Origin of the sequence: Myxococcus sp. CA040A (genome assembly GCF_013336725.1) — a bacterium.
GTDB lineage: Bacteria > Myxococcota > Myxococcia > Myxococcales > Myxococcaceae > Myxococcus > Myxococcus llanfairpwllgwyngyllgogerychwyrndrobwllllantysiliogogogochensis.
In genome coordinates this window covers 113,766-344,451 of record NZ_JABUMR010000003.1, presented here as the reverse complement: position 1 = coordinate 344,451, position 230,686 = coordinate 113,766, and the positions used below count along the sequence as shown (strand labels likewise).

Sequence of the window (230,686 nt, the reverse complement as noted above, 5' to 3'; positions counted from 1 at the left end):
CTCAGCGGCGAGTGCAGCACCTGCACCACCGACCGCCACTGCGGCTCGCGCTGCGAAGCGTGCGAGACCGACGCCCCCTTCTGTCTGTCGGACGGCTCGGTCCAGAACAGCACCTGCGTCGGCTGCAGGAGCAATGACGACTGCGGCAGCGGCCAGTGCAACCCCACGACGCGCACCTGTGAGAACGCCGGCGCCTGCGCGGTGACCTGTGACGCGGGCCTCGTCTGCGATGGCGAAGCCTGCGTCCAATGTTTCGCCGACGCGCACTGCCCCTGCGGCGGCACCTGCGACCTCACCAACAACACCTGCTCCTCTTCGTGCGAGGACAGCGGCGACTGCCTCGGCGTCCAGCACTGCTCGGCCAAGACGCAGGAGTGCGAGCGAGGCCGACGCAAGCCCGGCACCGACCCGCAGGGCGGCGCCTTCTGCTGCGGCACCGCCGCCGATGCCACTCCGGCTGGCAGCGCCACCATCCTCGTCCTGCTCGCCGCGGGCCTCCTGCTCCTCCGCTCCCAGCGCCGCGTCCGATGAAACCCTTCCGCCTGCCGCTCCTCCTCCTGGCGCTCGGAGGGGCCACCGTCGCCTCCGCCCAGCCGGACGCCCGCTTCGACGTGCAGCTGTTCCGCCCGTCCGCGGCGCCGCAGGACCTGGTTGTCGTCACCCAGTCCCGTCCGCTGTCACACATGTCCGTGGCCTTCGGGCCGTACTTCAGCTACTCGCTCAACCCCCTCACGCTGGTGCCCGAGGGCGGAGACCTCGAGAAGATCAGCCTGGTGGGCAACCGCCTCCAGCTCGACGTCATGGCCATGGTGGGCCTGTTCGACTGGGGCGAGATTGGCGTGGACCTGCCGCTCATCCTCGCCCAGGGCGGACAGAACCTGGAGGTCATCGGCACCGAGGGAAGCGTGGAGAGCTTCGTGCTCGGTGACTTGCGCCTCTCCGGCAAGGTGGCCATCCCGGGCCTTCGCCGTCCCGCCGAGGGCAAGGGCTGGGGCGCCGCGCTGACGCTCAACGTGTCCTTCCCCACGGGCGCGCAGGACGCGTTCGCCGGTGAGGGCGAGATGACGTGGGCCCCCGGGCTCGTGCTGGACTACCGCTTCGGCAACGGCATCCTGCTCGCGTTCAACGGCGGCTTCTGGAAGCGGCCGGACCGCGTGTTCGACGGTGTGGCGCTGGGTGACATGGCGCCTTTCGGCCTCGGCACCGAGGTGCCCATCCTCCGAGGCAGTGGCATCACCGCGCTCGCCATGGTGAACGGCGCGGTGGGGTTGAAGAAGGCCCCTGGAACGGAGCGGCAGATTCCCGCGGAGCTGCTCGTCGGCCTTCGCTGGTACAGCTCCACGGGCGTGACGTTCACCTTCGGCGGCGGCGCGGGCTGTGGCTGCTCGCTCGCGTCGCCCACGCTGAGCTTCTTCACGTCCATCATCTGGATTCCGGCGAAGACGCGCGAGTGGGAGGCGCTGGAGCGCTTCAAGGAGCCGCCCGAGCCGGCACCGCCGCCTCCTCCGCCGGTGGACCCGGATGGCGACTCGGTGATTGGCGTGGGCGACAAGTGCCCGGATGTGCCCGGCCCCGTGGAGAACGCGGGCTGCCCGGACACGGACCGCGACAGCGACGGCACCGTGGACCGGCTCGACAGGTGCCCGGACCAGCCAGCGGGAAGCCGGGGCCGCGATGGCTGCCCGCTCGCGCGCCGCGACGGGAACAAGATTGTCATCCTGGAGCAGGTGAACTTCGCCACGGACCAGGACGTCATCCTCTCCGAGTCCTTCCCGATTCTGGAGGAGGTCGCCCGGGTGATGAACGAGAACCCGGAGATGGACCGGGTGTTGGTGGAAGGCCACACGGATGCTCGCGCGAGCGATGCGTACAACCTGGACCTGTCGCGTCGGCGTGCGTCCAGCGTGATGCGCTTCCTCATCCAGAGCGGCGTGGCGGCGGAGCGGGTGTGCTCGCAGGGCTTCGGTCGCAGCCGGCCGCTGTCCGACAACGCGACGGAAGAAGGCATGGCGCTCAACCGCCGCGTCGACTTCACCATCCAACCGCCCAGCGATGGCCCGCGTCCGCCCTGCCCCGAGGACCCGTCCGAAAAGAAGGGCAAGCGCCCCCGTACGAAAGCGCCAAGCCCCAAGGCCAGCCCCGCCGCGCCGAAGCCGTAAGCGCGGCGGCGCGGGCTCCGACAGCATCTGCCGCACGCCGCGCCCCTCAGCGAGGCGTCACGAACGACTCGCGCGCACGCGGAAGCCGCCGGCATCCACGGCACAGGCGGTCTCCACCGAAGGGCCCCGCACCACCGTCAGGGAACGACGAACTCCGCGGCGGAGCGGCGGCGACCGGCGACAACGGAGACCACCGCGCGCCCCTGCCCCACCGCCGTCACCCGGCCGTCCTGGGACACCGACACCACGGCTGCGTCCGACGTGAACCACTCCAGCGGCACGCTGTCGAGCACCACGCCGTTGCGATTGAAGGCCCGCGCCAGGAGCAACACCGACTGCCCCGGACGCTGGAACTGATGGTGGGTGAGGTTGAGGCCCAGGCGCGCGAAGTCCGCGGGCACCACCTGGACGGCGATGTGCCGGGCCAGGTGCCCCAGGCTCGCGCTCACCGTGGCCGAGCCGGGCTTCACCGCCACCAACTGTCCCTCCTCCACCCGCGCCACCGACTCGTCCGACGAACGGAACTCCGGCACGGCATCAGGAAGCGATGCGCCCTGCTCATTGCGCGCCACCACGCGCATCTTGATGACGCGGCCCACTTCCATGAAGTCGGCACCCGGCGCGCGCACATCCAACGAGTTCAGGATGATCAGGTCCAACGGCAGGGCCTCACGCACCTTGCCCCCCGTCACGCCGATGACCGTCTTGCCGGACTTGCGCACCGTCACCACGCCGTCCTGCACCAGCGCCACATCCGTCGCGGAGCTGGTCCACCGCAGCTTCGGCTCGGACATGCGCTGACCCTCGGCATCGAGGACCGTGTAGTCCAACTTCACGTTCTGCCCCGGCGTGCGCAGGAACTTCGACTCCAGCGGCTGGAAGGTCAGGGACTCGGGCGACGGCCCACATGCGCCCAAGAGGCCGAGCGCGAGAACAAGCACGGAACGAAATAGGAAACGCGGCGTCTTCACGGCGGCGGAGACAGACAACGAAGCGGGGTGGGAGTAGTGCCCATTTTAACCACGCCCCTCGCCCCACGTGTGAACCGCGAGGCCCTCTTCTCACAGCCTCCGCGCCCGATGCCGTCCGCAAGGCACTCGTCCAGACAGGCGGTATCCACTCGCCCCCTCAGGAGAAGAGGAAGTGGGGGACGTTGAAGTCACTCTCGGTGGAATCGAGGGACGCGACGATGTTGAGCCGCTGCCCGGGCTCCGCGAGGTCGACGACGTAGTCCGCCTTCGTCTTACCCGCCCCCTGGATGACCCGGACGCGGGGTCTGGCCGCCTGCGCCGAATCCGTGGGCACATCCATCACCACGCCCAACTGCCCCCCAGACAGGCGCACCAGCGTCCCCACCGGGTAGAAGCCGGCCACCGCGGTGAACAGGCGGACCACCCTCGCATCGAACCGGGTGCCCGCCCGGTGGGTGATGAGCCGCAGCGCCGTGTCCGGTGCCAGCCCAGGATGAGGCGGCGCCGGAAACGTCAGCAGGTCGAAGGCACAGGGCACCGCGAGCAGCCGCCCCGCCAACCCCACCGGCCGCTGCACCGGTCCACTCCACGCCGGCTGGAGGCAGTCATGCGCGGCCACGACACGCTCCAGTCGACTGGCGTCCAACGGGCGCTGCAACAGCCGGAGCGCCGTCTTCAGCGGGCCCCGCCGCGCCAGCAACTCATGGGAGGCGCGGTCGAACTCCTGCTCCGGCGCGAGCGTGGTGGCCCCCCGCCCCAGGTCATGGAACAGCCCGCTGAGGGCCAGGTCCAACTGCTGCGCGCGCGACAGCCCCATCCGCCGCGCCATCAACAGCGACAGCACCGCCACCGCCGCTCCGTGCTGCCCCCCATCCACGTCTGTCCGGCGAAAGCGCGTGAGGCCCACCAGGAGCGACTCGTGGCCCACGGAGGACTCGGCCAGGCGCAACAGCACGCGGCGGAAGCGCTCGACGCGCACCTGCCCCTGCGAGGTGATGACGTGCTTGAGGAGGACGACGAGCCGCGCGTAGTAGCGGAGCATCACCTCACGCGGGGTCAGCACGTTCGTGGACGACAACACGTCGCGCAGGCGGATGGGCCCCAGCTTCTCCTGGAGGATGGCCTGCGGCTTCTGCGCGCGCCGGTGCTTCTGGAAGGCGACGAAGAAGGCCCGCAGGTGTTCGCGACGCAGGCCCGAGCCGAAGGAGATTTCCTGCACCTGGAGATGCTCCAGGTAGCGCCGCAGCGAGACGGCCGTCTCCAGATGCTCCTCACCCAGCTTCATCCTCGCGCCGTTGAGGAAGGGGATGCCGCCCACGCACTGGAGCTCCACTGACTTCTGTCCCCGCAGCTCCGCGTCCAGCAGCGAACCCAGCTCCTCGAGCGCCTCCTTCACGCCCGCGTTGTCCACGTCATGCAGGGACACCGTGTTCAGACACCGAACGACGACGCCCATGAGCCTCGGGCCCACCTGTGCCGCGTCCTCCCGTGTCGTCGACGTGTCCATGTCTCCGCGTCCCCCGACGTCCGTCCGTCGGCTTCAGCCCACCGGGGCCAGTTGCGCCAGCGCTTCCCGACAGGCCTGTTTCAGATTGCGCGGCGCGAAGAGCTTGTTCGCCACCGCCTCCAACAACGGCCGGGCCCTCGGGTCTCCGAGGATGCCGATGCAGCGCGCGCAGTGGGTCTTCAGCTCGATGTCCTGCGCTCGCTCGAAGGAAGAGCGCAGCGCAGCGCCAGCGATGGGGCCTCCCAGGTCCGCGAGCGCGCGCAGCACCGCCATGCGCTCGCGCAGCTCCATCCGCGCATCGAGCCGGGACACCAACGGCCCCACCGCCGCATCCACGCCGTAGCGCACCAGCAACACGAGCGCCGCGCCACGCACTCCCACCGCGGGGTCCGCCAGGAGCTTCAGGAGCGGCGAGCGCTGGGCCTCCACGTCGCGAGGACTCAGCCGGGACAGCAGCGCCGCGCGCACCTCCGGTCGGGGATGTCCCAGCAGGGCCGCCGTCAACGGCAGCGACTCCGGTCCCGACTCGCGCAGGAACTGCACCCAGTCCAGGTCCGCCTCGCCCAGGGACGAGGCCCGCGCCACCAGGATGTTCAGCGAAATGCCCCGGCGCACGAGCAGCTTCGCCAGGGCCCCACGGGCCTCGGGCGAGGGCAGTTCGAAGAGCAGGTCCGTGGCGCCCTGGAGCGCATCCCGAGGCAGCGCGCTCAACAACTCCAACACGCGCAGCAGCAAGCCCGGCTGGGCGGTGGCCTGGGCCAGCGCGAAGCGCGTCTTCTCCCGGAAGAACAGCCGAGTGACGGCATAGAGGTCCGGCGTGCGCGCGCCCGAGGCCCGGGCATCCCGCGTCATGCCCTGCACCACCTGCGACAGCTCCGCCCAGCGGCCATTCGAGACGAGGCCGGAGAGCAGCTCCTCCATCCACGCCAGGAGCTCCGAGCGCTCCTCCTCGCGACACACCGCGAGCAGGCCCCACACCACCCACAGGCTCCGCTCGTGCACGCCTTCGCCGCCCCGCTCGCGCTCCAGCAGGGCTCGCAGCTCCGCCAGCTCCATGTCGCTCGCGCCCGCGAAGGCCGGCGCTCCAGAGCGCACCAGGTCCTGTGCGCTGACGGGGGCCAGCACTTCCGCCTCCAGTCGCGCCAGCCACTCGTCATGTCCCACGGGCCGACGGCGGCCGGAGCCCGAGGCCTGGCGCCGCGTGAGCTCCGCGAAGAGCTGCTCCTCGCGCTCGGCCAACTGGGCCTCGGCCTGCGCGGACTCGCCCGTCTCCGCCGACGCGGGCACCTCCGCGACGACGAGCTCGATGTCCTCGAAGCCCCGCTCCCAGAACCACGTATAGAAGTCGTACTCCGGAGGCAGCGTGCGCTGTAGCGCGCGGTGCCACATCCCCAGGAAGGCGCTCAGCTCCTCCGAATCCAAACCCGGTTGCAGCAGCACCTCCTGTACACCTTCCAGGAAGAGGGGCCGCGTCACCGAGTCCTTCGCGGACGCCGACTCCACGAGCACCACGTCTCCCAGGAGCAGCGCCGAGGAGCGAACGTGCAGCACCACCGCCTCGCTCGTCACCTCGTGGTAGCGCCGCACCGCTTCGCTCAATCGCTGTTGGACCTCCACCAGCGCGGCATGCCCCTCCGCGTAGAAGCGATAGGCGCCCAGCACCTTGTTCAGCGCGTGGCCCACCTCCGTCGCGGCGTCCCCCGGCGAGAGCGCGGGCAATCCCACGGCGCCTGGGGCTATTGTCTGACCTCTGGAAGCGGGAGTGGGCATGGCTGGCAATTCATTGGAGTCCCTCCACGACACTAAAGCCAGAATCCAAGCACCACCAAATGAAGGTTGTCTTTCAAGAACGAGGCGCGTGGGCGCCCAGCGCCCCCAGGGCCTGGGTTGCCAGGGCTTCTCCCTCGCGCCACCCAGCGAGTCGGGCGCGCTCCCGGGCCCGCTCCAATCGCTCACGCGCCTCGTCTGCCCTGCCCCCCGCACCGAGCAGACGCCCCACGTTGTAGTGGATGCGCGCGGCCTCCTGCGCATCGCCCCCCTGCTCGGCCAGAACGAGCGCTCGCTCCAGTTCGGCGAGCGCCGCCGCGTGCTCACCAGCGAGGACGCGCAGACCCGCGAGGTTCGAGAGGGCGCGTGCCTGGCCCACGACATGGCCCGTGGCGCGAGCCTGCTCGGACGCGTGGGTGAAGCTGGCGCGGGCCTTCTCCGTCTGTTGGAGCCGGAGCTGGAGGCGACCCAGCAGGTTGAGGTGCTCCCAGTAGAAGTCCGACGCACGAGCGGGACGACCGCCCATGCGCTGGAAGGACTGTGTCAGCAAGTCCACAGCTCCAGCGATATCGCCCCGGGCCTCGCGGGCGCGGGCCTGTTCGCCCAGCACCCACGCAAGGACTTCCGGGTCCGATGCGGCGGCGGTGCGAATGCCTAGCAGGCGCGCCTCGGCGGCGGCGACGCGGCCGAGCTTCAGGTCCGCGGAAGCGACACGGCGCACCACCTCCGCGCGAGCCGCGGGCGACTCGGTATCGGGCAGCTTCTCCAGCCAGGGCGCGGCGAGCGGCTCCACGGCCGTGGGGTCCACCTGCGTCAGACAGGTGCACGCTCGCGTCAGCATGCCGAGCTGCCATAGTCGCGCGGCGGGCGTGGCTCCTGGGGCGTCTCCCATCGCGCGGCGGAAGTAGTCGGAGGCCGCGCGCCACTCGCCTCGCGCGGAAAGTCGCTCACCGGCGCGCTCGCAGGCCGCGGCGGCGCCAGGTGCGGCTGCGGCGAGCAGGTGGTCGGCCACGCGAACCTCGCGCGCGGGCTCGGCTGCGAAGGCATCCTGTGCCAGCACTTCCGCCAGCTCCTGATGCGAGCGACGCAGCGCGCTTGCCGGCAACCGCTCCAACAACACCTGACGCGAAAGCTCCTGCATGAAGCGCAGACACCCCGGCCGCTCCGCCACCTCCACGAGCCAGCCATCCGCGACGAGCAGCTCCGCCGCATCCTCGACAGCGTCCTCGGCCGGGAGAGACGCGCGCACCAGCGCCGAAGAGAAGACGGAGCCCTCGACGGCGGCACGCGTGAGGAAGCGCTGGAGCTGCGGCGGCAGCAAGTCCAGACGGGCCCCCAGCGCGAGGCCAAGGCTGTCGGGCAGCGCCGCTTCCCCCAGAGGCGCTGTCGCCTGCCAGGAGCCCCCCAGACGCTGCACGGCGCCACGCTCGACCAGGGCCCGCATCAACTCCAGCGCGAAGGAGGGATTGCCGTGGGCACGCTCGACGACGAGCTTCTCCACCTCCGCGCTCGGAAGCGCCCCAAAGGCCGCGCCCAGCAGGGCCCGCAGCTCCGGCCGGGGCATTCCCTCCAGCACGGAGAGCGGCAGCGGGGCGAGCGCGACGGGCAGCACGTCCGGCACTGTCGTCGCGACCAGACCCACCCGCGAGCCAGGGGTGCTCAGCAGCGACACCAGCAACTCCAGCGAGGCCACGTCCGCGTGGTGCACATCATCCACGAGCAGCAGCACGCCACCGGGACGCGCGGCGCGCAGCAGCGTCTCCGTCACCGTCGCGTCGCCGGCCTGGAGTTGTCCCGACGGCCCGCCATGAGACAACCGCCGCCACAGCGCCGCGACTTCTTGCGAGGAGAGCCCCAGCGCGCCGAGCGGCTGAAGCGGAGCGCCGTCCGGCACCGGGCCCAGCGCGCGCGCCAGTCCCGTGAGCACCGAGCGCATCAAACCCATCGCCCCCGCGCCGCGCAGGTCCTCCGCGCTGGTCCGCACCACGAGCAGTGAGGCCACTTGGGAGGCGCTCTCTGCCACGGCCTCCAGCAGTCGGCTCTTTCCCACGCCCGCGGCGCCCGCGAAGAGCCTGACGCCACCCTGCCCCGCGCGCACCGACTCCACCACGGCCCGCGCCGCGACCAGCGCATCCGCGCGTCCCACGAAGGGCACTCCGCGAACCACGCCGCCCAGCCCCTCCACGCGCCACGCCGCGCCCGACGACACCGCTCGCTCCGCGCCGAAGCGCACTGCTTCCTCCAGCAGCACCTTCGCCGCCGCTCCCGCCAGCACCTCGCCCGGTGACGCGGCCTGAGCCAACGCGGCGGACCGCTCCAGCCCCGCGCCCGTCACCCGCCAGGGCACGCGCCCGCCACCCCCGCTCACCAGGACCGCGTCGAACTCCAGGCCCGCCCTCGACACGGGTGCGGGCGACAGCCCCAGTGTCTCCACCGCGCGCAGCAGCTCCAGCCCACAGCGCACCGCGCGCAGCGGGTCGTCTCGACGCGACACCGGCAGCCCGAAGGCGAGGCTCCAACGAGACTCGGTGAGCTGCACCACTTCGGCTTCGTGTCGCTCGGCGATGGAGGCGACGAGGTCCAGCAGGTGGCCCACCGCCTCCATTCCCTCCTCAGGCCCCAGCGCTCGCCGCAGCGCCTCCGCGCCCTCCACCTCCACCGTGACGATGACGAGCTTGCGCCGGAGCGCGCCCGCCTCTCGCCCCCGCATCCTCACCGTGGCCGCTGGGGAAGCAGCGTCGAGCGCCTGGGCCTGCAGTGTCGCCGTGGTGGCGGCCGGGACGTGCGGCTCCGTCGGGGGAGCCTCCGGGTCGATGAGGTGTCCGGAGGTGACCTCGGACACCTCCGAGGCAGGCGCCATCCCGGAGAGCCCGCTGCGCGTCTGGGGCTCAGAGGCCGGGTTGAGCGCACTGCCGCAGTGAGGACAGAAGCGACTGGTGCCACCGGTGGACTGGCCGCACCGGGGACAGGTCACACTGGAGCCTGTCGCACGCGGCAAGAGGCTGCCCAGGCCCACGGCCGACTCGCGCATCCTCGCGCGGACCACCTCACCCACCAGTCGCTCGGTCGTCGCGGAGACGCCGTCCTCGGGCTTTCGAGGGCTCTCGTCCAGGTACTGCTGGAGCGCGCGTGCGACGTCGGCGCAGCGCTCGAAGCGCTGTTCACGCGGCTTGGCCAGCATGCGCAGGATGATGTTCTCCAGGAGAGGAGAGACACCATCGACGAGCATCGACGGCTTGAGCGCGGGAGTCAGGGCGATGCGCCGCATCGCCTCCGCGGGATTGTCCGTCTCCACCAACGGGCGGTGCGTCACCAACTCCCACAGCACCACGCCCAGCGCGTACTGGTCACTGCGTCCGTCGAGCGGCTGGTTGCGCACCTGCTCGGGTGACATGTACCGCAGCTTGCCCTTGAGGATGCCGGTGCGCGTTCGGGTGGAGCGATTGCTCGCCTTGGCCACGCCGAAGTCCACCACCTTCGTCACGCCATCCAGCCGCACCATGATGTTCTGCGGACTGATGTCGCGGTGGACCAGGTCCAGCGGCACGCCCTGGACGTCCACGGCCTGGTGCGCATGGTCCAATCCGAGCGCGGCATCACGGATGATTTCCGCGCACACCGCGGGGCTCAGCGCGGCACCCGAGCGCGACGCCGCGCGCGCCAGCCGCCCCAGGTTCTCTCCTTCGATGTACTCCATGGCGATGTAGAAGGTGCCCTCCCACTCGCCGACCTCGAACACGGAGACGACGTTGGGATGGTTGAGGCGCCCCGCCACCCGCGCCTCGTCGAGGAACATCTCCAGCGAACCTTCCTGCTCCAGCAAGTCGGGCAACAGGTTCTTGAGGATGACAGCCCGCTCGAAGCCGCTGACGCCCACCTGTCGCGCCAGGAAGATTTCGCCCATGCCTCCCACGGCGAGCCGACTCAGCACCGCATAGCGGCCAAAGACGAGAGGAACCGAGCCGCGGGCGGACATCATCTCCCTCGCACCGTAGTCAGTGGCCCCGGGCTCCCGCCAGTTCCCTACCCGCCCTTGCGGAACATCTGACACAGGGTGTCGTTTACACCCCCGGCGCGAGCCACCTCAGGCGCGGCATGCTGCCCGTGGGACGAGGCCCAGGCGCCAGGGCCAGTGGCTGGACGTAGAGGCCCCGTCGCTCTCGCGTCCACCACGCTCCCGTGCGCCGACGCTCCTCCGCTCCTGTCATCCGGTAGTCATGGAGCACCGCGCGAACCTGCCGGGGCGGCGCGTCCGGGAAGGGATTGCGCTCGAGCAATCCCAGCACCTCGGGAGCGCCTTCCAGTAGTCGAGCCAGGAAGGCGATGAACCAGCTCGGCGGCGAGGAGAGCGCGGCGAACCACATCTGCCAGTCGAGGCGGGGTTGGTGCGGGGCCACCTGCCTCGGCGGCTGGTCGACGTCGCCCACCTTGTAGCGGAAGCGATAGGGCTCCCAGTGCTCGCCGTCGTTGGACCCTTCGACGACGATTTCCGGTCGCTCCACGGTCATCACGCTGAACAGGCCATAGCGATTCACGGAGCGCAGCGGGCGCGCGCAGCCGTGCAGCCACGTCAGGGGACGGAGCACTTGCTCCGGGAGTCGTGCACCTCGCTCGAAGCGCAGGAGGATGTCGGCGGCGCCGAGCAGGAGGAGCGGCGTGAGCAGGACTCCACTCCAGTGCGTCCGCGAGCGCGCCGGAGGTGGGCCCTCGGGAAGGAACGGGAGCATTCGTCGCAGGGCGGCGTCATCGAGCAGCCACACTCCCAACGCCAGGGACTGGAGATTGAAGAAACCGTAGTTGCCCGTGGCGGCGATGGCGGCCTGCAACGCGGAGAAGGCTCCGAAGGCGAGCTGCCTGGGTCGACGGGGTGTGAAGACGAGGAGCGGCACACCGGCTTCGAGCGCGAGCACCATCGCTGTCGAAGCCTTCTGGAATGGCTCGGGCAGGTGGTGTGCGTACCAGCCGCCGCGCGTGGGCAGGGGCGCCGTCTCGTAGTAGTGCCGACAGGCCGTCAGCTCGCGCCACGTCCTGTCCCCCGACTGCCACTTGCTGACACCCGAGCCGAAGTAGAGGCGGAACACGAGCAGTCGGAAGAGGAACACGTCCAATGCACCGGGCGACGCACGGCCCAGACCCGGGCGCAATCCTGGCGGAGCGGTGAGCGCGGAGAGCAGGCCCATCTCCAGCAACAGGACGTCCCACTGGAACGAGAGGAACTCCCGGCCCACCGCCGCATAGGAGAGATACAGGCCCCACAACAGGGCCAGCGCGCTGCGGGGCGCGACGTTGAAGAGGACCGCGAGGGAGAGGAGCTGACCCAGCGTGCAGCCCCGCACCAGCGCCGCGTCGGAAGCGCCGAACCAGAACACCGTGGGCAGTCGTCGCCAGCGCTCGCGCGCGGGCTCGGCCTGTCGCCGTTCTTCGCTGACCAGGGCCTTCACGGGACGGATGCCTCGCGAGCCGAACAAACCCAATACCTGTCCTCGCAAGGACGTGAAGGCGATGAGGAACGTGCCTCCCATCAACCGGAGGAAGAGCCAGCGCACCTGGCGGAGGTCACGCGGTGCCACGGTGCGCCCGAAGAGCCAGCGGTCCACCCGTGATGCCGCGCGGCGATTTCGAGCGATGACGCCGTAAGCGACCTGGGACAGGCCCAGCACCCCGGGCAGCAGCCCCACTCTCGCCATGCCGCGCGTCAGCCAGCGGGGCGACCGGGTAAGCGCGCGGAAGACCGCCTCCGCGCCTTGCGACACGCGGCCCGAAGGCTCCACGAGCTGCGTGGCGCGACGCATGTTCCGTCGCGGAATGCCGAGCAGCAGGAGGAGCCAACTACGGCCTGGGAGGAAACGGACGCGGCCTTCGGTGCGCCATGCCCAGCGCGCCACCCAGCGGCGACAGAAGCCGCAGTCGGCGTCGTAGAGCAGCAGCGGTGGCGGACGCGTGAGCCGCCCCCGGGCGGCGACACGTCCGTGCGTGTGTGAACCCACCATGGCTGAAGCATGGAGTCGGCGGGTGGAGTTGGCCGCCCCTTGGCACGGAGGCGGTGGCCGCTCCGGGGCCGGGGTGCCGAGCGAGCAAGCGCGGCATCTCGTGGGAGGCCCTGGACATCGGAGCGGGGTGCCTAGCTTTCACGGCATGAGCGAGCCGAAGGGGAAGGCAAAGCGACTGGTCGAGGTGGCGCCTGGCATCCACCACTGGACCTTGAATGACAACCGCATCGGCGGCACGCGCAGCGATGCCTACGCGGTGGTGGATGACGATGGGGCGGTCATCCTCATCGACCCGCTGCCCATCGACGAAGCGGTGCTGCGGGGACTGGGTGACATCTCCGCCATCCTGTTGACGGCGGGGAATCACCAGCGTTCGGCGTGGCGCTTCCGCAAGGCGTTCGGCGCTCCGGTGTGGGCTCCGGAGAATGCATACGGGTTGGAGGACAAGCCCGACTTCATCTACGTGGCGGGCGACACGCTTCCGGGGGGACTGCTCCCGTTCCACACGCCCGGTCCCGCGGTGGCCATGTACACGCTGTGGATGCAGAAGCATCCGCGAGGCATCGCCTTCATCTCCGACCTGTTGACCCACGAGGGCAACGGCACGCCGGAGTTCATCCCCAGCGAGTACCAGGACGAGCCCCTTCGCACCCGGCAGAGCGTCCAGCGCATCCTGGACCACCTGGCCGTCATAGACATCGTCTGCTTCGCGCACGGAGAGCCCATCCTTTCGGATGGCGCGAATGCGCTGCGGCGTGCGCTGCAGGAAGACATGGACGCTCCCGCCGCGCCGTCGCCCTAGACATCATCATCCCACTCGAAGAACATGCTGCGCCGAGGGCCGTGCACTTGGCGCAGCCCACGCCCAGGGCGAGCACACCGCCACCGGGCTGAACCCAAGTCTGGAGTTGGGAGATGAAGGGCATCGGCCGCCCCTTTCACGCGACATCTACCTTGACGCTCACCGCAGGCCTCGCATCGGCGCGCCGTCCAGCCCAACAATTCCTGTCGCCGTGAAAAGCAACAGCAACAGAACGCATCTCAGACAGCATCCCATTGAAAGCCGGTCTGCTTTATGGGAGTGACGTCTGGCGCGAGCAGCCTTAGCTCCCGCTCCGACCCTCCTGGAGGTTCCATGCCCCGAAGCTCTCGGCTGTCATTCCTTGCGTTTTTCGCCATGGCGGTATGCCTGTATGCAGGCGAAGGCCTGGCACAAAACGCGCAAGGCGGGATTGTCAACCACGAAGCTTACATCACTGTCCCCAGCGGCACGGTCAACGACTGGGTCTTGCATGTCTCTCCCAACGACATGGGATTCGAGGAGCCCGGCTTCGAATCTGACAATGCCCTTCTCAAGGTGGAGTGCAGCGCCTTTCAGATCAACCAATACACCTGGCGGGTCATAGCTCGGTTCAAGTACCGCGGAGTGAGCACTGGCGATGGCATCTGGCAACCCGGGAAGGCGAACTACATACTCGTCCACAAGTAAAAGCCCCAAACGAAGGACAGGACCGGGGCGCTCGAAGTACAACACCACGGGCTGACATGAGCAGACATTGCCTCTCTCGTGGCAGACATACCTGCGACTGGAGTCCCTCGAATCGCAGGCCGATGTCCGCGGGCGTCAGTCCGTACGTGCATCCATCGGATGCCAGACACATTCGTCGGTCACGAATTAGCCCTCTCGCACCAACACGTGGCCGTCCTGGACTCCCGGCGGGACGAGGTACAGCGCCTCTCCCGCTTCCGCGCGGTCCAGCAGTGCGCTCAGTGCCGGCAGGTCCGTGACGGCGATGCGCCGCGTGGGCTCCAACGACAGTCGACGCTCCATCGCCTCCGCCACGCGCGCGCCGTCGGACACGTCCGTCTCGTACACGAACGTCCGCTCGCCGTACTCGTGTCCTCCGGGAACACGGCCCACCAACCGCAAGGGACCCAGACGCGCGTGGACGCGCACACTCGGATTGTCCCACTGAGCCACGCCACGCAGCCGAGTCGCACGCAGCATGCGCAACGTCAGCGTCTTCACCCAGGCCCCCGCCCCCGTCCCCGGCAGGAAGCTCAACAACGACACGCCGATGAACAGCCCCGGCGTCATCGACGGCGCCGCGTAGTACGCCGCGCCGATGGCCGGCTCCTCATCCGCGAGCCCCAGGTGCGCGCGCAGCTCCGGCTTCAACATCCGCGCGGGACAGCGCAGCAATCCAATCGCTCCCGGCATCAGATACAGATCCGACAACACCCAACGCGGCACCCCAATCCCGCCAAAGGCGAACTGGTTCAACGCCAGATACTGCGTCGCCAGCTCTAGATTGCGCTCAGCGGGCAGATACGTCGCCGGCAACCCCAAGGGGGACAGGTCCATCGACTCCGCGTGTTCACCCGCGCCCAGTGCCATGAGCGACACACCCGGATGCTCGGAGAAGAATGCCTCGGCCTGCCTCGCCAGTGCTTCGGTGTCACGCATCGGCTTCGATGTCCTTCGCCACGGCTGACAGTCTCGCCTCGTCCGGAATCCTCACCGCGCCGTCGTCCACCCACGCCCGCGACACGAGACAACGCGAGGAACCTCCGCCCTTCTCACACAGCTCGCTCATGTCGAGCGACACCACACCCATCCCCAACGCCTCCACCCGCGCCTTCACCGCCTCCGGCACCACGGACGGCGCAAGCAAGTCCCTCCCCACCGGCAACCCATTGGTGGCATAGCGACGAATCTCGTCCTCCGTCACCGTGAGCAACCGCTGCTCACCGAAGCGCTCGCGCAGCAGCGCATACGACTCGGCGGCGATGACGTCCGGACACACCAGCATCCGGTCCACGGCGGGCAACGGCAGCAAGGCCATGTTGCCGTGAAACGCGGGCTCACGAACCCGAACCCGCACCACCTCGCCCGGAATCCAGCGCGACGCGGCCTCCAACCCCTCCAGCGTCGTGCGCCCACCCCAGAACAACAACGTGGCCCCGTCGAAGTGCGCCACGTCGCCATGGGCCTCCCAGATGCCCTCGCCCGGCTCCACCACCTCGAACCCCATGCGCCGCGCCAATGAAGCCCAGTGTTCCTTCTCCGCCTGACGGTGCGCGCTCATCATCCGAGGCAACACGAACCCCGGCGCCGCGCCCTCGCGCGCGACCACCTGGCCGCACTCCGCCGCGTACGGCATGCCCGTCAGCAGCTCCGACGGCGACGACAGCGCCACCACCGTGCCGCCCCGCGCCTCGATGGCCCGCGCCAGCTCCAGCCACTCACGCCGGGCCTTGCGCGCATCCACCTGCCCCGCCTCGCGACTGCGGAAGTTGTTCCGCCCTCGCAACGCCCAGCCTCGCCCCGGGGGCGACATGAGGAAGAGTTCCATGACCCCTCCGCTTCTACCCCTCCCCCACGCATCACCGCCACACCACGTCCCACCATTGAACGCTGGCGCACGCCTCGTCACATTCGCGCTGGCCCTCCGCACGACGCCAGGACAGGCTGCCCCTCACGTGGACGAGACGAGCCTGCCCGAACCCGAAGCCTTGCGGTCCCTCTTGAAGACCGCCCTGGAACTGCCACCGCTCCAGCCGCATGCGGCGCGGTTGGAGCGCCTCGTGGACGACTACGCGCGCGGCGTCGCGAGCAGGGACGCTCCGCTCGCCGTCGCGCTCGTGGGCGCCACTGGCGCGGGAAAGTCCACCCTCCTCAACGCCCTGGCCGGACAACCCCTCTCCCGCGAGGGCGTGGACCGCCCCACCAGCACCGCCGCCACCGTCTTCGCCCCGGAAGGCGCCGCGGCGGACACCCTGGCCCAGACGGGCGCTCGCGTGGCGCGGTACGTGCCCGGCCCCCAGGCCCTCTGGGGCGGACAGGTGTTCATCGACACCCCTGACCTCAACAGCGTGGCCACCACGCATCGCGACGTGGCTCGCGCCGCGCTGGAGCGCGCGGACGTGGCGCTCGTCGTCATGCACCGGGGCAGCGTCGCGGAGGCCACGCAGGTGGAGTTCCTCGCGGAGTTCGCTCGCCGCCGCGCGCTCGTCTTCATCCTCAACTTCGCGGACGAGCTGTCACCCGAGTCTCGCGACACGCTCAAGGCACAGGTGCGCCGCGTCGCCGCCGAGCAGTTCGGCCTTCCCCCTCAAGACGTCCCTGTCTTCGCCATCAGCGCGCTGGCCGCCAAGGAAGGCCGCGACGTGTCCGGCGAGTTCGGCCCGCTGCTCTTCCACCTGCGCGGACTCGCCACCCAGGCCATCGCCGCGCGCGTGCGACGTGGCAACGCGATGGGCGCCTTGGAGGAAGTGTCCACCCGCGTGAAGGCCGCGCTCGACGAGACAGATGCACTGCTCGCTCGGACTCGCGCCGCGCTGGACTCTGGACTGGCTAAAGCCTCCGACGGACTGCGCGAGGACTTCGACGCGCGACTGCGCCTGGCCCACGGACACCTGGCGGCGGAAGTGCGACGACAGGCGGGAGGCCGCTTCTGGGGCCCGGCGGCGTGGGGCCTGCGCCTGTCCCTGTGGGGCGCGAGCGGCCTGGGCGCGGCGGCGCTGGTGAGCCGACGCAGCCTTCCCGCGGGACTCGCGGTGGCGGCGGCCTCCACGGTGGTGGACGCGGTGCGCGGACACACACGCGCGCGGGCCGCGGAAAGCGCGGTGATTGAGCCCTTCGACGACGACTTCGGCGTGGAGTCCGCGGCGCGCACCGCGCTGGCCGAGGCGCGCAGCGTGGCGCGAGCCGGAGGCCTGGAGCCGTCGGTGCTCGGCGTGCCGGATGTGGACGCGATGCTGGAGGAGGTGCGCGCGGCTCGGGCCGCCGCGTGGCGCTACACGGCGACGACGGGCGTGGCGGAAGCGGTGGCGGGCTGGTGGCGCACCGCGCGCTGGCTGGTGCTGCCGCTCATCAACCTGCCGCTGCTCGTGCTGCTGGGACACGTGGGCTACCGCGTGGTGCGTGCCTACGTGGAGGGCCCCCTGTTGCCGCTCGACTACTTCGTCAACGCGGGAGCCCTCTTCGCGCTGCTCGCCGGAGCAGGCGCGATGCTGGCCTCAGCGAGTCTCGCTGGGGCCGCTCGCCGTGCGGGCGCCGGCGGGCGCACGCGCTTCGTCGAGGCCCTGGCCACCCTGGGCGGGCGGCTGGGAGAGGCCGTCGATGATGGCCTTCGCCCCGGGCGGGAGGCCGCGCGGCGCATCCTGGCGCTCCGGTGACATGGACACCACCGGCTGACCCGGCGTGTGCGAGCCCTCCGTCGCGGCCATGAGCGTGTCGCGACCGGACTCTCGGCAGATGGGCGCGGCCACGCGCGTCTCGCGCACCGGGTCTCCATAGCCAGCGATGCGCGCGGGCACGGACGGATTGTTCCAACCCTTGCCCACCTCACGCGCCACCTTGAAGTGCAGGTGCGCGCCACACGCCCAGCCGGTGGAGCCGGAGAAGCCGATGAGCTGCCCCTCCTTCACACTCTCGCCGGGCTTCACCACCACGGCACTGAAGTGCAGGTACTGCGTCTCCAGCCCGTCCCCATGTGAGAGGACGACGTAGTTGGCGTAGGGCGCGAACTTCTCGTCGCACCCGCCCTTCGTGCTGTCGCCGCGAGCCAGCCGCACCACACCTTCACGCGCGGCGACGATGGGCGTGCCTTCCGGCATCCGGAAGTCCCACGCAAACGTGTCGTTGTGTTGGTGACTGCCTGTGTCGTGTCCCTGGCTCACCGTGTGGATGCGCCCACACGCGAACGGAACGCCGACCTCGGGCATGTCGCCCACAGGGGAGGCAATCGAGTTGGTAACCGCTGGCGCCGTGGCCAGGAGGGAGCCGACAAGGAGAGCGGAGGAAAGGTTCATATCGGGCCGGCGGACAACGGAGACAAGTGGCAGGGGTATTTCCTGGACCAATTATCTCGCGCCCGCGCGGCCTATCACCAGGGACCCCATGGCCCGCTCGCTCGTCCGTGGGGCCTGACGCCCTCGACGTCGAGTGACGAGTCCGCCTCCAGCGGGCGGGCACCTGTCTCCTCGCCTGCTCGACGAGGCGCCGCGAAAATGCCCAGGCGAGCCTCGCGCGGACGACGGCGCCCTCGTGTCTCACCTGCGCCACCATGGGTGGCACCGTGGATCACCCTCCCTCACCAGCAGCCGCGACATAGTGACTGGTCACTCATTAACATCGGAGTTATGCTTTCGGCAGATGGCCGTGAAGAGCGCATCCCCTACTGAAGGGCCACCCCGCCCTCCCCGCCGCACGCAGCAGGAGCGCCGCGAGACGACGCGCCGCAAGCTGCTGGACGCCACCATCGACACGTTGGTGGACGCGGGGCACGCGCGCCTGACGACGGTGGAGGTCGCGAAGCGAGCGGGCGTGTCCCAGGGCGCGCTCTTCACGCACTTCGATACGAAGGAGGAGCTGCTCGCCGCGGCGGTGGAGCACCTCTTCCCGCGAATCATCCAGGACTACCTGGCCGGTGTCGGCGCGCGGCCGTCGAGCAAGGACCGCATCGCCTCCGCCGTGGACATGTTGTGGGCCGCGTACCAACGGCCGGAGCTTCAAGCGGCCATCGAGTTGTATGTGGCCGCGCGCACGGACACGGCGCTCCAGGTGGCGCTGGCCGCGGTGGATGGGCCACACCGGGAGAACCTGCACCGGGTGGCGCGCGAGCTGTTCCCCGAGGCGGCGACCGCCTACCCGGAGTTCGACTCCGTGGTGGAGCTGGCGCTGGACGCCGTGCAGGGCGCGGCCGTCGGGGGAAGCGCGCGTCCGGATGACCCGGCCCACCGCCGCATGCTCGATGCCCTCACCCGCTTCATGCGCAGTGCTTTCTCTCCACCTTCGACACGTCGACCGCGCCAACGCCACCGCTCCTGAGCATCACGATGGAGGTGTCCCATGGACGCCGTACACATTCCCGACCTCATCACTCCCGCCATCCCCGTCTTCATCCTGACGGTGGTGGCCGAGGCGCTGTGGGTAAAGAAGCTCCGTGACGAAGGCCGCGAGGTGGCGGGACACACCCTGAAGGACTCGGCCGCCAGCCTCTCCATGGGCCTGGGCAACGTGTTCATCAATGTGGTCTGGAAGGGCATCGCCTTCGCCGGCTACCTGGCGCTCTACAACCTGACGCCGCTGCGCGTGGGCACCGGCATCCTGGCCTGGGTGCTGCTCTTCTTCGCGGAGGACCTCTGCTACTACTGGTTCCATCGCGTCCACCACGAGAGCCGCTTCTTCTGGGCATCGCACGTGGTGCATCACTCCAGTCAGCACTACAACCTGACCACGGCGCTGCGGCAGACGTGGACCAACCCCACGGGCTGGGTGTTCTGGGCGCCGCTGGCGCTGCTCGGCTTCTCCCCGGTGATGATTGTCGTCCAGCAGTCGGTGAGCCTGCTGTACCAGTACTGGATTCACACCGAGGCCATCCACCGGCTGCCGCGTCCGCTGGAGTGGGTGCTCAACACGCCGTCGCACCACCGCGTGCACCACGCGTCCAACCCGCGCTACCTCGACAAGAACTACGCGGGCATCCTCATCATCTGGGACCGGATGTTCGGCACCTTCGAACCCGAGGGTGAGAAGCCCGTCTACGGCCTGACGAAGAACCTGCAGACGTACAACCCGCTGCGCATCGCGTTCCACGAGTTCTTCGCCATCGCCAGGGATGCGATGAAGCCGGGCTCATTGAAGCAGCGACTGAGCTACGTCTTCCGCAATCCCGCGTGGAAGCCGGATGAGCGAAGCGCGCCGCCCGGCAGTCCTCCGGCGACGGAGCCGGTGCGCCCCTCCGCCTGAGGTGAAGCCCCTCCAGGGGTGACCCTGACTCCCTGGGGAGTGGGGGGTGTTGAGCACTGCGCCCTCCCTGGGTGTCGAGTCCTCGCGTCGCGCGCGTGTTCGGCTTCCCTCACGCGAGCGGAGGCGCTAAGCCAGCCGGCACTTTTTTCGCGCGAGCACCCCCAGGAGGAGGACGAGTCATGACCGAGCGTGAGCTGTGGGAGCGGTACCAGCGGTATCTGAGCGTCGTCCCGTCGCTGGGGTTCTCCCTCGACGTCTCGCGCATGGGCTTCGCCGCGGACTTCCTGGAGCGGATGCGTCCGCGCCTGGAGGAAGCGTTCACCCAGATGGAGGCGCTGGAGAAGGGCGCCATCGCGAACCCGGATGAGAACCGCCGCGTGGGCCACTACTGGCTGCGCGCCCCCGAGCTGGCCCCGGAGCCCGCGCTCTCCAAGGACGTCACCGACACGATGGCCGCCGTCCACGCCTTCGCGCGCGACGTGCATGACGGGAAGCTGAAGCCACAGAAGGCGCAGCGCTTCACGCATCTGCTGTTGGTGGGTATCGGCGGCTCGGCGCTCGGGCCGCAGTTGGTGGCGGACGCGCTGACGTCGCGGGACGACAAGCTGCGGGTGTCCTTCTTCGACAACACGGACCCGGATGGGATGGACCGGGTGCTGGGACAGCTCGGCGCCCAGTTGGCCGAGACGCTGACGGTGGTCATCAGCAAGTCCGGCGGCACGAAGGAGACGCGCAACGGCATGCTGGAGGCCGAGCGCGCCTATGTGGAGCAGGGGCTCACCTTCAGCAAGCACGCAGTGGCTGTCACGGGCGCGGGCAGCGAGCTGGACGTGCACGCGAAGAAGCAGGGTTGGCTGCGCACCTTCCCGATGTGGGACTGGGTTGGCGGACGCACGTCGGTGATGTCGGCGGTGGGCCTGCTGCCCGCGCGGCTCCAGGGCCTGGACATCGACACGATGCTGGCGGGCGCCCGGGAGATGGACGTGGCGACGCGGCAGCGTGACGCGGTGAAGAACCCGGCGGCGCTGCTGGCGCTGATGTGGTTCCACGCGGGCGACGGCAAGGGCCTGAAGGACATGGTCATCCTGCCGTACAAGGACCGCCTGCTCCTGATGTCGCGATACCTCCAGCAGCTCGTCATGGAGTCGCTGGGCAAGGAGAAGGACCTGGACGGCAAGGTGGTGAACCAGGGCATCGCCGTCTACGGGAACAAGGGCTCCACGGACCAGCACGCGTATGTGCAGCAGTTGCGCGAGGGTGTGCCGAACTTCTTCGCCACCTTCATCGAGGTGCTGAAGGACCGCGACGGCGAGTCGATGGAAGTGGAGCGCGGCATCACCAGCGGGGACTACCTGCTGGGCTTCATGCTGGGCACGCGCCGCGCGCTGTTCGAGAAGGGCCGCGAGTCCATCACCCTCACGGTTCCGGACGTGAGCGCGCGCACGGTGGGCGCGCTGATTGCCCTCTACGAGCGCGCGGTGGGTCTGTACGCGAGCCTGGTGCACATCAACGCGTACCACCAGCCGGGCGTGGAGGCGGGCAAGAAGGCGGCGACGAGCGTGCTGGAGCTGCAGAAGAAGCTCACGGCGCGCCTGCTGGATGCGCGTGCATCGGCGCGTTCGGCCGAGCAGCTCGCCAACGACATCGGCCAGCCCGACGAGGTGGAGACGGTGTTCAAGGTGCTGGAGCACCTGGCGGCCAACCCGGGGCGCGGCGTGCAGCGCTCGGGTGGCGCGAGCCCCTCCGAGGCTCGCTTCCAGGTGAAGTGAAGCGCACCGCGGCAGCCCGGCGTTCATCCGCGCCGGGCTCTCGCGTGTCGCGTCAGCCCACGCCCCAGAGGCGACGCGCCTCCTCGGCGATGAGGTCCGGGTACTCCTCGGGGAAGAAGAGCTTCGCGCCGGGCACGCGCCGCACACCTCGCGAGGCGCCGAACGTCTGGTCCAGGTAGTCGGCGCTCGACTGTGAGAAGATGGTGTCGCCCGTTCCCCAGAGGATGCGCGTGGGCACGGTGCACTTCTGGAGCGCCGGCCCGATGCCCGCCAGTGCATTAGCCTCCAACCCGAGTGTGTACGCATGCGCCTGCGCCTTGCCGCGTGGCGAACGCACGAGGGGCGCGAAGTAGTACTCGATGGCCTCGTCCGTGGGCTGGGAGGAATTCGAGTAGCACATGCCCCCGAAGCCCTTCTCCGAGCGCGCGAGCGCCTTGTCCGCGAGCCACGGCGCAAGCCACGCATCCACGTACTCGCCCTTGCGTGCCATCTCGATGACGGGCAGCACCGCGGCGGGCGGGCACTCACTCTCCACATCGCAGTTCGTCAGCAGCAGCGTCCGCACGCGCTCCGGATGCCGGGTGACGAGGAGCTGCGCGATGGCGCCTCCACTGTCGTTGGCGATGACGTCGACCGACTTGATGGCGAGCCTGTCGAGCAACTCGACGAGCATGTCCACCTGGGCCTCGGGCACGTAGCTCTGACCCTCCGCGACCTCGGTGTACCCAAGCCCCATGAAATCAGGGGCGACACAGCGCCGGTACGGCGACAGCCGCTCGATGGCGCCGCGCCACTGGAAGCTGTTCAGCGGGAAGCCATGAAGGAACAGCGCGGCCTCACCCGTGCCGCGCTCGACGTAGGCGATTCGCCCGAAGCGACTGTCGAGGTAGCGCCGGGAGGCGTGGTAGGCCGCCGCGTCCAAGGTGCCGCCCTGTTGCGCGGAGGTCCCGCCGGTCGCGCGAGGCATGCAGCCGGAGAGCGTGCTGGCCGCCAGGGCTCCCGTGGTGAAGGCGAGGAACTCCCTGCGACGCAGTCCGTGCGTCACTACGGGGTTGAGGGGCAATGCGAAGTCCTTGGAGCTCATTCCCGAAGTCATTTCCTGAAGGGGTGTGGGGCGCGGCGGGTGTGATGCCGTGCAACGGCGGGACTTGTAACCAGATGACCCCAAGGCCACTTGGTGAAAATTGCGCACGGGACGCACGCGCCCATGCGTCCCGGAAATGGGAACGCTGGGGTTGCCCCTGGACCGCCGGCTGGGACTTTGACCTAGGCTCGCGACATGAGTCGTTCGACGGGACTCCCCACGCCACCCTCTCCCCCACGTCGGGAAGTGGCGCACGCCGGACTAAGTGCCTCGCCCGCCGCCGGTGCTCGCGAGTTCGTCCACCGTGCCAAAGGGCACCTGCGCCTCCTGCTGGGAGAGGACGCTCCAGAGCCGTCCTCGACGGACGCCGCGACAACTCCCCGCGCAACGCACGCGTCCAGGAGTCAGCCCGGCGCTGCAACCAGCGAGGCGACTATCGCGATGCCGCCTGTGTCCCCGCGAGCCCCGCCTTCTCTCGCCGACACACCTCCGCCACCCAATCCGAAACCGCGCGCACACGTGGGCTGCGTTGCAAGTCCTTGTGGAACGTCAGCCACAAGGGCCGCTTCGCCAGGACTCCCGCGCCCACGCGCGTCAACCGAGCGTCCCGCTCGCCCGAGAGACACGGCAGCAGCGCGACGCCCAGCCCCGCCGCCGCGGCCTCGCGCAACACCGCGGTGCTGTTGCTCTGGAGCAATCGCCGCCCTCCCGCCGTCACGCGCTTCAACTCCTCGGACTCCTCTCCAGACGTGAGGGCCATCCGGTAGACGAGCACGGTGTGCTCGCGAAAGTCCCCGGGCCGAGGTGCGCCACGACGGCGCAGGTAGCCGCGCGATGCGTACATGGCGAAGGCAATCTCGCCGACCTTGCGCACCACCAGGGCGTCACCTCGGGGCGGTATCAACCGCAGCGCCAGGTCCGCGTCGCCTCGCTGGAGGTCCACCACGTCAGTGCCCACCACCAGCTCCAGGTTCAGGCCGGGGTGGCGCGCATGAAGCTCGCCCAGGTGCGCGGCGAGCAGGGCCTGGGCCAGGTACTCGGTGGCCGCGAGTCGGACGGTGCCCTCGGCCTTCGCTTCATCGGAGACGGAGTCGTGAAGCAGGCGGAGTGAGTCCTCCATCTCCCGCGCCCGCGCCACCACCGCCTCGGCGTCTTCCGTGAGCCCCAGCGTGCGCGAGCCTCGTAGCACCAGCCTCGTGCCGAGCGCCTTCTCCAGCGCCGCCAGCCGCCGTCCCACCGTGGTGGCGTCCACCCTCAGCTCCCGGGCTGCTCCGGCAAGCGAGCCCTGGCGTGCCACGGAGAGGAGGTAGCGCAGGTCGTCCCATCGCATATCCATGCCTGCAATGGTGCAGCAAAGCCCTGCATTCCCGCAGCACTTCCGGCGCTATCTCGGACCCTGGAAGCGGCGGCTCTCTTGGCGGCCCCGCGCGAACGACAGGAGAACGCGATGTCCATGTCACATGCGACGGCGCTGGAGCAAGACACGGTCCCCTCGGTGCGGAGCATCCCCCAGGAGGACAGACTGACGGCGGTCACCCAGGGCACGAGCCCGGGCGTCCCCTTTCGACTCAAGGCCCAGGACGGCTACCCGCTGGCCGCAACCCTCTTCCCCCACGAAGGCGCGGAGGTCGGCGCGGTGGTGCTGCTGGCCGGGGCCACGGGAGCGCGTCAGCGGTACTACTCGCGCTTCGCGTCCTTCCTCGCGCGCCGGGGCTTTCCCACCGTCACCTTCGACTACCGGGGCATTGGCGGCTCACGCCCAGACACCCTCACGGGCTTCGGCGCGCGCATGGAGGACTGGGGAAGCCAGGACCTCGCGGGCGCCATCGCCGCGATGCGCGAGCGCTTCCCGGGGCGACGCCTGCTGATGGTGGGCCACAGCGTGGGTGGCCAGTTGCTCGGGCTGGCGGAGAACGCTCGCGAGGTGTCCGCGCTGCTGAACGTGGCGACGGGCTCCGGCTACTACAAGCTCTTCCCCCAGCGACTGCGCATGGCGCTCAACTGGCGCGTGCTCACGCCCGTGCTGACGCGGGCCTTCGGCAAGCTGCCGGGCTGGGCGGGGACGGCGGAGGACCTGCCCGCGGGCGTGGCCGCGCAGTGGGCGCGCTGGTGCCTGTCCCCGGACTACCTGCTCAGCGAGGGGGGTGAGGCACGCCGCGAGGCCTTCGCGTCGCTGTACCTGCCGCTGCGGGCCTACAGCTTCTCGGACGACCCCATCGCCTCGAAGGCCTCCGTGGAGCACCTGCTGTCGTTCTACGCGGACGCGCTGGTGGAGCACCGCCGGCTGACCCCGAAGGACGTGGGCCAGGCCATCGGCCACTTCGGCTTCTTCCGGGAGAACTTCCGCGACACCCTGTGGGAAGACGCCGTCGAGTGGCTTGCCATCCAGGCGCTCACCCCGCGCCCCGTCAACCCACGGTAGCCCCCACAACCGGCGCGGGAGCCGCCGTGTGAAACAGGCGTCAGGTGTCGCGCGGACGGCGTTGGCTCCCGGGTGACCTGAAGTAGAACCCGGCTCCATGGAACTGGAGCTCAAAGGCAAGGCGGCCCTCGTCACCGGCAGCAGCCGAGGCATTGGACGGGCCACGGTGGCGGCGCTGGCTCGCGAGGGCGCACGGGTGTGTCTCAGCGCACGGGGCGCGGAGGCACTGGACGCCGCCGCGAAGGAGCTGCGCGCGGCGGGCGCGGACGTCGCCACCGTCGTCGCGGACGTGGCCACCCTGGCGGGCGCCGTGGCGGCGGTGGACGCGGCGGTGCGCGCGTTCGGCACGCTGGACATCCTCGTCAACAACGTGGGCGGCAGCGGCGGCGCGGGCGCCTTCGACTCGGCCACGGCGGAGCAGTGGACCGCCGTGCTCGACCGCAACCTCATGTCCGCCGTGTGGTGCAGCCAGCGCGCCGTGGAGGTCATGCGCGCGAAGGGCGGCGGCACCATCATCCACATCAACTCCATCTACGGCCGCGAGTACGCCACCAGCGCGCCCTACACCACCGCCAAGGCGGGCCTCACCGCGCTCACCAAGGAGATGGCCGTGGACCTCGCGCGCCACCACATCCGCGTCAACGGCGTGGCGCCCGGCTCCATCCTCTTCCCCGGGGGAAGCTGGGACAAACGCCAGAAGGCCGACCCGGAGAAGGTCGCGAAGATGGTGAAGGACGAGCTGCCCTGGGGTCGCTTCGGCTCGCCCGAGGAGGTGGCGGACGTGGTGACCTTCCTCTGCTCGGAGCGCGCTCGCTGGGTGACGGGGGCCACGCTCCCCGTGGACGGCGGACAGGGCCGCGCCTTCTGAACGGGCCCCGGACACGGCGGGCCAGAGCCCTGGATGGCGCCAGCCGGACGCCATGCTATGGAGGGCCCTCCCCTGGGGTATTCCGTGCTGAAGCTTTACAAAAAGGAAGGCGACAGCCTCCGTTTCTGGGAGGTCTGGGTGCATGAGGGCGTGCTCACCACGCACTGGGGCACCGTGGGCGAAGTGGGCGAACAGAAGGACACGCCCCTCCCCCCGGAAGAGGACCCCGACTTCGCCATCGCCGACGCCGCCGGCCCGCTCATCGAGCAGGACTATGACGAGCCCGAGCTCGACGCCATGGCCACGCTCATCGTCCAGTACCCCATCGAGGGCAAGGGCACGGGGCACGACGTGGAGAAGCGCGTCGCCGTCGAGGAGCTCCTCACGGATGCCCTCGGCTGGACGGGCAACGGCGAGGTGGAAGGCGGCGAGCTGCGCGACGGCTTCCTGCGCGTCCACTGCCAGGTGATGCACGCCGACGCGGCGGTCCGCACCGTGCTGCAAGCCCTCGACTCGGAAGACATGGTGGATGACGTCAGCGTGCTCGTGGCCAAAGGCGACGAGGAGCCTCGCGTCATCTGGCCCACCACGCCCTGAGTGCTACCAGCGCGGCGGCGACGCCACCGCCGCGCTCGCATCTTCCAAGGGACGTCACGCCCCCGCGGGATGCACCGCCGGAGCCGCCTCGACTCCGGCGGAGATGCGGTGCCAGAGCTGGTGCGAGGTGAGCAGCAACGCCAGGGTGACGAGGGGCGAGATGGTGTTGCCCAGCGGGTCCCCCATCGCCGTGTGGGACACCGCCGCCGCCACGAAGTCGATGGCGAAGCCCGCATAGGCCCACTCGCGCAACGTGCGAGACCCGGGGGCCCACAGCGCCACCACGCCCAGCAGCTTCGCGATGCCCAGCATGGTCCGGAAGTAGTCCGGGTAGCCCAGGTGCTCGAACGCCGCGACCATGTTCGGCGCAGCGGTCAGATACAGGAAGGCAGAGACCGTGGCCGACAGGGAGACCAGTCCGGTGACAACCCAATACGCGACTTTCAGCTTCATGCTCACGCCTCCAAGGACCGTATGGGCTGACGAGCAGCCCCCCGCGCGAGACGATATGGGTTACAAATCCGCCGTCGCAAGCGGGCCACTCTGACCCGCCCCCTCGCCTTCGACGACCCGTCGGCCATCATTCGCCCGGTCCGGCCTGCGACCCCGGTCCAGTTCGTCCCGGTCCAGCATGCCGTCCTCGTCCCGGTCCACGCCGATGCGCCGCTCGGAGCCCGCGGGCACCACGGTGTACGTCAGCTCCGCGCCGGGCCGCGCACCCGCCAGCAGCAGATACGCCCCCACCTTCTCCGAGGCCCGGTCCGACTGGAACACACCGCCGCCGAGATAGGCGAAGCCGCGCTCCTCTCCATGTCGGCGCCCCTTCACCACCAGCCCCACCTTGCCCTGCTCCGCCAGGGACATGAACTGCAGCACCCGGGCGAACTCGGAGGGCGTGGCCGTCGTCAGGGTCACCTGCTGCCCCACCGCCGCGTGCGAGTCCTTGCTGTCCGGCCCCGGCGGCAGGAACATGTCCGTGGCCGAGCCGCGCGGCAGCTCCGAGCCCGCGAAGGACAGCAGCAGCGCGACGAGGTCCGCCACCTCCTGGTCGCTCTCCGGATTGAAGGTCGGCTCGGTGATGAAGCGCGCCAGCGAGTCCACGCTGCCGTCATGGATGAAGGCGAAGCCGGACAGGCTCTCCTTCTGCGTCAGCTCCATGCCCACCTTCTCGTAGACGTTGCGCAGCTGCGGCACCTTGAGCGTGACGTTGGTGCTGCCATCCGTGGACACGAGCGCGTGGTGCGACTCGCCCATGGCGCCCTTCTGCATGGGCATCCACATGGCGCCGGTCCACTGCATGTCGACGGCGAGGCCCGACGGGAAGGTGTGGCAGGTGTTGCACGCGAAGAGGCCCTGCGCGAGCAGGCGCGGCGGACGGAACAGCGCCATGCCCCGCGTCGCGTCGCCATTGGGCAGCGGCTGACCGGCCGGCGCGAAGCGGCCCGTCGTGTAGTGGCCCGTCAGCGGCAGGTTCCGGGGCAGCGAGTTGTCCAGGTTGCGGAACGGGTTGGGCGGGAAGGTGAGCGTCGCGAGGAACGAGCGCAGCTCCTTCATCTCCCGAGGCGTGAGCTGGGCATCGTCACCCTGGAGGCCCTCGAAGGCGGGGTTGAACTCCTCCAGGCTCGCCCGGTCTCCGCGCCAGTGCAGCGGCTCCTTGCCGATGATGTCCTGGAGCGTCTGCGTCGTCATGGGGCCCTTCATCGGGTGCCACGCCTCGAAGGGCGGCAGCGGCAGGCCCATGCCCAGGTTCTGCCCGGCCAGCGACTTCACCGCGCCCGTCGGGTCTCCCAAGTCCCATCCCAGCCGGTCCATGCGCCCGTCGATGTGGCACGACGCGCAGGACACGTGGCCCAGGCCCGACGTCTTGTGCGTGTCGTACAGGTGCTTGCGGCCCACCTTGAGAGCCTGGGGCGTCGGGTCGAAGAACTCCACCCGTGACAGCTCCTTCAGCCGGTCCGTGCTCAGCACGGAGATGCTCGCGCCGAAGCGGTTGAGCACGTAGAGCTTGTCGCGCGAGTCGTCGAACACGATGCCCGTGGGACCCTCGCCCACCTCCACCTGTCCCAGCCGCGCGCCACCCAGGCCCACGGCCACCACGTTGTTGGAGCCCATGCCCGTCACGAAGGCCCGCGTGCCGCGCGAGTTCCAGGCGATGCCGCGCGGGTCTCCCACCGACAGGTTCCGCACGGACTGGGGCACCGTGGGCGTGGCGTAGTCGAGGTGCGGGTTGAGGTCATGCACCGAGGGCGACGTCGGCCGGCGCGGGTCCACCACCGCCATCAGCACGCGCAGGAAGCGCCCGTTGACGTTCGGCTCGAAGCGCACCTCGTTGCGCGCGTCTGTGCCCACCACCGTGACGGAGCCGGAGGGGTGCACGGCCAGCGCCATGTTCGCGTTCATCAGCCGCGTGGCGTAGCTGACGTCGAGTGACGCCGCGTCGATGATGGCCAGGTCGCGGTCCGGCATGTCCCAGCCCGTGAGGCGACCGGAGGCGGCGGCATTCGCCCCGCTCACCAGGTCCGTCCAGTCCGCGCGGTTGTCGTCCAGCCACTGGCCTCGCGTGTTCTTGCGCACGATGAGGCCCACGGGCGGAGGCGGCGGGTTGGCGGGGTTGAGCGCGGGGAAGAAGGTAGAGCCCGCGTTGGGCGGCGGGTTGATGCCGCCATAGGGCCCGCGCGCGTCGCTCACGGCGTTGGGCGGGTAGGCGTTCGGAATCAGCGAGCCACCGCCGAGGATGGTGCTGCCATTGCCGGACTCGAAGATGGCCGCATAGACGAAGCGGCCGTCGGGGCTCACCGCGAGCGCACGCGGGTCCTCGCCCTTCAGGGTGATGCGCCGGGGCGTCGCGTCCGGACGACGCGGGTCCACCACCAGCACGCGGTTGACCTGGGAGCAGGTGATGAAGGCCCGCTCCGGACGTCCCGCGAAGACGACGTCCGCGGGCTCGTCATCCGTATAGACGGTGGCCGTCACGGTGCCGCGTCGCAGGTCGACGATGCTCACACTGTCGGAGATGTGGTTCACCACCCACGCCTCGGTGTTGCTCCGGGCCCGCACCGACACGGGGTCCAGTCCCACGGGGATGGAGGCCACCAGCTCCAGCCCCCGCCTCGACGTCACATCGAACACCATCAGCCGGTTGTCGGCGGTGTTCACCGCCAGCAGCAAATTGCCATCAGGGGTCAGCTCCAGCGGGTGAACGTGGGGGTCCTCCCAGTTCACGAACGACTCATCGGCGTGAGACATCCCCGGGAGCAGGAGCGCAATGAAGCACAGCAGCAAGACCGCGCGTCGGATGACAGCCATATCGGCGACCTCCACGTCAGGAAGAAGCGGTGCTTCTCACTGTCTTGCATTTATCAACGCGACGGATGCAACTCCTTGCGTGAGAAAAAACGCATTCCTACATCTACCCCTGCGGGGTGCGTCCTCTCGGGAATCAAAGATTCGAGCTGCCTGGAAAACGACTCAGGGCGTCACACACGCCAAGCAAAGGCAGACACACAAATCCCTTTACCCACGCCAAAGCGGACAGAGCCGCGACACCCAAAAATGCGAGTGCCACGCAAGAAACCGCCCCCATGGCGTTACAAGCCCGTGCTCCATTGAGACAGGATTTTTCTGTCTCACGGCGTCGCATCCGGCGGAGTGTCTCCGCCCTGGACACATCAGCCGTGAGTGTCCGTCGTGGCCGAGCCCTCGGGCCTGGGGCGGAACACGCGGAACAGGAGCGCGATGGACGGAATCACCGTGAGCGCTCCCACCCCGAGCGCGATGAGCAGCAGGCGCTGCGTCGCGGGGCTCGCCGCCGCGCCCTGCAGCGTCACGTCCGGCACCACCAGATAGGGATACTGGGACGCCGCCCAGCCCAGGACGATGAGCCCGGCCTGGAACGCCGCCGCCAGCCGCGCCCACTGGAAGCGACGCGTCCACAACAAGGCGAAGGCCGTCACCGCCGCCACCCCCGTCGCCGCATGCAACGCCAGCGCGAAGGGTGAGCGCGACAACCCCTCCCACACCCGGGGCGCGCCCTCGCGCGCGAGCAGCAACACGGCCACCGCCGCGACGAACACGGCCACCCCCGCCCCGAGCGCGCGCTTCCTGAAGTCCTCACGCAGCTCCGCTCCAGACGCCTCGTGGGTGAGGAACACCGCGGCCAGGAAGGCGAAGAGCGCCAGCGCCAGCACCCCCACCGCCCACGCGAAGGGCGACAGCCACGACGCGAAGAAGCCGCTCACCACCACCCTGCCCTCCACGCGGATGGAGCCGCTCACCACCGCGCCCACGCACATGCCCAGCAGCAACGGCGCGACAATGCTCGCCGCGCTGAACACCAGGCCCCACTGCCGCTGCGCGGCGTCACCCCGCATGTCGTACGTGCGGAAGGTGAAGGCCGCGCCCCGGAAGACGATGCCCAGCAGCAGCAACGTCAACGGCACATGCAGCGCCACGCTCAGCGCCGCGAAGGCGCGAGGAAACCCCGCGAACAACAACACCACACCGACAATGAGCCAGATGTGATTCACCTCCCACACCGGTCCCATGGCGTGAGCGATGAGCGCCCGCTGCTCCGCCTTGCGCGGCCCGAAGGACAAGAGGTCCCACACCCCGCCGCCAAAGTCCGCGCCACCAAACAGCGCGTAGAGCACGAACGTCCCCGCCAGCACGAAGCCCAGCACCGCGTCAGTGGACATGGGCCTCGCCTCCCTTCGCGTCAGGACCCTTCGGCTCGCGGTCCGGCAGCGTGTCCGCCACCTGCCGCTTCAACAGCGCCACCACCACCACGCCCAGGAACACGTACACGACGGTGAACGTCCAGAACGGCGCGGCCAGATGCGGCACCGGTGTCACCGCGTCCGCCGTGCGCATGACGCCTCGGACAATCCACGGCTGCCGCCCCCACTCGGTGACGAGCCACCCCGCCTCCAACGCCACCAGCCCGAGCGGCCCCGACACCAGCCACGCCCACATCATCTTCCGACCCGAAGGCCACGCCTTCCTCCGCCACCGATACGCAAGCGTCACCAGCGCCAGCAACGCCATGGCGCTGCCCGTACCCACCATCACCTGGAAGGCGACGTGTACCTTCGCCACCGGCGGCCACGTGTCGCGTGGGAATTCGTTGAGCCCCTTCACCTCCGCGTTGGGATCGCCAAACGCGAGGATGGACAGGCCGTTGGGGATGTCCAACGCATGGGAGACAGTGCCCGTCTCCACGTCGGGCAGCCCGCCCAGGCGCAACGGCGCGCCGCGCTCCGTCTCGAACTGCCCCTCCATCGCCGCGAGCTTCACCGGCTGCGCCTTCGCCACGTGCTTGGCGGACAAGTCGCCCACGACGGGCTGGAGCAGCGCGGTGACACACGCGAGCGGCAGCGCCACCGACAGCGCCTTGCGATGGAAGGCCGAGCCTGGGTGACGCAGGAGCACGAAGGCGTGGATGCCCGCCATCGCGAACGCGCTCGCCTGATAGCAGGAGAGCAGCACGTGCGATGTCTGCGTGAGCCAGCCCGGGCTGAACATCGCCTTCAGCGGTTCGATATCCGTGGGCCCATGCGGCGTGGCCACGAAGCCCGACGGGTCATTCATGAACACGTTGACCAGCGTGACGAAGAACGCGCTGGCCGCGCCGCTCACCGCCACCATGACGCCGGAGAACAGGTGCAGCCCCGGCGACACCCGCTCGCGGCCGTACAGATAGATGCCCAGGAAGATGGCCTCGGTGAAGAACGCCACACCCTCCAGGCTGAAGGGCAACCCAATCACCTCGCCGTACTGGCCCATGAACTCCGGCCACAGCAGGCCCAGCTCGAACGACAACACCGTGCCACTCACCGCGCCCACCGCGAAGAGGATGGCCGTCCCCTTCGCCAGCTTCTGGCTCAGCTTCCGGTAGTCGGAGTCTCCGGTGCGCCGCGCCTTCCAGTCACTCAGCACCATGAGGACTGGCAACGCCACGCCCGCCGCCGCGAACACGATGTGGAACGCGAGCGACAGGCCCATCTGCGCCCGCGCATAGAGCAGGTCCGTCATGAACATCAGAATACGTTATGCACAATTGCTGCGCATTTAGAGATTCTACTCCTCCAGCGAAGCGGGGCTCGGAGCCTGTCGGGCAGGCACGAGCGTCTTCACGGAGTTCTTCGCCACGGCGGTGGCCAGGGTGGTGGCGAAGATGAGGATGAGCTTGCGGCCCAGCTCGGCGCCCACGGGGCGTTGGTCCGCGCTGGAGGCCAGCTGGTCCGGGTGCGCCCACGCACGCTGGAGCGCCTTACGGCGCTTCTTGCGCAGCACTTCCCCCCGGTGGCGGGAGCGGTAGATGGCCAGGCCCACGCCCGCGCCCACCAGCACCATGGCCACGGCGCCCGCGGCCACCAGCGCGCCGGTGTGCTGCTTCACCTGATAGCGGACGTCGAGGGCCCGCCCGCGCCGCCGGTCCAGCTCCTCCAACGTCAGCAGGAGCTCATCCCGGATGCGGTCCGCCGTCTGCTCCACCTGCTCGCGGTCATCCATGCCACGGGTGATGCGGTGGTCGACGTGGCGCTGACGCTCCACCAGCTCGTTGCCCCCTCGGCCGTTGCCATTCATTGCAGCGTCTCCCGCGTGAGCTGGTAGTCGAGCTTCAAGCGCTCCTGGGTGTGGGTCAGCGGCTTCTTGGGCACGCGCTTGCTGCCCAGGAAGAGCATGCCTCCGGCGATGGCGAGCAACACCACGCCCACCAGCAACACGCCCAATGCGGCGCGCAGGGGCAGGGCCAGGCCCAGCGCCACGAAGAGCACGGCCAGGGACGTGAGGGCGAGCACGGCTCCCGCGCCAATGAGGATGCCCGCGGTGCGCGCGGCCTTCAGCTCGTCGCGAAGCTCCTTCTTGGCGTGCAGCACCTCGGCGCGCACCAACAGGCGTGTCTCCGCCAGGGCATGCCGGATGAGCTCCGCCGTGGAGAGCGACTCCAGTTGGCTGCGCTCCAGGCGTTCCGATTCGAGGTCCACGGCTCACGTCTCCCGCGCTCTGAGGAAGGGGACTCCCGGGTGCGCGCCCGTCCGCTCGGCCGGCACCTGGCCCCACTCCTCCGGACAAGGTGGGCAGGGCGGACGAGCGCGCAAAGCCCGCCTGGAAGTACAGGGCCGGCCCGCCTGGTCGCCTGCCTGGAGCGTGTCGAGGGGCTAACGGCGACGCTGGTGGGCCAGGGCCGTGGCCAGCGTCTCGCGGACCTGGTGGGCCCGGAACAGTCGGTCCGCGGTGTCCACCAGGTTGTCCACGTACAGCACCTGCTTGCGCAGCCGCGCGGGGAGCGCGCGCGTGCCCAGGTGCGCGCCCAGCAACGCGCCCGTCAGCGCCGCCGCGACGTCCGCTTCTCCACCGCAGCGCAGCACCAGCGCCACCGCCTCGCGGAAGTCGTGGGGCACCTTCAGCGCGGCGTACAGCGACGTCAGCAGCACGGGCACCACGTGCGAGGGCAGCCCGTCCACGCCCTTCAGCTCGCTGGGAGGCACGCCCACCTTGCGCAGCTGCGTCAACGCGCGCGTGGTGTCCCACGTCAGGAGCCGGGGCAGGTGCCGCACTTCCTCGGCCAGCCCCTTGTCATGCACGGCCGCCGTCAGCGACAGCTGCTCACAGAAGGCCGCGGGCGTCAGCGGCTCCTCCTCCATGCCCAGCGCGGCCGCCTGCGCGAAGGCGGCGGCGGCGGCGGCGCAGACAGGGTCCTTGTGGGTGATGACGGTGAGCACACCCGCGTCGTGCGGCAGCCGCGCGCGCTGACCGCTCTCCAAGAGGCCCACCACCAATGAGCGGCTGAGCACCGACGGGCAACGCGTGCCCAGGGGCGCGCCCGCGCTCATCCACGGCGTGCCGCTGGAGAGCCGCTGGAGCGACTCCGCGAGGCTGCGAGGCGGCTGGAGGATGATGCCCTCCTGCCACAGCCACGCCAGGTGCGCCGCCGCGCTGCGCCCGTCCACGCGGCCCTCGCGGATGACGCTCTCCGCCGCCGCCAGCAGCAGCTGCGTGTCGTCGCTGAACTGGCCCTTGGCGAACTTGCCGCGCGGCCTGGGCGCGAAGTCCTCGGCGAGCCCCGGCAGCCGCGCGAGGCTCGCGGGGGGGATTCCGCGCAGCGGAAAGCCGAGCGCATCCCCAATGGCGAGCCCCACGAACGCCGCATGGAACCTGTCCTGGCGCTCAGAGGGAGTCAGCGGCATGGAGTCGAGGAGATTAACCGAGGCTCAGGGCTGGACGGACAGGGAGAAGCGCGCGAATCGCGTGAAACGCGCACGGCTTCCGGTGAAATGACACGCGTGGGGACTTGACTCGCGAAGGAGGAGGCCACTCGCGTGTTTCACGCGAGCGAATTCCACCCCATACACCAGGACGCCCGCCGTCATCACCGTCCACCCTCCTTGCCTCGTGCCCCCCGCCGTCGCACGCGGGGGTGGGCTGACTACCGCAACCAGCACGCGCGCGGCAAGCCCGAGCACCCGCATGCATTCGCGCACCTGCACACGTGTCCAACTCCGGAAGCTTTCGTGCCGCCACTCACACGGAGCGCATGGCGCACGAGGAACGCGCAGGTGGCAGCATCACGCGGGAGTCGGCACACGCGCCGTCACGCGTCAGGCGTCGTCGCGGCCCAGGTTGACGACGGCCTGCAAGCGCGCCAGCACCGCCTCCGCGCCCTGGTGCAGGTGTGTCCCGTCCCAGAGTGCGGGTGTGGAGTGGCCGCCATGCAGCGTCCAGTCCAGTTCGGCTTCCGCGTACACGAGGTTGCGGAACACGACGCGGTCCTCCAGCGCGTGGTCGACGATGTAACGGCGCGCCGCGGCGGAGGGCTTGTCGGCGATGCGGTGGAACAGCTCGAGCGAGGCAGAGGTCATGGCGCCGTCACGGGGAGGAAGAGGTCGGCCAGGTCCTTGCGGGAGCGGCCGACCAGGTCCGCCAGTGTGTACCGGTCCAGCACCGCGAGGAAGGCCTCCCGCGCCTCCGCCAGCACGCCCTTGAGCCCACAGGCCGGGGCGATGGGGCACGTGTTGGTTTCACGGTTGAAGCACTCCACCAGTTCGAAGTCGGGCTCGGCCGCGCGCAGCACCTTGCCCACGGAGATGTCCTTGGTGGCGCGCGCCAGCGTCACGCCTCCGGAGCGCCCGGCTTTGACCTCCACGAAGCCCTCGCCCGACAGCGTCTGCACCACCCGCACCAGGTGGTGCTTGGAGATGCCATACGCGTCCGCCAGCTCCTGCGTGGACGCGAGCCTTCCGGGGCGGGCGGCGAGGTAGAGCAGGACGCGCAGCGAGTAGTCGGCGTGGAGGGTGAGGTGCACGGTCAGCGGGCTCCGACGGCCTCCACCCTGGGGGCGCTCGGCAGGAAGGCATCCGCGTGGAGGTCCTTCAGCGAGAGCCCCGAGAGGAAGAGCTTCTTGCGCAGGGATAACACCAAATCGGAATCGCCGCAGAGCCACGCCCGGTAGCCCACGGGCTTCGGACACTCCGCGCGGATGAGCACGTCGAGCGCTCCCTCGGCCACGTCCCGGCTTCCTCCCGTCAGCACGCCAGGTCTGTAGTGGAAACCCACGTTGCGCGCGGCCAGCTCGCGCAGTTCGTCCGCGAGGTAGAGCCCCTCGGGCGTGCGCGCGCCGTGGAAGAGCCAGATGGGGCCGGTATGCCCCGCCTCCAGCGCGTCGCGCGCGATGCCGTAGAGGGGCGCCAATCCCGTGCCGGTGCCCGCCAGCAGCAGCGGCTGTTCGGGGCGACCGGGCACGTAGAAACAACTACCCGCTGGCCCCTGCACCGCCATGGCGTCACCGACGCGCGCTTCCCGGACCAGCCAGCCACTCATCGCGCCGCCCGGCACCAGACGCACGTGCAGCTCCAGCAGGCCCTCGCGCGGCAGGCTCGCCAGGGAGTAGCTGCGGGCCAGCCCATCCGCCCGCAGCAGCGACACGTACTGCCCCGCCCGGTAGTCGAAGGACGCGTCCGTAGTGAGGCGCACGCGCAGCACGCTGGGGGACAAGAGGGACATGGACTCGATGCGCGCGGGCACGCGCAGCGCATCCGCGCCCGCCACCTCCAGCTCCGCGCCGGTGACGGGCCGGCAGACACAGGCGAGGAAGTAGCCTTGCGTGCGCAGCGTGTCCTTCAACCCCGCGCGCGCGGCCTCCGGCACGTTACCGGACAGCGCGCGCATGAGGCAGGACTGGCACGCTCCCGCGCGGCACGCGTTCGGCACGGCCACCCCCTGCCGCAGGAGCCCGTCCAGCACGCTCTCCTCGGCCTCCAGCGGATACCACCGTGACTCGTGCTTCACCCTGGCCATGGCGCGCCTTTCGTCCCTTCAGCGATTCAACACGTCCGCGCGAGCGCCCCCGGCGATGGCGAGCACCCGCTCCACCAGCGGCGCAGGAACGTTGAGCTCCTCCAGCGTCGCGCGCAGGTGCTCCACCACCGCGTCGAAGTGCACGTCGTTCAGCCCGCGCTTCACCAGGGGCGCATGGCCGGCGCGCATGTCCTTGCCCGTGTAGTTCGAGGGCCCGCCCGTCACCATCGTCAGGAACGCCTTCTGCTTCGCGGACTGGCGCTCCATGTCCACGTCCTCGAAGAAGTGGCTGATGCGGTCGTCCGACAGCACCTTCCGGTAGAACACGTCCACCGCCGCCGCCATCGCCGGCTCTCCGCCAATCTGCTCGTAAACGCTCTTCTCCTGCGCCGCAGTGCTCATCGCGTCCGCTCCTTCCGCCCCATCCGGGCTTAAAGATGCATTTCAAATGCATCGATTCGGGCGTAAGGTCAACTACAGCAGGACAAGGAGCGCGAATCGCGGGAATCAGTCGGGGCCTCCGGGCCACCGTCGTGCGGTGGTCATGTCTCCGCGCGGAAGTTGCGGCCCATTCCCGCGCCCGTGCCGACGTAGTGGCGGAACACGTAGAGCAGGGGCTGCCAGCGCTCCACGTCGATGTGCTGCGTGCCCGGCACGGTGACGGACTCGTGCGCGTGCACGCGGGTGACGCGCAGCTCGGCGATGACGAAGGAGGGCTCGGGGGCCTCGAGCGTGGGGCTGGAGCGGCGCGCGGACAGCAGCACGGCCTCGAGCTGCAAGGGACACTCGGCGACGCGGGGTGGCGCGACGGTATCGGAGGGCAACGGCGTGAGGCCCGCGCGCTCGAACTTGCGAGGCTCGTGCTGATAGCCCTGCGCGCGCTTCGAGTCCGGAACGGGGAAGCGGCCCGTGGTGGGCGCCAGGCGCTCGACTTGAGGCCACAGGGACGCGGAGGGCAGGTTCACCACGGCCTCGCGCGTGCGCTCCAGGTTCGCCAGGCCCTGGCCCAGCCCGCCCAGTCCAAGCACCAGCCTGTCATCGAGTGCCCACGCGGAGGACAGCGGCGTCAGGTTGGGTGAGCCGTCTTCTTGAAGGGTGCTCAGGAGCGCCACCGGCGTTCCGAAGTAGAGGATGCGGGGCGCAATCACACGATGTCTCGTCGGCTCGGTCATGCCCGCATCCCTAGGGCACGGGTGGCTCGAAACGCTTCGGTGCTTGCCGAGACGTCCGCGTGCCGCCCGGCCACCCACGCAAGCCCCCGCCCGAGATAGTTCGGCGCGCGCCGAAACGTCCTCGTAGGCTTGGCCCTCAAGCTCTCGCCATGCCCCACCCCATCGACCTCGCCCTCACGGCTTCACTCATCGGCGACGCCACGCGCGCGGGCATGCTCTCGCGCCTCCTCGAAGGACCCGCGAGGACCGCGGGCGAGCTCGCACGGGAAGCAGGCATCTCCCCGCAGACGGCGAGCGGACACCTCGCGAAACTCCTGGAGGGAAACCTGGTCCGCGTGGAGGTGCAGGGCCGCCACCGCTACTACCGGCTCGCCAGCGCCGACGTCGCACGCGCCCTCGAAGCGCTCAGCCTGCTCGTCCCCACGCGCGTCGCCACCGTGCGCGTACCAGAGCCGCTGCGCTTCGCGCGCACCTGTTACGACCACCTGGCGGGCACGCTGGGCGTGGCGCTGGCCGAGGGCCTGGAGAAGCGCGGCCTCTTGGAGTCCGGCGAGGACAGCTACGCCCTCACCCCGGAGGGCACACGCTTCGTGGCGAAGTGGGGCGTGGATACACAGACACTGTCACAGGGCCGCCGCGCCTTCGCGCGCCGCTGCCTGGACTGGAGCGAGCGCCGCGCCCACGTGGGTGGGGCGCTGGGCGCCGCGCTGGCGGAGCGCCTGTTCGCGCTGCGCTGGATTGCACGCCGGCCCGAGGGCCGCGGAGTGCGGCTCACCGTCGAGGGCCGGCGGGGCTTCGAGAAGTCGCTGGGGCTGTCCTGGCCGTGAGGCCCGGAGACTGACTCAGGCCCGAGCGTTCGCGGCGCCGATGCGAGCCGCCTCGCGACGCACGGTGGCCTGCTCCAGCTCGTAGCGCGCGTCCTCGGAGGACAGGCCCTTCAGGCGCTCCTGCGCCTCGGACAGGCGCTTGCGCGCGCCCTCCACGTCGATGCCGGACACGTGCTCCGCGGCGTCCGCCAGCACGAGCACCTTGTCGTTGGCCACTTCCACGAAGCCGCCCGCGACGAAGTACGCGTCACGCTTGCCCGCGTCGATGAGCGTCAGCGAGCCCGGCTCCATCAGCGACAGGAAGGGGGTGTGCCCCGGCCGCACGCCAAACAGGCCCTTGCCGCCGGGCACGATGGCCTCGTCGGCCTGCACCGACAGGATGCGCTTCTCGGGGGTGACAATCTCCACAGTCAGCTTGGCCATGAGGCTCCTCGCACTACCCAAATCAGAAATGGAGCTGCTGGGTGCTGCCACCCACCGGCTCGAACTCCACCACCCCGGCGTCCGTCAACCGAGGCCCCTTGCCGGGGATGCCGAGCGTGCCCTCCAGCCACTTCAAGTGGTGGGTCATCTGGCGCACCTCGGTGAGCTGCCGCGCGGGGACCAGGTCCGTCAGCCGCCGCTCCAGGACTCGCTGACCGTCGCGGCCATACTGCCCCGCCACCAGCACGTTCGTGGCCCAGCCCGGAGGTCCCTTGGGCTTCCTCGCCTTGCCCCGCTTCGGCGCCGGCTCCGGCTTCGTCTTCCCCTTCTCCACCAGGGGCCACACCACCCAGACGCGCTCGCCGTCGTTGGAGACGAAGTAGTAGTCGTCCACCGTCCCCAGGCACTGCTCCAGCTGCCAGACGGGTCCGCTCTCCTTCGTCACCTCGAGCCGGCACTTGCCCGGGCCCGCGTCCACCATGCGCACGCTGTACAAGCCGTTGGCGCTCACCCGGGCCCGTCCCTTTCGCTCCTCCGCCAGGGCGGGGAGCGACAGAACACAGAGGAACAGGGCGAGCGCCGCGTGACGCATGGTCACCTCGGAAAGCGGGTTTGAACCGAGTCTACGCCGCCTGCTTGATCGCGTTCTCGACGACTTCGCTGATGGTGCCCGCCATGTAGAAGGCGCCCTCGGGGATTTCGTCGTGCTTGCCCTCGGCGATCTCCTTGAAGCCCTGGATGGTGTCCTGGAGCTTCACGTACCGGCCTTCCTTGCCGGTGAAGACCTGGGCGACGAAGAACGGCTGGGACAGGAACTTCTGAATCTTGCGGGCGCGGGCCACCACCAGCTTGTCGTCCTCGGAGAGCTCGTCCATGCCGAGGATGGCGATGATGTCCTGCAGCTCCTTGTACCGCTGGAGGATGCCCTGGACCTTGCGGGCCACCGCGTAGTGCTCCTGGCCGATGATGCCCGGGTCCAGGATGCGGCTGGTGGAGTCGAGCGGGTCCACGGCGGGGAAGATGGCGAGCTCCGCGATGGAGCGGTTGAGCACCGTCGTCGCGTCCAGGTGGGCGAACGCGGTGGCGGGCGCCGGGTCCGTCAGGTCGTCGGCGGGCACGTAGATGGCCTGCACGGACGTGATGGAGCCCTTGGTGGTGGAGGTGATGCGCTCCTGCAGGCTGCCCATCTCCGTGGCGAGCGTGGGCTGGTAACCCACGGCGCTGGGGATGCGGCCCAGGAGGGCGGACACTTCCGAGCCGGCCTGGGTGAAGCGGAAGATGTTGTCCACGAAGAGGAGCACGTCACGGCCCTCCACGTCGCGGAAGTACTCCGCCATGGTCAGCGCGGAGAGGGCCACGCGGGCGCGGGCACCAGGCGGCTCGTTCATCTGGCCGTACACGAGGACGGCCTGGCTGGCCTCCAGGTTGTCGGTCTTGATGACGCCCGTGTCCTGCATCTCGTGGTACAGGTCGTTGCCCTCGCGGGTGCGCTCGCCCACGCCGGCGAACACGGAGAAGCCGCCGCGCTCGATGGCGACGTTGCGGATGAGCTCCTGCAGGAGCACCGTCTTGCCCACGCCGGCGCCGCCGAACAGGCCAATCTTGCCGCCACGGGTGTAGGGGGCGAGCAGGTCGATGACCTTGATGCCGGTCTCGAACATCTGCACGCGCACGTCCTGCTCCGTGAACGCGGGGGGCGCGCGGTGGATGGGCCAGTACTCCTGCGCCTTCACCGGGCCCATCTCATCCACCGGCTCACCGGTGACGTTCAGGATGCGGCCCAGGGTGGCCTTGCCGACCGGCACCTGGATGGGGGCGCCCGTGTTCCGAACGGGGGTGCCGCGCGAAAGACCCTCGGTGGAGTCCATGGCGATGGTGCGCACCGTGTTCTCGCCCAGGTGCTGCGCCACTTCCAGGGTGAGGTTCTCCTGCTCCGGCCCCAGGTTCGCGTTCGTCACCTTGAGGGCGACGTAGACCTCGGGAAGACCGCCCGGCGGGAACTCGACGTCGACCACGGGGCCGAGAACCTGGATGATTTTGCCTGCCGTAGGAACTTGAGCGCTCATGGGATGTCGTCTGCCTCGTGCGGGGGAGCGGCCGGCGCCGTGCCCGTCATCAAATTTCGGCCCGGATATGAGGGCGGTGCCCCTTTACCGGGGGCCTCCCCCAGAATCAAGCCTCCCGGGGACCTGACCGGTAAGTCCCGCTTAGCGGATCCACGCCCCCGGCGCCAACCCCCCGGCTACTTCCCGTCCACCTGGTAGACGAGCGGCAGGTTGCCCTTCGAGCCGCCGCCCACCACCACCACCTTGGCGTTGGGGCTGGAGGCGAGCTTCTCCGTGGCCTCGATGCCCTTGAAGCGCAGGTACTCCTCGGTGAGGCCCTGGCGGACGATGTCCTGGTACTTGGCGATGCCCTCGGCTTCGATCTGCCGGCGCTCGGCCTCCTGGCGCTCCTTGTCCAGGGTGAAGCGCATCTTCTGGCTGCGCTGCTCCTCGGCGAGCTTGTCCGCGATGGCCTCCCGGATGGCGGCCGGCAGCGTGACGTCCCGGACGAGGATGGCCTCCACGACGACGTGCTTGCCCTGCAGGGCCCGCGTCACCTCGTCCTGGATCTCCTTTTCAATCTGCTCGCGCCTGGTGGAGTAGATCTCCTCCGGCGCGTAGCGGCCGAACACCTTGCGCGCCTCCGAGCGGGCGATGGGGGCGATGAGGATGTCCGCGTAGCGGGGGCCCGTCTGCGTGTGCAGCTCGAAGAGCTTCGCCGGGTCCACCCGGTAGCGCACGCTGGAGTCCACCTTCAGGTCCAGGCCGTTGTTGGACAGCACGCTCAGCTCGTCCTTCATCTCCTGGACGCGCAAATCGTAGGTGATGAGCGACTTGCCCGGCCTGAGCACATGCAGCCCTTCACCATAGGGCTCACGCTGGGTGCCGCTGCCAAACGAGTCGAAGCCGATGCCCCCGTGGCCGCTGGACACCGTCTCGCACGCACACCCACTGATGCACAGCAGTCCCAGCACCACCCACAGTCGCTGCTTCACGCGGCCCTCCTCGCGCGAGCCCTCACGCGCTCGGGGAGACCCTTAAACGCGAAGGGCCCGCACCCAAAAATGGGGCGGGCCCGAGGCTTGCGCGACAGGAGGCGGGAGCTACTTGAGCGCCTCGGCGCCGGAGACGATTTCCATCAGCTCCTTGGTGATGACCGCCTGACGGGTGCGGTTGTAGGTGAGCGTCAGGCTGGAAATCATGTCCGAGGCGTTGGAGGTGGCGTTCTCCATGGCGCTCATGCGGGCGCCGTGCTCGCTGGCCACGCTCTCCAACAGGGCGCGGTAGACCTTGATGTTGACGGCCTGGGGGACCAACCGGTCCAGCACCGCCTGGCGGTCCGGCTCGTACTTGAAGTCCACCATCGCGGTGGCGCCCTCGGAGGGAGGCGCTTCGACGCCGAGCGTCTGCAGCGGCAGCAGCTGGGCGACGACGACCTTCTGGTTAATCGCGCTGATGAACTCGTTGTAGACGATGTGGACCGCGTCCACCTCGCCGTTGAGGAAGCTGGCGACGAGCTCCTCGGCCACTTCCGCGGCGGCGCGGTAGTTCAGCCGCTGGTACAGCCCACCGAAGTCCTTGCGGATGGTCTGGTTGCGGTTGCGGAAGAAGTCGTTGCCCTTGCGGCCCACCGTGGAGACCTGGATGCGCTCCAGCGCGGTGTTCTCGTAGATGAAGCGGTTGGCGCGGCGGGTGATGTTGGAGTTGAAGCCGCCCGCGAGGCCGCGGTCCGACGTCAGCGTCACCAGCTCCACGCGCTTGACCGGGCGGGCCACCAGCAGCGGATGGGTGAGGTTGTCGTCACCGGAGCGCGCCGTCAGGTCCGAGATGATCTGGTCCAGCATCGACGCGTACGGACGGGCGGCGAGGATGGCGTCCTGCGCCTTTCGCAGCTTCGCGGCGGAGACCATCTTCATGGCCTTGGTGATCTGCCGCGTGTTCTTCACCGAGCGGATGCGCTTGCGAATGTCGCGAAGGGACGCCATGGGACGGAGGACTCCTGTGGGACGTTCTGCCCAGGTGCGCCCGGGTGGGAGCAAGGCAGTCTGACGGCGGGGCCCCCTATATAAGCGGGCCGCAAGCCGGTCAACGGCAGTCCTGCCGGGGCTTTCCGGACACGTGGCCCGGGGGCTGCCGGGCGGGCGACCCTGGGGCTGTCGGAGGTGAGCAGACCCCTTACCTTCCAGGGCATGGCCTCAGCCGTCGCCGCCGGTGGACCCCTGCTCATCGTCGAGGACGACGTGGATATCCGCGAGGCGCTCCAGACGTACCTGGAGCTCCAGGGCTACGAGGTCCGCGTCGCGGGCGACGGCCGGGAGGCGCTGGCGCACCTGGGGGCCCTGCCCCCTCCCTCGCTCATCCTGCTGGACATGGGGCTGCCGGTCCTGGACGGCCATCGGGTGCTGACGGCGCGCGGGACGGACCCGGCGCTCGCGCGGGTGCCGGTGGTCATCCTGTCGGCGGAGACGGCGGACATGAGCCCCCGTGACAGGGCGGTGTACGCGGCGAGCCAGGGCGTGGCGGCCTTCCTGCCCAAGCCGGTGGACCCCAAGCGTCTCCTGGAGACGCTGCGGCGGCTGTTGCCAGGGCTGGCCGCCCCCCAGGCGGACGCACCGGTTTGACGCCGGGGGTCCACACGGGGCTTTGCGAGGGCGGTCGGCCGTAACACAATGGCGCCTGGTGCGGTGGTTCCTGGGTCCATGAAGCCAACCCGAGCGAGCGGTATCTGGGCGCGCAGGGCCCTCTTCCTCCTGCTCGCGGGCACGGTGGGCCTGCTCGTCACCTCGTACCTCGTGCGGGTGAGCTACGAGGAGCGCATCGTGTCCCTGGCGCAGGCGCCCACGGCGCAGGTGGCGCTCGTCTTCGGCGCGGGGCTGGCGCCGGGCGCGGTGCCCTCTCCGGTGCTCGCCCAGCGGTTGGACATGGCGATGGCGCTGTGGCGCGAGGGCAAGGTGCGCGCGGTGCTGGTGAGCGGGGACGAGGTGCAGCCCTTCCACCACGAGACGCGGGCCATGCGGCGCTACCTCCTGGAGCGCGGCGTACCGGAGTCCGCGGTGCTGGGCGATGAGGCGGGGCTGTCCACCTATGACAGCTGCCTGCGGGCGCGCGGCGTGTTCGGGGCGAGTCAGGCGTTGCTCGTCACCCAGCGCTTCCATCTGCCTCGGGCGCTGTTCATCGCCAACTCGGTGGGCATCGACGCGTGGGGCGTGGCGGCGGACGAGGGGCGGTCGACACCCTGGCGCTACACCGTGCGCGAGACGCTGTCGCGCGTGCTGGCCCTGGGCATGGTGCTGCTGAAGGTGGAGCCCGTCTACCCGACGGGCCGCGCGGCGTTCCCGAAGGGCGGCTGAGCCGCCGAACCCGGCAGGCGGGCGGGCGGCGCGAATTGCGGCGGCCCGCGTGGGTTCTCATTGTTGAGGTACGGCGGTTAAGCCCACCCCGCTTGAGCGAGGAGACACCATGCGATTCAAGAAGCTCGGTTCGGAGGACGTGGGCGAGTCCACTTCGTTGCGTCACGTGAATCAGGACACCGGCGAGGAGGAGATCAACATCTCCGACCAGGACCTGGCGGCGACTCCCCCGTTGGAGGAGGAGCCGGACTTCCGAGACATCCTGCCGGATCAGATTCACGAGTTCCGCCGGGGTGACGAGGAGGCGGAGGAAGTGGAGCTGACGGCCCAGCCCGAGGAGCGCTTGCGCCCCGCGCGCAGGGACCAGCTCCCGGAGAGCTAGCGCTTCGGCGCCCATCGGTTGGAAGGTCGAGGCCGGACTGAAGAGGTCCGGCCCGCCTGCGCCCCCGGGATTTCGCGCGGACTCACGGCTCGTGCAGAGCGCTTCCGCCCGCGAACTTCTCCTGCCACGTCTGGAAGATGCCCAGAATCTCTCTCAGGTTCGAGGCTCCACCAAACCCCTCGAAGACGTCAGCGCGCACTCGGCAGCGGACCCAATCCTCGTCCGTTCGATCAATCGTCACTTCCTCGAAGGCGACCCCCGACAACTCCGTCTGGATCAGATCGACATGGATTGACCACCCTGGATTGTCGAGGCTCTCAATCCGAACACCGTACTGGTGCTCCCACTCTCCATCGGAGTGATTGGCAAGCCAGGCTTCCAGCGTGCGTAGCGCATCCATCGTCATGTTCTCCTCCCAGGAGTTCGTTTGACGATGAGGAACGGCGAGACCTCGTCAGGCTGACATTGACGGTCTTCTTGCATCGCGCCGCGAGGCGGCCCCTCGTCGAACAAAGGGGCCGCGCATGGACGCGTCGAGGGCCTACTTCCTCGACTTGGCCTTCTTGACGGCGCCCTTCTTGGCTGCCGCCTTCTTCGCTGGAGCTTTCCCCGCGACGACCTTCTTGGCCCCCGCCTTCTTGGTGGCGACTTTCTTCGCGGGGGCCTTCTTCGCGGCTGACTTCACAGGCGCCTTCGTCGCAGCCGACTTCTTCGCGGTGGGCTTCGCAGGAGACTTCTTCGCAGTGCCCTTCTTCGCGGTGCCCTTCTTCGCGGCTGACGTCGCAGGGGCCTTCTTCGCGGTGCCCTTCTTCGCGGCAGGCTTCGCAGGCGCCTTCTTCGCGGAGGGCGTCGCAGCGGCCTTTTTCGCAGCGGCCTTCTTCGCAGCGGGCGTCGCAGCAGCCTTCGTCGCGGAGGGCGTCGCAGCGGCCTTCTTCGCAGCAGCCTTCGTCGCGGAGGGCGTCGAGGCGCCCTTCGTCGCGGCGGCCTTGTTTGCGGTGCTGGGCGCGCCAACCACTGGCGTATCGGCCTTCTTCACGACGGCCTCACGGGGCTTCGACGCCGTATCCACCTTCGCCGCCGGAGCCACAGTCGACTTCTTCTTCGCCGCCGCCTCCGCGAGCAGCGCCGGCACATCGCTCGTCGCGGGTGCCAACGCCAGTGGCGTAGCCACCTTCTTCGCCTTGGCCTTCTTCGCTCTCGGTTCCGCCTGGGGCGCGCTCACCAGCTTCACCTCGGCGGGCGTCACGGCCACCTGGGGCTTCGCCTTCGTCGCGGCGGGCTCGGCGGGAGCCTTCGGTGCCGGTGCCTCGGCCGCCTTCTTCTTGGGCGCCGCCTTCTTCTCGGGGCCCAACTCCTTGCGCAGCGCCTCCTGCATCGTGGGACGCACGAAGAGCTCCACCTGCTTCACCGCCACCTTCGACGGAGCCTTCCTCCCACCGCCGTCCTTCGTGCCAGCCTTTCCGAATCCGGCGGTCTCGGCGCCCTTCCGGCCTCGTGACGCGTCGTCGTCGTACTCGTAGGCCAGCTCGCGCTGAGCGCCCTCGTCCTCCTCTTCGGCCTCGACGAGCACCTCCTGCGTGACGGACTCCTCCTCCGTCTCCTCTTCGTCGTCCACCCCGACGCCAGAGAGCGCGCCCTGGAGCACCGCGTTCAGCGCGCGCGCGAAGGTGCGCTCACCGAAGCTCTCGACCTCCGCAGGAGGCACGAGCACGTCGAGCATCTCCTTCAGCGTGCGGTACAGCCGCATCTCGCGCTTCTCGCCCTCCCAGGTGCCGAAAATCCATTCCTCGTCACCCAGCGCCTGGACCCAACCCGGCAGGGGTCCACCACCATCGCCCTGCTCCACCATGGCCGACTTGCGCGCGGAGAACAGGTGCCGGTGGGCCCCCTTCATTCCAATGCGCCACACACCCGCCGCCGGAAGGCCCTCCAGCTTCAACCGCGTCTTCTCCAACACGCTCGCGGAGCCCTCGGGCCCGTGCAGCGGGAAGAGATTCACGTCCCCGTGAAACTCGCCCCCGTTGAAGGACAGGTACAGGTGGCCGAGGTCCTCGGGGAATGGAACGCCACACTCCGTCTCCGCCCACCGGACCTCATCCGCGGACACACCCGATGACGCTGCCTTCGCCGACTTCCGCAGTGCCTGCAACCACTCGTGCATGACCCCTCCACGACACAACCATTGCCACAACCTTACGGCGGCTGTGCGTCCCGCGCAGTGCGCCTGTTGGGCTTTTGATGGCCCCCCACACGGAATGATCCAGCCCCCGAGGTAGGGCCACCCAAGCCCTCCCCGGGACCTATCACGACAACGCCGGGCCAGGGCTCCATCCATCCCCTTGCTCGGGAGGAGGACCCGCCACCGACCCAGAAGGCCCCGGGCCTCGCGCCCCCTCCGCTCCAGGCCAGACAGGCCTCTTTCCGCTGATCCACGACCGCGCGGAACGGGTTCCCCGGGGACCCGCCACCCGGGCCGAGCCCGGCTTGAAGCCGGCAGAGCGACCCGTTAGGCAAGGGGCATGGCACATCCCGTGAGCTATGAGGGGACGGCGGAGAACTTCGACCAGCTGGTCATGGAGCCGAAGGGCGAGCTGGTGGTGGTGGACTTCTGGGGTGACGGCTGCCCGAACTGCGAAATCTACGCGGCGGCCGAGCCCATGCTCCTCTCGGAGCTGGACGGCGCACCGATGCGCGTCGTGAAAGTGAACGCATACCAGCACGAGACGCTGGCCCACCGCTTCGGCCTCTACGGCATCCCCACGTTCCTGCTGTTCCGCGAGGGGAAGCTCATCGGGAAGATGAGCCAGTACTACGGCAAGGAATACTGGCTCGGCGTCGTCCGCGACCACCTGCCGACGGCGTAGCACTCCAGGACGCCGTGCTCAGCCCACCTGGGTGAGCCGACCGCCCTCCGGCGGACTCGCGGCGGACACCACGGCATCGGCGGCGCGGCGCGTGTTGGCCTCGATGGCGACCTGACACAGCGCCGTCTGCGCCTGGAGCTGGAGGACGAAGGCCCGCGACCTCGCCGAGCGGACCCCCAGCGCCATCCCGATGAAGCCGAGGACCACGGCCCCTATCGGCCCGCTCTTCATCGCCGCGTCGAGCACCGCGCCAGCGACTCCTCCTCCAACAAAACCAGCCAGGCCCCACGCGAAGACCATGCCTCGTGCCTGGTCATAGAGCGCCTGCGCATGGGCGCGAATGATTTCCGGGTCGTATCTGACAGTCATTGCTTCCCCACGGGTCGAGACCTGCGAATGCAAGCCCATGGAAAGCTTCCACAAGACTCCCGGGAGGGACCTACCTCCCCAGGGGTATGGACAGCAGCGCGTCCATCCTTCGGGGCAACGAGGTTGATGTGGAGCAGGGCCGTTACAACCATGGACCTTCGCGGTGGCAGGGCACGAGGGGGACGGACATGGCGAAGCATCGATGGGGGCAAATACTTACGCGTCTGGCTTGCATGACATGGCTATGCGGCGGCGCGCCAGGTTGCGGCACGGACCAGCCCGAGGCACACGAGGACGGCGCATCGTCGGACAGGGTGGGGACTCAAACCGCGAGGCAGGCGCCCATCTTCACGGAAGACCTCTTCTACGACCACTGTCCGAGGGGGACGCAGGCGCAAGGTCCCACCATCCATGTCGCGAAGACCGGCCCACGAGACCCCACGAAGCCTCTGGGGTCCAACGAGAATCCCTACTCCACCATCATGGCTGCGGTGAAGGTCGCCCGGCCGGGAAACGTCATCGTGGTGCGAGCAGGCGACTACAACGAGCAGGTCGCCATCACCGCTCCGAAGGGGGCTCGACCGGGCACCGCCGACGCTCCCATCGTCCTGAGGGGTGAGCAGGCCGCGCGTCCTCGCATCCTGCCAGCGGCCACCAACGTCGGCAGCCTGGTCATGGTGAGCCAGCCGTACTGGATCGTCCAGTTCTTCGAGGTGGACGTCCAAGGCAGACCGTCGTTCGCCACGCTCTTCGAGACCAACACGACCTGCTCCCAACTCCGCGACTCGAAGTTGCACGGAGGCAGGGCCGGCGGCGCCGTCATCGCCAGCTATGCGGAGTTCGTCCTCATCGACAACAACGAAATCTACGACTTCTCCAAGACGAACACGGACTCTCACGGCGTGGCGATCCGAGGCGTGTCCCGCGACATCTTCATCGTGGAGAACGACATCCACGACGTTTCGGGCGACGGGGTGCAGTGCCAACCGAATGGAGGCCGGCCCGCCATCATCCTCGTCGAGAGGAATCGACTGCATGCCACGGGGGAGAACGGCGTCGACGTCAAGGCCTGCGACGACCTCCTGCTTCACAGAAACATCATCTACGACTTCCCGAACATCACCCGCTTCCCCTGGCAGGCGAACACGTCCGCCGCCGAAGGCGTGCTGATTCATGAGGACGCGACGAACATCCAGATTCTGGACAATGAAATCTACCAAGCGGGCCGGGGCATCTCCATTGGCGGGAACAACGTCATCGACCGTCCCACCAACGTGCAAATTGAAAGAAACTACATCCACGACATCTACAACTATGCGTCGCGCACCAATGGACAGGGCATCCGCATCGTGAAGGGTGAAGGGGTACACATCATCAGCAACACCATCGAGCGAACCGCCGACGCCGGGCTCCGGCTCGCAGCGGACGAACCCAACGTCGTGTTTGGCCTCATTGTCTACGACAACGTCCTGCGGGATATGCGGCTGTTCGTGCGCCTGGGGCGGCCGGAGCACCGGCCCGGCATGGGGATGGACCGCAACCGCTATTTGGGCCCCATTGGAGTCTTCACCATCTCGGGTGCCCTGTGGGAGGGGACCCATGCCCAGTGGCTCAGCGCACTGGCCCCCTCCTACCTGGACCAGTTCTCGGTGAGAGTCCTCGTGCCCTCACGGGCAATCACCGAGCCAGTGCTCACGGAAGCCCTCTCCCCGACGTCGACGCCCGCGCCGTAGCGGGTTACCGCATCACACGCGCCCCGCCAGAAGGAGCCACAGGACTTCCGGCGGAGCCGTGCGTTCCCCTTGGGCGCGGCGCGGCATGCGGGAATCCCTATCCATGGCCCCATCATCTTGGACAGACCCCATGCAACTCATTGACTCCGGCAACCATTCGCATGCACAGCATATTGCCTTTGCGGGCATTCCGTGGCTTACTGGCTTTGCGTCTGATGGGCTTCTCTGAACCCAGGCGCCAAAGAAAGCGAAGACAACCATGTTCATGACGGGACTGCGTCGTTGTGCGCTGTTGGCTGGAATCGTTGCATTGACCGCGTGCGGAGGTCCGCTCCCGGAGGAGCAGGCCCCCATCGAGGCCACGCCTGGAGAGGAAATCAGTGAGGAGGCTGTTTCCGAGGGCGGAGAGGTCGATGCCCAGGCCTGCTCGCTGACCGTGGTGGAGGCCTGTTCACCCAATCTGCGGACCTGTGGCATCCGCTGCTGCGATGGAAAACTCATCCAGGCTCCGGACACGGCATGCGGCGCTTGTGAGCCCCTCGCATGGGAAGTCTGCGCCTGGCGCGGCGGCCCGTGGCACATTCGCTGGACGAACTGACGCACTGGCGAATCGCACGAACATCCGTCCATTCGTGCGGCGGACATCACACCGCGAAGTCATTGACGGCGTCAATCAATCGCGTCTTCCCACTCATCGCGCGCCCATCGGCGGGTCGCGAACCGTCTACCCTTACGCTGAGTGGAACGACTCCGACCTGACTGAAATCCATATTGTTTTGAACCCCGGGCGAGAATGCCCCCGCCGCTGCTTTGTCCTGGCGGTGGGGGCCGTCTCTCGCCTGGAGCGTCGCACCCACTTTCCCTATCCTCGGGGCTCATTCAACGAGGAGCACGCTGTTGGCCCGTATCGCATTCGTCGTGGTGGAGCCGTTCGCCGACTGGGAGCCCGCGCTGCTGGCGGCGGGGGCTCGCGAGGACTTCGGTGACAAGGTGTCGTGGTTGTCGCCAGGGGGGCGTCCGGTTTCATCGATTGGCGGAATGACCATCCAGGTCCACGGCGCACTCGAGGACTTCTCTCCCGACCAGGCCGATGCGCTCGTGCTGATTGGGTCCTCGCTCTGGATGACGCCCGAGAGCCCCGACCTCACGCCCGTGCTCCGGCGCGCGGCGGACGCGGGCCTCGTCGTCGCCGGAATCTGCGGTGCGACGCTCGCGCTGGCCCGGGCCGGCCTGCTCGATGACCGCGCGCACACCAGCAACGCCCTCGACTTCATCCAGCAACACGTCCCGACCTACAACGGCGCCGCGCACTATCGACCCGGGCCGCGCGCGGTGCGCGACGGACGCGTCATCACCGCGTCCGGCTCGGCGCCCGCGAGCTTCGCCTTGGAAGTGCTCGGCGCCCTGCATCCCGAAGCCACCAAGCCCCTGGCCGAGTTCCTCACGGAGTTCGGGCGCGAGCACCAGCCCACCTGAGCCTTCGCGCCCCCGGTGCGAACCCAGGGCGCTCCTCGCGTGTGCTTCAATGGCGGGAGCGCCAGTCCTCCCGCCGACTCACGAGGCAAACGATGAACCTCATCGAGCCCGTCATCTTCACCGCTGCGACCCTCTTCGGAGTGGCGGGTGCCGTGTGGGGCATCACCTCGGCCCCCATCTGGGGACTCGAGGGCTTCGTCGGCACCGCCATGCGTGGGCTCGGTGGCTTCGTCGGCGGCTTCATCGGCGGGGGCATCTCGTTCGCCGCGGTGCTCTTCGCCCTGGGCGCCCTGCTCGTCCTCAGGGACAAGGCACGCCAGAAGCGCTCGGGCGGGCCGAACCCGCCTCCCGTTCCCTGAAGTCGGGACATCGGTGTAGACGTCGCCCACGTCGACTCCTGCTTTTCCGGGCAACGCCCGTGCCGACAGGCACCGAGCAGACGAAAGGCCCTTGCGGCCCTTGGCCCTTCATTCCCGGCGACCTACTCTCGGAAGCAGTCCCATGGCTTCCGACCCCTACCGCGTCAATCCGGACGACCCGCGCGCGCCTCCCCAGGAGCTGTGGGAGCAACTGACACCCGAGGAGCGGGCCCAAATCGTCGACAGCCTTCCCTCCGAGTTCCCCGTCTCGCAGACGCACCCTCCCGAGGGGGACCCCCACTACGAGGCCAAGTCGCGAACGAGGGAGGTGCTCGGGAGCTTCTTCTCTCGCATCGGCCGCAAGGTGTACCTGGCTTGCGAGCTGCCCGTGTACTACCCGGGCGAGTCGATGTTCGCCCCGGACGTCATCGCCGTGGTGGACGTCGAGTCCCGTTCCCGCATGCGATGGATGGTGAGCGCGGAGGGAAAGGGCCTGGACCTGGCCCTGGAAGTCATCGTCGCGGGGGAGCGACGCAAGGACCTGGAGCGCAATGTGGAGCGCTTCGCCCGCCTCGGAATCCGCGAGTACTTCGTCTTCGACCGGGGCCGGCTGAGACTCAGTGGATGGAGGCTCGAGGAGGGACGCCGTGCCTACCGCCCCATCCTGCCTCAGCATGGATTCTACCGCTCGGAAGTGCTTGGCCTGGAGCTCCAGGTGGACGACGAGCGCCTTCGCTTCTACGTCGGCGGCGCGGCGCTTCCTGAAGCCCAGGAGATGATTTCCCGCCTTGAGCACATGATGGAGCGCGTCGAGGCAAGCCACACGGACCTGGAGCACCAACTCACCGAGGAGGTGCGCCTGCGCGCGGAGGAAACCCAGCGCCGCGAGGACGCCGAGCGTCGACTGGCAGAGGCCCTCGCCGAGTTGGAGCAACTGCGCGGCAAGCGGGACTGAGCCCCTCGCCTCGGGGTCGGACCCGGCTCCCCCGCCCTGAAACCGCGTAGGGTGCTCCCATGAAGCCCTCCACGAAACGCACCGCCCGACGCCCTCGCGCTCCGGACTTCCAGGCTCCTCCACCGGAGCTGGCGCTGCTGCTCGGCCCGCTCGAGACAGGAGACGAAGCCGCCCGACATCAGGCCGCCATGGTGCTGTTGCAGCGCAAGGACCCCGTCACGGCAAGCCACGTGGCCAGACTCCTGCGCACCGCCGCCGACCCCAAGGCCCGCGAGGTCTGCGCCTGGCTGCTCTGCAGCATCGACAAGGGCTCGCCCCCCGTCATCGAGGCCCTGCTCGAAGCCGCCGAGGACCCCTACGAGCACATGAGCGTCCGCGGTCAGTCCCTCGAGGCCCTCAGGCCATCAACGTCGTCGGGCCTGAACCGGCGCATCTTCCAGACCCTCATCGGACTCCTCGAACACCCCGCCGTCGAGCTGCGCTTCTGGTCCTGCTTCGCCCTCGGCGCCCTCAAGCACCGCCCCGCCATCCCCGCGCTCCGCAAGGTCGCCGAGGAGGACGAGCGGGTGAACCCGGGCTGGTGGTACGTCGCCGAGGAAGCCCTCGACGCCATCGACCACATCGAGTCGAGGGAGTCTCCCGACCGCATCCCCGTCATGCGTCGAGGCAAGCAGGACTGAGTCCCTCGCCTCAGGTCTGATAGCCGCGCGCCTGCAAGCGGAACAGGTGCGCGTAGCGCCCGTCCTTCGCCATCAGCGCGTCATGGCTGCCCAACTCGTCCACGCCGCCGTTGTGCAACACGGCGATCTGGTCCGCCATCCGCACCGTGGAGAAGCGGTGCGAAATCACTATCGCCATCCGGTCCGCCGCCAGCGCCTGGAAGCGCTCGAACAACGCGTGCTCCGCCTCCGCGTCGATGCTCGCCGTGGGCTCATCCAGAATCAGTACCTCCGCGTCGTCCCGCATGAACGCTCGCGCCACCGCCAGCTTCTGCCACTGCCCCGCCGACAGCTCCTGCCCCTTCTCGAACCACCCGCCCAGCATCGTGTCGTACTGGCTCGGCAGCGTCTCAATCACCCCGCTCGCCCCACCCTGCTCCGCCGCCTTCACGATGCGACCCCGGTCCTCCAGCGCCGGCACGTGCCCCAACCCGATGTTCTCCGCCACATTGAACTGGTAGCGCACGAAGTCCTGGAACACCGCCCCGAAGCGGCTGCGCAAATCCCCCACGTCCATGTCCCGGATGTCCACGCCCCCGTAGAGGATGACCCCCTCCGTCGGCTCGTACAGCCGCAACAACAGCTTCAACAACGTGCTCTTCCCCGCCCCGTTCTCCCCCACCAGCGCCAGCTTCTGTCCCGGCCGCAGCGTCAACGACACGTGCCTGAGCGCCCACGCCTCCTTCCCCGGATAGCGGAAGGACACGTCGCGCAACTCGATGTCGTTGGTCGGCCCGCGCGGCGGTGACTTCGCCGGCAACACCCGGGGCGACTCGCTGCCCGTCGGAATCTCCAGGTACGTGAAGAGATTGCTCATGAAGAGCGCGTCCTCGTACATGGAGCCCACGCTCGTCAGGATGCCCTGGAACGCCGCCTGCCCCTGCCGGAACACCCCCAGGTACAACACCATGTCGCCCACGGTGATGGCCCCATCCGCCGCCCGCCCCGCCACGAACAGATAGCAGCCGTAGAAAGCCGCCAGCGACAACACTCCCAAACCCAGACCCCACCCCATCCGCTTGAAGGCCAGCGCGCGGTCCTCCGCGAAGAACTTCCGGAACAGCTCCCGGTAGCGCCCCAACACCAGCTCCCCCAACCCGAAGAGCTTCACCTCCTTCACGTGACTGTCGCGCGTGAGGATCCACTCCAGGTAGTTCAGCTTGCGCCCCTCCGGCGCACGCCACGAGTAGAGCCGGAAGCCCGCCATCGCCAGCCGCGCCTCCGCGATGAACGCCGGAATCGACGCCACCACCAGCACGACGACGCTCCACGGCGACAACGCAATCAACAGCGCCGCGAAGGTGGACAACGTAATCGCGTTGCGGACGATGGAGAACGCCTGCATCACCAGCGACAGCGGACGACTGCTCGCCTCGCGCCGCGCGTTCTGCATCTTGTCGTAGGTGTCCGAGTCCTCGAAGTGCTGAAGCTCCAGCTCCAGCGCCTTCTGCAGAATCCGCTCGTTGAGCAGGTTGCCCAGGTTCGCGCGCAACAGCTCCCGCGTCAGCGTCAGCCCCCGCTCCACCACCGCCGAGCCGAGCATCAGCCCGAACTCCAGCCCCACCAGGCCATAGACGCGCGAGTGCGCCTCCGCCGAGCCCTGCGCGGACGCCACCACCGCGTCCACAATCAGCTTGCCCACCCAGGCGATGCCCGCCGGCAACACCGCCGCCACCAGCGTCAGCGCCCCCAGCAGAACCGCCCCCTGGGGGCTCGCCCGCCAGAAGAGCTGGAACGTGCCGGGGAGCTGCCGGAACAGGCTCCCGGCGCCCTTCAGGCGGTCTTTGAGGGAGGTCTTCGCGGGGGGCGTGGCATCAAGAGGACGAGGAGACACAGGGCGCGTTCATAACGCGCCCGGCGTCCGCGCGCTTGGCCCCTCACGACACCGCACGTCCTTCGTGCCGGGACACCAGCACGTCGCACGAGGACCTCGCCAGCACCCGCTCCGCCAGCGAGACGCCGCCCCCCTCGGCCTGCCCCGAGCCCGCTAGCGCCAGCAGGTCCGTGCCCAACTCCGCCGCGTGCGCCAGGATGCTCTCGCCCGGCTCGCCTCCACGCAGCCGGGCCTCCAATTCGCGCCCCGTCTCCCGGTACGGAGCCAGGAAGCGGGCGAGCGCCACCCTCGCGGCGTCCTCCCGCTCCCGCTGCAACACCAGGAAGCGCTCCGGTGACGCCCCCCGCGCGCGCAGCGCCGCCTCGTCCGCGCGGGTGTCCACCACGTGCAACACCTCCACCAGCGTCAGGGGACACAACCTCAGCGTCAGCTCCAGCGCCCTCCGGGACTCGCGCGAGAAGTCCACCGCGACCAGCGGGCTCGCATACGGCCGCGCCGGATGCGGCAACACCGTCAGCACCGACGTGTCCAGCCGCCGCACCATCCGTCGCACCGTCGAGCGCTCACCCAGCTCCCGTCCCGGCGCCGTCACGTGCGTGCCGCCCAGCACCACCAGCTCCGCGCCCTGCTCGCGCGCCACCGCCACCGCGGCGTCCACCGCGTCTCCCCGGCGCAGCTCCTCGTGCACCGTCACGTCCTGCCGCTGCCTCAACCGCCGCGCCACCGCGCTCACCGCCTTGCGCAGACACCGCTCTCCCGCCACGATTCCCGCGGGCGAGCCCTCCAGCGGAGGCCCCGCGTGCATCACCGTGAAGGTGGCTCCCATGCCCAGCGGAAGCCGCAGCGCCCGGGCCAGCGCCAGCTCGGAGCGCAGCGAGAAGTCCGTCGCCACCACCAGGCGTGTCATGCCCCTCGGGCCCCGGGAGGGCCCGGGTGACAACAATGGAATGTCCAGCCGGGTCAGCTCGTGCTGCCTCATCGCGAGACCCTCCTTTCGTCTGTCCCTACTTCTTTAGTGTCGGCGCCGTGGGGCGGTGACACGCCATCCCATGCACCTGACGCGACCTGGGCGAGCCGTTGCTCGTCGGTCCGCCGCCGTGACGCGGCGATGTCCAAGTCCTCGCTCCGAAGATTCAGGCCCTCGCGCCCAGATGCCACCCGTGCCGCGGGGACGGCGCGTGCCCGAGCAGACGACAGAGCCCCAAGGTCCTCGCGTGCACCGCTCCCCCTGCCGCCTGGATGACGCGCGCTCGCCGCGTGGCCCGGCGCTTCAGTCGGGTGACAGCGACGTCGTCCCGACTCAGACCTGGGTGAGGGTGGAGCACGACACCTCGTCGCGGGAGGCGAGACGTCACGAAGGGAGGCAGGGGCTCAAGCCCCCGCTGCGCGCGGGAAGGAGAAGTGCGTCGCACGGTGGACGGCCTCCCTGAAAAAACTCCAGGCGTCTGGCGTCCGTATCTCACGTGAGTCGTAAGGGACATGCACCCGGGCACGAAGATTGGCCCGCTTGGCACGTCCGAGGAGCGACAGAGCGACTCCTGCGGGCCGCGAGCAGCACGGCCGAGGCTTTGCAGATGGGGTGCTACGGCAGCGCGGTGGGTGGCGGGTCGGACGGGATGCTGAAGAAGGGGGAGGGCCAATGCGCGGGGTCATCACCGGCAGAGAGGTGGTCACCAATCTGGGTCTCATCTACCGAGAGTTCGGCGCGGGCTGTGTGCTGCGCTGCTTGTGGGTGATGCTCAGTGGGAAGACCACGACGTTTCTTGAAGTGGCGTGTCCACCCGCGGCGAAGCGCTAGGGCGGATACAACGGCGACGGGTCACGAGGGCATGCCCCGCGACCCCGCCGTAGCAATCATCGTCTTCGCGGTACCGGACTAGGGCTCATCGCGGCGAGGCTTGTCGTCGTCCACCGCGTCCCGGACCGCACGCTTGGCGTCCTCGACCTTCTCCTTGGCGTGGCCCTTCGCCGTGTCGACCTTGCCCTCGGCCTCCAGCGAGCGGTCGCCCGTCGCGGCGCCCACGGTCTCCTTGATCTTGCCCTTGGCCTTGTCGATCAACTCACCCATGACGCATCTCCTTTGGCTTTGAGCTCCTGAGAGCCGTTGTGGTGAGAGTGTGAACACGCGCCGGGTGGCATGCAGGCGGCGCGACGACGCTCGCCTGCCCTGGGAGCATCAACGGCGGAGGCGCATCGGCCCGCCCGGGAGCCCACTTCGCCCAGCAACGGGAGGCCCGCTCGTTGATGTAGGTGCCGGTGTCAGCCTCCTGCCTCGCACACGCCAGGAGCTCCGCGTGGAGCGGCCCACGCGCCACCCGCGCCTCGGAGCAGGGGGGTGGTAATCCCATAATTTTCCTTGAATTGCCTGACATGCAGACAGACAGGAGGTAGGGTCCCGCGCCGGTGCTGACGACCATGCAGACACGCTGCCTGGTTGGAATCCTTCTCTCAGGCTGAAACGGGACATTGACGCAAGGCGCGCCGGCCCGCACGCTGAGGTCACTGCCACCCCGGAGTCACTGCTTCCCGATGTCTACTCCTCCGCTTCCGACCCCTGGCGCGCTGTTCCGGCGGATGTACCTGCTGCGGTCCCTCATCACGACGGTGGCCTTCTGTCCGGCCCTCTACGTGGACATGCAATTGCTCTCACTGGAAGGGCCGCGCGCGACGCGCATCCTCCTGGGAGTCATCACGCCGCTGGTGTTGGGGTTGTGCGCGGTGGCGCAGCCGGTGCTTGTGATTCCGTGGCTCCTGAAGCGCGCCATGGCCTCGCAGGGGAAGCTGCGCGTGGAGCGGCTGATCCGCATCCCTTCGACGCTGGCGTTCGGCGAGTCGATGGTGTCGTGGTTCATTGGAGGGGTGCTCTTCAACGGCGGCGTGGCGTTGCTGTTGGACAGGCCCATGTCGGTGGTGCCGGTGGGCGTGGCGGTGGCGGTGAGCGCGGGGCTGTTCAGCAGCCCGCTCCTGTACATGCTCTATGAGCAGATGCTGATGCCCACCGTGCTGGAGGCGTACCAGCGCGCGCCGAGTGCCCGGCCCGCGGGCGAGGGCTTCGCGCCGAGGCAGCTGTGGCTGCTTCCGGCCACCGTCGTGTCCGCGCTGCTCGTCACCTGTCTGACGAGCATCGTCACCCTGCACCTGAGGCTGGAGCGGGAGATGGGCGCGCTGGCGGCCGACATCGAGTCACGAGGACAGGCCGCGTCGGCCGACCGCGTGCGCGCCACCGTGGCGCCGCTGCAGCGCGACCTGGTGCTGCCGGTCATCATGTTCGGCGGTTATGCCGCGCTGGGTTCCATCCTCACGGCGGCGTGGGCCGCGCGCAGGCTCGCCAAGGGCTCGCGGGCGGTTGGTGCGTCGCTGGAGGCGTTGGTGGAAGGCCGCGCCGCGCCGCCGCGCTGGGTGTCCACGGACGAGCTGGGTGACCTGGCGGCGACGACGTGGCAGCTCTATCAGCGGCTCCAGGAACTGCCTCGTTCGCTGCGCTCGTCGGCCGGGGACCTGGCCCAGGCGGGCAACCGGTTGTCGGAGGCCAGCAGCCAGCAGAACCAGACGTTGTCGCGACAGGCCGCGGCGCTGCATCAGGCGCGCGCCACCGCGCAGGAAATCCAGCAGGCGTCGCATGTGGCGGCCTCGCGCGCCACCAGCATCCTCCAGGTCGCCGAGCGCGCCGCCGCCGTGGGCCGGCTGGGCGAAGAGTCGCTGCTCGGCACCGAGAAGGGCCTCGCCTCCATCCGCGAAATCGCCGACGGGCTGCATGAGCAGATGCAGGACCTGGGGCAGCGCGCCCGCGAGGTGGGTCGCGTGTCGGAAGTGGTGAAGGCGCTGGCGGACCAGTCGCACATGCTGGCCATCAACGCGGCCATTGAAGCCACGCGCGCGGGTGAGCACGGCAAGGGCTTTGGTGTGGTGGCGCGGCAGATGCGCGAGCTGGCGGACCAGTCCGTCCAGGCCACCAATCAGGTGCGCGGCTTGTTGGAGACGATGGCCTCGGCCGCAACCCAGGCGACGGAGATGACGGACCGGGGTGCGGCGGGTGTGGAGACGGCGCTGACGCCGCTGCGCACCAGTGGTGAGCGGCTGCGCGAGCTGGCCACGCTGTCCCGCGAGTCCGCGTCCGCCGTGCGGCAGATCGCCGAGGCGGTGGCCCAGCAGCACCAGGGCGTGGACCAGCTCTTCGCCGCCGTGCGCGAGCTGGACGAACTCACGACGGACACGCTGCGCCACCTGGACACCACGCAGCAGGCCGCCGTCGCCGTCACGCATGCGACGGGACAGGTGTCCCAGCTCGCGCAGCGCTACGTCTGAAGCAGCGTCGCTTCCTCCGCTGACACCGGAGGCTCGGGCGCGAGCCTCCGTCCAGTGCGCGGCGCTACGTCTGAGTCCGCGCCTGCTCCTCCGCTGACACCGGAGCCTCCGACGCGGGCCTCCGACGCGGGCCTCCGCCCAGCACATAGTGACGTCTGAGCCGGTGGCGCTTCCTCCGCTGACACTGGAGGCTCGGGCGCGGGCCTCCGCCCAGCGCATCGTGACGTCTGCGCCAGCGTCGCTTCCTCCGCTGACACTGGAGGCTCGGGCGCGGGCCTCCGCCCAGCGCATCGTGACGTCTGCGCCAGCGTCGCTTCCTCCGCTGACACCGAAGGCCCGGCGAAGGCCTCCGCCCAGTGCGCGGCGCTACGTCGGAGCCAGCGTCGCTTCCTCCGCTGACACCGGAGGCTCCGGCGCGAGGTGCCCATCCAACGTCAGCACTGGCGCGCGCAGCAGCACCATCACCTGTCCCGCGAGGACACCCAGGCGAGAGAGCCGCTCACGAGGCTCCTCGCCGCCCTCCTCGAAGCTGGCCGCATCCAGGTACGTCAGCTGAACCTCCGCGCGCCCCTGGAGCGCTCCCACCCGCGCGTCGAGCGCGGCCAGTCGCGCGAGCAGCGCCTCCAGGAAGTCCGTGGCCCGCGTCAGCGTCGCCACGCAGTCCTCCAGACACCGCACACGCGCCTCCACCGTGTCCGGCGCGGGCGATGCGGCCCAGGGCGCCGCGGCGTGGAATAGCGACACCCCATCCACCACCACCGGCACCGCGTCCTCCTTCAACCAGCCCCGCTCCAACCACTCGAGCACGGGCACCAGCTCCAGCGGCGCCGTCGCCCCTGAACCGAACAGCGGCCACGCACGCCGCGCCGCTCGCGACACGGGCTCGGCGGGCAGCGCCTCCAACGCGGCCAGGGCCTCGGCCGGAAGGACATCCTCCCGCCTCGCATGCTCCCACCGCTCCAGGCGCGCCAGCAGCCCACGCAGCGGCTCCACCACCTCCGCCTTCGCCTTCACCTGCCGCTCGCCCAGCGAGGTCATCCCCACGCGCACGCGCAGCCGGGTCGACTTGAGCGAGCCCAACGCCACCGCGTGCCGCTCACGAGCCGCCCGGACCTCCGGCGGCTCCGGCGCCCCCACGAGGCCCTCATCCAGGACCCGCTTCACGCCGAGCCCCAGCGCCGTCAGCACCAGGCCACCCACCGCCAACGGGATGAAGAAGGGCATACGCTCGCGACCTCCACGGACAGGGTGACAGCTTCGCATCCGTCACGCCCCCACGCGAGGGACCCCCTCCGTTCGCATGGAGGGGAAGGAAGCTCAGCCAGCGCGCGCCCGGGGCGCCTGCATCGACGACGGGCCCGCGGCCTCCCGCGTCGCGTCGTCCAACGGCGGCACGTACGGCCAGCCCGGCAGCGGACCCTGGCCCGCCTCGCGGTTGAGGTAGTCCGCGGCGATGTTGGCGCTCTCCATGATGGTGAGCAGCCCACTGCCCGGATGCGTGCCCCCACCCACCCAGAACAAGCCCTCCACGTCCGGACTCTTCACCCGGGGCCGCAGCGGCCCCAATTGCATCCATGTATGAGAGAGATTGAAAACCGCGCCCCGGAACACGTTGAAGTCATCCCGCCAGGTCTCCGCCGTGAAGTAGCGCTCCTCGCGAATGTGCTCACGCACGCCCTTCAGCCCCACCTTCGCGAGCATGTCTGGAATGCGCTCGCGCAACGTGGCCTCCGTCTTCGCCCAGTCCACGGGCCGCGCCGTGTTGGGCGTGGGCACGAGCACGTAGAGCGTGGAGTGCCCCTTCGGCGCGCCGGACGGGTCCGTCACACACGGGTTGCACACGTAGAAAGGCGGGTCGTCCACGTCGACGCTCCGGTCCTCCAGCGCGTCCCGGTCCGTGCGCCGCGCCGCCTCCGAGAGATAGATGAGGTGGTGCGGCAGGTCCTCGTAGCGCGTGTCCAGCCCGTAATACGCCATGAACGTGCTGCACGAGTACTTCGCCTTCTCCAGCGCCGCGTCCGTCAGCCGCGAGCCCTCGCGCGCCTCGGCGGGCACCAGCTTCGTCGCCGCGTACGGCAGGTCCGCGTTCATCACCACCGCGTCCGCGTCCAGCACCTCGCCCCCCACCAGCGTCACGCCCACCACGCGCCCCGCCTCCACGCGCACGCGCTCCACCGGCGCGCCCATGCGGAACGTCGCGCCCAAATCTTGCGCGCACCGCATCATCCCTCGCGCCAGCTCTCGGAAGCCGCCGTCGACGTGCCACACCCCGAAGGCCAGCTCCAGGAAGGGAATCACGCTGAACACCGACGAACACGTCGTCGGGTGCAGGCCCAGGTACTTCGACGGATACGCCAGCGCGTACGTCAGCCGGTCGTCATGGAAGAACGAGTCCAGGTGCCGGTACAGCGTCTGCCAGGGCTTGAAGCGCAGCGTGGGCGCCAGACGCCAGGGGGCGTAGTAACCCAGGCTTCCCGCGTGCGTGCAGATGAACTTCTCGTACGCGACGCCGTACTTCTCCTTCCCTTCCGCCAACCACCGGCGCATCGCCGCGGCCTGCTCCGGACCGAAGCGGGCGACCTCCGCCTCCATGCGCTCCGGGTGTCGGCTGGTGTCCAGGTGGGTGCCATCCCAGAAGTGCACCCGCGTGTTGACGTCCAGGGGGACCAGCTTCACGTAGTCCGCCAACCGCCGGCCCGCCCGCTCGAAGATGCGCTCCAACACACCGGGGAGCTGGAGGATGGAAGGACCAGTATCGAGCGAATACTCGCCCTGCGGTCCGAGCGTCAGGCCCTTCATCCGCCCGCCGGGCACCGGGTCCTTCTCCACCACCGTGACTCGAAAGCCCTGGCCGGCCAGGTTGATGGCGGCGGACAGCCCACCCGGTCCCGCTCCCACGACGATGACGTGACGCACCATGGCTCCTAGAATGCCCTGAGCGAGCAGCCGTTGCAGTGTCCGTGGTGCGAACGGGCGGGCGGGGATTGTGTTTCGGCCCCGGACGTTTCTCCTGGAGGACACGCGCGGGTGGGGACGGCTTGAAGGGGGCCGCCGCGCACTCGAAGCTCGCGTCGTCGTTCTCCCGGCCCCTTCCCCGGCAACCTCCCTCCGGTCCTGCTTCCGCGAAGCCGTGTCGCCCCCCCTCCTCTCCCACCTGCGCCGCAACGCGGCCGCGTATGGCGCCCTGCTGACGGGGCTGCTCATCACCGCGGGGGCCACGGCCTACGTCCAGCGCGGCGTGGACCTGCGCCGGGAGCAGCTCTTCGAGAACGCCGTCACCGACGGAAGCGTGGCGCTCCTGCAACGCATGGACATGTACCAGGCCATGTTGCTGGGCACGCGCGGGGTGTTCAGCGGCAGCCAGGAGGTGGAGCGGCGGGAGTTCCGCGCGTACACCGCGAGCCTGGAGGCCCGGCGGCGTTTTCCTGGCATCCAGAGCATCGGCTTCGCCCAGTGGCTTCGCGAGGAGGACCTTCCACGGCACGAGGCCGAGATGCGCGCCGAGGGCTTTCCCGACTATCGCGTCCGTCCCCGCATCGTGCGGCAGGACCACGCCGTCATCACCATGGTGGAGCCCTTCGACGGGAACAACGCTCGCGCGTTCGGCTTCGACATCGCGTCCGAGCCCGTGCGTCACGCGGCCCTCCAGCGCGCGCTGGAGACGGGGCTGCCCGCGGCCTCTGGCAAGGTGAGGCTGGTGTCGGAGCCGAAGAGCACACCAGACCGACAGGTGGGCTTCCTGCTCTACGTGCCGCTCTACGAGGAGCCCGAGCCCTCGACACCCGAAGCACGCCGCGCCCAGATTCAGGGCTTCGTGTTCGGCGCCTTCCGCATGAGGGACCTGGTGGAGGGCCTGCGCTTCCCCGGCTTCCAGTCCACCATCGACCTGACCATCTACGATGGGGGCGGCACCCGCGCGACGGACCTGCTCTACACCTCGCGCTCCGAGCAGACCCCGAAGGGGCGCGGCCTGCTCCGTGAGCAGCTCACCGTGCTGGTGGCGGGAACACCCTGGACGCTGGTCTTCACCACACGGCCCGCCTTCTTCGAGGGGACGCGCTCCAGCCACCCAGCCACGGTGGCGGGCGGGGGGCTGCTGATGTCGCTGCTGGTGTTCCTCGTCACGCGCGCCCAGGTGAACGCGAGGGCCAGCGCGGAGCGCGCCAGCGCCGAGCAGCGACGACTGGCGAGCGAGGCCCGAGCGGCGGTGCGGGTGCGCGACGAGTTCCTCAGCGTCGCCGCGCACGAGCTGCGCACGCCGCTGACGTCCCTGAAGCTCCAGCTCCAGCTCCTCTTCCGACAGCTCCACCAGGGCGAGCCGGTGGACACGGTGCGCCTGGAGCGCGGCGTGGAGACCTGCGAGCGGCAGACGACCCGACTCACCAAGCTGGTGGACAGCCTGTTGGACGTGTCGCGGCTGTCGAGCGGCAAGCTGGAGCTCCAGTTGGAGTCACTGGAGCTGGGAGAGCTGGTGCGTGAGCTGGTGCACCGCTTCGAGGCGGAGGCGCAGACGATGAACGTGCGCCTGGACGTGGACACGCCCGAGCCGGTGACGGGCCGGTGGGACCGGCTGCGGCTGGAGCAGGTCATCACCAATCTATTGTCCAACGCGCTCAAATACGGACACGGCGCACCGGTGGAGGTGCGCGTGCTCGGGGACGAGGCGGAGGCCCGACTGGAGGTGAGGGACCGGGGCATCGGCATCGCGCCCGAGGACGCGGCGCGCGTGTTCGACCGCTTCGAGCGCGCGGTGTCCAGCCGCCATTACGGCGGTCTGGGCCTGGGGCTGTTCATCACCCGCCAGCTCGTCGAGGCACATGGCGGACGCATCTTCCTGGAGAGCCACCCCGGTCAGGGCACCACCTTCATCGTGGTGTTGCCTCGCGCCGGACCGGTCCCCGGCACGCCGCTGCCACCCCCGCCCCCGACGGAGCCCACCGGGCCGCTCGCGCCCTGAGTGGGAGCCGAGCCCGACGGGAGGACACGCCCCTCGCCGGGCTCGCGCCACCTGTCAGCGGTAGTACGGGGACACGGCCGCGGAGATGCGGTTCACCAAGTCCTCCGTCTGGACCCGGTCGGCCTCGGGCAGCGACGGGAGCCCGATGGTGAGCGTGTCACGCAGCTCGCGCAGCAGCAGGTACGCGGGCAGCGACTGCTGGGCCTTGAGCACATCCACCAGGGTGCGGCGCGCGGCGTACCCGCGCACCCCATCCGTGTTGAGGATGATGGCCTCGATGTCGGCGAGCATGGGCGTCAACAGCGCGGGCGTCAGCGCGGGGTTCGAGGTGAAGTAGCCCCGGTCCGTCGCCGGGTCCAGATACAGGCGCTGGAAGATGCGCCGCGTGAGTTCATCCGCGCGGGCCGGATAGTCGGGCCGGGCCCCCGGGGGAATCACGAGCGGCGGACGCAGCTTCGCCATGAGGAGGTCGTAGGCCAGCACCTGCGTCGGCGGGTCCGCGACGCGCACGAACCCCAGGTAGGGAGACGAGGAGCGGTTGAAGTACCCCTGCAGTCGCTCCCAGGAGAGCGGGCTGTTCAGCAGGTAGTCCTCATGTCGCTGGAACACCGGGCCGTGCCACTGCGCGAGGGAGTCCGCGAAGCGGTCATACGTCATGCAGTACGGGTCCGTGCGCCGGTCGTCATCCGAGCAGAACGGCTCCGTGGGCAGCGTCGACGACAGGCCGTAGAGGTAGCGCACCGCGCTCGTGTCATAGCTGCCCGGGGCGCCCATCAGCGCCATGTCCACGGGGTCCAGGTAGTCCATCACCGATGAGGAGGCGAGGGACGTGGGACTTCCGTCGTTGACGCGGGAGCCGGAGAAGTTGTGGCGCAGGCCCAGCGTGTGCCCCACCTCATGCAGGATGATACCGGTGATGTAGCGCTCCACCTTCTGCTTCTTCGTCAGCCCCGCCAGCCGCCCGTGGGCCTCCGCCTGGACGCGTGCGCGCGCCTCGCGTGGGTCCGGTGCGCGCATTCCACAGGAGTCACCGCCCGACAGGCCGCCCCAGGTCAGTCGCAGGGAGTCCTCCGGCCGCGTGTCTGGCACGGGAGGCACCAGGGCCGTGTCCTCGTCGTAATAGAACAGCCCGTTGAGCATCCAGCTCAGCGAGTAGTAGACGCTCGCGCCCCGAATCTCGCCGGTGTCGGGGTTGCTGCGCCAGTTCGCGAAGGCCAGGGGCATCAGCTCGTCCGTGTCGACGATGACGACGTTGCGGTCATCGTCGGCGAAATCCCGCATGCCGCCCCCGACGACGGCCTCGAACACCTTGAAGCCGAACACGGCATTCCAGCCCTCGATGCCGCGCTTCATCGCGCCCACGACGTCATATCCCTGGAGGCGCGGGTCCTGCTGCGCCGCGAGCACGGTGTCCATGATGTGCCAGCGGATGGGTGTCATGCCCGGGTAGACGTTCCACTTCACGGCCACCTGGCGAATCTCCTCCACCGTCGTGTTCGGAACGATGCTCCGGGCGCTGCGGAAGTAGTGCTCCCGAGGCGGCAGCGGCGTGGGCGTGTAGCCCGGCCCCTCCGCGTATCGGCGCAGGGAGATGCCCAGGGTGCCCGCGGCCCGGAAGGCGTTGTCCTCGTTGTAGTAGGACGCCCACTCGTAGGGCAGGTCCGAGTAGCCCGTGAAGACCTGCTCGAAGGCGACCCCATCGGCGAGCCGCCGGAAGCGCTGCGCGAAGCTCAGCTCCACCTGGAAGTGGATGGTGTTCACCCCCAGCCTGTCACCCACCACGCCGTAGCGGTTGAGCCCCTCCGAGGGGTCGATGAGCACATACTGGCTCGCGCCCGGCAGACGGTTGAAGGCGCGATGGTCCGTGACGATGGGGTACGCATCCACCAGCACCTGCGGGTCGAACACGTCGCTCATGACCTTGCGTCGGTCGACGTCGAAGACGAAGAGCTTGCCGTTCTGCTCCTCGAAGCTCACCACCTGGCTGCCCAGCACCTCGCCCGCGAACTCGCCGACGCCGCCCGGGTGCCACTGCTTGGTGAACGCGGTGAGGAACCACTTCTGCTTCAGCTCACCGCGCCGGATGGCCAGGTAGAAGCTGGCCCCCGCGTTGTCCACCACGCCGTCGAGCCGCTGGGAAATCGTCGCCCGCTGCTCCGCGCTCATCTCCCGGGGGATGGAGATGAAGGCTCCTTCCAGCTCCACCCCGAGGTCCACCTCCGGGGCGTCTTCCGGCACGGAGGCGGGCGGAGGGTCGCCGCAGCCCGTGCTTAGAAACATCGCCAGCGAAAGGGCGCTCCACCACGCTCGGCGTCTGTGATTGCTCCATTGAGGCATGCCGTGCTCCACACAACCGGATGGAGGGATTTCCATCCGGTGTCGGAGCAACGGGACGCCTTCACGGCGCCCCTCACGCGCGACAGGCCATGACCACCGCGGCGCAACGACTCCGCCGCGGGAACGATATGGATTTCACCGGGAAGCGTTCCTGCCCGCCCCGAGGTGCGCGAACCGGGTGTTACTCGTACGTCGGCAGACAGCGGCTGCCGACCGCCGTGTACGGCTGCCAGACACAGCGCTGCGAGCCCGTCCTACAAGCCTCCTGCGTCTTGAACTGCGCGCAGAAACACTCCCAGGCATTGGCGCTGGAGCAGAGCTCCTGCTCCGTCCCGGAGACAGCCTCCGGCTCGGTTCCAGCGGACTCGACACCACCACCACACGCGGACAGACCCAGGAGCGAAAACAGCACGACCAAGCGACGCATGATGTGAACTCCAGCGCGATGAGGGCGCAGCCACCCTCGGTGAGCTGGACCTTGCCTCAGGCATCAGAGGGGTGTCCAGGATTACAAGGAAATAAGAATTTCCCAGCAACGACAGTGCCTCGTGAGAGGCACCGATTCCTAGACACCGACGGACGACAGGTGGCGCAAGGTGGAGGGTGGCGCGGCGCTACCAGGCGTAGTCCTCGGGCGCGGGACGGTGCCCCGGGAAGATTTCATCCAGCCGGGCCAGGGCCTTGTCATCGAGCTTCACCTCGAGCGCTCGGAGCGCCGCGTCGAGCTGCCCCGCGGTGCGGGGTCCGATGATGGGCGCGGTGACGGCAGGTTGGTGCAGCAGCCACGCCAGCGAGACGTCACCCGGCTCGTGTCCCAGCTCGGCGGCGAGACTCTCGTAGCGTTCGATTCGCTCGCGATTCTTCTGGAGGGCTTCCTGCGCGCGGCCCTCCAGCCGGCGCTTGCCCTCGCGCTCCTTCTTCAGCACGCCGCCGAGCAGACCGCCCTGGAGCGGAGACCACGGCAGGATGCCGACGCCGTAGTGCTGAGCGGCGGGCAGCACCTCCAGCTCCACGGTGCGCGCCATCAGGTTGTAGAGAGACTGCTCGCTCACCAGCCCCATGAAGTCGCGTCGCGCAGCGGCGGCCTGGGCCTGGGCGATGTGCCAGCCCGCGAAGTTGCTGCTGCCGACATAGAGCACCTTGCCCTGGGCGACGGCGACCTCCATCGCCTGCCAGATTTCCTCCCACGGCGTGGCGCGGTCCACGTGGTGGAACTGGTACAGGTCGACGTAGTCGGTGCGCAGCCGCTTGAGGCTGGCGTCCAGCGCGCGGCGGATGTTGAGCGCGGACAGCTTGCCCTCGTTGGGCCACTCCCCCATGGGGCCGTAGAGCTTGGTGGCGAGCACGGTGCGCTCGCGCCGACGGCCGCCCTGCGCGAACCAGTTGCCGATGATCTGCTCGGTGCGGCCCTTGTTCTCGCCCCAACCGTAGACATTGGCCGTGTCGAAGAAGTTGATTCCCCGCTCCAGCGCGGAGTCCATGATGGCGTGCGCGTCAGGCTCCTCGGTGGTCCAGCCGAAGTTCATCGTGCCCAGGCACAGCCGACTGACAGAGAGCCCCGAGCGCCCCAGGTTCGTGTACTTCATGTCGACTCCCTCGCGGCCGGATGGAAGGACGCAGCACATTGGGGAACGGTCCGGCCGGATGCCGTTCGAGCGCGCCACAGTGACGACTTGCATCCAGTGCGTCGAGCCCGAACAGGACCACCGTTCAATCCCTGCCCTTCGACCCGGACCCTCGCGGGGGGCGTCACGAGCGTCGGGGTGCCACGGGATCAGCGCAGCGCCACCGACGTCATTCGCGACACGATTCGCAGACAGGCCTTGAGGGCGGGGCCTGGGGGCGTGGGAGCGCGGGCAATCACCAGGTCCACATGGCGGGGAGCTCCCGCGACGGCGCGGTAGACAGCGCCCTCTCGCGAGAAGGTGCGGACCGACTCCGGGAGGATGGCGCACCCGAGCCCGGCCGCCACCAGGCTCACCATGGTGAACCACTCCACCGCCTCGGTGACGAACGTGGGCGTAAACCCCGCCTCCAGGCACATGCCCATCATCGCGTCATGCAGCGACGGCGCCGTGTCCCGCGCGAAGCCGATGAAGGGCTCATCCGCGAGCTGCTCCAGCGGCACCCGCGCGCGGCGCGCCAGCCGATGACGCGACGGCAGCACCAGCACGAGCGGCTCCCGGCGCAGCGTGTCGACGCGAACCCCTGGCGCGATGACGGGCCCGCGCACGAAGGCCACGTCGAGCTGTCCCAGCCGGACCTCTTCCAGGAGCGTCACGCTGTCCGCCTCACGCAGCATGAGGTGCACGTCCGGGTGCTCGGCCCGCAGACCGCGCAGGACATCCGGCACGAGGGCGAACGCGGCCGGATTGACGAACCCGACGCGCAGCAAGGACTGCTGCTCCCTGGCGGTGCGCTGGGCAGCCTCCGCCGCATGGGACAGGTGGACGAGCGCTCGCCTTCCCGCTTCGAGCAGCGTCCTGCCCGCCGGGGTCAGCTCGACGCGCCGCCGGTCCCGCTTCAGGAGCTGGCAGCCCAGCTCCTCCTCCAGCCGGCGAATCTGCTGACTCAGCGCGGGCTGCGCCAGACGCAGCCGCTCCGCGGCCTTGCGGAAGTGCAGCGTCTCCGCGACCGCGATGAAACACGTGAGGCGACGGGCATCGAGTGTGGGTGAGATCACTTCGCTATCACAGGCCTGGATTTCGGTATTGGACGCGAGCCGGGGAGCTGACTTCTAACGGAGCCCATGTCCTCGAGCATCATGGCCTTCCTGGCATCGCTGTCACTCGCCATTTCGGGCGTGCCCCGGTTCGAGCCCGCACCCTGCCCCGCCACCGTGGAAGCCGGGGAGCGCATCGACTGTGGGTTCCTGGTGGTTCCGGAGAATCGGAACAAGGCGGAAAGCCGCTCCATCCGGCTGCCGGTGATGCGCCTGCGAAGCCGCGCCGAGCGCCCGGCGAAGGACCCGCTGCTCTTCATGCCGGGCGGTCCCGGGGTCAGCGCCGTGGCCCGGCTGCGCTCCGGGAAGAAAAACCTCCTGCTCGACGAGCGCGACCTCATCGTCCTCGAGCAGCGCGGCGTGAAGATGTCCCAGCCAGCGTTGGAGTGCCCCGAAATCAACACGCTCAAGGGTGAGATGGCGGCGGGCCGGCTGCGCGGCGCCAGTGCCCAGAACGCGCTGACGAAGGCGGCGGGCCGTTGCCGTGCGACGTTGACGGCGTCCGGGGTCGACCTGGACGGGTACACGACGACGGCGACGGCGGATGACATCGAGGATTTGCGCAAGGTCCTCGGCTACGAGACGTGGAACCTCCAGGGCCTCTCCTACAGCACGCGGTTGATGCTCACCGTGCTGCGCAGACATCCGGCGGGAGTGCGCTCGGTCATCCTGGATTCGGTGCTGCCGCCCGAGGTGAACTTCGACGAGGTCGCCGCGGTGAACCTGCTGCGCTCGCTCGACCTCGTGTTCGACGGGTGCGCCATCGACCGCGAGTGTTCGGCCGCGCATCCCGACTTGCGCAAGCGCTTCGCCCAGCTCGTCGCCACCGCCGAGCGCAAGCCCTTGCCGCTCGGCTTGAAGGAGGCCGCGACGGAAGGGCGCCCGGTGGAGGTGCGCGGGGCGCAGGTCGTCGAGGCCCTCTATTCGGCGCTGCATGACCCCGAGCGGATTCCCCTCCTCCCGCGCATCATCAGCCGGGCGGCGGCGGGCGATTACTCGGAGCTGACGCCGCTGGTGGAGGACAGCCTGGGTCCGTCGACGATGAGCTGGGGGCTGCGGCTGTCCGTCTGGTGCTCGGAGGAGACTCCGTTCGAGGACCCGAAGCGCATCGCTGCGCAGCGCTCACCGGCCCTGGGGCTGGGCGGGGTGGACGAAGGGACGGCGTCCGTGGAGACGTGCCGGGTGTGGAACGTGGCACCGGTGCCCGCGGAGGAGAACACGCCGGTGAAGAGCGACGTGCCGACGCTCATCTTCGCGGGGGAGTTCGACCCGGACACGCCTCCTGACTGGGGACGGCAGTTGCTCGAGTCCATGCCACAGGCCCGCTACGTCGAGCTGCGGGGCTACAGCCATGGCGCGTCGTTCAATCGCTGCGGCGGACAAGTCACCATGGCCTTCCTCCGCGACCCCAAGGGGCCACTGCCCCTGGACTGCGTCCTCCAACTTCGCGGCGCGGACTTCGGCAAGAGCGCAGCGGCCCCTTGAGGCGCCGTTGCGTCCGAGGCGCTAACCTCTGGAGGCATGACGACCAGGACACTCCCGTTCCGAGGGAGCATGAGCCACAAGCCTTCCGAGAGCCTCCGTCACGATATCGAGCGGTGGCTGAGAGAGTTCCTGCTCAATCCCACGGAGCCCGCTGACCAGCGCGAGCGGGCCCGCGAGCTCGGCGGGCTGCCCCTGTATGCCGACATGGGTGGCCTGGTCGTCCTTCGCCCAGACGGCACGGCGTTGACGTACGACTGGGAGGACTCCAAGTCCGAAGCGACCGATGACGTGTGGAAGGTGATCGCACTCACCACGAGTCGCGAGAAGTATCCCGGACTGCGGGAGCTGTTGCCCGAGCGTACCGTGAGCGCGCTCGACTGCGCGGCCTGCACGGGGACGGGGTCCATCCTCCGCGCCACGTGCGGGAAATGCCTGGGCCTCGGCTGGCACGAGCCAGAGGCCGTTGGCGTCGCGGGTTGAAGGAGCCTCGCCGGAAGCCGGCGTCACTCCATCAAGCCACGTGAGACGCGCGACGAACGCGCCGCTGCACGAAGTGGTTGAGCAGCAACACCACGCCCCACCACACCAGCCCCCAGACAAGGACGACCGCGACCCAGCCGAGCACCGAAGGTCCGGCCCAGCCGCCCGACGGTTCCTGTGACAAGACTGGGAGCCCCAGGGCACGCAGGGGCATCAGCGGCAGGTAGACGGAGCCGGCCAGCGCGGGCGCAATCGACGCCGGGACGAACACAATCGCGAGGAAGTGCAGCGCCATCATCGCGCCCCAAGCCACCCATCGAATCAGCATTGCGTCACAGCCTCTGGTGACCGGGCCCATGAGTCAAGGGCAGCCTCAGGGCACGGCGAAGGCACGCAGGTGCGTCCACTCGTCCTTCACCGTCGCTGCCAACATCGCCTCCTGCAGCGAAGGGAGAGGCCACGCGTCAAGCTCGAGACTCCTCGAGACGCGCGCGACCTCTCGTCCCTCTTCGAGAGCCAGCACCGCTTGGGTGAGTCGCTCGGAGTCGATGAGCAGCATGGCCCCCTCCCTCATCGTGTTCAGCCCCACCAGGCGCTCGACGAGCGTCGACTCGGCCGCCATGCGCTCACCCAGGGACCACAGCACCCGCCCCAGCCGCATGCGGTGGTCAGCGGAGAGCCCCTCGCCGGAGGCCTTGACGACCTTGGAGATCAAATAGGGCCCGTCAATCACCAGCTCACTCACCGTCACCATGAAGGCGCCATTCTCGGGGTGAGCCACCCCCGCTGACCTCAAGAGCCGCTCCGCTTGCGCGTACATCGACACGGTGGACGTGGGCCGGAAGTCGGGCAGGGCCGCGATGCGCTCCAGTTCGCGGAGCTCTTCGTCGGTGAACGGCGCATCGGCCACGCGAGGCTCCAGCAAGAGCAGGAGGGAGCGCTGCATGTCCGTCGGCGCATCCTCCGCGAAGCGACGGAGTCGTGACCGCAACAGGTCGCGCTGCTCCCCAACCAGGACATCGCGCTGGAAGAACGCCAGGGCGGCCAGCAGCAATCCAGGGTCCTTGACCTCCTCCAGATGCGCGAACAGCCAGCGCCGCGACTCCGCATCAAGCTCGTCGCCGGCGAGCGCGAGCACCAGCCGGACCTCCGCGCTGTTCGTCCGCCCCCAGGCTCCAGCCAGCAGTGCCTTCGCCTTCTCCAGGAGATCACCCATCCCGTCGAACAGGTCGCGGTCCTGGAACCCCGGACGACCCGCCTTCCTCCACGCCCACAAGAATGAGTCGCGCCAGTCCTCTGTCGGGTAGGTACCGCGCCTCTCGATGAGCGCTTCGAGGACCGGTGCTTCGAGACTCGCGGGCGCCGATGCGCGCAGGCGCTTCACCATCCCCGTGGCCTCCTTCAGCGAGCCCCGCTCCAAAAAGACACAGGTCTGGACGAAGAGGGCCTTCGCGTCCGTGGGCGCGTCAGCGAGGGCTTCATCGAGTTGCCGCTGCGCGGTGTCGAAGTCCTTCCGCTCCGTGGCCTCGACAGCGCGCGCCACTCGCACGGAAGTCTGCTCCCGCTGGGACAGCAGCAAGGGAGTGGCCTGAGGATGCATACCGCCCGGGGTGGTGGAACACGCGGCGACGAACAGGAGCAGGAAGGAACGCGCGAAAGACATGGGCGCTCCGAGCCTACCCGAAGTCACCGTGGAGACCCGCCCCTGCCCTGGCGGCACGCGGGTGGTGCATTTCTTCCAAGCGCTCGCGGCCCGTTCGGGGTGGAATCCGCGTCCAACATCCTGGAGGCCACACCCCATGTCGTCGACCGCTTCACCGCTCGCAGCCCCCGAACCGTGGGACCTCGTCGCGCCCGAGTACGTGCGCGAGCTGCTCCCCGTGTTCGAGAACTTCGCCCGGGACGCCCTCTCTCGCATGGCCGTCGGCCCGGGCTCGCGCGTGGTGGATGTGGCGGCGGGTCCCGGCACCCTCTCCCTGCTCGCGGCGCGACAGGGCGCCCGCGTGACGGCGGTGGACTTCGCCCCCCAGATGCTCTCCGCGCTGCGTGAGCGCGCCACCGCGGAAGGGCTCGACATCGAAGCGCTCGCGGGCGACGGCATGGCCCTGCCCCTGCCCGACCAGACGTTCGACACCGCCTTCTCCCTCTTCGGCCTGATGTTCTTCCCGGACCGCCCGCGCGGCTTCCGCGAGCTGCACCGCGTGCTCGTCCCAGGCGGCCGCGCCATCGTGTCGAGCTGGCTGCCCTTGGAGCACTCCCCCGCGATGAACACCGTCTATCAAAGCTTCGCGGAGCTGATGACAGGCGGCGGCGGTGGCGGTGGCGCGCCTCGGGACGGCATGATGCCCCTGTCGGACCGGGAGACGTGTCTGCGCGAAATGGCCTCGGCTGGCTTTGACGAGGTCGCCGTGTACGAGACGACGGCCCGCGCCGAATACCCATCCACCGCCGCCATGGTGGACTCCATGATTCGCGCGAGCGCCCCCGTCGTCCTGGCGCGCAAGGCCTTGGGTGAAAAGTGGCCCTCCATCCAGCAGGCCCTGCTGGAGAAGGTCTCCACCGTCCTGGGCCCGGGACCCCAGGTCGGCCTCTTCAATGCCTACCTCACCACTGGCATCCGCCATCCGTCCGCGGCGTCCAAGAACAGACACCCCACCCCCGACAAGCGTTGACCGAAAGACAGTCCCGCCACTTTCCCGGCCCCTGGAGCCCGGAACGCTCGATTGTGACCTTTCCTCTCTCCGGAACGTCTGCGATGGCATTGCGGCTCCGGAGACAGCGTGGGGACCTACCGCATCGTGAAGAAGCTGGCCGCGGGCGGTATGGCCGAGGTCTTCCTGGGCAAGGTGGTGGGCGCCGAGGGCTTCGAGAAGCCTGTCGCCGTCAAGCGAATCCTCCCCTCCTTCGTGCAGGACGCGGCCTTCGTCGACCTGTTCCTGCGCGAAGCCAAGCTCTCCGTCTCGCTTCAGCACGGCAATGTCTTGCAGGTGCTGGACCTGGGCTCCAGCGCCGGCCAGTACTACATGGTGATGGAGTTCGTGGACGGGGAGAACCTGGGCGCGCTGCTCAAGGCGGCGCGCAGGCGACAAGTCCCGTTGGGGATTCGCGAAATCTGCTTCATCGCCCAGCAGGTGGCGGACGGCCTCGCGTATGCCCATGGCTGCACGGACTCCAGCGGCGCCCCGCTCAACATCATCCACCGCGACGTCAATCCCTCCAACGTCATGGTCTCCAGCAACGGGGGCGTGAAGCTGGCCGACTTCGGCATCGCCAAGGTCGCCGACGAGGGACACCAGGAGACGCAGGTCGGCGTGCTCAAGGGCAAAATCAACTACCTGTCCCCCGAGCAGGTCCACGGCCGTCCCGTGGACCAGCGCAGCGACATCTTCCTGCTGGGCCTGCTGCTCTACGAGATGCTCGCCGGACGCCGCCTCTTCGAGGGGACCACGCCTCACATCATCCACGCGCTGGGCAACTTCGACGAGCGCGCCCTGGAGCCCCTGCCCGGCGTCCCTGCGCCACTGTGGGCCCTGCTCCTGCGCGCGCTGGCCGCCCAACCCGCCGCGCGCTTTCCCGTGGCCCGTGAGTTCTCCGAGTCCATCCAGAACTTCCTCTTCGACCACCGCCTGCGCGTGAGCGCTTCCGACATCGCCAGCCTCTTCGGCCGCGCCTTTCCCGACTGGCGCTCGCCCCTGGCGGACCTGGCCAGTGTCCCCGGAGAGGAGATTCGCCTGGAGGGTGCGGACTTTCCGCGCACGCGCACCCCTCCCGGAAGGGAGACCCGACGTCCCCCTCCGGGCCCGCCGCCCATGCTGCGTCCCGTGACGCCGCCTCCCAACGGGATGGGAGTCACAGCGGTGGCTCGCCCTCCCACCGCGAGTCCTCCGGCGCTGGGAATCGAGCCCCCCACACGACTGGCCCCCGCGCCATTCCCGCCCGGCCCCCGCGCGGCCCGGACGCGCCAGCAATTGGGCGCCATCCTGCTGACGCGCGGCATGCTCACGCCCCACGTCCTGGACGAAGCCCTGGCGCTCCAGAAACGCAAGGGCGGCAGGCTGGGCCAGTTGCTCGTCCACGAGCGCTGGCTGGAGCCCGAGAACCTCGTGCGCGCGCTGTCCGAGCAGTCCGGCCTGCCACACATCACCGACGAGAAGCTCCAAGCCCTGCCAGTGCCCAGGGAGCTCATCCAACAGATTCCCCGCGAGCTGTGCGAGCGGTTGTGCGCCGTCCCCGTGGGACTGCGCGGACGCGAGCTGTTCTGCGCGGTGCAGGACCCTCGGGACGTGCAGGTCACCGACGCGCTCAAGTTCTCCACGCGCGCCGTCGCCGTCCAGGGGCTGTTCGCCACGGAGCAGGCCATCCGCAAGGCCATCCAACGCTTCTACACCGAGGAGGAGCCCCGTCCCCGGGAGCGCGTCCCCATTGAGCTGGAGGATGAGCCCGACGTCGGCGGGCACGCGCGCGTGCTCCAGTTCGCGGAGCAGTTCACCGGCCGCGCGGTGCTCGACGAGCACACCTTCACGCCGACCGAGTCACCGGACACCAGGACTCCCGCCTCCATGGAGACCGCGAGCCGGGTGACGCCGCCCCGGAGCGACGTGCGCGCGCGCATGGTGTTGCTGGTGGCGGAGCCCTCCGAGCCTCGCGAGGCCGTGGTGCGACTGCTGTTGATGCAGGGCCTGGCGGCGGCGACCAGTCCCTCGGCCGATGCCGGACGCGCGCTCGCGCTCGGGGGCTATGACCTGGTGCTCGTGCTCGAGGACTCGGTGACGGACGCCGCCGGTCTCGCGCAGAAGCTGCGCGCCGCGCATCCCCAGGTGGAGGTGCGTCTGCTGCCTTCCTACAGCGCGGCGTTGATGGGCGAGGGCGGACCGCTGGCGCGGCTCGCCGAGACGCAGGCGCGACTGCTGGATGGAATGCTGTCGATGCTCGGCGGCAGCGCGACGCTGGCGCCCTTCCTGACGAAGCTGGCGCGACGCATCGCGGTGAGGCTGGGCGCCGGGCGCGTGGACGAGGCCGTGCTCGGCACCGCGGCCTGCGCCCTGGCCCTGGCCGCGCGACTGGAGGAGCCGCGCCGCTTCACGCTGCCCTCGCGCGCTCGCGCCCTGGTGCTCGCGAGCAGCGGCATGCCCGAGGTGACCGAGCTGCTGGTCGCCGTGCTGCCGGAAGGCGAGGAGCGCGCTCCGCCCGTGGGACGCGCGGCGGGGGCCCTGCTGGGCGCGGCGCGCTTCGTCCAGGAGGTCCAGAGCGCGCAGCCGACACCGGCCAGGGCGGCCCAGGCACTCCAGGCGCTTCGCCAGGACGCGCGCCTGCCCATCCCAGTCCTGGAGGCGCTCACCACGGAGCTGGAGGCCAGCGCGCTGGCTGACCAGACGGCGCCCCGGGTGGTGGTGGCCGAGACGGACGGCGCCAATGCGATGACGCTGCAGATCCGCCTCATGGCGGAGGGCTTCAGCACCGTGCGCGCCCGGACGCGCGCGGACGTGGAGAAGGCCGTGGGCGCCGGCGCGCAGGCGGCCATCCTGGCCAACCCGTTGCCGGATGGAGACCTGCACTCGCTCCTGCAAGCGCTCCGGAAGAACCCGGCCACCGAGGACCTTCCCGTCTACCTCATCGTCGACAAGGAAGACGCCGGCGTGTTCACCGCCAGCCTGGAGGCCGGGGCCGATGACGTCCTGGTCCGCTCCGCAAGTCCCGAGGTGCTCATCGCCAAGCTGCGCCGGGGCATCCAACAACGACAAGGTGCCCGCCGAGGCGCGAGGACCGCGCAGTGAGGGCTCCCCGGACCCTGGCGCACCCGCGAGCCGCGCTGTTCAGAGCTGCACAGCGCGGCCCATGACGCATGCGAGCAAGTCAGGCCTCGGATGCATCATCGCGGTGTTCCCCTCACCAGGAGCTCTGAATGACGCTGAAGCCTGCCTTTGGATTCGTGCTGGCGCTGACCGTCGCGGTGGGAATGATTGCCGCCACCTTCCCTCAGGATGAACCTGTCGCGGACGACTCCACCACCCCAGCCGCCAGCGCCTGCGACGCGGACAAGCAGAAGCTGCTCATGTCGAGGGCGCGCAGCGGGCTCCCGCTGGACGCCACGCCTGCCCTCTTCTCTGACGAGCCGGTGGGTCTGCTGGGCTACTGCTCCTACGACTGTTCGAGCTGTTCCTCCACCGCGGAGTGCCGGGCTCGCGGCGCGGGCTCCTGCTACAACATCTGTCCCTAGTTCAGGGGCTCGGCCCGATGCCCCTCACAGGGAGCATCGGGCAGGGCCCGCGAGCAGCCAGGGTCATCAGCCGCAGGTGGACGAGAAGTCCGTCACCGCGAAGCTGGTCCGGCGGCCGGAAACCCACGCGGTCTGATAACACTCACATGAGATGTATCCGACCCACTTCGTGTACGTCGCGTCGGAGTAGTAATCAATCCAGTAGGACTGGTTGCCGCAGAAGGGCAGCGCGTCCTCGCGCGTGTCGAGCGCGGCCTGCTCCTCCTCCAGCGCCGGCTCCATGCCACCACAGCCCATCGTCAGCAGTGCCGCCGTCAACAACCCACCCAGGATGTTCCTGCTGCGCACGTGTGCACCCTCCACCGGGCCATGATTGGGCTTCCGGTGGAGCAAACCTAGCATCAGTCGCGCAAAGCAGGACAAGACGGCAAAAATGACTCAACCTGTCTCAAGGATTGCCGGTGGCGTAGGCCCACAGCTCGATGGGCGTCGCGTAGTAGATCCACCCGAAGAAGCCTCCCACCGCGGAGCGCGCGGGCGGCCGGAGGTAGGCCTTGTCTCGCATGCCGAGCAGCTTCAGGAGCCCGCCGAGGGTACACGTCCAGAGCAGTTGCAGCAGGGACGTGATGACATACGAGGCCGCGACGAAGGGCAGGTAGAAGGGGCCGAAGATGCGCGCCTGGAGCAGGTGCATCTTCTCGTGTTGTCCCGCGCCGCCCAGGTTCACCGTGCCCAGCGTCTGGAGCACGTTGTTTCCGAACGAGCCTCCCGGGTTGGCTCGATAGACAATCCAGCCCTGTCCCTCCGAGTCGGGGCGGGACAGCTTGCCGAAGAAGACATAGACGATGTTTCCGAAGATGAAGCCGAACAGCGTGTTGGGCAGGCTCCAGGTGAGGTCGATGATGAGCTCCACCCAGCCCTGCGCGGAGGGCAGCGGATAGATGCGCAAGAGCCCGGCCTCCAGGCCGTACCCCAGCCCCAGCGGTAGCCCCAGCAGCAGCGCGACGCCCGCCGGGAAGGCGCCTCCCGTCACCGCGCTGACGAGGAGCAGGACTCCCGGCACCAGCACGAGTGACAGCAGCACCGTCAGGAAGGACTGCGTTTCCTTGGACATGGTCCCCACCTCTCGAAGCTCGAAGGGAAGCCACCGTGGCTCCCTCTGACGTGGAGTGGTGGAGCCCCCGCTGTGACACCCGGGCAGGCACACCGGGGGGCAGGCGGCACGACAGGTCGTGCTAAGCGTCCTCCATGTCGAGCATCTTGATGGCGGCCCATCCGACGGCGGGCCACACCAACGCCTTGCGAGTCCTGGGCGGACGGTTGCGCGAGCTGGGCCACGACGTCGCGATGGCCCTGGCCGCGCCGCCCCTCCCTTTCTCCGACCTCTGGCCCGAGCCCCTGCGCGTCGCGACGACGCTGCCCCACGCCATCCAGCGCGACGGCCTGCGCCTCATCCGGCTCCAGCCCTCGCCCGCCATGCTCTGGTATGGGGCCCGCATCCCGCGCGCCCGCGGCGTCGACGAGCTGGCCCTGGCGCTCCGGCTGTTCACCGCAGGGATGAAGTCCCAGGCCCGCCACCTCGCCCGGGAAATCGAGGCGGCCCACATCGATGTGGTGCTCGGTGACTACCTCATGCCGGCCGCACTGCTCGCCGCCCGACTGACACAGCGGCCCTATGCGGCGCTCTATCACTCGGCGCTGCCCTTCCCCGTGGAGGGGGCGTCACCCTTTGGCAGTGGACTTCCGGATGATGCGCCCCGTGATGCGACCTGGGCGCGCGCGGAGGCAGCGACGCAGTCGCTCGGCCGCTGGTTCGATGAGCGCGTCGCACGGGACGCGAGCGCGCTGGGTGTGCAGCTCCGCGGGGGAGGGCTGCTCTCCGCGCCCATCTCCGACGACCTCAATCTTCTGATGACGATTCCCGAGCTGGAGCCGGGCCTGAAGCTCCTCCCGGGCCCCGTGGAGATGGTGGGGCCCTGCCTCCCGCGCGCCCGCGACGCGGACCAGGACGACCCCGCGCTGCGCGCCCTTCAGCCGGGGCGCCGCCATGTGTACGTGTCGCTGGGGACCGTGTTCAACGGACAGCCTCGCGTGTTCAACGCCATCCTCGACGGACTGGCGCGGCATGACGTCCACACCGTCGTCAGCGCAGGCGCCAGCTTCGGCCGACTGGAGCCGCGCGCCGGCCCTCGCACGCTCGTGTTCCGTCAGGTGCCCCAGGTGCCCTTGCTCCAGCGCGTGGACTTCGTCGTGACACATGGCGGGAACAACACCGTGCAGGAAGCGCTCGCCGCGGGCCGACCCATGGTGGTGATTCCCTTCGGCGGGGACCAGCTCGCGAACGCGCGTCGCGTGGAGCGGCTCGGCGTGGGCGTCGCGGTGCTTCCCTCGGCGCTCGATGCGACCTCCGTCGCCAGCGCCCTCTCCCGACTCCTGGAGCCCGCCGTCACGGCCCGGGCCCGCGCGCTCGCCGCCGCGCTGGAAGGCGTGGACGGAACGGAGCGCGCGGTGCGAGCGGTGCTGCGATTGGTGAAGTGAGCGCTCACCCAGGGCGCTGAAGAGTTTCGCGGGGCTCGGAGAGAGCTTGCGCGATTGCAGTCTCCAGCCAGCAATCCCGCGGCGACTTGTAGTCCGCGGCCTACAACCGGCTCCGCGCCGGCTCGTCCTTTCGCGCCCTTAGGTCGTGGCCCCGGCCTTGCTTTGCTGTCGTCCAGAGCCCCTCGGACAGGAGCAGGACCATGAGCATTGGAAGCGCGACCTCCATCAAGCAGTTCATCAACCAGCCCAAAGTCGACAACACGCTGCCCAAGCCCATCTGCGACACTCCGGGCACCCAGCCATCCGCGGCCATGCCGTCTCCGACGGGCGCGACGAGCTGCTTCGAGCCCCAGAAGCCGAAGAGCCCCGTGAACCTCATGCCCGACTTCCCGGGCGCCATCTGCACGCCGACGGGCGCTCCGACGCCAGAGGCGCGGACGGAGGACCCCTTCAAGGCGCTCCTCGCGCTCACCCACGGTGAGCAGGAGCCGCGGTAGGCCCTCATCACTCACGGCCACCTGCTTCCCCCTCGAAATCCATCCAAGACTTTCAACCTGACGTCAAACACACGGGAGCGCTCGCTCCCGACAACATGGAGTCACGAACATGAAGAATCCCCTGGCGTGGTTGGTAGGCATGGCGGCCCTCGTGTTGACCGTGGGCTGTGGTCCCATGGAGCCCGACGAGACGCTGGACACCCCCTCCGAGGACAGCGCCCAGACCGGGGAGGTCTCCGCGGCCGCGACGAAGACCTGCAGGGAGAAGTGTTCCGACAATCTGTCGAGTTGCAACGGCAGATGTGGCGGCAACCTGGGATGCCTGGCGGGCTGCTCCGCCGTCTATTCCATCTGCATCTCTGGCTGTTGAAGCCCCCCTCGAAGTCCCCACACCCCTCCTGGGGCGAGACTCCTCTTCTTCCCGGAGTCTCGCCCCGGGCATCTTCCGCGCCCTGAATCAGTCGACGTGCACGAACACGTCGCTGAAGCTCTGGCTGGAGGATGCGACGTCCTTGCACTCCGTCCCCCCCATCAAGCGCGAGCCCATGTCGAAGAGCACCTGCACATCCAGCGAGCCGGGATAGGGGATGACGGCCTCCGGCGCGGAGTTCTCCGGCGCGGTCAGGTCCACCACCTTCACTGGCGCGCTGCTCGCGTCGCCCGACCACTTCCAGAGGGCGAAGGGGCCACTGCTCTCGTCATGTGGACCGCTGAGGAGCAACATCGCCTGGTGGGCCTCCGACCACGCCATGCCTCGCAGCCCCTGGCCTCCCAGATTCAGGGGGATGGCTCGACCAAACCGCGCCGTGGCTCCCGTGAGGACGGCGTCCGGATTGGTCAGCGTCACCACCAGGGCACTGGAGCCCACGCGTGGGTTGCGGAAGCCGATGGCCAGTTCGCCCGAGGGCAGCGCCGCGAGCCCCTCCACGTTGGTGCCGTTCAGCTTTGGCGCGAGCGAGGCCACCGTGGGCTCCGCCAACCGTGAGCGCGCATTCAGCAGCGTGATGACGGCCGAGTCCGGAGCATCCCAGTTGGCGGCGTCGAGCAAGTCACGCAGCAGCGTCGAGGACGTCCCCGCCACCTGCAGGGTGACCGAGGGCACGGTGCCCGCGACATCCAGCGCGAAGAACTTGTAGCGCGACGACTCCAGCTCACCGTCCTTATTGCGCGCGTGCGAGCCCGTCACGTAGAGGCGATTGCCCACGCGGGCCACGTCCTCCAGGTCCGCCTCGTCCGACGACGAGAGGCCGATGGCGGCGCTCACGTCCTGGGTCTTCACCGCGGTGGCGCTCTGGCTCCGCGTGTAGATGCGCACGGACTGGGACTCGTCATTCACGTTCAGGAAGTGCGTCCCATCCACCCAGGCGCCACCGGAGCCGTCACAGGTGCCCTTGAACGTCCCCGAGGCGGGCACCTCGCCTCCAGGCGTCCCCGATGCCTCCCACGTCACGGTGAGCCTGGGACGCGACGCCTTCGTCGAGTACTCGCTCGAGCGCAGCTCCAGGCGGTTGTCATTGTCCTTGTTGGCGAGGATGAGGCCCTGATTGCTCGCGGGTGTACTCACCCACCGCTGCACCGCCGCCACCCCCTGGGCATTCAGCGCCACGGTGTACGTGCCCGTCGCGGGCGCTCGAAGCGTGCCCAGCACCGTGGAGTCCCTGTCTCCCGTCCCATCCGCGCCGTTCGAGGCCCAGTCCTGGTTGTTGTCCGCCTGCTCCCAGGTGACCTGGCTCTCCGTCCAACCGCGCGTCAGCGCATACAGCTGATAGTCCTGGTCGGCCTTGTCGGACACGGTGACGGTGAGCGAGGCGGAGCGGACGACGGCGTTGGCTGGAATGGCGGACACGTCCCACGCCAGCAGGGCGAAGTTCTCGTTGCCACTGCCGGCGGGCGTGTCTCCGCTCGCGGAGAGCTTCGTGTCGCTCCCGTGGTTGGCGTCGGAGTCCTCTTCTTCAATCATCGCGTCCCGGGTGCCCGCGTAGTCCGTCGTCGGGGCCACGCCATCCTGGAATGACGTGCTCTGGGTGGCCGCCAGCGGCTGGGTGAAGGGGAGCGAAGCCTCCAGCTCCGTGTCACGCAGCGCGGGTTCCACTTCTCCGCATCCTCCCAGGAGCCAGGAGGACGCGACGAGCACAGCGATGAACGGACGCTTCAATCCACGCATGTCATTTCCCTCGCGCATCGTGCGAAGCCGCACCGTCTCCTGGCTCGCGAATGGATGCCGTGACGATTCTGTCGAAACCCCGCGACAACGAGGAGGGAGGGACGGGAATCCCGCAGGTCCGTTTCGCCCCTCCGTGTCCTCGCGGCTCGCGGGCGCGTCGACAGCTATCCGGCCGCCCTGCGCAGGGCGTCGAGGTCGAGCTTCTTCATCTTCAACATCGCCTCCGTCACGCGGCGGGACTTCTCCGAGTCCGGGCCCGCGAGCAGTCGAACGAGCTCGGTGGGCACCACCTGCCACGACACGCCGAAGCGGTCCTTGAGCCAGCCACATTGCTGGGCGCGCTCGTCACCGCCTTCGGACAGGCGTGACCAGTAGTGGTCCACCTCCGCCTGCGACTCGCAGTTCACTACCAACGACAGGGCCTCCGTGAACTTGAAGTGGGGACCTCCGTTGATGGCCACGAAGTCCTGGCCGTCGAGCTGGAACTCGAGGGTCATCACCGCGCCAAGGGGCTGACCGCTCACCTTCGCGCTCGGCTCGTTGTAGCGCGTCGTCGTGACGACTCGCGAGTTCGGGAAGACCGACGTGTAGAGCGCGACGGCGGCCTCCGTCTGCTTCTGGTCGGGGAACCACAGGAACGGGGTGATGCGCTGGAACTTGGACATGAGCGGCTCCTTCGGGCTGTGCCTCAGGAGCAAACTGAACAGGGTCCGTGCACCCGGCTCGCCGCCGTGGCTTGAGAGCCCTTGAGCAGCCAATGGGTCGCCTGGCCGAGAGGAGCCGGGTGCTCGACGCGAGCGCGGGCCGGCTCCCCTCCCCTTCAGCTACTCAGCCACATGAACCGTGGCGGTGGTGCTCGCCGCGATGCCGACTTCGTCCTGGAAGAGCTCCAGGCCCACCGTGTGGGTGCCCTGGGCATTCGCGGGAATGGACTTCGTCATCGTGAAGGTGAAGTCGCCACCCGGCGGCAGGTTCACGCCCCAGTCAGACCAGGTCGTGTCCCAGCCCGTCGTGTCGTTGTTCCAGAAGTCGTACCAGACCCAATTGCACGAAGCGGAGTCGTGGTTCTGCACGTACACCGTCCAGGTGACGTCCGTGCCCGGCGCCGCCGTCACCGTCGTGGGCGAGAGCGTGAGCGTGGGAGTCGCGGAGATACAGCGCTCGACGACCTCCTGCGCGGCCGTGCCCCTCACGGTGTGGCCATTGCGCGTGACGTCCACGCCCGTGGCGTACGTCCCCGGCGTCGCGGCGTACGGCGTGTAGAGCTGGAGCGTCAGCGACGTCGAACCCGACGCGGCGATGGTGCGCTGCGCGGGCAGCGGGTCGGAGCTCCAGCCCGGCGGGACGATGGCCGCGAGCTGGAAGACGCTCGGGGTACAGCCCACCGAGTCACGATTGATGATGAGCAACTCCACCTCGGGGCGGCTTCCAGGCCAGACGGTGGGCTCGAAGGGCGTCACCTCGACCTCGGGCGCCGCTCGGATGCAGGCGGCCTGACGGTACTGGAGGGTCACCGTGAGCGCGGTGCTGGTGGCGGAGACGACCGTCACGGAGAGGTTGCTGTACGGGTCTTCCCACGTCGTGCCCGGAAGCAGGGCCGGGTCGCTCCAGGACGCGGTCCCCGGCGTGAAGTCGAGCAGGTGCGTGCCATCCCGCGTGTCCGCGTCCTCGTAGTGGATGAGCGCGCCACCGAACACCTGGGACGGCAGCGTCGACTCGTAGCTGCCCACCTGCTGGCGGTACTCCAGCCACAGCCACGCGTCATTGCCCTGCCCCCTTCGCACCTTGAGGGCCTTCACGCCGCCTGACGCCACCACCGGCGCGAGCATGAAGGTGCCTCCCACGCCATCCACCTGGACCACCGAGGACGGAGCCAGCCAGCCGATGCGCGCCTTGTGAGGCACCGCGTAGTGGCCCAGGTTCCAACGGCCCATGGAGGAGAAGACGTCGCCGTACTCGTCCAGCGTGCCCGCCAGATTCAGCAGCGACAGCGGCTCCGCGCCGAAGTCGCGCGTCTGCGAGTGGTTCAGCGACAGGTTGTGCCCCGCCTCGTGCGTGATGAGCTGCACGGCGCTGTCGTGGGTGTTCATCGACTGCGCGACGAGCCACGCGGTGGACGCCGTCACGGTGCCGTCCGGCGTCGCGACCTGACCGCAGGACAACGTGGCCAGGCCCCCGTAGTAGCAGCCCGCCTGCGGACGCGGGTGGACGATGAAGATGCGGTCATATTGCGTGAAGTCGACGTCCGCGTCGGCCGCCTGGAGCGCGGCCGTGCGCATCGCGTCCGACTCCTCGCAGGCATAGGCGCGGTCCAGCATGTACCAGCCCACCACGTCACCTGTCGTCGTGGTGCGCCCCTCGGAGACCTCGCTCCAGTACCCCGCCAGCGAGCGGCGCGTGGTGGAGAAGAAAGCCTCCTCCATCCCTTGCGGCGTGTTCGAGGGAGTGGCCATGCCGGGGAACGCCGCCATGATGACCAGGCTGCGCTGCACACCGGTGACACCACACGTCCCCAGCGTGGAGCTGGCGGACCGGGTCCGCGTGTCCACCTCCACCGATTGAGCGACGAGCTGGCGCGCCGTCTTCTGTCCGCGCAGCTTCACGTGCAGGCCGCTGCGCAGGCCCTTCGGCGCGTCGCCCTTGAACACCACCGGGTGACGCTCGCGCCCGGTGACGAGGACGTACTCCTCATGAGAGGCGTCGAGCGAGGGCGCATCCACCACCCGGACCTCCAGCTCGCCCTCCCACGCCTCCTCGCGCGACACCTGCTCCGGTGTTTGAGCCTCTTCGGATGAAACACAACCCTGAATGCCACAGGCCGCGAACCACACGGCCGCCACCATGTTCCACGTGCGGGACATCTCGCCTCCGGCGAACGGCGTCCCCGAGCGGATGTCGCCCGAGGAGCGCCGCGCGCCTTGTGCCCCCGCCCGCACGCGGTGGCAACAGCGCAGGTGGAAGGCACGAGGAATTCACCCGGGGGCACGTGACGAGCCGTCGCACGTACCCACGAGGAGGACGACGTCCCTGCTCGCCGGACTCAGGCGGACTTCTTCTTCACCATCCCATGTGGGTCGATGACGAACTTGCGAGCCACGCCCGTGTCGAACTCGTGGTAGCCGCGCGGCGCGTCGTCGAGCGAGATGACGGTCGCGTTGACGGCCTTCGCGATGGGCAGCCGGCCGTGGAGGATGGCCTGCATGAGCTGGCGGTTGTAGCGCAGCACGGGCGTCTGCCCCGTGAAGAACCGATGGGACTTGGCCCAGCCCAACCCGAAGCGCATGCGCAGGTTGCCCTGCTTCGCGGCCTCGTCCTTGGAGCCCGGATCCTCGGTGACGTAGAGCCCCGGAATGCCGATGCCACCCGCGGCGCGGGTAATCGCCATCAGGGAGTTGAGCACCGTGGCGGGAGCTTCCGTGGTGGCCTGGGCGCCATGGCCGCGCGCCTCGAAGCCCACGGCGTCCACGGAGGCATCCACCTCCGGCACACCGACGACCGCTTCAATCAGCTCCTCGAGCTTGTCGCTCTTGGTCAGGTCGATGGGCTCGAAGCCGGAGGCCTTCGCGTGCTTCAGCCGCTCCGGGTTCATGTCACCCACCATCACCACCGCCGCGCCCAGCACGTGCGCGGAGGCCGCCGCCGCGAGCCCCACCGGACCGGCACCCGCGACGTACACCGTGGAGCCGACACCGACGCCCGCCATGACGGCACCATGGAAGCCCGTGGGGAGGATGTCCGACAGCATGGTCAGGTCGAGAATCTTCTCCAGCGCCTGCGCCTTGTCCGGGAAGCGGATGAGGTTGAAGTCCGCGTAGGGGACCATGACGTACTCGGCCTGTCCGCCCACCCAGCCGCCCATGTCCACGTAGCCGTAGGCACCGCCCGCTCGACCCTTGTTGACGTTGAGGCACACGCCCGTCTGCTGCTCACGACACGTGCGACAGCGACCGCAGGCGACGTTGAAGGGCACGGTGACGAGGTCGCCGATGGCGAGGTACTCGACGTCCTTGCCCTTCTCGATGATTTCTCCGGTGATTTCGTGGCCGAGGACCAGGCCCTTCGGCGCCGTGGTGCGTCCGCGCACCATGTGCTGGTCCGAGCCACAGATGTTGGTGGAGACCACCTTGAGGATGACCCCGTGCTCGATGGATTTCCCTTCCGGGTTCACCATCTTCGGGTAGTCGATGGAGCGCACCTCCACCTTGCCGGGACCCAGATAGACGACGCCGCGATTGCTGGCCATGAGCGGACTCCTCCGATGCGGCCCGGCCGTGCCGCGCCGCGTGCAAAGTCCGGTTAAGGCTGGTGACCCTCCGACTCACTGGCACGCAGGGGCGTGGGGGCCATGAAGGGTGTGCCCTCTCGTCTGCCCTCCTGCCCTTCGACTCAGTCCGGATTATCGCGGCTCGAGGGAGCCCTTCCGTGCGCTCGGCGCTGGTCGTCAGAACCGCGCGGGCGAGGAGAAGTCCAGACGCTCCCCTGAAGCAGGGTGGGTGAAGCCGAGCCCCTCGGCGTGAAGCATCAGTCGCGCGTCTTCGACGCCAAAGCGCGCGTCCCCGACGAGGGGCAAGCCCAGCCCCAACGGATGCGCGGCATGGATGCGCAATTGCATCGCATGACGCGTCCGGGGCCAGAGCAGCACGCGTGTGCGCGACTCGCTTCGCTCCGTGACACGCCACTCGGTCACGGCCTGCTTGCCGTGATTCGGGTTCGCGAGCGTTTCAAGGGCACCTGACGTCGTGCCTCGCAAGGGCACGTCGATACGGCCCTGCTCGACGGCGACGAGTCCTTCGACCCAGGCGACGTGCCGGTGCTCGGCTTCGCCACGCGCGAGCTGGCGCTGGAGCGCGGACTGGGTCGCGGTGTCCCGGGCAATCACCTGGAGGCCCGACACCTCTGACTCCAGCTCGTGGACGAAGCGCGCGGCGCTCAGGTCCGGGAAGCGTGGCAGGAGTCTGACAAGCACCGAGTCGCGCGTGGGTGAATGACGGCCCGGCACCGATGGCAAGCCGTGGGGCTTGTCGACCACGAGCAACGCCGCGTCCTCGTGCAGCACGCGGAGCACGTCCTCGTCGCGGGAGGTGACTGGCGAAGCGGGCGCGGGGTCCACGGCCAGGCCCTCCAGCATGAACGGCAGCACTGTTCCGCACTTGTTGTCACACGCCGGGTAATACGCACCCGACCGACGGCCTCCTCCGAGCGGCTCCGCGCCCCACCAGAACTCCGCGAGCGCCAGGGGCTTGAATCCGTGACGGTACGCGCAGGCCAGCAGCTTGGGCGCGGCGCAATCTCCCGCGCCTCCCGGCGGCGGACGCGGCGCGAACAGCGCGGCCATGGACCGCTGCTCGCCTCTCGCGTTGGGGACCGCGAAGCCTTGCGACAGTTGACGCCAGAGGGCTCGGGAACGCTCGGCCCGCTCGTGCGCGACCTCGCTCCGGCGCGCTTCGAGTTCTCGCAGCTCGGCCTTTCGTCCTCGGGGCTCCTGGGCGAGGCGTGCGCATTGCTCCGTCAGCTCCGCGTGCCTCCGTCCCAGTTCGGCCAGCTCCGCCTCACCCTCGGGCCAGAACGCGGCGCGCGCCACGGGGTCGAACACGGGCGGGACGAAGCCCTCCACGTCCCAGGAGCCGCCCAACATCCCGGAGAACGCGCACAGGTACCCCAGCCGTCCTTCCGGCGCCGCGACGACCAGCACTCCGAACATCTTGCCGCCACCGGGCCGCCACAACTCCTCCCACCGCGCGTGCTCGCGCCGCAGTCGCTGTTGCAACGCCTCCGCGGCCAGACGGGCCAGTCGCACCGGGGGGCCTGACTCGAACGGACTGGGGAGGCGCGCCGGCACGTCGCCAGGCAGCGGCGGCGCGTCGAAGGACAGCAGGGTCTGGGAGAAACGCGCCTCGCTCACGGTGATACCCGCGTCGGCATCTATCAGGTCCAGGCACCCGCGTGCGGAAAGCGGGAAAACGTGTGTCGCGGCAGGAGGCCACGGGCGCCAGTGGGAACTGGTGGACACACGACGTGCGGGGCGCACGCCGTGTTCGACAGCCCGCAGGACAGCGTCTATGTCCCTCCCACATGGTGCCCGCTCCGCGAGAGGTGCTGCTGTTCACCCTGGAAGGTCAGCGCTACGGCCTCCCCATGGGGGACGTGCGAGAGCTGATTCGCGCCGTGCGCCTGACGCCGCTGCCCCGCGCACCCGATGTCGTCGAAGGCCTGCTCAACCTGCATGGCCAGTTGCTCCCCGTGCTGGACCTGCGCCGGCGCTTCCGTCACCCGGCACGTCCCCTCTCGGCGCTCGACCACCTCATCATCGCCCAGGCGGGCCCGCGTCAGGTCGCGCTGCGCGTGGACCGCGCCGAGGGCCTGCGCGTGCTCGCTCCAGGCGAATGGGATGAGACGCCCCGCGAGCTGCCCGGCGTGGGCTACGTGGCCGGCGCCGCCAAGCTGGAAGACGGACTGGTCCTGGTCCATGACCTGCGCGGCTTTCTCTCCGAGGCCGAGGCGCTGGAGCTGGACACGGCGCTCGCCACCTCGACGGAGCGTCCGTGAGGCAAGGGCCGTGGAGCCACGAGGGCTACCCCGCCGTGCTCGCGCTCGTCGAGGAGCGCGCCGGCCTGGCCCCACCGAGCTGCCCCGCCTCCGCCGAGGAAGGCATCTCTCGCGCCATGGCTCGCGCCGGCGTGAGTGACTTCGACGAGTATCGCGCGCGCATCACCTCCGACTCCGCCGCGATGGATGACCTCCTCACCGAGCTCACCATCGGCGAGACGTACTTCTTCCGCACCCCCGAGCACTTCGAGTTCCTGCGCCGCATGGTCCTGCCCGCGCTCCGGGAACGCCATGGCCCGGACTACACCGTGAAGATGTGGAGCGCGGCCTGCTCGTCCGGCGAGGAGCCCTATTCGATGGCGGCCCTGCTGATGAGCGAAGGCTGGGGCGAACACATGGCGGTGTATGCCACCGATGTGTCTCGCGCCTCGCTCGCTCGGGCTCGACGCGGGCACTACGGCGAGTGGTCCATGCGGGGCCCCTGGGCCGAACGGATGCGGGTCCACCTTCGCCCCGAGGGCCGGCAGTACGTCCTGTCGCCCGAGGTGAAGCAACGCGTGCGGTTCAGCTACCTGAACCTCGCGCTCGATACGTGGCCGTCGCCGGATTCGGGCATCTGGAAGCTGGACGTCGTCTTCTGTCGCAACGTCCTCATCTACTTCAACGGCTCCACCATCGAGGCCGTGGCCCGCCGACTCCACGCTTCGCTGGGTGAAGGCGGTGTCCTCTTCACCGGACCTTCGGACCCACCGCTCGGAGGGCTCGCTCCGCTGGAGCCCGTCCTCACCGAGTGGGGCGTGTTCTACCGACGGCTCCCCCCCGGCACCACCGTGGCCGTCCCCGATGCGTCGCCGTTCGGTGACCGGGGGCGGATGACGGTGCCGCCTTCCGGCGGAGGCCACCCCGCGCATTCGGGTGAGGGCGGCGTGGGTACCGCACCCGGAGGAAGTGCGCGCACCGAGACAGGGGCTTCCGGCAGCACCACACGCTTCCCGGGCGGTGGAGCCGCGAGCCCCTCCGGAGGCCGCGCGGGCGCTCCGGGCTCGGGCCCTTCGGGTGCGGCGACAGGCATCGGCACCTCTGGATTCGCTCCGGGCTCGGGCGCGGCGACAGGCAGCGGCGCCCCTGGCTTCGCTCCCGGTTCGGGCACGACGACAGGCACCCCCGGATTCCCTCCAGGCCCGGGTACATCGGGCACGACTCCCGGACGAGGCTCGGGCTCCACGAGCGCGGGCACGGCGGGAACGACTCACGGACGAGGCACGGGCTCCACGAGCGCGGGCACGGCGGGCGCGGCTCACGGAAGCAACGTCGGCGTGTCTGGCTTTGCACCAGGCGCGGGCACACCGGGTGCGATTCAGGGAACTGGGAGTCCCTCGCCTCGCGCTCCGAGCCCCTCCGAACTCTCCGCTGCCCGCCGCGCGCTGGAGCGCGGGGACTGGCGCGAGGCCGCGCTTCGCATGGGCGCGCTCGATTCAGACCCGGACACGGCCACCGCCGCCGTGCGCGCCATCGCGAACCTCGACGCCCAGGCCGCCGTCTACGCCAGCGCCGAGGCCGCCTCCCGCCATCCCCTCGTCCCCGACCTGCGCTACCTCGAAGCCCTGCTCCTCCTCGGCCAGGGACGTCTGCCCGACGCCGAGCGCTCCGTCCGTCAGGCCCTGTACCTGGAGCCCACCCTCGCCGTGGCGTGGCTCGTCCTGGGACGCGTGCTGCGCCGACTCGGTGACACCCCTGGCGCGCTCAAGGCCCTGCGCGAAGCAGAGGCCCTCTGTGAAGCCCTTCCTCCCGATGCCCCCCTGCCACTCGCGGAGGGAGAACACGCCCGGGACCTCGCACGCGCCGCGCGCGATGAACGCATCCGCTTGGAGAACCCCCTGACTGAAGGCAAGGCACCCTGATGGCTGGCCCTCACGGCATCGACTGGGATTCCGTCCGCGCCCGGCTCGCGAACCTCGTGGCCTCTCGCGAAGCGGAAGGCGCCCTCAGCCCCGAGGCGGAGGCCGCGCTCCTCGACGAGCGCGCTCGCGTCTTGAGCCGCCCTCCTACGCCCGAGGTCGCTCCCGGCACCCTGCGCGAGATGGTGCGCTTTCGCGCCGCCAGCCAGACCTACGCCCTGGAGTCACGCTTCGTGCTGGAGGTCGTCCGCGCCGCGGAGGTGGTGCCCCTGCCCGGCTCGCCTCCCACGCTGCGCGGGCTCACCCTGCTCCATGGCGAGGTCCTCCCCGTGGTGGAGCTCGCCCCGCTCTTCGGCCGCGCTCCGGCGGAGAGCTCGGGCCCCCTGCTGGTGCTGGGGACGAACCGGGCCGAGCTGGGCGTGCGCACCGAGGAAGTCCACGAAGTCACCCAGGTGTCGAGCCAGGACCTGTTGCCCGCCCCCGTCACCCTCGCGGATTCCGCCGGGGGACTGGTGTTCGCGGCCGACAGGGACGGAACACTCTTGCTGGAGGGCGAGGCACTGCTGGGTGACAGTCGCCTCGTGTTCGACTTGTCCGACGAAGGAGTCGTATGAACATCGGGAACCGCATCGCGCTCGGCTTCGGACTGTCCTTGATGGTGTTGCTCATCCTGGCGGTCGTCGCCTTCCAGGGCGCACGCCAGCTCACGGACACCACCGAGGGGCTGCTCAAGGCCCATGAAAACTTCCGCCTCGTCCGCGAGGTGCGCGCCCTGCTCATCGACGCGGAGACCGGCCAGCGCGGCTTCCTGCTCACGGGCGAGGACCCGTATCTGGAGCCCTATCAGGCGGCCCTCTCCTCGCTCCAGCAGGACATGAACATGCTGCGCGACGCGATGGCCCCCTTCCCCGACCAGCGCAACCGCATGGTGCGACTGGAGCCGCTCGTGACGGGCCGACTGGCGCTGCTCGAGGAGGGCATCCGCCAGCGCCGTGAGAAGGGTCTGGAAGCCTCGCTGCCCATCGTCCGGGGCAACCGGGGCAGGCAGCTCATGGACCAGATTCGCGACGTCATCAACGAGATGCTCGCGGAGGAGCAGGAGCGCTGGACCGAGCACTCCGAGGCCGCCCGGGACACCGCGCGGCAAATCATGTGGGTGCTCGCCATCTGCACCGTGCTGGGACTCATCCTCGTTTCGGCGGGCAGCTATCTGGTCACGCGCAGCATCACCGTCCCGCTGCGCAGGCTCATGATTGGCACGGAGCAGCTCGGCCGCGGCGAGCTCACCCACCGCATCGACCTGAAGGGCCGCGACGAGATGGCGGAGCTGGCGCGCGCCTTCAACGAGATGGCCGAGCGGCGCCAACAGTCGGAGGCACAAATCGCCAAGCAGTCCGAGCAGCGAGAGCACACGCTGCGGACCGTGGCGGAGTTCGTCAACCAGCTCGCGGGCGCCAGCTCCGAAATCCTCGCCAGCACCACGGAGCAGGTGGCCAGCGCGCAGGAGCAGGGCAGCGCGGTGACGGAGACGGTGAGCACCATCGAGGAAATCACCAAGACGTCCGAGGAGGCCGCTGGCCGCGCTCGCAACGTCAGCGACTCCGCGCGCCACGCCGAGGAAGTGGGACGCACCGGACGGCGCACCGTGGAAGAGGCCGTCGCCTCCATGGGCACCGTGCGCGAGCAGGTGGAGTCCATCGCCTCGCGCATCCTCGCCCTCGCCGAGCAGGCCCAGGCCATTGGCGACATCATCACCACCGTCAATGACATCTCAGAGCAGACGCACATGCTCGCGCTCAACGCCTCCATCGAGGCCAGCCGCGCCGGAGAGAATGGCCGGGGCTTCGCCGTGGTCGCCGCCGAGGTGAAGGCGCTGGCGGACCAGTCCAAGAAGGCCACCGGTCAGGTGCGCCAGATTCTGGGACAGATTCAGAAGGCCACCCACGGCGCGGTGATGACCACCGAGGAAGGCACCAAGAGCGTGGCGGCGACCACGCGCATCGTCGCCGAGGCGGGCTCCACCATCCAGTCGCTGTCGGACCTGCTGGCCCAGGCGTCGCTCACCGCCGCGCAAATCGCCGCGTCCGCCAACCAGCAGGCCACCGGAATCGCCCAGATTCGCCAGGCGATGCATGACGTCAACCAGGCCACGCAGCAGGGCCTGATGTCCTCCCGCCAGACGGAGCGGGCCATGCAGGACATCAACGGCATGGGCCAGAAGCTCAAGAACCTGCTCGAAGAGTACGGGCGCTGATGGACCGCGACAGGCTCGCCCAGGCACTGCTGGCCACGTTCCTCGAGGAGCTCGAGGGGCATGTGGCCTCGCTCAACCGGGACCTGCTCGCGTTGGAGCGGGAGCAGGGGACGCCGCGCGCCGCGGAGCGGGTTGCCGCGCTCCTGCGCACGCTGCACAGCGTGAAGGGCGCCGCGCGCGCGGCCAGTGCCCTGCTCGTGGAGACGGCGTGTCACCGGCTGGAGGAAGTGCTGGAGCCGCTGCGCGACGGGCGCACCGCGTCGCCCGAGCTGTATGAGCTGTGCTTCGCCGCCGTGGATGCGCTGGACGACGCGGGGAGGCGGCTCGCCTCGAAGCAGGAGCTGGCCGGCTCGCCGCTCGACACGTTGTTGCCGGACCTGGAGCGCGCGGCCAACGGCGACGTGTCGGCGCCCCACGCGACGGGCACGACGCCCCATGCACCGGGGGCGGCACGACCTACCGGCGCCACCGACGAGTCTTCCCGTGCACCGGGCGCATCCGCCGCGCGTTCCCGTGCGCCGGGCTCCGCCGCCGAGCCTTCGCGCGCGGCGGGCGCCGCCTCCGAGTCTTCCCGGATGCCCGGCTCCTCCGCCGAGTCTTCCCGGATGCCCGGCTCCTCCGCCGAGTCTTCTCGGATGCCCGGCGCCTCCGCCGAGTCTCCTCGGATGCCCGGCGCCTCCGCCGAATCCTCCGCGCCCGAATCCCCGCCCTCAAGCCCCGTGCTGGAAGCGACGTTGCCGGTGCGCGTATCGGCGCAGAAGCTGGACGCGCTGCTCTCTCGTAGCGGCGAGCTGCGGGTGGCCTCGCTGCGGCTGGAAGGGCGAACGGAGACGCTGGAGGGCGTGCGCGAGGAGCTGGCGCGCATGCGCGAGGCGGTGCAGGGCACGGAGGCCGAGTCCTCGCTGCGCCGGGCCGAGAAGGAGCTGGCGCGCGTGACTCGCGAGCTGGCGGCGGACCAGCGGACCCTGAGCGGCGTGGCCACGGGCATGGACGACGAGGTCCGCCGCGCGCGCACCCTGCCCTTCCTGGAAGGCTGCGAGGGATTGGAGCGCGCCGCGCGCGACGTGGCCCGCTCCGAAGGCAAGAAGGCGCGACTGGAGGTCCACGGCGGCGCGCTCGAACTCGACCGCTCCCTGCTCCAATCCCTGCGCGAGCCCATGCTCCACCTGGTGCGCAACGCCGTGGCCCACGGCCTGGAGTCACCCGAGGAGCGCCGCCGCGCGCACAAGCCCGAGGAAGGCCGCGTCACCCTGTCCGCGCGCCTGCGCGGCAGCCGCGTGGAAGTGACGGTGGAGGACGATGGACGCGGACTGAATCTGGATGCGCTGCGAGCACGCGCCGTAGCCCACGGCATCGATGCCCCCGAGGACGATGAGGACGCCGCGCGCCTCGCGTTCCACTCCGGACTGTCCACCTCCACGCGCGTGACGGAGGTCGCGGGCCGAGGCGTGGGACTGGACGTGGTGCGCACGCAGGTGGAGGCGATGCGCGGCACGGTGGAGGTGAGCACACAGCCGGGCCAGGGCGCGCGCTTCGCGCTCGACGTGCCCCTCACGCTGAGCACCTTGCGCGTCCTGCTGGTGTCCGCGGGAGGACAGATTCTCGCGCTGGCCAGCGAGGGCGTCGCGAGGCTGGTGCGGCTGTCCCCCGACGAAGTGCGCGACGTGGAGGGCCGTCCGACATGGGTGGCGGAAGACGCGCTGGTGCCCCTGGCCTCGCTGGCGGACGTGCTGGGGCTGCCCCCGGGGCCGCCGCGTCAGCGCCGGGGAGCGGTGGTGCTGGCGGCCGGCACCGCGCGCGCCGCGCTGGTGGTGGATGAGGTCCTGGCCGAACAGGAGGCCCTCGTCCGGGCGCTCGGGCCGCGCGTGCGGCGCGCTCGCCACGTGTCCGCGGCGGCGGTGCTGCCAGACGGACGGCTGTCGCTCCTGCTCAACCCCGTGTCCCTCGTGCGGGCCGCGGGGGGCCGTCCCTCCACGGCGCTGTTCCCCGCCCCGGTGACCCAGCGGACGCGGCGGCGCATCGTCCTGGCGGACGACTCGCCCACCACCCGCGCGCTGGAGCAGAGCATCCTGGAGGGCGCTGGCTACGACGTGGTGCCCTGTGTCGACGGCGCCGAGGCCTGGGAGCGGCTCCAGGCGGGCGGCGCGGACGCCCTGGTGCTGGACGTGGAGATGCCTCGGATGGACGGCATCGCCCTCACCGAGGCCGTGCGTGCCTCCCCGCGCTTCGCGAGGCTGCCGGTCATCCTCGTCACCGCCAGGGGACGGCCCGAGGACAAGGCTCGCGGGCTGCAAGCCGGGGCCAGTGCCTATCTTGTGAAAAGCGCCTTCGACCCGACGAGCCTGCTGGAGACCTTGAGACGACTTCTATGAGGACAGAACCGTTGCGCATCGTGGTGGCCGAGGACTCTCCCACCGCCCGTCGACTGCTCGTGGAAATCCTCCGCGCCGACCCGGGGCTGAGCGTGGTGGGCGAAGCCAAGGACGGCGTGGAGGCGATGGAACTCACCCAGCGTCTGCGGCCCAACCTGGTGACGATGGACATCCAGATGCCGCGCATGGATGGCCTGGAGGCCACCCGTCGCATCATGACGGAGGTGCCTACGCCCGTCGTCGTCGTCTCCACGCTGGTGGAGCGCGACATCCAGACGTCCATGGCCGCGTTGCGGGCCGGAGCGCTCGCGGTGCTCCAGAAGCCCCTGGGCCCCGAGTCCCCCGACTTCGACGCGGACAGCCGCCGCCTGCGCGACACCCTCAAGGCCATGGCCGAGGTGAAGGTCGTCCGCCGCTGGCCGGACCGGGGCACCGCGCAGACCGCGCCCGTCCCCAGGCCCGCGCCTCGCGCGAAGTCGCTCCGGGCGTCAGTGGTCGCCCTGGCCGCGTCCACCGGTGGACCGGCCGCCTTGTTCCGGCTCCTGTCGGAATTGCCCGCGGACTTCCCCGCGCCCCTGCTGGTGGTGCAGCACATCGCCATCGGCTTCGGCCAGGGTCTGGCGTCCTGGCTGGCCACGGCGGGCCCGCTGCCGGTGCGGGTGGCGGAAGAGGGGGAGCTGCTTCTGCCCGGGCACGTCTACCTGGCGCCGGACGACCGGCACCTGGGCGTCCAGGACGGCCGGGCCCAGGTGTCCAAGGCCGCCCCCGTCAACGGCTTCCGTCCCTCCGCGACGTGGCTGTTCCGCTCCGTCGCGCGCGCGCACGGCCCCGAGGCCCTGGCGGTCATCCTCACCGGCATGGGCCAGGATGGCCTGGAGGGGACCCGAGAGCTGCGCGAAGCCGGAGGCCGCGTGCTGGCCCAGGACGAGGAGTCCTCGGTCGTCTTCGGCATGCCCGGCGTCGTGGTGAGCGCGGGGCTGGCGGACGAGGTCGTCTCCCTGGCCGCCCTGCCTTCCCGCTTGTTGCTCGCTGTCCGGGCGGACACGCAGCCGGGGTGAGCCACAATATCCGCTACTGAATCCTTGCTGGGCGCCTGCCTGGCCCGGAATGGCCTCCGGGTCCTGGGGTGTCAATATCCCGTCAGCCCTTCCGCGTTCCGATGAGCCCTGCCCTGCCTTCCTTCGTCTCCGCCTTCACCGCGCTCCCCGACCCGGCCTACGTCCTCGATGCCACGGGTCGCATCCTCGCGTGCAGCGCCTCGGGAGCGCGGGCGTTCGGCCGGGGGACCGATGGGCTGGAAGGCCGTCAGTGGACCGAGCTCGGCGTACCCGTGGAGGACGCCGCGCGACTGGAGGTGGCGCGAGTCCAGGCGTCGACTCGCGGCGACGCCGTCACGGTGGAGCTGCCCTGGCCGGTGGACACGGGCCTGCGCCGCCACGCGCTGGTGCTCACGCCCCTTGCGACCGAGGAGGGCACAAGCACCGTGCTGGTGACGGCGAGGCCGCTCACGGAAGCCGAGGCCGTGTACTCCCGCGCCCTGGAGCTGGAGCAGGCGGCGCGCGCGGAGGTCGAGCAGGCCGAGCGACGCCGCTCGTTCCTCTACCAGGCGATGACGACGCTGTTCACCCATCCGCCCGACCCTCACGGCATGTACACGCTGCTGGCGCACCTGGCGGTGCCGGACCTGGCGGACTGGTGTCTGGTGGATGCGCTGGAGCAGGGCCCGTGGGTGTCCCGCGTGGCGGCGGCCTGCCTGGACCCGACGCAGCAGGAGCGCGCGAGCACGCTGCCCCAGCGCATCGAGAAGCGCGACGACGCACCGGTGGGTCTCTTGCGCGTGCTGTACACCGGGGAGCCGGAGCTGGTGCCCGCGGTGACGGATTCGCTCCTGCGCGCGGCGGCGGCGGAGCCGGCGCACCCGGCCCTGTTGCGCACGCTCCAAGCGCGCTCGTACATGATCATCCCGCTGCGCGCGCGCGGGAACACGCTGGGCGCGGTGACCTTCGTCTCCTCGGGCTCGGGGCGGCGGTACGGCCCGGATGACCTGGCGCTGGCGGAGGACCTGTGCCTGCGCGCCAGCCTCGCCATCGACAACGCGCGGCTGGTGGGTGAATCGCGCAGGGCCGCCCGGGCGCGCGAGGACCTGCTCGCCGTGGTGTCGCACGACCTGAAGAACCCGCTGGGCGTGGTGCAGTTGGGCGCGGCGCTGCTCCTGCGCGGGCCGGGCGCGCGGCCGGGCGGAGAGAGCGTGACGAAGCAGGCCACGCGCATCCAGGACGCGACGGACCGGATGTCGCGCCTCATCTCCGACCTGCTGGACTGGGGCCGGCTGGAGGCGGGCGGGCTGCCGCTGGAGCTGGGAGAGCACTCGGTGGCGGGGCTCGTCGCGGAGGCGATGGAGTCCATCCGGCCCCTGGCGGAGGCCAAGGGACTGCACCTGCACCCCCAGCCTCCCGCCGAGGACGTGCGCACCCGGTGCGACAGGACGCGGGTGCTCCAGGTGATGGGCAACCTCCTGGGCAACGCGGTGAAGTTCACCCCGGCGGGCGGCGACCTGGAGGTGGGGGCGTCCGTGCGCAACGGCGAGGTGTGCTTCCACGTCCGGGACACGGGCGCGGGCATCGACGCGGAGGCGCTGCCCCACATCTTCGACCGGTACTGGCAGGCGCGCGACGCGGCCAGCCGGGGCACGGGGCTGGGGCTCGCCATCGCCAAGGGACTGGTCGAGGCCCACGGCGGGAGCATCCACGCGCGGAGCGCTCCGGGCGAGGGCAGCACGTTCTCCTTCACGCTGCCATTGGCCCACGTGTCCACCGCGCCCCACTCCGGCCGCCCACGCCCTCGCGCGGACGCCTGAGTTTCGCCGGGGACGGGTAGAGTCCTCCCCGGATGATCACCACGGAGCCGCTTCCCACCGCCCTGCTGCTCGCCGTCTGCGGCGCCCTGCTCGCGCTCAGCGTGCTGTTCAGCCGCGCGTCCGGCCGCTTTGGCATCCCCGTGGCGCTGTTGTTCCTGGGCGTGGGCATGGCGGCCGGCTCCGACGGGCCCGGCGGCATCGACTTCGACAACTACGGCTTCGCCTTCCGCCTGGGGACGGTGGCGCTGGTCCTCATCCTCTTCGACGGTGGCCTCAACACGCCCTTGGCGGCCATCCACTCCGCGTTGCGCCCGGCGGCGGTGCTGGCGACGGTGGGCGTGGTGGCCACGGCCGCGTTGATGGGCGCGGCGGCGCACTTCCTCTTCGACTTCCCGTGGACGCAGGCGCTGCTGCTGGGCGCCATCGTCTCCTCCACGGACGCGGCGGCCGTCTTCTCCGTGCTGCGAGGCAGCGGGCTGCACCTGAAGCGGCGGGTGGGCACCACGCTGGAGCTGGAGTCGGGCCTCAACGACCCGATGGCCGTCATCCTCACCACCGGCCTGACGCACACCCTGGCGAGCGGGAAGCCTCCCGGGTGGGAGCTGGCGGTGGAGGCGGTGGTGCAGATGGTGGTGGGCGCCGGCCTGGGCCTGGCCATGGGCTGGGGCGCGCGGCTCCTGCTCAAGCGGTTGCGCCTGCGCGTGGCGGGGCTCTATCCGGTGATGACGCTGGCCCTGGCGCTGTTGTCCTTCGGCCTGCCCACGCTCCTGCACGGCAGCGGCTTCCTGGCCGTGTACATCGTGGGCATCGCGCTGGGCAACGAGACCATCCGCTACCGCACCGGCCTGTTGCGCGTGCATGACGCGCTGGCGTGGCTGTCCCAGGTGTTGATGTTCCTGGTGCTCGGGTTGCTGGTGTATCCGCGCAACCTCATCAGCGTGGCCGGAGTGGGCCTGGGCCTGGGCCTCATCCTCGCCTTCGTGGCGAGGCCGCTGGCGGCGCTGCTGTGCCTGTTGCCCTTCCGGTTTCCCCTGGGGGAAATCGTCTACACGGGCTGGGTGGGACTGCGCGGCGCGGTGCCCATCATCCTGGCCACCTTCCCGGTGCTGTCCGGCACGGAGGGCTCGCGAGACATCTTCAACATCGTGTTCTTCATCGTGGTGGTGAACGGGCTGGTACCCGGCGCCACGGTGCCGTGGGTGACACGCAAGCTGGGGCTCGCGGCCAACGTGCCCGAGCCGCCCCAGGCCGTGCTCGAAATCGCTTCCACGCAGTTGCTCAAGGGCGAGGTCAGCTCGTTCTACATCCACCAGGCCTCCGCCGTGGCCGGCGAGCGACTGGCGGACCTGCCCTTTCCTCCGGGCTCCTCCGCGATGCTGCTGGTGCGAGGCCAGGAGCTCGTCGCCCCCAAGGGCGACACCGTGTTCCAGCAAGGGGACCACGTGTATGTCATCAGCCACACCGAGGACCTGGCCCTGCTGCGGCTGCTCTTCGGCCAGCAGGAGGACGAGTAGCCACGGCCGTCGTTTCCATTGCCCGGGTCTGGACCGGCCGCTAGCTTGGGCGGGCGATGCGGGTCTCGACAGTCCTTGAGCGTGAGTCGATTCAAGTCATGGACTTCCGGTGCGACGCCGGCCCCGATGACGCGCCCTTCGCCGAGGTGCACCGCGCCTTCTCCGTGGCCTACGTGCGCAAGGGCACCTTCTGCTACCGCACGCGCGGTGAGTCCTTCGAGCTGGTCGCGGGCTCGCTGCTGATAGGTCACCCCGGGGATGAGTACATGTGCTCGCACGAGCACCTCCGCGGCGATGAGTGCCTGTCCTTCAAGCTGGCTCCGGCGCTGCTGGAGTCGATGGGGCTTTCGCCCGATGGCTGGCGCAGCGGCGGGGTTCCGCCCCTGCCGGAGCTGATGGTGCTGGGGGAGCTGGCCCAGGCCACCGCCGAAGGGACGAGCGACGTGGGGATGGACGAGGTGGGCCTGGTGTTCGCGGCCCGCTTCGCCGAGGTCGTCACGGGGCGGACCGACAAGGCGCCCTCGGCGCGGCCCGTGGACCGGCGGCGCGTGGTGGAGTCGGCGCTGTGGCTGGATGCGCACTCGGGCGAGGATATCGACCTGGAGGGCGCGGCGAAGGAGGCCGGGCTCAGCCCGTTCCACTACCTGCGACTCTTCTCGAAAGTCGTCGGCGTGACGCCGCACCAGTACCTGCTGCGCTCCCGCCTGCGTCACGCGGCGCGGCTGCTCGCGGACGACTCGCGCTCCATCACCGACGTGGCCTTCGACGTCGGCTTCGGCGACCTCTCCAACTTCGTGCGCACCTTCCACCGCGCCGCCGGAGTGTCCCCCGGACGCTTCCGTCAGGCGGCCCGGGGCGAGCGCAATTTCCTCCAAGAGCGACTCGCCCCTCGCCCCATACGGTGACGGCCTCTCTCACACAGAGGTCATCGTGTTCGACCACATCGGCTTGAAGGTGAAGGACCTGGACGCCAGCGTGCGCTTCTACACCGCCGCGCTCGCGCCCCTGGGATTTGGACTGTGCTCACGGGACGACTCGGGCGCGGGCTTTGGCCCACCGGGTGAGCCCGCGCTGTGGCTCTACCCCACCCAGGGCGCGACGGGGCCTGGCACCCACCTGGCGTTCCGCGCCTCGCAGCACGCCGCCGTGGACCGCTTCCACGCGAGCGGGCTGGAGGCCGGCGGTCAAGACAACGGGAAGCCCGGCGTGCGCGCCGACTACAGCCCCACGTACTACGCCGCGTTCCTGAAGGACCCCGACGGCAACAACGTCGAGGCCGTCTGTCTGAAGTGACTTCGGGCGAGGCGCTCCCGGCGTGTGGCCCACCGGGAGCGTTTCGGCGCGGTGCTACTGCCGCATCATCTCGTGCTGGAAGCGGGCCTCGGCCTTCTTCGTCGGGTCCGCGTGGTCCGGGTGGAAGTCCGGCTTCAGGTCGAAGTCCACGCGCAGGACGCGGCCGGTGAAGCGGGAGTTGGACGGGTACTCGGGGCTCACCGCCGTGCCCTTGTCCCAGCCCACGTCGAACGTCTCATCCATGGAGTAGCCCACCGGCACCGTCCTGGGAATCTGGGCTTCCGCCACCTTCTTCCCGTCGACGAAGAGCCGCCCCGTGCCACCCGCGCCGAAGGGCTCCGGTCCGGTCTTCTCGAACTCGTAGCGGAGCACGTGCTTGCCGGGCTTCAGCGCTTCCTTGCCACGCAGATACGTCAGCTCGGGCCCGGGGAAGTTGTAGCAGAACACCGGCACGCCCTCCTTGAGGTACAGCGAGAAGCCCGCGGAGCTTCCGCCGAGCGCGACGACGGGGCCTCGGGCGTCACCCGCGGGCACCTCCACCTGGGCCGTCATCTCCCAGGAGCGGTTCTTCGTGTCCGGCCCGGCGAACTCCTGGATGCGCACGGCGCCCTCGTAATACGTCAGGCGCTCGCGCTCCGCGTAGAGCCCCGCGCGTCCCAGCGCGCGCATCTGGAAGCGGTCATCCAGCGGCAACACCTGGTAGCGCCCCGCCTCCGCCCACCACAGGCCCACCAGCTCGATGAGCTTCTTCACCATCGGGTCGCTCAGGTTCGCGCGGTCCCTGCCCTTCATCAGGTCGTTCGACTCGGTGGGGTCCTCCACGACGTTGTAGAGCTCCCAGTGGTCCTCGTCGAAGCTCCACCGCGCCTTGTTCTCCCACGGCTTGCGCCCGTGGTACGTCACGACCTTCCAGCCGTCGTGGTACAGGCCCCGGTTGCCGAGCATCTCGAAGTACTGGGTGACGTGGTTGGTTGGCGCCTTCGCGTCGCTGAACGAGTAGTTCATCGGGTAGCCCTCGACGGGCTCCTGCTGCACGGAGTTGATGAAGCGCGGGGCCTCCACGCCAATCGCTTCCAGAATCGTCGGGACGATATCGATGCAGTGGTGGTACTGCGTGCGCAGCTCGCCCCTGGCTTCGATTCCGCGCGGCCAGTGGACGATGAGCGGGTTTCGCACCCCGCCGAAGTGTGTGTACTGCTTGCAGAGCTGGAACGGTGTGTTGCCCGCCATGGCCCAGCCCACCGGGTAGTGGTTGTACGAGCCGGGCTGGCCGAACTGGTCGATGCGCGCCAGGTTCTGCGCCACGGTCTCCTCGGCGTTGTTCGCCACGGACTGCTCGTTGAACAGGCCCGTCAGCGTGCCCTCACCCGAGGAGCCGTTGTCCCCGATGAAGACGAACACCAGCGTGTTGTCGAGCTGCCCCGTGCGCTCCAGGAACTCCATCAGCCGGCCGAGCTGCGCGTCGGCGTGTTCTATGAAACCCGCGTACAGCTCCGCCATGCGCGCGAAGAGGCGCTTCTCGTCGGCGGAGAGCGAGTCCCACTTCTGCACGCCCTCCAGCATGGGCGCGAGCTTCGCGTGCTCGGGGATGATGCCCAGCTTCTTCTGCTGGGCCAGCGCCTTCTCGCGGTAGGCGTCCCAGCCCAGGTCGAACTGGCCCTTGTACTTGTCCGCCCACTCGGGCGCGACGTGGTGGGGCGCGTGCGCGCACCCCAGCGCGAGCCACGTCAGCCAGGGCTTCGCCGGGTCCGCCGAGTGGTGCTGCGAAATCCAGCTCATGGCCCGGTCCACCAGGTCCGCGGACAGGTGGTAGCCCTCTTCGGGCGTGGCCGGCGGGTCGACGGCCTCGCGGTCCAGGAAGAGCTTGGGCTCCCATTGGTCGCAGTCGCCTCCGAGGAAGCCATAGAAGCGGTCGAAGCCAAAGACGGAGCCCGTGGGCCAGCGGTCATAGGGCCCGGCGATGGTCGTCTCTTCGGAAGGCGTGTTGTGCCACTTGCCAATGCAGTAGCTGGTGTAGCCGTGTTGATGGAGCATGGCGGGTACTCCCGCCTTGTCCTGCGGCTGACGGCCGTTGTAGCCGGGGAAGCCCGTGGCCAGTTCGGTGATGTTGGCCATGCCCACGGAGTGGTGGTTGCGGCCCGTCACGAGGCAGGAGCGCGTGGGCGAGCACAGCGCGGTGGTGGTGAAGTGCGTGTAGCGCAGGCCCTGCTGTGCCAGCTTCATCAGCGTGGGCGTGCGAATCATGCCGCCGAAGGGCTCACACCAGCCGAAGCCGACGTCGTCCAGGATGACGTAGAGGATGTTGGGCGCGTCCTTCGGCGCCTTGGGTGGCATCGGGAAGGCCGGCTCTGATTCCTCGTACGTGCGACCAATCCGGCCAGGGAAGCGCTCTCCCTCCCGGTAGGTCTTCATCGTGTCCGCTTTCACACCCCCGCCACCGTTGCCACCCTGATTCTTGCGCTTGTCCTTGCTCATACGGGCCTCCCGGGCACCGCCTGAAGGTGAAGGGCCGCGTGAACGACGGCATCGGCCTGGCGGCTCGGGCGGACGAGGGACCGGGCGGAGGGTGTGTCAGGTCCCCGAAGGGTGACGCGGTGCTCCTGGAGCTAGCGGCTTGGAGTCCTCTTCCTTCGCGCGCCCGTCGTCGGGGCGGACGCGGCGGCGCGCAGGATGCGGCGGAAGGTGGGGCATTCCAGGTGGCTCGGCGCGGGGCAGACAGCGGCGTGCCGAAGGCCGTCGCGCATGATGCCGAGCTCGCGAATCGTCCTGTCGAGTTCCTCCGCCTTGGCCACGAGCAGGGGTCGGTCGATGCGCAGCCGCCCGTCCGGCGCGAACATGTGCGCGATGTCATCGAGCGAGAAGCCGGCGGCGCGCCCCAGTGAAATCAGCGCCAGGCGCTCCAGGACATCGGGAGCGAACAGCCGGCGCAGGCCCCGCCTGCCGGTGGAGGCAAGCAGCCCCTTCCCTTCATAGAACCGCAGCGTCGAGGCGGGAACGCCGGACCGCCGCGCCACCTCCGTGATGTCCAGGTCTCTCACCTGCTTGACCTCAAGTCGACTTGAAGTGGCACAGTCGAGCTTACGCTGCCTGAAGGCAAGTCGGAGGAGACATCCATGACCGCGACGAACCCACTTGGAGACGAGCAGACGAAACTCTGGAACGGCACCGCCGGGCACGCCTGGGTCGACATGCAGGAGTTGATCGACTCCATGTACAAGCCGCTCGAGGACATGCTCGTCGCGGCGGTGTCCCCGGACTCTGGAGGCCGGGTGCTCGACATCGGCTGTGGCACGGGTGGCACCACGCTCGCCGTCGCTCGACGGTTGGGGGCGCAAGGTCGCTGTCTCGGCATCGACATCTCGGACCCGATGCTCGCCACCGCGAGGGCGCGGGCGGAGCGGGAAGGCACGCCTGCGCGGTTCGTCCACGCCAACGCGCAGAGCCATGTGTTCGAGCCCGCGAGCTTCGACCAGCTCATCTCTCGCTTCGGCGTCATGTTCTTCGACGACCCGGTCCGGGCCTTCACGAACCTGAGAAGTGCCGCGAGGGACGGCGCGGAGCTCCGGTTCATCGCCTGGCGGAGTGCGGCGGAGAATCCGTTCATGACCACCTCCGAGCGCACGGCGGCACCGCTCCTGCCGAACCTCCCTGCCCGTCGGCCGGGTGGCCCGGGACAGTTCGCCTTCGCGGACCCGCACCGGGTCCAATCCATCCTGGAAGAGAGCGGCTGGGCCGGGGTCGAACTCCGGCCCATCGACGTCGAGTGCGCCTTTCCCGAGAAGGAGCTGGTCCGTTACCTGTCCCGGCTCGGGCCCGTCGGAATGTTCCTCCAGGAGACGGACGAGCGGACTCGCACCAAGGTTGTCGACGCGGTCCGCGTCGCCTTCGAGCCCTTCGTGCATGGCACGGAGGTCCGCTTCACCGCGGCCTGCTGGTGGATATGCGCACGGGCGCCTTCCGCGTCAGTCGGCTAGCAGCATCAACAATGCCGCCTGGGCTTTCGGTGGCAGGTCGACAGCGGCCCGCCCCTGGCAACACCTGGGCGAGCCGCTTCAATCAAACGCACATCATCATCCAGACACATCGAATCCCATTCCGGGCTGGAAGGACAGCCAGCATCACACGCATTCCCTGACAAACAAAAGGGCTCCCACCCCATGTCATTCCTGACTCGACTATTCCCAGACACAGAGGTCAGGCAGAATCCCCTCCATCCCCTGGAGGCCCACAATGTCATACCCTGCAATGCCCCGCCGGAGCCTTGTCGCTGTCCTCGCAGCAAGCCTGTCGCTGACGGCCTGTGGCGGTATGCCCGAGGGCGAGCCGAGCGCGGGTGAGCCCATCCCCGAGGATGTGGGCACTGCAAGCAAGGCACTGGTCGTCCCTGTGGCGACATTGATCTGTACCCGTCCCGTGGGTGGGAGCCTGGGTTGTGTCGCTTCGGCATCGGGCGGCGTCGCGCCCTACACCTTCTACTGGGGGCAACAGACGTACCGCTACGACACCAACAAGGTCTACACCTCGCTCTTCAACCCCGGAACCACGCTGCGCGGCTATGGCTGCTACGCTCCCACCGAGACATTCCCCGGGGACACCTCCATCAAACCCAAGGTGTATGTGGTCGACTCCACGGGAGCCCAGTCGAGCACCGTCGTTCACCCAGACTGGGTCCCCTGCAGTTGAGCTGCTCGCTGACCGCACCCGGTAGCAGCTCATCCAGGACCTGGATGGCTGCGTGTATTTCGTGGATTCCTCGCATGGACTCCTCATACGCAACGAGCGACAAGCAGACCGTGAGCATCGGCGCAGGGGATTGTCCTAGAGTCATGTCGCCTTGAGCCCCCGAAGTGTGCGGGGGCTCTTCCTTGGGGAGGCATCGATGACTGGGATGAAGCAAGGTCTCCGCACCGCGGGACTGATGGGCCTCCTGGCCCTGGCCGGCTGTGACTCGGACCCGAAGGCGGAGCCGTGGGACGGGCTGTACACGCCGCTGAAGGAGCAGGGAGACATCATCGCGGACACCGGTCCGTTCGCGACCTGCACGGTGCGAAAGGACATCTCCGCCCCCTGCGGCTCACCCGAGGTCTTTGACCTCTCCTCGTGCAATCGAGCGTCCCTGGACACACTCGAGCGAGAGGGCGCCGTCTACCGTGGCGTGGTCCGCGTCGAATACATGCAGCCACAAAGGGAGATGGCCACCGCGGCCGTGGGCCTCCGACTGAGCCCCGATGGGCGACAGGTGGAGTTCCTCAACGGGATAGCCTCCAGTTCATCCCAGCTCGGCGACGGGCAGTTCTCCGCGTCGATGGGCTACACCAACACGGCCTCTGGTGTGTACTTCGAACAGTTCGCCTTGGGCTGCGAGGCGGTGTCTCCCCGGGAGTTCGTGGGCTGCTACAGCTATTGCGCGGATGGCTCCACCTATGTGCATGGAACCTTCCGCGCCGAGCGGATGAGCTGGGCTCGCGGCGAGGCGGAGTCCTCGGGCGGATTGAAGCTGCGCTCCGAGTCCTACGTGGAGCTGGGACAGTCCGTGGACGTCTTTGTCGCGAAGGACCATGCCTACGTGGTGTCCATCCAGCGCCGTGGAGAGCCGGGCGGGCTGACGGTCTTCGACGTGAAGGACCGGCGACGGCCCGTCTTCAAGACGTCCATCAGCCTGCCGGGCGACAACTACTGGAACGGCGTGTGGTCAAAGGGCGACGCGCTCTATGTCGCCAGCGCCAGCTCCGGCCTCATCGTCTTCGACATCTCGAATCCAGCCAGTCCCGTCTTTCTCCAGAGCTACCCGGGCGGAGGGCCCCTCGACATCCACACGGTGCTGGTCGATGGAGACCGGCTCTATGCGATGTCCACCGGACGGAACGCCGAGGTGCTGCTCTTTGATGTGACCACCCCCACCGAGCCACGACTCCTGCACCGCGAGAGCCTGGGCGGCATCGGGACCGGCATCTATGGCGTGCCACACGACGCCTTCGCGTACGGAGACCGCCTCTATGTGAGTCACATGAGCGGCGGCTACCAGATTCTCGACGTGCGCAACCCGGAGAACTTCGAGCACCTGGGCGAGTACACCTACTACGGCGCGGTGAGCCATCACAGCGCGGTGGGCACCCTGGGCGGACACACGGTGGCGTTCGAGGGCGGCGAGCGACAGGGCGCCCACCTGCGTGTGCTGAAGGTGGATGACCCGACGAACATCGAGCTCATCGGAGAGTTCAAGCTGCGCGACGTCGCCTCCATCCACAACATGCTGCTGGTGGGCACGCGCCTGTACATCGCCTGGTACCATGAGGGCCTGCGCGTGCTGGATGTCTCCAATCCCACGAAGCCCCGACAGGTGGCTCACTTCAACACCTACAGGGAGTCAGACCCCAAGCGCGAGGACGGCCAGTACGAGGGCGCGCTCGGCATTCGCGTGCCAGGAGATGGGCACGTGTACGTGGTGGATGACGCACGAGGGTTGCTCATCTTCGACGAGCCCTGAGCGACGCACCCGCCCGGGGCCGCCGTTGAGGGCCCCGGTTCGAGGCGCGGAGGCCCGGTCGGTTCGACGGCGTATTGGCGTACCAGCGCCAGGTGGATAAGGACCGACCTGAACAGGATTCGCCCGACACGGCTCACAGTGGCACGGTAGCGCCGAGCAGTTCGAGCACCGCCGCGCCTTCGGGCGTATCGGCGACGAGCGGCGCCGTCAACTGGCCAAGGTCGCGCGCCGCACGAGCGAGCTCGACGACATGCTCGTTCGTCTCGCCGGCGATCCACCATTCCGACGAATCCTCATCGGCGACAATCCAGATCCAACCACCCTCCGCCAGGCTGAAGTCGTGGAGCGTGGCTTTCGTCGCGTACGCGCGTGAATAGGAAGAGAATCGCTCCTTGAGCGCCGCATGCGCTTCAGCGCTGAATGGCCCCTGCGACGCTCGCAACCAGCGACCATTCCTGAAGGGCTGCACCGGGCACGCCGCTTCGGAGCGCGCGAGGTCGGCGTTCTTTCCCCAGAACGAATACGGCACCATGTCCTGGTGGAGGTACCCGTCCAAGAACGCTTCGAAGAGCCACGACGAGAAGGAACGCGGGGGTGACCAACCACGGTCGCGGTGGTGTTCATGGACAGGCGGGTCGCGCGAACCGTCCAGTTCGAAGAACACGCGCCACTGGCGCATGACATCGGTTTGGAAATAGACCAGCGGCCCGTGGAGAGCGCTCGGAGGCGTGATGCCATCGAGCTCGTCGTCAGTCGCGCGCTCGACGGAGGGCAGCACGGACGTCAGCGTCTCGAGCGTGCCATCGCGGTATTCGGCCCACAGGTCCGGAAGCGACACCTCCCATTCATCGTCGGTCACGCGTCCGACGATGACGGCTCCTGGCTCGGGGGCATTCCACACCCTGCGTTGGTATTCATTGGGCGCCATCGGAATGGTCGCAAGGCCGGTGAAGAACTCGCGCACGACGGCGGGAAGCGAGCGGCCGGACCGCGCCTCCCAAGCCTCGACTTCACGGAGTCGCTCGGGACAGGTCGACGGCTCCACCACGAGAAGCAGATAGAGAGGCTGGAGCGGTGAAAGCATGAGCCCGGCACTCTAACGAGAGGGCGCCGGGTCAGCGAGGGAGCAGGCGATGCTCGCCTGGCCCGAAGAGGGTCGGTCGCCCGGGGCCGCCGTGGACGGCCCCGGTTGGAGGCATGGAGACCCCGGTCAGTTCGACGGCGCGTTGGCGTACCAGCGCACGTAGTCCACCTCGAGCACCTGGGGGAACACGGTGTTCGTCGGGTCTCCGCCCAAATCCCCCAGCGCCAGGTTGAGCAGCAGGTGGTTGGGCTGGTCGAACACCCACGTCCCCGTGGTGCCACGCGGGAAGGTGAAACGCTTGATTCGGTCCGCGTACCACTCCACGCGGTTGGCATTCCAGAAGATGCCGAAGGTGCGCCACGCGTCACCCACGCGCGCGGGCGCGTAGTCCACCTGTCCCGGAGGTCCCCAACCGTAGGCGATGCCGGGCGCGTGAATGGTGCCGTGAGCCAGCGTGGGCAGCGGCCCCTCGCCCTCGAAGATGTCGAACTCTCCGTTGGCGGGCCACTCCCCCGTGGAGCCCATCATCCACGCCGCGGGCCAGGTGCCCAGCCCCGTGGGCGCCTTGAGCCGCACCTCGACGTAGCCATACTGGCGCTCCATGCGGCCCTTCGAGTGGATTCGCGCGGACGTGTAGTCGCGCGTCACGCCGTCCGCGCCGGTATACGTCTCTCGCCGCGCGATGATTTTCAGGTGGCCACTCCCGTCGTGCTGCACGTTCTGGGGACGCGCCGTGTACTGCTGAATCGTCCGACCGTTGTCCCACATGCCGCCCGTGACGGGCTCCCACACCTGCGGGTTCGGCAGGGTGCCCGCGAGTCCGTCGAACTCGTCACTCCAGAGCAGTTGGCTCGGCTCGCCCGGCGTCGGCGGAGGGACGACCGCCAGCGTCAGCGCGTCCACGAGGAAGGCATTGCCCGCCGTGGCATTGGACTGAAGGACATACACATCCAGCGTGTTGCCCGTCTGCTGCACCGTCGTCTCCACCGTTAGTTGCTGGAAGGCCGTCGTCAGGCCGACCTCCGGAGACTCCGCGTACCCCACCGAGGTCCCCGCGCCATTGCGCTCCCGGACGGCCAGCACCACGGGCTTGCCCACCGTCCCGGCGTTGCTCGCCGCGATGAAGACCTGTGCCCGGTAGACGGTGCCCACCGTCGTGGAGGCCACCGCGTCCGGAGCGTCATCCAGCGAATAGGCATCCCCCGCCGACCGCGTGACGCGCACCACGTACGCACCATCCGGTGCCGACGCGTGACTCACCCGGGCCAGCGTCCCCTGCCACGTCGACCAGCCGGTGAGGTTCGTTTCAAACGAAGGGTTGGACAGGATGTTGCCCGCGGGCAGGACAAGGTCCTCCGCGGCGGCCACACCTGCCGCCGTGAAGAGGGCGGCGGTGCAGAACAAACTCATCCAGGTTCGACCCGTTGTCGTGACGCGCTGACGCATGAATACCTCGGGGTGGAGGGAAACAGGAGCCCCGTCGCATATCCCCGAAAGACAAACCTCGCAGATGTTCCTATGTCATTGCGGGTTTTCCACTCGCGATTCGAATTCCATGCGCCACTGAGTTCCGGCGCGTGTCTGGATTCAAATAGGCAAGGCACCCACTGGCCACGTCGGGCTCCGCCCGGCCCTTGTTCCGGCCGGGCGGAGGACTTCGGTCAGATTTTCTGGTCCGCGAGCGCGTGGGAGCGCTCGCGCTCAATCGCACTGCCAATGCCGATGGTGACGAGCCCCACCGACAGGGCGACCGCGACTCCCGCGGGCCCGCCGAAGGCGCCCACCGCCGCCGCCGTGCCGAAGTAGCCCGCCACGGCGCCACCGGCCTGCACCGCGCCGAGCGCCACCTGGTACTTGTCGTCGTTGGCGATTCCCTCGGCCACCTGGATTCCGCCGCTCACGACACCCACCGCCGCGCTGAGCCGGCCCGACCACTCCGCCAGCTTGATGGGATTGACGCGCCCGCCCAGCTCTCCCGAGGGGGAGATGGTGGTGCCGGTGCCCTTGGCCGCGAAGCGCAGCAGCTCCGCGCCCTCCACCACTCCGCTCGCCCCGTCGATGATGCCCAGGCCACTCTTGACGAGGTCGAGCTTGTTCTGCTCGTCCAGGGCCTTCTTGAAGTCCCCCACCCCGGACACGACGTCCTTCGCGCCGGAAATCACCTGGAAGCCACCCACGGCACCCACCCCGAGGCGCTGGTCCTTGTCGAGGTCCAGGGTGAGCTCCTGGTTGAACTCCTCCACGGGATTCAAGCTGAAGAACTTCGGGTTGTTCGCCGGGTCGGGCTTGCCCTGCTTCGTCGCCGCGGTGGTGTTGGCCTCCTGCGCCAGCCGCGCCAGCCCGTAGTCCACCGTGTCTCCCGCGACATCCCAGCCCGCGCTCTCCGGGGCCTCCGGCGCGCCCTCCAGCGTCTGGGCATGGAGCGCCGAGAGCTTGGAGAAGCTATTGAGCTGCTCCTGCAACCCGTTCACCGCATAGGCTCCCAGCGCGGCCTGCGCGGGCGGCAGGCTGGCCTTGAGCTGCTGGGGGTCGGCGATGGGCTTGCCATTGACGGTCAGCTTCTCGGGCGGGATGGACGCCTCCGCGGAGCCCTCCGGGCCCGTGAGCTTCGACTCCGCTCGCACCACCTGCGGGCCCTTGGGCGTCTGCGCCGTCGTCAGCGCCTGCTCGTAGGTGCGCTTGGGCTTGTCGCCGCCCTCCTCCAAGCCGCTGGTGCGCTCGGTGACTTCCACCTCGCCCTTCGCGTTGCGCGACTCGGTGCGCTGGAAGTCCTTCACCCGGCGGACACCCGTGGGGTCCGTCTGGTCCGAGTGGCTGGCGGTGATGAGGCCCTTGTCGTTGTACGTGGTGGTGCTGGTGCCCTTGATGTCCACCAGCTCCTTTTCATCCTTGTCCGAGGGCTTGGGCACACGTCCCTCGGTCGTCTCGGTGACGGTGTTTCCCTCCAGCTTCTTGCGCGTGACGAGCGTGACGTTGGGCTGTCCCTCGAAGAAGGTCTGCGTGTTCAGCTCGCCGTCGCCGCTCTTCTCCAGCACGTAGCTGGTGGGCGCGGCGTCGTCGGCGCCTCGGGCATCCTTCTCCACCTTGGCCAATTCCTCCGCGCCGGCCGGGCGGTCGCCCTTCACCGGCGAGTCGACGGCCTTCGTCTCCGTCTTCGTCAGCCGCAGCTCGTTTCCCTGCGAGTACGACGTCCCCTCCACGACCATCGCCTTCACGGGCTTGCCCTTCTCGTCCTTGGCTCCCGGAGGAGGAATGACGGTGGTGGTGGTGTGGACCGTGTCGGTGGAGGAGTGGTTCTTGAACTCGTCGAACTTGCCGTTGACGTGGTCCGTCTTGTCCGAGCCCCCGTACTCCTTCTTCGTCTCCGTCAGCGTCCCGTCCGGGGTGCGCTGGGTGGTGGTCTGCTTCGCGTTGCTGCCGCCCTCGAACTTCGTGGCGGAGTAGGACGCGCCCTTCACCTTGCCCGCGGCCAGGTCCTCGAGCGACGGCGCGGGCGTGGAGGCGTCCTGCTTCCAGCGCGTATCGGTGGACGTGCTCGGCCCCTCCGGGCCCCCGCTTTCGAAGACGGTGCGGCGCGCGTCGCCCTTCTTGTCCACCTGGGTCGAGTCCACCTTGACGTTGTCGCCCTGGAACGACACCTCCAGGCGCTCGGTCACCTTGCCCGCCTTGTCCTTGCGCACGAGGACGGCGTGGTCCTTCGTCGCGCCGGGCTCGACGGTGAAGGGCTCCTTGGACTTGGGGTTCTTCGCGACGTCGTTCAGCGTCTGCCGAGCGGTGGTCCGCGTCTCCTGGTCCAGCGTCTTCTGGCGCGCGTTGAGGCCGTCGCGCTCCTCGGAGACGGAGTTGAGGTCCACCTCCGCCTGGAGCTTCTGGTCCAGCTTGCTCGGCATGGACTGGGCCTTGATGGCGGGGTCGACGTTGGAGAGGGAGTCGGCGTCCTTGTAGCGCTTCGCAGCGCGCAGCTGGCTCACCATCTCTCCGCCCAGCTTCGCCACCGCCGGGTCCTTGGCGTTCTCCTTCAAGGAGCGGCCGGGCTCCCCCACGCCGTCCAGCGACGTGGACTTCGAGGCCGAGAGGAGCTGACCCGCCAGCTCCTTGCGCGCCTCCGGTCCCACCATGTCGGCGCCCTGGGCCAGCGACTTCATGAGCTCCGGCGTCTTCGAGTGGTGCACCGAGCGGTCATTCACCTGCGCGTCGACGAACGCGTCACGCTGCGGCTTGGACTCCTTCCAGAGCGCGGCGCGGTAGGCGGGGTCGGGGTTGAGCGCCAGTTGCTTGCGCAGCTCCTCCGCGCCCGCGACGGCGCTTTCGTTCTTGTGCGGGGAGTTCTTCACCGCGTCGTTCACGCGCGTGACATCGGCGCGCGCCGCCTCTTCCGGCGTCACCGGCGCGGAGGTGCCGAACAGCTTCGTCTGGTCCTTCTTGCTGAGACTTCCAGCGTCGAAGGTGTCGGTGACCTCGTTCGCCTTGGGGAAGGGCTCGGGCTGCCCGGCCTGCTTCGCGCTGACGTTGGCGGTCTTCTGCGCCTGGAGGGCCTTGTCCGAGGCGGTGACTGCGTCCTGCTTGGAGTCGCGCGCGGTGGTGTCGGCCTGGGTCAGCTTCTGCTGCGTGCCGTTGAAGGTCTGGGTGGCCTTGTCCACGCGGCCCTGGTCGGTGTCGACCTGCTTCTTCGCCTTCTTCACCGACTCGGCGTGGGCAGGCGTGCGGCCGGCGGGTGAGTCTCCTCGGTCCAGGAGGCGCTGGTAGTTCGTATTGGAGGTGTCGAGCGCCTTCTGAGCGACTCCCTTCTCCTTGGTGGACTTCTCATGGGCGGTCTTCGCCTGCTTCGCCTTCGCGGCGTCGGCCTGGGCCTTGACGGACTTGTTCTTCGCGTCGGTGCGCAGCGTCGTCGCGGTCTTCTTGTCGTTGGTGGCCTTCTCGACCTTGGGGTCCGGAGGCGGCTTGGGCGGCGGCGGCGGCGGCGGAAGAGGGGGTGCTTCTCTGCGAGATATACGCGGCGGGGGCATCGGCGGCTCCGGGGGTGTGGGGGACTGCGTGGCTGCCTGCTGCCACTGGATTACGCATCCGGCACACAGTCGGTTACATGCGACCCACCTTCCCGGTGTCGGGGGTCCCCGCTGACTGGCGAGCCCGGGGGCTGTGATTGCCCGGCATGGGCGTCCGTGCGAGGAAGCGGGGCATGTCCTTCCTGCATCAGGCGCTGGTGTTCCTCGGCGCCGCGGTGGTGTCCGTTCCGCTGTTCAAGCGGCTCGGTCTGGGCTCGGTGCTCGGCTACCTGGTGGCCGGCGCCGTCATCGGCCCCTCCGGCGCGCAGCTCATCGGCGACGTGAAGAACGTGCTCCACTTCTCCGAGCTGGGCGTCGTGCTCCTCCTGTTCGTCATCGGCCTGGAGCTGCAGCCCTCACGCCTGTGGAACCTGCGCCACTCCGTCTTCGGCATGGGCGGCGCCCAGGTGCTCATCACCGGCTCCCTGCTCGCCGCCGCGTGCTTCCTCTTCGGACTGCCCCCCGCCGCCGCCATCATCGCCGGCTTCGGCCTCTCCCTCTCCTCCACCGCCTTCGCGCTCCAACTGCTCGCCGAACGCAACCAGCTCACCACCGGCTACGGACGGCTCGCCTTCGGCATCCTCCTGTTCCAGGACCTGGCCGTCATTCCCCTCCTGGCCCTGCTGCCCCTGCTCGGCCACACCGACGCCACCTCCGTCGAGCCCGGCTGGCATACCGGCCTCAAGGTCGTCGCCGTCCTCGTCGGCGTCGTGCTCTCCGGCCGCTTCCTGCTGCGCCCCCTCTTCCGCGCCGTCGCGTCGTTCCACAGCCAGGAGCTCTTCACCGCCACCGCCCTGCTCGTCGTCGTCGGCACCGCCGCGCTCCTCAACGCCGTGGGCCTCTCCATGGCGCTGGGCGCCTTCCTCGCCGGCGTGCTCCTGTCCGAGTCCGAGTACCGCCACGAGCTCGAGGCCGACATCGAGCCCTTCAAGGGCCTGTTGCTCGGCCTGTTCTTCATCGCCGTGGGCATGAGCGTGAACCTGGGCCTCATCACCGAGCGCCCCGGCCTCATCACCGGTCTCGTCGTAGGCCTCGTCGCCATCAAGGGCGCCGTGCTCTACGGACTGGGACGCTTCAACCTCAAGGAGAACGAGCCGGCCCTCAGCCTGGGCGTGGTCATCTCCCAGGGCGGTGAGTTCGCCTTCGTCCTCTTCGCCCTCGCCGTGTCCTTCCACGTCATGTCCACGGAGCTGGCGGACCTGCTCGTCGTCGTCGTGGGCCTGTCCATGGCCACCACGCCGCTGCTCTATGCCGCCTATGAGCGCTGGGGTCGTCCCCGCTTCCAGAAGAAGACCCAGGCCCGCGAGTACGACGTGGCGCCCGAGGAGGACCACCCCGTCATCATCGCCGGCTTCGGCCGCGTGGGTCAGGTCGTCGGCCGCCTGCTGCGCGCCAAGCGCATCACCTTCACCGCCATTGACGCCAGCCCCGAGCACATCGACTTCATGAAGCGCTTCGGCAGCCAGGTCTTCTACGGCGATGCCTCCCGGCTGGACCTGCTGCGCGCCGCCCGCGCCGACAAGGCCCGCGTCTTCGTGCTCGCCATCGACGACATCGAGGCCTCCATGCGCACCGCCAAGACAGTGAAGGAGCACTTCCCCCACCTCACCATCTTCGCCCGCGCACGCAACCGCGTGCATGCGTACCGGCTGCTCGATTTGGGCATCGAGCACGTGATGCGCGAGACGTTCGCCGGCAGCGTGGAGATGGGCGGCGACATCCTCCAGACGATGGGCCTCACCTTCTCCGAGAGCCACCGCGTCATGGAGCGCCTGAGAGACCACGACGAGAAGCTCCTGCGCGAGACGGCCCTCTTCCACCGCGACGAGCAGAAGCTCGTGGAGGCCGCCGCGCGCGCTCGCAAGGAACTGGAGAGCCTGTTCGAGCAGGACGACGCCGAGGCGAAGAAGTCCGCATGAGCGCCGAGCCCCGGGCAGGCCGACCTCCCGGGTCTTCAAGACTCAAGCTAAAAACAGCACATCCCAGGTCGGCTCGATTTTCCAGGCTATCTGAACCCGCATTCACCCGGGGCGCATTCATCCGTTCGAGTTGCAGCGAAGCCGCACGAGACGCCCGTTCCGAGCCCCCTCCATGCCCTGGAAGGCGCCGAGCGAGGGGGGGACCCCCACCGGCTGCTCGCGGGAGACGGCGAGCGGAGTATGGTTCTCCCCGGATGCGCCCCCGCCTCACCGCAACCCTCATCCTCGCCCCCTTCCGTGCATCGGCCCACGCGGAAGCTCGAGGCGCCTTCGCGCCAGTGGCGCCCTTCGTCCCCATCCGGGCGAGAGGCGACGCGCCGCGACGGCTTCGTGTACCGGGCGTTCCCCCCTGGGCACCGGAGAACGCGCCGGACAGGCCTCCCACCGGCTGACGGCCCACCCCGCTCCGCTCATCCCCTGGACCCTGGCCCCCCCGCGAAACCCGACGACGCATGCCCCCCACCCCCGCCAAGAAGCGCCAGCGTCCCCCGGCCCCGCCCGCGAAATCCGAGGCGTCCGGCGTACCGCTCCATGCGCTCCTGGAGGGCCTGCCGGACGCCTTCTTCACGCTCGACGCGGCCTGGCGCTTCACCTACGTCAGCCCGCGCATGGCGGAGCTGCTGGACGGCGTCGCCGGGCCCGGAGACGACGTGCGCCGCGCGTGCCCCGGCCTCTTGAAGCTGCGCGACCACCTGCGCTTCGAGCAGCCCGCCACCCAGCAGGCCGCCACGCGCTTCGAGCACGAGTGGCCGGACCGGGAGCTGTGCTTCGACGTGCGCGCGCGCGCGGTGCCCGGGGGCCTGCTGGTGCACTGCCGCGACATCACCGGAGAGCACCGGGTGCGCGAGGAGCTGCGGCGCGCCAGCGAGGTGTTCCGCGCCATCCACGAGGGCACGACGGACGCCGTCTACACGAAGGATTTGGAGGGCCGCTACCAGCTCATCAACAACGCGGGCGCGCGCGCGGTGGGCTACGAAATCTCGCAGATGGTGGGCCGCACGGACCACGAGCTGTTCGCGCCCGAAGTGGCGCGCGTCAACGCCGCCAACGACAGGGAGGTGCTCGCCTTCGGCCGCACCGTCACCTACGAGGACGGGCAGCCGGGCGTCGAGGGCCCTCGCGTGTGGCTGTCCACCAAGGGCGTGCTGCGCGACGCGGACGGCAAGGTGGTGGGGCTGTTCGGCATCAGCCGCGACATCACCCAGCGCAAGTGGGCGGAAGAGGAGGCGCGCCGGCACTCCGAGTTCCAGGAGCAGCTGATGGGCATCGTCAGCCACGACATCCGCAGCCCGCTGGGCGCCATCATGAACTGGTCTCGCGTCATGGCGGAGTCCGGCACGGCCGAGGACGCCCGGCGCACCAGCCAGCGCATCGCCACCGCGGCGGTGCGCATTGAACGGCTCACCCGCCTGCTGTTGGACTTCACGCGCACGCGGCTGATGGGTGGCGTGGCGATTGAGCCCCGGCCGGTGGACCTCAAGGACCTGGTGGAGCGCGTGGCCCACGAGTTCCGCGTGGCCTATCCCGAGCGCGTCATCGAGGTGGAGCACAAGGGCAACACGCAGGGCATGTGGGACCCGGACCGGCTGGGCCAGGTGGCCTCGAATCTCCTGGAGAACGCGCTCAAGTTCGGCCCCGCGGACACCCCCGTGAAGCTGGTGGCGCGCGTGGCTCGGGCCAACAAGCTGGTGCTGGAGGTCCACAACGGCGGGCGCCCCATCCCCGCGCACCTGTTGCCCCACCTCTTCGAGCCCTTCCGCAGCGGCCCGCAGACGACGCGCACGCTGAAGATGAGCTACGGCCTGGGCCTCTACATCGTCCGGGAAATCGTCCAGGCGCACGGCGGCGGCATCGAGGTCAGCTCCACCGAGGAGGAGGGCACGACGTTCATGGTGACGCTGCCCCGCCGCTCGCTGCCGGCGCGGCCTCCCGGTCAGTCCCCCCCGCGCGTGCCCCGCTCCGAGCCCAAGTAGCGATTCAAAAGCGCCGCCAGCTCCGAGCCCGCGAAGGGCTTGGTGAGGTAGTCGGTGCAACCGCTCTCGAAGCCCGCCTGCACGCAGTCCGGCTCCATTCGCGTGCTGCACAGGATGATGGGCGTGTGGCGGGTGGGCTCGCGCCCGCGCAGCGCCCGGCACGTCTCCAGGCCGTCCAGGTTCGGCATCAGGATGTCGAGCACGACCAGGTCCGGCGCCTCGTCCCGCACGCGCTCCAGCGCCTCCAGCCCGTCGCGGGCGATGAGCGTCTCGAAGCCACGCTCCACCATCATCATCTGGTGCAGCATCAGCACCGTGTGCGAGTCATCGACGAGGAGGACCTTCTTGCGTCGCATGGCGAAGCGCCTCCCGGGCCCGCGCCTTCAGGGCGAGGCCGTGGCCTGACAGAGCTGGCGCAGGTGCATCAAGCGCGGCGGGCCCATGCCCATGAACCGCACACCCATGCCATGGGGACAACACAGCCCGTCGCGCGGCGCGAAGGGGTTGGCCCACGCCACCACGCCGTGGGATTCCAGCCGCTCGCCCGTGGTGGGCAGGTGGATGCGCAACGTCACCGCCGCCCCGGGCCGCGCCGGCACCAGCGTGCGCACGAAGAGGCCCCCCGGGCTCAGCGCGAAGGACACGCCCGACGTCCAGGCCAGCCCCTGGGGCCCTCCCTCGCCGAACTCCACCGGGCAGCAGAAGGGCACCCGCTCCTCCACCCGCAGCGACGCGCCCTCGCGCCCCAGCATCGCGTGGATGCGCGGCAGCAGCGTCGCCGCGCGCCCGCTCTCCGCGGGCGTCACCGTCAGCGAGGGCACGCCCTCCAGCAACGCGCGAGCGGCCGTGCCCGAGCGCGCCCACACCCCGCCCCGGGCCCCATCACCGACGGCGATGAGCAGGTGGGGGGCGGAGCCGTGCTCCTCCACCCGCGCTGCGGCGCCCTCCACCGTGGCGCTGTACAGCAGGTGGTGGCCACTGACTTCCAGGAGCGAGCCCAGCCCAGCCCACGTGCGCGCGCCTCCCGCGCCTCCGGCGAGCAGCACCACGCGCGGGCTGTAGCGTTCGCTCGTGACAGGCGGGGGACGGGCGCCCAGAAGCGTGGCCAGCCGCGCGCGCACCGCCGCCTCGCCCACCGGCGCCAGCAGGCAGTCCTCCACGCCCTCCGCGTCCGCCGCCTCCAGCACCTCGGCGGGCGTCTCCGGCTCCGCCACCAGCACCACCGGCGCACCGGACGCACCCACGCGGGACTTGAGGCCGCCCAGTCCTCCGGGGCCGCGCTCGCTCACCTGGCGCCAGTGCACCAGCACCAACCGGGGCCGCGCTCGCGACAGCTCCAGGCTCACCGCGCCGGGCGCCGAGGCCTGCACCGGCTCACAGCCCAGTGCCCGGGCCGCGCGCGACAGTGCCAGCCACGCCTCCCCGGCCACGCCGACCCACAGCACCCTGGGCGAGGGCGGCGCCTCGAGGGTCGTTGGACGGACTGGGCCTGGGGCCATCCTCATGTGGTGCCTCCATGTCCGCATCCCCCCCAGCCCGCCCGTACCTCTGACCGCGAGATACGAGAATCAGCCACATGGCGAATACTCCCCCTGGTCAGATTCCAGGGAGAGATGGGAAATACAGGACAGAGACACCCACACGAGGCCCGCGTGTGCGGGTGCGTCAGACGCGAGCGACGTTGACGCCCGAGTCGACGGCCTGCAGCTCGTCGCCGAAGGACACGTCGACGGTGCCGCCCGCGGGCGGGTCATACGGGGCGCGGCCCACCTGCCTGGTGCCGAAGCGGGGGAAGATGGGCGCCAGCACGTAGGAGCGGAAGCACCAGCCGAAGAAGCTGACGGGCTTGAGCTCCGGGTCGATGTCCGCCGCGATTTTGGCGTGCGCCTCCGGCAGGAGGCTCCAGTGCAGGCCCGGCGTCTCGTGGTGGACGGCGTGCAGGCCGTTGTTGAAGAGGAAGAAGTTGATGAGGCGGCCGGTGAAGCTGCGGCTGTGGTCGTGCTCGCTCCAGGGGTCCGAGTGGACGTGCTGGATGTAGTTGAAGAACATGATGGTCCACAGCGAGAAGAAGGCCGGAATCAGGAACGCGAAGGCCCAGATGCGCAGGCCGCCCGCCACGCCGTGCATATAAATGGCCAGCGCGACGAGCGCCGCGTGCGTGCCGCCCCAGACGATGTACTGGAGGACGATTTGCCGGAACAGGGCGCGGTTGCGCGTGCGCGCCTTCTCGATGAAGGCCTTCGTCGGCTCCTGCTGCCAGTACGTGGAGACGAAGGGGAACAGGAAGGCGACGAGGAAGTTGTGCTTCTTCGAGTAGCGCCAGGTGATGGTGGCGTCGCCCGCCTTGTTCACGAACTTGTGGTGGTTGAGGTTGTGCGTCGGAATCCACACGAAGGTGGGGTAGCCGTAGAACAACGACAGCCACATGCCCATCGCCTCATTCATCTTCCGGTTGCGGAAGGTGGGGCTGTGGTTGTGGTTGTGGGCGATGACGCCCGCGGACAGCGCCAGGTAGCACGCGAGCGGGCACAGGTAGGGGATGAGCGAGGGGGCCGCGTACATCGAGAGGGCCACCACGGGCATCGCCAGGCACCAGAGGAGGGTGCGGATGTCGGCGCTGTAACGGAGCATGGCCGGCAGTCTGCCTTACGCGTCCGTGCAGAACCAAAACTATCGCTCCCCCTCCAGGGCAAGGCTGCCTGCTTCCTCACCATGTAGGGGTGCGGGCGACGGACACCCCACCCGTTTTTTCCCGAAGTCAGCGGAGCTGAGTGAGCAGCAACGCCACCATTCCCTCCAGGGGCGCACTGGCGGTGGCGAGGCCCGCTTCGTCCACGGCGCGAGGCATGCCGTAGACGACACAGGAGGACTCGGACTCGGTGAGGATGGAGCCGCCCGCCGCGCGGATGGCGCGCGCGCCCTCCCGTCCGTCGTCGCCCATGCCGGTGAGCACCAGCCCCACCGTGTCACGGCCCCACGTGCGGGCCGCGCTCTCGAAGAGGACGTCCACGGAGGGGTGATGCGGCATCTGCACCGGGTGCCGGTCCACGCGGCCCACGGTGAGCGCGCCGTGCCGCTCGATTTTGAGGTGCTGGCCCGCACGCGCGAGCACGACGCGGCCGGGGCGCATCTCCATCCCGTCCTCCGCCTCGCGCACCTCCAGCGCGCACAGCGAGTCCAGCCGGCGGGCGACCGCCTCCGTGTAGCCCGGGGGGATGTGCAGCGCGAGCGCCATGGGCGCGGGGAAGTCCGCCGGCAGCGCCGACAAGAGCCGCGTGAGGGCCTGGGGACCGCCGGTGGACGTGCCCACCACCACCAGGTTGCGCGCCGGCCCGAACACCTCCGCCGGAGAAGTCGAAGTGGCCGCGGCTGGAGCCACCCCGCGCGGCGGGTGCGGCACCGCGCGAGCGGCGATGCGCACCTTCTCCACCAGCTCCGCTCCCAGCTCGTAGAGCCGGTCCGTGGCGAGCGCGGAGGGCTTGTGCACCAGCTCCACCGCGCCGGCCTGGAGGGCGGACACCGCCAGCTCGCTCTCCTCGCCCGCGCTGCTGACCACGACGACGCGGGGAGCGGCCGGCATGGAGTCCAGGGCGCGCAGCACGCCGAGCCCGTCCAGCCCCGGCATGACCAGGTCCAGCGTGAGGACGTCGGGCTTGAGCTCCGCCACCTTCTCCAGGGCGTCCAGGCCGTCGCGCGCGGTGTCCACCACTTCGATGCCCTGCGCGTTGGAGAGCACCTGGCGCAGCACCTTGCGCGCGAAGGCCGAGTCGTCCACCACCAGGACGCGAACAGGAGTCACGGCCGTCATGCGCCCGCCTTGCCATAGAAGAATACGCCGCGCCGCTCCTCACAGGAGAGCGCGGTGCCGAAGCGCAGCAGCGATTCGGAGGTGCCCACCACCAGCTGGCCTCCGGGCTTCAGCGCCTGGGTGAGCGACGCCACCACGCGGCGCGCCGTCTCATCCTGGAAGTAGATGAGGACATTGCGGCAGAGGATGGCGTCGAACTGGCCCAGCTTCGCCACCGCCCCCTCGTCCACCAGGTTGATGCGGCGCCACTCCACCGCGTCCACCAGCTCCTGCTTCGGCCGGGCCCGTCCGTCCACCTGCTCCAGCCAGCGCCCCTCCACTCCGGGCGGCAGCGCGCGCATGGAGCGCAGGTTGTGCTCGCCGGTGCGAGCGCGCTCCAGCGCCCGGGTGCTCAAGTCACTGGCCAGCAACTCCACGCCGGAGAGCACACCCCGGTCCGCCAGCATCATCGCCAGCGTCAAGGGCTCCTCGCCGGTGGAGCAGGCCGCGCACCACACGCGGGGCTTCTGGCCGGCGCGCACCCTGGGCAGGAGCACGTCCTCCACCAGCACCGACAACGGCTGCGCCTCCCGGAAGAAATACGTCTCGTGCACGAGCAGCGCGTCCACGAGGGAATCCAGCGCGGCCGAGCCCGCCGGGTCGTACCGGAGGAAGTAGTAGTAGTCGAGCAGCGAGTCGAAGCCCGCTTCCTGCGCCCGGTCCGACACCTTGTCGGACAACAGCTCGCGGTCCTCCGCCGCATAGTGCAACCCCGCGCGCTGCTCGATGAGCGCGGTGAGGATGGCGAAGACCTGGGGGGACATCGGCAGGGAAGGCATGACGTCCTTGTCACTTCCCCAGGGCCACGAGGCAGGCCCGCCGGACTTCAGGGTCCTCGTCACGCAGGGAGGCGCGCTCCAGCGCGTCGCGTGCCTCCAGGGTTCCCAGCGCGCCCACGGCGGGCACGACGGCGCGGCGGGCCGCGGCGCTGGAGGTCTCCAACGCCTGCACCAGCGCGGCGCGTGCGTCCGCCCGGCGCATGCGCGCCAGGGCCGCGACCAGCAGGGGCGCGGTCACCTCGTCCGCCACGTCCAGCGCCGCGAGCAGGCCGGGCAGGCGCCCCTCCATGGGCAGCGCCAGCGCGCTCACCACCCGCTCGCGCACCGTCAGGTCCCCCAGGAGCGACACCAGGGCCTGGGTGGCGGGGACACCCGGGCGCGTGGCGAGGAAGCCCACCGCCGCGCTGCGCACGCTGTCATCCCTGTCACTGGCCGCATGCAACAGCGCGGGCAGCGTCTCCGGCGCCTCGTATTCGGCCACGGCGGACAGCGCGACCAGGCGCGTGGCGGCATCCTCCGACGAGGAGGCCTCCAGCAACACCGGCAGCGCGTCCTGACGCCGGGCCACGCCCAGCCCCAGCAGCGCCGCGCGCCGCACGTCCGCGTCGGTGCTGGCCGCCGCGCGGCGCAGCGCCGTCATCGCGCTCTCCGTGTGCATGTGCGCCAGCGCGTCCACCACCGCCACGCGCACCTGCCCCGCGTCGTCGTCCGCCAGCGCGACAATCGCATCCGCGGCGGCTTCCTCGTTCAGCTTCCCCAGGGACTGGCACGCGTAGTAGCGCACCCACGCGTCCCTGTCGTTGAGGCCGCCGAGCAGCGTGGAGGTGATGCGGGCCTCCTTCTCCGTCTGCCCCAGCGCGCGCATGGCCGCGGCGCGCGTGCGCTCCGATTCGTGGGTGGCCGCCGCCAGCAGCGCGTCCACCGCGCGCGGGTCCTCGATGAAGGGCAGGCCGAAGATGGCCGCGTCACGCAGCCGCTCGTCCGAGTCGCGCATCGCGGACAGCAGCACCTCCAGCCCTCGGGGATAACCGAAGTAGGAGATGATTCGCAGCGCCGCGCGGCGCAGGCGGGGGTCCGCGGAGCGCGCCGCGTGGAGCGCCAGCGTCTCCGTCTGCTCGCTGCCCAGCGACTGGATGGCGCCCGTGGCGGCCTGCACCACGCGCGCGTCGTCATCCATCAGGCGCTGGAAGAGCACGGGCACCGCGGACGTGTCACCGATGCGCGACAGGGTGTCCGCCGCCAGCGCGCGCACGGACGCCTCCCGGTCCTCCAGACACGCCATCACCTCCGGCACCGCCGACGCGCGGCGCCCCACCAGGGGCAGCAGCACCCTGCGCCGGGCGCTGTCTCCATCCTGGAGCGCCTGCAGAATCTGCTCGTCCGCGTCCGCCCCCAGCTCCGCCAGGGCGCTCGCCGCCGAGCGCGCCACCGACGGGTCCGGTCCGTCCAACAGCCGCAGCAGTCCCGCCGCGGCGTCCTGCCCTCCCACCCAACCCAGCAGTCGCGCCAGCGCGGCCCGCTCCGCGGAGTCCGCGCTGGTGATGGCCTGCGCCAGCCTGCGGCCCAGCATGGACAGGTCCGGACCGGGACCGGAGCGCAGCGCGGCCTGCACCGCGCGCGCGCCGCCAAAGCGCTGCACCTGCGCCTCGTGGATGTCCACCAGCGCCACCGCCGCCACGCGCACCAGCGCGTCGTTGCCCCGGCGCAGCAGGCTCACCAGCGCGGGCACCGCCGCGTCCTGGCCGGTGCGGCCCAGCGCGCGCGCCGACTCCAGCGCGTAGAAGGGGTCCGCCAGGAGCCCCAGGAGCGCGGGCACCACCGACGGGTCTCCACACCGGCCCAGCACGTCGATGGCGGGGAAGATGCGGAAGAAGTTGCCGCTGCCCAGCGCCGCCAGCAACGCGTCCACCGCCGCGCCGCCGCCAATGCGGCCCAGCGCCTCGATGGCCGCCACCGCGACGTTGTCGTCCGGATGCACGGTGAGCCGCGCCAGGAGCGGCACCGAGCGCCGACTGCGCCGCCGCCCCAGCACCTGCGCGGCATCACAGACGATGGGCGCGGACGGGCTGTCCGCCAGACCCTCCAGGGACTCCTCCACCGCGCCCGTGGACGCCACCAGCGCCTCCACCGCGGCCGCCAGGCGCGCCTCGTTGTCGCGGCGGTGGCGCAGCACGTCGCACAGCGGAGGCACCGCCGGGGTGCCCAGCCGCGCGAGCGCCGCCACGACGGCGCGGCGCACCGCCCAGCTCGACGTGTCCAGTCCGGCCACCAGCCTCTCCAGGCTGCCGGCGCCCCCTCGGGCCAGCTGCTCCACCTCCTCCACCCGCGCCCTGTCCTCCGCGGACAGGAAGAGGGGGGAGCCCGTCACGGAAGTCGATTCCGTCATGTCTGTCGCTCCCTGGAGCGCGAGCCCCCCGCCTCGGAAGCCTGCGGGGTGTTACCACTCCCCAGCACGCTGCCCAGGCGCTCCAGGCTCTCCACCTGCTCGGCTTGGAGTCGCGACAGGTGCGTCAGTCGTCCCGCCACCTCGCGCACTTCTCCCGCGGTGGCCGACGACGCGCGGACCTGCTGCGCGGTGGTGGTGGTGATTTCCCGCGCCCTCACCCGCATCTCTTCCACGCCCTTCACCAGGCCCTCCATCACCTGCGTGGCATCGCCGCTGGCGCGCGCCACCGCGGCGGTGCCCGTGGCCTGCCGCTGCGCGGAAGCAGCGAGCCCCGTCAGCACCTCCGACTGCTCGTCCAGCGCGCGCGCCGTGCCCTTCGCCACGCGCCGCACCTCGTCCGCGCCCTTCACCAGCGCGACGAGCGCCTGGGCCTGCTCGTCGGTGGCGCGCGTCACGGACGACGCCAGCTTCGCCACCTGGCGGCTGGCCGTCTCGCCCTGCTTGAGCGCGCGCGCCTGCTCCGCCATGCCCCGCGCGGACTGGGCCACTTCCTTGCGCGTATCCTCCATGGCGCGCGTCACCTCCGCCGCCGCCTTGGCCTGCTCGGCCAGCCCCGCCAGGGTGCGCTGGGTGGTGCTCGCCAGGTCCTGGGCCACCTGCGCCATCCCCGTCACCTCCTTGCTCTGCGTGCCCACGACGGCGCTGACGCCCTGCACCAGCTGGCGCATCTGCGCGGCGCCCTTGGACAGGTCCGCCGCCGCGGCCGCCTGCTCCTGCACCGCGCGGGACACCTTCTGGGCGACTTCCGCCAGCTGCCCGTTGGAGCGCACCACGTCGCGCAGCGCGCGGGCCTGGTCCGCGGTGGCCTGCGTCGTCTGCCGGGCCATGCGCCGCATCTCCGTGCCGCCCTGCGCCAGCGCCTGGGCCGCCTGGGCCTGCTCCGACGCGGACGCGGCGATGACGCGGCCCTGCTCGCTCATCTTCGTGGTGCCCTGCGCCAGCGACTGCACCGCCTGCACCTGCTCGGTCGTGGCGCGGCTCACCTCGCGCACGTTCTGCCCCACGTCATCCACGCCCTTCAGGATGGTGGACAGGGCCCGCTCCGCGTCCGACGCCAGCGCCGCGCCCTCGTCCGCGGCGCGCATGCCCTCCGCGCTCGCGCTCGCCGCCTCGCGCGCCGTCGTCTGGAGGCCGCGGACAATCTTCGCCACGTCCGAGCTGGCCGCCGCCGCGCGGTCCGCCAGGGCGCGAATCTCCTCCGCCACCACCGCGAAGCCGCGCCCGTGTTCCCCGGCGCGCGCCGCCTCGATGCTGGCGTTGAGGGACAGGAGATTCGTCCGGTCGGCGATGAGGTTGATGGTCTGGACGATGTCGCCAATCTCCTCGGCGCGCTTGCCCATCTCCTTCATGACGCCCGAGGACTCGACGATGGACTGACGGATGCGGCTGAAGCCGGCGATGGAGCGCACCACGGTGGCGCCGCCCTCGCGGGCGATGGTGCCCACCCGGTCCGAGGTGGCGCGCGCCTCCTCGCTCATCTGCGCCACCCGCCGCGTGGACACCTCCAGCTGCGCGGACGCGCTGGCGCTCGAGGACGCCAGGCCGTTGATGGACTCGGAGGCCTTGGCCACGGACTGGGCGGAGCGCGCCAGCTGCTCAATCGTCGCCGCGTTGGCATCCACCACGGCGGAGTTCTTCTCCGCGGTGGCGGCCACCTCCTCCACGCTGGCGGCCACCTCCTCCACGGTGGAGGCGGTGGAGGCCGCGTGCGTCTCCAGCACGCGCGCGCTCTCCGCCACGCCGCGCACGCTGCGCGCCAGCTCCTCCGCGGTGGACGCCGTCTCCTCCACGCCGGAGGACATGGTGGTGGCGTCCCGGGACAGGTCGCTCAGGGACTTGCCCAGCCCCACCACCGCGCCCGTCACCAGCGTCACCCGCTCGCCCACGCCCTGGGCGTCGGTGGCCAGCCGGGCGATGCCCTTGGCCATCTCCTCAATCGTCGCGCCCACCTCCTCCGTGGAGGCCGCGCCCGACTGGTTGCGCGTCACCAGGTCCGCGACGGTGGAGTTCATCTCCGTCATGGACGCCAGCAGCTCCTCGCTGGAGGCGGCCAGGTCCTCCGCGTTGGAGTTGACCGTCTTCACCGAGCGCGTCACCTGCTCCAGCGTGGCGGCGGTGGTGTCCGCCTCCGCGGCCAGGTGGGCTGCGTCCTTGCGCACCCCCGCCACCGACGCGCTGACCTCCTGCACGGAGCCCGCGGTGGCCTCCGCTTCCTGCTGCAGCGCGCGGGCGGAGTCGCTCACCGTGCGCTGGGAGCGCGCCAGCGTCTGCGTCGCGACGCTCGTCGCCTCGACATGGGCGGCCACCGACTCGATGGAGGCGCGCACCTGCTCGGAGGCCGCGGCCTGCTCGTTGCCACTGGCGGCCAGCCTCGATGCGAGCGCCTCCACGTCCTGCAGGAGGGCCACGCCCTCCCGGACTCCGCGCGACAAGCGCTCGGTGAGCCCGCGCGCGTCATCCTGCCCCTGGGGGCCGTTACCGTTTTCCGTCGCCATCTGGCGCCTCCTCCCCGATGACCCGGGGGAAATCGATGAGCATCACCAGCCTCGGCCCCACCTGGGCCACGGCCTTCACGAACCCTCGCGAGCCTTCCACCACCAGCGGCGGCGGCGGCTGGAACTTCGCGGGGTCCAGCTTCAGCACCTCGCGCGCGCTGTCCACCAGCAGCCCCACCGTCCGCGTCCCCAACTGCCCCACCACCACCCGCGTGTCGAGCGAGCGCTCCAGGGCCGGAAGCCCGAAGCGCCTGCGCGCGTCCACCACGGGGATGACGCGCCCGCGCACCTGCACCAGCCCCGCGACATGCGCCGGCGCGCCGGGCACGGGCGTGGCCCCGGAGAAGGACTCCATCTGGAGGACGTCCGAAGCCGGCAGCACGTACTCGGCGCCATCCACCTTGAACACCACATGCAGCACGCTCATGTCGCGCGCTCCTCTCGTCCCCCGGACCCCGGGCGGCGCGCCGCTCCCAGCGCATTCAGGTCCAGCACCAGCGTGGGCTGGCCATCTCCCAGGTCCGTGGCTCCCGCCACCCCGGGCACCCGCACCAGCGGGTCCTCCAGCGGGCGCAGCACGATTTCCTGCTGACCGAGCAGCCGGTCCACTCCGAACGCCACCAGCTCTCCGCGCTGTCGCACCACCAACCCCCGAGGAGGCGTGGCGTCCACGGCCTGGGCGGACGCGGAACCCAACAGCCGCGCCAGGGACACCAGCGTCACCGACTGGCCCCGCCGCTCCACCAATGCCACGCCGTGGGCGCCCGCGGGCCGCACCACCCGCGCGGCCTCCACCTCGATGAGCTCCTCCACGGAGCCCACCGCCACCGCGTAGCGCAGCCCCGCGCACTCGAAGATGATGGCGTCCAGCAGCGTAATCGTCAGGGGCACGCGCAGGTGGAAGGTGGTGCCCTCCCCCACGCGCGTCTCCAGACGCAGCTCGCCTCCGAGCTGGTCCACGACGATGCGGCGGACGATGTCCATGCCCATGCCACGCCCGCTGGTGGAGGTGACCTCCTCGCGGGTGGAGAAGCCGGGCCGGCACAAGAGTTCCAGCAGGTCATCCGGGCCGCGGGGAACCGGGACGCCCGCGCGCCGGGCCACCGCCCCCGCGTCCACGCCCCGCCCGTCGTCGGCCACGGTGATGTCCACCCAGCCGCTGGAGTTCGCATGGCAGCCCAGGCGCACGCGGCCCTCCGGGGGCTTGCCCGCGGCGCGGCGCTCCTCGGGAGACTCCAGCGCGTGGTCCACCGCGTTGCGCACCAGGTGCACGAGCGCGGGCAGCATGCGGTCCGCCACCGCCTTGTCCAGCTCCGCGTCGCCCACCTCCAGCTCCAGCCGCACCGCCTTGCCCGTGGTGCGACGCAGGCCGCGCACCAGGAGCGGCAGCCGCTCCAGCACGTCCCCCACGCGCACCATGCGCAGGCGGAGGATGGCCGCGCGCATGTCTCGCAGCTGCCGTCCGTTCTCCTGGAGGATGGCGCGCAGCTCCCGCGTCGGAGCCCCGACGGCCGTCAGGTCCACCACCGCGCGCTGCAGCCGCGAGCGGTTGACGACGAGCGCCGCCAGTCGCTCCAGCGCCTCGTCCAGCCGCGACACCTCCACCCTCAAGGTGCCGCTGGACCGGCGCCCCTCCTCGGGTTCCTCCTCCAGCTCCGGCTCCCGCTCCGGCACGGACGGCCCGTCCACGGCCGAGGGCACGGGCGCGGTGGACAGCGCGCGCACCTGGGCTGGCTCTCCTCCCGCCGCCTCCTTCAGCACGGCGTCCGAGGCATCGGTGCTGAGCAGCAACACGAACGTGAGCGAGCCGCCGCCCGGCGCCGGCCCCGCCACGGGGACGACCTTGACGAGTTCCCCCAGCGCCGCCAGTCGCTCGCGCACGCTGTTGATGGTGATGCCCCGCGCGGCGCGCTCGGCACCGGGGATGAAGTCCACGCGGACCGGGCGGCGATGGCCCGCGCCCGAGGTGAGCTGCTCGCGCTCGGTGGGCGTCAGCCGGGGGGCGAGCGCCAGGGTCTCATCGAGCAGCAATGCCGAGGGCCGGGCGGTACTGGCCACCACGGGGGAGGAGACTCCCAGCGCCTCCAGTCGCTCCAGCAGTCCCGGAGGAACGGGCGAGGCGTCCTTGCCCGCGGCGAGCTGGCGCATGCGCTGCTCCACCGCGCGCAGGCCCTCCATGAGCGGCTCCACGCTGGACTCGGGGAGCCGCCCGCCCGCCTGGTCCGCCTGACGCAGGGAGGTCTCCATCCAGTGGGAGATGGAGACGATGGGCTCCACGTCCACCATGGCGGACAGGCCCTTGATGGTGTGCAGCGCGCGGAACAGCTCCCGCACGGACTTCGGATGGGCGGCGCCACGCCGCGCGCTGGCCTCCACCGCCATCAGCTGGCGGTGGGCCGAGTCGAGCAGCTCCTCCACCTCCGCCAGATAGGCCGGCAGGAAGTCCGCGAGGTCCACGGAGGCCGTCAAGCCGGCTTCTCTTCCAACAGCCCCCGCGCCTCCGCGAGGATGGCATCGGGAGTGAAGGGCTTGGTCATGAAGCGGTTGGCGCCCGCGGACAGGGCCCGGGCGCGCGACGCCTCGTCCCCACGCGTCGTCACGATGATGATGGGCAGCGTGCGCAGCCGATCCTGCCCCCGCACGAACTCCACCACCTCGATGCCGCCGATATCCGGCATGTTCAAATCCAACACCAGCAGGTCATACGGGCTCAGCGACAGGCGCTCGATGGCCTCCAGCCCGCTGGACGCGTGGGTGAAGTTCAGGCCCGGGTAGGGCCTGAGACAGGCCACCACCATGTCCCGCATCACCTTGCTGTCATCGACGACGAGCACCTCTGACATGAATTCCCCTGGCGACGAGCGCCGAACCTAGAGCGATTCCCCGGCCTGCGAAGAGAACGTCGAGCCCCCCTCCCCGCCACCTTCCACTGGAGGACAATCGTACGTTGGGACAGGGACCAGCAGTGGGAGGGCCTGGACGCTCCCCCGTGCTGACCGTGCGAGTGTCCCACGCCTGCTCGCCCGCCCGGCCTCCGAATCCCAAGGCCCGGTCATCCCGCCAACCGTGTCCGCCAGGCTCCCTGGAGCGCTTCCCGGGCTTTCCCGCGCACGCTTCTCCCTCGGGGAATCCTGGGCGGCAACCGCCAAATTGAGCCCTCTGTCGCTTGCGCGCCTTGAGCCGCGAGCGGTATGAGGCCGGGCACTTTTCTGACTCTGCAAATCAATCTCAACAACTCAGGAGTCCCCATGAAGTCCCGTGCCTGTGTCCTGGCGCTCGTGACCCTCTGGCTCGCCGCGTGCGGGTCCGACGTGGAGTCCACGCCCGGCGTCCCCGTCTCTCCGTTCATGCAGGTGATGTCCCACGTGTCGGGCGACACCCTGAGTGAGCCCGTGGTGCGGCTGACCGGCACGGTGAATGTGCCGGGCAAGCTGGCCGGCCTGACGGCTCGGGTGAACGACGGCGAGGCACGCGCCGTGGAATACACGGAGAAGACGTCCACGGCGGGCATCTTCGCGGTGGAGCTCACGCTGCCCGAGGGCGACAACGAGGTGCGGCTGGAGGCGGTGGACCAGAGCGGCGGCACCAGCGCGCGGGTGCTGAGCCTGCGCTACGCCCAGGCGCCCCAGGTGCAGGTGTTGTCCCCCGAGGAGGGGCTGGCCATCACCGTGCGCCGCGTGCGCGTGGACGCGGTCGCCACGGACAACGTGGCCGTGACGGCGCTCTCGTACACGCTCAACGACGGCGAGGAGCAGACGCTGGCGCTGCCCACCACGGCCGAGGGCGCGGTCTCCTTCGAGGTGACGCCCCGTCCCGGTGCCAACCAGGTGGTGGTGCGCGCGCGCGACGCGAAGGGCAACACGGGTGAGAAGACGGTGACCTTCCGCTTCGGCGGGTTGTCCACCGCGGGCGGCCTGCACAGCGGCACGCTGCGCAACGGGCGCGTCTACGTCTGGGGCCGCAACAACCGCGGCCAGCTGGGCCTGGGCGTGGACGTGACGGCGAACCAGACGCAGCCCCAGGCGGTGCCGGGCATCGAGAACGCGGCCTCCGTGGCCTTCAACCAGAACTTCTCCATGGCGCTCGACTCGGCCGGCGCGGTGTGGACCTGGGGTGAGAACGCGGACGGCCAGCTGGGCCTGGGCCAGCCGGGCACGCCCGACGTCGCGCCTCGCTACGCGGCGACGAAGGTGCCCGGCCTGACGGGCGCGGTGGCGGTGGCCCCTGGCTTCCGTCACGCGCTGGTGCTGATGGAGGACGGCACGGTGCGCGCCTTCGGCAACAACGCGGACGGCCAGTTGGGCGACGGCACGACGACGGCGCGGGACTACCCGGTGACGGTGCTGGGCCTGACGGACGTGGTGAAGCTGGTGGCCGGCTCCATGCACTCGGTGGCGCTCAAGCGCGACGGCACCGTGTGGACCTGGGGTCGCAACACCTACGGCAACCTGGGCACGGGCACGGCCGGCACGCAGGGCCGTCCCACGGCGGAAGTCGTGCCGGGCCTGGCGGACGTGGTGGACCTGGCCAACGGGCGCGACCACATCCTCGCGGTGCACGCGGATGGCACCGTGTCCTCGTGGGGCCTGGGCGTCAGCGGGCAGCTGGGCAACGGGACGTCCGGAGCGAACACGCAGAGCGCCACGCCGGGCAAGGTGCCGGGCGCGACGGACGTGAGCGCCGTCTTCGCCAACGGCAACTACAGCTTCGCGCGGCGCGCGGACGGCTCGCTGCTCGCGTGGGGCCAGAATGGCAACGGCCAGCTCGGGGTGGGCGACGATGAGGACCGCGCCGTGCCCACCGAGTCGTCTCCCGAGGTGAAGCCCCTGTCCGCCATGGGCATGGGCGCCACCCACGTCATCGCCGTGCGCGGCGACGGCTCCGTCTACGCGTGGGGCTGGAACTTCAACGGCTCGCTCGGCCCCGACGCCGTCATCGACCGCTGGTCCTACACCGACCCCGTTCCGGTGACGCTGCCGTGAAACACGCCGCGGGCCTGGTCCTCCTGTTGACGCTCCTCGGCCTCGTCGCCTGCGACGGGTCCGGGGAGGCGCGCCCCGTCACTCCGAATCCCGAGGAGCCGAATCCCGAGGAGCCGAATCCCGGGGAACCGAATCCCGAGGAGCCCCTTCCGCGCTTCGACGTGGTGGAGGTGGGCGAGGACCGGCCCGGCGGCGAGACGAGCGTGGCGGTGGCGGGCGCCGCCGCCTTCACGAAGCCCGCGGCGAACCTGGTGCTGGCGCGCCGCTCCGAGTTCTTCGTGGGCGAGTCCGTCTTCGAGGCGAACTGGGTGGGCGCGCCCGGCTCGCAGCCCGAGCGCGACGGCCTGGGCCCGCTCTTCCACTCCGTCTCCTGCATCGCCTGCCACCTGGGCAACGGGCGCGGCCGTCCTCCCGAGGGGAACGAAGTCGCCGACACGCTGCTGGTGCGCCTGTCGGTGCCCGGCGTCGGCGCGCACGGAGGCCCGCTGCCCGAGCCCACCTATGGCGACCAGCTCCAACCCCGGAGCGTCGGCGCGGTGCCCGCCGAGGGGCAGGTGCGCGTGAAGTGGACGGACGTCCCCGGCACCTTCGCGGACGCGGAGCCCTACACGCTCCAGGCACCGGAGCTGGATTTGACGGAGCTGGCGTACGGGCCGCTGGCGCCCGACACGCGCACGTCCGCGCGGGTGGCGCAGCCCATGGTGGGCCTGGGCCTGCTCGCGGCGGTGAGCGACGAGACGCTGCTTGCGTGGGCGGACCCGGACGACGCGAATGGCGACGGCATCTCCGGGCGGCCCAACCGCGTGTGGAGCGAGCGCCAGGGCCGCGAGGTGGTGGGCCGCTTCGGATGGAAGGCGAACCAGCCGGACATCGAGCACCAGAACGCGGCGGCGCTGCTGGGCGACCTGGGCCTCACCACCACCCTCTTCACCGAGGAGAGCTGCACGGCGGCGCAGGCCGTATGTCGGGCGGCGCCCCACGGCGGCGTGCCCGAGGTGAGCGAGCGGCAGTTGGAAGCGCTCGACTTCTATTCGCACACCGTGGCGGTGCCGACGCGCACGGGCGTGGACTTAGCCGACGTGCTGCGCGGCAAGGCCGTCTTCCACCGCGTGGGCTGCGCGAAGTGCCACCGGCCGTCCGTCACCACCGGCACGCTCGCGGGCTACCCGGAGCTGTCCGGCCAGCTCATCTGGCCCTACTCGGACCTGCTGCTGCATGACCTGGGTGACGCGCTGGCCGACGGGCGCGAGGACTTCCTCGCCTCGGGCCGCGAGTGGCGCACCGCGCCCCTGTGGGGCCTGGGCCGCGCGCGGGAGGTGAGCGGACACTCGCGGCTGCTGCATGACGGACGCGCGCGCACGCCCCTGGAGGCCATCCTCTGGCACGGCGGCGAGGCCGCGTCCGCGCGCGAGGCCGTGCGCGCGCTGTCGAAGGGGGAGCGCGACGCGCTCGTGGCCTTCCTCGACTCGCTCTGAGTCAGGCGCGGGCGGTGGGGGGACCGTCCAGGGGCAGGCGGACGCGGAACGTGGAGCCCTCACCGGGCGTGCTGTCCACGGACACCTCGCCGCCATGCGCCTCGACGATGCGGCGCAGCCGGTACAGCCCCAGCCCCAGGCCGCCGTAGTGGCGCACCGGCACCGCGCGCTCGAAGCGGCGGAACAGGCCCTCCACCCGCTCCGGGGCGATGCCGATGCCGTGGTCCTTCACCCACAGCGTCGCGGTGGAGTCCTCGTGCGCCAGCTCCACCTCCACCGGCTTGCCAGGGCCGAACTTCATCGCGTTGGACAACAGGTGCGCCACCACCTGCCTCAGCCGCGTGCCGTCCCAGCGGCCCCGCGTGGGTGACATGGGCCCGAGCACCAGCTCACAGCCCGCGCGCGCCGCGGCCGACTCCGAGCGCGCCACCACGTCACGCACCAGCGAGGACAGGTCCACGACGTCCAGGTGGAGGTGGGGCGGGCCGCCCTGGAACTGGGACACGTCCAGGAGCGACTCCACCAGGTCCGACATCCGCTGCACCTGCCGGTCCGCGGCCTCCAGCGCCCGCTCCAGCCGGGGCACGGCCTGGGCCACGCCCAGCACCCGCAGCGCCCCTTGCGCGCCCTGCACCCGCAGGCGCAGCGCGGCCAGCGGGGTGCGCAGCTCATGCGCCGCCACGCTGAGGAAGTCGTCGCGCGCGCGCACCGCCTCGCGCGCCTCGCGGTACAGCCGCAGCTGCTCCGTCACGTCGCCGATGATGCCCGACATCCGCACCGGCTGCCCCTGGCCGTCGAGCGACGCGCGCCCCCGACTCACGCAGGAGCGATAGCCCCCTGTCGCATGCCGCAGCCGGAAGGCCACGTCATAGGGCACGCCCCGCTCCAGGTGCTCGGTCAGCGCGGCCAGCACGCCCGCCCGGTCCTCCGGGTGCAGGAGCTCCACGAAGGCTTCGTACGTGCCGGCGAACGACTCCGGCGTCAGCCCCAGCATCTCCAACAGGCGCGGGCTCCAGTAGAGCGAGCCACGGCGCAGGTCCCAGTCCCAGATGCCGTCATAGGAGCCGTTCACCACGCGCCGGAAGCGCTCCTCGCTCTCGCGCGCGCCCCGCTCCGCATGCTCCAGCAGCCCCACCCGCCGCTCCAATTGCCGCACCACCCGGTACAGGTGGTCCTCGGTGGACAGCTCCCCGGTGGGCACCAGCGGCGCGGGGCCTCCCGCCTCCAGCGCGCGCAGCAGCGTCCCCACCAGCTCGTCCCCATCCTGCGCGCGCCGCACGAAGCCGTTGGCCCCCACGTTTTGCGCCATGCGCAAATCCAGCTCGTCCGGCGCCAGCGCGTGCGTGAGGATGACCGGCACGCGCCCAAGCCTCGGGTCCTGCCGCAAGGCCAGGCACAGCTTGTAGCCATCCATGCGCGGCATCAGCGCGTCCGCGAGCACCACGTCCGGCCGCCGCCGCCGCGCCACGTCCAGCGCCTGCAGGCCGTCCGACGCGGACACCACCTGGAAGCGCAGGGGCACCAGGAACAGCTGGAGCAGCTTGCGCGACACCGGGTCGTCATCCGCCACCAGCACCAGCGGCCGGGGCGCCTGCGCCTCCAGCCCCGGCAAGGCCTGCCGCACGCCCTCCACCAGCCCCGACAGGCTCAGCGGGCGCCACAAGAAGCCCGTCAGCGGCAGCGAGTGACGGCGCACCACCTCCTCTTCCGCGGGGAAGGCCAGCACGTACAGCCCCACCGCCGTCGTCTCCAGCGCCCGGCGCAACGCCGCCAGTCCCTCCTGTCCGGCCGCCAACAGCCCCGCGGCGGCCACCACCAGCAACACCGGCTGGGCCTGGAGCAGCGAGGCGGCGGCCCCCACGTCCGCCAGGGCAACGACCTGCCACCCCTGGCTCTCCAGCGCGAGCACCTGGAGCTCCCGGGCGACGCTGGCTTCTTCGATGAGCAGCAGGCTGGGCTTCGTCACGGCGAGGGGGACCCGGAGACACGAGCTACAGGGCCGTCCAGAGCACCCTGCGGAGCGAAAGGCGCAAGTGTGGGCACTCATCGCAGTGAGTCAAGGTACCCGTGCCGGAGTGTTGGACAGGACAACACCCGCCTCTGCCCTCCAGGCAACCCGAGGCGCCCTCCCTTCCCCGGCACCGCGCGGGAACTCCGCGACAAAAACATCGCAAGTGCTTTTACAACTCAGATACGAAAACCAGCCTGGAGCCCGTCCACCCGTATGCCCGCCCCACACGCCGGGCGAGCCCCCCACCGTGAGCCCGGGCAGGGCCACACGCGGCGCGAACCGGCTTCTTTCCGGCACCGCGTCACCGGTGACTCATGAGTTGCACCTGCACCCAGGACTCACTCGACTTCCTGTTTCTGATACCACCCCCTGGAGCCCTCCATGACGCGACGGGGCGACTGTCATGTCCACGACATCCGGAGCCCGCTCCCTCCGAGCGCGGTGGCCAGTTTGAACCTCACGGGGTCCACGAGCGTCCGAATCAGGAACTCAGGAAGCCGGAAGGCGCGAACTCTCGTTCCGCACAAGGATTGCACCAGTATCCTGGACTCCTGGTGTTTGTTCTCATATCAGAGAGTCTGGGGGGACCCGGCGGGCGAGCCACTCCAGTCCTCGACATCGGACGTTGCGGTACGGGCGAGGTGAAAGTGTCCCGCAGATCGGTTATGCGAAAAGATATCATGGGAGCCAAACGAATCGCCGTGCAGCCGAAGCTCGCTGATTTCCAGGAGAGGATCCGCGCGTCGGGTCTTCGCAGCACCGCGCCCCGCGTGGCGGTGCTTCGCGAACTGGAGACCGCCACCGCGCCAATGAGCCACGCCGACCTGGTGGATGCACTGGGTGACGAGGGCTATGACCGGGTGACCATCTACCGCAACCTGACGGACCTCACCGAGGCCGGCTTGGTGGTGCGCGCGGACCTGGGAGACCACGTGTGGCGCTTCGAGCTGCGACGCTCGGGCGACGAGCACAGCGGCAACCACCCGCACTTCACCTGCACCGACTGCGGCACGGTGGCGTGTCTGCCGGAGGAGTCCATCCGCATCGCGTCCTCCAAGGGCGTGCCTCGCGCGGTGGCCCAGAAGAGCGTGGACGTGCAGCTGCGCGGCGTCTGCGACCGCTGCGCCTGAAGTCCGGCGCTTCCCAAGCGCCCGCTGACCCCAGGTGACGACCGCCCGGGCCCCTTTCGACGGGGCCCAGGCGGCTTGTGCGTGGCCGGACGCGGGCGTTCATGCGCCCGGCGCACGCGGGGCGCGACTACTGGATGACGTAGGCCACGGTGCCGCTGCAGCTGTTGCTGGAGTAGCAGCCGGCGCGCATCGTGTACGTGCCCGCCGTCGGGGCCGTATACGAGACGAAGGACAGCAGGCTGCACGAGTCGTCGTTGTTCGCCACGGACGTGCCCGCCGAGTTGACCAGGCGCAGGTAGGTGTCACCCGTGCCGGAGGCGCCGGTCAGCGTGCAGGTGCCGAACTGCAGCGTCTGGCCCGCGGCCAGCGTCACCGTCTTGTCCGTGGTGTTCTGCGTCGCGTTGTTGGTGTTGGTGGCGGTGAACGCGAACGTCGTGGTGGGCGGGGGGTTGGTGGTGCCACACAGCCGCAGGCTGCCGGCCACCAGACAGTACGCGCTCACCGCGGGGCGCACGTAGGTGATGTCCTCGCCACGGCAGCCCGTCTCCGTGCAGGTGTTGACGATGTCGCAGCTGCCGTTGGCGACGTAGTCCGTCTCGCCGCGCACGAGGATGCCCGCCACCGTGTAGTCGGTGTTCTCGTACACGCCGGAGCCGGAGTTGCCGCCGAACGTGTCCGTGGAGGCGACGAAGAAGTCCAGCGTGCTGGCGCGCGCGTTGCGCACGGAGCCGCCGTCGTCAATCTTGAAGGGGATGCCGCTGCCAGAGCCGATGACCGTCACCTTCGAGCCCACCGCCAGCGGGGCGTTGCCGGCGCGGATGGGCGCGGGGACGAAGCGCGGCGTGGCGGCGCGGTCCAGCTTGATGATGGCGTAGTCCAGGTTGAGCGGGCTCGACTCCTGCTTGCGCACCACGATGGACTGGCAGGAGAAGATGTCCGCCGACGTCACGGCCTTCATCCCCGTGGCCGACGTCCGGTAGAAGTTGAAGACGACGCGCGTGCTGCTGCACGCGGACGCGCTGGTGATGCAGTGGCCCGCCGTCAGCACCAGGTCATCGTCGATGAGCGTGCCCGAGCAGAACGCCGGCGTCAGGTCGTTCAGGAAGCGCTGGTTGGAGCACAGGCCATACGCCGACCCCAGCGTGGGCGCGTTGAACGTCACGTTGCCCGCGCTGTTCACGGTGAAGTCGGACGGGCTCATCAGCGCCACGGTGGACTGCTCGGCGCGCGCGCGCAGCGTCGCGTTCGTGTGCGCGTAGACATCCGTGCGGTTGTCGGTGCCGTAGACCACCGGCTGCCCGGTGGTCCCCGTCGCGGGAGGAGCCTCCTCCGGCTTGGTCGGCTCGGGCGCGGGCCCACACGCCGCGACGGACAGCGTACACAGCAGCGAGGCCATCAGCTTCCTACCTGCTCCACTTCGACACATGGTTCGCATGCGGTCTGCTCCCTGGAATGGGCGCCCGCCGAGGGGACGGGCAGCCGGGCGCATCTTCAGCCCAACCCGCAAGACGAGCAAACCAACACAGTATCAACTTCCGTGTAATCCGAATTAACGCAACTCCATTGCAATGTTGAACCCGGCGCGTGGTCCCAGGGCGAGCGGGCGTCGGGTGGTGAGCACTCCCTGACCCGGTTCGCCGGCGAAGCGCTTCCGCCTGGACGGCGGCAACCCCATCGTTACGGTGGTGTGGGAGCGAGTCCGCCCCGGACCAGGGTCGGAGGACCGGTGCAACCGCTTCAGACACTGCTCGTCGTGGACGACGATTTGGATATCCGCGACGCGCTCCAGGACGCGTTCGAGCTGGAGGGCTACTCCGTGTTGCTCGCGGCGGACGGCCTGGAGGCGCTGGCGCAACTGCGCCAGGAGGGCTCGCGTCCGCACCTCATCTTGTTGGACCTGATGATGCCCCGGATGGACGGCTTCGCCTTCCGCGAGGCGCTGCGCCATGACACGGCGCTGTCGGACATCCCCGTCGTCGTGGCGAGCGCGGACCTCCACCTGGAGGCCGCCGCGAAACAGCTCGACGTGGCGGGCTGCCTGCGCAAGCCGCTGGACCTGCACGAGCTGCTGTCCACGGTGAAGCGACTGAGCCAGGCCGTCTGAGCGACGCCTTGCTTCGCCTGCTCGCTCCACGGGCGAAACGACGTGGGGGTTTCCCGGACAGGTTGGCGAAGGGAGGCAGCCTCCCCACCCTTGCTCCCAGAAGTCATTCAACCGACCAAGGGAGAGGGAACCCCATGAAGAAGCTCATCACCACGTTCGCGCTGTGCCTGGGCTCCGCCGCGTTCGCGCAGAGCGAGCCCGCCGAGCAACCGTCGCAGAACCAGATTCCGAGCTCCGGCGCGCGCGTCCAGACGGGCGTGGACGCCTCCGACGTGGGGCGCGGCATCAACGGCGCCACGAAGGAGGCCTCGAAGGTGCCCGGCGTGGACAACACCTTCAAGAAGGCGCACTCGCTGAACATCAAGGGCACGGTGAAGGAGTCAGACGACGACAGCGTGAAGCTGTCGCGCAAGGACCTGCCGGACGCCGAGCTGGATGTGAAGCCCCAGACGGTGGTGAAGCTGGACGGCAAGACGGTGCGGGCCGACCAGCTCCCCGAGGGCGCGGACGTCCACGCCCGCTTCCAGCTCTCCGGTGACAACGCCGTCGCCGTGGAGCTGCGCGCCACCAGCCCCAAGGGCGCCAAGGGCACGGGCGGCTCCGGCACCACCGACGCCGCGAAGAAGAACGCGGAGAAGGCCGGCGACCAGGTGGAGCAGACGGGCGATGAGCTGAAGCAGGACGTGGACGACACCGTCCACTGAAGCCCTGCTTGAGTCACCCGGCCGACAGGCCTCCCAAGCCCGCTTCCCTCACGGGGGGCGGGCCTGGTCATTTCTGGCGACACGTCACGCCCGCGCCTTGCCCACGGTGGGCAGCGCACTTCCCTCTTTCCCATGTGGGCACGCGCGCAACACCCCGGTACGCCGCTTGCTCCACACCGGGGACGGGAGGAATCGGTGATTCGACGACTGTTGGGCGCGTGTGTCGGTGTGGCGATGGTGTTGGCGGCGGGAGCCTGCGACAGCTCGAAGGGGACGGGGTCGAAGGACGGCGGTGATGACATCCAGTCGCCCTCGGATGACGGGGGTGACGTCGGGACGGAGGACGCGGGCGACGGCGACGCGGGCACGGACGCCGGTGGCGACGACGCGGGCCCCGGTGACGCCGGCCCTGGCCCTGGCGACGGAGGCACGGATCCGGTTCCAGACGGCGGCACTCAGCCCACGACGCCCGAGGGCCCCTGGCCCACGGACGCGCTGACGAACTTCTCCGCGAAGTACGACATCCCCAAGGTCCGCTCGGTGGGCGTGGATGGTGCGCACAACGTCTGGCTGCTCAACGGCAACCAGATTGGCGTGCTGCGCGCGGGCACGGACCGGCCGCTGTGGACCAGCCAGCCCATTGGACAGGCGAGCCTCGGCCTGGGGTGGGAGGCGGACAAGCTCGCCATCGACTCCACCGTCATCTGCGGCGGCAAGGCCGGTGAGGCCTACGTCGGCTACCGGACGCACGACGAAATCGTGGGCGGCCAGAGAATCATCGGACGGGGTGAGGAGGGCTTCTCGGAGGAGCGCTACGTCGAGTTCCAGAAGGGCGATGTGGACGTCGTGCAGCTCAACAGCGAGGGCTCGGACATCGTGCTGCGCGAGCACCTCTATCGCTCCGCGGGCACCAGCCGCCCCAGCCGCAACGAGCCCCTCGGCATCCGCAACAGCAACGACTTCCACTACGACGAGGACCGCTCCATCTACTCGTGCGTCCGGGTGATGAGCGGCACGTACGAAGGCGAAGTCTATCTCGGCACCAACCACGGCGTGACGCGCGTCCGCGGCTACGACTACAGCAGCCACCGGCACCCCGCGTGGTGGCAGACCATCCCGAATGAGGACCCCAGCAAACCTCCCAAGCAGTCCCAGCGCGCCGGCTACACCTACGGGCTTGGACTCTCGTCGGAGGGCCACCTGCTCATCGCCAACGACTGGAAGATTGGCATCCTCCCGCCCAACGCGGACCTCAAGTGGTGGGACCGGGAGAACCGTGACGGCGTGCCCGCCGACGCGGAGATCTCCGAGTACCTGCTCAACACCTTCGTGGACCCCGTCAATCCGGGCAACGACCAGTACCGCGACCAGGCGGCGCCCCAGAACAAGTGGCGCGCCATCCAGAAGACGAAGGACGGCCTGTACTACGTGGCGGGCCTGGGCAGCGGCCTGTGGCAGTTCCAGGCGAATCCCCAGCGACACGACCCGAAGAAGTACGCCGACACGGACTACGTCCGCATCGAGGGCGCGAACACCAACGACTACACGGCGCTGGCGGCCACCGCCGACGGCTCGCTCTTCGTCGGCACGGCGCACAACGGATTGTGGCGCCTGACGCCTGGCAAGCAGCTGGAGAAGGTGGCGGGCGTCAGCGGAGGCGAGGTGCGGCAGCTCATCTATGACCCTCGCGTGACGCCGGCCGCGCTGTACGCCCTCGTGGACGGGCGGCTGTACGTGCTGCGCGGGTACTGACACGCAAGAGCCTCGCGGGCTCGAGCCGACACACGGCGGGCGCCTCCTTCCTGAGCATCGGAGGGGGCGCCCGTCCTCGTTACTTCGCCCTGCCGCCCACCACCACGGCCTGGATGCCGACGGACGGCGCGCGCGGCTGCGTGGGCAGGCGGAGGATGAAGGTGGAGCCCTGGCCCTGGGCGGAGCGCACGGTGATGCTGCCGCCCATGGCCTCCACAATCTGGCGGGTGATGTAGAGGCCCAGGCCCAGGCCGCCGTAGTGGCGCTCGGAGACGGCGCGCTCGAACTTGCCGAACAGGCGGGCCATGCCGTCCTCGGAGATGCCGATGCCGTGGTCCTTCACGGCCAGCACCGCCACGGTGCCCTCTCCCACCAGCGAGATTTCCACCGGCCGCCCCGCGCCGTACTTGGCCGCGTTGGACAGGAGGTTCACCAGCACCTGCTCCACGCGCAGCGGGTCCCACTGGCCCGGCAGCGTCCCGGACACGTGCACCGCCAGCTCGCAGCCCGCGCGCGCGAACTCCTCGGAGAACGCGTCCACCATCTGCCGGACGACCTGGACCAGGTCCAGCTCGCGCGGCTCCAGGCTCAGCTTGCCCGCCGCCAGCCGCGACACGTCCAAGAGCGTGTTCACCAGGCTGCCCAGCCGCGACAGCTGTCGCTCCAGCACCTGACCGCGCGGCGCCAGCTCCTGCCCCAGCGCGGGCTGCGCGCCCGTCACCTGTCGCAAGAGCAACTGCAGGTGCAGCCGCATGCTGGTGAGCGGCGTGCGCAGTTCGTGCGCGGCCACGCTGAGGAACTCGTCGCGGGCGCGCACGGCCTCCTGCGTCTCGCGCAGGGCCTGCTCGCGCACCGCGCGTTCCCGGGCCGCGCCCGCGTCACGCTGGGCCTCCACGCGGCGGCGCTCCGTCAGGTCCTCCACGTAGATGCACGCGGCGATGACCTCGCCGTCGCGGCGCACCGGGTGGTAGCTGGCGCGGAAGACGCGGGTGCGCTCCACGCCCATGCCGGGCTCGCGGTGGATGATTTCCACGCCGTCCAGGGGCTCGCCCGTCTCCAGCACGCGGCGCACCCGGCGGGCGGTGTCCCCCAGGGACGAGTGGGGGTTCATCACCTCGTCCATGAGGCGACCGAGGTGGGCCTCGCGCGGCAGGCCGTTGAGGGAGGCGAGCGCCTCGCTCACCTCCACGAAGCGCAGCTCCCGGTCCACCACCGCCATGCCCAGGGGCATGGTGCTCATCAGCTCGGAGAGGGCGACGGGGCGTAAGCCTTCGGAAGAAGCCTCCCGCCGTTCAGGGGCGGATTCACCGGCTGGCATCATCACTTCCGGGCCCATGTCGGGGGCCGTCCCAAGCCGGGGGCTCATCGTCTCAGCGTGTGTACCAACCTCGTAGGACGCCGTCACCGCATGCCCCCCGACAGTGTGTCCAATGGTGGAAGAAAGGCCCGAGGCCCTCCCGGAATCTTCCCAGAATCATGAGGGTTTTCCCCTCACCCCGCTCGCTGGCCGCAAGGAGGGCAGGCGTGCGCGGGACACCTGCTTCAACCCACCTCCCCCGGCTTCATAGAATCGGGCGCTCGCCGCCCACGGCCCGGAAAAGGAACCGCACCGCATGCGCTTGAGACGTCTGGCCCGTCGCCGCCCCTCGTCGTCCTCGTCCAGTGGATCTCACCTGGAGCCCCTGCAGGGGGGCCGCAACGAGGTGGTGGCCTGGAGCGGAGCGGATCCGCTGCGCCCGGAGCGCCGCCTTCGGTGGAGGGACCACTTCACCCTCACGGAGAACCTGCTCCACCTGCCGCACCTGCCGGCGTGTCATGACGGCCTGCGCGTGGCGCAGCTCTCCGACGTCCACGTGGGACAGGCCACGTCCGAGGTGCGCATCCGCCGCGCGGTGGAGGCCGTCAACGCGGAGTCACCCGACCTTGTTTTCCTCACCGGCGACTACGTCACCCACAGCCCCAAGCCGCTGCCGCGCGTGCGCGACGTGCTCTCCGGGCTGAAGGGCCGCGTCTTCGTGGTGCTGGGCAACCATGACCACTGGGTGGACGCGCCCTACCTGCGCCAGTGCTTCGAGCACCTGGGCTACACGGTGCTCCAGAACGAGCACCGCGTCGTCCACCTGCGCGGCGCCCCGGTGACGGTGCTGGGCGTGGATGACGGGCGCACCGGACGCGACGACGTGGAGGCGACGTTCCGCGGCGCGCCGGAGTCCGGCACGCGGCTGGTGCTGGCGCACACTCCGCCCACGGTGGACAAGCTGCCCGCCCAGGGCAACCTGGTGCAGTTCTCCGGGCATACGCACGGCGGCCAGTTCATCGTCCAGGGCCTCACCGAACGCTTGTTCCGTCGCGCGGGCCAGCCCTACATCCGCGGGCACTACCAGGTGAACGGCAACCAGCTCTACGTGAATCGGGGGTTGGGCTTCGGCTTCGGCGGCCCGTACCTGCGCCGGGGCAGCGAGCCGGAAGTGGCCTTCTTCACCCTGCGCGCCGCCGCGACGGCCATCGCCGCGGCGGGCTGAGCACCTTCGTGCCTCAGGGCCTCAGCGGCGTGCCAATCCGCCCGCCGCCGAGGAGCCCTTCCTTGCGGCCCCCGCGACGAAGGCTGAAGGGGCCGGAGCCGAAGTACACGATGAAGAGCGCGCCTCCGGCCATGGAGAGGTTCTTCATGAAGTGGATGAGCTGGTCCTGCGCCTGCACCGGGTCCGCGATGAGCCAGAAGCGGTGGACCATGAAGGCCGCGCACACCAGGAAGATGGCGATGGCCGCGGCCCCCAGGCGAGCGAACACGCCCAGCAGCACCGACAGCCCTCCGAGCACCAGCGCGACGCCCGACAGCAACACGGCCTGGCGCGGCTCGGGGATGCCGGAGCTCTGCGCGTGCGCCGTGAGCGCATCGAGCTGGATGAAGTGATTCAAGCCGCTGGTGATGAAGATGGCGGAAAAGAGCAGCCGACCAAGCGGCGCGAGCACTCCCATGTAAGGCCTCCTGTTTCCCACCAACGCCGGGGCGTGGAAGTCATTCTCAACCTGCCCATGACTTCCCGCGAGGCAGCCATCGCCCGCTCTCCCGTTCGCTCCACGGGTGGCGCCGCGTGCCACCGATCGCCCCGATGGACTGCGACAACACGCCACACGCGGCGGTGGCGGCCCCGGGCGTATCGTCCTCTCCGTCGTGAAAGCCTCCCTCGCCCTCCTCCTTTTCTGCGGCGCCGTGCTGGTGCCCGTGTCCTCCGCCTGGGCCTGCGCCACGTGTGCGTGTGGCGACCCGACGCTCACGTCGATGGGCACCGAGCAGCCGTTCTCCGGACGGCTCCGACTGTCCACCACCCTGCGGGCCTGGGGCCATACGGTGGGACAGGAGCGCGTGGACGCGCTGCGCCTGCGCGAGGCGCGCATGGACGTGGCGGTGGCCTACGCGCCGCTGCCCTGGTTGTTCCTGTCGGCCACCCTGCCCCTGCAGGCGCGCGAGGTGCGCTCGGTGAGCCTGGCGCGCGAGCGCGGCTGGGGCGTGGGCGACGTGGAGGTGAGCGCGAAGGCGTTCCTGTACCAGGACCGAGAGTTCTCCGCGGACCATCTCTTCAGCGTGCTCGCCGGGGTGAAGCTGCCCACCGCGCCCCGGCTGCGCGCGGCGGACGGAACGCTGCTGGATTTGGACACGCAGTTGGGGAGCGGCTCGGTGGACCCGCTGGCGGGCGTGGCCTACCAGCACTTCCGGGGCGACTGGTCCTTCCTCGTCAGCGCCACGGGCTTCCTGCCCACGCGAGGCATGTTGGGCTTCCGCGCGGGGCCTTCCCTTCGCACGACGCTGGCCGCGCAGTACCAGCCCGCGCCCCGGTGGGCGGTGCGGCTGGGGCTCGACAGCCGGGTGGAAGCGGCGGCGGAAATCGACGGCGAGAAGGAGGAGAACGGCGGTGGCGTCATCAGCTACGCGTCGCCCGATGTCCTCTTCAGTCCCAGCACGGATATCGTCGTGGCCGCGGGCGTGCGGGTTCCCTTCTTCAACCGGCTCCACGGACGCGTGGCGCCCACTCCCATCGCGATGATGTCCGTCGCGTATGACCTCTGAGCCATGCCTGTCGCCGTGAAGCGCTTCGCCCTGCCCTCCCTGTTGCTGTGTCTCGCCGGCTGTGGTGGCGGTGAGCGAATCGAGGGGATGGAGCTGACCCTGGGGCTCACCACCGCTCGGGCGCGAGGCGTCCCGGAGGCGGCGGGGGCTCGCACGCTCGTCACGGATGAGGGCGCGCGGGCCACGCTCTCCGGGGCGCTGGTGACGCTGGGCAGCGTGGAGTTGATTCCTTGCGAGACGACGGGCTGGCGTCGGCTGTTGAACGAGCTGTCACCTGTGGGGACGGCCTGGGCGCACTCGGTGTCGAACGCGCTGCGGCTGGGCACGCCGCACGTGGTGGCGCTGGGGGCGACGGATGGAGAGGTGGTGTCGCTCGGAGTGATGCGTCCGCCGCCGGGGCGCTACTGCCGGGCGAGGCTCACCTTCGAGCCGGCGGACTCGGACGCGGAGGGGTTGTCGTCCGCGTCACAGGGCGCGGTGCCGGTGGACATGCTGGGGTTGAGCCTGCACGTCCGGGGCACGCTGGCGGATGGGGAGCGTGACTTCGAGGTGGAGACGCGGGGCCGCTCGTCGGTGGACGTGGTGCTGGACGGGCTGGAGTTGACGGAAGACGCGCCGAAGGCGGCGCGGGTCTTCACACTGGCGTGGGATTCGTGGCTGGATGGCGTGGGTCCGGGCGAGTCGCCTCGTAACGTGGACCTGCTGGGCAATGTGGCCCGCTCCGCCTCGCTCCAGTCCGCAGTCGTGCCATGACGCCTCCTGTCTCCACCGAGCTCGCTTCTCGCGCCCGCATCAACCTGGAGTGGCTGCTGCGGCTGCGCTGGGGGCTCTTGCTGGGACAGGCGCTGGTCATCGCGCTGGCGGCGTATGGGCTGGAGCTGGCGCTGCCGGTGCCGGTGCTGGCGGGGCTCCTGGGGTTGGAGGCCGCCACGAACCTCGCGGTGCGAGCGTGGCTGGGCCGGGCCCGGGTGACGGAGGGCACCATCGGCAAGTTGATGCTGTGGGACACGCTGGTGCTCACGGGGCTGCTGGCGCTGAGTGGTGGCACGCACAATCCCTTCACCACGCTGTACCTGGTGAACGTGGCGCTGGGGACGGTGCTGTTGCCCGCGCGGTGGATGTGGAGCCTGTTGGGCTTCACGCTGATGGCGTTCGGTTCGCTGTTCCTGCTGCAGGACGTGGTGTTGGTGCCGGGGCTGTCGCGGCCGGACCACGCGGCGCTGATGCGGCTGCACATCAATGGGATGTGGGTGGCGTTCGCGGTGGCCGCGGGCTTCATCGTGTACTTCGTGCAGCGGGTGACGCGGGCGCTGGAGGAGCGCGAGCAGGAGCTGGCACAGGCGCGCGCGCAGCATGCGAGGCGGGAGAAGGTGGCCTCGCTGGCGACGCTGGCGGCGGGCGCGGCGCATGAGTTGTCCACGCCGCTGTCGACCATCGCGGTGGTGTCGAAGGAAGTGGAGCGGGCGCTGACGGTGGCGGGCACGTCCGAGGCGGTGCGCGAGGATTTGCGGCTCATCCGGCAGCAGGTGGACCGCTGCCGCGACGTGCTGGTGCAGATGTCGGCGGACGCGGGGCAGACGACGGGAGAAGCCTTCCATCCGATGCCGCTGGGGCGGCTGGTGGAGGACTCGCTGTCGGAGCTATCGGGCGTGGAGCGGGTGCGGGTGGAGCTGCCCGAGGAATTGAGCGCATGGCGGGTGCAGGGGCCTCCGCGAGCGCTGGCGCGGGTGGTGCGCGGGTTGGTGAAGAACGCGCTCCAGGCGTCGCCGCCTTCGAGGTCGGTGGAGCTGCGGGTGTTGGCGGGGCGAGGAGGCGCGCGGCTGGAGGTGCGCGATGGCGGGGCGGGGATGCCAGCGGAAGTCCTGGCGCGGGCGGGCGAGCCTTTCTTCACGACGAAGGCGCCGGGTGAGGGCATGGGGTTGGGACTGTTTCTCGCGCGCACGCTGGCGGAGCAGCTCGGTGGTTCGCTGGAGCTGCGGTCCACGCCGGGACAGGGGACGGTGGCGAGCCTGGCGCTGCCTGTCGGCGCACCGCCCGCAACGGAGGTCGCGTCGTGAGCACGGTGGGCGGTGATGGGCATCATCCGAGCCTGTTGCTCGTGGATGACGACGCGACGCTGCGGGAGCGGCTGGCGCGGGCGTTTCGTGAGCGCGGGTGGGAAGTCACCACGGCGGGCGACTACGACCAGGCGCTGGCGGCGGCGCGGCGGGAGTCACCGGAGTACGCGGTGGTGGACCTGCGCATGCCGGGGCGCAGTGGCTTGGAAGTGGTGAAGGACCTGCTGGCGGTGGATGCGTCCACGAAGGCCATCGTCCTCACGGGTTATGGGAGCATCTCGACGACGGTGGATGCGATTCGATTGGGGGCGGTGAACTACCTGCCCAAGCCGGCGGACGTGGACGACATCCTCGCGGCCTTCGCGCGAGCCTCGGGTGAGCCATCGCTGGCGGCGCCGGAGACATTTGAAGCGCCCTCGCTGGCGCGCGCGGAGTGGGAGCACATCCATCGCGTGCTCGCGGACTGCGCGGGAAATATTTCCGAGGCCTCGCGCAAGCTCGGCATCCACCGCCGCTCGCTCCAGCGAAAGCTCCAGAAGTACCCGCCAGCGCGGTAGCAGCGCCTCTGCACACCGGCGCGGGCGATTCCTCTTTCATCCCCGCTCGGCGGCAGAAGGCCGTTCGCTTGGCTTCCTGCATCTCACCTGGCCCCTGGTCGCCTTCCTCGCCTCTCAACGGACACCGTGATGAGGGGAGGCCCGAGTGGCCCGGGGATGCCTCATTCCACCTCGGCCCCTAGCTTGGGTTGGCTGCCCATCTCATGGCCTTCCCTCGGGGAGAAGCAGCTCAAACCCTTCGCCCAAGGCCTTGGAAAGGATTTGGTATGTCGACCAGGCTTGTCTGGGGAATGCTCGGCGGAGTGGTGTTGGGGGTTGCGTTCGGCAACTCGGGAATCGGCATTGCCATCTGCATCGCAGCCGGAGCCCTGGCCGCCGGAATCTGGCAGTACCTGGAGACACGCGGCAAGCGGGCCTGACCCGTGGATGACGCTGGTCGTGCCTCTACGAGAACTTGCCGACGACCTCTGGCGCCCAGAAAAGCACCGTCATTTGTTTTCCGGGTGAGGTTGCATAGGAGCCGGCGGAATCACCTCCGGGACGGCGGGTGATGATGGCATCGAAGGAGCAGTCGATGCCTCAGGGTGAGGAGAAGGAAGCGAGGCAGGTGGAGCAACCTCTTTGTCCGGAGTGGGCTCGGGAGGAGGCACAGACTTCTCAGGTGGCAACGAATCAGCGGGGGCATCGCCAGTCGGAGTGGGGGCCTTCTCGACCACAACGCCCTGTGACGTCACCGCATAGACCTCCCACCAATCGAGGACGCGTCCACTCGGACCGCCGCAACGGTGAAACCGTTGGTCCACGACCACGAAGTACAGGCCTGGGGTCGGGCCCGCGAAGACGGAAACGTCCAGACCTTGCTCCGGGCTCGAACATCCCGCGAACAGGTTGGGGAACGGGTTGGTTCTCACCACCTCGCGGATGGCGCCCGCCGCGGCGAGCGCGGCACCTGCCTCCATTGGCTCGACCACGGTTCTGGACGAGCTTTCGTCCGGCCACAGCACCTCGCCCTTCCAGGGCGCAGGCCGTGTGGCACATCCCTGCAGTACCGCGACACACCCCGCCAGCATCAAGGCCTTGGTCATTTCCCACACCTAGTCACGGAGTAACTGCAAGCTCCCAGCACTGCATTGAGGCGCCATGCTCCGGAAAGGCGGGCGCGCGCTGCGCGGAGCGCAGATGCCCAGCGTGACCCATCGAGCCTTGATGTCGCTCCACTGCTGGACCTCACCCGTTGGAAAATAGCGCAGGAAGAAGCGCGACCCATCCTGACGCTCCGCCACCAGCGCCGACGCCATCTCGATGGCGGTATTCCTGAAGACCGCTGGAACGGGGTTGCCGGGTATCAGGCGCACGTCCGCCATGGCCACAAAGGGCCTGAGCGCATCTGTCGGTCAGACGCTGAGGTCCTGCGACGAGGGCGCCGCGGCGCATGCATGGTTGTGGACGTAACCGACAACCCACACCTGCGGAGATGGGAGGTCGTCATCCTTCACCGCGAAGAATGGATTGCAGGCGTCGTGACTTCCTTGGACGGGCTCAGTCACCCGCCACGACAGGGAGTCGCGACCGCCCGCTACATAGAGCGTCGCGCAGTACTCCGTGGACAAGCCCACGATGGGGCGCCGCGTTCCCGGGTCGCACGCTTTCGCGCCAGGGAGCTTCAACATCGCCTCCGCCACATCCTGCAAGAGGCTTATTGGGATGGAAGCGTCTCCTGTGGGCATCTCCACGGCGGGCACTTCCGACCATGGCCCTCGCGCAAGCTCCGCGTCCGGAGCGATGATGGCGGAGGGAGTGGAAGCAGCGCATCCGCTGAGAAGCAAGGAGAGCAGCCCAAGAGGCATGAAGGCATCAAAGGAGGCCATCGGCGCGCACTATAGCGGCGCTCCCACGGACGCACCGAGAATGCGCCAACACCTGTGCGATGGCGCTCATCCGCGCCGTCGCGCGCGAATGGGCCCTACGTACTCACTGCGCCCTCCCCGCCCGGACGACATGCCGGACGGGGAGCTGTCACCCGACCTCAGCGACCGTCGAAGTAGCAGAAGCCGTAGCCCCGGTCTCCACCGCCACCCGACAGCGGGTAGTAGATGTAGCCCAGCTCCTCGCCCGCTCCGCACTCGGAGCGCGCTCGCGCGTAGCGGTGGCACGTCGCCACCGCCGGGCCCGCCGCGCCATCCGCGTCGAAGCAGGTGCCACGCGCACCCTCCACACCACAGAACTCCGTGAAGGAAGTGGACGTGCACGCCTCGCCAATCAGCGCCGTATCGAACGCGAAGCCAATCGGCTCCAGCACCGACTGCTCGATGCACAGGCCATACACGCCACACACCGTGCCCGTGGGGCACCCCGGGGTCGGCGCCATGAAGTCACACGTCTTCAGGCACTGCGCGTTGTCGCTGAGCAGGTCCGTACACGCGAAGCCCTGCTCGCAGTCCGTCGTCGTCAACGCGTACTCGCTCTCCGCGGACGTCGCCGTGCAGGCCTCGCCCTGCGTCTTCGTCCCCAGCGCGCGCTGCAGCGTGCCGTCCGTCGCGGCGTAGTCGTCCGCGACACACGCCGTGTCCGGCACGTTCGACGTCAGCGAACCCTCGCGCGGATCACACCCGCCCGGACGCACCGTGTTCCACGTCGCGAAGCGAATCCACCGGCACTCGCCACCCGACACCACGGACGAACCCGTGTAAGGGCCCGAGGTGGGCGTCGCGAGCACCGACTCGCGCAGCACCACGTTCGACAGCGCCCCCACCGTCTGCTGCGGCGACACCTGCAGCGCGAGCAGCAGCGCCCCCGAATCGGCGACGAACAGCTTCTGCGCCGTCGAACCCATGTCCTGGTAACCGAAGACGCACTGCTCACACGTAAAGGTGTTCGCCCCGCCCTGCGACAAGTCGTACAGCCCCGGCTGCGTGTTCATGTCCAGGCGGATGCGCACCTCGTCCCGCTGCACGCCTCCGATGCTCGACAGGTCGCCACGGAACGTCGGCTGCCGCTCGTACTGCACCGGCGTCAGCTCGATGCCGTTGAACAGCTCACCCACGGTGACTTCCGTACAGCCCGCAGGCGGCGTGAGGAAGCGCGCCTCCTGCTCGGCGGCACGAATCTCCGCCTGCTCCGGCGCGGGCTCGTGCGCCTCCTGCCCACAGCCGATGAGCCCCGAGACAAGCACCGCACCCCACCATCCATTGATGGACTTCATTCCGTCGTTCTCCCGTTGCAGACGACCGCGCCAGGGCGGTCGACCAGGCGTGTCCCTGGTTCACGCTGAGTAGATGCAGCCGATTGACAGGTGAAATCCGATGTCACTCAAGCCGCACACCCGATGAACGAGAATCCCGGGGGAAAGTCGCGAGCGCACCCCTGTCATTTTCGCGTGTCAGGGGTGCGTGGAATGGTGGGCGGGAGCCGCTCACGCCGGAAGCGTGCCCTCGCCCGTGGAGAGGGTGTTCATGAAGTCCTTCACCTTCGTCACGTAGGTCGCGTCGCCCGTGCCGGCGGGAATCGCGTTCGCGTTGTTGCGGTCCACGCCGTTCGGCCCGGAGTTGTAGGCGCGCAACGCCAGGTCCCAACCTCCGAACTGCTCCTTCATGTCCTTCATGTAGCAGGCGCCCGCGAGGATGTTGGTCTCCGGGTCGGAGAGGTTCTTCCCCTGCAGCTCGGGGTGCTTCGCCTGCAGCTCCTTGAAGGTGTTGGGGTTCACCTGCATCAGGCCGGTGTCCGTCAGGCCATTGCCGCCGTTGGTGGAAATGGCATCCAGGTTGCCACGCGACTCCTGCCAGATTTGCGCGGCCAGCATCTCCGCGGGCACGCCTGTCTTGGCCGCCGCGGACTCGATGGTGCTCCGCAGCTTCTCCAGGCCCGGAGGCAGGTTGCCACCCAGCTTCTTCCCGCCCTCGACGCTCGGCGCGGCACCAAGGCTCGCCGCCGCGCTGGGGCTCGCCGCCGCGCTGGGAGCCACCGGGCTGGGATTCAGGTCCAGGGGAGGCCGTCCCGAGGACGCCTGCGGAGAGAAGCCACTGTCACCGAAGCACGACCCCTGGGACGTGCCCTTGGAACCTTGGGGCGCCTGCACGCCGCCCTTCTCGGCGATCTGCGACATCACCTGCACGAGCGTGTTCATCACCGACAGGGTGCTCTCCAGCAGCTTGCCCAGATGCGCCTTTCCCCCACTGCCCAGGTCGAAGCCGTCCTGCTGGAGCGCGGCTAGGCCGGGAGCCAGCTTCACGCCCGAGCCCACCGACGGACTGAAGGAGGAGGACTCCACGCCGCCGCTGCGAAGAGGCGAGGCGCTGGGACGAGAGACAGGCGTGGCGGCGTTGTGCAGGGGAGCGATGCTCATGACGAGACCCTCGGGGGATGAGAGGCGGATTGATGCGACCCAGGACCCCATAGCAGCGCGTGTGCCAGCCCTCGCGACGAGGCGAGCGACAGACAACCCATCGATTTTCCAAAGAGGCGCGGGCCCGAGGATGACGCCAGCGCAGCGCACCCTGATGACGGCTGTCATCAGCCGATGGTCCGCGTCATCAGGGACGAGCTCAGCCCATCACTCCGCCGCGACTCGAGCTCCCGTCGAGGGCGGCACGAGGATGTCCATCCACTCGCCATAGGCCTCCGCGGGCGCGCCGCTCCCCTGGAACTCGCGCACGGAGCTCAGGAACTTCCGCCAGTGGTCCCCCACGATGGCGTCCAGCCAGTTCTCCTGGCTGTAGGCCAGCAGGCTCCCCGCGGCCTGGATGGCCGGGGCGTCCGGCCTGACGGCGAGGATGACAGCGAGCGAGTGGCTCTCCGCGCCAGGCACGCGGCTCGGTGCGGACGCGTCCAGCCGCCAGCATGCCGCCGTGTCTCCGAGCGCCTCCGCCTTCACACACGTGCGGACCGCGTCGTGGAGAGAGGGCCGCGGGCCCGGCTTCCCATAGAACTCCACCGCGACCTCCGCCGCCCGCCGCGCCTTGGGCATCGGCAGCACGAGCCGCGCCTGGCGCAACGATTCGAGCTGGAGCGAGCCCCGCTGCTCCGCGCACGCCTTCACCTGTGCGCCGGCCTCCGGCAACACCTCGAGCACGCGAAAGGCATCGGGACACGTCTCGTACAGGCTGAACTCCACGACGCACTCGAAGCGCGCGAAGCCCTGCTCCCGCTTCGGGAACAGCGACAGGCCAAACTCCACCCGCCACGGCGAGTACCCCTCCGGGCACACGACGTCCGTCCCTCCATACGGCGTCACCATCAGCTCGTCGTGGAACGCCACCAGGTCCGCGCAGGCCCGCTGGCGCAGGGCGAGGAACGTCTCCTTCAGCCATGCCTTCTCCGCGGGCGTGTCGAGCCGACCGCTCAACAGGAACGCGTCATGCACGGTCTCATCCCACTGCCCCAGACAGTCCAGCGGCGGGCGCTTCTCCAGGAACCTGTCGAGGGGCCTGCTCTGGAACTCACGGGGGTCGGACATGCGGCTCCTCGCTCGGGCAGCGGGCTGGAGCCATCATGCAATGCATCACCCACCGCGCGCAGCAGGAGGCCTCAGGGGTACGTCACGCTGAAGGTCGCCGGCCCCTTCAGGAACGTCAGGCCTTCATCGGAGCGACAGCCATTGTCGATGTCCGTGCTCAGGAACGTGGTGGTCCGCACCGCCGTGGCGCCCTGGAACTTCCCGGACAGCACCTTCCCCGTCTGCGTGACGAGCGTCGTCGCGTCCTGCACGGAGACGTGCGACTGGCTCATCAGCACCGTGGACGTCTCCGTCGTGTTCCACGTCACCACCTGCCGTCCTGCTCCGGCTCTCGCCAGGTCCGCGCAGGAGATGCCTCGCACCAGGCTCGGTGCCTCCGAGCCCAGCGTCGCCGACGTCACCGCCGAGCCGAGCACCGTCACGCAGTTGCTCACCGTCGCCTGGAACGACACCGCGCTGTCCCGAGGCGACACCTTCACCCCCGTTCCGTACTTCGCCTCGCCGTGTCCGATGGGACAGGTGATGAGCACCTTCTCCGGAGGCCGCTCAATCGTCATGCCTCCGGACTCCTGTCCCTCCAGCGTCCCACGGCCCTGGCGTCCTCCTCCGTCCCCACAGGCCAGCAGCCCACAGAGCCAGACGAGCACGAGCCCCTTCACACCCCATGACGTCGCACGCATGAGCACCCTCCTGATTCGGCCAACGACTCACGTCATCGTGCGGATGAGCTCGAGCGTGGACGGCCCGCTCAGCCAGATGAGCCCGCCCGGCGACGCACAGCCCTTCTCGATGTCCGAGTTGAGATACGTCACCGTCCAGATGGCCGTGGCCTCCGCGAAGGCGCCCGACTCCACGGTGCCCGTCAGCGTGAAGACCGTCAGCGGCCCCTGCGCCAGCTCCCGCGACTGACTGAACACCAGCGTGGACGTCTCACCCGTGTTCCACGTCACCACCTGGCGCACCGTGCGCGGCGTCAGCAGGTCCGCGCACGAGTAGCCCGCGAGCAGGCTCGAGTCGAGCGGCAGGCGCGCGGACACCACCGAGGACGCGGGGATGGTCACACAGTTGCTCAACGTCGTGGCCCCCGCCACCGTCACGTCCTTCGTCACCTCGCTGAGCCCCGGCAGGTACGACGCCTGGGTGATGCCGACAGGACAGGTGACGACGACGGGCCCCGGGCTGTCGGAGCGCGGCGGGGCCACAGCCGCCCCGGGCTCCCGGGGCTCATGCCCCTCCTCGCCACTCTCCGCCGACACATCAAAGGTCGAGGTGAGGGCGAGTGCGGAAAGAAGGACCACCACCGCCGCCGACAGACTTCTGCGCATTGCCGCTCCCGATAACGCTTCCGTTGCCGAGATAGGGAGCCACCGCGCACACGCCCATCCGCGAAATACGACAAGGGACGCTGGGAGACGCTCACACCTCCCCGCGAGCACGGGGCGGTGTGCCGCACCTCGCACGGGAAATGTCGGACACCAACGTCCACGCCCGGCCTGTCGGAACGGACACAGCAGCGCGCGAGTGCGGCGTCGTGAGGCCATGAGCGCGCCACCACGACACCGACTCACGCGCCCAGCGGATTCAGAGCAGCTTCGTCAGGGTGAGCGTCGTGAGGCCGGAGAGCGAGGTGAGCCCTTCGGGGGACGCGCAGCCATCCTCCAAGTCCAAGGTGACATAGGTGATGGTCCGGACCGCAATCGAGTCGACGAACTTTCCAGAGAGCACGGTGCCCGTCAGCGTGAAGACGGACAGCGTGTCCTGCACGCCCACGCGGAGCTGGGTGAAGACCATCGTCGAGGACTCCCCCGTGTTCCACGTCACCGTCTGGGTGACCGTCCTGGGCAGCAGCAGGTCCCCGCACGAAAAGCCCTGCACCACGCCCGACGTCAGGCTGCTGGTGCCCGATGTCACCGGGTCACCCAGCACCGTCACGCAGTTGCTGAAGGTCGCCTGACCCGACACCGTGACATTCTGGGGCGTGTTCTTCAGCCCCGGCGAGTAGGAGGCCTGACTCGTTCCCACCGGACAGGTGACGAGGACGAGGCCCAAATCCAGCGCCGCCTCCGAAGTCTCCGCCGAGGAACCCTCATCTGGTGCCGCGAGCACGCGCTCTTCCACGCCCCCACACCCGAGCATCAGCAGGACACACGCCATCAACAGACACGCCGTTCGTCGCATGAACGCCTCCGTGAATGAGGCGTCCAGCGTATCCAGCGAGTCCATGCGAGCCGGCCCCCTGCCCCACGGGAACATGCGACCTTCCGCTACGCGACAGGCCGAGCGTTGGCCACGCGATGCTCCTCACCCCGCAGCCAACCCCGCAATCACTCCCACGGGTTCGCGAACCGCGCGTCGCGCGTGAACTCCACATCCGTGAGGCTCTTGAGGAACGCCACCAGGTCCGCGCGCTCCGACTCCGTCGTTCGGGTTCGCCACAGGCCACCGTGGTTCCGTCCGGTGGTGAGGCCATGAGCGCGCCACCACGACACCGACTCACGCGCCCAGCGGCTTCAGAGCAGCTTCGTCAGGGTGAGCGTCGTGGGGCCGGAGAGCGAGGTGAGCCCTTCGGGGGACGTGCAGCCATTTTCCAGGTCGAGGGTGACATAGGTGATGGTCCGGACCGCGGTCGCGCCGACGAATTTCCCGGAGGCGACGGTGCCCGTCCGCGTCAAGACGGTCAGCGTGCCTTGCACGTCCAAGAGGAGCTGGGTGAGAACCAGCGTCGAGGACTCCCCCGTGTTCCACGTCACCGTCTGGGTGACCGACGAGGGCTGCAGGAGGGCCACGCACGAAAGGTCCCGCACCACGACCGGCGCCAGGTTGGTCGTGCCGGACGTCACCGGGGCGCCGAGCACCGTCACGCAATTGCTGAAGGTCGCTGGACCCGACACCGTGACATCCTGGGGCGTGGGCTTCAGCCCCGGCGAGTAGAAGGCCTGACTCGTTCCCACCGGACAGGTGACGAGGACGAGGCCCAAATCCAGCGCCGCCTCCGAAGTCTCCGCCGAGGAGCCCTCGTCTGGTGCCGCGAGCACTCGCTCTTCCACGCCACCACACCCGAGCATCAGCAGGACACACGCCTTCAACAGACACGCCGCTCGTCGCATGAACGCCTCCGTGAATGAGGCGTCCAGCGTACCCAGCGAGTCCATGCGAGCCGGCCCCCTGCCCCTCGGGAACAGGCGACCTTCCGCTACGTGACAGGCCGAGCGTTGGCCACGCGATGCTCCTCACCCCGCAATCACTCCCACGGGTTCGCGAATCGCGCGTCGCGCGTGAACTCCACATCCGTGAGGCTCTTGAGGAAGCGTCGCTCCACCCGCTACTCCTCGGCATCCGACGTAACGAGCGTCCGCAGCTCCGTCCCCTTCGTGACGAGTTCCCGAGCAATCCGGGCGAGTTCGCGCGTCAACGCGCCCCGACACCCGGCGATATCTCGGCAACCTCGCGTCGCGTCGTCCAGCAGTTCGAAGACCCGCGCATGGTAGGCCTCCGGGTGGGACCCTCGATGTCCCTTGATTCGAATCAGGTTCGCTGGGTCCTCCGGGCGCATCCCCCCCTTGCCGAAGAGTTCCTGGCAGCGCTGTGCCCACGGGCCGCCATCCGATTCAGCGGCCGTGCCCTTGCCCGCGCAGATGGGGTGCACCGCCCCTTCCGCGTCCCCCTGGATGCCACCCACCGTCCCCATGGGAGCCGCCCCAGGTCCCATCGCGACCGCGGCGACCGCCGTTGGCGCGAGCATCACTTTCAGCTCTCCTCCGGACGTGAGTGCAATCGACCGGACGTCTCCGGACAGGGCTCCCGCGAGCTGAAAGCCCGCTTCCGTCTGGGCGCGTATCGCGGCTTGAGCAAAACCCGGCATCTTCGGTCCCCGCGTCGTCATGGCATTCCTCCCGCCGAGCACTGACAGAGAGACCACCACCAGGACTCGGGCTCCGTTGTCGCCCAGCACATTGCCGAAGCGATGTCCGACGCGCTCCAGCTCCTCGAAGCTCGCCGCGTCCCGGGACTCTTCCACCAGCCGCGAGAAGCCCTGCCCGAGCTTCCAGACGGGTTCCGTCCCGAGATACGCAATCAACGAGGCTGCCCAGGCGAGCGAGATGGGCTTCGTCATGGGCTCGGGAGCCACCAACGTCTTCAGTGCCGTCCCGGACATCGTCGTCACCAGGCCCCGCAGGGCCGCGACATTCACCGTGTCGCGGAGGTCCTCCTCGATGTCATCCCAGGCGCCATCGAACGCGAAGTAGAGCGCGAGCATCCTGCGCTCCATCGGCCCCAGCGTGAGCCCACCGGTCATCATGCCCAGGCAGCCCATCGGGTCCTCCTGCCGATGACAGATGCGCTCATGGGTCGACGAGACGGCCCGCCCGAGCGCTCCGTCGCCGCCGCTCCCGTGGGACACGCTCGAGGAGCGACGATCCTCCTGGTCGACCTCCTTGAACACGGCGTCCAGGCGCAGGTCGGGCACGAGCCGCGCGACGGCACCCTTGAACTCCTCCTCGTCCATCTCGACAGGCTCTGTCTCGATGGGCGTATATGCGATTGATTTGCCCCCTCCCGTATCCAGACGGACGACACGGGTCGACGCGCAGCCGCTCGCCAGCAGCAGCGCAAGAACTCCCAATGCTCTCATGGATGGCCCCTGAAGACAGCCGCCAGCGCATCGACGAGCGATGCGCCTCATCTCCGCGGATGACACCCGAAGGCACCGGGGATGGACATCCCCCTCAGGAGGTATTGCATCGAGGCACGGGCGTCATGGCGCGCCGCCGCGCCTTCACGCCTCGCCGGGGTCCTCCCCCACGACAACCCCCACCATCTCTTCGTCACCAAGAACTTCGTTCTTGAGCGGGAAGCGGAGCATGGCCTCCATCTGCTGGAAGAGCGCTTCGCCCATCAGTTGTTCCTTGCGCCAGCGGGCGGCGGCCAGACGCAGGCTTGGCTTGTACTGACCGGCAAGGATCCACTGACGCATGGCCTCCAGGGTCGCAAGCCGTGCTTCATCACTCCCCTTGCGCAGGGCGTCGACCGAGGAGAGGACCCACTCCTCATTGATATTCAGCGCCGGCTTCTGCCTCTGTGCTCGAACATTCTCCGCCAGACTGGAGAAGAGCCGCCGCCCCTCTTCCGCCAGCAGGCTCGCGCGCTGCCGACACCTGACAACCCGCTCTCCTTCCTGCACATCCGTTTTCTGGGAATGATTGAAGAGCAGGTCCAGTCCAGCGACATCGGCGATGCGCTCCATGCCCCCTTCATCCTGTTCGCGCCAGAAGGCCCAGTACCAACCCAACCGTGTGGCAACGACTCCCGGGAGGCGGGATTGCGTCGCCGCCCGGCGTCCAGGACGCAGGGCGCGGATTCGCGCATAGCGGGCGGGCTCCGTCTGCTGGATGGTCAGGATTCGTTCGGCATGGCGGCCGAGCGCATCCATCTCGTCCTGTGCTTCAGCCTTCTCCAGGGCCATTCCGGCATAGATGTCCAGGACACCGTCCACATCGGGCCGCTCCTCCAGTGGAAGGATGTGGCTGTCTTCACCAAAGACCTTCAAGAACTCCTGGATGCGCCGCCGGAGCACCTGCTCGAGCCCCAGGTTGGATTCGAGGGCCCGCTCCGGCAGGAAGCTGGAGATGTGAATCTCCTCGTTCAGGCTTCCCAGGCGGTCGATACGTCCCGCGCGCTGGATGAGCCGCACGGGATTCCAATGAAGGTCGTAGTTGATGAGAGTGTCGGCATCCTGGAGGTTGATGCCCTCACTGAGCACGTCCGTGGAGATGAGCAGGTCGATCTGCTCCCCCTTCGGCACCGCGGAGCCATCCCGCACGGGATTGGCCCGGGGCGCGAAACGCTGAGCAATCCGCCGGACGTTTCCGCTGCTCCCCGTCACCATCTCGACGACACCATGCCCCTGCTGGAGGTGCGCGTGGAGGAACTCCGCCGTGTCGGTGAACTGAGTGAAGATGAGCGTGCGGTGCTCGCCGGGAGGACGTGCCGCCAGATAGGCCCGAAGGCGCGCGAGCTTCGCATCCGCCGCCGAGGTCTGCTGATGCATGGCCCCCAGGAGTTCGTCCACCCGGTCCAGGTCCGCCGTCAGGGCGTTGCGCAGCCGGTCCACATGGAACATCCCCGAGGGCATCTGGTCGCCTCCCGGGGTCGACTCGCCTTCGTCCTCCACTTCCGCGACGACCAGCACGAAGCCCTCCTGGAGATTCGAGAGGGAACGCCGGAGCCGGGTCCGGAGTCGCTCCAGCGAGGCACGGAACGCGGCTTCACTGGACTCCAACCGCTTGAGCAACAGCACCTTGAACAAGCCTCGAAGGCTCTGTCCCGCCTGCCGGAAGCCGACCATGCGGGAATCGTCGCGGTGCATCTCCAGCACGTAGGCGGCCAGCCCGTAGAGCGGGTATTCCATGCTACCCAGCACCTGGATGATTCGCTCGTACAGACCGGTGCCGTACGTGTCCTCGATGCGGTAGCGCAGACACTGCTCTGGTCCCGAGACTCGCTTCGGAAAACGGATGGGAACCCAGTCATATCCCCCAGCAGGCCGTTTCACCGGGAGCTTCGCGTCGCGGTAGTGGTTCTGGATGAAGCGGCGGGTGCGGCGCACCACGACGTGCTGGAGGACGTTGGTGAGGGACTCCTTTCCGGCCTCCACCGCCTTGAAGTAGTCCTCCAGGGATTCTCCTGGGAAGGGCAGCCGAGTGAAGTTCTCCGGAAAGAGCTTCAACTGCTGCATCACGTCCCGGGGGCTGTTGTTCTGGGGCGTCGCGGAGAGCAGCAACACCTGCCGTCGCGAAGGCACGTTGTTGGGATGCAGCCACTCCCAGATTCGCTCATAGCGGCGCGTCGCGGGGTTGCGGAAGTTGTGGGACTCGTCCACCACGAGCACCTGGCGCTGGCTGTACTTGGGAAGATCCTCCAGCTTTCCATGGGACAGCGTGCGGAGGTTCACTCCGAAATCGTCGGCGAGGGCCTGCCAGGTCGGACACACGGTGGGCGGTGCAATCACCAGCGCGTGGCGGTCCATCGTGTCCTGGAGATACCGCAACAGGGCCATGGCGATGTATGTCTTTCCCAGACCCACGACGTCCGCCAGGAAGACGCCTCCGAAGCGCCTCAGGATGCCCTTGGCCTGCTGATAGGCCGCCCGCTGGAACGTCGTCATCACGTCCAGCAGGGGATTGCTGTCGGTCAGGTCGGCGCCCTGGAGCATCTCCAGGAAGAACTCCGAGAGGACCTTGAGATACAGGTCCTCCGCCCCAATCATCCCTCCAGCCCAGGAGTTCTCCAGCAGCGCCTGGACCTCCTTCGAGATGTCTTCCGACTCCGCCGCGCGCAACCGGAACCATTCCCGGGCCCGCTCATGCATCGCGCCCGTGAGCGTCAGCTCCAGCTCCGCGCCCGGAGGCCGAAGCAAGGTGCCCCGCGTGATGGGCCCCATGGGGACGAGGCTGCTCGTCGGACGGCTGATGAGCCGGCTGAAGAGGGGACCTGGTTGATGGTGGAGAACGCGAGCCTCGGCGGCGGAGAGCTTGCGAACCCACTCCCCGATTCTCGACTCCCATTCCGTCGTCTGGGGAAGTCCATCCAACTGTCCACCGAACGCCTCCAGGAGCGCCTGACGATGCGCATGCGTCGCCTTGGCGGGGAGGGCCGCATGCGGCTCCTTCGCGAGGGCCGCGTGTCCATGCGGAGGCTGTGCCAGCAGACCCGGCGCCGACAACAGGAGCTCCATGCGCGCCTCGGCCTGGAAGATCTCCAGGACGTCCGTGCGCAACTCCCCCGCCGAGACCAACGTCGCTCCGTCCATCGACCCCGTGCTCATGAGACCCGCCCTCGCTTCAGCCAGACATCCATTGATGTGGAGAGGAGCGACACCTCGGGGAGAAGCCCCGTGTTGTCGCCCAGCCAGGCCGCCATGGTGACCTCCAGAAGGGAAACCTCGTCCACGTCACCCACTGGCGGGATGGGAGGCGGCACGAACAACGGGGTCGCCACCAGGATCTCCTCGGGATGCGGCGATACCACTGGAGCAGCCCCTGCCGGAGGCACTGGGACCACCAGGGTCGGCTGCGTCTGGGGAAGCTCCGTCCCCATGGGGACCGCCCCGGCCTCCAGCCCCAGGGCCCTCAGAAGGACCGGACTCCAGACACCCTCCACGGGGAGTCCTGCATGCGCCACGAGGAAGCGGACGGGTGTCGTGGCCGCCTCCATGCCTGGCCATCGAGCCCAGGCGGCGGACGCGAGCGGGGGCACGAAGCGGCGGCCTCCAGCGGCCCCCTTCTGGTCCGGCGGCGCCCAGGACCATCCCGAGGGGGCGCCCTCGCGAGGACGAGACTTCCACCAGCCCGCCAACGCACGCGCCAACAAGCGATGCGCGGTCCGCAGCCATGCACCCTCTCCCGGGAAGGCACGCCGCACCCGCTCCTCGACCCACACGCTGGCCCGCGCCCCATCCTCGACGAGCGGGGTGGGCCGCCTGGCTTCGAGGAGGCGGCAGAGGTCCAGGGGCCGTGACTCCCGCAGGATCAACGCCCCCATGAGTTCCCTCAGCGCCACGGTCCCCACGCTTCCAGGAGGCATCCTCTGCGCATCAGGCGATTCCCGCCCCGCGTCCACCTGTTCGGCGTCCGACGTGGAGAACGCCCCCACGAGGCCCATCAAGCGAGGCAGATGAAGCCGGAGCAGGCGCTCTCGCGCGGCGCGCTCCTCCCAGAACTCCGCCGAGAGAGGCTCGCATGCGGGCGATGGCAACGGTGGAAGGAAGAGGGCCTGCTCCGACGAGAAGATGCCGATGGTGCTCACCCCTGGCGAGGTCGGAGCCATCCGTAGCCTCACCACCTCGATGCCATCACGAGGTGACTCGTCCCACCCCTCGTCGTCGCTGTCGGGGTCTTCCTCAACCCGCGTCTCGGTACGAACCTCGGCGGGTGAAGCTCGTGACAGGAGCTCATGGACGTGGGGAAGCCGCTCGACCCCCCGTTCGATGAAGGCGCCGTCGAAGCCGGCCGCTACCGGGCTGCCCTCCATGCGAAAGAGCCCTGGGACCACGGAGCGCAGCCCCGGCGCTCTCGTCAGGGGCCAGAGGCGCGTGATGAGGCCCGCGAGGCTCGTGGGTTCGTCCCGATGCATTCCCTGGTCCATCGGGCCAAACAGGGCCGCGACGGCCTCGTGGAAGGAAGCCCGCGCCGTTTCAATCACGAGCCGGGCGCCTGAAGCGCGCAGGGCCACGAGCCTGTTCGATGCGAAACGCACCCGGTGGTACGCCTCCGTCAACGGAGACTTCACGAGCCCCGGTGCCCCAGGCGGCAGCCCCGTGGGATGAAAGGTATTGGGCAGGACCGCCAGGCTGGAGAGAAAGAACCGACCCACGAGGTCCGCGCTCCCCGTGGCCACGTCGTGCTCCAGGGTCTCCAGACCTCGCAGCAGGGCTTCGCGCTCGGCGGCGGACAGCCGCCCTTCCAGACGCTTTCGTCCGGCGGCACCTGGAGCCCCGTTTCGCAAGGCCTGACGCATGAGGATTCCCAGCACCACGGCGCCCACCCGGACCTGCTGCGCCTTCAACTCGGGAAGAGTCAGTCCCAGCAGACAGGCCGCGCTCTCCATCCTCCAAGGATGGAGTACCGGCTCACAGAGTCCCAAGGCCGGCAGGGCCCGCCGCTCCTGCGTCGGAGGGCGCAACACGACGGGCGTGCCACAGCCCCAGGAGCCGGGTTCGCACGGCTCGAAGGCGCGCCTGCGCCCGTGCGTCCGGCCACACCAGCAGGACCACCTGACGGGCGCGTCGTCTTCCTTGGCATAGCCCGTGGTCCATTGCCGCACGCGGGACATGGTCAAGGACTCCAGCTTCGCGGCCCGCCCCTTTCCCGGTTGGCGCGTCGACTTCGTCTTCATCCAGTCAGGCGGCGCGATGTCGGCGGCCTCCAGGACTTCCGCGAGGCGGGGAAGAAAAGGAGGGACATCACCCGCCCAGGCCCGTTCGACCTCCGCCAGCTTCGCCGAGTCCTCGGGACGAGCCGCCGTCCACCACAGACGCTCCATGGCGGACAACGCTGGCGCTTCAGCGCTCGCGGGAATGCCCTCTCCATCGCGGGCGCGAAACCGGAGCTGGAGGTCGGGTCCGACGAGCACGTCGCGCGTCGCGGGGAGCACGAAACAGGTGCCCACGTGGGCGGTGGCCCGCTCCAGCAGTTCGCCCGTCACCCCATCGAACCACACGTCCGAGGGAGAAATGGCCGCGAGGGTCGGGTCCTCGATGACCAGCTGCGCGGGCGCACCATCTTCCTGATACGGAGCATCCTCCCGCCTCAAGCCTTCCTGGAAGGGAAGCACCCGCCCATCTGGCAGGACCAGATGGCTCCAGGGAAAGGAAGGAGCCTCGGTGCCCACGACGAGCGTGATTCGCCACGCGAGCCCTTCGCCCGACTTGTCCCGCTCCAACTCCTCATGGATGTCGAGGACTTGTCCGTGGACACCGGGCGGAACGAACCAGCGCTCCACGGCCTTGGGAAGCTTCAGCGAGGGGAGCGGGAGGATGGTTTCCTCCTCCGCCTCATCCTTCGTGGGCTTCTTCGGCGTGAACGTGAAGACATTGGCGGCGAGGCTCCACATGTTCATTTCGTGGAGGCTCGTCGTCCTCGGTCGGGTACCCGCGAGCTGGGCCCAGAGCGACCGCTCCGCCTCCAGCCATGCATCTCCGGCCTTCACGCAGGCCCCCCGCGACAGCAGCACGCGGTGCGCGACGACACCTTCGCTTTGCATCAACCCGGGAATCCTGACGCTGAATTCGCGAGCGCGGACCACCTTGCTCTCGGGTGGCGGCGGAGCCTCCATCGTCCACCGGGCGCACAACCGGGGGCCGTGGACGGAGACCACGCGAAGTCCCTCGGAGAGTGGGCGTGCTTGAAGCGCGACCTGCGCGGCCGACCGCAGCCGGCCCGCTGGCAGAGAGGCGAAGTGGGAAAGTCCCCGCGCAATCCAGCCCCGCGTCCCCAGGCCTCCAGTGCCCCCAGCTCGCGGATTCACCTGAGGCAGCGACTCCATCGAGACTCCCAGCCGAACCACCCCCGTCGCGTTCCGGAGAGGCACCGAGAGGTCTCCCCCCGGAGTGAGACGAGCCACTTCGACCGGGACCCACGCCCCCGGACGCAGGTCCGCTGACACGTCGGGACAGGCCCACGCGGGTGCGGTGCCGGCGTCCGTCGCGACGGCGTGCCGCAGGATGGGGAGCAGTTCCTCCGGTGTCGTCATCCCCGGCGCGGGCTCCAGGACCGCCTTGAGGAAGACCTTGCTGACCAGGAGCAGTCGGTCGTCACGCCCGACGACACCGCGCAGGAGGGCCGGCAGGCTCCGAGGAAGCTCATGGGCGTCATCTTCATAGGATGCCAGCCGCATGCTGATGCCCATCAGCTTCCGGTACGTCGCGCTTTCGAGGAACGCGCAGAGACTTCCGCCCGCCAGCGACCCGATGGCCACGGGGTCCCGGGAGGCCCTGAGTACGGAAGGCGCAAGCCCCTCTTCCTTCAGCAACTCCAGGGGTGACTCCAGTTCAGGTTCGGGCCCCGCCCCTTCCGGGGCCGCGCCCTGCTCCGGGATTGGCGACTCCTCCTCGACCTCTTCCTCGAACCCCTCGTCGAAGGACGGCTCCTGGACTCTCGCATCTCCTGCGCTCAGCAGTCCCTTGCCAAACACCCTGGGGACCCACCGATACCAGAGGCCATCCAGGAGCATCCGTCCCTGGTCATCCACCTCCGGCACTCCGACGGGAAGGGAAAGAGGCAGCGCCCTCCCGTCGTCAAAGACAAGCTCCAGCTTCAGGGTGAGCCGCCGAAACCAGCTCTTCCCACTCCGGCTCGCGACCTCCGGCGAAGTGGGGGCCTCGAGGTCATAGCCTCGGTAGCACAGCCTCGCCTGCTTGTGGGCCAGGGTGAAGGGAAGGGCCATGCGCAGCACCCGCTCCAATCCCCACCAGAGCCGGGGTTGCTGACCGGGCGCACCACGGTCTTCTTGCAGGAACGCGCGCCGCTCATGGTCCAGGAGCCGGTCCCAGGTAACACCCGGAGGCGTCGACAGCGAGGGCGCGAGGGCCACCGGGTTCCATTGGCGTGACACCTCCACGGGGTCCGGCCCCAACGCGGACTCCACGCGCCGCACCAGCTCCACCACCTCTTCCCCGCCTGTCAGCCGGAGCAAGCTCATGCGGCGCAGCCATATCAACAGGGTGTCACGCAGCTCGCCGCCCCTCGCATAGCCCACCATCTGACGCGTTCTGGGAACGAGGGTCCCTCCATCCTTCTCCTCCCGATAGGCGAACTGGCAGGCATTCCATCCGGGCGCGATGGCCACCACGAGTCCATAGGGATGTCTGCGAAAGATGGGCTGGAAGTTGGAGCCATGGGGGTAGGGAAAGACGAGCTCCGCCAGGGACACCATGAAGTCGCCATGGCGAGCGATGGTGCGGAGTCGACGGATGACCGCCGTGGAGTCCAGCCGCTGCGTCTCATCCACCACGTGGGCTTCGTATCGGAGATGCCCCACGAACAAGCGGCTCAACAGGGTGAGCGCCGCATCTGCCTCGTCACACCGGGCGAGTTCATCCAGCAGGGACAGGCACTCCCTCCCTCGTGGAATGGTGTCAATCCATGCCGAGCCGTTCTCCCAGGGGCTCCACCCCACCTCCTCGGGTTGTGCCGGCGCATCCCGAGCAAGCGCAACAGCGGCGGGCAACGGCGCCACAGGAGTGACCACCGCGGCGGGAGGAAACGTTTGCAGCCGCCCCACCAGGGCCGCCACCAGCGCGATGTCCGGAGCACCAAGCCCCGCCCAACCTCGTTGGTCGAACTGTTGCCGTAAGGAGCGTGCTTCCTCGCGGAGAGACGACTGCTCCAGTGTCGAGAGCAGTTGCCGCACGACGGATGACGCGGACATGTCTTGTTCGTTCGACAATGAGCCCCCTTGAAGCGCCCGAGAACCGCTCCCTTCGCCTGGATTCGAGGTAGGCCCTTCAGGGTGCTCGCGTCTGGGCTTCGAACCGTCCCGCCAGCAAATCCGCCAGGCTCGCTCCACAGTGACGTCGCGTCTCCGTGAGGAACCGCTGGATGGAGCGCTTGGAGACGGACCGGGGTCCACGCTCCAACGCGGCGGCGAGCGCCTCCACGGTCAGGTGCACCGGCCCCAGGCTCTGCTCCAGACTCGGCGCCTTGCCCAGCGCGCAGCCCAGATAGGACTCGGTGACCGCGGCCTCCAGGTCCGAGCCCGAGAAGAAGCGCTGGTCCACCAGGTTCCGCGCGAACAGTGGAGACAAGATGGCCTTCAGCTCCACGGCGCTGGGGACACGGTCCGCGGCCGCGGTCTCCGCTCGCGCCAGCCGACTCAGGTAGTGAGTGACAATCTCCACCGCCTCGTCCAGGTCCGGAGGAGGCACGGGGACGAAGCGTCCGAAACGGCCGCTCCGGATGACTGCTTCATCCAGAGCACCCAGGAAGTTCGTCGTGCCTACGATGATGCGTCGCAACCTGCCCGCCCGGTCCAACTGCACCAGCAGTTCGTTGACGTCCGCCTTCTCGTCACTGTGCATATCGCCCGAGCGACGGGAGCGCGCGACCGCGTCCAGCTCATCGAGCACGAGCATCCGCTTCTCCTGCTCCACCACCCAGTCGAACTGCTCGCGAATCATGCGCTGCCCCCAACCGACGTAGGGGCCACGCAGATCTGAAGGCGAGAGCAGCCGCACCTCCTGCTCCAGCTCACCCGCTATCGCACGAGCGAGCAGCGACTTGCCGCAGCCAGGGGGCCCGAAGAAGAGAATCCCCGAGGCCCGGGAGACATTTCGCAGCAGCGCCCCGCGCTGCTCCGGCCATACGATATCGCGGCGGATCCGCTCCTTGACGGAGGCATAGCCAGCCACGTCGTCCAGTAGCGGCAACGCGTCGTCGCGGCGCTCCGACTTCTCGACCGGAGATTCGAGCCGGGCCGCCTCCTCCGGGTCCTTCACCTCCGAGGCATTCTCCACCAGCGCACGCGCCTCGAGCGAGGCGAAGGCGGCTCCCGCGACGGGCACCAGCACCGAGCCTCCCTCGCCCAGATGGTGGGCGATATCCGCCAGGAAGGGGCCAGCCCACAGCAGCGCCTCGCCAGGGACCACCAGGGAGAAGGGCTCGTCCGGCTTGCGACGGGAGAAGATCTTCCGGTGGTAGAAGGACTCCATCGGGCCGCTGCCCACCAGCGTCTCTACCTCGAACGTCCCCTGCCCCTCCACATGCAGGTCCGTGCGAATCACCTCCTGTTCGTCACCTTCATCGTCCAGGACCTCGATCCGGTGCTGCTCGAACTGGAGCGAGGCCTCGGGATTCCTCACCAGGAGCCACTGCGCCAGCCGGGCCTTGAGGGAGAGTGACGTGCTGCTTTCGTTGCTGCCCTTGAACCGGGAGAGCGGTGTCCGCGTGAGGAGGTCTCCCCACGAGTTCATCGCCTGGGCCGCCCCCTGAGCGCTGGCCTCGCGACTCCACAACACCAGCTTCAATGGAGACAGCTCCGACACGACCGCCTCTGTCGCCAGCGCGGGTTTGCCTCCCACCATCAACAACAACTGGGACACGGGCACCCCACCCCCAGCAATCGCCGTGGCATCGAACTCGAAGATGGGTCCCGGCCAGGCGGCCAGCAGGCGCGACAGGTCGACGGGTGCCTCTCTGTCTCGCTGGAGCGCGATGAGGTTGAGGGCATGGGGCGCGTCACGCAGCCGGGGCCCCTCCGAGTCCAGCAGCGAGGGCTTGAGATACCCATGCAGCAAGTGGGACGAACCTCGGACAACCGCGGGGGCCCCGTTCTCCCCACGCCCCGTCCAGACGAAGCGCTGCGCGGAGCGGTAGGCCCAGCCCATCACCCCTTCCCAGGTGGCCTGAAGCCAGTCCGCCGTCTCCCGACGCTCCGGAAGGTAGAGCAGCGCGAGGAGCGGCTCGGCACCGGTGAGCGCTCGCAGGAACGCCACCTCTCGGTCCTGCGACAAACCCAATGCACTGGGCCAGAAGGGCTGCGGCAGCGCGAAGCCCTGGGAGGGCTCCGAATCCTGGGCGTCGTCCTCTTCCGGCGAGGGGTCGATGAGGGCCTTCTTCAATGACAGGACGAAGGGCGCGTGGCGGTCCCAGCTACCCGTGGTGGGATTGACGTCCAGCCCCGCCCGCTCGAGCTGCCGCACCACGCTCCCCAACGAGGTGCGCTGCATCTTGACGTCTGTTGAATAGCCAAACACCCCGACCAGCTCGGACAAAGAGGACTGGCCCACCAGGCTCAGGGTGTTGCTGAACTTCGTCTGCCGCCGTCGAGCATCCGCCAGCCACAGGGCCAGCGGCTCCACGTCCGCGCGGGAGACCCGTTCCAGGGTATTACCCTTGAGGGGCAGCCGCACCGTGAGCATGGTGCCGCTGCGCCGCGTCACGATGCCAATGGGATTCCCCGTTTGCTGCGTGATGACCACGGTATCGCCAACCATGACCTTCATGACGCCCCTCCCAGGGTCGAGAGCATGGCACGAGGTGGACACTCTCGTCGCACACCCGCGCGAATGACACCCGAAGGCACCGGGGCCGGCCATCCCCCTCAGGAGGTATTGCGTCAAGGCACGGGCGCCAGGGGCGCACCGCCGCGCCTTCGCTTCATGTGCTCCTCCGGCCTCGCCGTACAGTGCGGCGTCGGGCTGGTAGGCTTTGGCACCGCACGGACCAGGGGAGCACATACGCCAGTGAGGACTACCAGCACGTTCTGGCGAGACACGGCATCGTCCGCGGCATCAGCCGATGCGGCAACTGCTACGACAACGCCGCCCTGGAGAGCGGGTTCAGCACGCTCAAGCCAGGGGTGGACAATGCGCGTTAGCGCCTTGTTGGCCATGGCGCTGTTGGCCACGGGGTGCGCCTCGGTGACTCATGCTCCCGGGCGCGACAGAACGCTGAACCACGCGCCACATGCAGCCTCGTCCCCCGCGTGGGAAGGGGAGCCGAGCGACGACCGCACGCACGCCATCGCGGGACCCGAAGCAGGACAACGGCTGTGGCGGCATCGGGGACCACGCAGCGACGCAACCCGGGCTGGGCCTGGCACCCTGGCTGGAGCGACTGGAGGCGGAGCGCGGAGCGCCACACTGACTCGACAAGCAATCCTCGAGTCCATCGACGAGATGAAGGGCTCGCTGGGGAGGGTCGAGTCCGCGTTGTCCAGGATTTCGACACGTCGGCCCGGCTTCGATGGCCGGGGCATCAACGGCGAGGTGTTCATGCGCTTTCTCCGCCTTGGCTCCAAGCAGGTGACGTGGATTCACGGCACGCTCGGAAGCGCGACGGTGATGGCTGGGGCCGCGTCGGAACTGGAGAACCCGGAGATGGAGCTGGGCGTCCTGCGCATGACGGGGCCACGGCTCCAGGCCGCGATGTTCGGAACACTGCTGCTCGCCACCTGGGTTGATTTCCTCCAGCTCACCGACGCATTGCTCCGGGAGTGCTTCATCTGCAGCTTCGAGAAGCAGTTCGTGGACCTCAACCGCGTCCGGGGCCTGGTGGAGACCCCGTTGTCGGACCTCGCTTCCCAGGACCCGAACCGTGTCGAAGCCGCGGCACTCGCGATGCCCGAGCTGATGGGGGCATTGACCCGGGAGTTCAACGCGATTCATTCGGACGGACGGGCGGCCATGGAGGAGGGAGGCAAGGTTCTGGTGGCCGTGCGGGTGTTGGAGATGGTCACCCTGATTTCCTCGCTGAAGATGTCGCTGCCTCGACTGCCCCCGGCCGCGCCCGCGACGCTCGGCGTGGGCCTCGCGATGAGTTCAGGGGGCGTCATGGCGGGCTCACGCATCGTTGTCTCCGCCGAGTGGGTGGAGCTGATGCGAAGGCTCGTGCAGGCAGGCGTCATCTCCCTCCCCGCCGTCAGCGCGGCCGTCCGCATCCACGGGGGTCAGGTGATGATGGCTCAGGCCCATCAAGACCTGCCCGAGGGCGTTCGTGACGCGCTGGGAGACAGTCCCGAGGTGAGGGGCATGCGGGTGACGGGCAAGGCAGGAGCGGGCATGTCCGACGCCCCGAAGCACCACGTCCTACCGAAAGAGCACCGGGAGTGGTTCGAGCAGCGCGGCTTCAAGGGCGACATGGACATCGACCAGTTCTGCGTCCGGCTGGAGCAGGCCCACCACGAGGCCATTCACGGCGGAGGCAACTGGACGCTGGGGCGCGTGTGGCCCGGTGAGTGGAATCGGATGATCATGAAGACGCTGCGCGACGCCGAGGCTAGAGCAGGCCGGATGTTGACGCGGAATCAGGTCCTGGACATCGTCGCGGAGCGTATGCAGTTCTACAAAGTCCCGATCGTGTTCACGAAGGGGAGGAGCCGATGACGGACGAACTTTCATGGCGGGGGAATTGGAAGGCCCGCTTGTATGAGCGCGTTCGTGAGCGCGGCTACGATTCACTCACGGCCTTTGCCGAGGCCCGTCCCACCGCATCGTGGGTGGCATTGGCCGAGGAGCTGGGTCCGGACGACGTTGCCGGAGTTCAGGTGTACGACGGATTGGTGGCCGAAGCGGTGCGAAGCAAGCAAGTGACCCGCCTGGTTCGTGGACATCTCGTGCGCGAGCTATGGGGGAGCCTCCCTGATGGTTGGCCGGCAATGCTGGATGACGACAACCGCTTCAGGGTCGCCAAGGCACTCGGGCTCTGGTCCGGCATCGTCCCAGAGACGCATGAAGACCGCGTGCGATTGGCAGGTGATGCACTGCTCGCCAATCCACCTCCCGCTGGGTGGCGTCCACTCGGACCTGACGACGAGCTTCTCCGGAGGCTTCTCCCCGACGACGAAGCCTGACCGCTGGGCCGCTGGGCCGGACCTTCCTATGGCTCCTCCCACGGGTTCGCGAACCGCGCGTCGCGCGTGAACTCCACATCCGTGAGGCTCTTGAGGAACGCCACCAGGTCCGCGCGCTCCGACTCCGTCAGCTCGAACGGCCGCACCAGCGGGTCCTTGTTCGGGTTCGCGCGTCCATCTCCCACGAACGGCCCCTCCGTCACGTTGCGCCCACCGGCCACGTAGTGGTCGATGACCGCCTCCAGCGTGGCGATGCTGCCGTCGTGCATGTACGGCGCCGTCAGCTCCACGTTGCGCAGCTGCGGCACGCGGAAGCGGCCCTGGTCCTCCGCCCGCTGGGTGAACTCGAACAGGCCCGGGTTGTCCAACGGGTACGCGCCCTTCCCGTCCACGTCGTACAACCCGTTGTTGAAGAACTGCATGTTCGGCAGCACCGAGTCCTTCGAGCGGAACGAGTTCGAGAGGTGCCTTCCGCTGTGACAGTGGTAGCACTCCGCGCGCTCGCCAAAGAACAGCTCCATGCCCCGCCGGGCCTCCGGCGTCAGCGCCTCCCGCTCCCCTTGCAGATAGCGGTCATACGGCGAGCCGCCCGACAAGAGCGTGCGCTGGAACGACGCCAGCGCCTTGACGATGGTCTCCCGGTCCACCGGCTCCACCGCGTCGGGGAACGCCGCGCGGAACAGCTCCGGATACTTCACGTCGTCCCGCAGCCGCTGGAAGACCTCCTCCAGCCGGGGCGTCACACCCAGCTCCGTGGGGAACTCGTTGAACAGCGGCACCAGCGCCTGGGTCTCCAGCGTCTCCAGCAGCGGGTTCGCCCAGGTGTACGTGGCCAGATAGGCCACGTTCGCCAGCCCCGGCGAGTTGCGCGCGACGTGGTCCCCCGTGGAGCCCCGGGGCGTCGGCTTCCCATCCGAGAACGCCCGCGCCTGCTCGTGGCAGCTCACGCACGCCATGGTGCCGTTGCCCGACAGCCGCTTGTCGTGGAACAGGTGGCGCCCCAGCTCCACCTTCGCGTCCGACATGGGGTTGTCCGCCGGAACGAAGGGCTCCGGGAAGCCCGCGGGCAGCTTCCACGCATAGGGCATGGGAGGCGGCGCGCCCTCATCGCCCCCGCAGCCGACCAGCAACAACGCGCCCAGCGCGGCGCTCACCTTCCATGCGCGGAACATCTGGCACTCCTCGTTCACTCGCCGCGGGACAGGGCTTCAGCGGACCCGGAAGAACGTCGTCGGCAGCGCCTTGGGGCGGCCATCCGCGGTCAGGCCGAACTGCGCGAGGAACCCCGGGCACTCCGGGTCCGTCGCCCCCGACATGCACCCCGGCATCATGTCCGTCGTTCCATCCGGGACACGATTCACGTCCAGCTCCGAGTACAGCCCCGCCAGGTCCAGGACGACCTGATTGGCCTCCGGGTCGAAGCCCGCCAGGGTGATGGTCGCCTGGTTGTCCGCCGCACAGGTGAAGCCGTCCGGCACCGAGCCCCGACACCCCGAGGCCCCCATGTGGAAGTAGAAGCTCTCGTTCGCGCGGGAGCGGACGTCCAGGGCCACGAACTTGTAGCCGCCCTGCCAGCTCCACCACATGGGCGCCACGTTGAGCGGCGCGCGCTCGGCCTCCGCATCCAGGTGGTTCTTCTCCGGCGGCAGGCCCACCTTGAACTCCAGGCCCGTGTAGTCGTCATGCTCCGGCGCGGTGCCCACCACTTCGCGGCGCACCTCGGGGCTGCCCGTGGCGCACGTCCCGGTGCCATCCTCGAAGTCCAGGAGGGCAATCGCATCGCGCTGCCACGTCCCGTCCTGCGCGAGCTTCAGCGCGTGGCGCTCGCCATTGGCGCGCACCAGCGTGACGTCCCGCAGGTACATCTTGAAGTCGAGCAGCTCGATGACGCCCCGCGACGTGCCGATATCCGGGTAGCTGCCGCCGCACGTCAGAGCCTCCTGTCGCACCTGGGGGCTGAAACGCACGGTGTAGGTCTTGTCGCTCTTCTCGTCATCACCGCAGCCCTGCAGGAGCAGGAGGGCGGGCACGAGGGCCCAGGACGCGAGCTTCCGGACGGCGTTCATCGAATCGACCTCCACGGGGCGGATGCGAGGAGCGCACCGCGACGGACTGCAGGGGTACCAGCCCCGGGGAGCAAACGCCGTGTGGCATGTTGTCGCGGCGGGAATGCACACGCGCCCCAGGGTCCTTCGGGGCGGGAACGCCAACGACTCCCGAACATATCGCCGCCCGTCAACCGGTCGGCCCTGGTGACACCTCGCGGCGCGGGGAGCCGCGGGTCCAGGTCAGCCTGCTCGCACTACGGGCAGGCGCCGCAATCCGACGCGCAGTTGTTCGCGGCGGTCCCCGTGCCGCACTGCTCGGAAATCTGGCACACGCCGTCGCCGCACCGGTAGATGTCCTGGGGACGGATGCGCGTACTGATGGGGCGGTACGGCTTCCCGTTGTACGTGCAGCTCTTGTAGAACCCGCCGCGCAACGGGTCCGCCTGGCAGTGGTCCAGGCAGTTGCCCACGTGCGCAATCGCGGGCGCACACGCGGCGTCACCACTCCAGGACGACAGGCCGCAGGTGCGCACCGTGCTCTCGTCGTAGGACAGGTAGCTGGTGTCGTTCGCCGCGAAGAGGCCCTCATTGGCGAAGAGGTTGCCGAAGAAGCACGCCTCCGGCTTGCTGAACAACTGCAGCTCCTCCGGGGTGGAGGGAATCGCCACGTTCGATGCGCCCTTGCCCAGCACGGAGATGTTCACGTGCACGCCGAACTTGTTCGCATGCGCCGCCAGGCACGCGGACACCACCTGCTGCTCCGTCACCGACGCGGGCTGCGGCTGCGAGCCCGCCACGCTCCCCGTCCACGACGGCGCCAGCCCCAACGAGCCCGGCCACGAGTACGTCGTTCCGCCATGGGTGTACGACAGTGTTTGCGTGGGCGACAATGCACAGCGGGCGACATACTTCATCAGCATTTCCGCCTGGGCTGGATTGGCGCTGAACCATGTATTGAACACGCCATTGGTGCTCAGCCCGTTCGTGCTCAACCCGTTCGTCGACAAGCCATTGGTGCTCAACCCGTTCGTCGACAAGCCATTGGTGCTCAGCCCGTTCGTCGACAAGCCATTCGTCGAGACCAGCCCCTCTTCGTGGGTGCCTGTCGACTCGTTCGGCTCGCCATCACCCATCCCCGCGGGGCCACATCCGATAGTGACGCTCAAGAGCGCGGGCAACCCCCACGCCGTCAGTTCTCGAAGGAAGGAAGGACGGGACTCGAAACGGCTGAGGCACTGGCGCATGGGACTGTCTCCGCGTTGGGGGTGACCGCGCGGTTTCTCGCGGCCAAGACAACGGGTAGTGCTTCTCGCCAGGAGCGACAGGTGTACCCACGTGCAATTCTTCCGCTGGGGTCGTGCGTCAGACAGGGACATCGTGAAACGGCTGACGCTTCAGCCGTGTATCGACTCACGGTTGACGATGATTCACTGGCCGTGACACACCGCGAGACGTTCTTGAAACATCACCGCGCCGCGCGGCGGGCGTCGCGCGGCAGCGTCACGGTGAACGTCGTGCCGTCCAGCTCCGAGGAACGCACGTCCACGCTGCCACCATGCGCGTGGACAATCTCCCGGACGATGAACAGGCCGAGTCCCAGCCCACCCCGTCGTCGGCCCTTCTCGCGCGCGGCGCCGGCCTGACGGAACGGGTCGAACAGCGTGGCCAGCTGCGGCGCGGGGATGGGCGCGCCGGGGTTGTGGACCTCCACCACCTGGCGCGTCTCATAATCCAGACACCGCAGCAGCACGGGGGCGTCCTGGGCGCCGTGCTCCAGCGCATTACCCACCAGGTTGCTGAGCACCTGCGCCAGCCGGTCCGCGTCCCACAGCCCGTCACAGCGGCCGTCCACGTCGAAGGCGATGTAGCGGTCCGGATGGACCGCGGACAGCTCCTCCACCACCTGCTGACACACGGTGGAGAGATTCGCCGGCGCCACTTGCAGGGGGATGCCGCCGGACAGCCTCGCCCGCGTGAGGTCGAGGATGTCCGAAATCATGGTGCCCATCCGCTCCGCGGACGCTTCGATGCGCTGGGCCATCTGCTGCTGGGTGGAGCTGATGGGGGCGCGGCGCCGCAGGGCCCGGGCGGACAGGGTTATGGCGTTGAGGGGGTTGCGCAAATCGTGGCCCAGAATCCCGATGAAGCGCTCGCGGAACTCCGCCTCCTCCGCCAGCCGCTCCAACGCGTGCTTGCGCTCGGTGATGTCCATCATCGAGCCAATCATCCGCACCGGCCGGCCCGCCGCGTCACGCGACAGCACGCCCCGGTCCAACACATGGGCCCAGCTTCCGTCATGGCGCAGGAAGCGGTACTCCGCCTGCCACGCGTCCCGGGTGGACGCCACGAAGTCGCGCAGGCCGTCCGCCACCGCGTCGCGCTCGTCCGGGTGCAGCCGCTGCGTCCACCAACCCAGCTCATGGTCCGCGGCGTCGCGTCCGTAGCCGAACAGCTCCTCCTGTCCGGCATCCCAGCGCACGCGCCCCGTCGCCAGGTCGCAGTCCCACAGCACGTCATGCGTGGCGCGAGCGGCCAGCCGGTAGCGCTCCTCCGCCTCCCGCAGCGCGGACTCCGCCTGCTCGCGCTCGGTGCAGTCCGCCACCACGCCCACCATGCGGTGCGGCCGCTCCGCCTCGTGGAAGCTCTGTCCCACCGCCTCATACCAGTGAGTGGTGCCGTCCGCGTGCCGACAGCGGAACTTCAGCGTGTAGGCCCCATCCACCGCCAGCGCCTGTTCGATTCCCCGCGCGACGCGGTGCCGGTCCTCCACCACCACACAGGACAGGAAGCTCGGCAGCGAGGTGCCCAGCGTTGCTGGCGCCTGGCCAAAAAACGCGTCCGCGTCCTGGGACCACGTCACCACGCGCCGCGCCTCCGTCCACTCCCACGCCACCATGCGCGCCTTGGACAGGGCCAGCCGCAAGAGCTCCTCGCGGGCCTGCACGTCCCGGGTGTTCTCCAGCGCCCCCTCCGCGCGCCGCCGGGCCTCCCGCTCCCGCTCCAGCGCGTCGCGCAGCCCCGCTGCGTCCTCCGGTGACGGCTCCAACAGCCACAGCGCCAGGCCGTCCGCCTCCTTGACGCCCACCACCTGGAAGCACGCGTCCAGCCCGTCGCGGGACAGGCGCAACGTCGAGGACAGGGGCACGCCGGTGGCCCAGACCCGCACGCACGCCTCCAGCTCCACGCCGCGCAGGCCCTGCTGCACCCAGCGCGAGACACAGGAGGGCACGCCCCAGTCATGCACGAAGTGCTCGGCCGCCGCGTTGAGCGACGACCACTGGAAGTCGAGCACCTCGCCCGCCGGTCCCCGCAGCGCTTCCAAGCGCATGCACGGTGCGGGACTTCCGGCATGGAGCGACCGTGCCAGGGCATTCCCTGGCAACGACGACAGGCTCACCATCGACTTCCCCCCGGCGCCCAGCACCCCTCCAGTCCACGTGCGGAGACTGGGGCGCGGAACGCGCGTTGGTAGAGAGTGCCATGTCCGAGGTGTCGCGAACTTGTCCTCGGGTACAGCGATTGTCGCAGTGCTCACCCGTAAGCACTGTGTGGCTCAAGCCACGTCCTCCCCCACCCCCGACGCCCGGACCGACTCGCCCCCCGCCCCTCTCGCTTCCGGGAGCAAAGTGCACCGTGGGCGACACCCGCCACTGCCCCACGGGGCAGGAAGGCATCACACCCACCTCCTCAGTCCTGGAGCCGGGGCAGGCGCACGGTGAAGGTGGTGCCGTCCTCCTGCGAGGACACCACATCCACGCTGCCACCGTGGCCGCGGATGATGTCCCGGACGATGTAGAGGCCCAGGCCGATGCTGCGGCTGGACTGGCCTTCCTTGAGCATGCCTCGCGTCATCGGCTCGAACAGGCGCGACATGAGCTCGGGCGGGATGGGGTCCCCACCGTTGTAGACACTCACCATCGCCTGGCCTGCCTCCGCGAACGTGCGCACCCGCACCGGAGCCTCCGGCGGGCTGTAGGCCAGCGCGTTGGAGAGCAGGTTGGTCAGCACCTGGGCGATGCGGTCCGGGTCCCATTCCCCCCGCACGTCCGGCGCCACGTCCACCTGCACGGGCCGGCCGGGGTGGGCGCCCTGCACCTCGTCCAGCACCTGCGTCACCACCTCCCGGAGGTCCGTGGGCTGCCGGTGCAGGGCGATGCCGCCGCCCAGCCGCGCCTTGGTGAAGTCCAAGAGGTCGCGAATCATCCGCGCCGCGCGCTCGCTGGCCTGACCGATGCGCTGCACCGTGCGCCGCTGCATGTCGGACAGCTCGCCCTTCTTCTCCAGGAGCCCCACCGACATGGAGATGGCCGCCAGGGGGTTGCGCAAGTCGTGCGAGACGATGCCCACCAGCTGCTGCTCGAACTCCGAGCGCCGCCGCAGCTCCTCGTGCACGCGGCGCTCCTCGGTGATGAGGCGCACCTGCTCCAGCGCCTGCGCGCACGCGTGCGCCAGCGCGGAGAAGAAGGCCCGGTCCATCTCCGTGAACAGCCGAGCCCGCGCGAAGGACAGGCCAATGGCCCCCAGCGCCCGCCCTTTCACGAGCAGCGGCAGGGCGATGGCGGACTCGTGGATGCCGTACGCATTCAGGTGCGGATAGCGCCCCTGCCAGTCCTCCAGTGAGCCCAGCCAGATGGGCCGCTGCTCGCGCACCGCCTCCGTGAGCGGCACCGGGTTGGACAGGGGGATGCGGCGCCACTTGGCCAGCACCTGCTCGGGGTAGCCCACCGCGTCCACGATTTCGAGCGCGTCCCCTTCGTCATTCAAGAGGTTCACCGCGCCCGCCTTCGCGCCCGCGGCCACCAGCCCCTGCTCGAAGAGCGCGCGGCACACCTCCGCCACCGTGCTGGCCTCCGACAGCCGCGCGGTGAAGTCGCGCAGCCGGTCGATGTGGCCCGCCGCGCGGTGCGCCAGCTCGCGCGCCTCCGCCTCCTTCTGTCGCAACAGCTCCGCCTGCGCGCGCACCTGGTGCTGCGCGCGGAACAGCTCCACGAAGACGGTGACCTTCGAGCGAAGCACTTCCGGCGGGAAGGGCTTCTGCAGGAAGTCCACCGCGCCGGTGGAGTAGCCGGTGACCAGCTCCGAGTCATCGCGCCCGTACGCGGTGAGGAAGATGATGGGGACGTTGCGCGTGCGCTCCCGCTGCTTGATGAGGGAGGCCGTCTCGAAGCCGTTCATCCCCGCCATCCGCACGTCCAGCAGGATGACGGCGTAGTCCTCGCGCAGGAGGAAGCGCAGCGCCTGCTCTCCGGAGGACGCCTTCGCGAGCCGCACGCCCAGCGGCTCCAGGATGGCCTCCAGCGACACCAGGTTGGCGGGGTTGTCGTCGACCAGCAGCACGCCCGGAGCTTCAACGCCCACGAGGCCGGTGCTGTCGGGGGACGCGTCCGGCGACTGCGAGGCGCTCGAGCCCCCCTGAGCGCCCGCCGCGCCATGTGGGGGCGTTCCCCGCCACCGCAACCATTCCGCCATCGTCGCTATCCCTTCGTGGAACATGGAGTCTTCACCTGGATGTCGGGGCGGTCCACCGTCGAAGCCTGGGAGTGTCCATCCGACCCGAGGGCAGGCCGGCTCCCATCAACACTCCTCGGCCCGGAATCAAACCGTGCCAGCAGTCTGCTTGTCGGGGTCGCTCACGGGGAGAGACGGCAAGCGTGCGTTATCCATCACTCGCCAGGTTCAGTATCGCCCCTTCGCGCCCAGGATGGGCAGGACGATGGGCAGCCCCACGGCCTCCTTGGAGAGCGGTCGGCCGCCTCCTCCGTCGTACTCGAAGCTCACCGTCTCCTGACTGATGGTGACATTGAGCATGTCCAGGTAGGCCTCCAGGCTGAAGGTCTCGTACACCCACGACTTGGACAGGCGCACATCGAAGCGGAAGAAGGGCGGCAGCCGGTCCACGGAGTCCCGGTCCACCTTCACCCACGACGGCCTGCCGGAGCTGTCCTGTCCCGCGCGGTGGGTCTGCGTGCCCAGCGTTCCGTACTCCGGACGGCCGGTGTTGAAGTGCAGCACGCCGCCCAGGGTGACGCTGTTGGAGAACTTGTAGCTGAGCACCAGGTTGAGCACGTGGGACTGGTCGAAGGCGAAGGGCAGGTCCGCGGAAGCCTCGCCCAGCACGTTGCCCTCCACGTCGTACCGGTAGAAGCGCGTGCGCCGGACGCTGCGCTGCAGCGTGTACGAGAGCCAGCCGAACCAGTTGTCGCCCAGCGGATGGCGGACGAGCAGCTCCAGTCCATACGCGAGGCCATGGCTCTTGAAGTCGGGGAAGTTGATGTCGTCGCGGTTCGGGATGCCCGGGTCCTGGTCCGGCGTGGGCAGCGGGTCCGGGTCATCCACCAGGCCCTCGTCGGAGAAGGGCGTCAGCTCGATGGTCCGCACCAGCGGGTTGACGTAGACGTCCATGCCCAGCTCCAACCCCTGGAGCGCCTTCCACTCCGCGCCGAACGAGAACTGCGCGCCCTCCTGGAGCCCCAACAGCAGGCTGCCCACGTCCACCACGGGCAGGCTGATGAGTGAAGTGGGCGGCTGGTGGAACAGGCCCGCGGAGCCCTTGAGCACGAGCGAGTCGGTGAGCTGGTGGCGCAGGGTGAGGCGCGGCTCCAGCGCGGTGCGGTCGATGCCCGGGGACAGGTGGTAGTTGTCCACGCGCAGTCCTGGCACCACGGACCACTTGGGGGTGGGCTGCCACACCAGCTCCGCCCACGCGCCCAGGAAGGTGGCCAGCGCCACCGGGGCGAACTCGGCCGTCTCCTCGTCCGGGTTCAGCTCGTAGAAGTCGACGATGGCGCGCTTGTGGTCCACGTCGCCGCCCAGCCGCAGCGTCACTTTGGGGTCCAGCGGCGCGGTGTAGCCCAGGCGCGCGGACCAGGTGCCCTGGTCGATGAAGACGGACGTCGCGTCGCTCGGCGGGGTGCTGCTGGTGACGGCGAAGCGGTCCAGGCCCCACGTCGCGCCGATTTCGAACTCGCCGCCGGCCAGCGGGTGGCGATGCCGCAGGTCCACGCGGTGGAAGATGATGGACTGCAGCGCGGTGTCTCCGAACTCGTCCTGCGCCTCGGAGCCGAACGTGTCCGACGAGCCGAACGCGAACAGCCGCAGCTTGCCCTGCCCCACGTCCTGCTCCACGCGCAGCTGGTAGTCCCAGAAGTCGAGGATGACCTTCGGGTTGAGGCGGCCCGACTGGGGTGGGTCCTGGAGCTTGTTGGCCGCGAGCGCGATGAGCCACGGCGTATAGGAGTAGCGCCCCGCGAGGCTGACGTTGGTGCCGGTGGAGACGAACGGCGTCTCCAGGAAGAAGCCCGCGTTGATGAGGTCCGCGTAGGCGCTGCCGTGGACGCGGTCATCGCGCGGCCTGCTGAGCCGGCCTTCAATCGCCCCGCCCAGCAGTCGCCCGTAGCGGGGCGGCGGTGAGCCCGGGAAGAAGTCGATGGCGTCGATGAAGTCCGGGTGGATGACCGCGGGGCCGAGGAAGAGGTGGAAGAGGATGGGGACGCGGATGCCATCCAGGAAGTAGCCGGTGGCCGCGGGCTGGCTGCCGCGCACCACGGGGTAGGCCACGCCGGACAACATGCTGCTCACGCCCGGCAGCAACATGATGACGCGGAACGGGTCGCCCATGGTGCCGGGCACTTCGCGCAGCTCCGCGTCGTGCAACGTGACGCGGCTGACCTCGGTGCGCTCGCGGTCTCCGCGCACCACCGTCTCGTAGGGATTGATGACGAGCGGCGCAAGCCCGTACACCACCTCCAGCGCCTCCTGCGTCCCGAGCGCCTCGCGGAAGAGGCCGGGCTTGTGGCCGGGCGCGGACACGCGGACGCGATGTCCTCCCGGGGGCCAGCGCGCCTCGAAGCGTCCCTGCGTGTCCGTCTGCACCGGCGCGTCCGGCATGCTGTCCGACACCAGCGTGGCACCGACGACGGGGCGCCGGTTGCCCTTGGTGCGCACCAGTCCACGCAAGGTGACGGGGCCTTCGGGGCGCGCATCCTCGGCGACGACGGGCGCCTCGAAGCGGTACTCGAAGGCCAGGCGCACCGGCACCGGCTGTCCATCCACGGTGGCGGGCGAGAAGCGCAGGGACGGCGCGGCGTGCAGCGCGGCTTTGTCCAACAGCGGGTGGACGCCCCGCACCAGCGTGGCGGATTCGACCTCCCCCGCGTCGTCGACCAGCAGCTCCAGTTGGACCACGCCCGAGACACGCTCCGACGCGAGCTCGGGCGGATAGGGCGCGGGGGCGTCTCGCGTCAGCGCGGGGGGAATGAAGACGGGCTCGGCCACGCCTCCATCCGGCGTGACGACCTCCACCGCCCAGCCCGCGTCCGTGCGCGCGAGGCCGACTTCCGCCGCGGACACGCCCGCATCCGCGCTGCCTCCATCCGGCGGTGACGGAGCCTGGGCATGCGCGGGGAGCACCGGCACGAGCAGCACCAGCAGCCACACCGCGATGAGCGCGCGCGAGCCGAGTCCTCCGCGTCGCCTTCCCCGAATCGTTTCCGTCACGTCTGTTCCCGAGGGCCCCTGGATGCATGAGGCCAGGGACGGGGCAGGGTGACAAGCACCCCTCCCGCGAAGCCGTCACCCGCAGAGCAGAAGCAACCGCGAAACCTTCGACTCCGTCCCGGGTTGGACGAAGCGCACCCGCCACGTCACGCACCCGACACGAGCCTTGTCTCCGAGGGAGGGAGGACATGGGCACGGGGGCTCACCAAGTTCCCCGCACTCCGGAGCCCCGCGTCATGAGTCTTTGTCTGTCCCTGTCCTGGTGCCGGCTGGCGTCCACCGCCCTGCCGCTGTCCGCGTTTCCGCCTCGCGACGCCCGCCTGCTCTCCCTGGCTCCGCCGAGTCACTCGGTGGGGGACGCGGCGGCGGCGTGGACGTGGGCTGTCGTCGGAGGGCGTGCGGAATGATCGCCCCACCGTCCATCCATGTCGTGCGCGCGCGCCTGCTCCAACTGCTCTTCGGGTTGCTGCTGGTGTTGGTGGCGCTGAGCTTGATTCCCTCGACCCCGGCCACGCTCACCGCCGAGCAGACGGCGGGGCCCCACGAGGACGCGGCCGTGCTCCGGGAGCCCGCCCGGCTCGGGACGATGGGCCCCGAGCGGTGCCCACCCGACACCCTCTGTCTTCCAAGCCGCTGAAGCACGCGCGACGGACCGCCACGCGCTGTCCGCGCCGATGGTTCCATCTCCCCGCCGCCTCCGCGCTCAGCGCTGGGGCAGGATGGCGGCGGCGACCTGATTCACCAGCTTGAGCTGACCACGCGACATGCGGCGCAGCGTGCGCAGGAGGCGGCGCATCTCCGGCAGGTGGTCCTTGTCCCGCGAGTCCTCCTCCCACAGCGCCGCGCCCACCGAGGCCGCCGTGACGAGCCCCAGGCCCACGTCCGCCGACAGGCGCAGCGCCAGACACAGGCGGAACAGCGTCGGCACGCTGGGCATCATCTTCCCGCGCTCCATCCGCCCATAGACCTCCGCGGCGATGCCGATGCGCTCGGCCACATCCGCCTGCGTCAGCCCCGCGCGCATCCGCGCCGACCGCGCCTCCTCGCCAACGCTCACCGCCAGGCGCCGCTCCAGCTGTTGACGCGATTGTCGGGCGCGGTCGCTCGGCCGCCCCTGGCGTGCCCGGGGTGACTTGCGGGTGGAGGCGGAACCTTCAGGGTGGGTCTTCACCGCATCAACCTTATGAGTACGGGCCGAGGCCCCGGCCTGCACAGGCACAGGCCACCCTCGGACGCGTGTCCGACAGGGCTTATAACCCAGCAAGTCATCAGGCGAAATACCGATATGCCGGGTAGTCTCCCGGTCCTCCCTGATATCGCGTCCTACCCCTCGACACACCCCCTTTCCCGTCCACCGCCGCCCCCCGAATCCCGCCGGTCCCCCTATGACAGGGCTCCCGCGTGAAACCCAGGAGGTCCAGGATATGACATGGGACCTTCCACGCGCGGTGGGCCCCTCCTCCCAGGTCGTCCGCGCCCCGACTTCGCGGCTTGACACCTCCCATTCGTAAAGCTGAAAATCAAGACATAGCCTAAAAACTGTTCAGGAGCGGAAGCCTCGCGCGAGGCGGTGCAGGCGAGGCTCGACGTGGCCCGCAAGTTCCTCCAGAACAGCAGTGCTTGCTCGAAGACCGAGGACCCACCATGGCCGGGCACCCCACCGCCGATGAGCTGATGAAGCGTCTGTTGGCCACCCGCGAGGCTGGCGACGCCACCCCCGCGAGCCCCGAGCAGCTGCGCCTGCTGCGCGAGCTGACGCGGGATGCGCCCACCTTCGCGCCCGCGCTGCTGGAGCTGGCGCGACTGCTCCAACTGGCGGAGGAGCCGGGCGTGGACCCCGAGGTCACCTTCACCGAGGTGCAGCGGCTCCTGGAGCAGTCCGTCTCCGTGTCGCGCCGCAACCCGGCCGCGCTGGTGGAGCTGGGCTACTTCCTGGACGTCATCCGGGGCCGCGAGGACGACGCGATGACGCTGTGGGAAGAGGGCTCGTCCCATGCCCTGAAGACGCTGGAGCAGGCGTGGGCCGGCATGCTGCGCGGCCTGGGCGACACGCGCACGAAGGAGTCCCTGGAGAAGGGGCTGCGGCTGGCGGAGCGCGCGGAGAAGGTCTTCCCTGACTCGCCGCGGCTCCTGGACGAGGTGGAGCTGGTGCGCGAGTACGCGCGCCAGGACGGGCTCATGAAGCCGGCCTCGGAGCCATGAAGCGGCGGATGGAAGACACACTACCCAGGAGGTGACTTCCCGCCGGAGGACGACCATACTCTCCGAGTGAGCCCGCGGGCCCATCGGGTCCGTTCGTCCGAGGAGAGTCGCCATGTCGCCCCCGTCGTCCGACGCCTCCGCCCAGCCGCACGTGCTGCTGCGCTCCGGTCGCGCCTCCTATGAACTCGTCAAGTCGCTGGGCGCCGCGCACCACGGGGAGCTGCTCCTCGCGCGCCGCCGCTACGAGTCGGACTTCGGTGGCTACGCGGTCATCAAGCGCCCGCTGCGCGCCGAGGCCGCGCACCGGCTCTGGGAGGAAGGCCGGCTCACCGCGCTGCTTCACCATCCCAACGTCGTCAGCGTGCATGACCTCAAGGGCCCGGACGAGGCGCCCGTGCTCGTCTTCGAGCACACCCCCGGCCACCGGCTGGACTCGCTGATGGAGGCCTCCGGCCGCGCCCACCTGCCCTTCACGGAGGGCTTCTCCCTCTATGTCGCCGCCGAGGTCGCGGAGGCGCTGCACCACGCCCACACCCTCACCGACGAGCACGGCCGGGCGCTGCGCGTCGTCCACCGCGACGTCGGTCCCCACAACATCCTCATCACCGAGCACGGCGCGGTGAAGCTGCTCGACTTCGGCGCCGCGTCGTCCGCGCTCTCCGGCACTCCCGAGGGGCAGGAGCATCCCACCAGCCTCGCCTACGCCGCCCCCGAGCACGTCGCGCGCCAGGCGCTGGATGGGCGCGCGGACCTGTTCAGCCTGGGGCTGGTGCTGCTCCAACTGCTCACCGGACGACACCTCTTCGAGGGCGCGGACCGGTTCGAGGCGGAGCGCCGCCGCCGTCGCGAGCAGGCGCTGTCGTCGGACACGCCCACGCAGGAGCACGCGCTCGACTCGGCCATGCAGGAAGCCGTCAGCCTGGCCGCCGCGCGGGAGCTGCGCCGCCGCATCCGCGCCTACACGCGCGAGGACCTGGAGGACGCACTGCGCGCGGTGCCCGTGGCCTTCCAGCCGCTCTTGCGAGGCACGCTGGCGCCCGAGCGCGAGGAGCGCTTCGGCACCGGCGCGGAGCTGGCGCGCACCCTGCGGTTGTACGCCCGCCGCGCCGGCCAGGTGTTCGGTCGCGCGGACGCGCTCGCGGAGGTGACGGGCCTGCGCTACGCCGCGCTGCGCGTGCAGGCCGGTGAGTCCCCCGAAGAGGTGCTGGAGGACAGGCTGCTGCCGGAGGAGGACCCCGCAAGCTGAACGCCGCCCACGTCCCATTCCGGAAGCGTGTGCTAGCGAACATCCCCGCAGTCGTGACGTGGACGTATCGACGCGGTGCGGCTGGCGACCCTGGCCCTTCGGTACGAGTCTGAGTCTCCATGTGCACGCCAAGCCTCGTCCTCCTGGTGGAAGACCACGCCGATAGCCGGGAGCTGCTGGAGGAGTTCCTGACGATGGAAGGCTTCGCCGTGGAGACGGCGGGCAACGGCCAGACGGCGTGGGAGCGACTGAGGCGACTGCCCCGCCCGGACGCGGTGCTGCTGGACTTGATGATGCCGGTGATGAGCGGGTGGGAGCTGATGCGCCACGTCCGTGAGGACGCCAGGCTGAGCGCCCTGCCCGTCGTCGTCGTGTCCGGCGCGGGCAACAGCCAGCCGCTCCCCGAGGGCGTCCAGGCCGCGGTGCCCAAGCCGGTGGACCTCTGGGAGCTGCGCGCGACGCTCGCCCGCGTGGTGAACGCGGCAGGCTGAGGGCGTCGGCGCGTCAGGCCGGGGGTGGCACGCGCGGGAGCGTCACCTTGAAGACGGTGCCGTCCGCCTCGGTGGAGGTCACCTGGATGCGGCCACCGTGGCCCTTCACCACCTGCTCGACGATGTAGAGGCCCAGGCCCAGGCCCCCGCTGATGCTGCTGCCCGGGTGGCTGCTCGTGGCGCGACGGAACGGGTCGAACAGGTGGGGCAGCGCTTCGGCGGAGATGGGCTCGCCGGGGTTGTGGACCGCCAGCACCACCGTGTCGCCCAGGTCCGACAGCGTGAGGGTGACGGGTGCGTCCGGCGCGCTGTACTGGAGCGCGTTGCCGCCCAGGTTGCTCACCACCTGGAGCAGCCGGTCCGCGTCCCACTGACCGTCATACCGGCCAGTGCCCCCCGCCACCCGCAGGGTGCGCTCCGGCCACGCGGCCTCCAGCTCCTCCACGCCCTGCCGCACCACCGCTCGCAAGTCTCCCGGAGTGCGCTGGATGGGGATGCCGCCGCCCAGCCGCCCGCGCGTGAAGTCGAGCAGCTCTGAAATCATCCGCGTCATCCGCGCGCTGGAGCGGGCGATGCGCGTGACGAAGCGGCGCTCCCGCTCCGCGAGCACCTCGCTGTGGAGCAACTGCGTGGTGGACAGGTGGATGGCATTGAGGGGGTTGCGCAGGTCATGGCTGACGATGGCGATGAGGCGCTCGCCGAAGCGGGCCGCCTGGAGCTCGGCCTCCTGCGCGCGGCGGCGCTCGGTGACATCCGCCAGCGTGGCGACCCCGGCGATGAGCTCTCCGTCCCTGTCGCGGATGGGCGCGCTGGAGACGAGCACGGTGAGCGTGTGGCCATCCTCGTGCTTCAGCATCGCCTCCTCGCCCTGCACCACCTCGCCGGTGCTCAGCGTGCGCGCCAGCGGCCACGCGTCCGGGGCATAGGGTGTCCCGTCCGGATGACAGGCGCCGTAGAGGGTGGCGAACGTGTCCACGTTGGACATGGGCTGGAAGGGGCGCCCGGTGAGCACGGCGACCTGCCGGTTGGCGAGCACCAGCCGGCCGCTGGCGGCGTCCGCGATGAAGACGCCCGCGGGCAATTGCTCCAGCACGGCGGCCAGCCGCGCGCGCTCCGATTCGATGGTGGACAGCAACCGCTGCCGGTCCGTCTCCACCGCGCGGCGCTGGGTGATGTCCAGCACGGTGGCCACGCGCCGCGACACCTTCCCCGTCTCGTCGCGAAAGGCCGTGACGTGGGAGAAGGCGGGGAAGCGGCTGCCATCCTTGCGCACGTGGAGCGACTCGTACTCGTGCGAGGGCTTGGAGTTCGCGGCGGCGGCGTGGCGCGGGAGCATGCCCCGGGCCTCTGGCGCGATTGTCGCCTCCAGCGGCTGGCCGATGAGTTCCTCCGGCGAGGCTCCGTGCATGCGCGCGAAGGCGGGATTCACGTCGAGCAGGGTGTCGTCCTCGGCGGACACCACGACGACGCCGACCCCCAGGCGGAAGAAGACCTCCTCCCAACGCCGCAGGCCGGCCTCGCTCTCGCGCAGGCGCTTCAGGGACGCCTCCGCCTCCGCGCGGGCCTCGCGCTCGCGGTCTCGGGCCTGGCCCTGGGCGAGCAGTCCGGTGGCGCGCGACGCCATGGCGCGAAACAGCAGCAGGTCCTCCTCGGACAGCTCGGTGCTGACGCGGCTGCCCATGAGGGCCACGCCGATGAGCACGTCGTTCAAGACGAGCGGGACGCCGTACAGCGCGCGCACGTCGGAGGTGCGCACCACGGCGGAGTGGGCCCGCTCGTCGCGGCTTGCGTCGTGTACCAGCAAGGGCTCGCGCGTCGCGGCGATGGTGCCGACGAAGCCCTGCCCCATGGGCACGAGCCCCCCGATGTCCACGCCTTCGCCCACGCCGCTCTCCACGCGCAGGAAGTCCTCGCCGTCGCGCAGCAGGACGACGGCCACGTCCACGGCGGCCACCGTCTCGCACAGCACCTGGAGCAGCCGGGGCAGGAAGCCCGCCACGTCGGGGCTGCCCAGCGCCGCCGCGCTGATGCGGTCCAGGGCCTGGATGGTGCGCTCGCGGGCGCGCGTGTAGCGACTGACGGCGGCGGCGACGGCCTCGTCCATCGCCTCGTGGAAGATGCGCTCCTCGTCGGGGCGGAGCGTGGCGTGGCCTCGCGCGGACCACAGGCGCAGCACGCAGCCACGCAGGAGCCGGTACTCGGTGACGACCTGTCGCAGGTCGAAGCCCTCGCCCAGGCGCTCCAGGGCGTGGTGGTCGCTGATGGCGCTCAGCCCCGAGGCCAGCTCCGCCTGGGGCTTTCGCATCATCCTCGCGATGCCCTCCAGCAACCCGGGCAGGCCGTCGCGGAGCGCGGGGCGCGTCAGGGCCTGGGCCGCGGGGATGGAGCGCACCTCCACCTCCCAGGCCTCCAGGATGGTGTCGCGGTTTTGAATCAGGAAGTCAGCCAGGGGAATGGGCAAGGGCGTGTCGAAGAGGGTGTTCCGGGCCGGGCACGACGTGCCGTGGGTCTAGGCCACTCCCCCGCCCGTCGACAACCGCTCGGAAGCGATGCGCCATCCAGGCCACACTTCCGCCCGGGTTCGCGGCGTCCTTCAGTGCGACGTCGGCGCCATCACGTCCGTGAGCCGCAGCAGGCGGTGCTCCTGCTCCAGCAGATAGTGGACGCGGAAGCCGGAGCCCAACACCACCAACCCCACCTCCTCGGGCAACAACGGCCCCTCGAGCGGGAGTCCCGCGGCCAGCTCGGCCAGCTCGCCTTGAAGCTTCTGTCTCACCGGGGCAGGACACCGGTCGAGCGTTCGCAACGCAGGAGGAGAGAGCTGGAGACGCAGAGCCATGGTCCTACTCAGGGTGACCACCCCGGGCGCGCGTATCAAGATGTGCCATGGGTCCATGACACTGGTTCGCTTCCAACTTCAGCGAATCTGGATTTCCGGCGCTGCGTCGCGCGTCACGCCCGGGTTGTCCTCCACCGAACGCGAAGCCTGGGGTCTGGCGGACAGGACAGGAGGGCCGAGGTATCTGAAACAAGTCTCTCCTCCGACATCCTGTTTCAACCCCGACGTCAGGGGCCGATGCGGCTCACGCGGCGCCGACGTTGCGCACCGTGCCGTACTCCAGGTCCAGCCACAGCATCCTGCCCCGTGTGTCGAACATGAGCAGCGCGGTGTTGGTGAGGCGGACCTGGGGAGTCGGTGACTCCTCGAAGGTGAAGTTGAGCCGCGCGCGCATGACTTCACTGACGTCGAGCAGGCGGACCTGCCAGGCCCCGTCGAAGAGCGTCAGCTCCGCGCGCCACGACTCGGAGAGGAAGCACTTCACGCGCTCCAGGGACTCACCGACCACGGACATCGGCGCGGCGAAGCGCGGTCCTTGAGGCTTCACCCACAGCCAGTCCGCCTCTCCAGGGCGAGGGTACTCGCGGTCGCTGAAGTGGACGGAGGCGCGCACCTCGCCATCGGCGGTGATGGCGCAGGAGCGCAGCACGGCGGAGACACCCTTGCCGAGGGCCACGAACGGCTCACGCGAGCGCAGGGTGGGGCCGTCTTGCAGCGCATAGACCCAGCACTCCGCGTCGGTGGTCACGAAGCACAGGTGTGTCTCGTCCGCGGCCAGCATGGCGACGGGGCCAGGCACCTTCGACACCCGCCACAGGGCACGCGGCTCGGCGGCCTGCGCGTCCAGCATCATCACCGTGAGCTCCGAGGCGACGAACCATGTTTCACCGTCATACGTCGGCGCCCACGCGTGCATGGCCACGTCGCACCACGCGGTGGCCCGCCGCCGCACCACGTCCACGCGGGACACATGGTGCAGCTCGCCCCGACGCGCGATGGCCAGCACGCGGTCCCCATGGATGGAGGCGACCAGGGAGAAGGCCGGCACATCGAAGTGCGCCAGCCTGCGGCCCTCCGCGCTCAGCAACACCGCGCCCGCCTCGCCCAGCGCGAGCAGCAGCCGATCCGAGGGGAGCACCACCGCGTCATGGATGGCGAACGGCCCCGCGTCCCCGAGCGAGGCGGTCGCCTGCACCACGAAGCGGGTCCACGGGGACGGGACCTTGGGGGCCAGCGCGGGCAGGTCCGCGCGCAGCGCGCCGTCCGGCAGGTCCCTGAGCAAATAGGTGATGAAGTCGGTGGGCAAGTGGGCCGGAACCAGGGCCCTGTCCCTCATGAGGGCGCGCACGGTGGGCACGAGCAAGGCCGAGCGGACTCCGCAGGGAGGCTCGCTCGCCAGCGTCTGGGCGAAGGCCAGCCGCTCCGCCGCGCCATTCAGGGAGTCGTCGTCCAGCAGCGCGAGCACGCGGGCACGCGCCGCGTCGAGTCCTCCCGGAAGCGAGCCCGCCCACAGCGCCAGGAGTCGCGCGCCGCCCACGCCGCCCACGTCCACGCCACGCTCTATCCACTCGCGCGCCTGCTCCCGAGCCGCCTGCACCGGCCAGATGGCCTCGACGGCCTGGACCCAGCTTCCCGCCTCGGCGCGAGACTGGCCCCACAGCAGACGCAGCTCATGTGCCTCCGCGAAATGCGTGCTCTCCAGGCGCAGCACCGCGTCCTCGAAGCAGCCGCTGCGCCGGGCGATGGCCTTCGCGCGCTGTGGGTCCTTCGCGAGAAACCACTGACGCACCACCAGACCGGGTGCCAGGGCACGCCCCTCGGCCAGCTCCGCCGCGAGCTTGAAGCGACGGTGTCGCTCCAGGAAGGCGACGGCTTCCTCGTGCGCGCCGAGCAACTCGGAGAGGATGAACGCGGCCTCCTCGATGCGACCCTCGCGCTCGAAGCGCTGCAAGGCCGCGCGGTAGCGCTGCCGGAGTGCCTCGTAGAGCGCGTCGCCTCCAGCGAAAGTGGCGGCGGGGCCGCGCGGGCCGAGCTGGAGCTTGAGGTCCTCTCGCGGTCCCGGGAGCCCGAGCGCCTCGCGCGTGTCGTCGTTCTGCTTCTGATTCAACGGGATGGCATGGCGCAGCGCCTCGTGCAGGTCCCCACCCTCGAACATCTCGAAGAGGCGACGCAGGTACTCCGCCTTGCGCCGGCCGAGCAGCTCGCCCAGCGGAGTGTGTCGCAGCAGCCACTGAGACAGGCGCGCCAGAGCCCCCGGGCCTGGAGGAGGCCCCGCATTCCGAGGTGACGTCTGGCCACCACGAGCGCCACTTCCACCGCCCGCCGCCTTCGCCGTCGAGCGCGGCCGGAGCGCCGCCCACAGTCGGCCCAACAGGGAGGGAGTCCTCGGAGCCGGGACCTCGCGCCGCGAGCCCGACGAGGAGGAGCCCTTGCCTTCACCCGAGGGCAGCGCGCCCGCCGTGGAGGGAGTGTTCCTCAGCCACGCCGCGAGGCGGCCGAACCACCTGCTTCCTCCTCTGCCCTCCGCTGTCTCCCCCGTCGATGCGCTCCCCCACAGGGCGCGCAGCCGAGCCAGCAGTCCAGGCCGCTCCGCCACGACGGCATCGGACGGGGGCTCACGTCCCTCCATGCGCGCGAGCACCACCCGTGCTTCATTCGACGGCTCGGGAATGGAGCCACCGAAGAAGGAGCGTGTGACGGGCGCCACGGGCTCCACCGCGGCTGCCACGGGCGGAGGTGGCGCGCCGAGGCCCCGCGTGGGCAGCACCGTCCACGTGGACACGTCGAACCACGAGGACAGGTCCACGACCCGCGCGCTCGACAGCGGATGGACCTGGGCGACGCCCGCTCGCACGAGCACGAGCGAGTCACGCGGCGCACCCAACCGCGCCCACTCCGAGGCAGCCAGCGGCGCGGAGGTGAGCACACCGCCTTCGAGCGTGAGGGGCAGACCCGGGCTCGACCCCGTCGAGACCCGCTGAGCACAGTGAAGCCGCAGCAGATAACCCTCCGCCACGAACAGCACGGATGTACCTGGAGCCCACAGCGCCATCACCCGCCGCCGAGCCTCCTGCTCTCCCAGTCGCGCCGGGTCGAACCAGAACGCCGAGGCGCTCACGGTGCCCCGGTGCAAGTGCTGGCGCGGCGCGGTCCTCGCATGCATTGAGGAGTTGCTCATGGGCCCTCCTCTGTCGCGCGATAGACCACCCGCCCATCCAGGAGATTCATCAGCACGAACTCCCCGGTCCGCGTGAGCCATCCGAGCAGCGGCGCGTTATGCCGGACCTCCGCATGCACCACCGGCGCCGAGGCCCGGGCGAGCAGGTGGAGGCCCTTCGCTCCGAACCACGACAGCGCGCGCTCATCCGGTCCCAGCACCACCAATCCGGCCTCTCCAGGAGCCATGTGACAGCCGCCCACGCCAACCACCTTGAAGCTAAGAGGCATCGCCATTTCCTGCACGGCGCCATCGAGGAACAGTCGCCACACGGCCGGCCCATGCCTCACCGCGAGCAACCCCGAGTCCCGAGGTACCGCGACGCCGGGCACGTAGCCGAAGAAGGCCTCTGCCTCGCGCGATTCCAGCATCATGCTCGTCGACCCGTCCACGCCCACGACATGGAGTGTCGTCCGCAAGGGCAGGGTCTTATCCTCCGTGGGGGGCATGACGTAGACGGGCTTGCCGCGGTGGCTCGGCGTCAGAGGCCCACTCCGCAGGCGCTCCAGTTGGGAACCCACGGAGACGCTCGAGCCCCCTCGGACGTAGACGAGCTTGTCGTGCACCATCGCCATCGCCGTCACGGGATGGTCCAGCGCCACCAGCTCGACGCGATGCTCGGCTGCGACCTGGTAGACGAGGAAGAGCCCGCCGGTCCGCGTCAGCAGCAGCACCACTTCCCCATGTCGGTCTCTCCACGAGAACAGCCGACCCGGGGCCGGTATCGCGGAGGGAAGCTCCGGCACGTAGCCCGGCTTCCACCAACCCGACTGGACGCGCGGTCCGCCCGCGTCCGCCGGAGGAGGCGTGCGCTTGAGCGCACCGTGGAGGATGTAGCGGTCCTCGCGCTCCATCAGCGTGAGCAGTCCGCCATGCGAGCGCCACCCGGCGGCCAGCATCGTCTGGCCGGGCTGGGGCTTCATGCGCCTCGGTCTGGGAACGGTGAAGGTCGACGAATCGGGAATCGCCATCGCGGAGGCAGTGCCATCCGCGTGGAACCTCACCACCCGGAGACCGTCGGGCGAGAAGTTGAACGTGGTGGCATTCGGGAGACCGGACCGCGACACCGGCTCCGCGACGCGGCTCTGGAACGGGTCTCGCAACAGGCGGATGCTGTCATCCGGGGGCGGCAGGTCCAGCACCACCGAGCGCGCCGCGCGCGAGGCGGGGCGCACGTCCACCATGAGCTTGCGCTCGCCGGGAGCCAGGACTTCGGCCACTTCGATGCGGGACAGCTTCTCGGCGCCCGGCAGCCGCGCCAGGCGAGCACTCCCCACGAGCCACGACTCCGCTGGCGCGTCGCCCAGGGCCAGGGCCTCATGCCAGGCGGCGAGTCGCTCGGCGGTGGGCGGCTCCACGTCGCGCGCGGCGAGCCAGGAGAGCAGCACACTGGGAGTCACGTCGGAGAAGGTGCCCCGCTCGGGCGGAGCCTGGAGCACGCCCCAGGCGAAGGCGGCACCGGCGGCATGGGCGCGGCGGGCCATGACGATGAGCAGCGCGAGGTGCGCGATGCGAGGGTTGCCGAGCTGGTCGGGGCCCGCGTCCAGCAGGACCACCGTGCGACGCGCGTCCTGGGGTTGACGAAAGGCGGGCTTGAGGAAGGACAGCTCACCGTAGGCAGCACGGCGCACCAGCTCGTCCGGAGCCTCCAGGGCCCACAGCCACTCGCTGACGAGCAGTCGGTCGAAGGAGCCTCGGCGCGTGATTCCGTCGTACCCCTGGGGCTCACCGCCCTCGGCCTCGCCGCGCGGACGCATGGCGCCCATGGCCGCCGACAGCCGGGCGACGAACGGTCCCAGGTGCAGGGCCAGCTCCTCGGGGAACAGCGCGAGCGACTCCGCCCACGGGCGCAGCGTAGGGGGCAGCGAACTCAAGACGCCCCTTCCCTTCCCGCGTCGGTCTCTTCGTCGAGCAGCGGCGAGGCGCATGTGCTCGGAAGGCGCAAGCTCATGACGCCCCTTCCCGCGTCGGTCGCTTCATCGAGCTGCAGCGAGCGCGGCGCGGCGCATGTGCTCGGAGGTCGTGGGCTCATGTCGCCCCTTCCCTGAGCCACTTCCTCGCTCGCGAGCCATGCGGTGAGCGTGGCGCGATGAACCGGTCGCGCCGAGGCGACCGAGACGAGCTGAAGCGAGCCCGGCAGCACCGCGAGCGGCGTGGCAGTGTTTCCCACCTGTGTCAGCAACGCACGCTCCAGCAACGAGGCCAGCACATCAGTCACGAGCGCACAGGGAAGCAGCAGTGAAGGCGCGGTGACCTCACGCCCCAGATACATGGCACCGTTCACCCACGGGAGGGACTCCGCTGGGCCCAGCAGCACGAGGACACCCTCACCCGCGACGCCGCGCCACGTGCCCAGTCTCGCGTCGTCCTCCTGAAGGATTCGTCGCGCAAGCCCCCGCGCCACATCCCCCACGCCGATGACGGCGAGCGGCTCCAGCGCTTCCGCGCGAGGCCCCCAGCGAACCGGCAGCGCCACCTGTCCTTCACCGCTCATCACTCCACTCCACCGCCCTCTCGCACGTCGGCCGGAAGCTCCGTTGCTCCGACCTACGGCAGCCTGCCACTCGATTCGTTGTCGGCTCTCACGACCATTGAGCCCCGCCTTCTCAAAACCATTGCCCCCAGGCAAGTTCCCGTCGCGTGACGGATGGAGCGGGTTCTACTTCGCCGTCCTGGCGCTGTCGCTCGTGCGTAATCCTCCGGCGAATAACGTGCCGCGGGCCATCTACCGGCGACCTTCATGACGAGCGCTATGGCTCCCAAATGGACTTCTCGATATCCGTATTGTCCTCAATGACAGCCTGAAAATGCTTGAGCCTGTCAAGACCATACATTCCCACGTGAACCTCGAAGCAGGAACTGTCGGGGGGACGATAGAGCCGAATGGCGGCATCGTCTCGTTCGAAAAGCATGCTGTAGCGAGGATAGGGCAGCCGGACGAAACCCATCTTGCCAAGGTATTGGGCGAACTCCTCGGCTGTTGTCCTCTTTTCGTCGCCCTGCTGGTACAAAGCTCGGTGTGAGAAGCTTGGCAGGTGGACGTTCCCCATCGCCCAGAGGTAGAGCATCTCTCGAAAGCTGACGTAACTCCGCTGCAGCTTGGTCTTCCATGCATCCTGAAACAATGGAAACCGCACCACCTGAAAATCCCCCTCTTCAAACGGGGCCTCCAGGTCAAGCCAGTAATGAAACCGGGTCAAGGGGTTGGGGTCCCCAAAAATGAAGAGGAATCGCTGTGGCGGCGCATCCCTCCGCCGAATTTGATAGATATCTGCGACATCCAGGAAGTCATTGATGCTGACATGTGAAAGGAGCGCTCCCCCATTCTCTCCCATTTTTAGGGCAAAATCTCGGTAGACATCAGGGAGCGGCTGGCCGAAGGCCTCTTCCAGATTGTCGAGCTCCCAAGTTGAGGCCCCTTGAATTTGGCGACTATAGCCTGGGGCGTAGCGCTCAAGCAGTGCAATCAGGTCCCTCATGACTCAGGCACACTCCTTGTGGCTCTCGCAAAGCATCTCAGGGATGAGCTTTTGACAGGTTTCGCAGGACGGAACCGTCTCCCCATGGCCAAACTCCACCGGCTCGCGCCGCGAGGAATTATTGGTGGTCCGCTGGTGCATCACCTCCACGGCAGTCCTTTGCAGCGGCGTGAAAAATCGTTCCGACATGGTGCGAACCTTGTGTCCTCCTGCGCCGCCAGCCTGGAGAAGTTTGGGCGCGGCGCATTCCCATTTTTGGCGCCCCTCGGTCGCAAGCCCTTCCCGCTGACGCTGGCTCATCTGAAATCCCTCAACCAGTTCGAACGGCGTGGCGGCTACGGCCTCAGGGAAGCCAAGCGACATATCACCTGAGCAAGTGGCTAGCATTCTCGGGTTTTGTGGACACTTGCAGATACTGATTCCAACCATGTATCCCTCGACAAATGTTCCAAGCTTATCATCCAGCCTCAATACCGGCTTCATTCCTTCGAGCTTGGCGTTGATTCCATCCATCTCCTGGGTCAGTCTGTCAACGGTGGCCTTGATGTCGGCCTGAAGCGACGCCATCTCTTTTTTGACTTCACTCCTGACTGCCGCGACTCTGTTCTTAGCAGAGGTAAGCGCAGTGTGCAGGTCGCGCTTGTTTAGCGCCGCTCCACGAAGTTGCTCGTGGAGTCGCTCCATCTCCTCCTCCATTTGGGGGATGCCGGCGGAGCGGGTTCTCGCCTGGGTCTCATTTTTCAGTTTGGTGTTCGCCAGCTTCCGCTCCTCTCGAAGCTGGAGGTACCTCTCTATGAGCGGTCGCTGCTCATGAAGCCTCTTCATGAGCTCCATGAAGACCGCCTCGCTCAACGCCACGACTCCATCCGTCTCATGGACACGATGACTTTCGACGGACTTTCCGCAGGCCGTGCACTGGGTGTCGTCCCCGTAGGCAAAGGCGGTACGCCCGTTGGAAATGAATGCGGTGTTGAATGTATTCCCATTGTGGAGGGTGACGTCCAGGTAGCGCGCGACGCCCTTTCCCTCAATCTTCACGTCCACGCTGCCGCTGCCCCAGGCCATCTTCCCCTTGAACTTGGAGGAGATGAGTCCGCCCGCCGTCCCTGGCTCATCGCCCAAGCTGACGCTCAACTCGGAGTCGGTCAGCGCCACCGGATGGCCGTTGATGGTGACGCTCTTGCTCCCCTTGGTCAGCATGGAGTCCTCGGCCGAGTTGACGAAGGGCGTCGGCACTGGCCCGCCTGGCGTCGGCACCTTGCAGACGTCGGGGGCGGCCGACGTGTGCGTGTTGCCACTCCCCTTGTGAATGATGGAACGGCCGTTGGCGAAGACCTTGCTCATGCTTCCTCCTTGGCGTTTCGAATCATCTCCACGACGCAGCCCCCACGCGCCCATTGTCGGCACTGCCGTAGATCAGTGTCTTGCGTGCGCCAGACTGACGCCAGCGCGCGCGGTGTAGTGCCACGCCCAGCATGATGGGGCCCGCACCGGCCCCGCGTCTCCCAGGCCTTCGCCGGCGACGTACATGCGGAGGGGGACGCACCACCGTGTCGAGCGCGGCCTCTTCCTCCAGTGCATCCAGGTGGGCCAGCAAGCGCTCCTCGCGCTTCGCCGTTTCCTCCAACGTGAAGTCCGGGGCCACCAGCGCTCGCTCCCACTGCGTCCACCGGAAGGCTTCCTCGTCGAGGTGCTCCTCCCACACATCCACCAACACCATGGTGCCTTCCCCCTCAAGAGTCTTCGAAGCGTAGCGTCACGGGCTGACACGGATTGACGGCGCGGCCTCCGCGACGGATTTGTGCCTGTGAGTCTTTTCCGCGCCAAACGGCGTGTCTTGTACTGGCTTGTGCTGGCTGCGGCAACAGGCGTGTCCGTCAGCGATTGACGGACTGCGTGGTACCCCTCGCAGGGCTTGTCTTTGTCCACTCCCGCGCAAATGTCTCGGGGCACGTCCTCCCGTGAAGGCCCAACACCCCTCCCGAACGAAGGGCGTAGACCGTGAGTCACGCGGGTGGGGTCGAAGGAATGGTCTTGAGGACCGACAATTCATTGACGCGTCCCTCACCATCACCGCGCGACACCCCGTCAGGAGAGCCCTGCCTGACGAGCCTCCAGGGGCACCGGTGCGGCGAGCGCGAGCGCCTCCGTGAGCCCCGCGCGCAAGGCCTTGAGGTCCTCGGGAAGGAACTCGGGCGCGAAGCTCGCGTCCATCTCCCGCGCCACGCCCTCCAGCTTGAGCCGCCACGCGGAGAAGGCCTCGGCCTCCTCCGGGCGCTCGGCGAGCAGCACCTGCCCCGCCTGGGCGATTCGCTGCGCCCGAGCCCACGGCCCCGCGCTGGCCTCCAACGCCGCCGCTGAGAGCGCCGGGTTCTCCGTCGCCGCGAGCAAATCCCGCAGCACGTCCCGCGCGAGCGCCTGTCCTTCCTTCGTCGGCACCGCGTAAACGAGCGGCCACAAGTCCGCGGTGCTCGGCACGGAGCGCCCCGCGAGCACGGCCGCGGCGGCCACCAGTCGCTGCACCTTCACCGCGCGCCGGTCCGACAGCGACAGCCCCGCCGCGCGCAGGGAGCGCAGCGCGTGGGCCAGATGCGGACGCACGGGGGCCAGGTCCGCCTCGCGCGCCGCCTGTGCGAGCACATCCAGCGCGGCCAGGGAGGCGCGGCGTCCAGTCCCCTCGCCCCACAGCGAGGCCCCGCCCGCGAGCAGGTCCTCCAGGCGCGGGTCCGGCACGGGCTCGACGAAGATGCGCGCCAGGAAGCGGTCCGCGAACGCGGCGAGCGACTCATCCTCGGGCAGCGCGTTGGCGGCGCCCACGCAGACGCGCAGGGGGCAGCGCATGCGCGTGTGGCCCCGGCGGAACGTGCGCTCGTTGAGCAGGCCCAGCAGCGTGTTCAGGATGGCGGTGGAGCCGAGGAAGACCTCGTCGAGGAAGGCGACATCCGCCTCCGGCAGCATGCCCGAGGTCTCCGTCTCCACCAGGCCCTCGCGCAGCTTGCGCAGGTCCACGGGGCCGAACAGCTCGGAGGGCTCGGTGAAGCGGCCCAGCAGGTACTCGAAGTAGGAGCCCCCCAGCGCGCGGGCGGTGCGGCGCACGGCCTCGCTCTTCGCGGTACCGGGGGGACCGATGACCAGCAGGTGCTCACCGGCGACGGCGGACAGCGCGATGAGCTCCACCATGGCCTCGCGCTCGACGAGCCCCTGTCCCGCGTCGGAGAGGGCGTCGCGGACGGCGGTGGCCGCGGCTTCAAAGGTGACGGACATGAACGAAAGCCTAACCGCCGGACTCCGCCGGCGCGAAGAGCACCCACCCCCCTTGAAGGAATACCAGCGGACGTCCACCGGCCTCGCGGTGCCGGGACGCCTGCTCGTCGACGGTGAAGGCCGGGGGCGGGCGCGGGAGCGGGGCGTCCTCCCGTGACGGAGGGCGGTTGGCTTCATGACACGGAGTCCCACTTCATGCTCCGGGCGCGAGTCGGACATAGACTGGCCTCCATGAAAAAGGTGTCGAAGTGGGTGGCGCTGGTGGGCGTGCTGGGCGTGGGCACCCAGGCGGTGGCGGACGGTTGGAATGGTCATGCCTCGCTGGGCGCGGGAATCTCCCTGGACCATTTGAGTGACTTCAGCGCGAAGGGACCGGCGCTGCATGCCTACCTGGGCGTGGAGTCCCCGCCGGGGCTGTCCCTGGGGCTGCTGGCCGAAGTCTCGGAAACGTGGGGCACGGAGCTGCGCGACGCGGCGAGGGACAACCGGCTGGAGCGCACGCAACTGGATTACAAGGCGGTGGGAATCGAGGCGCGGCTGCGCTTCTTCCGGGACAAGCCCATCACCCCCTGGGTGGGCGCGCGGCTGTCGAAGAGTTGGGGCAGCACCTTCACCCCGGACGCGATGGGCAACTTCCTGCGGGAGAACGTGGACACCACGAGCATGGCCTTCCGCCTGGGCGTGGATGGCTGGTTCAGCGAGCACTGGGGCATCTCCGCCGCCACGGCCTTCCAGTTCTGTGACGTGAAGCTCTCGCGGGACTCGGTGGACGAGTGCGCCAAGCTGATTCAGTCGGTGATTGTGGGCCCGGTGCTGCGCTTCTGAGGCACCGCCGGGCGAACTGTCCTGGTGCGCGGCCTGACTCGGCCGGTGTAGAAAACCAGGGGTGAGCGAGAGCTGGGAGCAGAGGGCGAGACGCGAAGCGCGGGAGATGGAAGCCGCCATCCGGAGCGCCCTCGCGCGAAGACAGTCGGACCTGGAGCTTCGCGCGGAGCTGGAGTCGCTGGCCCGGCGGCCCCGCTTCCAGAGCTTCCCCTGGCTGTGGGGACCGGCGCTGCATGTGAGGGACCGCGTCCTCTTCCGTCCGCTCATCCTCTCCTGGCTGGTGCCGGTCAACGTCACGGCGAGCGGGAAGTTGTTCGACCCGTGGAAGAGTGAGTACGCCGCCGCGCTGGAGACGTGGCTGTCGGACGCGGACCGCGCCGACGACGTGGCCGTGTTCCGCAAGCTGTACGGCTGGAAGCTGCAGGGACTGGGCAAGCTGCAGGAGGCGGTGTGGCGCGAGGACGTCACGCGACGCTTCCGGGGCGCGAAGACGCGCGGCGCGCGGCACCTCGAGTTGAGCAAGGTGGAGCAACCTCTCCTCCGGCTGGATGAGGCGACGGCGCTCGAATTGGACGCGGTGGACCCGGAGGCGGCGCGGCCCTTCATCCGTCAACACCTGCCCTTCACGCAGAACACCTGGTCCCCGTCGAAGAAGCCGCTTCCGATGTGGGGCACCTATCGGGAGCGCCTCTTCGCCAGGGGCGACACGGAACAGGCGTGGACGGTGTATCGCCGGCTGGTGTCCGAGGAGACGTGGCGTCGGGACGTCATGGCACTCACGGAGTCGGTGAAGGCGCCGGACGCGCTGGTGCGAGAGCTGGGCGAGCACCATCCGGAGTTCGCGCCCACCATGGCGGCCCACGTCTTCGTGGAGCTGGTGGAGAAGCGCGGGCGCGACGTGGTGCCCTATGTCCTGGAGAACCTGCGCTCGGTGTTCCCGAGGTGGGCCGGCAGGACGAGCATCCATGGAGTGAAGAACGCGAAGGCCTTGCCGGAGTTGCTCGAGCTGTGTCGGGTGCGCGGCTGGGAGGACGTGTGGGCGGCGGCGCTGCGCACCTCCTCGACGGAGGAGACGTTCGACACCGAGGTGCGCAAGCTGGTGAAGGACGCGGACCGGGACGAGCCCGTGGCGCGGCGGCGGCTCCTCCAGGTGGCGGGGGCAGGCGCCGAATGGAACCTGCCCGGCCTGGGCTTCGCGAGGGTGCTGCCGCTGAAGGACGCGACGGCGGTGGCGATGTACGAGCGCTTCCCGGAGCTGATGCGCGGCCCCTTCCGGATGCACGTCGCCTCTGGCTGGCATGCGGCCTACCCGGAGCTGGTGGCGCGCGCGTTGGAGCAGCGCGATGAGGAGCTGCTGGACTTCATCGCGAGCCGCGCCGCCACGCAGTTCGTGCCCGAACATGGCGCGGACAAGCGCCAGAAGGAGTGGACGCGGGTGCTGGACGCGCTGGCCGAGCACTACGAGAAGTTGCCGAAGGAAGGCGGCGTGTTCGCGCGTCGAGCCGCCAACGCCCTGGGCGCCGTGCCCGCGTTCTCCATCTGGGACTTCGACCGGCTGCTGATGCGGAACCGGCTCACGCGGCTGTTCTTCCAGCGCTCGGATGACTTCTACCTGGCGGACCCGCTGGCGGTGAGGGACCTGCTGGAGGCGCCGCAGATTCACGTGCAGGCGCTCGCGTTCCGGCTCCTGGGGCGGGACTCGCCGCGCGCGAGGGCGCTGGCGATGCTCAACCTGGACCTGCTCCAGGCCACGCTGCTGAGGCCCCTGCACCGGCGCACGCGGCACGCGGCCTTCGCCGCGCTGGCCAACGCGGCGTTGCATGATGTGGAGGCCGCGAGGATGTTGCTGCCCCGGATGCGAGACACCTTCGCGCTGCCGGACAAGCGCTATCCGAAGGAGGCCCTGGTGGAGCTGCTGGCGAAGGTGCTCACGCGCTGGCCGGAGCTGCGAGGCCCGTCGGAGACTCCGCGAGTCTTCTCCGCGTCCACGAAGGAGGCCCTGTCATGACGGTGGTCGACCTCCTCTACGCGACGCCGTCGGTCTTCGAGTCCACGCGGGAGCGCGCGCTGTTGGGCTTGTCGGCGGACCAGCATCGGCCGGTGCGCTTCCACGCGAAGGTGGCGAAGGACGTGCTGCCGATACGGCTGGCGCTCCAGGCGCTCGGGCAGCTCATCTGGCAATCGGACGAGTGGAGCTCGGAGTGGATGGGGGGATTGATGGACCCCATCATCACCGTGCACCCGGACCGCGTCTTCTTCGAGGCGTTCAGTCAGGACCAGAGTTCGTACGGAATGGTCATCGTGGACCGGAGCTGCTTCGCGCCCGAGGGCGAGGTGCGCTGCGGCACCACCAACGTGGACTTCACCGCGTGGCTGTGGGCGGCGCTGGCGGAGATGCGCTCCAGCCGGGAGACACACCTGCGCGTGGGTGCGGAGGGCTTCGAGGTCCGCACGCAGGGCGCGGGAGGACGCTTCGAGCAGAAGGTGGAGGTGCCGGACGCGTGGGTGCGAGGCTTCCTCCAGCTCCAGGGCGGCATGGCGATGCCGGGCACGAAGCTGACGGTGAGGCCGGTGGACCTGCTATCGGCGGTGCGCTACCTCACCTTCACCAAGGCGAAGATGTCTCCCCGGGCGCTGCGCTACGTGCTCACTCCGGGTCAGGACGCGAAGCTGGTGCTGGAGCCGTGGGAGCATGAAGTGCCGTTGCGTGGCGCGACGCATGGCTCCACGGAGCCGCGCACGGTGCGCACGTGGGGTCGGCGGCGGCTGCGGCTGCTGGAGCCGTTGCTGCCGTACGCGGACAAGGTGGACATCTACCTGAAGGGCCGGGCACTGCCGCACTTCTACGGGGTGCACCTGGGGTCAGGGGTGCGCTTCGTGCTCGGGCTGTCGGGGTGGACGGAGAACCGGTGGACGGGCACGGCGGGGATGGACCTGCTGCTGGAGCCGGGGCAGGACAGCGAGCTGACGGAGCGGGTGCTCGGGTTGTTGCGTGAGCGCGTGCACGCCTCCACGGACGAGGTCGCGCGGGCGCTGGGCGTGAGCAAGGCGCAAGCGGCGGAGGCGTTGGCGACACAGTGCGCGGCGGGGCGGGCGGTGTTCGACGTGGAGGCGCGGCACTGGCGGCACCGCGAGCTGTTCGCCACGCCCGTGAACCTGGGCCGGCTGTATCCACCGGATGTGCGGCGCGAGGAAGCCGAGCGCCTGGTGGCGGCGGACGCGGTGAAGGTGACGTCGGAGACGACGCGCGAGACACGCAAGGTGCGCAAGCTGCCGACGCCCGAGGGCGCGGTGGTGCGCGAGGTGGTCCACCGCGACTGGGTGGTGCACGGGCACGTGGGGCCGCAGCAGGGCGTGGAGCTGGTGTTGAACGACGAGGACCGGCTCCTCTTCGGCAAGTGCGGCTGTGAGTACTTCCGCGAGCACCTGATGAACCAGGGGCCGTGCGCGCACCTGCTGGCGTTGCTTCGGCTGGCGAAGGCGCGGCGCAAGGAGCTGGCGAGCTCGGTGCCGTCTTCGGCCGAGGCGCTCGCGGTGAGCACGACGGGAGCGGCGGCGCGGCGACCCAGGAACGAGGACGCCGACACGGACGAGGCGGACGACACCGAGGCGCTTGACGAGGACGGCGGCGATGACGATAACCGGTGATGCTCTCGGGAAGGGCCCGGGCTCGCGGATGAGCCGTCGGTGCCGTGGTGTTTCGCCGCGGCGGTGTTCTGTCTCCTTCTCTTCTCCAGGGTCCCAGCGTACGGAACGCAGGGAACCCCGGGTCCAGCGCCTCGCAGGTCGTCCCCTGGCCCCTCCCGGAGCACCATGAGCTGGCTCGATTGGTTCAAGGGGCTTTTCTCCCCCAAGCCGGTGACCCGCGACGTCGCGCGGTTGGATGCATCCGAGCGAGACACGAGAGGCCGTCCGGCGGACGTGGTGCGCGAGACGGTGGCCACGTCGGGGCCGCTGAAGCCCGGGCACCTGCGACAGATTCTGCGGGACGCGCGGCTGTTGCCCAAGGGCAAGCGCGTCTACACGCGGAAGCGCAAGCGGCTCTTCGCGGCGACAGAGGCGCGGCGCTTCTTCTCCACGGCATTCCGGACGCGGAACCGGAACGTGCGCGATTTGCTGCCGGACGAGGCGCAGCTCGCGCGGTACGGGTTGCCGGTGTGGCGCACGGAGGAGGACGTGGCCACGGCGCTGCGTATCTCCGTGGGGCAGTTGCGGCACTACTCGACGCACCGGGCGCGGGAGCGCGTGTCGCACTACGTGACGTTCTCGGTGCCGAAGCGTTCGGGGGGAGTGCGGCTGTTGCATGCGCCGAAGCGGAGGCTCAAGGCGCTGCAGCGAAGGTTGCTGGCGGTGCTGGTGTCGAAGCTGCCGGTGAGTGCTCAGGCGCACGGCTTCGTGACGGGGCGCTCCATCAAGACGGGGGCGGCGCCGCACGTGGGCAAGCGGGTGGTATTGAAGCTGGACCTGAAGGACTTCTTTCCATCGGTGACGGTGAACCGGGTGCGCGGGTTGTTGTTGGCCTTCGGGTATGGCTATCCGGTGGCGGCGACGCTGGCGGTGTTGATGACGGAGGCGGAGCGTCAGCCGGTGGAGGTGGAGGGGACGGTGTTCCACGTGCCGGTGGGGCCGCGAGTCTGCGTGCAGGGTGCGCCGACGAGTCCGGGGCTGTGCAACGCGGTGCTGACGCGGTTGGACCGGAGGCTGGCGGGCCTTTCGCGCAGGTATGGGTACACGTACACGCGTTACGCGGATGACCTGACGTTCTCAGGGGATGACCTGGGGGCGCTGGAGAAGGTGCGGGCGCTGGCCGCGAAGTACGTACGGGAAGAGGGCTTCGAGGTGAACCGCGAGAAGACGCGCGTGATGCGTCGGGGTGGGCGTCAGCGAGTCACGGGCGTCACGGTGAACGAGGAGCTGGGGTTGTCGCGGGAGGAGCGGCGCAAGCTGCGCGCGATGATTCACCAGGAGGACCGGGATGGTGGGGATGCGAAGCGCGGTGCGCGCATCGACGGGATGCTGGCGTATGTGGGGATGTTGAATCCCGAGCAGGCGGCTCGCCTCGCGAGGCGACGCAAGCCTCGGGGTGGGTGAGCCTGGGGACGGATTGAGGTGTGTGGTTTCGCAACCCCGCACATGGAACTGAGAGGTTTTCCACTGCGGGGCGCGCGGGCGGTTTGTGGGTTGAGGAGGTGACCCTTTACATCGGGCGCCCCACCCTCACAGGAGTTGCGCCATGGCGACTGCCACCCGCTTCGCATTCACGCAGCAGAGCTCACCTGGGACCGAGTTCATCATCGAGCTGACGGACGACCAGACCATCAACCATGCACGGAAGATCATCTCCGGTGAGGAGAGCAACGAGATCCATGTGCATGGACGAATCATCAAGAGGACGCAGCCGTACAATCCAAAGTTCTCGTTCCATCTGGACCCAACGACCATCCGGTTCTTCTCGATGGCCATCGAGGTCTGCGATGCGAACATGGTGTACGTGGAGGACCACCTGGATGAGGCAGGGGGAGCGTTCCTGCCGGGCAACCACTGGTGTCCCTGGGATTCCAGGCTCACGCGTGAAGTGAAGTAGCGAGCGGCCTCGACGGGCCTCATGCCTCGGTTGAGCGCGGCTAACGCGGTCCGAGGGTGAGGCCCCGAGGGGATGCGGGCCTGACGGTACAGTGGGTGGTCATGAGTGACCTTCCGTCTGTCCCGGGGCCGGTGGCGCCGCGCTGGCTGTATCTGCATGGGTTCGCGTCGGGGCCCGACTCGGCCAAGGGCGTGGCCGTGGCGAGGCACTTCGAGGCGCGAGGCCACCACGTCGCGAGGCTGAACCTGCGAGTGCCCTCGATGGAGCAGCTCCGGTTGAGCGCGATGTTGGAGACGGTGCGTGCGGCGCTGGGGGAGAAGGAGGACCGGGCGGTGCTGTTCGGCTCCAGCCTGGGAGGCCTGACGGCGGCGAGAATCGCGGCGGAGGATGCGAGGGTGTGTGGGCTGGTGTTGCTGGCGCCGGCGTTCCATGTGGTTCCGCAGTTGCGGAAGCGGATGGGTGAGGCGGCGTGGGGACACTGGAAGACGTCGGGTTGGATTGAGACGGACGACTTCGCGGAGAAGCGCAAGGTGCGCATCCACTCGGGGTTCATCGAGGATGCGGAGGCGGTGGACGCCCGCACGGGAGGTTGGCCGGACGTGCGGGTGCCGACGCTGTTGATTCACGGGAAGGCGGACGACACCTGTGACATCCGCTACTCGCGCCAGTGGGCGGGGGGACGGAGGCATGTGCGGATGGTGGAGGTGGAGGACGGCCACGAGCTCACCGCGTCCCTGCCCCGCATCCTCGCGGAGTCGGAGGAGTTCCTGCGGCCGTGGGGGGCGTGACGCAGTGACTGGCTTTGGGTAGGCCTGGCACAGGATTGAAGCGCGGCTGCCCAGGCCACACATGTGGGACTGAGTACCCTACGATGACTGTCTGACAAATCTGGCCTTTCGAGTGTCAGCGTGCGAGCCCGCGCAGTCTACTGCGCCCTTACCATGCACAGACCTCTATTCGTGGCGATTGCGGCTTCCCTGGCTTCGTGTGGCGGTGAGCAGTCAACGCTGAAGGAGAATGACAGAGGAAGCGAGAGCGACATCTATCGCGACGGGGATGACTGGGCAGACGATGCAGGCGCCCACCCGCAGGTCCTCCGAATCACTGGGGCAGGAGGGCGCTGCACGGCGTGGTTGTCATCCAGCAATACGCTGACGACGAGTGCGCATTGTCTCGCGAACGCCAAAGATTTCATCGGGTGGACCTACGACACATCGCAACGAAACTCCTCAGATCCCCAGTTCAACGCTCTGAAGAACCTTGGCCGCTCCACCGGGGGTTTCATTCATCCAGAGGGCGACGCCTGTCCCACCAATGAAGATGATTGCTGCTGGGGCGCGGACATCGTCGTGCTGGTCTTCGACCCGGCCAACGCGGTTCCTCGCAACGTCATGAGGCCGCTCGCCATCAAGGCCGCGACAGCGGATGAGCCAGAATGTGATGGAGCGGATCGATGTGTGATGATGGTCGGAACTGGCCTCACCGGCGAGGACGAGTGTCATGACGAGGACGCGACCCCTGCGACTCTCGACAGAGGAGCCACACAGCTATTCCTGGAGTCGGGTCTCGGTAATGGTCACTGCCCCGCTAATGGCGGCATGCTCTACGGAGAGTATGACTACGACGACTCGTCGAGCTGCCAAGGAGACTCAGGGTCACCCATTTTCTGGGGTGGAACCAATGAGGTCTTCGCCACGAACCGGGGTTCGGGAGGAGACGGTAGCGACGATGTCGTGGGGCCCGTGCTCTGGGTCGGCGGCGAAAATACCGCACGCGACTTCTTCATGCTCAGAGCAGGTGACCAGGATCAGGATGGCATTCAAGCGGCTCACGACAACTGTGACCGCACGCCGAATCCCGGTCAGGAGGACTGGAATGGCAATCAGGTTGGTGACGCGTGCGAAGACAGTGATGGCGATGGTCTCCTCGACAGCGAAGAGATCCTGAGAGGAACCGCGCCAGGCAACGCGGATACCGACGGTGACGGGCTCGGGGACGCGGCTGAGGTCCAGACCCATCTCACCAATCCCCTACTGCCAGACACGGACGGCGACGGGTTGACCGATGGCCTGGAGGTCCTGACCCACGGGACGAATCCGCTCGACGCCGACTCGGACGATGACGGGTTGACCGACGGCCAGGAGGTTCTGACCTACGGAACGAATCCGCTCGACTCCGACTCGGACGATGACGGGTTGACCGACAGCCAGGAGATCCGGACCCACGGGACGAATCCGCTCGACTCCGACTCGGACAACGACGGCTTGACCGATGGCCAGGAGGTCCTGACCTACGGGACGAATCCGCTCGACTCCGACTCGGACAATGACGGGTTGACCGATGGCCAGGAGGTCCTGACCTACGGGACGGACCCGCTCGACTCCGACACGGATAACGATTTGCTTGGAGACGGTTTTGAGGTCACGCACGCACTCGATCCGCTGAATGCGGACACGGATGGGGACGGGGTGATTGACGGGAGGGACACCGAGTGGATTGAAGCGGCGATCACCGCCCTCCCAGATTCGGCATTCAAGGCACCAGGCCATCGGAACTCGATCGCCGCTCACCTCGCCCAGGTCGAGCGGTTCGCGCAGCGAGGCGAGTTCGACAAGGCACTCCATCATCTCGGCACGCTGAGCACGCACGTCGATGGATGCGGCCCCACGGCGGACAGCAATGACTGGCTTGTCGACTGCACGGCACAGCTCGAGGTCCGCGCGCTGCTCGATATGCTCGCCGCCAATCTCTGACCAGCGGGACGATTCCAGCCGGAGCAGGCCACGGGAGTCCGGCCACCTCTCGAACCCTCAGGAGGATGAGGGCGGAGGCGGACGGACTCCTGAGGCAAGGGCATGGCCCCGGGTGAGCGGCGAGCACCTCGCGCAAACGAGGCAGCGCGAGTGTGACGCTGGAAGAAGAGTTCCCGGAGACCGGGGTCCACATCGAGTTCCACTCCCTCGGCCCGTTCAACGGCACGGCGAGGAACAAGGAGGGCCAGCCCATCCGGGCGCCGTGGACAAGGTCAGCCCGACGGAGCCTGGCGAAGTGAGGGCCCTCGTGGATGAGCAAGGTCGCTTCGTCTTCGAATCCTTGCCCCATGGGACATACACGATGAAGGTGCTGACTGAAGGGTACGCGGACCGACACCACGAGTTGGAGCATCCGGACGACGCGCCGTTCGCCACGGTGTTTCAACCCACGCTCCTTGAGGTCACGAGGAGTGACCCGCGCGTTGAGCGCGGCGATGACCTTCTCGACGTTTCAACCCACGCTCCTCGCGGTCACGAGGAGCAACGAGTTGAGTGTCACCGTCCCGCTCTGGTGGCACCTCGTTGCAACCCACGCTCCCTTCGGTCACCAGGAGCGGCTCGTCCCGTTCGGGGTCATCCCCGTGGGGATGAGGTTTCAACCCACGCTCCTCGCCGTCACGAGGAGCGACCGTCACGCCGTCCTTCCAGCGAGACCAGACCGTTTCAACCCATGCGAGGAGCGACGGTGTGCGAGGGCTTCGGCCGCTACCTCGCGGAGTTTCAACCCACGCTCCTCGCGGTCACGAGGAGCGACAAGGCCCGAAGTCGACGGTCGACTACTACTTCTGGTTTTAACCCACGCTCCTCACCGTCACGAGGAGCGACGGCACCGCATAGGCCCGTGCTCTCGGCGCTGTGTTTCAACCCACGCTCCTCGCGGCCACGAGGAGCGACCAGCAGTCAGCCCAGCACCGCCAAATTTCGGAGTTTCAACCCACGCTCCTCGCGGCCACGAGGAACGACGGACGTGCGTGGCCGGGACGCAATGGCCAAGAGGTTTCAACCCACGCTCCTCGCGGTCACGAGGAGCGACACCCCGGGATGCCGAGTACCTCTTCACACCGGCGTTTCAACCCACGCTCCTCGCGGTCACGAGGAGCGACCGCGCAGGCCATCTTCAAGGGCTGCGACATCCAGTTTCAACCCACGCTCCTCGCGGTCACGAGGAGCGACACCAAACATCAGGGCAGCAATGACAGCCATGAGTTTCAACCCACGCTCCTCGCGGTCACGAGGAGCGACGCCGCTGCGTGGTGGTGCTGGACGCCTGTACCAGTTTCAACCCACGCTCCTCGCGATCACGAGGAGCGACTTCTCGCCTACATCCGCCTCGTCACCGACAGGTTTCAACCCACGCTCCTCGCGGTCACGAGGAGCGACTGCGCGTGGGAGGCATTGCAGGCGATGGCCGAGGTTTCAACCCACGCTCCTCGCGGTCACGAGGAGCGACCTCCGCGGACCCATACACCAACACCTCCCCGCGTGTTTCAACCCACGCTCCTCGCGGTCACGAGGAGCGACGTCTTCCCCGCCAGCGCCGGGTCATCGTCCAACCCATGGTTTCAACCCACGCTCCTCGCGGTCACGAGGAGCGACCACGTTAGCGCTTGGCGGGGCACACCCTTACAAGTTTCAACCCACGCTCCTCGCGGTCACGAGGAGCGACATCGACTGGAAGGAGAACTCCAAGGGCGCGCCGTCCTGGTTTCAACCCACGCTCCTCGCGGTCACGAGGAGCGACGTCTACGCCGCTGCGAAGCGGAACGGATGCCTTGTTTCAACCCACGCTCCTCGCGGTCACGAGGAGCGACCGACCGCCTCTGGCGCACGGGGTCGTACCTCAAGGTTTCAACCCACGCTCCTCGCGGTCACGAGGAGCGACTGGGAGGCCGGCCTTCGCGCGCCACTCATCCACCGTGTTTCAACCCACGCTCCTCGCGGTCACGAGGAGCGACTGCCACCTCACCCCGTCCCATCGCATGTAGGTGTTTCAACCCACGCTCCTCGCGGTCACGAGGAGCGACCCCCAGGTGACGGTTCGCGAGCCATACGTCCCTGTTTCAACCCACGCTCCTCGCGGTCACGAGGAGCGACGCGGCCGAGTTGGCGAAGCTCCAGGCCGACACCGAGTTTCAACCCACGCTCCTCGCGGTCACGAGGAGCGACCAAGCCGCACTCGTCGGGGTTTGAGACGGGCACGGTTTCAACCCACGCTCCTCGCGGTCACGAGGAGCGACGAGTGAGCCTCGACAACGCGCGGTGTGCACTCGTTTCAACCCACGCTCCTCGCGGTCACGAGGAGCGACCCAGTCCGTGCACCAGAGCGTACGGCGTTCATGTTTCAACCCACGCTCCTCGCGGTCACGAGGAGCGACTGCGAGACGGGTCCGGAATACCACCACCGCCGCTGGTTTCAACCCACGCTCCTCGCGGTCACGAGGAGCGACGACTCCAGGCCGGCGCTCTCCGCCGCGCGGAAGTTTCAACCCACGCTCCTCGCGGTCACGAGGAGCGACGGGGCGGCGCCTCAACCGTCACCCGCGACGCGAGGTTTCAACCCACGCTCCTCGCGGTCACGAGGAGCGACCACGGGCTGGACGATGACCCGGCGCTGGCGGGGAAGATGGTGTCGCGTTTCAACCCACGCTCCTCGCGGTCACGAGGAGCGACCGTGGGCGAAGGTCGCCATCAACGCGTTGGTCGGGTTTCAACCCACGCTCCTCGCGGTCACGAGGAGCGACTCTGCCCTCCCAAGCTACCAGAACTCCAAGGGAATCCAGCCGCTTCGCGCGAACCTGGCTCCACTCGAGTCACCCAGCCCGAGTCGGCGGCTCCCCAGCCCGCGCAACCTCTGAAGACTATTGGTGATTTCAAAGAGCGCGAACCTCCGACGGAGCCCACACCAGCACAGGTCCGCGCGGCCCGTGAGTCGCAGCCGCGAGCAGCCCAGCCGAACCGCCCGCGCCACACGGCGGCCCGGCCGGGCGTCATGACCGGGAAGGTCCACCCGCTCATGGAGCAGCCGACCCAGCGCGGTGTTCACATCCTCCCGCCACAACTGCTCGACATGGATGAGCGCGGCCTGCCGTTCGCAGAACAGCAGGTGCTGCAGGGCGGACAGCGCTACCCACGTCTCACGGGTGTCGCTCATCCCGCCAGGTCCATCACCTCGATGCCCTCGGGCAGCTTCGCTGTGTCCACCGTCACCGAGTAGTCCGTGAACGCCCGAGCGGGCTTCTCCGGCTGCACGGGAGCAATCCGGACGCGGTCGAACAGGGCATGCGCGGGTGCATTGCCCAGCTCGGAGCCGTGCTTGAAGACGATGACCTTGCGCATGGACATCAGTCCGCGCGCGGCGCTGCGGTCCAATTCGAACATGTTCGCGAAGGACTTGAACAACAGCTCCAGGTCCGTCGAGTTGAAGCCGGTCTGCCTCGCGAGGTGCGGCGAGATGAAGCCGTGCGCGCGATAGAGCCCGTAGGGCACGGTGTTCTTGCGCCCCATGGTCCGGTTGTCTCCGCCCTGTTTCTCCGCTTCGGCCTCCGTGGCCACGGCCATGCGAGTGATGGAGTGCTCCTGAGAGACAATGGGGCTCACGGACCGCGCGAAGGTGAGCTGCACCGGTCCGCGCACCTGTCCCGCGTTGGCGCCCGTGGACATGACGGCACCGAAGGTGCGGACATCGAAGAACGTCTTGCACATCCAAACCCGCCCCTGCTCGACTTCCGAGCCCTGGGCCTTTCCCTTGTTGTCGCGCTTCTTGCCGTCCTTCTCCACCTTGGGCTTCTCGTTCAGGTCGATGCCCAGTCCCTTGTACGCGTCGTTGATGGACACGTTCAGGATGGCCTTCTCCTTCACGAAGATGTCGAACCCCGGCTTCTTCTCCTGGGTGAGCTGGATGAAGTTGCGCACCTTGCGCTTGAGGCTCACGTCGGTCACCAGCCCGTGGCCCGTCTCCGGGTCGATGCGCGGCAGGTTGCCCGCGTCGGGGTCACCATTGGGATTGCCGTCCTGGACGTCGAACAGCAGGACGAAGTCGTGGCGGTTCTTGAGTTCGGTCATGGCGTTCTCTCTCTGGAATGGGTGGAAGCGGAAGCGAGGTCAGTCGGCGGACTCTTCCTTCGGAGGCTTGGGCTCGGAGGGCGTGCGCTTGGAGAAAAACGCCTCGCGCTGGTGGTAGTAGCCCACCGCGAAGAGGCCCTGCGCGTTGAGGTCGAAGACGCTGGGCAGGAAGTCGGGCTCCACCAGGGCCATCACCTCGGCCTTCGTCCGCTCCAGCCACCTGCCCTCGTCACCCGCCTTGGCGGCATGATGGATGGAGAGCGGCAGCAGTCGGGAGAAGGCCAGCGCGGGCGTGCGCGACGCCGAGGCGAAGTAGCGGTCCCGAATGGTGGAGTTGAGGTCGCTCCCCAGCGCCACGGCCTGCAAGCGCTCCAGCACGGCGAAGAGACGGCCCAGGACGTACGGCTGGAGCCGGTTGTTCTTGTCCAATGACACGGTGACCTCCTGAGAAAAAGCATGACTGCGAATGAGGGTGGCCTTGATGAGCGCGACACGGAGACGGAGTTGCTCGCGCTCCAGCTTCCCGTCAGCAGGGGGAAGCCGGAGCCGGTCCAGGGATGCGGAGAGGAGCTGACGCGGGAACGGATGTCCTCGGAGCGCGGCGCCCATCATCCGGGTGGCGAGGTCCGGTGACAGCCCCTTGCCCGACGGCGCCTCCACGGCCTTGAGCAGTCGCCACACGGGGATGGGCTGGTCCGGCTTCGCCTCGCCCAGGCGCAGGTCATCGAAGTAGCGACGGATGTTCCGCTTCACCTCACCGACGCTCGTCTGGAACCAGTCGCGCACGGCGACTCGGCCTGAGTTTCCCGCGAGCGTCACGGAGTAGAAGTTCCGTTCGTCCAGGTCCCCAGGTTCCAGTCCACGCAAGGGAGCCTCGAGGAAGCGTCGGAGGCCCTCTTCCGTCGGGTCCATCCAGTTGAGCAGCAGGCTCTCCTGCTCCGCGTTGCTGTTCGTCCAGAACGCCAGCACCGAGTCCTCACCGAGCTGGATGCCTTGTCGATAACGGCGCTCCTCCGACCTGCGCAGCAGGTCATTCAGGGCGAGCACGTACCCCAGCGCCGCCTGTTGGGAGATGGGGGCGTTCTCCCCCTGCTCCAGCCCATGGGACTCAAAGGCATCCGCATTGAAGGACACCAGTGAAGCGCCCGCTCCCTGCGTCTGGGGAATGTACTTGAGCTTGGGATGGGTCTCCGCGAGCACCGCGTTCCTGCCACTCACCAGGCACAGTCCCGTGCGCCCCAGCGCCGCCGCCTGCTCGCTTCGCCGCTCCCACCACGCACGGACCTCCGGGAGTTGGTGCACGGGTGTGACGGAATCCCCGACGACGAAGGCGAGCATCTCCGACCCGGTCCATTCGTTTTCGGGCCGCTCCGCGAGCGCCTTCGCGCGCGCCTTCTCATTCGCGAGGAACGCCTCCACCGCGCGCAATTCGGGCACGTCAGTCTGGGCCACGGCCTCCCGCAGCAACTTCAAGAAGGCCGCGAAGCGCACCGCGCCCTTCCCCGCCTTTCCCGCGCGCGCGGAGGGCTCCTCCTCCTTCTCGTGCCCGAGCACGTACTTCGAGTTGTCCACCACGAAGCCCGCCGCGATGTTCACCGAGCGCTGGGGAATGCGCGGAATCAACACGGGCAGCCCCTTCCCGCGCTCATCCTGCGTGGGCACCAACCCCAGGAACTTCCCCTCCGGACTCAGCCGAATCTGGAAGTCCACGGCCTTCGTCTCATAGAGCGGGTCATCGAGGAGCCCACGCTCCCGAGCGAAGTCGTTGAGCGCAGTGAGCATCATGACGGACCTCCATTGCGTTCCAGCACCTGCTCCCACGTCGGCACCTGGAGCACGCCGTGGTCCAGGTACGCGTCGAAGAACAGGGGCCGAGTCGCCGCGCCCGCGTCACCGAAGGCGAAGTCGTAGAACATGAGCCCGAGCGGTCTGCGCCCCAGCCCCGCTTCCGAGGGACTCAAGTCCTCCCCCGCGGGCGCCACCCGGGCGTCGAACTCGCGGCACCCCAGGTACGGTGCGTGGAAGAACTGTCCCTTCTCCAATCGCCGCTCGAACATCTCCTCGAATTTGCGGACGTTGTCCTCGGCGCCCGTTTTGCCGGGCACCAGGGTGAAGGACGCGGTCATGACGTAGTCCACGTCACGCAGCGCCACCGTGTTGCGTTGCGAGCGGTCCTCGTCCGCCGCGTAGTCGAACTTCCCCACCACCGCGCGGTCGTTCACCTCGTTGCGGCGAAAGCTCGTCCACTTCACTGGCTTCAGGACGGCGATTTCGTGGAGGTGCCAACGAATCGCCGGCTTCCAGAGGATGGCCTCCAACACGCCTCTCGCCGCCGAGGGGGTCATGACCTCGTAGCTGACCCGCTCGGCCTTCATCTCCGGCCGCGTGAAGCACGCTATCGGCCCGCTGGCACGCACGCGGAACCGTCTGCTCGCTGCTGTCTTCATCCACACCTCCAGAAGTCCATCAACCGGGGATGAGCACTCCCGGGTCGAGAATCCCCACCCGGGTCGGCACCAGGCCGAACTTCTCGTCGTACGCGGGGCCATGCTCCGGCCCGAGAAACACCACGGTGTCCGCGACGAACCGCGCCAGCTCGCGCGACACCCACGCCTCGCGCACCTTGCGCGGCACCGTGACCGTGAAGCGCTGCAAGGCCCGCAAGCGGTCTCGCGAGGGTCCCAGTTTCCGAAGCGCGTCGAGCAGCGGCTCGCAGCCCGCGTAGGGCACGACGACGGGAGCGCTCCACGTGTCCTCCACGAGCTTGAAGTGCTCGGAGACCGCCTCGAAGCGCAGTGCCTTGCGCATGTCCTGGATGCCCTTGCCGTCACTGACCGCCGTGGCGTAGAGCCGCTCGAAGTAGCGCTTGAAGCTCTCGGGCGCGAACAGGTCCAGGTCCGGCCGCTGCGTCAGCATCGTCCTGGCGACGCCCAGCGCGGTCTGGAGAACTCCACGAGGAGGCTCCGTCTCCGCCTCGAAGACGCGCAGCTCCCCGAGCCCCTCCAACAGGCCCTCGCGGTTGCACCGCCCCGCCGCCTGCGCGAGCGCCTCCAATCCCGCCATGCTCCGGTAGACGACACGGAAGTCGAGGTCCACTCCCGCCTCCACCAACTGGGTCGCCACCAGTCGCACGGGCTCGCCGCGTTGCTTGAGTGCCTTGATTCGCGCGAGCACCGACGAGCGGTGCTCCGGACACATCAGCGCGGACAGGTGCAACGTCGTCCCAGGGTTCCCCAGCAGGGCCTCCACCTGCTCATAGAGCCCACGCGCATCGTCACGCCTGTGGACCACCGCGAGCACGTCCCGCTCTCGCGCCACGGCTTCGGCCAGCTCGGCGTAGGAGGTCTTCTCCCGTCCCTTGGGCCACTGGACCTTCACGCGGCGCAGGCGCTCGAACGCGCGCACCTCTGGCGGCACCAGCTCCCGAACGGTTGGGAACCCCATCGGAAAATCCGGCCGCCGTCCCAGCGCGGGCTGCGTCGCCGTGCAGATGACCACCGAGCAGCCGTAGTCCTCCACCAGGGTGCCCAGACCATCCAGGATGGTCGTCAAGAGCGCCGGCGGAAGCGTCTGTGCCTCGTCGAGCACGATGACGCTGTGAGCGATGTTGTGCAGCTTGCGGCACGCCGACGGACGGTTCGCGAAGAGGCTCTCCAGGAGCTGCACGGTGGTGGTGACGACGACCGGCGCATCCCAGTTCTCGCTGGCCACCCGGTTGTGTGCCGTCTCACGCAACGGATCCACCGCGGAGTGGTGCTCGATGACCGCGCTTCCGTGCGCACCGAATGCCTCCCGGTACACGGCGGCGCTCTGCTCGATGATGGACGTATAGGGAATGGCGACGATGACGCGCCGGAGCCCGTGGGCACGGGCGTGCTCCAGCGCGAAGGCCATGGACGCGAGCGTCTTCCCACCGCCCGTGGGCACGGTGAGGCTGAAGACGCCCGGAGGACTCGGCGCCGTCGCGAGCACGGCGGAGAGCACCTCACGACGAACGCGGTTCACCTCCGTGTCCGGCGCTCCACTCTGCTTCTTGTCCATGAAGGCGTGCAGCGGGGTGGCGAGCTGCTCCAGCGTCACGCCGACCCGCCGCTCCGTGCCACGGGTGGCATCGAAGAACGCCTCGGTGTCGAGGAAGTCCGCATCACAGAGTGACGAGAAGAGCATCCGCGTCCAGAACTCGAGCCGGTGCGGCGGGAGCTTCAGCAGGGGCGCGACGGACAGCCCCGCCGGAGACACTCGAAGGTCCTCGGGGATGCCCGGGGTCAGGGCCTCCTGGAGGAGTGCCTTCTTCTCCGGACGTCCGACGCGCTCCTTGAACTTCTCCAGGTCCGACAGGCCCCCATGATGTCCCGCGATGGCCATCGCCACGGGAAGCAGACCGCGGTCCACGCCCAGCGCCCACAACGCCCCGGCGGTCGCATGGTCTCGGTCCGTCGACGCATCCACATTCTCCAGGTGCGCCTCGAAGCCATTCTCCTTCCGGATGCGGAACTGGAAGTGACGTCTGTATTTACCCAGGTCATGCCAGCGCCCTGTCGCGAGCGCTGGCACCTTCATGTCCTCGCGAGGCGCGAACTCCTCGGCGAGACTCCCGACAGCCTCCAGGTGCTCACGCAGGAGATGCGGGCGCATCGTCTCCGTGACATGAGCGAGCGGCTCTGCCGTCATGACGCGCGGCGGTTCATTCTCTGCCATCGCCATCCCCCATGACCTGGCCGAACCTCCCAGGTCATCTCAAGCACCGTACAGCACCAATGACTTATCGCCACCGCGCTGCCCACGGAGCGGTCAATTCCTCACATCTGCCCGAGGTATGACATCACCCTGATGGGTCGTCTCTACTCCCCAGGGGGTATGGACGCGCCATCAGATCACTGCGTCCAGTTCGACTGACGGAGAAGCCACGTCCTCGAGCTCCCATGCCTGCCCTGCTCGCCAGTCTCCACCGTCCCGCCGGGCCCTTGCCTGCTTGCCCAGACAGACCGGACGCGCGTGACGATATTCCGCCCACGCCGCGGCTCGTCATGAGTCTCGGCTTCAGTGGATTCAGAGTGAATCCCGACGCGCGAGGAGGTGTACCGTGCTGAATACCGAACTCGTTGGCGAGCCCCTTCTTCACCTCGAAAGCCGCCGCCTGCTGGCTGAAGCCAGACGGGTCGTCCCGGAGGCTTTCGACTCTCAAGGCCGACTGCTCTCTCCCATCGCGGGCGCGTGGGTCCGTCCGCCTGCCTGGTTCGACGCCATCTCACCCATCGACGGAAAGGTCCTCGCCGAGCTGCCTTTGCTCGACGCCGCCCAGGTCGCCACGGGCGTCGAGAAGGCCGCCGGCGAGTTCATCCCGTGGGCCGCCCACTCCCTCGAGGACCGCAGCCGCGCCGTCATCGCCGCGGTGGACCTGCTCAAGGAGCACCGCGACCTGCTCGTGCGAATCCTCGCGTGGGATATCGGCAAGACACTGCCCACGGCCTACAACGACGTGGACCGGTGTCTCGCGGGCATCGAGTGGTACCTGGAGCAGATGGGCCCGATGCTCGAAAGCCGGCAACCGCTCGGCCTCGTGTCGAACATCGCCTCCTGGAACTATCCCTTCTCCGTGCTGCTGCTCAACGTGCTCGTCCAGACGCTCGCGGGCAACTCGGTCATCGCGAAGATTCCGACGCAAGGGGGCGGTGTCTCGCTCACCGTCGCCTTCGCCCTGCTGCGCCGCGCGAAGCTGCCTGTTTCGCTCGCGGGTGGACGCGGAAGAGACCTCTCCGAATCACTCGTCGGCCACCCGCGCATCGCCGGGGTCGCCTTCATCGGCGGCCGAGCCAACGGCGCCGAGGTCCACCGCCGCCTGCGCGCCACCGACAAGCGCTACGCCCTGGAGATGGAAGGCGTGAATGCCTACGCCGTCACCTCCTTCTCGGACTGGGACAAGCTCGGCCAGCAGATTCGCGCGGGCTTCGACTTCGGCAAGCAACGCTGCACCGCCTACACGCGCTGGGTCGTGGAGCAATCGCTCGTCCCCAAATTCGTGCGGACGTACGTGGACGCCGTGTCCGCGCTCCGCGTCGGCAACCCGCTCCTGGGCGCGCCCGTGGACTTCGGGCCCCTCATCTCGCCGAGCAAGGTCGAGGAGCTTCGCGCCCTCATCACTGACGCGAAGGAGCACGGCACCGCGGTGCTGTTCCAGGGCGAGCTCGCGGACGACGCCTTCACCGCACAGCAGGAGCGAGGCGCCTACCTGCCTCCCACCCTGCTCTTCGGCGTCCATCGCGACAGCGAGCTGTACCTGCGCGAGCCCTTCGGGCCCATCGACGTGTTGATCTCCGTCGACTCCGAGGAGGAGCTGGTCCGGGAGGCCAACGTCTCCAACGGCGCGCTCGTGGCCTCCGTGGCGACGGATGACCCCGACCTCGCCGAGCGCATCGCCGGAAGGCTCCACGCCTTCAAGGTCGGCATCAACAAGCTGCGCTCACGCGGAGACCGCGAAGAGTCCTTCGGAGGAAAGGGCGGCTCCTGGGCCGGCGCCTTCGTCGGCGGCACGCACCTGGTGCGAGCCTTCACCGACGGGCCTCATCCCCTCGAAGGCAACTGGCCGGACTGACCTCGCCAGGCCCCAGGAAAGACGAAGGGCGAGCCCCCGGGAGTCACTCACCCCGAGGCGCTCGCCCTCGCGTCAACACACCGCGCCCGCGTCAGTCCAGGTTGCGGACGCCCACGTGGACATGGTCATCGTGGTCGATGTTCGAGCCCCAGAGCACCTGAACCCGGTACTCCTTGTCTTGGAAGGTGAACGGCTGCTTGTGGTACGTGCCGAGCTGGTCGACGGGAAAGCCGTAGGCCTTGGCAATCGCCTCGGCCAGCTTGGTGCCCTTCGTGCCCTCCGCCGGGAAGTCGTAGGCGTACGCGTTCGTCTGCGACGTGTGGTGGTCGGAGGTGGACTTCGAACCAATCGACCCCGTCTTGGTGCGCTTGGTGCTGGAGACCGAGAACCCCATCTCCGTCGAGATGTCCTTGGCCCGCTGCGCCGCCAGCTGCGCGCCGCTCCACGCCTCGCGCATCGCCGGCGTCTCGAGGCGGTTGGCCGCCGCCATCAGCCCCTGGGTGCTCAGGGTTCCCGTGAACGAGGTCGGCTGTCCCAGCGGGTTGGCGGACAACACCGAGGCCGCGGTGAAGCCCGGCGGCTGCCCCGCAACCACCTGCTGCGAGATGGGCGTGGGCGAGAGCATCGACAGCTGGGGGTTGATGTCCACCGGGGCCGCGGGGGGCGCCGCCGTGAAGGCGTCCACCTGCAGGGAGGCCTGGACCGCCTGAGCCGCCGCGGCGGCCTTCGCTGCTTCCGCCTTCGCCGCTTCCGCCTTCGCGGCCTCGGCCTTCGCCGCATCCGCCTTCGCCGCATCCGCGCGAGCGGACTCGGTCGATTCGGACCGGGTGGAGGACTCAGACCTGCTGGCGCTGTCTGCGCCCCTGCTGCCGCCAGAACTACCACTCACGCTGGACATGTGCGGACCTCAGTCAAAACACGGGAAAGCCCCGCGTCGATTATCACCCGACAAACGTGGAAGTTGCGCTCAGCCCTCCAGGTGGGGACGAAAGCCAGCCGCTCCCTCGAGGAAGCGTGCTTGAGACATGTCTGTTTCTCATCCCTCGCGAATCCACCCGCGACACGCCACGGGGGTGGGACGGCGCGGACCCCGGCTCCGAGCCCCGCGAGGCCTCTTCGTTCCGCTCAGCGCGAGGTGTTCAGTCGTACGTAGTGCGGACGCTCTGCCCGCACGCCATTGCCAGTCCTTGACGCGGCGCGGTTAAGTTGCCGGCCATGAACCGCGAATACCACCGCTGGCACAGCGAGCGCCTGCATCGGGACATGGAGTTGCTGCTCTTCGGCCACTCCGGGGAACCGGTGCTGCTGCTCCCCACCAGTCGGGGGCGCTTCTACCAGGCCGAGGACTTCGGCCTCATCGGCGCCATCGCCGACCGCATCCAGTCCGGCCGCTACGTCGTCGTGTGCCCGGACTCGGTGGACGAGGAGTCGTGGTTCAACAAGTCCATCCATCCCCATGACCGCATCGCCCGCCACCAGGAGTGGGAGGCATATCTCTTGAACGAGGTGGTGCCGCTGCTCTTGAGTCGGAGCACGGGAGGCCGGCTCACGCTGGCCGGGTGCAGCTTCGGCGGCTTCCACACGTACAACGTGGGCCTGCGCCATCCGGACGTCTTCCGCCGGCTCATCTCCATGGGCGGCAAGTTCGAGACGGACGAGTTCCTCGACGGCCACCACGACTCGGACGTCTACTACCACTCCGCCACGCAGTGGCTGCCCAACGTCACCGACGGCAACCAGCTCTCCGCGCTCCAGCGCGTGGAGATGGTGCTCGCGGTGGGCGAGCACGACTTCTGCCGAGGCTCCAACGAGCACCTCTCCAGCCTGCTCTGGAAGAAGGACCTGGCCCACCAGCTCGCCATCTGGCAGGGCGGCAATCACGACTGGCCCGTGTGGCGGGAGATGATTCAGCAGTACCTGCCCTGGTAGTCGCCGGGCATCAAGGCGCCGGGCCCGCTCAGGACTCGAGCGGGCGCAGCGTGCCGGCGCTCACGCGGTTGAAGCGCCAGAGCAACGAGAGGGCCACCGCGATGAGGCCCGCGCACAGGCCCCACCAGATACCCACCACGCCCAGCCCCAGCTTGAAGCCCAGGAGCCAGGTGAGCGGCAGGCCGATGGCGTAGTGCCCCACCATGTTGGCCAGGAAGGTGAAGCGCGTGTCCCCGGCCCCGCGCAGCACGCCCGCGCCCACGCCCTGCACGCCGTCGAACACCTGGAAGATGGCGCTCACCATCAACAGGGGCACCACCAGCGGCAGCACGTCGTCCGGCGCGCCCGCCAACTTCGCCAGCGCCGTGGGGAACAGGGCGAACACCAGGGCGCCTACCGCCATGAACCCCGCGCCTCCCGCGAAGGCCATGAAGCCGCTCAGCCGCGCCCTGGGCGTGTCATGCGCGCCCACCGCCCAGCCCACCCGGACGCTGCCGGCGTTGCCGATGCCCATGGCCACCGTGAAGGTGACGCTCGAAAAAGCGATGGCGATTTGATGCGCGCCCACGCTGGCCGGCCCCAGCCCCGCGGCCAGCACGCCGGCCAGGGCGAAGACGCCAATCTCCGCGGCGATGTGCAGGCCAATGGGCACGCCCACCCGGGCCGCCTGCGCCAGGTCTCGCCACACCGGCAGGCGCGTGGGCCTCGGGCCGCTCTCCGCGGGCAACCTCGACACCGCGTACACCACCACGCCCATCTGCAACAACGTGCACAGCGACGTCGCCAGCGCCGAGCCCGCCACACCCATCGCGGGCACCGCGCGCAGCGGCCCGAAGTACTCCGGCAGCCCCGCGCCACCAAACACCAGCAGGATGTCCGCGAACAGGTTCAGGACGTTGGCGAGCACCGTCGCCACCACCAGGGGCCGCGTGAAGGCGGTGGACTGGAGGTAGGAGCGCATCGTCAGGAAGGCCAGCATCAAAGGCATGCTCGGCGCGCGCCACAGCAGGTAGTCCCAGGCGCCGTCGATTTCCGTCGCGCCAATGCCCGCCAGTGGCAACAGCAACGGAGTCAACAACAGCAATCCGCTCAACAGCAGTCCGGCGAACAGGGACATCCATCCGCCTTGCCAGAGCAGCGCCCGCGCCCGCGCCATGGCCCGGCCACCCACCGCCTGGGACAGCAGCGGGTCAAAGCCCATCATCAGGCCCATGCCGAAGCCGCTCATGGCGAAGAACAGGCCATTGCCCAGCCCCACCGAGGCCAGCGCTGAGGTGCCGGCCCGACCCACCACGAGCGTGTCCACCAGGCCCATGAGTGACTGGCCGCCCTGGGCGATGGCGATGGGCACGGCGAGCCGGGTCAGCGCGCGAAACTCCGCGACGATGAGCCCCCGACGGGTTTGCGGCGGCTGAGACGGAGCGGAAGGTGCGACGGCGGTGGACATGACGGCCCGGCCTATAGCGCCTTCCGAAGTGGAATGCGCCAATCGCGAGGGACGCCTCTTTGCCCGCCCACCTGACCTGCCCGGGCGGTGGACCGTCTCCTGAAAAAGACAGGGGCCCCCGGACATCCACTGTCCCGAGGGCCCCGACCCATCACGTCATGTCACGCCCGCGTCGGCGCGGGTGCGACTTCAGCGCACGGGCGGCTGGAACACCGTGGTGGCCACCGGCGTCTGGAGCGAGCCCACCTTCGACGCGCGGATGCCGGCGTCGGTGATGGCGTACACGTAGTCGTCCGCCATGACGCTGCGGCGCACGGAGGGCGACCAGTACCAGCTCCACTGGGGCTCGTTGAAGCGCTGGTACACGTCCTTCATCGACAGCGCGCCCACCGGCGTGAAGCCCGTGGCCGTGTCCACGCGGAACACGCGCAGCTCGCTCGTGAAGCCCGTCCAGTAGTCGTACCCGTTGTTGTAGTTCCAGTCCGTGAAGGGCAGGGCCAGCAGGCCCTTGGCGGGGAAGAAGTTGAACGCCTTGTGGTCGCCCTGCGCGTCGCTGTAGCTGTTCGTCCCGCCCATCCGATGCGTGAAGGCCTCCTTCGGGTGGGCCAAATCCGTCACGTCGAACAGCGACAGCTTCAGCGCGCGGCTGGTCCAGGTCCCGTCCTCGGCTCGGTCCTCGCCGAAGGTGAGCAGGTGCGTGTCACCCAGCGGGTGGATGTACGTGGAGAAGCCCGGAATCTTCAGCTCGCCCACCTTGCGCGGGTGCGCCGGGTCACTCAGGTCGAAGGTGAAGAGCGGGTCCGTCTGGCGGAAGGTGACGACGTAGCCCTTCTTGCCCACGAAGCGCGCGCTGAAGATGCGCTCGCCCGCCGCCAGGTCCTCGCTGCGACCCAGCTCCTGGAGGTGTCCGCCCTCGGCGCCGAACGTGACGACGCGGCTGTGGGTCTCCATCGAGTTGGGGACGGACACGCCGTCATTGCCATTGTTGGTGGGGTCGGCGACGCGCCAGGTGCTCACCGTGGTGGCCACGCGCAGCACGCCCTCGTGCTCGTCCATGGCGAACTGGTTCACCAGGCTGCCCTCCAGCGTGCCGCTGCCCGCGTACGTCGCGCGGTTCGGCTCGCTGAGGTCGAACTTGTGCAGGTACGTGTGGTCGGACTGGTTCGCCTCCGGCCACCACCACCAGTGCGACGCCGCCAGGTAGAGCGCCTCCGTGGACGCGTACACCGTGCCGGGCGCCGACACGATGCTGGTGCGGCCCAGGGGAGCCGCGCCCTCCGCGGCGTCCAGGTCCAGCGACAGCACCGTCACGAAGCCCAGCCCGGTGGGCGCGTTGGAGCGGTAGAAGTCCCCGCACGACACGGGCAGCGGCGTGACGGTTCCATCCTCGGCCACGTGCTTGCCCGGAGCCACCCAGTCCGCCAGCGTCTGCGCCCGGATGAGCTGCTCGTTCTTCACGAGGAGCGCGTCGATGGCCTCGTTCATCTGCTTCTTGCTGCGCTCCAGCGACGACGAGTACTCGGGATAGAAGCGCACGTCCGCCGGCCAGCGGAAGTCGTCCGACAACACCAGCCGCACCGCGCCGTCCATGCGACGGGCGCTGAGGTACGAACCCGGCAGGAACACCTGCTGCTTCACCTGGGGCGAGGACAGGTTGGACACGTCCACCACCGTCACCTTCAGCGTGTCGCCCCCCATGTAGCCGCACCGGAAGCCCGCGCAGTCCATGACGGGCGCGCCCGTGAGCAAGCCGCCCCACACCGTGGGACGTCCCGGACGGTCGTCATCCACCTGCGAGGTGATGACCAGCCGCTTGCGCTCCTTGTCGTAGAGCATCTCCCGGGGCCAGCCCTGGATTTCCATCGACGAGGCCAGGGTGAGCTGCTCCGCGGGCCAGGAGCGGTGCAGGTACAGCCGGGGTCCGGACAGCACGAAGATGTGCGTGCCGTCGTTCTGCACGAAGTCCGCCTCGTGCACGCCCGCCACCTGGTTGTTGGTGCCCGTGTAGTCATCCGGCCCGCGCGGCGAGCCGCCTCCCGAGCTGGCGTCGCCTTCCGTGGGGGCGTCCGCCCTGGGCGGCATCGAGCCGTCACCGAACAGCCAGCCGCCATTGCGAGGCCGCATCTGCTCCAGCGACGCGCGCATCCTCCGGGTCGCCGTGTCCTCGATGTACTGCTCCAGCGGAGCACAGTCCTCGAAGGACTCCAGCCGGGCCTGCTGCTGCACCGGTTCGTTCTCTACCTTCGGGTACTCCGGGTCATCCCCGCAGCCCACCGCCGCCACCGCCGCCAGTCCCACCCACCCGTAGCGCTTCCATTGCCGCATGAGGCTCCTCCCTTTTCGCGTCTTGGCCCCATCCGGCGCGCGAGCTGGTTCGTCCAGCCCCGCCACGTCCAGATGGCTCAACGGTCCGGGCGCGCTCTTGCCACCGTCATGCCAGCACCGGGCAGACAGAGGACTCCGGGATTTCCAGGGGGTTGCGGGAGACAGTGCCTCTCAGAAACCTGAGGAGCGAGGAGTCCCCGAGGGGGAAAAACCGTGGGTCCTGGGCACGAAGCGGACGAACTGCTGCGTCAGCGCCGGGTCCATGCGCTCCAGTCGCAGGCCCATGCCGGCCGGAGCACGGAAGGGGCCCGGGGTGCGCGGCGGGTTGGACCAGACAACAGTGGCCTCGGCCGAGCAGGGCGTGCGCTGCCCGGCGAGCAGCACCTTCAGCGTCAGCCGGGTGCCCTCGCGCGCGGGGGTGAGGGTGCGCACGAAGAGGGCGTCGGGGCTGGCGTCGTGGCTGAAGCCCGTCAACGTCGCGCCACCGCCCACCGGGGCGAACTCCACCACGGTGAAGAAGGGCACGCGCTCCGCGGCGCGCAGCGGCACGCGCTCCGGGACGAGCCGCGACAGCACCCGCCCCAGGAGTTCATCCGCGCCCAGGTGCCGCTTCTCCAACAGCGGCGCCCCGGCGAGCACCTGCGCGCGGGCCAGCACGTCCGCGGACTCCTCCGCGCGCGACAAGAGCACCAGCGGCTTCTTCGGATTCGCCTCGCGCAGCTTCGTGGCCAGGGCCAGCGTCTCGCGCGGCGCTCGCGAGACATCCACGAGGAAGCCGTCGAGCAGGGCCGCGTGCTCGCTCGCGAGCTTCTCCGCGTCCACCGCGTCGCGCGCGTAGAGGACGTGCAGTCCCTCCTGTTCCAGCGCGCCGCCCAGGAAGGTGTGCAGGAAGCGCCCGCCCTCCACGAGCAGCATGCGGCGGCCCTTGGGAGGACCTTCCTTCGCGCGCTCGCGGGCGCCGCGCACGGCCACCAGCTTCGCCTGGAGAGCCTCCAGCGCCACGGGCTTGGGCAGGAAGTCGTCCGCGCCCGCGCGCCAGCAGTGCATGACCTCATGCGGCTCGCCGGCGGAGGTGAACATGATGACGGGCACGTTGCGGCCGGCCGGGTGCGCCTTCACCGCGCGGCACACCTCGTCGCCCTGCATGCGCTCCATGCGCAGGTCCATCAGGATGAGCATGGGCGCGCGGCGCGCGAGCTCCGACAGACACGCCTCGCCGCCATCCAGCGTCACCGGCTCACAGCCGAGCCGGGCCAGGTGCAACCTCACCACCTCGCGAGCCGTGCGCGAGTCATCCACCACGAACACGGCCTCGCGCGTGGTGGAGGTGGGCGCATTCATGGTCAGGCGCGCGGCTCCTGCTTGCCGGACAACAGCTGCGTGAGCTGACGGGCAATGGCGGCGCACTTCGCCGCGTCCTTGCTGTCCAGCGCGGAACGCCCGCCGTCGAGCAGCCGCTGCACCGTGCCCACCGCGGCGTCGGCCTCAGGGCTGGGGTTCTCCTGCGCGCTCTTCTGGAGCATCCGCGCCAGCTTCTCGCCGCGCTCCAGCAGCTTGCGGAACAGCTCCTCCGCGCGCTTCGCGTCCACCACGCCCTGCGACTTCGCGTAGTTCGCCTGCTCCGCGCCCAGCTTCTCCGCCTCGCCGTGCGGCAGACCCGCGCGGGCCTCCAGGCGCACCGTCTCCATGTTGCCGGTGGTCAGGTCGGTGGCCTTCACGGACAGAATCGCCTCGCCGGACAGCTCGAAGACGACCTCCAGCGGCACGTCACCACGCGCGGCCACGTGCAGGTTCTTGAGCACCACCTCGCCCAGCTTGTGGTTCTCGTCCTGGAACTCGCTCTCGCCCTGGTACACGGGGATGCGCGCCTCGGCCTGGCCGGACGTCCCGGGGAAGAAGATGTCGCGCGCGACGACGGGCACGCCCGTGTTCTTCGCGATGAGCCGCTTCACGCGTCCGCCCAGCACGCCCACGCCCAGGCTCTGGCTGGCCACGTCCAACAGCAGCGCCTGCCCCGACTGGCGCAACAGCTCGTCCGCCTGCACCGCCGCGCCCAGCGCCACGGCCTCGTCCGGGTGCACGTCCGTGGACGGCGCGCGGCCGAAGAAGTCCGCCACCAGCCGGCGCACCAGCGGCACGCGCGTCATGCCGCCCACCAGCAGCACCACGTCCACCGAGCGCGGGTTCATCTTCGCTTCATGCATCACGCCCTGACACACCTCCAGGCAGCGGCGCGACAGCGGCTCCGACAGCGTCTCGAAGAAGGAGCGCGTGAGCACCGTCTCCAGCTCCGTGCGCCGGCCTCCCGTGGAATGGTCGCCCAGCCCCGACACGGAGACGGTCGCCTCCTCGTGCTCGGTCAGCTCGCGCTTGGCCGCCTCCGCCGCGACCTTCAGGCGCCGCAGGCTCTGCGCATCCTGGGACACGACATGGCGGAGCTCGTCGTCCACCTGCGCGAGCAGCCATTGGACGATGCGTTGATCAAAGTCCTCGCCACCCAGGCGAGGGTCGCCGCCAGTGGCCCGCACCTCGAAGACGCCGGACTTCACGTCGAGGATGGAGACATCGAACGTGCCGCCGCCCAAATCAAACACCAGCGCGCTGCCCTCGAAGCCGCGTGACAGGCCGTACGCGAGCGCCGCCGCGGTCGGCTCGTTCACCAGCCGCACCACATCCAGCCCGGCGATGGAGGCCGCTTCCCGCGTGGCCTGGCGCTGGTTGTCGTCGAAGTTGGCGGGGACGGTGATGACACACTTGGTGACGGTGCGGCCGAAGTGCGCCTGCGCGTCGAGCGCCAGCTCCCCCAGAATCATCGCGGAGACCTGGGTGACGGGCAGCACGCGCCCGGCCAGCTTCACGCGAACGTCTCCGGAGGGACCGGCGACCAGTGGATATGGAACGAGGGCCTTTGCTTGTTGCACCAATTCCGGCGTGTAGCGCCGGCCAAGGAAGCGCTTCGTGGCCCAGACAACGGAGTCGGGATGCTCCTCCGCGAGCGCTTGGGCTTGCTGCCCCACGACGCGCTCGCCGGCCTTCGTCACACCGAGCACGGAAGGCGTGAGGCGGCCTCCCGCGCGCGAGGGGATCAGGCGCGGTCGGCCGTCCTCCACGGTGGCGACGGCGCTGTTGGTGGTACCCAGGTCGATGCCGATGACGGGGTCGTGCATGGGGGCGGTCGGGACCCCACGGTACGGGTCTTGCCGCCTCCTCGCCAAGCCCCCTCTCGTCAGACCTGCCCTCCGCGCGTCGCTTCCCTGTCCGGCCAGGCACGTTGGCCGCGGAGGTGGACGCCCCTGGAGCACCATGCTAAGGGCGCGACCGCCATGGTGAACGTGTCCATTGCCCGCCGCTACGCCCGTGCCCTCCTCGACGTCTCGTCGGAGGTGGGCCGCATTGATGCCGTCGCCGAGCAGCTCTCCTCCTTCGCGGATATCTTCGCGAAGAACCCGGAGATGACGGACGTGCTCCACAACCCCATCTACTCCCGCGCGCAGCGAGCGCAGGTGGTGGAAGGGGTCATGAAGCTGGTCCCCAACCTGGAGCCGGTGCTGGCCAACACCCTGCGGCTGCTGGTGGACCGCAACCGCCTGCCCTACGTCGCCGACATCGCCCGCGTCTTCCGCGACATGGCCGACAGCCGGGCCGGACGCGTGCGCGGCAACGTCACCACCGCCGCCACCCTTCCCGCCGACACCCTGGCCGCGCTCCGCCAGTCGCTCCAGCAGATCACCCAGCGCGACGTCATCCTGGAGACGCGCGTGGACCCCAGCCTCCTCGGTGGCGTGTCCGCCCAGGTGGGCAGCATCCTCTACGACGGCAGCCTCCGCACCCAGTTGGAGGAGATGCGCCGCGAGTTGAAGCAGCACTAAGAGTACGGCCGCCGTCTGGCGGCCCACTCCGCAGGTCGTCCCTGCACCCCGCAGTCCGGGGCAAACCGGCATTTCCCGTTGCCCCTGGAGAGAGGTATACTCGGGGGAACGCGGGGTAACCCCGGGTTTTCTGGACGACCTCAACATGCCGCAGTCCCTGCTTCACCCCCTCCCCGGTGGCCCGCTCTTCGCGGTCGCCCCCGAAGAGGCCTGGCCCTTCCTTGGCGCGGTACTGAACGCGACGGGTTGTGGCATCGCCCTGTTGGACAGGGAGCTGCGGACCGTGTGGGTGAATGGCGCGCTGGCGTCGCTTTCCGGCATGGAGATGCGGGCCCACCTGGGGCGCCCGCTCGTCGACCTGTGGCCCAAGCTGGCGGTGTCCCTGGCCCCGCTGCTGTCTCGCGCGCTCTCTGGTGAGAGTGTGGTGGAGGCGCCAGTGACGGGGGTGCTGTCGTCGACGAGTGGAGAGCGCAGCCTGCGCGTGGCGCTGTCCCCGGCGCACCAGGCCGGCGTGCTCACGGGCGTGGTGATGTGGATGCGCGACGACACGGCGCGGACGCACGAGGAGGCCCGGCTTCGGGAGCGCGAATCGCACATGCGCAGCCTCGCGGACGTGGCCTGCGACGGGCACTTCCTGCATGAGAACGGCGTCGTCCTGGACGCCAACCGTGCGCTGGCCCACCTCCTGGGCCACGACTCGCCCCGGGATTTGATCGGCCACCACCTCATCGAGTGGGTGTCCCCCGAATACCGCCCCGCCGTCATGTCCGCCGTCGCCCGGGGGGTGGAGACGCCCTACGAGGTGATGTGCGTGCGCCGGGACGGCCAGCGCATTCCCCTGGAGGTGCTGGGCAAGCACGTCCTGTGGGAAGGCCGGCAGGTGCGACTCGCCGCCATCTGGGACATCAGCGGCCGCAAGGCGGCGGAGGAGCGGACGGAGCGCACCGAGCACTTCCGGGAGCAGCTGCTGGGCGTGGTGGGCAATGACTTGCGGACGCCCCTGCAGACCATCCAGATGGGCACCGGCGCCCTGCAGCGGCTGGGAGGAATGGAAGAGCCCCAGCAGCGACTGGTGGGCCACATGGCCCAGGCGGCCCGGCGGATGGAGCGGATGATCCACGAGCTGCTGGACTTCACCCGGGCCCGGCTGGCCGGCGGGCTGCCGGTGCGCCCGGAGTCGCTGATGCTGGACCGGCTGGTGGAGCGGGTGCTGGACGAGCGGCGACAGGCCCACCCCGGCCGCACCCTGCTGATGGAGACGCAGGGGGATTTGCGCGGCCACTGGGACGAGGCGAGGCTGACGCAGTTGGCGGACACGCTGCTGGGCAGCGTCCTGCAACACAGCACGGACACCACGCCGGTGTGGTTGAAGCTGGTGGGCTCGGTGGGAGGCGTGACGCTCTCCATCCGCAATGACTCGCTGACGGTGCCGGTGGAGGAGCACGCCACCCTCTTCGAGCCCTTCCGACGGGGCCGCCCCGCCAGCGCGGAGGGCCTGGGCCTGGGGCTCTACATCGCCCGCCAGGTGGCCGTGGCCCATGGGGGACGCCTCA

182 protein-coding genes, 1 pseudogene and 1 CRISPR repeat array (2 of these 184 only partly in view) are annotated in these 230,686 nt (G+C 69.3%); of the genes and pseudogenes, 78 read left to right on the top strand and 105 right to left on the bottom strand.

Annotated features, from left to right (window positions below):
• On the top strand, positions 1-531 hold the 3' portion of the coding sequence (gene traA, locus HUA75_RS13700; RefSeq protein ID WP_371746106.1) for an outer membrane exchange protein TraA family protein. The gene continues 1,656 nt to the left of window position 1, outside the view; only the last 531 of its 2,187 coding nucleotides appear in the window; the start codon falls outside the window, past its left edge; the stop codon is at positions 529-531.
• The gene (gene traB / locus HUA75_RS13695; protein WP_174486657.1) at positions 528-2,159 is read left to right on the top strand and encodes an outer membrane exchange protein TraB; all 1,632 of its coding nucleotides are present in this window, start codon (positions 528-530) and stop codon (positions 2,157-2,159) included. Before traA ends, traB begins: the two co-directional genes overlap by 4 nt.
• A 137-nt stretch (positions 2,160-2,296) precedes the next feature.
• Here the strand turns inward: traB and HUA75_RS13690 are convergent, their stop codons facing one another.
• The 5 genes from HUA75_RS13690 to HUA75_RS13670 form a co-directional block, all read right to left on the bottom strand.
• Positions 2,297-3,100 (bottom strand): Ig-like domain-containing protein, encoded by an 804-nt coding sequence (locus tag HUA75_RS13690; RefSeq protein ID WP_246137260.1) that lies wholly within the window; start codon positions 3,098-3,100, stop codon positions 2,297-2,299.
• Between the two features lie 187 nt (positions 3,101-3,287).
• A complete protein-coding gene (locus HUA75_RS13685) occupies positions 3,288-4,637 on the bottom strand; it encodes an HD-GYP domain-containing protein (RefSeq protein WP_174486656.1) in 1,350 nt (449 codons plus the stop codon).
• Positions 4,638-4,670: 33 nt separating this feature from the next.
• Positions 4,671-6,356, bottom strand: coding sequence for a HEAT repeat domain-containing protein (locus HUA75_RS13680; protein ID WP_217446068.1), 1,686 nt, complete (start codon positions 6,354-6,356; stop codon positions 4,671-4,673).
• 124 nt (positions 6,357-6,480) lie between these two features.
• Positions 6,481-10,383, bottom strand: coding sequence for a protein kinase (locus HUA75_RS13675; RefSeq protein WP_174486654.1), 3,903 nt, complete (start codon positions 10,381-10,383; stop codon positions 6,481-6,483).
• Positions 10,384-10,465: 82 nt separating this feature from the next.
• Complete coding sequence (locus HUA75_RS13670; RefSeq protein ID WP_174486653.1) at positions 10,466-12,394, bottom strand: lipase maturation factor family protein; 1,929 nt, start codon at positions 12,392-12,394, stop codon at positions 10,466-10,468.
• 145 nt (positions 12,395-12,539) lie between these two features.
• On the opposite strand from HUA75_RS13670, the gene HUA75_RS13665 reads away from it, so the two are divergent.
• The gene (locus HUA75_RS13665; RefSeq protein WP_174464838.1) at positions 12,540-13,196 is read left to right on the top strand and encodes an MBL fold metallo-hydrolase; all 657 of its coding nucleotides are present in this window, start codon (positions 12,540-12,542) and stop codon (positions 13,194-13,196) included.
• 333 nt (positions 13,197-13,529) lie between these two features.
• Positions 13,530-13,883 carry a hypothetical protein gene (locus tag HUA75_RS13660; RefSeq protein WP_174486652.1) on the top strand — a complete coding sequence of 118 codons (354 nt, stop codon included), beginning with the start codon at positions 13,530-13,532 and terminating at the stop codon, positions 13,881-13,883.
• Between the two features lie 186 nt (positions 13,884-14,069).
• Here the strand turns inward: HUA75_RS13660 and HUA75_RS13655 are convergent, their stop codons facing one another.
• Entirely contained in the window at positions 14,070-14,861 is a 792-nt protein-coding gene (locus tag HUA75_RS13655) for a hypothetical protein (protein ID WP_174486651.1), read from the bottom strand.
• Positions 14,854-15,750, bottom strand: a complete 897-nt coding sequence (locus tag HUA75_RS13650; protein WP_174486650.1) for a dimethylarginine dimethylaminohydrolase family protein — start codon at positions 15,748-15,750, stop codon at positions 14,854-14,856. The genes HUA75_RS13655 and HUA75_RS13650 overlap by 8 nt, the downstream gene beginning before the upstream one ends.
• 127 nt (positions 15,751-15,877) lie before the next feature.
• Here HUA75_RS13650 and HUA75_RS13645 point away from each other — a divergent pair, with 127 nt between their 5' ends.
• Entirely contained in the window at positions 15,878-17,575 is a 1,698-nt protein-coding gene (locus HUA75_RS13645) for a GTPase (RefSeq protein WP_174486649.1), read from the top strand.
• Positions 17,576-17,758: 183 nt separating this feature from the next.
• Here the strand turns inward: HUA75_RS13645 and HUA75_RS46660 are convergent.
• Positions 17,759-18,016: pseudogene (locus HUA75_RS46660) on the bottom strand (M23 family metallopeptidase); the annotation flags it as partial.
• A 538-nt stretch (positions 18,017-18,554) separates the two neighbouring features.
• Between HUA75_RS46660 and HUA75_RS13635 the strand changes: the two are divergent.
• The 3 genes from HUA75_RS13635 to HUA75_RS13625 all read left to right on the top strand — a co-directional run bounded on the left by HUA75_RS13635 (position 18,555) and on the right by HUA75_RS13625 (position 21,919).
• Positions 18,555-19,229, top strand: a complete 675-nt coding sequence (locus tag HUA75_RS13635) for a TetR/AcrR family transcriptional regulator (RefSeq protein ID WP_141648158.1) — start codon at positions 18,555-18,557, stop codon at positions 19,227-19,229.
• A 21-nt stretch (positions 19,230-19,250) separates the two neighbouring features.
• Positions 19,251-20,150 (top strand): sterol desaturase family protein, encoded by a 900-nt coding sequence (locus HUA75_RS13630; RefSeq protein ID WP_174486648.1) that lies wholly within the window; start codon positions 19,251-19,253, stop codon positions 20,148-20,150.
• Positions 20,151-20,329: 179 nt separating this feature from the next.
• A complete protein-coding gene (locus HUA75_RS13625) occupies positions 20,330-21,919 on the top strand; it encodes a glucose-6-phosphate isomerase (protein WP_174486647.1) in 1,590 nt (529 codons plus the stop codon).
• Between the two features lie 52 nt (positions 21,920-21,971).
• Here the strand turns inward: HUA75_RS13625 and HUA75_RS13620 are convergent, their stop codons facing one another.
• Positions 21,972-23,003: an alpha/beta fold hydrolase gene (locus HUA75_RS13620; protein WP_174486646.1), complete on the bottom strand. Its 1,032-nt coding sequence runs from the start codon at positions 23,001-23,003 to the stop codon at positions 21,972-21,974.
• Between the two features lie 433 nt (positions 23,004-23,436).
• Positions 23,437-24,333 (bottom strand): LysR family transcriptional regulator, encoded by an 897-nt coding sequence (locus tag HUA75_RS13615; RefSeq protein WP_181790672.1) that lies wholly within the window; start codon positions 24,331-24,333, stop codon positions 23,437-23,439.
• A 117-nt stretch (positions 24,334-24,450) separates the two neighbouring features.
• On the opposite strand from HUA75_RS13615, the gene HUA75_RS13610 reads away from it, so the two are divergent.
• The 3 genes from HUA75_RS13610 (at position 24,451) to HUA75_RS13600 (ending at position 26,890) form a co-directional block, all read left to right on the top strand.
• Positions 24,451-25,425 carry an alpha/beta fold hydrolase gene (locus HUA75_RS13610; protein WP_174453966.1) on the top strand — a complete coding sequence of 325 codons (975 nt, stop codon included), beginning with the start codon at positions 24,451-24,453 and terminating at the stop codon, positions 25,423-25,425.
• Positions 25,426-25,522: 97 nt separating this feature from the next.
• Entirely contained in the window at positions 25,523-26,293 is a 771-nt protein-coding gene (locus tag HUA75_RS13605; protein WP_174476118.1) for an SDR family NAD(P)-dependent oxidoreductase, read from the top strand.
• An 84-nt stretch (positions 26,294-26,377) separates the two neighbouring features.
• Positions 26,378-26,890, top strand: a complete 513-nt coding sequence (locus HUA75_RS13600; protein WP_174453965.1) for a hypothetical protein — start codon at positions 26,378-26,380, stop codon at positions 26,888-26,890.
• A 54-nt stretch (positions 26,891-26,944) separates the two neighbouring features.
• Here HUA75_RS13600 and HUA75_RS13595 read toward each other — a convergent pair whose 3' ends face one another.
• From HUA75_RS13595 to HUA75_RS13540, 12 genes are all read right to left on the bottom strand, one after another.
• Entirely contained in the window at positions 26,945-27,343 is a 399-nt protein-coding gene (locus HUA75_RS13595) for a DoxX family protein (RefSeq protein ID WP_174453964.1), read from the bottom strand.
• Between the two features lie 60 nt (positions 27,344-27,403).
• Positions 27,404-30,196: a YncE family protein gene (locus HUA75_RS13590; protein ID WP_174486645.1), complete on the bottom strand. Its 2,793-nt coding sequence runs from the start codon at positions 30,194-30,196 to the stop codon at positions 27,404-27,406.
• A gap of 362 nt (positions 30,197-30,558) precedes the next feature.
• Positions 30,559-31,584 (bottom strand): cytochrome d ubiquinol oxidase subunit II, encoded by a 1,026-nt coding sequence (locus tag HUA75_RS13585; RefSeq protein WP_174486644.1) that lies wholly within the window; start codon positions 31,582-31,584, stop codon positions 30,559-30,561.
• Complete coding sequence (locus HUA75_RS13580) at positions 31,574-32,926, bottom strand: cytochrome ubiquinol oxidase subunit I (RefSeq protein WP_174464847.1); 1,353 nt, start codon at positions 32,924-32,926, stop codon at positions 31,574-31,576. The genes HUA75_RS13585 and HUA75_RS13580 overlap by 11 nt, the downstream gene beginning before the upstream one ends.
• Positions 32,927-32,965: 39 nt before the next feature.
• Positions 32,966-33,475 (bottom strand): hypothetical protein, encoded by a 510-nt coding sequence (locus tag HUA75_RS13575; RefSeq protein ID WP_141643360.1) that lies wholly within the window; start codon positions 33,473-33,475, stop codon positions 32,966-32,968.
• Positions 33,472-33,876 carry a phage holin family protein gene (locus tag HUA75_RS13570; protein ID WP_141643359.1) on the bottom strand — a complete coding sequence of 135 codons (405 nt, stop codon included), beginning with the start codon at positions 33,874-33,876 and terminating at the stop codon, positions 33,472-33,474. The genes HUA75_RS13575 and HUA75_RS13570 overlap by 4 nt, the downstream gene beginning before the upstream one ends.
• 174 nt (positions 33,877-34,050) lie before the next feature.
• Complete coding sequence (locus HUA75_RS13565) at positions 34,051-35,079, bottom strand: ADP-ribosylglycohydrolase family protein (protein ID WP_141643358.1); 1,029 nt, start codon at positions 35,077-35,079, stop codon at positions 34,051-34,053.
• Positions 35,080-35,490: 411 nt separating this feature from the next.
• Positions 35,491-35,751, bottom strand: coding sequence for a hypothetical protein (locus HUA75_RS13560; protein WP_141643357.1), 261 nt, complete (start codon positions 35,749-35,751; stop codon positions 35,491-35,493).
• Positions 35,748-36,194 carry an Rrf2 family transcriptional regulator gene (locus tag HUA75_RS13555; protein WP_141643356.1) on the bottom strand — a complete coding sequence of 149 codons (447 nt, stop codon included), beginning with the start codon at positions 36,192-36,194 and terminating at the stop codon, positions 35,748-35,750. Before HUA75_RS13555 ends, HUA75_RS13560 begins: the two co-directional genes overlap by 4 nt.
• Positions 36,195-36,196: 2 nt before the next feature.
• Positions 36,197-37,186, bottom strand: a complete 990-nt coding sequence (locus tag HUA75_RS13550) for an FAD-binding oxidoreductase (protein WP_174486643.1) — start codon at positions 37,184-37,186, stop codon at positions 36,197-36,199.
• 18 nt (positions 37,187-37,204) lie between these two features.
• Positions 37,205-37,588, bottom strand: a complete 384-nt coding sequence (locus tag HUA75_RS13545; RefSeq protein WP_141643354.1) for a group 1 truncated hemoglobin — start codon at positions 37,586-37,588, stop codon at positions 37,205-37,207.
• Positions 37,589-37,728: 140 nt separating this feature from the next.
• On the bottom strand, positions 37,729-38,334 hold the full coding sequence (locus HUA75_RS13540; RefSeq protein WP_371746105.1) for a flavin reductase family protein: 606 nt from the start codon (positions 38,332-38,334) through the stop codon (positions 37,729-37,731).
• Between the two features lie 173 nt (positions 38,335-38,507).
• On the opposite strand from HUA75_RS13540, the gene HUA75_RS13535 reads away from it, so the two are divergent.
• Positions 38,508-39,185, top strand: a complete 678-nt coding sequence (locus HUA75_RS13535; protein WP_174453957.1) for a helix-turn-helix transcriptional regulator — start codon at positions 38,508-38,510, stop codon at positions 39,183-39,185.
• 15 nt (positions 39,186-39,200) lie between these two features.
• Here the strand turns inward: HUA75_RS13535 and HUA75_RS13530 are convergent, their stop codons facing one another.
• The 5 genes from HUA75_RS13530 to atpG all read right to left on the bottom strand — a co-directional run bounded on the left by HUA75_RS13530 (position 39,201) and on the right by atpG (position 43,638).
• Positions 39,201-39,608: a F0F1 ATP synthase subunit epsilon gene (locus tag HUA75_RS13530; RefSeq protein ID WP_141643351.1), complete on the bottom strand. Its 408-nt coding sequence runs from the start codon at positions 39,606-39,608 to the stop codon at positions 39,201-39,203.
• A 22-nt stretch (positions 39,609-39,630) separates the two neighbouring features.
• Positions 39,631-40,200: a hypothetical protein gene (locus tag HUA75_RS13525; RefSeq protein ID WP_141643350.1), complete on the bottom strand. Its 570-nt coding sequence runs from the start codon at positions 40,198-40,200 to the stop codon at positions 39,631-39,633.
• A gap of 31 nt (positions 40,201-40,231) precedes the next feature.
• Complete coding sequence (gene atpD / locus HUA75_RS13520; protein ID WP_141643349.1) at positions 40,232-41,674, bottom strand: F0F1 ATP synthase subunit beta; 1,443 nt, start codon at positions 41,672-41,674, stop codon at positions 40,232-40,234.
• A 176-nt stretch (positions 41,675-41,850) separates the two neighbouring features.
• Complete coding sequence (locus tag HUA75_RS13515; RefSeq protein ID WP_174486641.1) at positions 41,851-42,648, bottom strand: prohibitin family protein; 798 nt, start codon at positions 42,646-42,648, stop codon at positions 41,851-41,853.
• Between the two features lie 108 nt (positions 42,649-42,756).
• Positions 42,757-43,638, bottom strand: coding sequence for an ATP synthase F1 subunit gamma (atpG, locus tag HUA75_RS13510; RefSeq protein WP_141643347.1), 882 nt, complete (start codon positions 43,636-43,638; stop codon positions 42,757-42,759).
• 177 nt (positions 43,639-43,815) lie between these two features.
• On the opposite strand from atpG, the gene HUA75_RS13505 reads away from it, so the two are divergent.
• The 3 genes from HUA75_RS13505 to HUA75_RS13495 all read left to right on the top strand — a co-directional run bounded on the left by HUA75_RS13505 (position 43,816) and on the right by HUA75_RS13495 (position 45,385).
• Positions 43,816-44,274, top strand: coding sequence for a response regulator (locus HUA75_RS13505; RefSeq protein WP_371746104.1), 459 nt, complete (start codon positions 43,816-43,818; stop codon positions 44,272-44,274).
• Positions 44,275-44,352: 78 nt separating this feature from the next.
• Positions 44,353-45,003, top strand: coding sequence for a vancomycin high temperature exclusion protein (locus tag HUA75_RS13500; protein ID WP_174486639.1), 651 nt, complete (start codon positions 44,353-44,355; stop codon positions 45,001-45,003).
• A 109-nt stretch (positions 45,004-45,112) separates the two neighbouring features.
• Complete coding sequence (locus HUA75_RS13495) at positions 45,113-45,385, top strand: hypothetical protein (RefSeq protein ID WP_141643344.1); 273 nt, start codon at positions 45,113-45,115, stop codon at positions 45,383-45,385.
• Between the two features lie 82 nt (positions 45,386-45,467).
• Here the strand turns inward: HUA75_RS13495 and HUA75_RS13490 are convergent, their stop codons facing one another.
• Both HUA75_RS13490 and HUA75_RS13485 read right to left on the bottom strand, forming a co-directional pair.
• The gene (locus HUA75_RS13490; protein WP_217446067.1) at positions 45,468-45,791 is read right to left on the bottom strand and encodes an immunity 53 family protein; all 324 of its coding nucleotides are present in this window, start codon (positions 45,789-45,791) and stop codon (positions 45,468-45,470) included.
• A 135-nt stretch (positions 45,792-45,926) separates the two neighbouring features.
• Positions 45,927-47,546 carry an SMI1/KNR4 family protein gene (locus HUA75_RS13485; protein ID WP_174486638.1) on the bottom strand — a complete coding sequence of 540 codons (1,620 nt, stop codon included), beginning with the start codon at positions 47,544-47,546 and terminating at the stop codon, positions 45,927-45,929.
• A gap of 358 nt (positions 47,547-47,904) precedes the next feature.
• Between HUA75_RS13485 and HUA75_RS13480 the strand changes: the two genes are divergently transcribed.
• Positions 47,905-48,249: a co-chaperone YbbN gene (locus tag HUA75_RS13480; RefSeq protein ID WP_141643341.1), complete on the top strand. Its 345-nt coding sequence runs from the start codon at positions 47,905-47,907 to the stop codon at positions 48,247-48,249.
• An 18-nt stretch (positions 48,250-48,267) separates the two neighbouring features.
• Here the strand turns inward: HUA75_RS13480 and HUA75_RS13475 are convergent, their stop codons facing one another.
• A complete protein-coding gene (locus tag HUA75_RS13475; RefSeq protein WP_141643340.1) occupies positions 48,268-48,618 on the bottom strand; it encodes a hypothetical protein in 351 nt (116 codons plus the stop codon).
• A 233-nt stretch (positions 48,619-48,851) separates the two neighbouring features.
• Here HUA75_RS13475 and HUA75_RS13470 point away from each other — a divergent pair, with 233 nt between their 5' ends.
• The 5 genes from HUA75_RS13470 (at position 48,852) to HUA75_RS13450 (ending at position 53,821) form a co-directional block, all read left to right on the top strand.
• Positions 48,852-50,351 (top strand): right-handed parallel beta-helix repeat-containing protein, encoded by a 1,500-nt coding sequence (locus HUA75_RS13470; RefSeq protein ID WP_254627563.1) that lies wholly within the window; start codon positions 48,852-48,854, stop codon positions 50,349-50,351.
• 897 nt (positions 50,352-51,248) lie between these two features.
• Entirely contained in the window at positions 51,249-51,827 is a 579-nt protein-coding gene (locus tag HUA75_RS13465) for a type 1 glutamine amidotransferase family protein (protein ID WP_174486637.1), read from the top strand.
• Between the two features lie 92 nt (positions 51,828-51,919).
• A complete protein-coding gene (locus tag HUA75_RS13460) occupies positions 51,920-52,186 on the top strand; it encodes a hypothetical protein (RefSeq protein ID WP_174486636.1) in 267 nt (88 codons plus the stop codon).
• Between the two features lie 142 nt (positions 52,187-52,328).
• The gene (locus HUA75_RS13455; RefSeq protein WP_174486635.1) at positions 52,329-53,141 is read left to right on the top strand and encodes a Uma2 family endonuclease; all 813 of its coding nucleotides are present in this window, start codon (positions 52,329-52,331) and stop codon (positions 53,139-53,141) included.
• Between the two features lie 59 nt (positions 53,142-53,200).
• On the top strand, positions 53,201-53,821 hold the full coding sequence (locus HUA75_RS13450; RefSeq protein WP_174486634.1) for a HEAT repeat domain-containing protein: 621 nt from the start codon (positions 53,201-53,203) through the stop codon (positions 53,819-53,821).
• A 10-nt stretch (positions 53,822-53,831) separates the two neighbouring features.
• Here the strand turns inward: HUA75_RS13450 and HUA75_RS13445 are convergent, their stop codons facing one another.
• Both HUA75_RS13445 and HUA75_RS13440 read right to left on the bottom strand, forming a co-directional pair.
• On the bottom strand, positions 53,832-55,694 hold the full coding sequence (locus tag HUA75_RS13445; RefSeq protein ID WP_141643334.1) for an ABC transporter ATP-binding protein: 1,863 nt from the start codon (positions 55,692-55,694) through the stop codon (positions 53,832-53,834).
• 43 nt (positions 55,695-55,737) lie between these two features.
• Positions 55,738-56,673, bottom strand: coding sequence for a universal stress protein (locus HUA75_RS13440; protein ID WP_174486633.1), 936 nt, complete (start codon positions 56,671-56,673; stop codon positions 55,738-55,740).
• Positions 56,674-57,333: 660 nt separating this feature from the next.
• Between HUA75_RS13440 and HUA75_RS13435 the strand changes: the two genes are divergently transcribed.
• Positions 57,334-57,492, top strand: a complete 159-nt coding sequence (locus tag HUA75_RS13435) for a hypothetical protein (RefSeq protein ID WP_174453945.1) — start codon at positions 57,334-57,336, stop codon at positions 57,490-57,492.
• A gap of 78 nt (positions 57,493-57,570) precedes the next feature.
• Here HUA75_RS13435 and HUA75_RS13430 read toward each other — a convergent pair whose 3' ends face one another.
• Positions 57,571-57,762: a CsbD family protein gene (locus tag HUA75_RS13430; RefSeq protein ID WP_141643332.1), complete on the bottom strand. Its 192-nt coding sequence runs from the start codon at positions 57,760-57,762 to the stop codon at positions 57,571-57,573.
• Positions 57,763-58,223: 461 nt separating this feature from the next.
• Between HUA75_RS13430 and HUA75_RS13425 the strand changes: the two genes are divergently transcribed.
• The gene (locus HUA75_RS13425; RefSeq protein WP_141643331.1) at positions 58,224-59,999 is read left to right on the top strand and encodes a methyl-accepting chemotaxis protein; all 1,776 of its coding nucleotides are present in this window, start codon (positions 58,224-58,226) and stop codon (positions 59,997-59,999) included.
• 366 nt (positions 60,000-60,365) lie between these two features.
• Here the strand turns inward: HUA75_RS13425 and HUA75_RS13420 are convergent, their stop codons facing one another.
• Complete coding sequence (locus HUA75_RS13420; protein WP_174486632.1) at positions 60,366-61,223, bottom strand: hypothetical protein; 858 nt, start codon at positions 61,221-61,223, stop codon at positions 60,366-60,368.
• 93 nt (positions 61,224-61,316) lie between these two features.
• Entirely contained in the window at positions 61,317-62,918 is a 1,602-nt protein-coding gene (locus HUA75_RS13415; RefSeq protein WP_174460742.1) for an NAD(P)/FAD-dependent oxidoreductase, read from the bottom strand.
• A 211-nt stretch (positions 62,919-63,129) separates the two neighbouring features.
• Between HUA75_RS13415 and HUA75_RS13410 the strand changes: the two genes are divergently transcribed.
• Complete coding sequence (locus tag HUA75_RS13410; RefSeq protein ID WP_174486631.1) at positions 63,130-64,956, top strand: CHASE domain-containing protein; 1,827 nt, start codon at positions 63,130-63,132, stop codon at positions 64,954-64,956.
• A 54-nt stretch (positions 64,957-65,010) separates the two neighbouring features.
• Here HUA75_RS13410 and HUA75_RS13405 read toward each other — a convergent pair whose 3' ends face one another.
• The 4 genes from HUA75_RS13405 to HUA75_RS13390 form a co-directional block, all read right to left on the bottom strand.
• Entirely contained in the window at positions 65,011-67,293 is a 2,283-nt protein-coding gene (locus HUA75_RS13405; RefSeq protein WP_217446065.1) for a zinc-dependent metalloprotease, read from the bottom strand.
• 181 nt (positions 67,294-67,474) lie between these two features.
• On the bottom strand, positions 67,475-67,720 hold the full coding sequence (locus tag HUA75_RS13400; protein ID WP_141643326.1) for a hypothetical protein: 246 nt from the start codon (positions 67,718-67,720) through the stop codon (positions 67,475-67,477).
• A gap of 187 nt (positions 67,721-67,907) precedes the next feature.
• Positions 67,908-68,879, bottom strand: a complete 972-nt coding sequence (locus HUA75_RS13395) for an aldo/keto reductase (protein ID WP_174453941.1) — start codon at positions 68,877-68,879, stop codon at positions 67,908-67,910.
• Positions 68,880-69,067: 188 nt separating this feature from the next.
• Positions 69,068-69,976 (bottom strand): LysR family transcriptional regulator, encoded by a 909-nt coding sequence (locus tag HUA75_RS13390; protein WP_174453940.1) that lies wholly within the window; start codon positions 69,974-69,976, stop codon positions 69,068-69,070.
• Between the two features lie 66 nt (positions 69,977-70,042).
• Between HUA75_RS13390 and HUA75_RS13385 the strand changes: the two genes are divergently transcribed.
• A complete protein-coding gene (locus tag HUA75_RS13385) occupies positions 70,043-71,500 on the top strand; it encodes an alpha/beta fold hydrolase (protein ID WP_174486629.1) in 1,458 nt (485 codons plus the stop codon).
• 69 nt (positions 71,501-71,569) lie between these two features.
• The gene (locus HUA75_RS13380) at positions 71,570-71,980 is read left to right on the top strand and encodes a hypothetical protein (protein WP_174486628.1); all 411 of its coding nucleotides are present in this window, start codon (positions 71,570-71,572) and stop codon (positions 71,978-71,980) included.
• Between the two features lie 31 nt (positions 71,981-72,011).
• Here the strand turns inward: HUA75_RS13380 and HUA75_RS13375 are convergent, their stop codons facing one another.
• Together HUA75_RS13375 and HUA75_RS13370 are read right to left on the bottom strand one after the other, a co-directional pair.
• Entirely contained in the window at positions 72,012-72,308 is a 297-nt protein-coding gene (locus tag HUA75_RS13375) for a hypothetical protein (protein WP_174486627.1), read from the bottom strand.
• A 45-nt stretch (positions 72,309-72,353) separates the two neighbouring features.
• Positions 72,354-73,643, bottom strand: a complete 1,290-nt coding sequence (locus HUA75_RS13370) for a M48 family metallopeptidase (RefSeq protein ID WP_254627562.1) — start codon at positions 73,641-73,643, stop codon at positions 72,354-72,356.
• Positions 73,644-73,779: 136 nt separating this feature from the next.
• On the opposite strand from HUA75_RS13370, the gene HUA75_RS13365 reads away from it, so the two are divergent.
• From HUA75_RS13365 to HUA75_RS13355, 3 genes are all read left to right on the top strand, one after another.
• Positions 73,780-74,652 carry a class I SAM-dependent methyltransferase gene (locus tag HUA75_RS13365; protein WP_174486626.1) on the top strand — a complete coding sequence of 291 codons (873 nt, stop codon included), beginning with the start codon at positions 73,780-73,782 and terminating at the stop codon, positions 74,650-74,652.
• Between the two features lie 108 nt (positions 74,653-74,760).
• Positions 74,761-77,754, top strand: a complete 2,994-nt coding sequence (locus HUA75_RS13360) for a protein kinase (RefSeq protein ID WP_174486625.1) — start codon at positions 74,761-74,763, stop codon at positions 77,752-77,754.
• A gap of 128 nt (positions 77,755-77,882) precedes the next feature.
• Positions 77,883-78,197 carry a hypothetical protein gene (locus HUA75_RS13355; protein WP_174476138.1) on the top strand — a complete coding sequence of 105 codons (315 nt, stop codon included), beginning with the start codon at positions 77,883-77,885 and terminating at the stop codon, positions 78,195-78,197.
• A 66-nt stretch (positions 78,198-78,263) separates the two neighbouring features.
• On the opposite strand, the gene HUA75_RS13350 is transcribed toward HUA75_RS13355, so the two are convergent.
• On the bottom strand, positions 78,264-78,545 hold the full coding sequence (locus HUA75_RS13350; RefSeq protein WP_371746103.1) for a hypothetical protein: 282 nt from the start codon (positions 78,543-78,545) through the stop codon (positions 78,264-78,266).
• A gap of 100 nt (positions 78,546-78,645) precedes the next feature.
• Positions 78,646-79,311: a hypothetical protein gene (locus tag HUA75_RS13345; RefSeq protein WP_141644471.1), complete on the bottom strand. Its 666-nt coding sequence runs from the start codon at positions 79,309-79,311 to the stop codon at positions 78,646-78,648.
• 134 nt (positions 79,312-79,445) lie between these two features.
• Between HUA75_RS13345 and HUA75_RS13340 the strand changes: the two genes are divergently transcribed.
• From HUA75_RS13340 to HUA75_RS13330, 3 genes are all read left to right on the top strand, one after another.
• Positions 79,446-80,735: a glycosyltransferase gene (locus tag HUA75_RS13340; RefSeq protein WP_174486624.1), complete on the top strand. Its 1,290-nt coding sequence runs from the start codon at positions 79,446-79,448 to the stop codon at positions 80,733-80,735.
• A gap of 200 nt (positions 80,736-80,935) precedes the next feature.
• A complete protein-coding gene (locus tag HUA75_RS13335) occupies positions 80,936-81,232 on the top strand; it encodes a hypothetical protein (RefSeq protein WP_141644472.1) in 297 nt (98 codons plus the stop codon).
• A gap of 109 nt (positions 81,233-81,341) precedes the next feature.
• On the top strand, positions 81,342-81,602 hold the full coding sequence (locus HUA75_RS13330) for a hypothetical protein (RefSeq protein ID WP_174460733.1): 261 nt from the start codon (positions 81,342-81,344) through the stop codon (positions 81,600-81,602).
• Between the two features lie 87 nt (positions 81,603-81,689).
• Here HUA75_RS13330 and HUA75_RS13325 read toward each other — a convergent pair whose 3' ends face one another.
• The 5 genes from HUA75_RS13325 to HUA75_RS13305 all read right to left on the bottom strand — a co-directional run bounded on the left by HUA75_RS13325 (position 81,690) and on the right by HUA75_RS13305 (position 89,298).
• Entirely contained in the window at positions 81,690-83,396 is a 1,707-nt protein-coding gene (locus tag HUA75_RS13325; RefSeq protein WP_174486623.1) for a DUF3616 domain-containing protein, read from the bottom strand.
• Between the two features lie 164 nt (positions 83,397-83,560).
• Positions 83,561-84,061, bottom strand: a complete 501-nt coding sequence (locus HUA75_RS13320) for a VOC family protein (protein ID WP_141644475.1) — start codon at positions 84,059-84,061, stop codon at positions 83,561-83,563.
• Positions 84,062-84,220: 159 nt separating this feature from the next.
• Positions 84,221-86,257, bottom strand: coding sequence for a zinc-dependent metalloprotease family protein (locus HUA75_RS13315; RefSeq protein WP_174486622.1), 2,037 nt, complete (start codon positions 86,255-86,257; stop codon positions 84,221-84,223).
• A 179-nt stretch (positions 86,258-86,436) separates the two neighbouring features.
• Positions 86,437-87,639, bottom strand: a complete 1,203-nt coding sequence (gene fdhA / locus HUA75_RS13310) for a formaldehyde dehydrogenase, glutathione-independent (protein WP_174453926.1) — start codon at positions 87,637-87,639, stop codon at positions 86,437-86,439.
• A gap of 198 nt (positions 87,640-87,837) precedes the next feature.
• Positions 87,838-89,298 (bottom strand): RluA family pseudouridine synthase, encoded by a 1,461-nt coding sequence (locus tag HUA75_RS13305; RefSeq protein WP_174486621.1) that lies wholly within the window; start codon positions 89,296-89,298, stop codon positions 87,838-87,840.
• Between the two features lie 170 nt (positions 89,299-89,468).
• On the opposite strand from HUA75_RS13305, the gene HUA75_RS13300 reads away from it, so the two are divergent.
• The 10 genes from HUA75_RS13300 (at position 89,469) to HUA75_RS13255 (ending at position 102,130) form a co-directional block, all read left to right on the top strand.
• A complete protein-coding gene (locus tag HUA75_RS13300) occupies positions 89,469-89,942 on the top strand; it encodes a chemotaxis protein CheW (protein ID WP_174486620.1) in 474 nt (157 codons plus the stop codon).
• Positions 89,939-91,843 carry a CheR family methyltransferase gene (locus HUA75_RS13295; protein ID WP_174486619.1) on the top strand — a complete coding sequence of 635 codons (1,905 nt, stop codon included), beginning with the start codon at positions 89,939-89,941 and terminating at the stop codon, positions 91,841-91,843. The genes HUA75_RS13300 and HUA75_RS13295 overlap by 4 nt, the downstream gene beginning before the upstream one ends.
• The gene (locus tag HUA75_RS13290) at positions 91,843-92,454 is read left to right on the top strand and encodes a chemotaxis protein CheW (protein ID WP_141644481.1); all 612 of its coding nucleotides are present in this window, start codon (positions 91,843-91,845) and stop codon (positions 92,452-92,454) included. The genes HUA75_RS13295 and HUA75_RS13290 overlap by 1 nt, the downstream gene beginning before the upstream one ends.
• Positions 92,451-94,094 (top strand): methyl-accepting chemotaxis protein, encoded by a 1,644-nt coding sequence (locus HUA75_RS13285; protein WP_174486618.1) that lies wholly within the window; start codon positions 92,451-92,453, stop codon positions 94,092-94,094. The genes HUA75_RS13290 and HUA75_RS13285 overlap by 4 nt, the downstream gene beginning before the upstream one ends.
• On the top strand, positions 94,094-96,466 hold the full coding sequence (locus HUA75_RS13280; protein WP_141644483.1) for a hybrid sensor histidine kinase/response regulator: 2,373 nt from the start codon (positions 94,094-94,096) through the stop codon (positions 96,464-96,466). The genes HUA75_RS13285 and HUA75_RS13280 overlap by 1 nt, the downstream gene beginning before the upstream one ends.
• Positions 96,463-97,524, top strand: a complete 1,062-nt coding sequence (gene cheB, locus HUA75_RS13275; protein ID WP_174486617.1) for a chemotaxis-specific protein-glutamate methyltransferase CheB — start codon at positions 96,463-96,465, stop codon at positions 97,522-97,524. Before HUA75_RS13280 ends, cheB (HUA75_RS13275) begins: the two co-directional genes overlap by 4 nt.
• Positions 97,525-97,625: 101 nt before the next feature.
• Positions 97,626-99,323 (top strand): ATP-binding protein, encoded by a 1,698-nt coding sequence (locus tag HUA75_RS13270; RefSeq protein WP_141644485.1) that lies wholly within the window; start codon positions 97,626-97,628, stop codon positions 99,321-99,323.
• 32 nt (positions 99,324-99,355) lie between these two features.
• Positions 99,356-100,837, top strand: coding sequence for a potassium/proton antiporter (locus HUA75_RS13265; protein WP_141644486.1), 1,482 nt, complete (start codon positions 99,356-99,358; stop codon positions 100,835-100,837).
• Between the two features lie 98 nt (positions 100,838-100,935).
• The gene (locus HUA75_RS13260) at positions 100,936-101,742 is read left to right on the top strand and encodes a helix-turn-helix transcriptional regulator (RefSeq protein ID WP_254627561.1); all 807 of its coding nucleotides are present in this window, start codon (positions 100,936-100,938) and stop codon (positions 101,740-101,742) included.
• Between the two features lie 25 nt (positions 101,743-101,767).
• Positions 101,768-102,130, top strand: coding sequence for a VOC family protein (locus tag HUA75_RS13255; protein ID WP_141644488.1), 363 nt, complete (start codon positions 101,768-101,770; stop codon positions 102,128-102,130).
• A gap of 54 nt (positions 102,131-102,184) precedes the next feature.
• Here HUA75_RS13255 and HUA75_RS13250 read toward each other — a convergent pair whose 3' ends face one another.
• The gene (locus HUA75_RS13250; protein WP_254627560.1) at positions 102,185-104,605 is read right to left on the bottom strand and encodes an arylsulfatase; all 2,421 of its coding nucleotides are present in this window, start codon (positions 104,603-104,605) and stop codon (positions 102,185-102,187) included.
• A 131-nt stretch (positions 104,606-104,736) separates the two neighbouring features.
• Positions 104,737-105,168, bottom strand: coding sequence for a helix-turn-helix domain-containing protein (locus tag HUA75_RS13245; protein WP_174460726.1), 432 nt, complete (start codon positions 105,166-105,168; stop codon positions 104,737-104,739).
• Between the two features lie 75 nt (positions 105,169-105,243).
• Here HUA75_RS13245 and HUA75_RS13240 point away from each other — a divergent pair, with 75 nt between their 5' ends.
• The 3 genes from HUA75_RS13240 to HUA75_RS13230 all read left to right on the top strand — a co-directional run bounded on the left by HUA75_RS13240 (position 105,244) and on the right by HUA75_RS13230 (position 108,617).
• The gene (locus tag HUA75_RS13240) at positions 105,244-106,104 is read left to right on the top strand and encodes a class I SAM-dependent methyltransferase (protein WP_174486615.1); all 861 of its coding nucleotides are present in this window, start codon (positions 105,244-105,246) and stop codon (positions 106,102-106,104) included.
• A gap of 256 nt (positions 106,105-106,360) precedes the next feature.
• A complete protein-coding gene (locus HUA75_RS13235; RefSeq protein WP_141644491.1) occupies positions 106,361-106,813 on the top strand; it encodes a hypothetical protein in 453 nt (150 codons plus the stop codon).
• A 205-nt stretch (positions 106,814-107,018) separates the two neighbouring features.
• On the top strand, positions 107,019-108,617 hold the full coding sequence (locus HUA75_RS13230) for an LVIVD repeat-containing protein (RefSeq protein WP_254614124.1): 1,599 nt from the start codon (positions 107,019-107,021) through the stop codon (positions 108,615-108,617).
• A gap of 133 nt (positions 108,618-108,750) precedes the next feature.
• Here HUA75_RS13230 and HUA75_RS13225 read toward each other — a convergent pair whose 3' ends face one another.
• From HUA75_RS13225 to HUA75_RS13215, 3 genes are all read right to left on the bottom strand, one after another.
• Complete coding sequence (locus tag HUA75_RS13225) at positions 108,751-109,701, bottom strand: hypothetical protein (protein WP_174486614.1); 951 nt, start codon at positions 109,699-109,701, stop codon at positions 108,751-108,753.
• Positions 109,702-109,827: 126 nt separating this feature from the next.
• Entirely contained in the window at positions 109,828-111,111 is a 1,284-nt protein-coding gene (locus tag HUA75_RS13220) for a family 16 glycosylhydrolase (RefSeq protein WP_174486613.1), read from the bottom strand.
• A gap of 251 nt (positions 111,112-111,362) precedes the next feature.
• Entirely contained in the window at positions 111,363-114,707 is a 3,345-nt protein-coding gene (locus tag HUA75_RS13215; RefSeq protein WP_174486612.1) for a hypothetical protein, read from the bottom strand.
• Between the two features lie 173 nt (positions 114,708-114,880).
• Here HUA75_RS13215 and HUA75_RS13210 point away from each other — a divergent pair, with 173 nt between their 5' ends.
• Both HUA75_RS13210 and HUA75_RS13205 read left to right on the top strand, forming a co-directional pair.
• Complete coding sequence (locus HUA75_RS13210; RefSeq protein ID WP_174486611.1) at positions 114,881-116,665, top strand: monovalent cation:proton antiporter-2 (CPA2) family protein; 1,785 nt, start codon at positions 114,881-114,883, stop codon at positions 116,663-116,665.
• 512 nt (positions 116,666-117,177) lie between these two features.
• The gene (locus HUA75_RS13205) at positions 117,178-118,698 is read left to right on the top strand and encodes an ATP-binding protein (RefSeq protein ID WP_174486610.1); all 1,521 of its coding nucleotides are present in this window, start codon (positions 117,178-117,180) and stop codon (positions 118,696-118,698) included.
• Here HUA75_RS13205 and HUA75_RS13200 read toward each other — a convergent pair.
• The 10 genes from HUA75_RS13200 to HUA75_RS13155 form a co-directional block, all read right to left on the bottom strand.
• On the bottom strand, positions 118,659-119,054 hold the full coding sequence (locus HUA75_RS13200) for a response regulator (protein WP_141649424.1): 396 nt from the start codon (positions 119,052-119,054) through the stop codon (positions 118,659-118,661). The genes HUA75_RS13205 and HUA75_RS13200 overlap by 40 nt on opposite strands.
• A 27-nt stretch (positions 119,055-119,081) precedes the next feature.
• Positions 119,082-120,203 (bottom strand): PilZ domain-containing protein, encoded by a 1,122-nt coding sequence (locus tag HUA75_RS13195; protein WP_141649423.1) that lies wholly within the window; start codon positions 120,201-120,203, stop codon positions 119,082-119,084.
• Positions 120,204-120,363: 160 nt separating this feature from the next.
• The gene (locus HUA75_RS13190; protein ID WP_174486609.1) at positions 120,364-121,329 is read right to left on the bottom strand and encodes a fatty acid desaturase; all 966 of its coding nucleotides are present in this window, start codon (positions 121,327-121,329) and stop codon (positions 120,364-120,366) included.
• Between the two features lie 127 nt (positions 121,330-121,456).
• The gene (gene cheB, locus HUA75_RS13185; protein ID WP_141649345.1) at positions 121,457-122,506 is read right to left on the bottom strand and encodes a chemotaxis-specific protein-glutamate methyltransferase CheB; all 1,050 of its coding nucleotides are present in this window, start codon (positions 122,504-122,506) and stop codon (positions 121,457-121,459) included.
• The gene (locus HUA75_RS13180) at positions 122,503-123,324 is read right to left on the bottom strand and encodes a protein-glutamate O-methyltransferase CheR (protein ID WP_174486608.1); all 822 of its coding nucleotides are present in this window, start codon (positions 123,322-123,324) and stop codon (positions 122,503-122,505) included. The genes cheB (HUA75_RS13185) and HUA75_RS13180 overlap by 4 nt, the downstream gene beginning before the upstream one ends.
• Positions 123,325-123,334: 10 nt before the next feature.
• Positions 123,335-125,710 (bottom strand): HEAT repeat domain-containing protein, encoded by a 2,376-nt coding sequence (locus tag HUA75_RS13175; protein WP_174476157.1) that lies wholly within the window; start codon positions 125,708-125,710, stop codon positions 123,335-123,337.
• Entirely contained in the window at positions 125,707-128,265 is a 2,559-nt protein-coding gene (locus tag HUA75_RS13170; RefSeq protein WP_174486607.1) for a methyl-accepting chemotaxis protein, read from the bottom strand. The genes HUA75_RS13175 and HUA75_RS13170 overlap by 4 nt, the downstream gene beginning before the upstream one ends.
• Positions 128,246-128,692: a chemotaxis protein CheW gene (locus HUA75_RS13165; protein ID WP_141643165.1), complete on the bottom strand. Its 447-nt coding sequence runs from the start codon at positions 128,690-128,692 to the stop codon at positions 128,246-128,248. The genes HUA75_RS13170 and HUA75_RS13165 overlap by 20 nt, the downstream gene beginning before the upstream one ends.
• On the bottom strand, positions 128,689-130,734 hold the full coding sequence (locus HUA75_RS13160) for a chemotaxis protein CheA (protein WP_174486606.1): 2,046 nt from the start codon (positions 130,732-130,734) through the stop codon (positions 128,689-128,691). Before HUA75_RS13160 ends, HUA75_RS13165 begins: the two co-directional genes overlap by 4 nt.
• Positions 130,731-131,108: a response regulator gene (locus HUA75_RS13155; RefSeq protein ID WP_141643167.1), complete on the bottom strand. Its 378-nt coding sequence runs from the start codon at positions 131,106-131,108 to the stop codon at positions 130,731-130,733. The genes HUA75_RS13160 and HUA75_RS13155 overlap by 4 nt, the downstream gene beginning before the upstream one ends.
• A gap of 405 nt (positions 131,109-131,513) precedes the next feature.
• Here HUA75_RS13155 and HUA75_RS13150 point away from each other — a divergent pair, with 405 nt between their 5' ends.
• The gene (locus HUA75_RS13150) at positions 131,514-133,247 is read left to right on the top strand and encodes a chromosome condensation regulator RCC1 (protein WP_174486605.1); all 1,734 of its coding nucleotides are present in this window, start codon (positions 131,514-131,516) and stop codon (positions 133,245-133,247) included.
• Entirely contained in the window at positions 133,244-134,722 is a 1,479-nt protein-coding gene (locus HUA75_RS13145; protein WP_174486604.1) for a di-heme oxidoredictase family protein, read from the top strand. The genes HUA75_RS13150 and HUA75_RS13145 overlap by 4 nt, the downstream gene beginning before the upstream one ends.
• A 1-nt stretch (position 134,723) precedes the next feature.
• On the opposite strand, the gene HUA75_RS13140 is transcribed toward HUA75_RS13145, so the two are convergent.
• Positions 134,724-136,688 carry an ATP-binding protein gene (locus tag HUA75_RS13140; protein WP_174486603.1) on the bottom strand — a complete coding sequence of 655 codons (1,965 nt, stop codon included), beginning with the start codon at positions 136,686-136,688 and terminating at the stop codon, positions 134,724-134,726.
• A gap of 725 nt (positions 136,689-137,413) precedes the next feature.
• Here HUA75_RS13140 and HUA75_RS13135 point away from each other — a divergent pair.
• Positions 137,414-137,863: a Fur family transcriptional regulator gene (locus tag HUA75_RS13135; RefSeq protein WP_141643171.1), complete on the top strand. Its 450-nt coding sequence runs from the start codon at positions 137,414-137,416 to the stop codon at positions 137,861-137,863.
• Between the two features lie 127 nt (positions 137,864-137,990).
• On the opposite strand, the gene HUA75_RS13130 is transcribed toward HUA75_RS13135, so the two are convergent.
• The gene (locus HUA75_RS13130) at positions 137,991-139,259 is read right to left on the bottom strand and encodes a trypsin-like peptidase domain-containing protein (protein WP_254627559.1); all 1,269 of its coding nucleotides are present in this window, start codon (positions 139,257-139,259) and stop codon (positions 137,991-137,993) included.
• A gap of 330 nt (positions 139,260-139,589) precedes the next feature.
• Here HUA75_RS13130 and HUA75_RS13125 point away from each other — a divergent pair, with 330 nt between their 5' ends.
• From HUA75_RS13125 to HUA75_RS13115, 3 genes are all read left to right on the top strand, one after another.
• On the top strand, positions 139,590-139,967 hold the full coding sequence (locus HUA75_RS13125; protein ID WP_141643173.1) for a response regulator: 378 nt from the start codon (positions 139,590-139,592) through the stop codon (positions 139,965-139,967).
• 134 nt (positions 139,968-140,101) lie between these two features.
• Entirely contained in the window at positions 140,102-140,671 is a 570-nt protein-coding gene (locus HUA75_RS13120; RefSeq protein WP_174486602.1) for a hypothetical protein, read from the top strand.
• Positions 140,672-140,866: 195 nt separating this feature from the next.
• Positions 140,867-142,423, top strand: coding sequence for a hypothetical protein (locus tag HUA75_RS13115; RefSeq protein ID WP_174486601.1), 1,557 nt, complete (start codon positions 140,867-140,869; stop codon positions 142,421-142,423).
• Positions 142,424-142,502: 79 nt separating this feature from the next.
• On the opposite strand, the gene HUA75_RS13110 is transcribed toward HUA75_RS13115, so the two are convergent.
• Positions 142,503-143,663 carry a HAMP domain-containing sensor histidine kinase gene (locus tag HUA75_RS13110; protein ID WP_254614123.1) on the bottom strand — a complete coding sequence of 387 codons (1,161 nt, stop codon included), beginning with the start codon at positions 143,661-143,663 and terminating at the stop codon, positions 142,503-142,505.
• Positions 143,664-144,036: 373 nt separating this feature from the next.
• Between HUA75_RS13110 and HUA75_RS13105 the strand changes: the two genes are divergently transcribed.
• Positions 144,037-144,945, top strand: a complete 909-nt coding sequence (locus tag HUA75_RS13105; protein ID WP_141643175.1) for a metallophosphoesterase — start codon at positions 144,037-144,039, stop codon at positions 144,943-144,945.
• A gap of 13 nt (positions 144,946-144,958) precedes the next feature.
• On the opposite strand, the gene HUA75_RS13100 is transcribed toward HUA75_RS13105, so the two are convergent.
• Positions 144,959-145,402 carry a DoxX family protein gene (locus HUA75_RS13100; RefSeq protein ID WP_174453896.1) on the bottom strand — a complete coding sequence of 148 codons (444 nt, stop codon included), beginning with the start codon at positions 145,400-145,402 and terminating at the stop codon, positions 144,959-144,961.
• Between the two features lie 196 nt (positions 145,403-145,598).
• On the opposite strand from HUA75_RS13100, the gene HUA75_RS13095 reads away from it, so the two are divergent.
• The 5 genes from HUA75_RS13095 (at position 145,599) to HUA75_RS13075 (ending at position 149,525) form a co-directional block, all read left to right on the top strand.
• The gene (locus tag HUA75_RS13095) at positions 145,599-146,492 is read left to right on the top strand and encodes a transporter (protein ID WP_371745540.1); all 894 of its coding nucleotides are present in this window, start codon (positions 145,599-145,601) and stop codon (positions 146,490-146,492) included.
• A 3-nt stretch (positions 146,493-146,495) separates the two neighbouring features.
• Complete coding sequence (locus tag HUA75_RS13090) at positions 146,496-147,245, top strand: hypothetical protein (protein WP_174486600.1); 750 nt, start codon at positions 146,496-146,498, stop codon at positions 147,243-147,245.
• Positions 147,242-148,549, top strand: a complete 1,308-nt coding sequence (locus HUA75_RS13085; RefSeq protein ID WP_174486599.1) for an ATP-binding protein — start codon at positions 147,242-147,244, stop codon at positions 148,547-148,549. The genes HUA75_RS13090 and HUA75_RS13085 overlap by 4 nt, the downstream gene beginning before the upstream one ends.
• Complete coding sequence (locus HUA75_RS13080; protein ID WP_141643180.1) at positions 148,546-149,106, top strand: response regulator transcription factor; 561 nt, start codon at positions 148,546-148,548, stop codon at positions 149,104-149,106. Before HUA75_RS13085 ends, HUA75_RS13080 begins: the two co-directional genes overlap by 4 nt.
• A 266-nt stretch (positions 149,107-149,372) precedes the next feature.
• On the top strand, positions 149,373-149,525 hold the full coding sequence (locus HUA75_RS13075; RefSeq protein ID WP_174476163.1) for a hypothetical protein: 153 nt from the start codon (positions 149,373-149,375) through the stop codon (positions 149,523-149,525).
• A gap of 1,607 nt (positions 149,526-151,132) precedes the next feature.
• Here HUA75_RS13075 and HUA75_RS13070 read toward each other — a convergent pair.
• The 12 genes from HUA75_RS13070 to HUA75_RS13015 all read right to left on the bottom strand — a co-directional run bounded on the left by HUA75_RS13070 (position 151,133) and on the right by HUA75_RS13015 (position 170,057).
• On the bottom strand, positions 151,133-152,308 hold the full coding sequence (locus HUA75_RS13070; protein WP_174486598.1) for a hypothetical protein: 1,176 nt from the start codon (positions 152,306-152,308) through the stop codon (positions 151,133-151,135).
• Positions 152,309-152,518: 210 nt separating this feature from the next.
• Entirely contained in the window at positions 152,519-153,448 is a 930-nt protein-coding gene (locus HUA75_RS13065; protein WP_174486597.1) for a lytic transglycosylase domain-containing protein, read from the bottom strand.
• Between the two features lie 207 nt (positions 153,449-153,655).
• Positions 153,656-154,558 carry a hypothetical protein gene (locus tag HUA75_RS13060; protein ID WP_174486596.1) on the bottom strand — a complete coding sequence of 301 codons (903 nt, stop codon included), beginning with the start codon at positions 154,556-154,558 and terminating at the stop codon, positions 153,656-153,658.
• Positions 154,559-154,629: 71 nt separating this feature from the next.
• Positions 154,630-155,238: a hypothetical protein gene (locus HUA75_RS13055; RefSeq protein ID WP_174486595.1), complete on the bottom strand. Its 609-nt coding sequence runs from the start codon at positions 155,236-155,238 to the stop codon at positions 154,630-154,632.
• A 27-nt stretch (positions 155,239-155,265) separates the two neighbouring features.
• Positions 155,266-155,883 (bottom strand): hypothetical protein, encoded by a 618-nt coding sequence (locus tag HUA75_RS13050; protein WP_141643185.1) that lies wholly within the window; start codon positions 155,881-155,883, stop codon positions 155,266-155,268.
• A gap of 256 nt (positions 155,884-156,139) precedes the next feature.
• Positions 156,140-156,781 (bottom strand): hypothetical protein, encoded by a 642-nt coding sequence (locus HUA75_RS13045; RefSeq protein WP_141643186.1) that lies wholly within the window; start codon positions 156,779-156,781, stop codon positions 156,140-156,142.
• Positions 156,782-156,882: 101 nt separating this feature from the next.
• Positions 156,883-157,047 carry a hypothetical protein gene (locus HUA75_RS13040; RefSeq protein ID WP_174486594.1) on the bottom strand — a complete coding sequence of 55 codons (165 nt, stop codon included), beginning with the start codon at positions 157,045-157,047 and terminating at the stop codon, positions 156,883-156,885.
• 21 nt (positions 157,048-157,068) lie between these two features.
• The gene (locus HUA75_RS13035) at positions 157,069-157,710 is read right to left on the bottom strand and encodes a hypothetical protein (RefSeq protein WP_141643187.1); all 642 of its coding nucleotides are present in this window, start codon (positions 157,708-157,710) and stop codon (positions 157,069-157,071) included.
• Positions 157,711-157,880: 170 nt separating this feature from the next.
• Positions 157,881-159,191, bottom strand: coding sequence for an AHH domain-containing protein (locus tag HUA75_RS13030; protein ID WP_174486593.1), 1,311 nt, complete (start codon positions 159,189-159,191; stop codon positions 157,881-157,883).
• 144 nt (positions 159,192-159,335) lie between these two features.
• Positions 159,336-162,383, bottom strand: coding sequence for a helicase-related protein (locus HUA75_RS13025; RefSeq protein ID WP_174486592.1), 3,048 nt, complete (start codon positions 162,381-162,383; stop codon positions 159,336-159,338).
• Entirely contained in the window at positions 162,380-167,485 is a 5,106-nt protein-coding gene (locus HUA75_RS13020) for a hypothetical protein (protein WP_174486591.1), read from the bottom strand. The genes HUA75_RS13025 and HUA75_RS13020 overlap by 4 nt, the downstream gene beginning before the upstream one ends.
• Before the next feature lie 76 nt (positions 167,486-167,561).
• Positions 167,562-170,057, bottom strand: a complete 2,496-nt coding sequence (locus tag HUA75_RS13015; protein WP_141643191.1) for an ATP-binding protein — start codon at positions 170,055-170,057, stop codon at positions 167,562-167,564.
• 675 nt (positions 170,058-170,732) lie between these two features.
• On the opposite strand from HUA75_RS13015, the gene HUA75_RS13005 reads away from it, so the two are divergent.
• Positions 170,733-171,938 (top strand): DUF2380 domain-containing protein, encoded by a 1,206-nt coding sequence (locus HUA75_RS13005; RefSeq protein WP_371746102.1) that lies wholly within the window; start codon positions 170,733-170,735, stop codon positions 171,936-171,938.
• On the top strand, positions 171,935-172,405 hold the full coding sequence (locus tag HUA75_RS13000; RefSeq protein WP_141643193.1) for an NUDIX hydrolase: 471 nt from the start codon (positions 171,935-171,937) through the stop codon (positions 172,403-172,405). The genes HUA75_RS13005 and HUA75_RS13000 overlap by 4 nt, the downstream gene beginning before the upstream one ends.
• 26 nt (positions 172,406-172,431) lie before the next feature.
• On the opposite strand, the gene HUA75_RS12995 is transcribed toward HUA75_RS13000, so the two are convergent.
• The 6 genes from HUA75_RS12995 to HUA75_RS12970 all read right to left on the bottom strand — a co-directional run bounded on the left by HUA75_RS12995 (position 172,432) and on the right by HUA75_RS12970 (position 182,877).
• Positions 172,432-173,577 carry a methanobactin export MATE transporter MbnM gene (locus HUA75_RS12995; RefSeq protein WP_174486589.1) on the bottom strand — a complete coding sequence of 382 codons (1,146 nt, stop codon included), beginning with the start codon at positions 173,575-173,577 and terminating at the stop codon, positions 172,432-172,434.
• A 36-nt stretch (positions 173,578-173,613) separates the two neighbouring features.
• Positions 173,614-174,471, bottom strand: coding sequence for an MbnP family copper-binding protein (locus tag HUA75_RS12990; protein ID WP_174465601.1), 858 nt, complete (start codon positions 174,469-174,471; stop codon positions 173,614-173,616).
• A gap of 236 nt (positions 174,472-174,707) precedes the next feature.
• Positions 174,708-175,697: a hypothetical protein gene (locus HUA75_RS12985; protein WP_174486588.1), complete on the bottom strand. Its 990-nt coding sequence runs from the start codon at positions 175,695-175,697 to the stop codon at positions 174,708-174,710.
• A 221-nt stretch (positions 175,698-175,918) separates the two neighbouring features.
• Entirely contained in the window at positions 175,919-177,781 is a 1,863-nt protein-coding gene (locus HUA75_RS46655; RefSeq protein ID WP_254627558.1) for a sensor histidine kinase, read from the bottom strand.
• 359 nt (positions 177,782-178,140) lie between these two features.
• The gene (locus HUA75_RS12975; RefSeq protein ID WP_371746101.1) at positions 178,141-179,790 is read right to left on the bottom strand and encodes a response regulator; all 1,650 of its coding nucleotides are present in this window, start codon (positions 179,788-179,790) and stop codon (positions 178,141-178,143) included.
• Between the two features lie 339 nt (positions 179,791-180,129).
• A complete protein-coding gene (locus HUA75_RS12970; protein WP_371746127.1) occupies positions 180,130-182,877 on the bottom strand; it encodes a TonB-dependent receptor domain-containing protein in 2,748 nt (915 codons plus the stop codon).
• 308 nt (positions 182,878-183,185) lie between these two features.
• Here HUA75_RS12970 and HUA75_RS12965 point away from each other — a divergent pair, with 308 nt between their 5' ends.
• Both HUA75_RS12965 and HUA75_RS12960 read left to right on the top strand, forming a co-directional pair.
• Positions 183,186-183,356: a hypothetical protein gene (locus tag HUA75_RS12965; protein WP_174486587.1), complete on the top strand. Its 171-nt coding sequence runs from the start codon at positions 183,186-183,188 to the stop codon at positions 183,354-183,356.
• Complete coding sequence (locus HUA75_RS12960) at positions 183,353-183,586, top strand: hypothetical protein (RefSeq protein ID WP_141640473.1); 234 nt, start codon at positions 183,353-183,355, stop codon at positions 183,584-183,586. Before HUA75_RS12965 ends, HUA75_RS12960 begins: the two co-directional genes overlap by 4 nt.
• Before the next feature lie 66 nt (positions 183,587-183,652).
• Here HUA75_RS12960 and HUA75_RS12955 read toward each other — a convergent pair whose 3' ends face one another.
• Positions 183,653-184,024, bottom strand: coding sequence for a helix-turn-helix domain-containing protein (locus tag HUA75_RS12955; protein ID WP_046716786.1), 372 nt, complete (start codon positions 184,022-184,024; stop codon positions 183,653-183,655).
• A 569-nt stretch (positions 184,025-184,593) separates the two neighbouring features.
• Between HUA75_RS12955 and HUA75_RS12950 the strand changes: the two genes are divergently transcribed.
• From HUA75_RS12950 to HUA75_RS12940, 3 genes are all read left to right on the top strand, one after another.
• On the top strand, positions 184,594-185,151 hold the full coding sequence (locus tag HUA75_RS12950) for a hypothetical protein (RefSeq protein WP_141640472.1): 558 nt from the start codon (positions 184,594-184,596) through the stop codon (positions 185,149-185,151).
• A gap of 112 nt (positions 185,152-185,263) precedes the next feature.
• Positions 185,264-186,397 carry a protein kinase gene (locus HUA75_RS12945; protein WP_174486586.1) on the top strand — a complete coding sequence of 378 codons (1,134 nt, stop codon included), beginning with the start codon at positions 185,264-185,266 and terminating at the stop codon, positions 186,395-186,397.
• A 119-nt stretch (positions 186,398-186,516) separates the two neighbouring features.
• A complete protein-coding gene (locus HUA75_RS12940; protein WP_141640470.1) occupies positions 186,517-186,888 on the top strand; it encodes a response regulator in 372 nt (123 codons plus the stop codon).
• Positions 186,889-186,901: 13 nt separating this feature from the next.
• Here HUA75_RS12940 and HUA75_RS12935 read toward each other — a convergent pair whose 3' ends face one another.
• From HUA75_RS12935 to HUA75_RS12890, 9 genes are all read right to left on the bottom strand, one after another.
• On the bottom strand, positions 186,902-189,349 hold the full coding sequence (locus tag HUA75_RS12935; protein ID WP_174486585.1) for a PAS domain S-box protein: 2,448 nt from the start codon (positions 189,347-189,349) through the stop codon (positions 186,902-186,904).
• Positions 189,350-189,481: 132 nt separating this feature from the next.
• Entirely contained in the window at positions 189,482-189,727 is a 246-nt protein-coding gene (locus HUA75_RS12930; RefSeq protein ID WP_141640468.1) for a hypothetical protein, read from the bottom strand.
• A gap of 244 nt (positions 189,728-189,971) precedes the next feature.
• Positions 189,972-192,905 (bottom strand): bpX6 domain-containing protein, encoded by a 2,934-nt coding sequence (locus HUA75_RS12925; RefSeq protein ID WP_254627557.1) that lies wholly within the window; start codon positions 192,903-192,905, stop codon positions 189,972-189,974.
• Complete coding sequence (locus HUA75_RS12920; RefSeq protein ID WP_174486584.1) at positions 192,902-194,818, bottom strand: hypothetical protein; 1,917 nt, start codon at positions 194,816-194,818, stop codon at positions 192,902-192,904. Before HUA75_RS12920 ends, HUA75_RS12925 begins: the two co-directional genes overlap by 4 nt.
• Complete coding sequence (locus tag HUA75_RS12915) at positions 194,815-195,438, bottom strand: hypothetical protein (RefSeq protein WP_254627556.1); 624 nt, start codon at positions 195,436-195,438, stop codon at positions 194,815-194,817. The genes HUA75_RS12920 and HUA75_RS12915 overlap by 4 nt, the downstream gene beginning before the upstream one ends.
• Positions 195,439-195,694: 256 nt before the next feature.
• Positions 195,695-196,423: an SMI1/KNR4 family protein gene (locus HUA75_RS12910; protein WP_174486583.1), complete on the bottom strand. Its 729-nt coding sequence runs from the start codon at positions 196,421-196,423 to the stop codon at positions 195,695-195,697.
• A 3-nt stretch (positions 196,424-196,426) separates the two neighbouring features.
• Positions 196,427-197,767, bottom strand: coding sequence for a PAAR-like domain-containing protein (locus HUA75_RS12905; RefSeq protein WP_174487014.1), 1,341 nt, complete (start codon positions 197,765-197,767; stop codon positions 196,427-196,429).
• Positions 197,768-197,789: 22 nt separating this feature from the next.
• Complete coding sequence (locus tag HUA75_RS46650; RefSeq protein ID WP_254627626.1) at positions 197,790-198,143, bottom strand: hypothetical protein; 354 nt, start codon at positions 198,141-198,143, stop codon at positions 197,790-197,792.
• Positions 198,144-198,511: 368 nt separating this feature from the next.
• Positions 198,512-199,687 (bottom strand): AAA family ATPase, encoded by a 1,176-nt coding sequence (locus HUA75_RS12890; RefSeq protein WP_174486582.1) that lies wholly within the window; start codon positions 199,685-199,687, stop codon positions 198,512-198,514.
• On the opposite strand from HUA75_RS12890, the gene HUA75_RS12885 reads away from it, so the two are divergent.
• The 8 genes from HUA75_RS12885 to HUA75_RS12850 all read left to right on the top strand — a co-directional run bounded on the left by HUA75_RS12885 (position 199,686) and on the right by HUA75_RS12850 (position 208,849).
• Positions 199,686-199,844: a hypothetical protein gene (locus HUA75_RS12885; RefSeq protein WP_174486581.1), complete on the top strand. Its 159-nt coding sequence runs from the start codon at positions 199,686-199,688 to the stop codon at positions 199,842-199,844. The two genes, HUA75_RS12890 and HUA75_RS12885, sit on opposite strands and share 2 nt — an antisense overlap.
• A 74-nt stretch (positions 199,845-199,918) precedes the next feature.
• The gene (locus tag HUA75_RS12880) at positions 199,919-200,512 is read left to right on the top strand and encodes a porin family protein (RefSeq protein WP_141640460.1); all 594 of its coding nucleotides are present in this window, start codon (positions 199,919-199,921) and stop codon (positions 200,510-200,512) included.
• A 106-nt stretch (positions 200,513-200,618) separates the two neighbouring features.
• Complete coding sequence (locus tag HUA75_RS12875) at positions 200,619-202,520, top strand: gliding motility protein (RefSeq protein WP_217446063.1); 1,902 nt, start codon at positions 200,619-200,621, stop codon at positions 202,518-202,520.
• Positions 202,517-204,160: an SWIM zinc finger family protein gene (locus HUA75_RS12870; protein WP_174486579.1), complete on the top strand. Its 1,644-nt coding sequence runs from the start codon at positions 202,517-202,519 to the stop codon at positions 204,158-204,160. The genes HUA75_RS12875 and HUA75_RS12870 overlap by 4 nt, the downstream gene beginning before the upstream one ends.
• A 165-nt stretch (positions 204,161-204,325) precedes the next feature.
• Positions 204,326-205,603 carry a reverse transcriptase family protein gene (locus HUA75_RS12865; RefSeq protein WP_174486578.1) on the top strand — a complete coding sequence of 426 codons (1,278 nt, stop codon included), beginning with the start codon at positions 204,326-204,328 and terminating at the stop codon, positions 205,601-205,603.
• 142 nt (positions 205,604-205,745) lie between these two features.
• Positions 205,746-206,096 carry a calmodulin gene (locus HUA75_RS12860; RefSeq protein WP_141640456.1) on the top strand — a complete coding sequence of 117 codons (351 nt, stop codon included), beginning with the start codon at positions 205,746-205,748 and terminating at the stop codon, positions 206,094-206,096.
• A gap of 101 nt (positions 206,097-206,197) precedes the next feature.
• Positions 206,198-206,884 carry a YqiA/YcfP family alpha/beta fold hydrolase gene (locus tag HUA75_RS12855; RefSeq protein ID WP_174486577.1) on the top strand — a complete coding sequence of 229 codons (687 nt, stop codon included), beginning with the start codon at positions 206,198-206,200 and terminating at the stop codon, positions 206,882-206,884.
• A 171-nt stretch (positions 206,885-207,055) separates the two neighbouring features.
• Entirely contained in the window at positions 207,056-208,849 is a 1,794-nt protein-coding gene (locus tag HUA75_RS12850; RefSeq protein ID WP_174486576.1) for a trypsin-like serine protease, read from the top strand.
• Positions 208,850-209,626: 777 nt separating this feature from the next.
• Positions 209,627-211,650: direct repeats of the CRISPR family, unit length 37 nt; unit sequence GTTTCAACCCACGCTCCTCGCGGTCACGAGGAGCGAC.
• Between the two features lie 14 nt (positions 211,651-211,664).
• Here HUA75_RS12850 and HUA75_RS46645 read toward each other — a convergent pair.
• Genes HUA75_RS46645 through cas3 form a run of 5 tightly spaced genes read right to left on the bottom strand, consistent with a single transcriptional unit; the run spans position 211,665 to position 217,606 of the window.
• Positions 211,665-212,060: a Dna2/Cas4 domain-containing protein gene (locus tag HUA75_RS46645; RefSeq protein WP_254627555.1), complete on the bottom strand. Its 396-nt coding sequence runs from the start codon at positions 212,058-212,060 to the stop codon at positions 211,665-211,667.
• On the bottom strand, positions 212,057-212,971 hold the full coding sequence (gene cas7c / locus HUA75_RS12840) for a type I-C CRISPR-associated protein Cas7/Csd2 (RefSeq protein WP_174486575.1): 915 nt from the start codon (positions 212,969-212,971) through the stop codon (positions 212,057-212,059). Before cas7c ends, HUA75_RS46645 begins: the two co-directional genes overlap by 4 nt.
• Positions 212,972-213,010: 39 nt before the next feature.
• Complete coding sequence (cas8c, locus tag HUA75_RS12835; protein ID WP_174460680.1) at positions 213,011-214,756, bottom strand: type I-C CRISPR-associated protein Cas8c/Csd1; 1,746 nt, start codon at positions 214,754-214,756, stop codon at positions 213,011-213,013.
• Positions 214,753-215,418 (bottom strand): type I-C CRISPR-associated protein Cas5c, encoded by a 666-nt coding sequence (gene cas5c, locus HUA75_RS12830; RefSeq protein ID WP_174486574.1) that lies wholly within the window; start codon positions 215,416-215,418, stop codon positions 214,753-214,755. The genes cas8c and cas5c overlap by 4 nt, the downstream gene beginning before the upstream one ends.
• A gap of 19 nt (positions 215,419-215,437) precedes the next feature.
• Positions 215,438-217,606, bottom strand: a complete 2,169-nt coding sequence (cas3, locus tag HUA75_RS12825) for a CRISPR-associated helicase Cas3' (protein WP_254627554.1) — start codon at positions 217,604-217,606, stop codon at positions 215,438-215,440.
• Positions 217,607-218,054: 448 nt separating this feature from the next.
• Between cas3 and HUA75_RS12820 the strand changes: the two genes are divergently transcribed.
• Positions 218,055-219,563 (top strand): aldehyde dehydrogenase family protein, encoded by a 1,509-nt coding sequence (locus HUA75_RS12820; RefSeq protein ID WP_174486572.1) that lies wholly within the window; start codon positions 218,055-218,057, stop codon positions 219,561-219,563.
• A 91-nt stretch (positions 219,564-219,654) separates the two neighbouring features.
• On the opposite strand, the gene HUA75_RS12815 is transcribed toward HUA75_RS12820, so the two are convergent.
• Positions 219,655-220,461 carry a hypothetical protein gene (locus HUA75_RS12815; RefSeq protein WP_174486571.1) on the bottom strand — a complete coding sequence of 269 codons (807 nt, stop codon included), beginning with the start codon at positions 220,459-220,461 and terminating at the stop codon, positions 219,655-219,657.
• 317 nt (positions 220,462-220,778) lie between these two features.
• Between HUA75_RS12815 and HUA75_RS12810 the strand changes: the two genes are divergently transcribed.
• On the top strand, positions 220,779-221,492 hold the full coding sequence (locus HUA75_RS12810; RefSeq protein ID WP_174486570.1) for an esterase family protein: 714 nt from the start codon (positions 220,779-220,781) through the stop codon (positions 221,490-221,492).
• Positions 221,493-221,520: 28 nt separating this feature from the next.
• On the opposite strand, the gene HUA75_RS12805 is transcribed toward HUA75_RS12810, so the two are convergent.
• The 4 genes from HUA75_RS12805 to HUA75_RS12790 form a co-directional block, all read right to left on the bottom strand.
• Positions 221,521-222,939: an MATE family efflux transporter gene (locus HUA75_RS12805; protein WP_141640443.1), complete on the bottom strand. Its 1,419-nt coding sequence runs from the start codon at positions 222,937-222,939 to the stop codon at positions 221,521-221,523.
• A 189-nt stretch (positions 222,940-223,128) separates the two neighbouring features.
• Entirely contained in the window at positions 223,129-225,264 is a 2,136-nt protein-coding gene (locus tag HUA75_RS12800; RefSeq protein WP_174486569.1) for a beta-propeller domain-containing protein, read from the bottom strand.
• 171 nt (positions 225,265-225,435) lie between these two features.
• Entirely contained in the window at positions 225,436-226,605 is a 1,170-nt protein-coding gene (locus tag HUA75_RS12795; protein WP_141640441.1) for a TIGR02266 family protein, read from the bottom strand.
• A 2-nt stretch (positions 226,606-226,607) separates the two neighbouring features.
• A complete protein-coding gene (locus HUA75_RS12790; RefSeq protein WP_141640440.1) occupies positions 226,608-228,431 on the bottom strand; it encodes an Hsp70 family protein in 1,824 nt (607 codons plus the stop codon).
• Between the two features lie 156 nt (positions 228,432-228,587).
• Between HUA75_RS12790 and atpH the strand changes: the two genes are divergently transcribed.
• Both atpH and HUA75_RS12780 read left to right on the top strand, forming a co-directional pair.
• Positions 228,588-229,133, top strand: coding sequence for an ATP synthase F1 subunit delta (gene atpH, locus HUA75_RS12785; RefSeq protein ID WP_141640439.1), 546 nt, complete (start codon positions 228,588-228,590; stop codon positions 229,131-229,133).
• A 145-nt stretch (positions 229,134-229,278) separates the two neighbouring features.
• A protein-coding gene (locus HUA75_RS12780) for a PAS domain-containing protein (RefSeq protein ID WP_141640438.1) crosses the window boundary here: on the top strand, positions 229,279-230,686 show its 5' portion. Its footprint extends 68 nt past the window's final position; 1,408 of the gene's 1,476 nt are visible here — the first part of the coding sequence; the start codon lies at positions 229,279-229,281; its stop codon lies beyond the right edge, outside the window.

Bases quoted from the DNA above. Each gene is read 5' to 3' on its own strand.
- traB (WP_174486657.1), top strand. From the start codon at position 528: ATGAAACCCTTCCGCCTGCCGCTCCTCCTCCTGGCGCTCGGAGGGGCC.
- HUA75_RS13685 (WP_174486656.1), bottom strand. From the start codon at position 4,637: ATGGACACGTCGACGACACGGGAGGACGCGGCACAGGTGGGCCCGAGG.
- HUA75_RS13675 (WP_174486654.1), bottom strand. From the start codon at position 10,383: ATGATGTCCGCCCGCGGCTCGGTTCCTCTCGTCTTTGGCCGCTATGCG.
- HUA75_RS13670 (WP_174486653.1), bottom strand. From the start codon at position 12,394: ATGGTGGGTTCACACACGCACGGACGTGTCGCCGCCCGGGGGCGGCTC.
- HUA75_RS13665 (WP_174464838.1), top strand. From the start codon at position 12,540: ATGAGCGAGCCGAAGGGGAAGGCAAAGCGACTGGTCGAGGTGGCGCCT.
- HUA75_RS13660 (WP_174486652.1), top strand. From the start codon at position 13,530: ATGCCCCGAAGCTCTCGGCTGTCATTCCTTGCGTTTTTCGCCATGGCG.
- HUA75_RS13655 (WP_174486651.1), bottom strand. From the start codon at position 14,861: ATGCGTGACACCGAAGCACTGGCGAGGCAGGCCGAGGCATTCTTCTCC.
- HUA75_RS13650 (WP_174486650.1), bottom strand. From the start codon at position 15,750: ATGGAACTCTTCCTCATGTCGCCCCCGGGGCGAGGCTGGGCGTTGCGA.
- HUA75_RS13635 (WP_141648158.1), top strand. From the start codon at position 18,555: ATGGCCGTGAAGAGCGCATCCCCTACTGAAGGGCCACCCCGCCCTCCC.
- HUA75_RS13630 (WP_174486648.1), top strand. From the start codon at position 19,251: ATGGACGCCGTACACATTCCCGACCTCATCACTCCCGCCATCCCCGTC.
- HUA75_RS13625 (WP_174486647.1), top strand. From the start codon at position 20,330: ATGACCGAGCGTGAGCTGTGGGAGCGGTACCAGCGGTATCTGAGCGTC.
- HUA75_RS13620 (WP_174486646.1), bottom strand. From the start codon at position 23,003: ATGAGCTCCAAGGACTTCGCATTGCCCCTCAACCCCGTAGTGACGCAC.
- HUA75_RS13615 (WP_181790672.1), bottom strand. From the start codon at position 24,333: ATGCGATGGGACGACCTGCGCTACCTCCTCTCCGTGGCACGCCAGGGC.
- HUA75_RS13610 (WP_174453966.1), top strand. From the start codon at position 24,451: ATGTCCATGTCACATGCGACGGCGCTGGAGCAAGACACGGTCCCCTCG.
- HUA75_RS13605 (WP_174476118.1), top strand. From the start codon at position 25,523: ATGGAACTGGAGCTCAAAGGCAAGGCGGCCCTCGTCACCGGCAGCAGC.
- HUA75_RS13595 (WP_174453964.1), bottom strand. From the start codon at position 27,343: ATGAAGCTGAAAGTCGCGTATTGGGTTGTCACCGGACTGGTCTCCCTG.
- HUA75_RS13590 (WP_174486645.1), bottom strand. From the start codon at position 30,196: ATGGCTGTCATCCGACGCGCGGTCTTGCTGCTGTGCTTCATTGCGCTC.
- HUA75_RS13585 (WP_174486644.1), bottom strand. From the start codon at position 31,584: ATGTCCACTGACGCGGTGCTGGGCTTCGTGCTGGCGGGGACGTTCGTG.
- HUA75_RS13580 (WP_174464847.1), bottom strand. From the start codon at position 32,926: ATGTTCATGACGGACCTGCTCTATGCGCGGGCGCAGATGGGCCTGTCG.
- HUA75_RS13575 (WP_141643360.1), bottom strand. From the start codon at position 33,475: ATGAATGGCAACGGCCGAGGGGGCAACGAGCTGGTGGAGCGTCAGCGC.
- HUA75_RS13565 (WP_141643358.1), bottom strand. From the start codon at position 35,079: ATGCCGCTGACTCCCTCTGAGCGCCAGGACAGGTTCCATGCGGCGTTC.
- HUA75_RS13560 (WP_141643357.1), bottom strand. From the start codon at position 35,751: ATGACCTCTGCCTCGCTCGAGCTGTTCCACCGCATCGCCGACAAGCCC.
- HUA75_RS13550 (WP_174486643.1), bottom strand. From the start codon at position 37,186: ATGGCCAGGGTGAAGCACGAGTCACGGTGGTATCCGCTGGAGGCCGAG.
- HUA75_RS13545 (WP_141643354.1), bottom strand. From the start codon at position 37,588: ATGAGCACTGCGGCGCAGGAGAAGAGCGTTTACGAGCAGATTGGCGGA.
- HUA75_RS13535 (WP_174453957.1), top strand. From the start codon at position 38,508: ATGCCCCACCCCATCGACCTCGCCCTCACGGCTTCACTCATCGGCGAC.
- HUA75_RS13530 (WP_141643351.1), bottom strand. From the start codon at position 39,608: ATGGCCAAGCTGACTGTGGAGATTGTCACCCCCGAGAAGCGCATCCTG.
- HUA75_RS13525 (WP_141643350.1), bottom strand. From the start codon at position 40,200: ATGCGTCACGCGGCGCTCGCCCTGTTCCTCTGTGTTCTGTCGCTCCCC.
- atpD (WP_141643349.1), bottom strand. From the start codon at position 41,674: ATGAGCGCTCAAGTTCCTACGGCAGGCAAAATCATCCAGGTTCTCGGC.
- atpG (WP_141643347.1), bottom strand. From the start codon at position 43,638: ATGGCGTCCCTTCGCGACATTCGCAAGCGCATCCGCTCGGTGAAGAAC.
- HUA75_RS13500 (WP_174486639.1), top strand. From the start codon at position 44,353: ATGAAGCCAACCCGAGCGAGCGGTATCTGGGCGCGCAGGGCCCTCTTC.
- HUA75_RS13495 (WP_141643344.1), top strand. From the start codon at position 45,113: ATGCGATTCAAGAAGCTCGGTTCGGAGGACGTGGGCGAGTCCACTTCG.
- HUA75_RS13490 (WP_217446067.1), bottom strand. From the start codon at position 45,791: ATGACGATGGATGCGCTACGCACGCTGGAAGCCTGGCTTGCCAATCAC.
- HUA75_RS13485 (WP_174486638.1), bottom strand. From the start codon at position 47,546: ATGCACGAGTGGTTGCAGGCACTGCGGAAGTCGGCGAAGGCAGCGTCA.
- HUA75_RS13480 (WP_141643341.1), top strand. From the start codon at position 47,905: ATGGCACATCCCGTGAGCTATGAGGGGACGGCGGAGAACTTCGACCAG.
- HUA75_RS13475 (WP_141643340.1), bottom strand. From the start codon at position 48,618: ATGACTGTCAGATACGACCCGGAAATCATTCGCGCCCATGCGCAGGCG.
- HUA75_RS13470 (WP_254627563.1), top strand. From the start codon at position 48,852: ATGACATGGCTATGCGGCGGCGCGCCAGGTTGCGGCACGGACCAGCCC.
- HUA75_RS13460 (WP_174486636.1), top strand. From the start codon at position 51,920: ATGAACCTCATCGAGCCCGTCATCTTCACCGCTGCGACCCTCTTCGGA.
- HUA75_RS13455 (WP_174486635.1), top strand. From the start codon at position 52,329: ATGGCTTCCGACCCCTACCGCGTCAATCCGGACGACCCGCGCGCGCCT.
- HUA75_RS13450 (WP_174486634.1), top strand. From the start codon at position 53,201: ATGAAGCCCTCCACGAAACGCACCGCCCGACGCCCTCGCGCTCCGGAC.
- HUA75_RS13440 (WP_174486633.1), bottom strand. From the start codon at position 56,673: ATGAGGCAGCACGAGCTGACCCGGCTGGACATTCCATTGTTGTCACCC.
- HUA75_RS13435 (WP_174453945.1), top strand. From the start codon at position 57,334: ATGCGCGGGGTCATCACCGGCAGAGAGGTGGTCACCAATCTGGGTCTC.
- HUA75_RS13430 (WP_141643332.1), bottom strand. From the start codon at position 57,762: ATGGGTGAGTTGATCGACAAGGCCAAGGGCAAGATCAAGGAGACCGTG.
- HUA75_RS13425 (WP_141643331.1), top strand. From the start codon at position 58,224: ATGTCTACTCCTCCGCTTCCGACCCCTGGCGCGCTGTTCCGGCGGATG.
- HUA75_RS13420 (WP_174486632.1), bottom strand. From the start codon at position 61,223: ATGCCCTTCTTCATCCCGTTGGCGGTGGGTGGCCTGGTGCTGACGGCG.
- HUA75_RS13415 (WP_174460742.1), bottom strand. From the start codon at position 62,918: ATGGTGCGTCACGTCATCGTCGTGGGAGCGGGACCGGGTGGGCTGTCC.
- HUA75_RS13405 (WP_217446065.1), bottom strand. From the start codon at position 67,293: ATGCCTCAATGGAGCAATCACAGACGCCGAGCGTGGTGGAGCGCCCTT.
- HUA75_RS13400 (WP_141643326.1), bottom strand. From the start codon at position 67,720: ATGCGTCGCTTGGTCGTGCTGTTTTCGCTCCTGGGTCTGTCCGCGTGT.
- HUA75_RS13395 (WP_174453941.1), bottom strand. From the start codon at position 68,879: ATGAAGTACACGAACCTGGGGCGCTCGGGGCTCTCTGTCAGTCGGCTG.
- HUA75_RS13385 (WP_174486629.1), top strand. From the start codon at position 70,043: ATGTCCTCGAGCATCATGGCCTTCCTGGCATCGCTGTCACTCGCCATT.
- HUA75_RS13380 (WP_174486628.1), top strand. From the start codon at position 71,570: ATGAGCCACAAGCCTTCCGAGAGCCTCCGTCACGATATCGAGCGGTGG.
- HUA75_RS13375 (WP_174486627.1), bottom strand. From the start codon at position 72,308: ATGCTGATTCGATGGGTGGCTTGGGGCGCGATGATGGCGCTGCACTTC.
- HUA75_RS13370 (WP_254627562.1), bottom strand. From the start codon at position 73,643: ATGTCTTTCGCGCGTTCCTTCCTGCTCCTGTTCGTCGCCGCGTGTTCC.
- HUA75_RS13365 (WP_174486626.1), top strand. From the start codon at position 73,780: ATGTCGTCGACCGCTTCACCGCTCGCAGCCCCCGAACCGTGGGACCTC.
- HUA75_RS13355 (WP_174476138.1), top strand. From the start codon at position 77,883: ATGACGCTGAAGCCTGCCTTTGGATTCGTGCTGGCGCTGACCGTCGCG.
- HUA75_RS13345 (WP_141644471.1), bottom strand. From the start codon at position 79,311: ATGTCCAAGGAAACGCAGTCCTTCCTGACGGTGCTGCTGTCACTCGTG.
- HUA75_RS13340 (WP_174486624.1), top strand. From the start codon at position 79,446: ATGTCGAGCATCTTGATGGCGGCCCATCCGACGGCGGGCCACACCAAC.
- HUA75_RS13335 (WP_141644472.1), top strand. From the start codon at position 80,936: ATGAGCATTGGAAGCGCGACCTCCATCAAGCAGTTCATCAACCAGCCC.
- HUA75_RS13330 (WP_174460733.1), top strand. From the start codon at position 81,342: ATGAAGAATCCCCTGGCGTGGTTGGTAGGCATGGCGGCCCTCGTGTTG.
- HUA75_RS13325 (WP_174486623.1), bottom strand. From the start codon at position 83,396: ATGCGTGGATTGAAGCGTCCGTTCATCGCTGTGCTCGTCGCGTCCTCC.
- HUA75_RS13320 (WP_141644475.1), bottom strand. From the start codon at position 84,061: ATGTCCAAGTTCCAGCGCATCACCCCGTTCCTGTGGTTCCCCGACCAG.
- HUA75_RS13315 (WP_174486622.1), bottom strand. From the start codon at position 86,257: ATGTCCCGCACGTGGAACATGGTGGCGGCCGTGTGGTTCGCGGCCTGT.
- fdhA (WP_174453926.1), bottom strand. From the start codon at position 87,639: ATGGCCAGCAATCGCGGCGTCGTCTATCTGGGTCCCGGCAAGGTGGAG.
- HUA75_RS13300 (WP_174486620.1), top strand. From the start codon at position 89,469: ATGGTGCCCGCTCCGCGAGAGGTGCTGCTGTTCACCCTGGAAGGTCAG.
- HUA75_RS13290 (WP_141644481.1), top strand. From the start codon at position 91,843: ATGGCTGGCCCTCACGGCATCGACTGGGATTCCGTCCGCGCCCGGCTC.
- HUA75_RS13285 (WP_174486618.1), top strand. From the start codon at position 92,451: ATGAACATCGGGAACCGCATCGCGCTCGGCTTCGGACTGTCCTTGATG.
- HUA75_RS13280 (WP_141644483.1), top strand. From the start codon at position 94,094: ATGGACCGCGACAGGCTCGCCCAGGCACTGCTGGCCACGTTCCTCGAG.
- cheB (WP_174486617.1), top strand. From the start codon at position 96,463: ATGAGGACAGAACCGTTGCGCATCGTGGTGGCCGAGGACTCTCCCACC.
- HUA75_RS13270 (WP_141644485.1), top strand. From the start codon at position 97,626: ATGAGCCCTGCCCTGCCTTCCTTCGTCTCCGCCTTCACCGCGCTCCCC.
- HUA75_RS13265 (WP_141644486.1), top strand. From the start codon at position 99,356: ATGATCACCACGGAGCCGCTTCCCACCGCCCTGCTGCTCGCCGTCTGC.
- HUA75_RS13260 (WP_254627561.1), top strand. From the start codon at position 100,936: ATGGACTTCCGGTGCGACGCCGGCCCCGATGACGCGCCCTTCGCCGAG.
- HUA75_RS13250 (WP_254627560.1), bottom strand. From the start codon at position 104,605: ATGAGCAAGGACAAGCGCAAGAATCAGGGTGGCAACGGTGGCGGGGGT.
- HUA75_RS13240 (WP_174486615.1), top strand. From the start codon at position 105,244: ATGACCGCGACGAACCCACTTGGAGACGAGCAGACGAAACTCTGGAAC.
- HUA75_RS13235 (WP_141644491.1), top strand. From the start codon at position 106,361: ATGTCATACCCTGCAATGCCCCGCCGGAGCCTTGTCGCTGTCCTCGCA.
- HUA75_RS13230 (WP_254614124.1), top strand. From the start codon at position 107,019: ATGAAGCAAGGTCTCCGCACCGCGGGACTGATGGGCCTCCTGGCCCTG.
- HUA75_RS13225 (WP_174486614.1), bottom strand. From the start codon at position 109,701: ATGCTTTCACCGCTCCAGCCTCTCTATCTGCTTCTCGTGGTGGAGCCG.
- HUA75_RS13220 (WP_174486613.1), bottom strand. From the start codon at position 111,111: ATGAGTTTGTTCTGCACCGCCGCCCTCTTCACGGCGGCAGGTGTGGCC.
- HUA75_RS13215 (WP_174486612.1), bottom strand. From the start codon at position 114,707: ATGCCCCCGCCGCGTATATCTCGCAGAGAAGCACCCCCTCTTCCGCCG.
- HUA75_RS13210 (WP_174486611.1), top strand. From the start codon at position 114,881: ATGTCCTTCCTGCATCAGGCGCTGGTGTTCCTCGGCGCCGCGGTGGTG.
- HUA75_RS13205 (WP_174486610.1), top strand. From the start codon at position 117,178: ATGCCCCCCACCCCCGCCAAGAAGCGCCAGCGTCCCCCGGCCCCGCCC.
- HUA75_RS13200 (WP_141649424.1), bottom strand. From the start codon at position 119,054: ATGCGACGCAAGAAGGTCCTCCTCGTCGATGACTCGCACACGGTGCTG.
- HUA75_RS13195 (WP_141649423.1), bottom strand. From the start codon at position 120,203: ATGAGGATGGCCCCAGGCCCAGTCCGTCCAACGACCCTCGAGGCGCCG.
- HUA75_RS13190 (WP_174486609.1), bottom strand. From the start codon at position 121,329: ATGCTCCGTTACAGCGCCGACATCCGCACCCTCCTCTGGTGCCTGGCG.
- cheB (WP_141649345.1), bottom strand. From the start codon at position 122,506: ATGACGGCCGTGACTCCTGTTCGCGTCCTGGTGGTGGACGACTCGGCC.
- HUA75_RS13180 (WP_174486608.1), bottom strand. From the start codon at position 123,324: ATGCCTTCCCTGCCGATGTCCCCCCAGGTCTTCGCCATCCTCACCGCG.
- HUA75_RS13175 (WP_174476157.1), bottom strand. From the start codon at position 125,710: ATGACGGAATCGACTTCCGTGACGGGCTCCCCCCTCTTCCTGTCCGCG.
- HUA75_RS13170 (WP_174486607.1), bottom strand. From the start codon at position 128,265: ATGGCGACGGAAAACGGTAACGGCCCCCAGGGGCAGGATGACGCGCGC.
- HUA75_RS13165 (WP_141643165.1), bottom strand. From the start codon at position 128,692: ATGAGCGTGCTGCATGTGGTGTTCAAGGTGGATGGCGCCGAGTACGTG.
- HUA75_RS13155 (WP_141643167.1), bottom strand. From the start codon at position 131,108: ATGTCAGAGGTGCTCGTCGTCGATGACAGCAAGGTGATGCGGGACATG.
- HUA75_RS13150 (WP_174486605.1), top strand. From the start codon at position 131,514: ATGAAGTCCCGTGCCTGTGTCCTGGCGCTCGTGACCCTCTGGCTCGCC.
- HUA75_RS13135 (WP_141643171.1), top strand. From the start codon at position 137,414: ATGGGAGCCAAACGAATCGCCGTGCAGCCGAAGCTCGCTGATTTCCAG.
- HUA75_RS13130 (WP_254627559.1), bottom strand. From the start codon at position 139,259: ATGGCCTCGCTGCTGTGTACGCTGTCCGTCGCGGCGTGTGGGCCCGCG.
- HUA75_RS13120 (WP_174486602.1), top strand. From the start codon at position 140,102: ATGAAGAAGCTCATCACCACGTTCGCGCTGTGCCTGGGCTCCGCCGCG.
- HUA75_RS13110 (WP_254614123.1), bottom strand. From the start codon at position 143,663: ATGAGCACCATGCCCCTGGGCATGGCGGTGGTGGACCGGGAGCTGCGC.
- HUA75_RS13105 (WP_141643175.1), top strand. From the start codon at position 144,037: ATGCGCTTGAGACGTCTGGCCCGTCGCCGCCCCTCGTCGTCCTCGTCC.
- HUA75_RS13100 (WP_174453896.1), bottom strand. From the start codon at position 145,402: ATGGGAGTGCTCGCGCCGCTTGGTCGGCTGCTCTTTTCCGCCATCTTC.
- HUA75_RS13090 (WP_174486600.1), top strand. From the start codon at position 146,496: ATGCCTGTCGCCGTGAAGCGCTTCGCCCTGCCCTCCCTGTTGCTGTGT.
- HUA75_RS13085 (WP_174486599.1), top strand. From the start codon at position 147,242: ATGACGCCTCCTGTCTCCACCGAGCTCGCTTCTCGCGCCCGCATCAAC.
- HUA75_RS13075 (WP_174476163.1), top strand. From the start codon at position 149,373: ATGTCGACCAGGCTTGTCTGGGGAATGCTCGGCGGAGTGGTGTTGGGG.
- HUA75_RS13070 (WP_174486598.1), bottom strand. From the start codon at position 152,308: ATGAAGTCCATCAATGGATGGTGGGGTGCGGTGCTTGTCTCGGGGCTC.
- HUA75_RS13065 (WP_174486597.1), bottom strand. From the start codon at position 153,448: ATGAGCATCGCTCCCCTGCACAACGCCGCCACGCCTGTCTCTCGTCCC.
- HUA75_RS13060 (WP_174486596.1), bottom strand. From the start codon at position 154,558: ATGTCCGACCCCCGTGAGTTCCAGAGCAGGCCCCTCGACAGGTTCCTG.
- HUA75_RS13055 (WP_174486595.1), bottom strand. From the start codon at position 155,238: ATGCGTGCGACGTCATGGGGTGTGAAGGGGCTCGTGCTCGTCTGGCTC.
- HUA75_RS13050 (WP_141643185.1), bottom strand. From the start codon at position 155,883: ATGCGCAGAAGTCTGTCGGCGGCGGTGGTGGTCCTTCTTTCCGCACTC.
- HUA75_RS13045 (WP_141643186.1), bottom strand. From the start codon at position 156,781: ATGGACTCGCTGGATACGCTGGACGCCTCATTCACGGAGGCGTTCATG.
- HUA75_RS13035 (WP_141643187.1), bottom strand. From the start codon at position 157,710: ATGGACTCGCTGGGTACGCTGGACGCCTCATTCACGGAGGCGTTCATG.
- HUA75_RS13030 (WP_174486593.1), bottom strand. From the start codon at position 159,191: ATGAGAGCATTGGGAGTTCTTGCGCTGCTGCTGGCGAGCGGCTGCGCG.
- HUA75_RS13025 (WP_174486592.1), bottom strand. From the start codon at position 162,383: ATGAGCACGGGGTCGATGGACGGAGCGACGTTGGTCTCGGCGGGGGAG.
- HUA75_RS13020 (WP_174486591.1), bottom strand. From the start codon at position 167,485: ATGTCCGCGTCATCCGTCGTGCGGCAACTGCTCTCGACACTGGAGCAG.
- HUA75_RS13015 (WP_141643191.1), bottom strand. From the start codon at position 170,057: ATGAAGGTCATGGTTGGCGATACCGTGGTCATCACGCAGCAAACGGGG.
- HUA75_RS13005 (WP_371746102.1), top strand. From the start codon at position 170,733: ATGAAGGGCTCGCTGGGGAGGGTCGAGTCCGCGTTGTCCAGGATTTCG.
- HUA75_RS13000 (WP_141643193.1), top strand. From the start codon at position 171,935: ATGACGGACGAACTTTCATGGCGGGGGAATTGGAAGGCCCGCTTGTAT.
- HUA75_RS12995 (WP_174486589.1), bottom strand. From the start codon at position 173,577: ATGTTCCGCGCATGGAAGGTGAGCGCCGCGCTGGGCGCGTTGTTGCTG.
- HUA75_RS12990 (WP_174465601.1), bottom strand. From the start codon at position 174,471: ATGAACGCCGTCCGGAAGCTCGCGTCCTGGGCCCTCGTGCCCGCCCTC.
- HUA75_RS12985 (WP_174486588.1), bottom strand. From the start codon at position 175,697: ATGCGCCAGTGCCTCAGCCGTTTCGAGTCCCGTCCTTCCTTCCTTCGA.
- HUA75_RS46655 (WP_254627558.1), bottom strand. From the start codon at position 177,781: ATGCGCTTGGAAGCGCTGCGGGGACCGGCGGGCGAGGTGCTCGACTTC.
- HUA75_RS12965 (WP_174486587.1), top strand. From the start codon at position 183,186: ATGAGTCTTTGTCTGTCCCTGTCCTGGTGCCGGCTGGCGTCCACCGCC.
- HUA75_RS12960 (WP_141640473.1), top strand. From the start codon at position 183,353: ATGATCGCCCCACCGTCCATCCATGTCGTGCGCGCGCGCCTGCTCCAA.
- HUA75_RS12950 (WP_141640472.1), top strand. From the start codon at position 184,594: ATGGCCGGGCACCCCACCGCCGATGAGCTGATGAAGCGTCTGTTGGCC.
- HUA75_RS12945 (WP_174486586.1), top strand. From the start codon at position 185,264: ATGTCGCCCCCGTCGTCCGACGCCTCCGCCCAGCCGCACGTGCTGCTG.
- HUA75_RS12940 (WP_141640470.1), top strand. From the start codon at position 186,517: ATGTGCACGCCAAGCCTCGTCCTCCTGGTGGAAGACCACGCCGATAGC.
- HUA75_RS12930 (WP_141640468.1), bottom strand. From the start codon at position 189,727: ATGGCTCTGCGTCTCCAGCTCTCTCCTCCTGCGTTGCGAACGCTCGAC.
- HUA75_RS12925 (WP_254627557.1), bottom strand. From the start codon at position 192,905: ATGAGCAACTCCTCAATGCATGCGAGGACCGCGCCGCGCCAGCACTTG.
- HUA75_RS12915 (WP_254627556.1), bottom strand. From the start codon at position 195,438: ATGAGCGGTGAAGGACAGGTGGCGCTGCCGGTTCGCTGGGGGCCTCGC.
- HUA75_RS12910 (WP_174486583.1), bottom strand. From the start codon at position 196,423: ATGAGGGACCTGATTGCACTGCTTGAGCGCTACGCCCCAGGCTATAGT.
- HUA75_RS12905 (WP_174487014.1), bottom strand. From the start codon at position 197,767: ATGAGCAAGGTCTTCGCCAACGGCCGTTCCATCATTCACAAGGGGAGT.
- HUA75_RS46650 (WP_254627626.1), bottom strand. From the start codon at position 198,143: ATGGTGTTGGTGGATGTGTGGGAGGAGCACCTCGACGAGGAAGCCTTC.
- HUA75_RS12885 (WP_174486581.1), top strand. From the start codon at position 199,686: ATGAACGAAAGCCTAACCGCCGGACTCCGCCGGCGCGAAGAGCACCCA.
- HUA75_RS12890 (WP_174486582.1), bottom strand. From the start codon at position 199,687: ATGTCCGTCACCTTTGAAGCCGCGGCCACCGCCGTCCGCGACGCCCTC.
- HUA75_RS12880 (WP_141640460.1), top strand. From the start codon at position 199,919: ATGAAAAAGGTGTCGAAGTGGGTGGCGCTGGTGGGCGTGCTGGGCGTG.
- HUA75_RS12875 (WP_217446063.1), top strand. From the start codon at position 200,619: ATGGAAGCCGCCATCCGGAGCGCCCTCGCGCGAAGACAGTCGGACCTG.
- HUA75_RS12870 (WP_174486579.1), top strand. From the start codon at position 202,517: ATGACGGTGGTCGACCTCCTCTACGCGACGCCGTCGGTCTTCGAGTCC.
- HUA75_RS12865 (WP_174486578.1), top strand. From the start codon at position 204,326: ATGAGCTGGCTCGATTGGTTCAAGGGGCTTTTCTCCCCCAAGCCGGTG.
- HUA75_RS12860 (WP_141640456.1), top strand. From the start codon at position 205,746: ATGGCGACTGCCACCCGCTTCGCATTCACGCAGCAGAGCTCACCTGGG.
- HUA75_RS12855 (WP_174486577.1), top strand. From the start codon at position 206,198: ATGAGTGACCTTCCGTCTGTCCCGGGGCCGGTGGCGCCGCGCTGGCTG.
- HUA75_RS46645 (WP_254627555.1), bottom strand. From the start codon at position 212,060: ATGAGCGACACCCGTGAGACGTGGGTAGCGCTGTCCGCCCTGCAGCAC.
- cas7c (WP_174486575.1), bottom strand. From the start codon at position 212,971: ATGACCGAACTCAAGAACCGCCACGACTTCGTCCTGCTGTTCGACGTC.
- cas8c (WP_174460680.1), bottom strand. From the start codon at position 214,756: ATGATGCTCACTGCGCTCAACGACTTCGCTCGGGAGCGTGGGCTCCTC.
- cas5c (WP_174486574.1), bottom strand. From the start codon at position 215,418: ATGAAGACAGCAGCGAGCAGACGGTTCCGCGTGCGTGCCAGCGGGCCG.
- cas3 (WP_254627554.1), bottom strand. From the start codon at position 217,606: ATGCGCCCGCATCTCCTGCGTGAGCACCTGGAGGCTGTCGGGAGTCTC.
- HUA75_RS12815 (WP_174486571.1), bottom strand. From the start codon at position 220,461: ATGTCCAGCGTGAGTGGTAGTTCTGGCGGCAGCAGGGGCGCAGACAGC.
- HUA75_RS12810 (WP_174486570.1), top strand. From the start codon at position 220,779: ATGAACCGCGAATACCACCGCTGGCACAGCGAGCGCCTGCATCGGGAC.
- HUA75_RS12805 (WP_141640443.1), bottom strand. From the start codon at position 222,939: ATGTCCACCGCCGTCGCACCTTCCGCTCCGTCTCAGCCGCCGCAAACC.
- HUA75_RS12800 (WP_174486569.1), bottom strand. From the start codon at position 225,264: ATGCGGCAATGGAAGCGCTACGGGTGGGTGGGACTGGCGGCGGTGGCG.
- HUA75_RS12795 (WP_141640441.1), bottom strand. From the start codon at position 226,605: ATGAATGCGCCCACCTCCACCACGCGCGAGGCCGTGTTCGTGGTGGAT.
- HUA75_RS12790 (WP_141640440.1), bottom strand. From the start codon at position 228,431: ATGCACGACCCCGTCATCGGCATCGACCTGGGTACCACCAACAGCGCC.
- atpH (WP_141640439.1), top strand. From the start codon at position 228,588: ATGGTGAACGTGTCCATTGCCCGCCGCTACGCCCGTGCCCTCCTCGAC.